Below are 224,262 nucleotides of genomic sequence, written 5' to 3'. Positions count from 1 at the left end.
GCTCCGACAGCGCATCCGTCCAGCCGTACCAGCGCCGGAATGGTGGCCAGCGCAGTAGTAAGGGCGTGAAGAGGATCATCACCGCCACGATGGCGACACCCCACGCCATGACGACACCGGCATCGGGCCGCTTGGCGTTCTCGATCACGGGCGCGAAGACGCCCGGAGCGCCGATCATCCAGAACAGCGCGATGTGCTGATGGAGGGAAAGCTTCACTTGCTCATCCACTTGCGCAGCAGGCGCTGTTTCAGGGAAGTGCGTTCCTGCGGGTTGCGTCCCTTGTGGTTGGCGATGCGATCCGCTGTGGCGGCCTGGCGCTTGAGGGGCCAGTAGGAACGGCCATCCTTGCCCATCGACCAAACGCTGCTGACCTGGTTTTCCAGCAGAGGCAGATGGGTGTTCAGGGCGTCCGGCGATGCGCTGGCCAGCGCCATGCGTTCGCGGGTGCGCCAGCGCTGATGCCAGAGCTTCTTGTCCTCGCGCTCGCTGCGGCAGGTCGTGTGCCCGACGATAGGTGTTTTGCGGCGGCTGCGGCTCATGATGTAGCTGTCTCCAAAAACATTCAGGACTGATCCCAGGCGTCGATGGTCAAGACCTGATCGGCAGGACAGGCCGCCACGCGGTCGGAATGCACTTCAACCTTTCCCATCCAGCCGGGCGGCTGCGCGTATTCCTCGCCCTCGTCGATGCCGAAAATCCAAACGCCATCCTTGGGCGGTTGGATGCCGCCGCCCTGGATCAGCGGCAGCACGTCGCCAGCACGGGCGGTATAGCGGTTCGGGTAGCCCCCTCCGGCGAGCTTGGTAGCCTTGCCAGCTTCCGCCAGGTGTTCAATCCAGCGGATACCCTCCGCGCCCGTCTCCCACTGCGCCAGGATGGCCGCACGGCGGGCGTCCTGGTCGGCGCGGTCGCGTTCCTCCGGGCTTTGCGTCGATACGACGATCCACCAGCCGATCATGCGTCACCGTCCATTCCGCCGTAGCACAAGCTGTCCGGGTACAGCGCCGTCAACCGTGACAGCGTTTCCTGTACCTCTTCCAGCTTGGTCATCATGGTGGACACCTGCTCATCCAGATCGCCGGCCAGCTCGAACAGGTCGGCCACTTGGCTGCGCGATCTCTCGTTGATAACCGCCATCGCCAGTTGATGCAGCTTCAGCAGGTCAGTACGAAGCTGGGGCGGCGTAGCGTATTCGCCATCGTTGAGGTCGTCGCGCAGCTCGTCCACGGCATCGACCGCGCGCAGCAGCGAATGCGTCTCGAAATTCTCCGGGGACAGCTTGTCCCATTCGTCGTCGGTGATACGCGCGGCCATTGGTGCCCCCGGTCAGGCGGTGGCGAGCGTCAGATGCCCGACTGGCTCGGCCGCCGGCCGCACCTTGATTTCGATGTCGTAGCCGAGACGGTTCAGGCAGTCCATCAGCTTGCGTTCGGACAGATTGGTGAAATCGCCGTGCATCATGCCCGACACCTTCGGTTGCGGGATGCCCATGCGCTTGGCCGCCGCCTGTTGTGTCAGGCCAAGGGCCCGCATCGCCTTCCTGATCTCGATCACCAGGCCGGTCTTGATCTTCAGTTTCTCGGCATCGGGCAGTCCCAGATCGGCAAAGACGTTGCCCGAGCTGCGTTGAACCTCGACGCCTTCAATGATTCGTTTTTGCATTTCGTAGCTCCTGTGCCAATGCCTCGGCCACCTTCAGCCGAGCGCGGATGATGTCCATGTCCACCTTGGGCGTGGCGATCCCGCTCTTGCTCTTCTTCTGGAAGCAGTGCAGGACAAACACCGCTTCCGCGAACTTCACCGTGTAGACCGCCCGATACGTGCCGCCGGCATCGTCTTCGACGACCTCCAGCACGCCGGCCCCGCCGAAGCCCTTGAGCACCTTCGCCGCGTCGTCCTGGTCGCCCATCTGGGCCAGCGACAGCGCGTAACCGAAACGCCGACGCACGTCAGGCGGCAACGCCATCAGATCCTTGTAGCTGCTCGCGATCCATTCGAGCGGTTTTTCTTTATCGACCATGGCGGCAGTTTATACCTGTTCAGGTAATACGGCAAGCACGACAGGCGCAAAGCAGGTGTCGCCAAACATTTGTTTTGCGACATATCTGCAACAGTCCTGTGCACCAACCTCCTGGTGGCCTCAAAATTGTGCGGAAAACTCTGTCGCCACGCGCTACCATACGGAAACCTATTTTCGATGGTTATCCGCCTATGTTGGTTGGCTACATGCGCGTTTCGTCGGATTCCGACCGCCAGAGCACGGACTTGCAGCGCGATGCGCTGCTCGCCGCCGGCGTCGATCCGCGTCACCTGTTCGAGGATCGCGCCTCCGGCGCGAAGGATGACCGCACCGGCTTGGCGCGGGCGCTCGAATTCGTCCGACCTGGCGATGTGCTGGTCGTGTGGAAGCTCGACCGCCTTGGTCGCTCGCTGTCGCACCTGCTCGCCATCGTGACCTCGCTCAAGGACAAGCGAGTGGCATTCCGCTCACTGACGGAGAACCTGGACACCACGACGCCCTCGGGCGAGTTCCTGTTTCAGGTGTTCGGTGCGCTCGCGCAGTATGAGCGCGCCTTGATCCAGGAGCGCGTCGTCGCCGGCCTGGCCTCCGCGCGCAAACGCGGCCGGATCGGCGGCCGGCCGCAGGCGATCACCGGCGAGAAGCTGGACGCCATCATCGCCGCGCTGGACGGCGGCATGTCCAAGGCGGCGGTATGCCGCAACTTCGGCGTCAAGCGAACCACGCTGATCGAGACCCTGGCACGGGTCGGTTGGATGGGCTCCCGTGGAGCGTCATCGCGATGACGACCAAGAGCGAACGATTGACCGTCCTGTCGGACGCCGAGCAGGAAGCCCTGTACAGCCTGCCGGATTTCGACGACACCCAGCGGCTGGAATACTTGGCGTTGACCGAAACCGAACTGGCGCTCGCCAGCAGCCGCCCCAGCCTCACCGCCCAGGTCTATTGCGTCTTGCAGATCGGCTACTTCAAGGCCAAGCACGCCTTCTTCCGCTTCGACTGGAACGAGGTCGAAGACGATTGCGCCTTCGTGCTGAGCCGCTACTTTCACGGCGAGACATTCGAGCGGAAAGAGATCACCAAGCACGAGCATTACGCCCAGCGCGAACGAATCGCCGACCTGTTCGGCTACCGGTCGTGGGCAGCCGACTTTTTGCCGCAGCTCGCGCAGCAGGCCGCGTTGATCGTGCGCCGCGACGTGACGCCCGGATTCGTGGCCACCGAGCTGATTGTCTGGCTCAACGAGCACAAAATCATCCGGCCCGGTTACACCACGCTGCAAGAACTGGTCAGCGAAGCCTTGTCCGCCGAGCGTCGGCGTTTGGGCGACCTGCTGGCGCAAGCGCTGGACGAATCCGCCAAGGCCGCGCTGGGTCAGCTTCTGGTGCGCGACGACACCCTGTCGCAACTGGCGGCGCTCAAGCAGGATGCCAAGGATTTCGGCTGGCGTCAGATGGCCCGCGAGCGCGAGAAGCGCGCTACGCTGGAGCCGCTGCACGGTATCGCGAAGGCGCTGCTGCCCAAGCTCGGCGTCTCGCAGCAAAACCTGCTGTACTACGCGAGCCTGGCGAATTTCTACACCGTCCACGACCTGCGCAACCTGAAGACCGATCAGACCCAACTCTACTTGCTGTGCTATGCCTGGGTGCGCTACCGGCAGCTCTCCGACAACCTGGTCGATGCGATGGCCTATCACATGAAGCAGTTGGAGGACGAAGGCAGTGCTGACGCAAAGCAGTCCTTTGCCGCTGAGCAGGCGCGCCGTCAGCAAGACACCCCGCAGGTCGGGCGCCTGCTTTCGCTCTACATCGACGACAGCGTGCCCGATCCCACGCCGTTCGGCGATGTGCGCCAGCGCGCCTACAAGATCATGCCGCGCGACACGCTGCAAACCACCGCGCAGCGCATGAGCGTGAAGCCGGTGAGCAAACTGGCGCTGCACTGGCAGGCGGTGGACGGCTTGGCCGAGCGTATCCGCCGCCATCTTCGGCCGCTATATGTCGCGCTCGACCTTGCCGGCACCGATCCGGATAGCCCGTGGCTCGCGGCGCTGGTCTGGGCCAAGGGCGTGTTCGCCAAACAGCAGCGCCTATCGCAACGGCCGCTCGCCGAATGCCCGGCGGCCACGCTGCCGAAACGCTTGCGGCCGTACCTGCTGACCTTCGATGCCGATGGCAAGCCGACGGGCCTGCACGCCGACCGCTACGAGTTCTGGCTGTACCGCCAGGTCAGGAAGCGCTTCCAGGCGGGGGAACTCTACCTCGACGACAGCTTGCAGCACCGTCATTTCTCCGACGAGCTGGTTTCGATGGACGACAAGGCCGACGCGCTGGCGCAGATGGACATCCCCTTCCTGCGGCAGTCGGTCGATGCCCAGCTCGATGCGCTGGCGGCCGAGCTGCACGCGCAATGGCTGGCATTCAACCGTGAGCTGAAACAGGGCAAGCTGACGCACCTGGAATACGACAAGGACACGCAGAAGCTGACTTGGCGCAAGCCCAAGGGCGAGAACCAGAAGGCCCGCGACAAGGCGTTCTACGAGCAACTGCCGTTCTGCGACGTGGCCGACGTGTTTCGCTTCGTCAACGGTCAGTGCCAATTCCTGTCGGCGCTGACGCCCTTGCAGCCGCGCTATGCGAAGAAGGTCGCCGACGGCGACAGCCTGATGGCGGTCATCATCGCGCAGGCGATGAACCACGGCAACCAGGTCATGGCGCGTACCAGCGACATCCCGTACCACGTGCTGGAGAGCGCCTACCAGCAGTACCTGCGCCACGCAACGCTGCACGCGGCCAACGACTGCATCAGCAACGCCATTGCCGCGCTGCCGATCTTCCCGTACTACTCGTTCGACCTCGATGCGCTGTACGGTGCGGTCGATGGCCAGAAATTCGGCGTCGAGCGGCCGACCGTCAAGGCGCGCTACTCGCGCAAATACTTCGGGCGTGGCAAGGGCGTAGTCGCCTACACGCTGTTGTGCAATCACGTGCCGCTCAACGGCTACCTGATCGGCGCGCACGACTACGAGGCCCATCACGTGTTCGACATCTGGTATCGCAACACCTCGGACATCGTGCCGACCGCGATCACCGGCGACATGCACAGCGTCAACAAGGCCAACTTTGCCATCCTGCACTGGTTCGGCCTGCGCTTCGAGCCGCGCTTTACCGACATGGAAGGCCAGTTGCAGGAACTGTATTGCGCCGACGATCCGGCGCTGTACGAGAAGTGCCTGATCCGGCCGGTCGGGAAAATCGACCGCGATCTCATCATCAGCGAAAAGCCGAACATCGACCAGATCGTCGCCACGCTCGGGCTGAAGGAGATGACGCAGGGCACGCTGATCCGCAAGCTGTGCACCTACACCGCGCAAAACCCGACGCGGCGCGCGGTGTTCGAGTTAGACAAGCTCATCCGCAGCATCTACACGCTGCGCTACCTGCGCGATCCTCAACTGGAGCGCAACGTGCACCGCTCGCAGAACCGCATCGAGTCCTACCACCAGCTACGTTCGACCATCGCCCAGGTTGGCGGCAAGAAGGAACTGACCGGGCGTACCGACATCGAGATCGAAATCAGCAACCAGTGCGCCAGACTGATCGCCAACGCGGTCATCTTTTACAACTCGGCCATCCTGTCACGGCTGCTGACGAAGTACGAGGCAGCCGGGAATAACAAAGCGCTGGCGCTCATCACCCAGATGTCGCCGGCGGCCTGGCGGCACATCCTGCTGAACGGGCATTACACCTTCCAGAGCGACGGCAAGATGATCGACCTGGACGCGCTCGTGGCGGGGCTGGAGTTGGGATGACGGAAATTTCGGCGGTTCCGGCTTACAACCCCAAGTACGTCAACAGCGGGAATAAGAAGCTGTACCAAGCCTACCGCCAGGCGTCACCGGAGGACCGAGAAAAGATTCTCGACCAGCTGGCGACCAGGTTCTATACCAGGTATCCCGAGCCGAATTTTGATCGGGAGCCGTTCACAGGTAAAAACCCATTCGCTCCAGATTACGGGTTCAAGCAGCCGAGCAGGAGCGGCAGCGAGCGACCTGACCGGGGCGAGCTGCGCAGTACACCAGGCCGCGCCGGGTATGACGGCCGCGCGATCGATCAGTTTGGCGGCCACCCGACGCGCGATCGCGCGCCGCTGGTGGCTGGAGACTTCGAGCAGAAACACAAACTCAACCAGGAGCAAGACCATGAGCCAGAACGATACGCTGGGAAAAACCGGGTCGGATACGAGTACGGATTCAAACGGCCTTCCGGCGACGCCGGCCGCGACACCCTCCAGGACCGCTCAGAACGCACCACAGGGCGCCGATCAGCTGAACTTGGTGGATATGGCCTCGGCGTGGCCGGACGAGGCCCAGGAGCCGCTGGAAGAGGCGGCAATAGAGCCTTCGCCAATCGTGCAGATCGGCAGTACGACACTCGCTCGCTTAGACAAGTCGAGCAGGCCCATAGCATCAACCGTCTGCGAAACGTGCCCGGCGGCCGTGTGGTACGCGCGCGGGAAGAAGGTTCAGTGCTATTGCCGCATCATGCACCTGATCAGTTGGGAAACGGGCGAAGCGAATCCGATCACGCTTTGCGACGGCCCCGCGATCGCAAGTCAGTAAGGGGCAGCGGCCGGGTTAACGATTCGGTCGTGAGCCAGGTCGCGCGAGACTTTACGGAACGGCAGCGGGCCGGCGGCGCCGGCAGGTTGCCTTTGTTCCAGGAGATCAAGCAGCAACTGGACGCCAACCGCTTGTTGGCCGAACTCTCGCGATCGCATGGGGTTTTGGTCGACAAGTACAAGGTGACATCGGCGCCGGACGGAAGCGCACGCATCCTGTGCGGGAATCGCCACCTAAACGTGTGCGACTTCATGACCAAGGAAATGCGTCTTCCGTGGGCGGAAGCGTCCACTATCCTGCAGCAATCCTACGGCCGTCAGGTCGACCGCCATCCCGGCATGGCGCCGCGGTTCCCGCCCGATCGTGCCTTGTGGCGCGCGTTCCAGGACCAACGGCGCGCACGTGGCGGCCTGCGTTCGCAGCTGGCGGCGCAGCTGGCCAGCGAGCGCGCCAGGCGCGAGGCGATACGACTTCGCTTGAGTGACGCCAGGTCGGCGGCGGCCGGTCTTCCGCCGGCACAGCGCAAGGCCGCGTTGTCGGTTGCGAAGATGGAATACGTCACGGCGGAATCGGCGCTTCGATCCGTAATCCGCCAAGAGCGGGCGCCGTTCCGGCTTCCGGTAGCGGACCAGTACCGGCAGTTCCTGCAGCAGCGCGCGCAGGCGGGCGAGGCGGCCGCGTTGGTCGAGCTACGGCGCCGATCGCGAAGCGCCTCCGCGCCGCTCGATCCCATTGTCGGGCAGATCCTGCCGGCCAAGGCAACTCAGGAGCCGAACGGCCTTTTCTATCGCGGCCGCGAGGTGCGCTTTCGTGTTCGGCAAAACGGTGACGTCATCTACTCGCTCGCCGGCAGGGTCATGATTGAGGACAAGGGCGAGAGCGTCAGGCTGCTACGGACTGAGCGTGTCGCGATCGAGGCCGCTCTACGGCTCGCGCAGGCAAAATTTGGGGACCGGCTCAAGCTGTCGGGACCGGCCGAATTCCAGGAGCGCGCAGCGCGCATCGCCGCCGAGGCAGGCTTGCATGTCCGGTTCGATAACAGGCGTGCCGAGCAGATCAGGGAGCAGCGCGCCGCCGAGCTGGCATCCCAGCGTGAGGCTGGCCGCCGGTTTGTCGAGCAGCAGAAAAACGAGAGTACGATTCCGGCGCGACAGCCGACACGAGCGAAGTCAGAAGCTCAAGAGCGCGATCGTGGCAATGTGAAACCAGGCAAGGAAGATAAGGACGTCGAGAGGTAGGCGAAGTTCAGCGACAAGTTAGGGCCAGCTGACCGATACAGCATTGTGTACTGATACCTTGCGGTAGAGAAGGCGATATGGCATGGCTGTTACATTTTGTGAATATTGTTCGTGCCATATTTTACTTTGAGCCAATTACGAAAATTTCGCGTCCGCGAAAATCGGACATTGTGATGCTGCAGTGGTGCCACGTCTCCGTTTGGTAGCTCTAATTTAGCAACAGACAGTCCCAAACGCTCTCCCTATGATGTCCGGGTAGCCAACGTCGTGCTTCCATCTGGAGAGAGAAGGTTATGAGCGTGCAACATACCGAACGTCGAGCCCCTGCATCTACGACTAGCGAGGGCGAAAGCCTCAGTGGGATCATCCGTCGCGCCTTACTCATCAAGTGCAGAACAGGCGTAGTAAGCGCAATCGAATACTTGAAAACTTGTTCGATAAATGCCGCGCTCATTGAGCGCGTTATGACCGACAACGGCATACGAGCAGAAGACAAGATCGCTCTTGAGACGTGCACGTTGCCTCTGTCGTTTTGACTGTGTACGCCTAGAACGTTTCTGTCTCCAATGTCTTGAGGAAAGACGAAAGCGGTGCGCGTTGTTCAGTGCCTTCGCGGTAGACGATGTAGAGTTCCTTTCTTGGAGGCTCTCCTGCGAAGGGAACGATCGAGAACAACTTAAGGCCGGCTTCGTTTGTAACCGACGCTTTCATTACGACCGAAATCCCCAACCCAGCCTGTACCGCTTGCTTGACTGCAGCCGTGCTACCAAGTTGTAGGGACACTCCGATTCGGTCCGCTGTCCCGCCGAGATAGCGTCGCAGCGTGCGTCCGGTACCAGATCCCGCCTCACCGCCGATCAACACTTGGTCTTCCAGCTGCTCTGGCCTTACGAAGTCCAGGCTTGCCCACGGATGGTCATTTGGAACGATCAGTACAAGCTCTTCGGTACGCCAAAGCTTGGCAGTAAAGCCTGGGCGCGAGTCCCAGGTTTCGACGACCGCGACATCGATATCGAAGGACTCCAGCGAACGAGCCACGGCATCGTTGTTGGCAATCGAAATGTTCAGCGGGAATCGGCAACTCTCCCTGTACTTTTTGATATACGGTTGAAGCAGATAGATCCCTGTGTTCGAGCTTGCACCAACGCCAAGCTCTTCCCTTTCAAAGAGGGTACTGGCCTTGTTTGCAAGGCGAACAAGGTCTTCGGCAACAGGGAAGAAGATGCGGCCTTCGGGCGTGAGCGAGCAACCGGCATTGCTGCGCTCGATCAACTTGGCATGCAAGTCCTCTTCGAGCTGCTTGACGTGCTGGGTTATGGCGGACTGAGATATGCCTATCCGCTTGGTGGCTTCTCGGAAGCCGCCAGCCTCTACCACGGCGAGGAAGCTCTGTACGCGCTCGATGCTGATCAATCCGTGCTCCTGGCGCCGAGGACGTCGTTGACCGCACCTTGCGGGCGGAAGCCTTCCAGCGCCTGCAAAATGTTGGTTGCAGCTTCGCGTTCGATTTTCATTCTGACGCTTTTTACGGCCGATCCAAGGTGTGGAGTGAACAGTGTAGGTAGCGTTGGGTCAAGTAGAGCAGCAGGAATCGATTGCGGCCGGTCTTGGCGTGTCCATTCTTCCATTTCGTAAACGTCGGCAGCGTATCCCGCCAAGTGGCCAGTGCGTAAGGCTTCAACCACAGCCAGTTCGTCGGCCACTGAGCCCCTGCACGTATTGATGAGGTAGGAACCCGACTTCATCTGCGCTAGCGTATTTTTATTGATTGTATGAAATGTCTCTGCCGTCATCGGCAGCATCGGTACTACATAGTCGCTGCTCGACAAAAGCTCGTCCAGGTCGACCTTGCGTGCATTGTAAGCGGACTCCAAATCTGCGGGCAGAGCGGTCTTGTCGGTGTACAGGACGTTGATGTCGAACGACGCAAGGCGCTTGGCGATAGCGCGGCCGACGGCGCCCATACCAATGATGCCGAGTGTTTTGTCGGTGAGGCCGCTACCGTAAAAGTCCGGCACCCAGCCCTTGTATTGTCCGGAGCGGATGTAGCGATCGCCAGGCAGGACATGGCGGGTTATTCCAAGCAGCAGACCAATCGTTAGCTCTGCAGTTGGAATGGTCAACAAGTCGGGGACGATCGTGAACCATATACCGCGCCGCGTGCATGCCTGAACGTCGAAGTTGTCGTAGCCTTTGAGTGCCGCTCCGACTACGCGAAGCTCAGGACAGGCTGCGAGAAACGCGTCGTCGATACTGTCCGGCATGAACACCATAATCCCTTGAGCATCCTTTGCCCTATCAAGGATCTCGGCGCGTGGGAGCGTGTCTTTCGTTAGGTTCGGGACGACCTCGGCAACCGATTCTAGTAGTTCAATGGTTTCCGGATGGGCCCAGTGGGTCAGTACGATCTTTGGTTTCAAGATTGGTTCCTTTTATAAATTTTCTAAGGCAGTAGGAACTAGGCGATATGTCGCCTTGCGGCCAGGTCGTCTATGTGCGTTGTTTCCGTGGTTTGGTATATCGCCCGGATCTTGTTGGCGATACCTCGATCGTTGGGATCATTGACGACATTGAGACTGATTCGTCCTTCCTTCAGCCCCACGATCCGATCGGCGACCTCGATGGCCAAGTCCACCTGATGAAGGCTGCAGAGGACGGCAACGTCGTCTTCCGCCGCTGCAGTTTTGAGGGCCTGTAAAGCCGCTAGCCCGGTTACCGGATCAAGGCTTGAAATCGGCTCATCGGCAATGATAATTTTGGGCTTCTGAGCCAATGCGCGAGCGATTGCGACGCGCTGTTGCTGGCCACCGGACAAGAGCTGTACAGGTACGTTGGCGAACTCCAACATGCCTACCTTCTCCAGGCATTCCAACGCAAGAAGTTTGTCCTCATGGCTAAAAGACCGGATGGCCACGCGCCAGGCCGGCGCGTCGGTCAAACGGGCTCCTAGCACGTTCTCGAACGCCGAAAAGCGCTTCACAAGATGCAGCTGCTGGAACACGTATCCGATCTTTTTGCGGATAAAGCGCAGCCGGTTGCCAGATGAATGATTGATGGGTTCACCCAGGGCGATGATAGAGCCGTCATCGATTGGTTCAAGGCCCGTAAGGCAGCGAAACAGTGTTGACTTGCCGGCGCCGCTTGTCCCGAGCAGGGCAACCATCGAGCCGCTTCGTACTTCGAAGTCGACGCTTCGGAGCACAGGCGACTTCCCGTACGTTTTGCTGACGTTTGCAATTTTTAGAGCGATGTCTTTCACGACACATACCTTTCAAACCCAGCTTGTAGGCTAGATTCCGTTAGCAGAAAGAGGAGTGTCAGAGCGCTTCACATGAAGGGCCATACTCCGTAATTTGTCGCTGATGTAATCGATGACGGCCACCATGATCAGGATCACGGCGAGTACAGTGATCATCTTGTTGAAGTTCAACAGATCCACAGTGTCTTTCAGCGTTTGGCCAATGCCGCCGGCACCGACAACACCCAGCACCGTTGAGGTACGCACGCTGAATTCCCATATGTAGAGCACGGCGGCGATAAGGTGGGGCATGACATCCGGGATCAGGCCGTAACGGATGATCTTGAGCTTGCCCGCACCGGTCAAAGCCAATGCGTCCAAGGGGCCTTGGTCAACCGGTTCGATCGCCTCAGCGAATAGTTTGCCGAGCGCACCAATCATGTGTGCGGCGATGGCCAGGACACCCGAGAACGGTCCAAAACCGACAGCCGCAACAAAAATTAGCGCGAAAACGAAGGTTTCGGTTCCTCGACTGGCATTGAGCATCATGCGCGCGAACCAGTAAACTACCGGACTTGGGGATGTGTTTCGGGCAGCTAAAAAGGCCAATGGCAGTGCGATCACGGCTGCAAAAATTGTGCCGATCGTCGCCATAGCGAGGGTTTCGCCTGCGGTCCGCAAAACAGTCGGCATGTCGCTCAGGTCGGGTGGGAACATTTGCAAGACGAATGACCAAAGACGGGGCGCACCTGCCACAAGGCGGTGCGGCTCAACGTGGCTCGCGTTCCACGCCAACCATATGCCGACCATAAGAACTACCGCCAGCGGTAGAGAGCGCTTGCGCTTCTGCAGGTCGCGCAGCTCGTGTGCGTCCAGCACGCTTTCCACTCGTTGATTCATCATTTCCTTTTTGCGCGCGAGAGTGTCATTGGATGGGCTCGTTGCGCGTGGCCCGAGAGGCATAACAACTGCCCCGCCAGGGCGGGGAAGTCTGCTCGCTTCAGTGTTAGTACGACGCATTGAGTCAGAGCTTGCCGACCGAACGGCCGGCGTCCTCGATGGTCTTATAGTCGCTGTCCTGCGACTTGACGAAGCCGTTGTAGCCCTTACCCATCATCGATTGCGCCTGGTCCTCGGACATCGACGTCAAGATGTCAACGATTCGCTTCTTCAGGGCTGGGTCAAAGTTCTTCGGCACGCAGATCGCGTCGTTCGGCAGCGGCTGCGATTCCCAAACGATCTTGGATTTGGCCGGGTTGATTTCGCCGGCCTCGATCATGCCGTTGCGGCCACGGTCCATGTCGGACGCCAGGTCGATGAGACCCTGTTGAATCTGCGCCTCGTTCTGGCCGAAGGTCGCGCCTTCACGGAACTGGAAATATGTCGTCGGATCGATGCCCACGCTCTTGAAGTACGACATCGGGATCAGCCAACCGGACGTATTGCCCTGGTCACTTAGCGAGAGCTTCATGCCCTTGGCGTCTTGGGGAAAGTTCTTGACCGGTAGGTCAGCGCGGGCAACGATCAGAGCCTTGTAGAAGGGCTTGCCCTTGTATTTCGCGGTAGCGATTACTTCGGTACCAGCCTTCTTGTGGGACAGCACATAGCCCCAGGGGCCGAGCCAGCCGACATCGACGTGCCCATTGGACATGGCCACCGAAATCGCTGCCCAACTTTCGGGAGAGACGATCTCATACGTGGCATTCAGCTGTCCGGCCAAGTACTTGAACATCGGCTCAAATTCCTTGATCGTCTCGGTGGCCGTAGGCCGCAGCGGAGCGATCGCAAAGCGCAGATGCAGCTTGCCGTTGATGACCTCGGCTGCATTAGCTGAGAGGGTTGCGCCCATCAGCGAGACGAGAAAAGCCGACGCGACGAGAGCGCGGCGCTTGTTGAACATGGCTAGCGGATTCATGTGCAGTCCTTTGGTTAGTAGTACTTCTGGGTAAGGGCGCGCTGGCTTTCGAAAATGCGATCGCCGTACTTCGAGAGCGGGTAAGGAACCGTGAGCGGAAGCCTTTCCATGCGGGGAAACACGGTCGACTGTCCGCTAACCATGAGGTTTTCGTAGTCCTGATAATTGCCGCATCCCAGGAGTGGCCAAGCGTCTGCAGCTGCGTATCCAATTAGGAGGAAGCGGCGCCGGATCACCGAGTGATTTGGACCTGAGCCGTGGAGCGTGCGGACATGGTGGAGGGTGACTGAACCGACCGGGCCGGTAAGAAGTTCAGCGTGCGTCGGATCGAGTCCGTCGTCCCAATTCGACCGTGAGATCGCGTGGCAGAATTCGCCGCTTTCGACGTTGCGATGATCGTAGATCTTGCCCTTGTGGGATCCCGGCAGACATGCCATGGCGCCGTTTTGTTCACTTGCCTCGTCCAGGAAGATGCCCAGGGTCAGGAAATTATCGTTGGTGTGGGGGTAGAACGCCCAGTCTTGGTGCCATTGGACCGGGGCGCCAGACGGCGGCTTGACGTTGATTTTGCTGTTGTGCAGGCGGATGTCGTCGCCCATAAATTCACGGAGGAGATCGACTACCTTCTTCGAGCGTACCAGGTCATTGATCGACTCGAAGTGCAAATGTGGATTCTCGACACGGCGCAAGAGCTGCGTAGTCTTACCGTCCTTCTTCTCGAACTGGAAAACGTCGTCGTCACCGTCACGCGAAGCGGACATCTCTTCGATCTGCCTGACGTCTTTCAAAATCTGGTTCATCTCGTCCTGCGAGAAGAAACTGTCGATTTTGGTGTATCCCTTTTCGAGATACTCGTTTCGTTGTGCACTGAACATGGTGTCGCCTTGTAAAGATCGCTTGAGGGAGCAACGCCACGATGGTCGCCCCGTTGGTGATCGCATTTTCATATCATTCTCGATGTTTGATATGAAAACTAATCATGCAAGGGATATTAGTTGCCTTTTATGACGCGGCGATGACAGATCATTTGCGATTGAGGAGGGTTGGCCGAGATTCAGGAAATTTCCTCCAAAAAATAGGCTAAGTGCCTGACCGTCAACGACTTTTGAGCATCAAAACTTCTCGCGTTACGCCGCCTCTTCCTTCTTCTTGAACGGGAAGCGGATGCGCGTGTTCATCGGCTCGACCGCTCGTTCGAGGTCCATCAGGTAGTCGCCGAAGCGGTTGATGTGGACCGTGCGGTACGGCGCGAGGCCCGCCAGCACCTCGGCAGTGATCTCGAACTCGCCCCGGTCGTGCATGTCTTTGGGTACCTTTGACATGCGGTGCACCGTGTTCAGGATGATCATGTTGGCCACCAGGTGGTTGTACTTGACCACCTTGCGCTGCTCGTGGCGCACGTTCTCGGCCATGATCCCCTCGCCGCCAAAGAAGGCCCAGCTGGCGAACTCGTGGAACTCCTCGGCCTTGTTGGTCTCCGCGTGGATGGTGCGGCGCAGTTCAGGGTCGTTGATGTAGCGCAGTAGGAACATCGTGCGAATCACGCGGCCCAACTCCCGGAACGCGAAGTACAGCTTGTTCTTGCGGCTGGCGCTGCCAGAACGTCCAACCGCTGTTCACAGGCCCGGCCATCGACTGGGACCTGATCGCCCGGCATTACGAGGACATGTTGCGGGTGGCGGTGTCGATCAAGGCCGGCATGGTCACGCCGTCGACGCTGCTGCGGCGCTTGGGAAGTGCGAGTCGCAAGAACAAGCTGTATTTCGCGTTCCGCGAGCTGGGACGCGTGATGCGCACGATGTTCCTGCTGCGCTACATCAACGACCCGGAGCTGCGTCGCACGATCCATGCCGAGACCAACAAGGCCGAGGAGTTCCACCAGTTCGCCGGCTGGGCGTTCTTCGGCGGGGAGGGGATCATGGCCGAGAACGTCCGTCACGAGCAGCGCAAGGTGGTCAAGTACAACCACCTGGTGGCCAACATGATCATCCTGAACAACGTGCACCGGATGTCAAAGGTGCTCAAGGACATGCAGGACAAGGGCTCCTTCGAGATCACGCAGGAGGTGCTCGCCGGACTGTCGCCGTACCGCACGATCCACATCAACCGCTTTGGCGACTACCTGATGGATCTGGAGCGAGCCGTCGAGCCCATGAACACGCGGATTCGCTTCGGGTTCAAGAAGACAGCCGCATAGCGAGCGAACTTTGAGGTCAAAAAGTCCCTGTCTCACAAGCACTTAGGTCGTTTTTTGGAGGAAATTTCCTGAATCTCGGCCAACCCTCCATTACACCTTCCAGAGCGACGGCAAGATGATCGACCTGGACGCGCTCGTGGCGGGGCTGGAGTTGGGATGACGGAAATTTCGGCGGTTCCGGCTTACAACCCCAGAATGGAGAATCAAATCTGCAAGGCTTGCCACCGGACCGCTTAACGAAGTTTCTGAGCGATGTACGAGATAAAGATCTTTGTAAACATCTTCTTCAATCGGAATTGCATGTAACCATCCGCTTGCCTGTTCATGCTTGACCGCGCTTTCCATCACAAGCGAGATTCCTAGCCCTGCGTGGACCGCGTGTTTGACCGCCTCGGTGCTACCTAACTGCATACCCACTGTGAACTCTGCCGAGTCGGCACCGGCATATTGTTGTAGTAGGCGCCCAGTTCCGGTAGCCGCTTCGCCTCCAAGCAAGATCTGGGATTTTAACCACTTAAGTGGAATGGTCGACTCGGCAGCCCAAGGATGGCCGGGGCGAACAATGACAACCATCCTCTCGCGCCGCCATACTGTTGAGACGAACCCAGGACGTGAGTCCCACCACTCCATTACCGCTACATCCACTTCAAGCGTTTCCAGCAAAGCGGCAATCTCGATATTTTTGCCGATCCTCACATCGATCTTGTTTGCTAATTTATCTTGGAGCGCCTTGATATAGGGTTGTAAAAGATAAATGCCGATATTGGAGCTTGCACCAACGACCAGGCTTTTATTGTGGAGGGCTGCCGTAGCCTTATGGCTAGTACGGAGCAATTGTTCCGCATAGGGGAAAAAAATCTTTCCCTCCAATGTCAGGCTTTGCGGCATTGTTGCGCGGTCAATCAGCCGGGCCTGCAAAGACTGCTCCAGCCGCTTGATATGCTGCGTTACTGTTGGCTGGGACAATCCAGTTTGCTTCGCCGCTTCGCGAAAGCCCCCGCATTTGACGACGGCAATGAACGTCGCCACACGCTCCAGATCTATCACGCCGCCTTTACTCCCGGATACGGCTGATTAATCGCGCCCATCGGTTTTTCACCAGCGAGTGCCTGGATGATGTTCATCGCTGCCTGCCGCTCGATTTCAAGCCGAACTTCCTTGACCGCCGATCCCAAATGCGGCGTAAAAAACGTTTGTGCCGTATTGTCGAGCAGCGCCTTGGGGATAGCCTGCGGGCGATCAGCGCGTATCCATTCTTCCATCTCGAAGACATCGGCTGCATATCCAGCTAGTTTTCCAGACGCCAGTGCTGCTATCACCGCATTCTCATCCACGACCGAGCCGCGACATGCATTGATCAGGTAGCTACCGGTTTTCATCTTGGCCAACGCGGTGGCATCGATCAGATGCAGTGTCTCTGCGGCCATCGGAACCATCGGCACGACATAATCACATTTTTCGAGCAGTTCATCGAGCGTGACGCGCTGTACGTGCCAAGCCTTTTCTTGTTCGGCATTGAGCGGAATCGGATCGCAATACAAGAGATTCATTTCAAAGCCAGCCAAGCGCTGGGCGATTGCACGGCCGACCGCCCCCATACCAATGATGCCAAGCGTTTTTCCTGTCAAACCAGAGCCATATAGTGTCGGCCGCCAGCCTTGGAAGTGTCCGCTACGGATTTGCCTATCGCCTTCCAGCATATGCCTTGTCAAACCGAGAAGAAGGCCGATAGTCAGTTCAGCGGTCGGGATCGTAAGCAAATCCGGCACAATCGTAAGCCATACACCGTGGCGTGTGCAGGCGTTGACATCGAAGTTATCATAGCCTTTAAGCGCGGCGCCGATGACACGCAGCTTTGGACATTCCTCGAGAAACGCGCTGTCGATGCTGTCCGGCATGAAAGCCATGAGTGCATCCGCATCTTTGGCTCGCGCAATTACCTCAGAACGCGGCAAGGTTTCCCGTGTGGTGTTGGGGATAACATCGGCGCTAGCGGACAACAATTCGATGATTTCCGGGTGCACCCAGTGGGTGAGGACGACTTTGGGCTTCATAAAAACCTTTGTAAGCTTTGGGAGTTATTTGAACTTGCGACGCAGGAAGGAGCTGAAGGCGTCGACGAGGGTAACCATGCCTAAAATAACCAGCAAAATAGCCGAGACATCCTGGTATTGCATGATGCGCAGAGAGCCCATCAGCTCGAACCCGATTCCACCGGCGCCGACCATGCCCATCACGGTCGAAGCACGGAAGTTGTATTCCCATCGATAGATCGCGGTATCGGCCATTTGCGGAAGCACTTGGGGAAAGATCCCATGAAAAATCACCTGCAATGGCGTGCAGCCCGCTGCATGCGCGGCTTCTACCGGTGCCGGATCGGCATGTTCGATCGATTCCGAAAAAAATTTGGCGATCATGCCAACCGAATGTAAGCCTAGGGCTAAAACACCCGGCAATGCGCCGAAGCCAACGGCTGCCACGAACAGGATGCCCATGATCAGTTCGGGTATCGATCGCAAAGCGTTTAACAGGCCGCGTGTGGCTTGATACACGAGTGGATGAGGGCTAGTATTCCGCGCGGCGAGCACTCCTAAGGGAATGGATAGCAATACCGCGATTGCCGTACCGGCGATACTCATGGCCAAGGTATCCAGTACCGGTTTGACCCAGGTGCCAGCCTGCGAGAAGTTCGGTGGGAACATCTCGCCGGCAATTTTTACCAGGCTTGGCATGCCATCCTTCAATCGCTCGGCATCAAATAGGCCGACGTAATACCAGCAACCGATCACAATCGCCAGCACAACGGCAAACTGCAGTATCGTGCGGTTCCATACGCGCTGGCGCTCGGCCAGAATCAAACCAAAATCAGCTTGCATGCTGTCGCTCACTTAGAACTTCGACAGATCGAGCTTGAGCAGTGTGCCAAGGCTGCGCACCACGTCATAGTCTTTGTCGCTGATCGGGCCGAAACCATCGGCTTTGAAAGGTTTCAGGACTTCCGGATCTTTGAGATTCAAGAAGGCTGCACGGATCTTTTCCTTCAGTTCCGGCTTCAGATTGCTGCGCATGGTCCACGGGTATTGCGGATATGGCTTCGATTCGGCAAGAACTTTTACTTTGTTGGGATCGACCAGTCCGCGCTGAACCAGGGATTCAAAAATCGGCTTACTCAAGCCGCCAGCCTGCGCGTGACCGTTTTGCACGGCCATGGCCACCGCGTCATGCGAACCGGCAAAGTGTTCGCGATAGTTTTCGCCGGCTTTCAAACCGTTTTCCGCCAATATCGACTTCGGAATCAAATGGCTGGAGGTGGATGCCTTATCACCGTAAGCGACATTCTTGTTGACGATATCACTGATTTTGGCGATGCCGGCGCCAGTATTGGCGATCAATACGGACTGGTAGGTAGTGCTACCCTTTTGCTTCATCGCTGCGAATGGCTCGATGTCGCTCTTTTGCTTAGCCAGCACATACGACAAGGGGCCAAAATATGCCATGTCGATACGGCCGTGACGCATGGCTTCGATCATTGACGAGTAATCAGTGGTAACCACCAGCTCAATTTTCTTTCCCAGCTCTTTTTCCAGATAGATTTCGAGCGGCTTGTTGTTTTTAATTACGGTCGATGCGTTTTCGTCCGGCAGCAGCGCAACTTTGAGCGTTTCTGGATCGGGATTGGATGATGCATGGCCAATGCTGCAGACGGCGGCAAGCAAGACAGACAATAATGCGGATGCGAGTTTTTTCATAATCAATCCTTTACGGTAGCAAGTTGCATGGGAAATGAAGTATCGATAAGCCGTTCCTCTCGAGCGTCTTGTGGAACGCTCAAAGAAGAACGGGGTACTTGTTCATACAGCGTGTCGTAACTGGCTTGATCCAAAGTCTGCGGGGCGGCATCAAAAATGACTCGGCCATGGGACAGGCCAATAATACGGTCGGCATAACGTTGAGCGAGGTCTACCTGATGCAGGCTGACGACCGCCGAAATCCCGTCCTCTTTACAAATGCGGTGCAGCAGACTTAGCACTCGCTCTGCAGTAGCAGGATCGAGGCTGGCTACCGGTTCATCAGCCAACACCAGTTTAGGTTGCTGAGCCAGAGCCCGGGCAATACCGATGCGTTGCTGCTGGCCGCCGCTCAATGCGTCGACACGGCTTAAGGCTTTGTGCAATAAGCCGACTCGGTCCAGACTTTGCAGGCATATGGATTGATCCTTCGCCGGGAGGGGGAATAGACTGCGTAATGCCGTGTGGTAGCCCATTCGGCCCATCGAAACGTTTTGCAAAGCCGTCAGTCGGCCAATCAATTGATGCTGTTGAAACACCATGCCAGTCTGTCGGCGATGCATGCGCAATGCACGCGAGTTCGCCAAATTTCCTAAGCCGGCGACAATGGTGGTGCCGCGCTGCGACGCATGCAGCGAATTAATACAGCGAAGTAGCGTGGATTTTCCAGCGCCGGAAGATCCGAGCAATACGGTGAACTGTCCCTGATGGAGTTTGAGAGTGGTGGGATACAGTGCAATCGCATCACCATAACTGACTGAGACATTCTGTAGTTCGATCATGACACCTCCGGTAGATTTGAAATCGTAATCAAAAATGATGACCTGATTACGAATCTGAATTGCAGCGATGGTAATGTCGTGATATGACACCCTGATGACTCGTTGATGTCATTTTTGAGACATGGTCGCGGGTGCCTGTGAGGGAAATAAGTTGTGCTATCTATGCCAAATATAGACGCCTGCTATCGGTCGATAGCCGCCGATCCAAGCGCGCAGCACGAGGGGCAGCTCTCAGCCTCAAACTGCCGCTCGGGTTCTCACATCAGTTGGTCGCTCTTGGCCGGCAGCAGCCCGTCGTTGCCTGATGGATCCAACCCCTCCGCTGCTATAGTGCAGTCGGCTTCTGACGTTCAGTGCAGCCGTCTTCTGAAAACGACAGCGCGGCCGACAAGCGGCAGCTTGCTCAAGCACAGCGACAATCCACAATCCCTTTCCAATATTCAAAGTCCAGCTATACTGAATTTTCGTGATTTATTGGACAAGTCGCCATGCTGATCGGCTACGCCCGTGTATCGACCGACGACCAGAACTTGGACTTGCAGCGCGATGCGTTGCAGGCGGTCGGTTGCGAGCGTGTCTTCGAGGACATGGTGAGCGGAGCCAGAGCGGACCGCACCGGGCTGGTTACCTTAATGAGCATGCTACGCGCCGGCGACACCGTAGTCATCTGGCGGTTGGATCGGCTGGGCCGGTCGCTCAAGAACCTGATCGAGCTGGTCGAGCGGCTCGAATCAGCCAAGGTCGGGCTGCGCAGCCTGCAAGAAAACATCGACACCACGTCGAGCGGCGGCAAGCTGGTCTTTCACCTGTTCGGCGCACTGGCCGAGTTCGAGCGCAACCTGATCCGCGAACGGACGCAGGCCGGACTGGTCGCGGCGCGCGCGCGCGGCCGCATGGGCGGTCGGCCGAGGCGCCTTGATCCTGTCAAGCTCGCGCTCGCCGTGAAATTGCACCGGGAGCGCAACCACACTGTTGAGGAAATCTGCAAGATGATGGGGATTTCCAAATCCACGCTCTACAACTACCTAGACAAGGCTGAGAGCGATGGCTGCCGGGTGGCGTAAGCAGATCCCGGCCGAATCGCTGCTGCAATTGCGGCAGCGGCTCGACCGTCTGCCTCACAAAAGTCCGGAGCGTGCCGCCCAAGTGCGCGCCATGTCCGAGCTGTACGGCATGTCCACCACGTCGGTGTATCGCGCCCTGAAGGACTTTCTGAAGCCGCGCGTAGTCCACCGCACCGATCACGGCAAGCCGCGCGTCCTGCCGAAATCGGAACTGGAGCGCTACTGCGAGCTGGTCGCTGCCCTCAAGCTACGCACGACCAACAAGCAGGGCCGCCACCTGTCCACGAAGCGCTCCATCGAGCTGCTGGAGGAATATGGCGTCGAGACGGTACAGGGACTTGTGCGCGCACCGCAAGGGGTGCTGACGCGCAGCACGGTCAACCAGTACCTCACACTTTGGCACCTCGACCAGCCGCGCCTGCGCCGGCAGCCGCCAGCCGTGCGCTTCCAGGCCGAGCACAGCAACGACTGCTGGCAGTTCGACATGTCGCCGTCCGACCTCAAACGGATCGACAAGCCGGACTGGATCGAACCGGGAAAGGGCGAGCCGACGCTGATGCTGTACAGCGTCGTGGACGATCGTAGCGGTGTGGCCTATCAGGAGTACCGCTGCGTCTATGGCGAAGATGCCGAATCGGCGCTGCGCTTCCTGTTCAACGCGATGGCAGCGAAGGCGGACCCCGAATATCCGTTCCAGGGGCGGCCGTTGATGATCTACCTGGACAACGGCCCTGTCGCCAAGAGTCGCGTATTCCAGAATGTGATGCACGCGCTTGGTATCGAGTGGATGACACACATCCCGGCCGGCAAAGACGGCGAGCGGGTTACAGCGCGCTCCAAGGGAAAGGTCGAGCGGCCGTTTCGCACAGTGAAGGAAGCCCACGAGACGCTGTACCACTTCCACAAGCCGGAGACCGAGCAACAGGCCAACGAATGGCTGTTGCGCTATCTGATGCGTTACATTCGCCAGGATCATCGCTCCGAGCAGCATTCGCGCATCGAGGACTGGCTTGCCAATTTCCCGAGCGGCGGCATCCGGCAGATGTGCGCCTGGGAGCAGTACTGTCGCTTTGCCCGCGAGCCGGAGCGGCGCCGCGTTGGCGTGGGCGCGCGCGTGTCGGTGGAGGGTACCAGCTACGAAGTCGAGCTGGACATGGCCGGTGAATATGTGTTGCTGCTGTGGGGGCTGTTCGACAACGAACTGTACGTGGAGTACGAAAGCGTGCGCACCGGCCCGTACTACCCGGTCGCCGGGCCGATTCCATTGAACCGCTATCGCGCCTTCAAGCGCGGCGCGGCCGACGCGCGCGCCGACCGTATACGCACCCTGGCCGACCAGCTCAAGCTGCCCATCGAGGCGCTGGCCGGCAAGGACCTGCACTTGGCCCCGCTGAATCTACCAGGCGAATTACCAATCCAGCCCTTCGACGCCGAGGCGCACGAATTCCATTTTGCAAACGTCATCGCCGCCAAGCTGGCGATAGCGGGCGAGCTGGCCAAGCCGCTGGCCAAGCTGTCGCCAGCAGATCGCGCCGTCATCGACCAGGTACTGAGCGAGACGCTGACGCGCAGCGTGGTGCTTGCGCGCATACGAGATTATTTCCGAAACAAGAAGACTGGAGAGGACCATGCGAGTTGAAGTGATGCAGTACTACGGGCTGACGCAACCACTGAGCCAGGCCGGCTACTACGAAACTGACCACCACAAGCAGCTGATCAAGGACATCAAAGGGGCCACCCTTGAGGGGCGGCTGATCGCCTTGTGCGGTGTTGTCGGCAGCGGCAAAACAGTCACGTTGCGCCGCCTTCAGCAGATTTTGAAAGACGAGAACCGCGTTGCCGTCGCTAAGTCGCTGTCCGTGGAAAAGCACAGCATCAAGTTGGCCACCTTGATCTCCACGCTCTTCTACGACCTTACGCAGGACAAACAGGTGCAAATTCCCAAGCAGAGCGAAAAGCGCGAGCGCGAATTGCAGGAAATCGTCAAAAAGGGGAAGCGGCCGGTGGCACTGTTCGTCGACGAGGCGCACGACTTGAACGGACACACCCTCATCGGCCTCAAACGTCTGATGGAAGTGGTCGAGGACGCAGGCGGCCGGTTGTCGGTGATCCTGGCCGGCCATCCGAAGCTGCGCAACGACCTGCGCCGCCCGACCATGGAAGAAATCGGCTACCGGACCGATATCTTCACGCTCGATGGCGTCGCCGGCAGCCAGCGCGAGTACATCCTGTGGCTGCTTGGCACCAGCGCGGCTCCGAACACTGATCCAGAATCGATCCTGAACAGCGAGGCAATCGATATCCTGTCCACCAAGCTGCGCACGCCGCTGCAAGTCCAACTGCACCTGACCTTGTCGCTGGAAGCGGGCTACCAGACCGGCGAGAAGCCTGTCACGGCCGCGCTGGTGGAAACTGTGCTGTCGCGCCAGCTTGACGATCTGGAGCCGACCCTGACCCGCCACGGGTACAGACTGAAGGATATGGTCGAACAGTTCGACGCCAAGCCAGCGGAAATCCGCGCGCTGTTCAACAACAAACTGGAACCGGCGCGCACAGCGGAGCTGCGCGACCGGATGCTTGCCGCTGGCCTGCCCATCTAATTCTGCTCATGAAATTCAAACAATTTACAGTCGCATCCTGCTTTTCGTCCTTCATGCTGCCGCACGTCCTCTTCGTTGAAGAACAGGAGGCGCGAAAGAAGGCTGCCATGAGCTGCTGTCTTGCCTGGAATATCAGTCTGTTTCCTGAAGCTGAGCAGGAGGACCACATCGAGCGAATTTGGAAAATGGTCGAGGCCGACAATCGGGACGCACCACCTCCGGGATTGGAACAGGGATTCAAGCAGGACCTGCGCATGCTGGTGGCACAGAAACAGGAGCTGTTTCCGTGGACGCATACGAACATCCCGACGGCAGACTTGATCGGAGCGGGCGTCCACGATGTATTGAGGATCGCCACCGGCACCGGCACGACCGAGGAAATCGAAATCCTTGCCTGGCCGAATCCAACCGGATTGCCGCTCATCATCGAGCATCTGCGGCGCATCCAGAGCGACACGGCCGCCCAGGTTGGCCTACAGGAGCAGGCCCGCAGTACCCCCGGAGCATTTACCGACATCGAGGCAACCCAAATGACGATCGCGTATTGCGTCCAGCGGGCCGATCTGGTCGGCTACCAGCGCATCCTGACGGTTTGGCGCGACACCCAGCCGGCATCGAGCGTCAAGCGGGTCATAGGTCATTGGCTGGGCGTGCTGGCTGAAATCGAGGCCGATACCAAGGCCGTGTTGAACATCCTGGTCAGTTGCAGATAATTCTGGTTCGCGGCGATGGAATGCTGGTTGGCGCGGATAAATGCAGGTTCATTTACAGCTAATGCTGGTTTGAAGGGGGCATCAGCTGCAGTTATTCCTGGCCGAGAATCGGCTGGAATGCTGGTCGGGCCTGTTTCAAATGCAGGTCGCTACACCTAGCGTCCCAATTTGCAAGTTTTAATGCTCCAATATCCTCTCGCATAACCTCGTTGCCACTCGCTTCAAGCCACCGTTCCAACGGGACTGCCAACTGCTTGGCTGCTTCTTGAAGATTGTCGTAGTTCATTAATTTCCCCCTCACGAGGCTTGATTGTGCGACATTGCCCAATACCGCGCATTTATCAACTGTCATCCGGCGAGCATACAAGCTGCCTATGCTGCGATGCGTTCAATTTTTGGGCGCTTGACCTTGCCGGCCTGGTATAAGTCGAATTGCAGCTGCATTCCTGCCCACAATTCAGGGCTGGTACCGAAGGCAGAACCAAGGCGGTACGCCATGTCAGGCGAAATACCGGCCGCGCCCGTAACGACACGTTGAAGCGTGACCCGGCCAACGCCAAGACGAGTGGCGGCCTCAGTCACGGTGACATCCCCCAGATATTCTCTCAACACCTCTCCGGGGTGAGGCGGGTTATGCATGCGAGTCATATAAAAACCTCCGTAAAATTCAGTGATAGTCGAGATAATCCACAAGGATCGCGTCCGCACCCTCAAAAGCGAAAATCAATCGCCAGTTTCCATTGACCGTAATTGCCCAATGTCCCTTTAGATCACCTTTCAAAGGATGCAGTCCCCACGATGGGGCTGATAAATCTTCCGGCTGTACAGCTTGATCCAGTGCTGCCAGTTGAAGCCGCAATTTGGCCGCGTGTGCGGCCTGGATTCCAGCTTTGCTACCCGTTTCAAAGAAGCGGTGCAGCCCTTTGTGTCGAAAGCTTTTAATCATGAGGTGGATTGTATCGTGTATCGCTACACAATGCAACGAATAGGCGAGGATTATTAGTTTTTTCTTATCTTGCGGTAATGCCACGCAGTTTCATGCAAGCGGCACACATCCACATTTTTCTACCATTGCGGTTCAGGTAGGAGCCCACCTGCGCGTCTCCATATCCTTGATGATACCCACAGAATAACTTGCCGGTAACCAGTGCCACATTGGATGTCAGTCGCGATTTGTCATTTGCGCTTGTCGTTTCAGATGAATTCATAGTGGTAGATGGCTCAGTGATGCATGCTGGTCAACAGATGCAAAACGGATTTTGCATTCGAATCAATTTCTTCCAAGACACCCAGCCAGTGGCCAATAACACGTTTAACACTCGGTCCAGGTTGTGCATCCCGCCATACGGATAGTATCCGGCGGTATCCAATCATATCGGCTCGCTGCACGCAATAAGAAGTGGCCAACTGGGTCTTCTCAACATCGCTGAGGGCCGTAGAAATGCCCGTAGCTCGTTGCAACAATATAATTTGTTCGGCTGTATTTTCTTGAACATCCCGTAGATGATCGATAATCAAAGGAAGCCCCAACGGATCCGGATGGGTAATGACCTTGATCTCTTCCTCGTCGCTATTTCCGGTCTTTACTTGCAAGATGTCGTACTTATCGCAGGCCACCAGGCGTACCGATGGAATATTGATCTTGGTCCAAGGAAATAAATCATTCTTTTGTACCACGAGCATGCGAAGCTCATCTTTAAACTCACGCTCTAGCCCTGGAAAAGCCTGTTCTGGTGTGTCGGCATCTCCGATCTCCCAGACGCGGCTAATGTGATTTTCACGCTCCTCCGGGTCGGGGAACAAGCTGATATTCCAGGCGAGACAGCACACCATCGCCGTTTTGTTTCTCGTTTCCAAATCATTAATAAAAAGGAGATGAGGAAGTACAAAGGTGGAAAAACAAGATGCTACCGAAAACTGTTTTATTTTCATATCCATACACTCGTTTCTAAACGACTTCCCAGGGCCGATGTCGTTATCTGGGAGTTCTTGCACATCGAGGCCGGCGCTGCCCTAACCAATGAGACATGTCCGTCGCATGTTCCTTTGCGGTAGAAAACAGCATTATTATGACCGTTTCCGGATAGCATCCACAGTAGCTGCTGTGCTATTAGGCAGAATGCGTTGCGCATAATCCGCCAGCGGGAATTCGAACGTGCCTCGCAGGTTGATGCCTTCCAGATTGGTAGGCGCAATGCGACGCAGGTCTTCCGGGGGCAGGCTTTCCCCACCGACGGCCTCTATTCGCTCGACCGCGTGTTGCATGTGCTGGGTATTCCACGCCATCAGGGCGTTCGTTAAGAGCGACAGGCTCGATGACACGGCGGCCAGCGATTCCGGCCGCTTGGCCAGTTCGGTCGGTATCTTGCCAGTATGGACGGCGCGCTGCACAGCATGGACAGCCTCACCACGGTTCAAGGCGTGCCGTAGTTCGCGTCGGAACACAGGGTTGGTGAAATAGTCGATCAGGAAAATTGACCGCAGCAGTCGCCCCAGCTGCACGCCACCATCGTAGACATCCTGGCCGCGAGCGGCGGAACCGAAGCGTTGTAAGGCCTGCACAGCCGTGCAACGACCGCTTTGGATGGACGCAACCACGCGCACGAATTCGTCGTAAATCGCCTCAATCGCGTCGAGGTCCACATCGCCGGCGACCACGGGGAGGACTTCGCCCGGTACCTCGTGGCCGACCGGCACATGCAGATAGCGGTCACGCATATGTTGCAGGACCGGACACAAGTCAAACTTCAAGCCCTTGGCCACGGCAATGCCGAAATCGGTATAGCCGTGGGTGTCGACAGCGAGCTGAGCGACGTCGTCGGTTCCTGCCTGCCGTACCACGCCTTCGATGGCGGCGCCGACCTGGCGCTCTTTGAGCAGAATCGGCATGTCGTAAAAGATGCCCCAGTGGTCCCGCACATGGGTGTAAATACCGATTGAGGCGGTGCGGCGGCGCGGATCGGCGCGCGCCTGCCAGACGGTGCGCGTCGTCTCCAGGCTCATCATGTCGCTCGATGCCAAATCTCCGCGTCCCCAGTGTGCAGCAATCGGATGGCGGTGCATGTAGACCAGTATGGCATCCGCCGCTTCGCGTAACTTGCGCTCGTCGGCGACCAGCTTCATCATCTGACGGATCGCCGATCCCTTCAGTTCTGGGATCATGCGGGAAATGTCAGCGGCCGATAGCGACGTGCCGTGCGCCAGAACGGCAGCGTAGACCAGCAGCAGTTCGCTGCGCGAGCGTGGTTCACGACCGAGTAACAGCCAGGAAAACCGCACCTCGCTGTCGATGTCGAGGATAATTTTCGGCAGCTGCCCTACGGGCCGCTCTTCGAAAATCGCCCGGCGCAAGGCGTCCAGATGAGGCGCCTTGTCCTCGGCCTTGAGCACCTCGTTACGGATACTGCCGTCTTCGATCCGGACCTCCCCGCGCAGGTAGGCATCGCGTAGACGTTCGAGCCCCTGGTCGAGGTGATCAACGACCTTGGCCAGAAACACCTTCGGGTCCTGCGACAGTTCCAGATGGCCATAATAATGATGGCGTTTGGCTTTCCATTCGGCCTCGGAAATGAGTAGCGTCGCCCTACTGCGGAAGGAAAAGCTATGGTCGACATACACAGAACCGTTGCGTAATGCCATACGTAGCGCGGAGATCGTGGCCCACTCGAATGCGCGTAACGCCTCAATACGGTCTTGCCCATAGATGATATCTTGCCACACGCGGCCGAGCTTGAGGTTGATGCTCGGCGGCAGTTCGTTGCCGCCATTCAGACCATACAGATCGCGTAGCACGTTAATCGCGTCAATGACGGGATGCTGCGTTTCCGATTCGAACGGCAGCTTGACGAGTTTGTGCAGCATGGCGCGTGCTTGGGCGCTCTTGGTCATCAACTGCAGGCGAATCAAGCTGCGCCGGCTCGGCGCATGCTGGGTGAGCATCTGGTCGGCCAGATCGGCAATCTGAGTGAGTGCCTCGTCCGCCGGCAGAGTCTTGTCCTGTGCCAGCGCCTTGATCGCTTCAGCAAAGCTGCAGAGTTGCTTTTTGAGGTCGGGGCGGCCGCTGTCGACCTGCCGGCCAGCCTCGCTGGTCACATCGATCGCCCAGCGCCGGAACATAGCCAACAACTGGTCTGTGGCAGCGCACAATGCATAGCGCATGAAACAAGCGGCTTCCAGCCGACGCGACTGGGACTGGACGCGCTTGCTGACCGACGGTGGGCGGTTCGCGCAGCGGCGCGCGTAATGCCGCACCAGAGTCTCGTTCACGTCCGCAGGCCAAGTTGTGGTTACCTTCAGCACATAGAGCCGGTCGATCTTGTCGAACAATTCAGCCATCTGGACTGTCGAGTGCTTCAGCGGCACTGCCCAGAGCCATTGTTGCAGACTCCCGTATTCGCCCTCTGGCGCGGGGAGATGCCGGCTCCATTCATTTATAGTGGCGTTACCTACCGACTGCAGCAATGTCGTCTCCAGGAACTCCTCATGGCTGCGAATCGCATCGGCGATCACACGTTTAAGCAAACGGTCGTGCGCAATCAGGATGCGATGCTCGTACAGCCAGCATTTGACCTGCATCAGCAACGTTGAAGTGTCCGGCCGTCCGACTAACGTTTCCTTGAGCCAGCGCACCAAATAGCGGCGCTGGTGCTCGGTCATGACCCCAAAGCCGAGAGTCTGATAAGCGAGCTGTTGGTGGTCGATCAATGTGCGCGGGCGGGTGTCGTACAGAGAGCGAAGGGTGCCAATTTCCGGAGGCGCGATCCCTAGTTGGTCACCAAGATGCGTCCAAAGGGCCTTCGGGATCTGCTTATAGGCATCGAGCGTGCGGCCAGTCATACGAACGAAGCCGAGGTGTAGGGCCAGCGCCAGTCGGTATAGATCACGGCGCCGTTGGTTGATCAGCCCGCGCTCTTTGACGGAAAATGTGAAGAACGTGTTGAGTTCAAACTCGTTGAGTTCAGCCGGGATGTGGCGCAAGCCGAGGTAGGGAGCATGCCAGTGGTCCATTTTGATTCTTCGGGGAAAGAAAAATGACTTCCATCATACTCGGCGAAAATGGCAAACAGCAAGTGGCTGATTTAAAAGGAAATATTGCGATGAGTACCGCTGGAACCCGCATGAATGCTAGGAGTGGCTACCGTCGTAGAGTGCAGGGGAATCAAAGGAACCCCTAATCCGGCACCGGTGATGGTGATCCAGATGCAGGTCGAGAGCGGTCGCTGGCTGTATCTGGCGGCGCTGATGCCCAATCCTTATTTCCTCGACAGCGGCAATCCGTTGTGGCTCGACCGGCTGGTATTGCAGGGTTTGTCGCTGGCCGCGATTCTGCTGCTGAGTATTCTGGTAGTGCGCTGGACGACGCGTCCGCTGGCAGCGTTGGCCGACGCGGCGGAGGCGTTCGGCAAGGGCGAGACGGTGCCTGAGTTGCCCGGCACCGGCAGCCGCGAATACGTGATGACGGCACGCGCTTTCTCCGGCATGCGCGCGCGGATCCAGCGTTATCTGGATGATCGCGAGCGTCTGTTCGTTTCGATCTCGCACGACTTGCGCACGCCGATCACGCGCCTGAAGTTGCGCACCGAACTGATGGACGACGATGCCATGCGCACCGAATTCCATGACGATCTCGATGAGCTCGACATGATGGTCAAGGGCGCGCTGCAATCGGTGAAGGACAGCGACATCCATGAGAACCGCACCGAAGTACGACTCGATGCGCTGGTGCTGCGCATGATTCGCGACGCCAAGATGGCCGGACACGAGATCGCGTTCGCACCGAGCGGGATCAATGTGATGGCCAAACCGCTGGCGCTCAAGCGTGCTATCGGCAATCTGTTCGACAACGCCTTGTACTACGGCCAGACGGTCGAGATCGCTATTCGTCCCTCGCATGGCGCGGGCGGGGACCTCGTCGAGATCGAGATTCGCGATCACGGTCCCGGTGTGCCGGAGGATACGCTGGGTGCCCTGTTCCAGCCTTACGTGCGACTTGAGCACGGGCGCACGCAGAATAGCGGCGGCATGGGACTGGGCCTGGGGATTTCGCGCAACATCGTGCAAGCGCATGGCGGCGAACTGTTGCTGCGCAATCATCCGGAAGGCGGATTGATTGCAACGATTATTCTGCCGGCGCGGTGAGGATGAGGAACGCCCCCTCGGCAGCGACTTAAGTTATCCACAGCAAAATTAAAATGGCTTGCACCACTGCTACGGTGCAAGCCATTTTTTTGTTGGCGGGTGAGACAGGCGCGTCAGCTTGTGTGGTCGTCAGCGGAAGGTGAGGTCAGGGTTGCGTTCTCCACGCGTTCCGGTCGTGACCACATCCACAATGCGCCCGCCGCCATGCCCAGGCCGGCGATCACGATGATCCAGCGGTGTTTGACGGTCAGCAGCATGATCACCAGGCACACACTCATCATCAGCGAGGCGCTGATCTTCGCGCGACGCGCCACTACGCGACCGTTGCGCCAGTTGTAGATCATCTTGCCGAACACCGGATGGTTTTCCAGCCAGTGCTGCAGGCGGGGCGAACCGCGACTTGCGGCCCAGGCAGACAGCAGGATGAACTCCGTCGTGGGAATACCAGGGATGAAGATCGCTACGATGCCGATGCCCAGGCTGGCATAAGCCAGCGCCAGCCACAGCCAGCGCGTGCGGCGTGGAGCCAGTTTCGACAGGTCAGGGGTGGTCATGCCAGTGCGAAGTAACGCCTGAGCAGCTCGCCGAAGCGGGAATAGGCTGCCTCGGCCCCGGCCAGCACTGCGTCATGCTCGCTCTGCGGCAGCGACGGCCGGTCGAGGAAACTGACAAAGCGCTTCCATACCGTGGCGCGTCCCTCGGGATACGCCGCCAGATTGCGCGCGCCGAAGGTTTCCGACAGGCCCAGCTTTTCCTTGACCTCCTTGAGCAGGAAGGCCGCGCCCAGCGTCGAGCCTTCCGACACGTACAGCCAGCCCAATGCCGCCGGCATGGTTACGCCGGTGGTGGCGATGGCTTCTTCGCCAGGGGCGGACTGCAGGTCGGCCAGGTCAGCCAGTGCAGCAGCTTCTCGGCCGCGCACGTGGAGGTCGGGAACGGCATCCTGGATGGCGGCATCAGCGAACAAGTGTTCGACGTCGCGTTGGAAATGGTATTGGGCCGCGACGAAGCGCGCGTAATTGGTGCGGTTGGCAAACGGCTGGCCGCGCCCCATGAGGGCGTGCATCAGTTCGTGCTGTTCTGCGGTCTCGCTTTTCAGGCGCGCGGATAGCAAGGGCGGAGGAGCAAAGACAGTATGCATGGTGTGACTTCGTTGGCGGCGTCAGTAAGTGGTGCGGAAGTACATAAAGACCGGGAGGCACGGCGTGCGTTTCGGCGTCGTATCGACCTGCGGTGTTTCATCGGTGCACGATGCAGCATAAGCCTGATCGGCAAGACGTGCAGGCGCGAGAGATAAATGGCAGGCAGGGAATAAGCAAAGGCTGGCGGACATCTCCGTTACCACAGGAAGGCGGCAAAACGGCAATGCGGGGCTGACGGCGCACGGCATTTTACCCGAGCAGCGCATGCCAGGTGTGTCAGCTTGCCTGCTCAGGAGGGGACACATGCACCACAACGGACAGTGTTGTAAATCTGCTCATCGCTTTTTTGGTGCATCTTGATTGCATTGACTGGCGCGGTTCTTGGCGGAATTGTTGCTGAAATGCATTCGCATTTCCTGACAATCTACTGACAAGTATTTCCTGCCGTGTAACAGATTCGTAAAAATTGGGACGTATAGTCCGCTGCATAACGAAGAGCCAAGACTCTTCCCTGGCTTGCGCGTAACAGCATGCGCAGCCATTCCAACGGACCAAAGAGTCCTGTGACACAAGCGGCGCCGAGACGATTGCACTGCCGCACAAAATTCGCCACTCATGTTTGGCCGTGATGAATGCGAGATCGCTCGCAGGGGATGCTTTTGCCTTTCGTCACGACCGGATGCGATAGGGCCCAAAGAATGGGTCCGGGGTCAACTCGACCTTAAATTTTCAAACTTTCAGGGGTATTCATCGGATTATGTTTTTTTCGATATAAGCCAAAACTTCAGAATCCCTAGTGCAAGCGGTTTTTAATTAAAGATAGTAAAACGATGCTAGCTGGAATTCGATGAATGAAAATTGTGTTTATGGCAAGTCGAAATAGCGTAGATCTCAAGAATTAACTCCTGAATGGACGACGTTACGACACACGTAACGCTACGCCAGAAATATCCAGCATGAGAGCTCTCTGCGTGGGCGGAAAAGCTCTGTTGCTTGATTGTGGTGATCTGCGGGCGGTCTTTGATTGCACGCGGTCACGATTTCTAACTATTGGGAGTTATATGAATAAGAAAGTTATCGCACTGGCCCTCCTCGGACTGGGTGCATCGGTCGCACATGCTCAAAGCAGCGTCACCATCTACGGTATTGTAGATACCAGCCTGTCGTACAGCTCGAACGTTAAGAATGCTGCCGGCACTAGCAACGGTTCGCGCTTTGGCGTCGAATCTGGCAGCCTGTCGAGCTCGCGCATCGGCTTTAAGGGTGTCGAGGATCTGGGCGGTGGTCTCAAGGCTCTCTTCGTCTTGGAAAACGGCTTCAATGCTGACACCGGCGGTATGGGCGACTCGACTCGTTTGTTCGACCGCAAGTCTGTCGTTGGTCTCCAAGGTTCCTTTGGTACCGTGACCGTCGGCCGTCAAGCTGATTACCTGGACGATATTGGTTCCAAATACACCTCTGCTCAATCCTTCGGCCAGAACGGCCAAAAAGGTGCCCACGCAGACAACTTGGACCGTACCTCCACCGGTCGTAATGACAACTCGGTTCGTTTTGACACAGCTAACCTCGGTGGTTTCACCGGTAGCCTGTACTACGCTTTCGGCGAGCAAGCCGGTCAGATGTCGGCAGGTCAGGCTTACGGTATTGGTGGTAACTACAGCAACGGTTCCTTCGGTATCGGAGCTGGCTACTTCCAGTCGAAGCTGACCAACACTACGAACGGCTTCCAGCCTGGTAGCTCCGATGTGAAGACCTTCACCATCGGCACCAGCTACCAGTTCGGCCCGGCGAAGCTGTACGGTGCATGGTCGCAAGGTAAGCGCCAAGCGCTGGGCAACACCGCTGCTGCACTGCCTTCGGTCAGCGCTGCTCGTAAGGCTAACATCTTCGATATCGGTGTCGACTATGCTCTGAATCAAAACCTGCACCTGCTGGGCAGCGTGATTTACAACCGCATGGACTTTAATCGTGCAGCCGGCAGCACCCTGTCGAATTCGGGCAAGGTCACCCAGTTCAACCTGGGCGTGGACTATTTCCTGTCCAAGCGCACCGACGTCTATGCACTGTGGAGCAACCTGCGTGCTTCGAACGTGACCAATCCTGGCGTGCTGAATGGCGCCGGCAACATCGCGCCGATGGACGATTCGACGCAAAACGTGATTCGCGTGGGTCTCCGTCACAAGTTCTAAATGTGACGTATAGATGGTCTTGAGAGGAGCAGTACTTGATACGGTGTTGCCTAAACGGGGCAACACCGTTTTTTTTAGAAGAAGGTCACAAGGCTGCGTAGAAGCCAGTGCAGAGCAGAATTTCTATGTCGCGACAAAGTATTGCGACTGCCTATTTCGGCCTCTTTTGAAATAATTCCGAAATGATTCGTTCGGCGTCCAATTCCGCCATTCTTGCGAGGGCAGTTCTCCTACGTCTCAGCATAATGATCAGCACTGGGACAAGAAAAATTCCTATTGCGGAAAAGATATGTAGCGACCAGTGAAAGAGAAAGTCGTACGTCATAGGTGTCCTTAGGGTGCTCGAACTCTTGGTGTGGTAGGACCAAATCATAGAAGAGTGGCAGCTCTTGGTCTATCAGGCCTTTCCTAGGGTAATCATTCTCCTCTGTGATCGCATAAACTGTATCTATGAAGCATTTGGGCCAAGATTGCTTAATGGCGAAGAATAAATAAAAAGCAAAATATTGCCTTATAAAAAAATGTCAAAAAACACTTTCCTCATGAGATAAAAATAATATTCTCACCCCTTGAAAGCTCATCATTAAGCCACCAGCTATTCTTTACATGTAGCAGTACGCCAATGAAGACCCAACAATAAGGGGAAAATTGATGGAAGATGCTGGTAGGAAACGATTCCAAATATTGGCTCTCTCCGGAGGAGGTTATCGAGGGCTTTTTACGGCCAAAGTATTAGCCGATTTGGAGCAAGAAATTGGCGGCCCTATTGCAGCCAAGTTCGATTTAATTGCCGGCACCTCTATAGGGGGCATCCTTGCGCTAGCAGTAGCGATGGAAGTCCCTGCTGAGCAAATGGTAAGTCTCTTCGAGAAGCATGGAGAAAAAATCTTCAAGCGGCGTCTTAATTTGCTTGGCATGTTACGGGCACCATATTCGCCGCGCTATCTGCAGGAGTTACTAGAGCAGGACGATCTATTTGGGGCATTGACCTTGGGCGATTGCAAGCATCCCGTCATTATCCCTGCGATTAATTATTCTTCCGGCCTCCCTCAGATCTTCAAGACAGCGCACCACAAAGATTTCAAACGCGATCACACGTTCAGGTTGGTCGATATTGCGTTGGCGACTAGCGCGGCGCCAGGATATTTCCCTCGTCATTGCTTCAACAATAACCAGTATGTTGACGGCGGGTTATATGCTAACGCCCCCGGCATGCTAGCCGTCCATGAGGCTGAAACCTTTATGGGACAGGCTGTAGAAGACATACATCTATTTTCCGTAGGAACCATGTCTGCGAAGTTCACAGCAGATCCTCGCCGGAATCGCAGCGGTGGTACCTATGATTGGGGCGGTCTTCATCCCGCGAATATGCCGAAGCGTTTATTTGGGCTGTCAATTTCAGTCCTGGAGTCGTTAAGCGATTTCATGCTTAAGCATCGGTTAAAGGATCGGTACGTGTCCGTCGACGACGTGTTGACCGACGAGCGTGTAAGGGCGGTCGCTTTAGACAAGGCAAATGCGCCAGCCCGCGAAGTATTGCTAGGTGCCGCATCTGAGCGATCAAAGTTCTGTCTTGGTAAATCCGAATACCAAGGATTTCTGAAGCATTCACCCGAGGGATCGAAGTTCTACTACGGCCCTAACGCTCGAAAGGACTGACCATCATGCTGAAGTTGAACAAGCTGTTTCATCTAACCGCTCCCAACGCCGACGTCTTCGAGAACCGTATTCTTCCAGGGACCGAGCGTCGCCAGTTTTTGGCGAGGTGTCGAAACAAAATTCGCGATCATCTGCGTCCAGCGATCCGTAACGCGACAAAGACCATCCTGGGAATGGATAAGATGGTTGAACCGCGTTTTCGGACCCAAGGATCGTGGTCATACGACACTTGTGTGACGCCCGCCCATATGCCACCTCAAGAAATGGACTGGGATTACGGCGTTTACCTGCCAGTCACCGTATGGGAAGAAAATGGACCGCCAAGTGCCATGGCGATGGCATATTTCAAACTTGTTGAATCTCTCTTACAGGATCTCTGCAAGCGGGAAGGATGGACGATGCATGATGGGAAATCCACGTGCATTCGCCTGCAAGTCTCCCCGTGGGCGCACATAGATATTCCTCTTTACGCTGCGCCAGAAGACGAATTTCCAACAATCAAAGATCGTATATCCGTCGAAGCCCATAGAACTCTTGACAGTGCCAAAGGTGAAGCCTCCTTTGCAGAAGATGCGGCCGAGCCACAAGAGTGGGAGGAACTGGATTGCATCGTGATGGCTACCCGCGATGGCATGTGGCGTCCCTCAGATCCTGAGGACGTGGCAAAATGGTTTGATGACCGCATCAAACAGCACTCAGACCAACTGCGTAGAGTGTGTCGATATCTGAAGGCGTGGCGCGACTTTCAATGGACGAGCGGTGGGCCAACCTCCGTATCAATTATGGTAGCGGCCGGCCAGTCTTTTGAGCACATTCAGGGGCGCGATGACTTGGCAGTGATGCGTACAGCAAGGCATCTTGGTCACGTGTTTCTCGGTGAAATTCGAGAAAAAGGAATTGATAACGAAGATGAGGATTTTAATCGTCTTGATCACAAAGGGCGCATCGAAGCCGCGGGGGCTTTCTCGCGCTTAGCCACGGCAATTGCTGCCGCCGGCGCGCTTGGCGGACATCAGAAAGATCTCGCCATCAGCAAACTGCAAACGGAATTTGGCATTCGCATGCCTGACAATCCTCTGTTAATCGACTCAGATGATGGCGCGGACCAGATTCGTAGAACACCGGCCATAACAGTTGCGCCACCTGTCGTTCCCTCAACGAAAGCAGGTTGAGCCGCATAGTGAACTCCCTCGGACAGGTTTTCCGAACGTTGGCTGAGCGCGGATTCAGCCCGTTAGCTACAAAAAAGAAAAGGGGAGCCCGTTCGTTCGAGGGGGCTCTCCGATGTGCTCAGGGGGACGTACGTGTACGCCTAGACGTTACAGACTGGAATTTCTTAAGCTATCCCGACATTCGGGTTCTAGATAAACCTTCTTTTCTGCCGTCGTTAATGCCGCACATTAATGCTGCAGGCAGTTTATGTTATTTTTCGCCCGGCGCGATAACGCTTGATAGATACGATCCAGCAATTTCGCTTTTGCAATGCCTTGACCAGGCCAAAGATGTACTCAACAAAATTGCACTGGATCCCGCCTATCGTCACGATGATATTCAGGCAGAGTTTCCTGCGCTGTGGGCTTTTGGGCAGAACAAACTTCCTTGGAATGTACTGGTTGGAGACCTAGGAGAAAAATCCGTAACGGCAAGTCTCTATATCATCGAAGTACATGATCGCAAGTATGCCTTGATTTCAGCAGACCCAGCCGAGGCAGCATCCTTGCAGAATGCGATGGGCGCTACGTTGACGTCATCAACGTATAGGTGCTGGGTCTTTGAAACTGCCGTTTTTCCTTCCGTCCCTGATCGAATGCCATGTACTGTAAAAGAGGTATTCGTCTGGCTAAAAAACTGGGACAAAAAGCTCTACGATCAGCTTCAAGCTGCTCTTCTCGATAAGGGGTATTTGAAAAAGCAGGAGTATGTGACTTTCGGCATTAAATCGCCCGTGGGCTGGATAGGTTTTGGCTTTTATCTGGATCACATGGTCAGACTTGGCTATCAAGAAAAGCCGGAGCGATATCGCCAATATCTGCATAACAGAGGCGGTACCAAAGAGCTGTTTAGGATGGTAATCGAACCTGTCGGTGTTTCTTTCACACACAGCCGCAATTTAAGCTTTCCAGATCTCAGAGATAAAGCCGTAACCGTGATTGGGTGTGGAGCGATTGGCTCCCATGTGGCTAACGCACTTGTACGACTAGGAGCTGGAACCGGTAAAAAGGGAAAGCTGAAACTGATCGACCCGGGTATTTTAGGGGCCGAAAATCTTGGGCGACATACACTAGGTTATCCGTCGCTTTTTAACGCAAAAGCCGACGCCTTAAAGGATGATCTAAAGCGCCAATTTTCCTACGCCAACATAGTTTCAGTGAGCAAAAGTGCATTTGAAGATGATGAGCTACTTACCGGCGATCTACTCATTGATGCTACGGGTGAGGAAAGCGTAAGTGAGCTTTTGAATGGTATGAGATTAGACCGAGAAAATGCCCCGCCATGCCTTCACATTTGGATTCGCGGCAATGGTGATGCTGTTCAAGGACTATGGGTAGATGGGGCCAAATACGGTTGCTATCGATGCCTAATTGTTCCAGATAGCTTGCGTCATAGGCGGGAACGATTCCGGTTGCTAAAGAAGGACCCCGATAGGCGTACAGACGGGTGCCGCGCGTTTACACCCTATGCTGTTTCCGCCTCCATGTACGCGGGCGCTTTAGCTGCAGAGATGGTCAGTGCATGGTTGGAAGGTAATCCTACTCCACGATTCCGAACTCAGGCCATCAAACCGCAATCGCTCTATGTGGTTGCGAATCAAGACATCGATAGAATTAAAGGTTGTCCAGCGTGCAATCCGATCTAGTTTGGCATCGCGGTGGTGCTTCGACCGGCCGCATCTTAGTTGATGCAGACGCGCTTACCACGCTCCAAAAATACCGCCAGGACTCTGCCGATAAACCAGAAGCTGGTGGAATTCTGATCGGTTATCGCCGAGATGAACATCTGCATATTACCTATGCGACTGAACCATCTGAAGAAGATATCAGATCGCGCTACAGCTTCGAAAGAGTCGCGAAGACGCACCAGAGCACGGCGACAGAACAATGGAACCGGAGCGGCGGGAAAACCGATTATCTTGGCGAGTGGCACAGTCATCCGGAAGTATATCCATCACCTTCGAGAATAGACCGTTCGGAATGGCGTTTGATTTGCCAGAGACGAGCACTGCCAATGGTTTTTATCATAATTGGAATGTCAGGGAATTTTTGGCTTGGTTGCTCAATAGCGAAGCAAGTCGAACGGTGTAGCAGCGTGGATACTGGCTGACTAATGACGCAATGTCGTGCTTGCTAACTCGATCCGTGCAACCAATTGCGGAGCCGTCGACAATTGACATTCACAGTTGGCTATTTGATAGAACGCCTGGAGTAAGCAAGCAATCGCAGGGCGTTAAAGACGACGATCAAAGTGGAGCCCTCATGCATCGCTACTGCAACACCAATACTTAAGCCAAAAATGGTCGCAGGTACCAGGAACGCAACGACGCCCAAGCTGATGAAGACGTTTTGCCGGATGACACTTCGAGTATGCCGACTCAAGTCGACCGCGAAAGGAAGATTCTTCAGATCATCTGCCATCAAAGCCACGTCGGCAGTCTCGAGGGCGACGTCCGAGCCCGCAGCGCCCATGGCAATGCCCACCGTGGAATTGGCCATCGCGGGAGCATCATTGACTCCATCTCCAACCATTGCAACCTTTGTTGTTTGGCGAAGTTTGCGAATGGCTTCAACTTTATCCTCAGGCATCAGATTGCCCCAGGCCTCGTCCAGGCCGACTTCGCCGGCCACTGCATCGGCGACCTTCTGATGATCACCGGAGATCATGATCATTCGGGTGATCCCGATATCACGCAGCTCCTGTAGTGCTCCCTTGGCATCGGCCCGTGGCGTATCCATCAGTCCGATTGTCCCCAGATCGCGCTGACCATGCCGTACTACCATCGTGGTCCTGCCGCTTTCACGCAGTTTCTCAACAGCGGATATGGTTGCTCCATCTAAGGCGGGGACGTCGTCGCTGCCGAACATCTCCAACTTGCCAATCCAAGCAGTTTCGCCAGCGATGGTTGCGGTAACGCCGCGGCCAGTCAGGCTTTTGATATCCAGCGCGCTTGGTGGGTTCTGAGAGGAGCCCAAGTGTTTCTTCGCGTCTCGTGTGATCGCCGTTGCCAGAGGGTGGTCGCTCTGCGATTCGACTGCCAGCGCAACATTGAGGAGTTCTTCGACTGCAATCCCTTCGGCCGGGATGACATCGGTGATGCGAGGCCGTCCTTCGGTCAGAGTACCCGTCTTATCAAATGCGATGGCACTAAGAGAACCAAGTTCTTCGAGTGGTGCGCCGCCTTTGATGAGAACGCCACTGCGTGCAGCACGAGCAATGCCTGACAACACGGCGCTAGGCGTGGCGATGGCGAGCGCGCACGGGCTTGCTGCGACCAGAACCGCCATCGCGCGATAGAAACTATCCCGGAAGGGCTCGTCGACGACGACCCATGCGAACAGCAGAAGGAATGCCAGGGCAAGAACGGCCGGGACAAAGACACGCTCGAACTTGTCGGTGAAGCGTTGCGTAGCCGACTTCCGTGTTTCTGCCTCACTCACCATCTTGACCACTCTGGCCAACGCAGATTCACTGGAGCGACGTGTTACCTCGATCTCAATGGCGCCGGCGCCGTTGATTGTGCCTGCGAACGCCTTGGAGTCGCTCGGCACTCCATCTGGTCGGGCGCGGGCCCAGTCGACGTCTTCGACTGGGCGCTTATCGACGGGGATGCTCTCCCCGGTAACTGGGGCTTGGTTAATCGCAGAGTTGCCAACAACGATAAATCCGTCTGCTGGCAGGCGTTCGTTCGGGCGCACCAACACAACGTCGCCGACTCGCAGCTCCTCGACCCGGATTTCCGTAATCTGCCCGTCTCTACGTACGGAGGCTACTTCGGGGGCCAACTTGGCCAGGGCTTCGATCGCGCGCTTTGCCCTGCCCATGGCGTAGTGTTCTAGTGCATGCCCCAGGCTGAACAGGAACAGCAGAAGCGCGCCCTCTGCCCACGATCCCAACGCTGCGGCGCCGGCCGCGGCGACCAGCATCAGCGTATCGATTTCGAAACGCTTGAGCCGAATATTGTCGACGGCTTCCCGGACAGTGTAGAAGCCACCGAAGAAATATGCCGAAATGAAGCACGCCATGGGAAGCCAGGCTGGCATGCCAGCAACGAATCTTTCAATGACCCAGCCGATGCCCAGGAGTGCGCCACATAAGAGAGAAAAGATCAGCTCTGTATTGGCGCCAAGCATGCCGCCATGTTCATGAGAGTGCTCAGTATCCTTTCCACCATGTTCGGCGTGACTCGAGCCATGGGCATGCGAGTGCTTATGGGCGTCGCCATCCGTATGGGAGTGCTGATGATCGTGTGTATCTTCTTGTTCCTCTGCAGGAGGAGAATTTTCGGCCGCAACAGTTTGATCAAGAATCTTCACACCCAGGCTCTTCAATGCAGCCGTGAGTTTCGGTATATCGCACTGTTGACGATCAAAATCAACATGCAAGCTGCTCGTGGTGGCGACGTCTGCGGCTAACACGCCAGGTAGCTTTTGCAAATGGTCTGCAACAGTTCGGGCCCGCCGTTGATGGTTGATTCCGCTGACCTTCCAGACTATGTGTGCATAGCGCTCAGAAACCTTTGCGCCTGCAGCGGTCACGATTTCTCGAATACGACCAAAGGGTAACTGCGCGGTGTCATAGTGGACGCACAGCTGTGACACTCCGGCGCCACGAGGCGGACGGACATGGACATTAACTACGCCGGCCTGTGTTCCGATTTCGTCGATGAGGCGTCGAACACAGACGTCATTTGCATCTTCAACATCTGGGAGCAAAACGGGAATATCGAGGCGTAGTTTTGTTGTCATGATTACTCTTGGCGGTGATTCGTGGCCTAAGCCGTTAAAAGGGAGGAGCTTTCCGCGCTACAGTTACGTGGAAGACGTTCCGCATTGGCCGCAAAACTTGGTGCCAGACGGCATTCCGCTACCACACTGAGTACAAGCGATGGCTGTTAGGCCGCTGCCACACTCGTGGCAAAACCTGGCGCCAGGACTGCTGACGGTGAAGCACCGCGGGCAGCTAGTGCCGATCGGAGTGGCACTCCGTCCGCGTCCAGTGGGGGGCGGGCTATACCTGCTGTGACCGCCGTGTTCGCTACTGCCATATTGATTGTTGTTGCCGTGGTGGCCGGTATCGCCATGCCGGCGCTTTTCGCCATGGTGGCGTCCGATTATTTTGCGAAGAAAACTCACGTGTACTCCGTTATAAAATGAAGACGCCAAATGAACGGCTTACATGACGTCATTGAAAAATCCCGCCTTCTAGATATCAGACCCATTACGTATGACTAACGGGCGAGTGCCTGAAAGGTCGCGGAGAAATCTGAGTGGCAGCAGCCACCAAAGCGAGAAGATCAACACTCCGGTCCCCATAGCGAACCAGACGCCACGAAGATGGCCGAAGACTTGCGAGACGACCAGGTTGCTCGCTAAGACGAGCGCAAACGAGAGTGATACCGCGCCGCATAACATCTGGCGTGAAGCTAGCGTCTTGAAGCGTGAACGATCCCGGAGAGGACGTAATATCCGATGCTGCACTGCCGGGGCGGCAAACAGAACTAGGCTAGTTAGTGAGCAGCAGAATGTGGCCAGGAATATCCACTTTTCTGATTCAACGATCTGTGAGAATCCGCTGTTAAATGGCAGCGTAATGAGGAACGCGGTCAGTAACTGGGCAGCGGGTAACAGGACGCGCAATTCGTTGAGAAGATCGGAAAGATCTCCGTCTCCTTCAAAATCTTCGCGATCTTCCTCAGTATGGGATGAAGTCATTTTTCTGTTTCAGTCGCAAGTGGATTACCCGTGGCGGTGGGGTATTGAAATAGATCTTACCGAGGCAATATCGAGAAAAAGATTGCGTAGCTATTACAAGTTTGTAATCTTTTAACCTCCGTGGTCGTGACCCGGAGCAGATCCGAACAGCAAGTTATCTATGCCATCGCATAGGCAATGCAGGGCTGTGAGATGCACCTCCTGAATATGCGCTGTGCGTTCATGTGGAACGCAGATATGGATGTCCAGCGGTGTGAGTAATCTGCCTAGCTGACCACCGCCTCTGCCAGTGAGCACAACAACTTGCATCCCCTGTTGATGGGCCTCCTGCACAGCTGCGAGGATGTTTTCGGAGTTTCCGGACTTAGAAAAGACCAACAAGAGGTCTCCGCTGCGACCTAAAGCCTGAACCTGCTTGGAGAATATTTCCTGATTCCCATAGTCGTTGCAGATTGCGGTCAGGATTGAGGTATCAGTGGTGAGCGAGATGGCAGGAAGAGGTTTGCGTTCGCGCTCGAAGCGACCTACCAGCTCTGCCGCAAAATGCTGACTGTCGGCGGCCGAGCCTCCGTTGCCACAGGAAAGAATTTTCGAACCCCGGGCCAGCGTAGCTGATATTGCTTTAATGGCATCGAGAATGGGCTCTTCAAGAGACTGGACTGCATCGATCTTGAGTTGAGCACTCGCGTGAAAATGCTCGGCAATTCGAGACTTCTCCATGTTGATTCTCCCCCGGTATCGACCATAAAGAAGGTTGGAGAAATGCAGAAATGAATGATTCCAAGATCATTTATTAATTTTCTGTCAGATTTGATCTCGAGTTTGGTTGAAGGCACTGACGCGATGCTTTCCATCTGGCTGTTCTCTGTCCGCTACGCGTCTCGCAGCTCTAGGAGCCGGCCTTCGCCAGTGGCTGGTTGAACGTCACTGTCCGCGGCAAATACGGACGTCCGTTTATTCTGCGTAGTCCGTTGGAGAAGTCTTCGCTGACAAAAGCGTCACTCATGATGTCCCGAGACGACGAGTAGTAACGAGATTCGACCTTGAGTAATCCCATGATGGTGTGTTCAAGATGGTCCGTTTGATAGGGGCGATTTTCTAGAATTGCTTTGTCGACGGCGCTCTTTCCTGAGAATGACCTGGTCCAGAGAAGCATGGGGATTTCATAACCGGAAGGATCAGCGACCGATTGACCTGCATGATCTCTCGTGTGACCTACTTCCTGGCCGTGGTCGGCACTAAAGAGCAGGCTTGCCGCCCCGGGGGCAGATGCCATGGTGCTCTTGATCATGCTTGCCACGACGAAGTCGTTGTAGGCAATCGCGTTGTCATATTCGTTGCGCAACTGTCGGATCCAAATTGAGCGTCCTGCAGCTGAAAGCTGTTCTGCGATAGCATCATCGACGTCGTTGAACTTGGCGTATGACGATGGATAACGCATGTCGTAGGTGGGGTGGGCGCCAAGCAGATGCACGACAATGAGCTTCTTGGAGGCCGGATTGGCTAATGCGGCTTCAAGTCCAGGCAATAGGTTTCCGTCGAAATTGTTCTCTCCGCGACCGGCGCCCTTGTTGATGAATAGCTTCTCATCTGCACGCTCTGAGACAAGACCGAGCCAGCCGTCATTCGGGACCTGATTGGAAATCCAGAATGTCTTGTAACCAGCCTCCTCAGCTAACATTAAAACATCAGGCTTGCTATTCCACGCGTCAGGGGAAACAAGATCGGCAGGCGTGAACATCTTCATCAGCGACGACATGGTAGCCGGTTCGGATGAGATCACATCTTTGAAGACGATCAGCTGGTTTCGCATTGCGTCCAGCATAGGGGTGGTTCTACGACCATAGCCATATAGCGACATATTGCTGCGATTCGTGCTTTCCCCGATTAACCAAACAACCGTGTTGTTGGCTGGGCCGGTGTACTGTACCTTCCACTCGGATCGTCGTGCCATATTGCGGGCAACGATTTGCTGCATGTCTTGTGCCTGCTTTAGCTGGCTACGATAGTCCATGTATCGAATTGGCCAGAACAAAGCAGGATTTTCTTTCGCCATCGTGGGATTGAAATGCAATGCCAGGAATGCTGTTAGCAGAAGCCCTATGCTGATGAAGCCGGACCTGCGCAGCGTGTTCAACGGCAAGCGTGCTTCCCTGAAGGATAAGCATTTCTCGAACCAGAAGATCCAAGCGCCGACGAACAAAAAGATTCCTCCCGCCTCCGCCAGCTTCCGCCAGTTGTGCAGGAGGAACTCGTTGGTCTCGTCGGGATTAGTGTTGAAAATTGCGTGCAAAACGAGAATCGGATTCGGCCGAAGGCCGAAGTAGTCGCGCAAGAATCCCTTCAAGGCGGCGTCGAAGAAGAATAGAGAAATGATTCCTAGACTAACAACAGTCAGCCACCGCGGGCGCCAACGGAAATAGGGGACTGCGATAAATATACCGGCAATTCCGGGCAGGCTGGTGGACATCAAGACCGTGCTTTTGGCGAATTCGTTGGCACTGATCATGCCTAGCATCCAAAAGGCAGCAAGCCCGCCAATGCCCAGGAGCAGCCGATATCCAAGTCGTTTCAACTTAAATTACTCTCTAGAATGATGGGAGGTGACGAGCGCCCATTGCCTCGCCGATGGTAGTGGTCAGACGCCTTTGGGGCGCATGATCTTGGCTTCTTTGAAGAATGTAAGGCTGAAGATTGTCCGCTCACCTTGGATGCTCTTGACGGCCGCTTCGCCGCCGTGCAACGTCATGATTGAGCGTACGATCGCCAGCCCGAGTCCACTGGATCCGCTCGCACTGCTGCGCGACGGATCTGCCCGATAGAAGCGGTCGAAGATTCGCCCAACGACGTCGGGAGGGATTCCCTCTCCAGGATTGGATACTGTCAGGATGGTCGCATTACCTACGTCCGTTGCTTCAACCCGGATAATGCGCTCCTCAGGTGTGTATCGGATTGCATTGGAAATTAGATTGCCAACTGCCCTGCGCAAAAGCATCGGGTCGGCGAAAATCTCTCCTGTTCCGCCGACGACAATCCGGACCTTCGCTTCTTCAGCAATACCTTCGAAGTAATCTGCAATCTTGGCCAATTCGTCTTCGACATTGAGCATCTGAGGCTTCACGGCGACATGGGCGTTTTCTGCCCTCGCCAGGAACAGCATGCTTTCCATCATCCGCGCCAAGCGCTCATATTCCTCGATGTTGGAGCTGAGTAGGCCCTGATACTCTTCAATAGATCGTTGCTTACCCAGAGCGACTTGCGTCTGCACCATCAGGTTGTTGAGCGGGGTGCGTAAATCGTGCGCCAGATCTGCTGAGAACTGCGTCAACTGCTCAAAGCTACGATGTAGGCGGTCCAGCATCGCGTTGAATGATTCAACGATGTCGTGCAGTTCCTTGGGGGCCGAGCGGATGTCTAGCCTGGTGTCGAGCCGATTTGCCGAAATCGCATGCGTCTGTGCGGCCATTAACCTCAGCGGTCGAAGTCCGCCGCGAACAAGGAAGAAGCTCAAGAGCGTTGCGAGAAGCGTACCGATCGACGCTGCGTACCATACCTCCGTACGATATTCGGAAAGCAGTTCCATGCGGTCAGAAGCAGTGCGCGCCACCACCACTATGGTTTCCTCGCCGGCGCTGGTCTTGGGCTTACTGGCGATTAGACGTGCGCTGGCACCGTCTAAGTCGATGCTTTGAAGGGCATTGACTTGAGTTGTTTTGAGACTGTTGAAGAGTGGTGTCCCCACTCCAGATCGGCCAACATAGTTCTTTAAGATGGTGGCGCCGGAGGAATCTGTGATGAGTACCAAGAGCTGGTCGTGGCCGCTAATGGTATCCAACATGGCATGCTTATTTCCCCTGATGCTTTCGATTGAGCCTGCTTCTTGTACCAAGTGATCAATCGAGCGGCTCTTGCCTATAAGCTCTTCATCGTCTCGACGCTCCAGCTGAACGTATAACGAGTGGTAAAGATAAGTGCCAACAGCCGCGAATGTGATAATCGCCACTAGTGCAAATAGAGCCACTAGACGTGATGTCATCGAAGCTGGGTTTCTGGAGTTCAATTTCGCGCCTCAAACACGTAGCCCATGCCCCAGGCGGTATGAAGCAGTTTGCTCTCGAAGCCGTCGTCAAGTTTCACGCGTAGTCGGCGCACGGCGACGTCGACGACGTTGGTATCGCTGTCGAAGTTCATGTCCCAGACTTGCGAGGCTATTTGAGGCCGGGAGAGCACTTCTCCTGGGCGGCGAATCAGCATGTGAAGTAAGGCAAATTCTTTAGCGGTCAAATCGATTCGCTGCCCATCCCGCGTAACTTTGCGCCGAAGTACATCCAGCTGCACGCCGGCATATTCGATGATGTCAGATTCACGGCTCGGGCCGCGGCGTAGCAACGTTCGTACCCTTGCGAGCAGCTCCGTGAACGCAAATGGCTTGACCAAGTAGTCGTCGGCACCCAGTTCTAAACCCTTCACGCGATCCTCGATTTCATCGCGAGCAGTGAGAAAGAGCACCGGCGTATCGTGGGTGCGGCGCAATTCTCGCAAAATGTCCCAGCCGTTCATGCCTGGCAACATCACATCCAGAATAATGAGCTTGTATTCCAGCGTCTGTGCGTTATGCAGGCCGTCAATTCCTGATTGCACCCAGTCGACAACAAAACCCGACTCGGTAAGGCCACGGCGTAGGTAATCCCCAGATTTTGGTTCGTCTTCTACCAGCAAGATGTGCATGATTTGGTTCCTCGAATACGTCGATATTCTGACCGAGCCTGCCGCTGCATTCATTACAAATCTGTAATAACTCAGCAATCTTTCTGTTCGGACCTCCTCCGTAGAATTCATTCCAACGATGCGCCACACAAGGAGTTGGCGGTCGAAACCGCCTGGATCAGGCGATCTTTTGAACTACCATTCTAGGAGTAATGACATGAAAGCAACCCAAATTCTCTTCGGCGCCATGGTTACCGTTTTGTCGGTGTCCGCCTTCGCGCAATCGACCGTCAAGACCGAAGCCGAACGCGATCAAGCGAACCTGAGCGCCCGCAACAACTACCCGGTGATCAAGTTCGAAAGCACCAAGACCCGCGCCGATGTGGTGGCCGAGCTGGAAGCTGCACGCCTGGGTAAGCCGGTTCAAGCCGCTGCCGAAAAGCCGAACGTCGCCGGCAGCCCGGCCCAAAGCAAGGCCTTTGACTTGCCGCTGTACAACGGTGCATAATCGCCGCCGATTAATGGCCATGTTGCACATTAACCTCATAGCTGCCGATCGGGACGGTCGGTAGCTATAATCCTTCAGACCATGCGCTCATTCATTATCTTGCTTGCTTTGTTGTTGCCGATGCAGCTCACTTGGGCAGCAATGGCATCGTATTGCCAAGGGGAAAATGATCGTGTGCCCACCCATGTCGGCCATCATGAGCATCCTTCGGTGAAAGCCGATAAGCATGCTGGTACTGAAAAAACTAAGGCGGGCGACAACGACGTCGGCTGCTCTCTGTGCCACTTTTCGTGCATGAAATCGGTGCAGGTCTACAGCTCGAGCGTGATTGTTCCGCCGGCGGTCGAACAAAAATCGCATTTAGGCTACTCTCCGCATCCCACCTCCCATATCGCCGACGGGCCCGATAAGCCCAATTGGCAGCTCGCCGCTTAACTCGGCGAGGACAATCCACACACAACTGCACTCGCCGAATTCCCCTTCTTAACACTGGAGAATTCGATGTATCGGCACAGCTTTTTGCTGGCGCTGGCGCTTCTTGCAGCCAGCACTAGCCACGCGCAATCAACGGCGCCTGGAAACACAGAACAAATTCAATCCTATACGGCTTCATCCCTGGTGAAAGAGCCGCGGTTGTTGTCGCTCCCAGCAGCTATTAACTTGGCGTTCGATCAGAACAAGGGTCTGGCCGCGGCGCGCAAAGAAATCGAGGCCGTCGAGGCGACCATCATTCAGGCCGGCGCGCGGCCGAACCCTGAGTTCTCGGCTCTGCTGGAGGACACACGTAAGTCCACCAGGACCACGACCTATCTGATCAACCAGCCAATCGAATTGGGTGGTAAGCGCAGTGCCCGTATCGAAGCGGCCCAACGCGCGCGCGACATGGCCTTGCTCGGATACTCGGCCAAACGCACCGAGATTCGCGCAGGCGTCGTTGCCGCTTACTACGACGTGATGGTGGCCACGGAGCGCCAGCGTCTGGCGAAGGAGTTGCTGGGTCTGGCGAAGACCGCAGCAGATATGGCCGGACGTCGGGTGACGGCCGGGAAGATCTCTCCTGTCGAGCAAACCAAGGCCAAGGTGGCCGAAGCCAGCGCGCAGCTCGAGCTCAATCAAGCTGACAGCGAGTTGATTCTGGCTCAGAAAAAACTGGCGATGTTCTGGGGATCTGTGGGCAATGAATTCCAACTCACGGACGGTGGGGTCGAGACGCTGCCGGAACTGCCGGCAATCGCCCAACTGACCGAAAAGGTTGCCATCGGTCCCGCGGTCAAGCTTGCGCAGCTTGAAGTTGAACGTCGCCGTGCGCTTGCCAAGATCGAGAGTAGCAAGCGTATCCCCGATGTGAATCTCACCTTCGGCAACAAGCGTGATGAGTCGGCCGCTAGAAATATGTGGGTGGTCGGTATCTCTATGCCCATTCCCGTCTTTGACAGCAACAAGGGTAACGAACTCGAAGCCCTGAAGCGTGTTGATAAGGCACGCGACGAATTGTCCATCGTTGAAGTGCAGATGCAGAGCGAGGCCGCACAGAGCTTCGAGCGCCTGCGCAATGCCAGGGAAGAGGCAGCCGCACTGCGCGGTGAAATTGTTCCCGGAGCACAAAGCGCCTATCAGGCAGCACGAACAGGTTTCGAACTGGGAAAGTTCGGATACCTGGACGTGCTTGACGCGCAACGCACCTTCTTCCAAGCCAAAGCGCAGTACTGGAAAGCGCTTTCCACGGCATTCCAAGCAGCCGCCGACCTGGATCGTCTGGCCGGCACTGAGACACCTTCAGCTGAGTGAGATTAAACATGACCAAGAAGCAAAAGCTCGCCATCGCGGCGATCATCGCCATCGCCGCACTGTTGTCCGGCGTAACCCTGATGAAGGGGGGCAGCTCGGGCGGGGGCGGAGAAAAATCGTCTGCGCACCAAGAAGAAGGTGGCCATAAGGACAATGAGCACCACGGCGAAGACAAAAGTAGCGAGCATAAGGACTCCGCCGAGCATGGTGATGGCGAGCACCACAGCGCCGCACCCAGCAAGGGGCCGCATGGAGGCTCGCTCTTTAAGGTAGGCGCTTCATCCTTCGAAGTATTGCTGTCTGAGAGCGATGGCGCCCTGGTGGTCTATCCCTATCAATCTGATACACCACTTTCCCCTACTGTCGTGAAGTTGGCGGCAACGCTGACCCGACCAGGAAAGACGGCTGAGAAGTTGGAGTTCCAGGTAGAGAAGGACTCTCTGAAGGCGACTACGCCGGTCGAAGAGCCGCATCTGTTTGACATCAAGTTCGACGCATCGACCCCCGCTGGCTCGCACCAGTTCACCCTTTCCAAAGAGGAGGGGAAGATCGAGTTGAACAAGGAGCAGATGGCATCGGCTGGCATTCAGGTAAAGACGGCCGGCGCGATGAAGATGAACAGCAGTTTGCAGCTGCCGGGTGAAATCCGATTCAACGAAGATCGCACCGCCCACGTCGTCCCCCAAGTCGCCGGTATCGTGGAATCCGTTTCTGCGAACCTCGGCCAGAAGGTGAAAAAGGGGCAGGTACTGGCTGTAGTCATCAGTAGCGCTATTTCGGAACAGCGCTCGGAGTTGTTGAACGCTGAGCAGCGCCTCGCCCTGGCAAAGACCGCTTATCAGCGAGAAAAGGGCCTGTGGGAGCAGAAGATCTCTGCTGAACAAGACTATCTGCAAGCACAGACAACGCTGCACGAAGCAGAAGTCGCAGTGCGCAACGCGCAGCAAAAACTTCGTGCTATCGGAGCTTCGCCTTCTTCGGGTGGTTTGAATCGCTACGAAATTCGTGCGCCCTTCGATGGCACGGTGGTCGAAAAGCACCTGGGTCTTGGTGAAGCGGTACGAGAAGACGCAAATGCGTTCTTGATTTCTGACCTCTCCAGCGTGTGGGCAGAGATCATCGTTACGCCCAAGGACATGCAGATCGTGCGTGTAGGCGAAAAGGTCGTTGTACGCGCCACCGCCTTTGACTCGAGCGCCAGCGGGAAGATCTCTTACGTTGGATCCCTGATCGGTGAGCAAAGCCGAACCGCGAAAGCTCATGTCGTTCTGCCCAACAAAGATGACAGCTGGCGTCCAGGTCTGTTCGTGAACGTTGAAGTCGTTTCGGACGAAGGCCAAGTGCCGGTGGCCGTGGCTGCTGATGCAATCCAGACCGTCGATGAAAAGAGCGTCGTGTTCGTGCGCATGCCAGGTGGATTCGCAGCGCAGGAGGTCACGCTCGGCCGCTCCAATGGGAAGTTCGTGGAGATCAAGTCCGGTCTGGACGCAGGTGTCGAATATGCCGCTACCGGAAGCTTCGCCATTAAGGCTGAGTTGGGTAAGGGCACCGCAGAACACGGCCATTAAATCTGGCGTTTTCGAGAAAGACGACAATCATGTTTGAACGAATTATTCGCTTCGCCATCGAGCATCGATGGCTGGTCCTGCTCGCGGTGCTCGGGATGGGCGCATATGGTGTGTACAGCTATCAGAAGCTGCCCATCGATGCGGTACCGGATATCACTAATGTGCAGGTGCAGATCAACACGGCCGCACCAGGCTATTCTCCATTGGAGACCGAGCAGCGTATTAGCTATCCGATCGAGACAGTAATGTCCGGCCTGCCCAATCTGGAGCAGGTCCGATCCATGTCGCGCTACGGCCTGTCTCAGGTTATCGTGGTGTTCAAGGACGGCACCGACATCTACTTTGCCCGCCAGCTCGTTAATGAACGCATTCAGCAGGCAAGAAGCCAGCTTCCGTCAGGGATCGACCCTGGAATGGGGCCTATTTCGACGGGTCTTGGCGAAATCTACCTGTGGACGGTCGAGGCCAAGGACGACGCGCGAAAGGCGGACGGAACGCCCTATACGGCCACGGACCTGCGAGAGATCCAAGATTGGGTCATCAAGCCCCAATTGCGCTTGGTTCCGGGCGTCACCGAAATCAACACCATCGGTGGCTATGCCAAGGAATACCTGATCGCTCCTTCGGCTGAGAAGCTGGCGTCCTATGGCTTGACAATGGATAGCATCGTCAAGGCTGTAGAGAAGAATAACAACAACGTCGGTGCCGGCTATATTGAGCGCCGCGGCGAGCAATACCTGATTCGTGCGCCAGGGCAGGTGGGCTCTATCGAGGACATCAGCAACATCATCCTCTCCAACGTGAAAGGTATCCCCATCCGTGTGCGCGATGTCGCCAACGTAGACATCGGTAAGGAGTTGCGTACGGGTGCTGCGACCGAGAACGGTCGTGAGGTGGTGCTGGGTACGGTCTTCATGCTGATCGGCGAGAACAGCCGTAAGGTTTCGCAAGCGGTCGACAAGAAGATGCAGGAAATCAACCGTACGCTGCCCCAAGGCGTTGAAGCTGTCACAGTCTACGATCGTACCGTTCTGGTCGACAAGGCGATTGCAACGGTGAAGAAGAACCTGGTCGAAGGTGCACTCCTGGTGGTGGCGGTGCTGTTTGTCTTCCTGGGGAACATCCGGGCGGCGATCATCACGGCAACCGTGATTCCGTTGGCCATGCTCTTTACCTTCACCGGTATGGTGTCCAATAAGGTGAGCGCAAACTTGCTCAGCTTAGGCGCACTCGACTTCGGCATCATCATTGACGGCGCCGTCGTGATCGTGGAGAACTGCGTCCGGCGACTGGCTCATGCACAGGAACACCACGGTCGCACATTGACTCGCAGCGAACGATTCCATGAAGTTTTCGCTGCGGCCAAGGAAGCTCGCCGGCCGCTGCTGTTCGGCCAGATCATTATCATGATCGTCTACCTGCCGATGTTTGCTCTGACCGGCGTCGAAGGAAAGATGTTTACGCCGATGGCATTTACGGTCGTTGCGGCCCTGATCGGCGCAATGATTCTGTCGGTGACCTTCATTCCTGCAGCTATCGCTCTGTTCATCGGTGAAAAGGTCGCTGAAAAAGAGAATTTCATCATGGTGGGGGCGAAGCGGCTGTATGAGCCGATGTTGAAGGTCATCATGGAGAACAAGGCAGTGGTTCTGACCTTTGCCGCTGCACTGATCGTCGTTTGCGGCGTGGTGGCTACCCGTCTTGGGTCGGAGTTCGTGCCCAGCCTGAATGAAGGTGATATCGCCATTCAGGCACTCCGTATTCCTGGCACCAGTCTGACGCAGTCCATCGAAATGCAAAAATCGATCGAGAAGACTCTGGTGAAGAAATTCCCGGAGGTGGAGCGAGTCTTTGCTCGTTCTGGTACTGCGGAAGTTGCGTCCGATCCGATGCCGCCTAACATTTCTGACGGCTACATCATGCTGAAACCTGAGGCTCAATGGCCTGAGCCGAAGCGGACGCATGCGGAGCTGTTGACTGCTATCCAGGAAGAAGTCGCGAAGATTCCGGGCAACAACTACGAGTTCTCGCAGCCAATTCAGCTGCGCTTCAATGAGCTGATCTCGGGCGTGCGAAGCGACGTAGCAGTAAAGATCTTCGGCGACGACATGAACGTGCTCAACGAGACCGCCGGTAAGATTTCGGCTGTCTTGGAGAAAATCCCTGGCGCTACCGAGGTGAAGATCGAGCAAACGACCGGTCTGCCGATGTTGACTGTCAACATCGATCGTCAGAAGACCGCGCGTTATGGCCTGAATGTCTCCGACATTCAGGACACGATTGCCACGGCCATTGGCGGTAAGGAAGCCGGAACCCTGTTCCAGGGCGACCGTCGATTCGGCATTGTCGTCCGTCTGCCTGATAACTCCCGGACAGACCTGGAAGCCATCCGCCGGTTGCCAATAGCGTTGCCGCTGCAGGACGGAAACACCAGGACCAGCTATGTTCCATTGGGTGAGGTTGCTGCGCTGGACATCGCCCCGGGACCGAACCAGATTAGCCGAGAGGATGGTAAGCGCCGTATTGTGGTTAGCGCCAACGTCCGTGGCCGAGATCTGGGTGGCTTCGTGGCAGATGCAGAGCGCCAGCTGCAGGCCCAGGTCAAGATCCCCACTGGCTATTGGACCACCTGGGGCGGGCAGTTTGAGAACTTGCAGTCTGCTACGCAGCGTCTTCAGATCGTGATTCCGGTGGCCTTGTTGATGGTCTTCGTGCTGTTGTTTGTCATGTTTAACAACGCCAAGGACGGTATGTTGGTGTTCACCGGTATCCCATTCGCGCTCACCGGGGGCATTCTTGCTCTGGCGCTGCGCGATATTCCGATGTCGATTTCGGCGGCAGTTGGTTTCATCGCGTTGTCAGGGGTGGCGGTGCTGAACGGTTTGGTGATGATTTCCTTCATTCGTAGTTTGCGTGAAGAAGGTCGGTCGCTGGATCAGGCGATTCATGAAGGGGCGATGACGCGTCTTCGTCCAGTGCTGATGACCGCGCTGGTTGCGTCGCTGGGCTTTGTTCCGATGGCACTGGCTACTGGAACGGGCGCAGAAGTGCAACGTCCGCTGGCGACTGTTGTTATCGGCGGCATTCTGTCTTCGACCGCGTTGACGCTGCTGGTGTTGCCGCTGCTGTATAAGTTGGCACATAACAAGGACGAAGATGAGACACCGGCAGAAACCGGCACACGTCGACCGTTCTGGAAGTTCTGGGCAAAACGTTCTTCCACCGCAAACTAAGAGGAAAAAATGGGACAAGGACATTCGCACGTTCCTCCGCAAGGAGGTAATGAAAGGGCGCTGAAGATCGCACTGGCTCTGACGTCGACGTTTCTGATTGCAGAGGCCGTTGCGGGTGTTCTTACCCAAAGCCTTGCGTTGATCTCCGACGCTGCACACATGCTGACAGACAGTGCAGCGTTGGCGATCGCTCTATTCGCAATCCGGATCGGCAAGCGACCGGCAGATGCGAAGCGCACTTTTGGCTATGCACGTTACGAGATCCTGGCCGCGCTTTTCAATGCGGTTATGCTCTTCGCAGTGGCAATCTACATCCTGATCGAGGCATACAAGAGATTTACGTCACCTCCCGAGATTCAGTCGGGGGCTATGCTTGTAGTGGCCGTTCTGGGGCTGATTATTAATTTGATCAGCATGCGCATGTTGACGTCGCGAAAAGATGAAAGCCTGAACGTTAAAGGGGCGTATCTGGAAGTATGGAGCGACATGCTGGGATCGGTGGGCGTCATCGCAGGTGCGCTGATCATCCGATTCACCGGTTGGGATTGGGTAGATACCGTCATCGCCGTAGCGATCGGTCTGTGGGTGCTGCCGCGTACATGGACGTTGCTGAAAGAGAGTATCAACGTTTTGCTGGAGGCAACACCTGCACACGTGAATCCCGACGAAATCCAGGAAGCAATCCTGGGAGTTGAAGGAGCTCAATCAATTCACGATCTTCACATCTGGTCCATCTCGAACGACAAGGTGAGTTTGACTGCTCACGTTGTCTACGACCCCCGCACATACAACATCGAAGTACTCGGAAAGATCCGTAAGTTGTTAGCTGAAAAATTCGACATTCATCACGTCACCATTCAATTGGAAGACCTGCCATGCGAGCAGGCGGCTGAACAGCACACCTTTTCTCCGATCGGTAAGGAGGACGAAAATGATCATCAACACTAGCCGTTGGCTCAAACTATCATTGATAGCCACATTAGCAACTTTGATTTCTGCTTGTGCGACCCCCGCACGTGACACCGTGCCGTGTACGATACTGCAGCAGCACGCGCGTTGTGTCGCGGTTCCGGTGCATGACGATGAGCATGAAGATGAGGCCAAGGCGCTGACGCCGGCGCCGGAGGGATTCGGCTATCTCTACATAACGAGGCCATATGCGCAGCAGCGTAGCGTCAAGGCTAAGTTGTTTGTGAATGATGTATTTCTTGCGGAGCTTGGGCCGAAGAGCTTTGCTCGCATCAAGATTCGGCAAGGGGTGTACCGGATCAAGATCACCGCCGAAAAAACCGAAGACGTCTTTATTTCGGTAGGAATGAAGAAGGAGACGTTCTTGGAATATCAAATTGCAGAGCACTTCTTTTCGACGGAACCCAGTATCAAGCTGGTTAGCAAGGAGCGAGCGAAAGAAAGCATGCAACCACTTGATATGGTGGTTTCACGGAACGACTGAAATCGCGAGGAGTTAAAGAGGGAGGACGCATTAATGCGTCCTTTTTTTTTGGATCCAAAATTATTACGCAATCGTAATAATTTAGTTCGATTTTGGTAATTGGTGCCTCTCTACAATGAACTCATCGTCAAAACGATATTTCACCCCAAAGGAGGTTCACCATGAAGTTCAATTTTTCCAAGGCCGCAATTGCCGCAACCCTGCTGATGTCCTTCGCCGGCGCCAATGCCATCGCTCAAGTCGCAGACCCGTTTGGCACTCCCGCCAATAGCGCGATGCCGGAGCGCGAAATCGCCATGAGCAATTCGACCAAGTACGTCAACGTCGCTCAGGGCGAAGTCGTGAAGTTCGTCTCGCACGGCAAGAGCTTCACCTGGAAGTTCGATACCTTCGGCATGCAGCCGTTCTCGTTCTCGAAGATCGCCCCGCAAGGCTTTGACGGAGCCAACGCAACCGTCTACCTGGGCACCAACCCGCTGTACCGCGGCCATTGATCGGGGGCCTTGCCGATATTGGCAAAGACTATTCTGATACCGCTGCAGTGCGCAGTATCAGGACGGCCCGTAGTCCAGGATGGTTGTTCGAGAGTTCCAAGGAACCACCATGTAGTCTAGCGACAGACGCCACCAGGCTGAGGCCCAAGCCGACGCCTGGTGTTGATCTGCTAGCATCGCCGCGATAGAAGCGTTGCTGCACTTTGGGCAATTCAGTATCAGGAATGCCGGGACCATTGTCGCTCACACGTACCAATAGGCGGCCGTTGTCGAGCTGTACACAGCTCAGTGTTACCTTCCCGCCGATCGGGATAAATTTCAGAGCGTTATCGATCAGATTGGCCACGGCTTGTGCCAACAGCAAAGCATCGCCTTTTATGTGCAGTGGGCCAGAGGGGCGATGATCAATAATCTTTCCGGTGGACTCTGCCAGTGGCCGGTAAAATTCGCAGACATCCGCAACGACCGCCGCTGCATTCATGGTGGAGAAGCCCGCTCTTCTAGCACCAGTGTCGATTTCGACTAGCCGCAGTAGGGCATTAAAAATTGAGATGACGCGGTCGACGTCTTCGATAGCCCCTTCAATTTCCTCGGAGTTTTTTTCCTGTCGAGCAAGATCTTCCAAGCGGGAACGTAGTTCTGCCAATGGTGTTCGTAGATCATGGGCAATCGAGTTAGATGCGTTGATGACCCCCTTCATCAGTTGCTCAATCTGATCCAACATGAGATTCGCGGTCTTAGCCAGGCTTGCCAATTCGCTTTCGCCGCCATGATGTGGCAAGCGGTGCGTGAAATCTCCCTGCACGATGGCCGTAGCAGCCTGATCGATGTCTTTGACCTTGGCAAGAAGGCTACGTCGAATCGCAACGCCGCCTACTATTCCGAGAAGAATAATGATGGTCCCGGAAGCCGCAAGGCCGCCGATGAACATATTTTCGAGTAACCGGTATCTGTTAATGTCGTGAGCGACCAGCAGATGAAATCGGCCATTCAGGATGAGATGTCTGGCAAGGATCCGGGTATTGCTGCCATTGATGTCGACGACAAACCTCCCGCTGGAGGCAACCGTACTGATTTCAGTTGGCCAGGAGGGAAGATTGCCCGCCAGGCGCTGCATGTTCTGGTCGGTCAGCAGCACAATGTCTTCGGAGCCGCCGGGGATCGCCCCAACCCGGGAATCGATCCGCTTGCTCAACGCATCAACTCCTTCTTCGTCATACACGCGCTGCAATCTCTCGCTGTCAGCGTGCAGGATATGGCGCCAGTCCTGCTCGACAAATTCCTGCCATGCATACCAAAGTGGTGTGGCAAAGGCAGCAAGCGCCAAGAGGCTGAATACGACGTAGCAGCTGGCGACAGTTCGAGCGGAGAACTTAAAGAGCCTATTCATCGGTAAGCATGTAGCCGGCGTTTCGAATAGTCTTGAGCATGGGCGGCAGTGAGTCGATATCTAGTTTCTGCCGTAACTTGCTGATGTGCACGTCGACCACGTTGGTCTGCGGATCAAAATCGTAATCCCAGACATTCTCTAAGAGCATCGTGCGTGTGACCACTTTGTTCGCATGACGCATCAGATACTCGAGAAGGTGAAATTCCCGCGGTTGAAGCAATATTGCCTTTCCGTCCCGGTAGACCTTGTGCTTCATGATGTCCATGTGCAAGTTACCGACCACGAGATACGTTCTCTCGGTCAGCTCCCTGGATCTCCGGATGATAGCTTCCACACGGGCCAATAGTTCACCAAACGAGAACGGCTTGATCAGGTAATCGTCTCCGCCACTCTGCAGTCCTTTAATCCGATCATCGACCTCTGCCATGGCGCTGAGAATCAAGATCGGAACGTTATTGCCCGTTTTTCGAAGAGCTTCAATGATACTCAGTCCGTCGATGCCTCCCGGAAGCATGCGGTCCATGATGATGGCTTCGTAAGGTGTGCTTGCGGCAAGCAGCATCCCGTCACGACCGTTGTCGGCGTGATGGACCTCGTATCCTGACTCAGAGAGTCCTTTTTTTAGGAATAGCGCTACGCGCTCGTTGTCTTCGACGATCAGCAGTTTTATCGCCGTCATGTTTCTAACGCAGAAAATTAACCCAGTCTTTGAGAGCGCAGCGGACGCATTTCTATGCAGACCAGACGAATCCAGAAACGCTGCAAGACTGGTGAGATTTGTTGAGGGGGGCATGGAAAAAAGGGAGATTGAATCTCTACTTTTCTATCCAATGCGTAGCTGGAAAACTGTACCACGCCATCAAAAATTAGCCGATGACTCCGCGGAAATATTTGAAAATAATTTGATGGAAAAGAAAAAAGGCTTGCGTGGGCAAGCCTTTCTTTTACCGATCCAACATCGCGACCAACCCGCGATGTCGGTGGTGAGTATTGCTTAGAACTTGTGACGAACGCCCACAGCCACCAGAGTCTGGCTGGCATCAGCGCCGCCGGTAGCAGCATTGCCGGTCGCATCGCCATACACGCCGCTGTTGGCCATGTCCGAAGCACGGATGTTAGCCAGGAACGCGTACAGGTCGGTGCGCTTGGACAGCCAGTAGTCGGTGCCCAGGCTGATTTGAGTCAGCTTGCCCTTGGAGGACGAGTTGAAGTCAGCACGGGTGTGAGTGACGGCGCCCAGCAGCTTCAGATTCGGGGTCAGGGAGTAGGCGGTACCGACTTCATAGATGTCGGCCTTGTTCGCGGAACCCAGGGTCTTGGACGGCAGAGCGGTCGGGCTGGCGGTGTTCAGATCTTGCTTCACGCGGTTGTAGTTTGCATACACGCGGGCCGGGCCGAATTGATAGCTGGCTGCAACGTTCAGCACCTTAGCTGCGCTGTTGCCGGAGTTGTTGACGTCGCCAGCGTTGGTTGTGCCGATCAGCAGCGAAGTGTCGGCCGGGGTTGCGCCTTGCTTCGATTGGAAGTAGTTGATACCCAGACCCAGCGGGCCATTGTCGTACTTGCCGCCGATGCCGAATGCTTGGCCAGCCGAAGTGCGGCCAGCCTGTTCGCCGAAGCCGTAGAACAGGTTGCCGGTGAAGCCGCCCATGTTGTTGGTGGTGTAGCTCACGGAGTTGTTGCTACGGGTACCTTCCAGGCGGTCCAGGTTATGGCCAACGGAGCCGGTCATGAAGCCGAAGTCGGCAACAGAGGTCAGGTAAGAGATGGAGTCAGCGAAGTCGGTTTGACGACCCAGCAGGACGGTACCGAAGCCGCCGGCCAGACCGACGACGGACTTACGACGGAACAGAGTGTTGGTAGTCTTGGAGTCATCCAGGGCGCCGGTGTCGTTCTTGAAGCCGGTTTCCAGATTGAAGACGGCGCTCAGACCGCCACCCAGATCTTCAACACCCTTGAAGCCGATACGCGAACCTTGAATCACCGCGGAGTTCACGCCGAACTTGCTGCCGGTGCCGTTAGCAGTGCCGTTGACAGCCTTGCTGGTGTACACGACGCCAGTATCGATAATGCCGTAGATGGTAACGGAGGAGGTTTGCGCCTGAGCAGCGCCGGCGAACGCGCCGAGCACAGCCAGTGCGAGCAACGATTTCTTCATGTGTCTTCCTTCTAAAATGGTCTTGAGAATCCGCACGTTTGACGGATGTTTGAACATTACGTGTTCCTCTTTTCTACCAACAGCGCGTTTGTAAATATAAAAAAAAGTCTGGTTTTGGTCGGGCGATTGATTCTGGATTTGTTGTATTTCTTCATCTGTCGAATTTGCTTCGGAGTTTCATAGGGTGGCTCGCCATATGAATGTGGCAGCAGCGCTATCCGAAAAAAAGCCGGCAACAACATGCGTTGGTGCCGGCCAAAAAAGAAACCACCCAAATCAAAACCGAGCGGAATCAGGGAGAGTTACACTAGGTCCGCGATGATGTTCCTCAATCGATATTGACGCTGGCGATAATTACCTTCTGGACCATCGAAGCTTGAATTTACGTCGGCAAACAGGCGTGAAATTAAGTCCAATGTCACGCGTTGTTCGGCATTTTCGATCAAGATCAGGCGCCTTTTGCTGCGAGCATGGAGTTTGCTAATGTCGACTTCGATGCAATGGCCCCAGTCTGCGTGGCGCACATCTACGAGAACGGCCTCGGATTTGGAAAGCTTAAAAGCAGCGGCCAGATCAATTCTGGCTGAGAGGAATGGATGAGACTTCCTTAATTTAGTCGTCAGCGATTTAGCGATTTCAACGGCCCATGTTTCGGAACTGTTTTTTGCAGAAAATCTTGAGGCGGCTATCAAGGCTTCGTGATGACCTTGATCCGCCGCTTTTTTCCACCAAGAGAGTGCGTGGATGTCATGCATCGGACCATCGCGTCGAGTACGCCAGAGATACTGACCGTAGTCGAATTGAGCCTGTGCAAATCCCATCTCGGCACTGCGGTTTAAATATTGGCGAGATAGAGAGAGATTGCGTTGGAAGTACTCTGCCTTGGCGTAAATCATTGAGAGCCCGTGCCATGCTTCGGCAACATCTCCCTTACCGGCAGCATTGAGCCAAGGGACCGCGGCTAAATAGTTCGCCTGCCCGTGTGCAGGGAATATCCGTTGACAACCGTGGTCGAGGCGCGCGTGGAGCATCCCAAGTCGGTATTGCGCTTCATGATTATTTGAAAGAGCAGCAAGCTCCAACAGTCTTCTGGCATATGAGAGATCGGATACTTTGCGCTCCAACAAGAGCTGAGATTGCCTCAGGAGTAAGGTAACCTCATTTTCGGATAGCGAAAGTAATGCGCACTGGGGAGAGGGATCGCGAAGATAGCGAAGCTGCGCCTCATGATCCTTAAGTAGGCACTTGATCATCGGCGCGGCGTTCTCGGAAAAACCGACGTAGTCACCTGCCTTCCAGTACTTCTCCAGTAACGAGTATTGGGCTTCTGTCACGCCGGCTAGCGCTGCTTGCCTGGTCCAATGTTCTTTGGCTTCTTTCAACGGCGGCGCCAGATGAATTTGATCGCCGGCGCCATGGTGCTGGTCATCTTCGAGTTGCGCAAGATGCTTGGCGAGAAGCCATTGGGCCTCATGATTATTTCGCTCAGCTAGCTGCTTCAGTACGTTGACCGCCTTGTCTTTGGCCTTATGACCAAAATGACTGGAATTCTCAAGTACTAAACGTGAGAACACTATGCCAGCTTCGAGCACGCCGGAATCGAATGCGCGTTCATACCATGCCACCGCCTCATAGGGGCGCGACATTGTGCTGCGCACTAGATCATATGGAACGGCGCGACCTATCATCGTCCAGGCCTCGGTCAGGCCTTGTCTGGCCGCTCGTTCCAACCAGTAGAATGCAGTTTCAGTACTCTGCGGAAGGCTGCCGTTGCCCAAGTAGTAGCGGGTTCCTATGGCCAACTGTGCGTCGGCAACACCAGTTCGAGCGGCTTTAAGAATGGCAAGGTCGTCGCGGGCCGCCATTTTATCGACCACCCACGGGATCGTCGTTTGGGCGAGAAAGTGTTTGCGGCGATGACATCATGCTGCTCCGTGTATGTTCATAGGGAACGTGCTCGGAGAACTAGATTTGCACCTTGCGATGATGAATCTTTGCGTAGAAAATCATCAACCTGGCAGTCACAAATCGACGATCAGGAGCACCGATTTTTCAACGGATGTTAGCCAGCGATGGTGATCTGCGAATGCCTTTGGAAGATTAAATGTTGTTAATGTAAATGGCCGGAAAGCCGCTATAAATATAGGTTTTATCGAAGATTTCCCTCTATGAAATTAAGCTTGGAAGCAGATTGAGTCTGACTTGATGGTGATTTCAGTGAATTTTTTTTGAAGATTAACGATCCTTAATAATTGGGCGATGAAGAGGCCGATTTTGAGTCGTAAAGTCAGCACGTAATGAGGCACATCTGCCACAGCTGGTTCTGCTTCAGAATGACTAGGTTGGAGAAAAATTTGTAATTTTTAGTCGTATTGGCCTATGCTCCCGCGTTCGAAATTTCGAGAAATTACGAGGCGGCGGATGCAGCGGAATCTACCGGCCGGAAAGTGGCCTGTCAGGTCTTAGAGGAGTTGAATGAACAAGTTTTTGCAGTCGATACACGACAATCTGCCACAGTGGATGGCTGATTGGTTTGATGTTTTGGTGCCGGCCGCGGAAGTGGCCTTGATCATGATCGGCGCCTTAGCCATCATGAGAATTGCAAAGCTGCTGATCGGTCGGGTAGGTCGTACATACGGCCTACCCGGGAAGGCCGCAGCTCTTACGCAAAGGGTTCTTGGATTCTTTGTCTATGGAGGCGCCATTCTCTGGGCATTGGAGCGCCTGGGGGTCTCTGGCGCGGTACTTTGGTCCGCATTCACTGGATTTGCTGCAGTAGGCGCGGTGGCCTTTTTCGCCGCTTGGAGTGTTCTATCCAACCTATTTTGTGCCATCTTGATCTACACGACGCAGCCATTCCGGGTCGGCGACGTTATCGAAGTGCTGGAGGGCGGTGACAAACCAGGCGTTAAGGGGCGTGTGCTGGACATCAATCTGGTGTACACGACGCTATCCGAGGAGACGGAAGGGGCCGGGACTACACTGCAGCTGCCAAATAGTCTATTTTTCCAGCGTATCGTGCGCAGATGGAATGACGGCTCCTCTTCGTTATTCTAAAATTCTTCCCCTCGATGGGCCTGCTCTGGGCTCACCGCCATTCCCCAGTTCTCCAGCCTTTGAAATCATTACGCGATCGTAATAGACGCGTAATGATTTTGTTCGAAATGCCTTCTTAGAATGTCTTCTTGTCGGTGTGCCGCATCAATGATTCGGTGGATCTGACCATAGGTACTCTTCTTGGAGGTCTCGTGGACGCATTGCTCGCCCTATTTCTTGTCTCGTCAGTCTTATGCTCTACGCCAACCTTGGCGAAGGGCGCACCTCAGCTGGAGAGAAAAAATGCAAGGTCTTGCCAGGATCTGTCTCTCGCCGTTTCGCCCAGCAATCCTAAGAGTAGCTGTCCAACGTCGCGCCTCTGTAGCCGTTAGCGGGCTTTTGTTGCGGATCAGACTTCAGCGTATTGATTGAGCAGAAATTCGAAGGTATGTCCGGGTTGAATTGGCATTTTCTTCGTTAGGAGGCGGGTGATGAACATCAACGGAATGAATGCGCTGTCGAGTGATGGTGGAGAGAAGGACGAGAAGTTTTGGAATAACGCGGTTCGTTTAGTGGAGCAAAGGCTTGGGCTGATTGCATCGAATATCGCCAATGCCGATACACCGAACTACAAAGCCCGGGACATCGATTTATCATCGGCTTTGAAACAGGCGATGACGAATTCAAAGTTGCCTGTCCTGTCAAAAGGGTACGCCACGGTCCCTAGGGATCTACCCGTCGAGGCCTTAGTACTCTACCGTTCTCCGACGCAACCGAGCGCGGATGGTAATACCGTAGATGTCGACCAGGAAAGCGCGGCGTTCTCTCATGAAGCGATTCGTTACCAGTTCTTCTTGGACAAGGCAGTAGGTGAGTACAAGGAGATCGGCGATTTGTACAAAAACATGGTGGGGTAGTGCGAACGTCACAATGGTGTGGCGACTGCTCCCGCCGCTGACGACCGAGTTCCTTTCAGATGACGCAATCCCAACAGACGCACGATGCCATCGTAGGCGTAATGAAGGTCGGCTCGGTGATCATGCTGTTGCTTGTGCTGGCGTTTTATCTTTGGCTTAAGTTCAACGATCGTAAATCCACCAAGAAGAATCTGCAGACCAAAATCGCAACATCGAAGGCCAAGCAAAAGCGTCCACGGTCTCGTCGAACTGGGCGCTGAGCTATCAATTCCAGCCATCTCACACAAGACTGCTAACCAGCGGCTAATAGACGCGAGTTCGAGCCAGTGTGAGATGGCTCATTCAGAGATGCATTCGATTTCCATCGTAAATGGTTTCCCTCGCTGCTAACAGCGTGGCGGACTACTGCGCTTGAGCTTAAAGGGCCATTTGTGCTGACGAAGTTTCGCAAGAAAGGCGCGGTTCAAGAAGGGAGCCAGCCGAGATAAAGCAAATGTTCATACATAAGCGAAAAAGTAATTAAGAAATCATCCTTTATTCATATTTCGTAGATGATTGATTGCCGTTTCGCGCATATGGATGCCTTGCTCACATCCAACCGTCCGTGTCGCATAGGAAATTTGCAATCACGGACGGTACCCGGCTTATTTAGCTGGACGAATTCCCGTCACGACAGGCGCGGCTCCACTCCCCTTCAAGTCGAAGGTGACTTGGTCTCCGACTTTGAGTCCTTGTAGCATTTTCTCATCCGATACTTTGAAGCCCATGGTCATTGCTGGCCAGTTTAGTTCTTTGATGGGTTGATGAGCCAAGGTAACGGTCTTCTGCTTCGGGTCCAGGCTCTTGATGACACCGGTCCCATGAGAAATCATTTCGCCGGCATCAGCTTGGCCCATCTTCATGCCCTGCATGTCTGCGGCAAACACGGGCGGCATACTACCCAGCGATGCAGTAAAAAGCATGGCGTACATAACATTCTTCATGACAACTTCCTTTCACTTTGAGGATAAATTAAGCCGGATTGGCTTTGGGTTGACGACCACGCATCAAGCGATACGCGGCCGGAATGACGAACATCGAAAGCAATGGAGCGGTAATCATGCCGCCGACCATCGGCGCTCCAATCCGGCTCATGACCTCGGAGCCGGTGCCGCTTCCCCACAAAATCGGAATGAGGCCTGCCAGAATGACCGCGACGGTCATGGCCTTTGGGCGGACCCTGAGAACGGCACCTTCGCGGATTGCATCCTCCAGTACCGGGACCGAGATAGCGCCTATCTGTTGTTCACGGACAGAGACCGCCTGTTTCAGGTACAGCAGCATGACTACGCCGAATTCAGCGGACACGCCCGCAAGAGCGATAAATCCGACACCGGTGGCAACCGATAGGTTGTAGCCTTGGGCATAGAGGAACCAAATACCGCCGACCAAAGCAAATGGCAGTGACGCCATGATCAATGCTGCCTCATCGAAGCGCCGGAACGTCAAATAGAGCAGTACGAAGATGATCATCAGCGTTGCCGGCACCACCAGCTTCAAACGTGCATTTGCCCGCTCCAGGTATTCGAATTGCCCCGAGTAGGCAATGCTCAGTCCGGGCGTCAGCTTTACCTTGGAACTGACCGCGGCGCGCAAATCGGCGACCACAGATGACAGATCCCGGTCCCGGACATCGACATAGATCCAGCCGCTGGGCCGAGCATTCTCACTTTTGAGCATGGGTGGGCCATCGCTGATCTTCAGCTTGGCGACGGTTCCCAAGGTGATCTGCTGGCCGCTGGCGGTCAGGATCGGCAGATCGCGCAGTCGCTCCAGCGAGTCGCGAGTCTCTCTTGGATAGCGAACGCTGATCGGATAACGTGCCAGTCCCTCAATCGTCTCGCCGACATTCTCCCCACCGATGGCCGACGAGACGATGCTTTGCACATCAGCGATATTGAGACCGTAGTTGGCGGCGATCAGCCGGTCGATATCGACATCCACGTAACGTCCGCCACTGAGACGTTCGGCGAGTGCGGAGCTGACGCCCGGTACCGCTTTGGCAACTTGTTCAATTTCTTGCGCCGTCTTGTCGATATCGGCCAGGCTGGCGCCAGACACTTTGACGCCAATCGGGCTTTTAATCCCGGTAGCCAGCATGTCCAGCCTGTTACGAATGGGCGGCACCCAGATATTTGACAGGCCAGGCACTTTGACGACCCGGTCAAGCTCATTCACCAACTTCGCCGGCGTCATGCCGGGGCGCCATTGATCACGCGGCTTGAATTGAATGGTCGTTTCGAACATCTCCAGGGGGGCGGGATCGGTCGCACTCTCAGCACGGCCAGCTTTGCCGAAAACACTGGCGACTTCCGGAACCGTCTTGATGAGGCGATCGGTCTGTTGCAGCAGTTCGGCAGCTTTGGATGCAGACAAGCCTGGCAAGGCAGACGGCATATAGAGTAGATCCCCCTCATCCATCTGCGGCAAGAACTCGCCGCCCAAACGGCTGATCGGCCATAAGGTCGTCAACAGCGCAAGCGCCGCAATTGCCAGTGTCGTCCTAGGCCGGCGCAAGACGGCTTCCAGTAACGGCCGATAGCAACGAATCAGCCAGCGATTGAGCGGATTGCTGTTCTCCGAGGGGATCTTCCCGCGGATCATGTAGCCCATCAGGATCGGGATCAGCGTGACGGATAATCCGGCGGCACCGGCCATTGCATAGGTCTTGGTAAATGCCAATGGCCCGAATAAGCGTCCCTCCTGCGCCTCCAGTGTGAATACCGGGATAAACGACAGGGTAATGATCAGCAAGCAGAAAAACAGCGTTGGTCCGACCTCTGCGGCCGCCTCACCGATGACCCTCCAATGAGTTTCCCCCTGCAAAGGTTGCCCTGGATGTCGATGCTTCCACTCTTCGATATGCTTGTGCGCATTCTCGATCATGACAACGGCGGCATCGACCATGGCACCAATTGCAATGGCGATCCCTCCTAGGGACATGATGTTGGCATTGACGCCCTGGTACCGCATGACTATGAAGGCAATCATGATGCCCAGCGGCAGAGAGACGATTGCCACCAGTGCGGAACGCAGATGCCAGAGGAACAGGCCACAAACGACTGCAACGACAATGAACTCCTCAAGCAGCTTGTGCGACAGATTGTCGATGGCGCGATCGATCAATTGGCTGCGGTCGTAGACGGGTACGACCTCAACACCAGCGGGTAGGCTTTTTTTGAGCTCTTCCAGTCGGCTCTTGACGGCCGCAATGGTGTCTCGCGCATTCTTGCCTGAACGCAGGATGATGACGCCGCCCACCGACTCGCCTTCGCCATTGAGTTCCGCAATGCCGCGGCGCATCTCCGGCCCGAATTGGATGGCCGCTACATCGCCCAGTTTGACGGGTACGCCGTTTTTCCCCGTCGCCAAGGGAATGTTGCGGAAGTCCGCCAGCGTCTTCAAATAGCCGGAAGCCCGCACCATGTACTCGGTTTCCGCCATCTCCAGCACCGAGCCACCGGTTTCTTGGTTGGCCTTTTTGATCGCGTCGACGACCTTGTCTTGTGCGATGTTGTAGGCCGCCAGTTTCACCGGGTCGAGCACCACCTGGTATTGCTTGACCATGCCGCCTACCGTTGCGACCTCGGCGACATTGGGCAGGCTCTTGAGCTCATATTTCAGGAACCAGTCTTGCAGACTACGTAACTGGGCCAGGTCGTGTTGCCCGGTCCTGTCAACCAGCGCGTACTCATAGATCCAGCCGACGCCGGTAGCGTCCGGCCCTAGTGATGCTTTGGCCGAAGCTGGGAGGCGCCCCTGCACCTGGTTGAGATATTCCAGTACCCGGGAACGCGCCCAATACATGTCGGTGCCGTCCTCAAACAAGACATAGACGAAGGAGTCCCCGAAGAACGAGTAGCCCCGCACGGTCTTTGCCCCCGGTACCGACAGCATGGTAGTTGCCAGCGGATACGTTACCTGGTTCTCGACGATTTGCGGTGCCTGGCCAGCATAGGTAGTCCGGATGATGACCTGAACATCCGAAAGATCGGGCAACGCGTCCACAGGGGTGGTCTTGAGCGCCCATAACCCCCAGGCTCCCAGAAAAAGCACCCCAAACAAGACCAGGAAGCGGCTGCGAAGCGACCATTTGATGAGTTTTTCGATCATGGCGTGCTCCGATCCAGCTTCACGATCACATAATCGCCATTTCTCTCTTGGAAGCCGAAATGCACGCTATCTCCGGTCTTGAGACCTGCTGCCATCTCAGGCCGGGCCAGCTTGAAGGACATTGTCATGGCTCCCCAACCCAGCGTTGGGACCGGACCATGCGAGAGCGTGATGTCAGGGCCCTGCAGTGATTCGATTTTCCCGGTCGCCTCATTGAGTGACATCTGGGCGCTCTTGGCGTCGGCGTCTGGTGAAGTGTTCAGCCGCGCGAGCACGCCTTTAAGGCTGGCCTCGGAATCGATGAGGAATTGACCGGACGTGACAACTTGTTGGCCTTCAGTGACGCCATCCAGGATGACGCTCTTTCCATCGGATTCTTGGCCAAGCTTCACTTCGACCGGCTGGTAGCGACCATCGCCTGTTGTGACCAGCAGGATATTGCGCGCGCCGGTACGGATAACCGCTTCAGACGGTACCAGTAGGCTTGGTGCTGCCTTGCCGCCTCCTAAGCTGATTTGCGCATACATGCCCGGCTTCAATTTGCCATCGCGATTGGGCAACTCGGCGCGAACCCGGAGGGTACGGCTGTCGGCGTTGCTCTCCGGCAGAACGGCAAGGATCTTGCCTGTGAATTTTTCGCCTGGGTACGCCGCAAAATCCGCTTCCAGCTTACCGCCGACGTTGACTAATGCGGCTTGCGCCTCAGGAATTGCCGCTTCTAGCCACACGGTATCGAGCCCGTTGATCCTGGCCAAAGGTGCTCCAGCCGATACCGTCATTCCACTCCTGATATCCAAGGTCTGAATCAAGCCCGCAATAGGTGCAGCGATGGTCACTACCGTCTGCGGTCGCCCGCTTTTCTCTACACGGCTAATCAGATCACCCGACATCCCGAGCAACTGCAGACGTGTGCGTGCGGCCTGGATCAGCGCCAGGTCCTTCGTACCGAGCACCGCCAAAAATTCCGCTTGGGCGCCAGCCCATTCCGGAATGAGCAAGTCCACCAGGGGCGCGCCGCGTGCAATCACGTCGCCAGGAGCACGTGCGTAGACCCGCTCAACAAAGCCGTTGCTTCGGGCCTGGACAATCGCCACTTGGCGATCATTGAGCTGCACGTTGGCGACAGCGCGCACGGTGCTCGAAAAGCTGCCACGCTCGACCTTGGCGGTGCGCATTCCCAGGTTCTGGCTAATTCCAGAGTCAATCTTGACGCCGGCGCCGTCACCTTGCTCATCCGCATATTTCGCGACCAGTTGCATGTCCATGAACGGCGACTTTCCCGGCTTGTCGAAACGCTGATTCGGCATCATTGGGTCGTACCAATACAAAACCTTACGCTCTACGTGCGTAGCTGCCTTCGCTGGCTCAACCTGCATGGCTTGAGCTCCGGCAGCACGATGTGCCACCCAATAGCCGGCCATACCGCTCCCGGCACCGACAGCCAGGATCAGCATGGCGATCTGATAAGTGACTTTTTTCATTGTTGATCTCCCCCATAGGCGAAATAGAGTTGGGCGGCTACTGCGGATCTTTGCGCCTCCAAATCGATGATTTTCAGGCGCTGGTCGACGACTTCCCGGCGTGCCGCCAGGACTGTCGCCAAGTCACTTTTGCCCGCACGATAGCTGGCGTATTGAAGATCGGTTTTTTGCTGTGCCAAGGGCAAAACCGTCTGGTTGGCACGCTCAAGCTGGCGGGTCAAGGACTGGTAGTCGGCCAGATCGCTTTCGAGCTCGTTGGTGTGATCTCGCAGCATGGCCTCACGATCCGCATCAATGCGATATAGCTCCTGCTGTTTTGCCGCGATGAGGGGATCCTGCCTTGTTGCGGGGGAAACCGGAATCTCGAACGTGAACTGAACCGACACCATGTTGCCAAAGCGCGGGTCACGCCGCTGATAGGCCAGCTCGACACCCCAATCCGACTTCTTCATCGCCTGCGCTTGGCGCAATTCAGCTTCCGCCTTGTGGCTCTCGGCAGAAAAGGCTTCCAATTCCGGATGCTTGTGCAAGTGATTGCGTAAATGGTCAGCATCGATACGCAAGTCAGGCAAAGCATCCACCAACGGTTCATCGGCTTCACCACCCACATAGCGGCGGAGGCCGGACTTGGCCTTGATCAAGTCGCGGATCAGTTCATCACGACGGTCAGCCAATTGAGCCGCTTCCTGCTTCGGCATCACACTATCGGCTACCTGAGTACGGCCAGACGCGATCTGTGCGCGCACGGCATCTGCCAAAAGCAAATTCTCTTTGTCCAAATCATCGAACAGCGAGATCTTGCGTTCCAGGAAATAGCGGTTGAGCCAAGCCAAGGCCGTGGCTCTGCGCAGCTTGAGGCGCTCCACTTGCCGCTGTGCTTGCGCAGTTTCGATCGAAGCTTCGGCTACGGCAACGCGGGCCTGGCGCTTGGCCGCATTGGGAAAATCCTGCATGACGCCGATTTTCTGCATCGTCATAGAGTCGGCATTGAGTCGGCCTCGATCCGGCCCGGAGACGGGATAGTTGTCGATACCGGCAAAGATCTTGGGGTCAGGTAAAGCACCTGCAGGTATCGCCGATGATTGGGCTGCCGCAATTTGGGCCCTGTTGGAGGCCAGGTTGGGAGACTGGCGCTCGGCGATATCGAGCGCAGCGTTAAAAGATAAGGGAGCCGCGTGGGCAAGGCCGGACATCCCCGCTAGCAAAGCAAGCAGGGCCCCGGATATCCTGTGAAAGGACATGATTGTTCACTCCATAGCGTGACTGCGCGAAAAAGCGCGCGAAAGACCACTTGGCGCTCAAGCCAAGCGTGTCAAGAAATCAGCAACGATCAGAGTGAACGAGGGGGACGCCACAATCCGGACGGATCGTGGGAAGGAAGAAACGATTCGGGCAACAGGGAGACCGTTGCGATCAAGGGAAGAACGTGCAGATTAACGTCCGCTGAAGGTGTGGTCGACGGAAACACTTGGCAAATCTTGCAGGCGTCTCCCATCTTGCATGGCGCCGTCGATTTTGATGACTTGTCCCCACTTGACATGCTCATGACGCAAGTTTCGTCCGAGCTGTTTGCGGAGACCGACATCTCCATGGCAGGAGTGACACTACGCATCATTTCGACCATGCGCACAGCCGCCAATCCCTCAAGGGGAATGGCAATGGCTAGCAACACTATCAGAAATGTACGAAGCATTTTCATCGCACAAATTATAGATCATGTCTCGATGAGCTGGGTTTAAATAGATTTCTGGTTCATTCGCTTGCTCAGTTCTAATGCGCTTTCTCGGCGTTCGCTGTATCGGTCGGTCAGGAACGGCGAGACATCACGCGTTAGCAGCGTGAATTTGAACAGTTCTTCCATCACATCGACCACCCGCTCGTAGTAAGGCGATGGCTTCATCCTGCCAGCGTCGTCAAATTCTAGGTACGCTTTGGCCACCGAGGATTGATTGGGAATGGTCAGCATCCGCATCCAGCGCCCCAAAATCCGCATTTGATTCACAGCATTGAAGGACTGCGATCCACCGGACACTTCCATGACGGCCAAGGTCTTGCCTTGTGAAGGACGGATAGCCCCCTGTGTCAACGGAATCCAGTCAATCTGGGCCTTCATGATGCCGGTCATAGCGCCGTGGCGCTCTGGCGAACACCAAACCATACCTTCGGACCAGTTCGCCAGCTCGCGTAGTTCCGCGACCTTAGGATGTGTCTCCGGTTCGCTATCCGGCAGCGGCAAGCCGCGGGGATCAAAGATTTTGACCTCGCCGCCCATCGCTTCCAGCAGCCGTGCCGCTTCCATGGTCAATAACCTGCTGTAAGAACGTTCACGAACAGATCCGTACAGCAGGAGAAAGCGCGGACGGTGGGTCGATGCGCCAATTTTCGAGAAGTCACCGATCGCCGGCACCTTGAACTGGCCGGGATCGACGTTAGGCAGATCAGTTACCTGGTGCGACACGTTGGCCCTCCGCATTGATCACGACTTCGCCATCTTCCTTGGTGAAAGCGCCTTGCTGCGGGTTCGGGAGGATGTCCAATACCAACTCGGACGGACGGCACAGCCTGGTCCCCTTGGTCGTCACGACGAATGGCCTGTTGATCAGGATGGGATTGGCCAGCATTGCATCCAGTAGTTGATCGTCGGTCAAGGTAATGTCATCCAGACCCAGCTCAGCATAAGGCGTGCCTTTCTGGCGGATGGCTTCACGAACCGTCAGGCCGGCATCCTGAATCATCTTGACCAGCTGCTCGCGGCTGGGCGGATGCTGCAGGTATTCAATCACGGTCGGCTCTTCGCCGCTGTTGCGGATCATGGCCAGGGTGTTGCGGGAGGTCCCGCATGCGGGGTTGTGATAGATGATCGTCATGGTGAGGTCCTATTGTGAAATCGGCTCTGATTGCGGGCGAATCGCCGCCGTAGCGAAAAAGAAGAGAATTGCTCCCGTCGCCGCTATGGCAACCAGGGCAGCTATGGCACCGGGATAGCCGCCTCCGACGCTATAGAGGAGCGATGCAACGAACGGACCGGCTGCGAAAGCGATCGTGACCGGAGTTGCCATCGCGCCGCTGATGGCGCCGTAGGCCTCACGGCCATACAACTCGGCTGGCAGCGTCCCGCGAACGATGGTCATGACGCCGTTGCCCATGCCGTACAGGATGGCAAACAGTCCGTAGAGCACCAGCCAGTCAGCTGGGGCATAGAGCAGAAGCAAAGCGACTGGCAGCAAGGAAATGGCAAACTGGCCCGTCTGCCTGGTGCTGGCCTTCTTCCCGATCGTGGTCTCCAGGATTCGGCCCAACACCTGCATGGGGCCAATCATCGCTCCGATTGCGGCAGCATAGTACGGTGTCATTCCGCGATCATGCAAAATCGACATCAAGTGCAACGACATTGCCGAGAACACCAGGGCGTTCAAGGTCACGGCCGTCGTCACTGCATAAAAACTCGGTTGCCGTAGCACCGCCTTCAGGTCCCAATCCTTATTGGCGGCGGCCTTAGTCTTCTGAATAGACCTGGCTGCTGGAAGCAGCATATGAACCGGCAGGCAGATCACCAGGTTGGCCACCGCGTAAATCTGCCACGTCGTCCGCCAGCCGTACTGCTCCAGCAACCATTGGGTCAGCGGCCAGGCGACGGTACTGGCAAAGCCGCCGAACAGCGTCAACATCGTGATGGCGCGGCGGAAATCTGCCTGGAAGACCTGCGTCAACACGGCGAACGCCGGCTGGTATAGCGTCGCGCTCATGGCCAGTCCGATTACCGCCCAGATGAGGTAAAGCCCCAGCGCATCGTGAACGAACGACATGGCCGCCAGCATCAAGGCGGCCAATACGGTTCCGGCGCCCATCAGCAATCGGCCACCGATGCGGTCAATGATGCTGCCGGCCAGCGTCGACATCAGCCCCGAAATGAGCAGCGCAAGGGAATAAGCTCCGACCACGACTGGCTTGGAGAGCTGCAGCTCCGTCTGCATCGGCTGCATCAAGATCCCGTAGGCATAGAACATCGAGCCCCAGCCGACAATCTGGGTCAGCCCAAGCGAAGGGATCAGCCAGGTCGATTTGCGGGCCTCCACTTCAGCTCCCCAACCTCAGTGCCAAGGCGGACAGCGTCATCAGCAGGACGGGCAGCGTCAGCATCGCGCCCACCCGGAAGTAATAGCCCCATGAGATGTGGATGCTCTTCTTGTCCAGCACATGCAGCCAGAGCAAGGTCGCCAGGCTACCGATGGGGGTGATCTTGGGGCCAAGGTCGCTGCCAATGACATTGGCGTAGACCATTGCTTCCTTCACCACGCCTTGGGCTGTGGTGGCGTCAATCGACAGTGCGCCCACCAGTACCGTCGGCATGTTGTTCATGATCGACGACAGGAAAGCCGTCAAGAAGCCGGTACCGAGGGCAGCGCCCCAGACGCCGTGCTCTGCAAAGCCGTTCAGCACGCTTGTCAGGTAGTCCGTCAGGCCCGCATTGCGCAGCCCATACACCACCAGGTACATCCCCAGCGAGAAGAACACGACCTGCCAGGGCGCGCCCTTGATGACCTCGCGTGTGGAAATGACACGGCCTTTGCCTGCAACTGCCAGAAGGATCAGTGCGCCGACCGCCGCCACGGCGCTGATGGGCACACCGAGGCCTTCCAGCCAGAAGAAGCCCACCAGCAGCAGCGCAAGCACCCACCAGCCGGCAACGAACGTTGCTCGATCATGGACGGCAGAGACGGGATCCGGAACCTGGGTCAGGTCATAGTTTGCGGGGATATCGCGACGGAAGTATAGGAGGAGCACAATGAGCGTCGCCACGACTGACACGATGTCGACGGGGATCATGACCGAGGCATATTCCGCAAAGCCGATCTTGAAGAAGTCCGCCGAGACAATATTCACCAGGTTGGACACCACCAGCGGCAGGCTGGCTGTGTCGGCGATGAAGCCGGCTGCCATGACAAAGGCCAGCGTCGCCTGGGGCGAGAATCGCAGCGCCAGCAGCATGGCGATGACGATCGGCGTCAGGATCAGCGCGGCGCCATCGTTGGCGAACAGGGCGGATACGGCTGCGCCCAACAGGATCAGCAGTACGAACAGCATGCGGCCGCGACCACCACCCCACCGGGCTACGTGCAAAGCTGCCCACTCGAAGAAGCCGGCCTTGTCCAGTAGCAGGCTGATGATAATGATGGCGATGAAGGTACCCGTGGCGTTCCAGACGATGTGCCAGACAACCGGGATGTCCGAAAGATGAATGACGCCGGCAGCCAAAGCCACGGCCGCGCCAGCGCACGCGCTCCAGCCAATGCCGAGCCCCTTGGGCTGCCAAATGACAAAAATCAGGGTGAGCAGGAAGATGACAAAAGCGGCCAGCACTTTCTTTCCTTGGTCAGAGAAGAGGAGTCAGGGAGGCAGGAGCCCAATGGCTCCTGCCGTAAGGTTTAAACCGGGGTGGCGCCGATAGCGTCCATCTCTCGCTTGATCGAGGTCTTTTCAAGCGTGTGGAACGGCAGGCTGGCAAAGATGTTCACGCGGGTCATGATCTGACGCGCAACCTTCGAGAATACGGCGCGCTTTTGCTCGTCGGTACCGGTAGCAGCCGCAGGATCTTCGAATCCCCAGTGGGCCGAGATCGGTTGTCCAGGCCAGATCGGGCATACCTCGCCGGCGGCGTTGTCGCAAACCGTGATGATGAAGTCCATCTTGGGGGCATCCGGTGCCGCGAACTCATCCCAGCTCTTGCTGCGCAGATCATTCAGCGGATAGCCAGTCGCGTGGATCTGCTCCAGCGCCAGCGGATTGACGGCGCCGGCTGGATGACTGCCTGCGCTGTAGGCGTTGAAACGGCCTTTGCCCATGGTGTTGAGCAGTGCTTCGGCCATGATGCTGCGAGCCGAATTACCGGTGCAGAGGAAAAGAACGTTGTAGGTCTTCTGTTGGCTAGTGGACATGGTGACTCCTTGGCGTGAAGGCCTGGCGGTTCCAGGCATTGATTATTCGGCAGTAGCGGCTGGCTCGCAGCATGCACTCACAGGCGAGCACACATTGCCACCGCAGCAGTTCTCGGTGAGAAACCCCAGAACATCGTTCATGGCGGTGTAGTTGGCGGCATAGATGACGAAGCGCCCCTCCTGGTGCGAAGTCACCAGACCGGCATGCGACAGCTCTTTCATGTGAAAAGACAGAGACGAAGGGGCAATGTCCAGCGCTTCCCCAATCTTGCTGGCGGCGCTGCCTTCTGGCCCTACTTGTACCAAGTGACGGAAGATGGCCAGGCGTGACTCCTGAGCCAGGGCAGCCAGTGCGGCAATAACGGTCTTGGTTTCCATAGCAGCTCCAATCAATCCAATGATTCAATTATTATTGAATTATAAAATTGAAGCAAGAGGCAACTGCTATCTGTCGTTTTGTGGCAAAGGTGGCGATGAAATATAAAGTGCCTACTGGCGATCTTGCGAAACCAATTTCAACCCGACGATGCCGGCCAAAATCAGTCCAAAACACAAAATCCGCACTAGCCCCTTCTCTTCACCCAGCATCGTCATACCGTAGATTGCCGTACCAATAGCTCCTATCCCGACCCAAACGGCATAGGCGGTGCCAACTGGAATAGTTCGTGTCGCTAACGAGAGCAGATACATACTCAAAGCGATGAAGGCAAAACAAAAGAGGCTAGGCCCCAATTTGGTGAAACCATTGGTGCGCGGCATCGCGGCGGCATAAAAAATCTCACATAGGCCTGCGAGCAACAAGAATAACCACCCCATCAAACGACCCTTCTAGAAGAGAAATCACAGTGAGAAATGAAATAAAGTCGCGGCCCTATATAGCTGGGAAAAATGAGCCAAGGTGCGGCAGAGCCTACGATTGATGCTCTTCGTCCGGGCGAATTAGGGCGAGTAATCTGGGAAGTCTTTTGGCCACAGCTTTTTGCGCATCGCTCTCGATCTCCCGATAGATAGTCAGAACCTGTTCGCCCATCAACGCCAGTTTGGCTAAGGACCATAAGGCACTGAGCTAGTTAGCTGGCTGCTCGAGAGGGGGCTCTCGAAATGCATAGCAATTTGCACGAGCGTCGTTCAGTGCATGATGTTCCGGCAATTTGTTTTTCTTGTGGTATTCGTATCTCAGGAGCTCGTTGATGCGGTCTGCCACGAGCCGACGCTTGCACCAAGGGGGAACCCTACCATCCAACGCGTCATAAAATAGATCCCAGTCTGTCTGGTAGTCGTAGCAAATGAAGACGTCTTCGTTAGTGGGCCGAACGATACGAAGCCATTGCGTTATCTTCCCGTACAAATCTTTTATTGCCACTTCCGTATGCGGGGCGTACCCCAGCAAAGGAAGCACAGCCTCCTTCACAAAAGCGCTGCACGCCTTGATGTCATAGGGCAGTTCGGCATAAAACTCTTCGCCGCTCTCGGCTACGAGACCGATGCTGATAAGCTGCGGATCGAGAAAATCGGTGAATTCGGTATCGATGAACACATTGAACGCCATAGCAAAGTCCTAGCTTACAAAACCGGAACGTTGGGAACGCCGAGATGGGCGCTTCCCAGGATCCAGGGCATCAATTTGGCGACATTTACGGCATCGTCGAGTCCTCGGTGATGTTGCCCCTCCATTTCGATCTTGGCGAGCGCGCAGGCCTTTGCCATGCCCACCTCTTTCCCAATGCGCTGAGCCTTGGCAAACAATCTCTTGGCATTTTGGTGCGGCATGGTCAGCGGTGAGACAATACCATGCCGCTCCGAGTCCCTCTGCATCTGCTTGAAGTCGTAAGCTCCCCAGCTAATCCAGACCGTATCTCTCGATACAGCCTCGCTGACAAAGGTCTGAAGCGCCTGCGCTGCAACAGGAAACAGCGGTGCCTGATCAATCTCGTCTTGGGTGATGCCGATCAATTGCTTGCAAAATGGGGTAAGTACCGGCCGCACCAGCGGCTTCACCAGATGCTGAAATCGCTCAAGTACCACGCCACCTTCGGTGACCCAGCAAGCACCGATTTCAATGATTTCCATCTCTTCCGGTGGGATGCTGCCGTCGTCCGAACAGGTCGCTTCGAGGTCGACAACTAGAATTCTTGCCACATGATCCTCTTGATAATGGGGTTGGTCCGGCGTTGAGGGTAATTTCGCAACTTGAGCCGGCTCAACTTGTAGGGTAGCTGGTAGCTATCAGCTAGCTGAGAAATGTTTGCTGCTGAATCTGCGGCTGAAGCGAGTGGAAAATATTCGCCCTTCCATTGAGCGCATCGGCCGAGTCACGTTTTGGGGCATTTCATTCCACAGTTTATAGCATCTCGTGGTCACAATTTATTCATGTTGCGACTTGAGTCGGCTCAACATACAAAGAATATCTGAGAGCGTGAAAACTTGCCATTGACAACGAACCTTCGGCTGATGCAATGTCCGTGGAGCCTGTTGATGTCACTCCGATTTCTCAACGATTTCGCCTTTGAACGACCCTGCCAAGGATCCCCTTACCATGGCCAGTATCGAACGGACTGCGTATCCTAGATTTCCACGTACGCTAACACTTAAAGATCTTCATGCGACCTTCACCCCGCGGCCTGAAGAAATAGAATGGGCCGCCGGATTCGCCCGTTCCGCGCCGAGGCGCCTCGCATTACTGGTGAATCTGAAATGCTTTCAGTTTTTGCGCTACTTTCCTGCCATTGATGCAATTCCCCCGGAAGTTGTGGAGCATATTTCTGCGAGTCTTGGTATGCAGCCTGTCCATGCAATTTCGTACCCTGACTCGAACATATCCCCATATCGCCATCACAAGGCAATTCGCACGCTGCTCGGGGTAACGCCATATGAGCACGTGAAGACCAGACCGATCACTGTTGAGATCTCGCAACGCGCGGCCGCCATCGTTGATACTCGAGTAGACATTATCAATATCACAGTCGAGGAATTGGTGCGGTCAGGGTACGAGCTTCCTGCCTTCAGCACCCTGGACACCATTGCCGAAAAAGCTCACGCTGCAGTGGAGTCTGCGCTCTACAAAAAGATCTCCCTACGATTGTCCTCTGCCCAAAGGCAATGGCTTGACGGTCTTCTAGATACCGAATTGCCACAGCGCCGATCCCTTTATCACCAGATTAAACGCTCTGCTAAAAAGGCTTCTCGTAAGCATCTCGACTTAGTGTTGGACCAGCTAAATTGGTTAGAGTCATTGCCTGACCCCGGAACGCTGTTGGAAGATGTGCCGGCCAACAAATTGCGACATCTCTCCGACCGTGCAGCGGTCCTCGATGCGGCCGAAATGAAAGATTACAACCCGGGGAAAAGACAAACGCTCATTCTGGCCCTCATTCATCATATGCGGATTGGCGCCCGAGACGACATTGCAGAGATGTTCATTCGACGCATCAGCGCTATTCACAAAAGTGCGCGAGAAGAATTGCAAATTCTGCAGGCGCGGCAACGGGAGCTCAGTGAAGAGCTTGTCGCAACCTTAGAACAGGTTGTGGAGATTCTCGCTGAAGGTATGGAAGATGCTCCGACAGGAAGGCGTATCCGCGATCTCTTGGCTCCACATGGCAGCTTGGAACGGCTGCAGGGCGATTGTGAGGCAATCCGCGTCTGGAGCGGAGGAAATCATCTTCCGTTGCTATGGAAGCCTTTCAAATCCTGGCGCGCTGCCATGTTCCAGATGGCGAAGGTGATGGTTTTTCATCCGGCAACGCAGGACAAGGCTCTTCTCAAAGCTTTGGATATCGTAATGGAGAACGAACACCGGAAAGCAGAATGGATCGCCGATGAGGTAGATCTATCGTTTGCTTCGGAACGATGGCATAAACTTGTTCGACGTTCTCACGGCCTTGGAAACCCGACTAATCGTCGTTACCTAGAAGTCTGCGTCTTCTCCCATCTGGCCAGTGATCTGCGTAGTGGCGACGTGTGTATCGAAGGTGCTGGTACATTTGCCGATTACCGTGGTCAGCTTCTCTCTTGGAAGGAGTGCGAGGCACTACTCCCAGATTATTGCGACCGGATTGGTATCGCTGCCAATCCTCAAGCGTTCGTCGAAAACCTCAAAAGCATGTTGGCGGACACTGCTGCGCAGGTGGATAGCGAATTTCCTCTGCACGCCGGCGACGTATCGATCGGCGCCAATGGGGAGCCGACTTTGAGGCGCGTCACCGCCCGCGAGATTCCCGCCTCAGCCATTGCGCTGCAAGCTGCGATAGATAGCCGGCTCGTGCCTCGCAATCTGCTCGACATCCTCGCCAACATTGAGCATTGGACGGGGTTCACTCGTAATTTCGGGCCGCAGTCCGGTGACGACCCCAAGTTACGCAATGCTCGCGAACGTTACCTGCTGACCGTATTCGCAATGGGATGCAACCTTGGGCCGCATCAGGCCGCTCGACATCTGTCCAATGGCGTCACCCCTCATCAGCTTTCCTATGTCAACCAGCGCCATATGAGCCTGGAACAACTAGACAACGCTTGTCGCGACCTTACGGAGCTATACCTCAGATTGGAACTGCCGAAACTTTGGGGAGACGGAACGAAGGTGGCTGCTGACGCCACACATCACAATTTTTACGAACAAAATCTCCTTGTCGGCATGCACTTCCGATACAAGCGGATGGGCGCGGTGGCGTATCGTCATGTGGCGGACAACTACATTGCGAATTTCCGCAGCTTTATCCCGCCGGGAATGCTGGAAGCAATATATGTCATTGAAGGTTTGATGAAAGCGGGTCTGAGCGTCCAGCCAGACACGGTCTATTCGGACACGCACGGGCAATCTGAGGTCGTATTTGCATTCACCTATCTGAATGGCATCCAGCTAATGCCTCGAATTCGTAACTGGAAGGATCTAAAATTCTATAAAGCTGACAAGGCCACTAAGTACAAGCACATCGACAGACTGTTTAGCGACGTCGTGGACTGGAAAGTAATCCAGAACCACTGGCAAGATCTCATGCAGGTAGCGATCTCGATCCAGCAAGGGAAGGTGGCGTCTCCGATGCTCCTTCGAAAATTGAGTCATGACGGCCGCCACAATCGACTCTTTGCCGCCGCAAGGGAGCTGGGCAGAGTATTGCGCACCATCTACCTGTTGCGCTGGATTTCGCAAAAGGAGATGCGTCAAGAAGTGACCGCTACGACCAATAAAATCGAGTCTTACCATGCCTTCACCAAATGGCTCGATTTTGGCGGTGACGTCATTACCGAAAACGACTTGAACGAGCAGCAAAAGAGAGTGAGATATATCGACTTAGTGGCTTCTGCTGTCATTTTGCAGAACACGGTGGATATGATGCGAATCATCCAGGAGCTTTATGCAGAAGGTGAGCAAATTGCCGTTGAAGATGCAACATATATGAGTCCCTATGGCACCACGGGCGTCAAACGCTTCGGAAATTATTTCCTTGATATGAAACGTCCGCCGGAGGCTTGGCTTAAGGAGGCACTATTCAAACAGGCAGCCAAGAGAGCAAGAGCGGAAGCACCGAAAGGCGCAGAGGGAGGCGCATGACTAAAGAACACGAAACCATAAAAACGGCCTATGGTTTGGTAGATAACAGTGCTCTAAAAAAACTTCAGCAGGAATTCGACACTTCGGCTTTATTAACTATCGTCGATGAACTTGATCAGGTCATAGATTTGCTGCGCTCAGAAGACGGATTGCGAGACGAATTACTTCGCCTGCATGGGATGGCACACACCGTCTTAAACGGCGCGGGTCTCTCTGTGCCGACAGGGGAGGACTCATTGCCAGAGATGGTATTTGACACAATCAGCTGCGTTCAACGCATCGTAGGGGTTATGCGTGGTTGGCAGCGATCAATAGAGCCCCTTGAGGCACTCGCGCCAAAAGATTGAATCAGTTATAAAGACGCAGAATTTTATTACGTTTAGGCTTATGTATGAACATTGGCCTTATCTCGGCTGCCCCCCGACTACCGAATGTCAAAGCTTGCGCGCAGAGATAACACAGCTGCATGAGCAGCACGCCAACTATGAGGACGTAGTCGCCCACGAGCGAGCCGCCGCACGGCGCGAGTTCGACACACGGATTGCCGGATTTGAAAAGCAGCTGGCTGACCGTCAGAAAAGCTACGAAAAGCAGCAGACGACCATCACGCAACAGCAAGCCTTACTGGCCCAAAGCTCGGTTGAGCTGTCGCGCGTTCGGGACGTTCTGGCTGATAAAGAAGAAGCGCTAAGTCAGATGACTTTGGAGAGAGACAGGCACAAAGACGAATGCCAAGAGCTTGCCACCCTCGGGAAAGAGGCAAATCGCCGGGCCGACGACATGCAGGCCGCCCTCATCGAGGCCAAGGGAAGTGCAGTTGCGGCGGAAAAGCATATTCAACTGCTGGAGGCCCAGCTCGTCTCGGCGGCGCAGGCGGCAGAGCGTGAGAAGAACGCGTTAATTGATAAGCTTTTGGCGAAGACAGCTAGCAAGGGAGAGGAAGCCAACCAAAAGGGACCGCGGAAGTAACGTGGCCATGTTCCGGGTCCCCACCATGCGGGCCCCAGCAGTGAGGCACCCTCTCTTTATTGGCATCGGAGGAAGGCAAATTCGCTTCAGATAATGGGGCACTTTTACTTCATCGCTTGATTGTCTAACGCCTTGGCCTTCCAGCCGGTTCTTCACTCTTTAGCCGCCGCTTCGCGCACAGCCTTATCGATTTGGCCCCACTCCAAAGCGTCTCGCCGTTCGTGTAAAGACTTTCGAATTTCGGCGTGAATAAGATTGTCGCGGTCCACAGCATACGGGTCACGCGCGAACGCGTCTGGGCCGGTTTGAACGGTCGTAGTTGCGCTGAGCAGTTCGTGCTGCCCGGTGAGGTCATATACTTTCGTCGTATTCGTCCGTGCAGAATCAGTCATTTCGACCTCCAGCACCAGCTTCCCAACGGCGTCAGGGTTAAGGGAGGTGTTGCCAAAAACACGTACTAGCATTTTGCATTTCCTTAGAATTATTTGTGTGAAAGAGATTATCTTATTAATCAGCAATGCTGTTGTGGTGCTCGATCTGGCGCTGTATATCTGGTTCGAACAGGTGGAGCCCACGACCAACAGGCGGCTGAAGTTTAAGTAGATATCCATCCGCAAGCTGTCGGTGGAGAAATTCCTTGTGCGTGGGCCAGATATTCTGAAGATTTCTCGTATCGCTCGACTTCAGGAGCAGCGACTTGCCATATATTCTTGCAGCAATTGGGACTATGCCGGCGGGAGTCATGGACACAGCCTCCAGCAGCTGAATCGATCCCGCTTTCTGAATGACCGCTTCAGCCTTTTGAATTGCGTGGTGAGTAGCGGGGCTTCTAGGCATCGCCTTCATATAATCAATGAGATCATGAAGGGCCTGCTCTAACTCGTTTTCACGGGCCACATTAGGCATATCTATTCCAATACTTGATTCTGGTAAATTGGTTAGGAGGCAAGAAGGTCACGAGCCTGTTACCTTGGCCAGGACACCCTAGACGCTTTCGACATTTGCCAGCTTCAGCCTGGCACAAGAAGCGAATACAACTGTTTATCAAACATCCTAATCTTATCGGCATCCACCCGAAGTCGAGCGAGCGCTGCATTTATGTCGCCGGTATCAAGATCCCGCCTCGCCATGCGAACGACGGTGAGGTCATCAAATGCCGGTGCCTGAAGCATCTTCTTGAGATTCTGAATCTCCACTAATTCTCCCGTGCCAGGAATCATCTTAGTGATAGGGTGATACCGCCAGAACTCAGACTGCGACACCTCGCGGGCCGGCACACCGTAGTGCGTCTCCAGGCTCGGGACGACTTTTTTGAAGAATCTCTCCCGCGCAACTTGATCGTGATAAGTGCTTCCACCGCATTCGAATTCCAGCATACCATCGAGCCCAAACACGTCACAGGAGACAGTACTGGCAATGTCGTCCAATGCCTCGTCGAAATGGTGTCCGTAGGGAACCCTCAGGAAACCAGCGCCTCGACGCTTAGGGACCAGGACACATAACTGGCCGGCTACCCAGCAGCAAAGCAGTTCTTTGACGTTTGGATGCTGATTCCGATCGGGGGAAATATTTACCATATTAAGTTTCCGTCTTCTCCAGTGTCATCAGACACGCGATGAGATACCTAGTAGCGGCTTAAAGATCTTGGATAGGCCAACGCGCATCGATAAACTCCATGGCATCAACGGCTGTCTTGAAGCGGAGAGATGTCACTTCCCGCAAGGTATCTGCAGATATGAAAGGTGGCCATGCTAGCCAGTAGGCCCGCACCGGTTCACCGTACTCGTCATGCGGACGAGCCACGCTTGCAAGATCTCTCCTTCTGAAGACCGTCGGCTCCCAATAGCACCAATTCACCGCCACAAGCGACCTTTAGCAGATGGAGGTGCAGCGTTGCAACCCAAGGTCGGTAATCGTCCAGGACATCGCCTCGCATGAGGTTGCCATCCCCTTCGTCACCAGGCCGTTCATAAGCCGATTATCCTGACAGTCTAACCGACGCAGAGTTCGAGCTGGAGCCGTGGCCAACTTAATCAGCCAGTCCTTTTCGTTAGCGGTTAAATGGACAGCACCCACCGTCAACTCAACAGCACCCTTGGCAATATTGTTGGCGCTCGCGGCAAATCGCCCCAGGGGGGCGTTACCAGTTCGTAAAGTACGCTGGTCAATATAATGGACTACCGCCTCCTGGCCGCGATGGCGTTTTATCTCCACGACCTTACGGCTAGCCTTCCAACGTGCACCGCTGTAAGTCAAACCTTCTTTGATTTCCAAAGTTTCCACTACGACTCCCCGGGCTTGCTTGGCACCTTTTCCTCTGGACTCAGACCCACAACTCAACGATCTTGGGATCATCATTTGGGTTACGCGGAAGCCTGATCAAACCTTTTGGCAGCTTGCCACGTAAGTCTTCGAGGGTTTGGGCCTGGTGAATCTCAGTTGACGGTTGATCGAGCAACCATTTGCGTGCCACAAAGCTGCCAGGCAGATCAGTGGGGTTATCGTAAACGACCCAAATTGGGAGCTTTTCAGACATAGTGTTTCCTTCAACTTTGAGCAGCTGCTTCAGCCGGCGCGGGGCGAGGAGCTAAAAGCAATGCAAACTGCGCCAAGGCCACATTGGCTTCTTGGATCATTGTGTTTCTGGAGGGCGTCAGGTCTTCGGGGTAACAATCGACCGTCAACTGCGGGTAGCGAAACTTTCCACCAAACCCAAGTGCCCCCTGGAAACGATATTCGCTTGTAGGGGATGCTTTCTGAGAAAACTCGTAGACAAACCGCTGCCTTAGATCATCGACATCAATAGCGCCAGCATACTTAACCAATGCGTCGTACAGGCCATGGGCCATGGCTGCGGTTATCGGTGCTCGACTCATTTTTCCTCTTTGATTTTGTGGACATCGGCGTTAGCCGCTTCCGTCACGACACGCCTAGCATTTTCGGCGATATCAGGGTCGATCGGCATCGCGCCTATGTCAGGGCGCCTCTTATTAAGCTGCAGTGGCTTACGGCCGCGATGCTTCTTTTCTGGCCTAGTTCTGATGGCATTAATGTACAACATAATTTGGTTATCGTTTATCTCTTTTTGATAGACCGAAAGAGCAATCCATAAGGACTTCTAAACACTCTCCTGGCAAAGACGGGAAACACTGTGGCGCGCTTTAGCAAAGACTCCTTCGAGTTCACGGGCATAAGTAGTGTCGCGATTATCGACGCGTGTCGTTCATTCCGAAGCGCTAAGCCAAAGGTTTAGGAGAAGTTTCCACCAATTTTCTTAAGGAGCATAAATGGATCACCCTGCATTATCGGTCGTAGAAGAAGTGTGCCGCGAATTTGACGGCAATGGCATTTTTAGTGTCGGTGCCAATGGCGCACTCCAAGCCATGGCTCTTCATTGGAAAGAGCATCTTGCTGAAGGCCATGACGTCAGTATCGTCACCGATGACATCGATGGCATGATCAAGCAACTGTCAATGGTGAGTGCGGAAATCGCTCGACGTTTGACGGGCGGGATCACCCCATCGCCTGTGTGCGGCAAGTGCGGTTGTGCAGTGGTCGCAGACTATTGTTCAGACGATACGTGCCCCTACAGCGAATGGCCTCAACGCGTTCCAATCGAAGATCTTCAAAATACTTCGGCGGATGAACTACGCAGCCGCTATGAAGTACTACCGCGTGTGCGCGTTCACGCCGAGGTTCACGACGACTTGCGTGTGCTGAAGGTCGAATTCGACGCGGCAGCATGGTTTTTGACAGCGACTGATGCTGACATCATCAAGCTTCACGGTATCGGCTGGACGGGCGATTACGTTTCCGACTCGGTCGCCGAGCATTTCGAGCACAGTAACGACGATATCAGCAATCTCATGGCGATGTGCCGCGCGACGAACGGGAGGAGGGAGCCGGTCGGGTTTGAGTGTTCGGTGGATGCTGATAGCGCAATGGCTTGGTTGCAACAACACCGTCCTGGTGTTTGGGCGCGCATACTGTGTGCAGATAACGATGTTAGCCTAATCGAGAAGTCAGCAAAAGACAGTGATGTCTTACCGAGCTGGCATTGGCGTAACGGCGAAGACTCCAACAGCAGCAGCGAATTCGGTACTCAAGAAGCCGCCGCACTAAATGCAGTTGAAATACTGCAATTGAAGTACTGCGGTTGATTTTTTCTTACAACACGTATTAACCCATATGTCCGGTTCTCCCCACAGGAGACCGGGCATTTTTTATTGCAGTCATACACGTGTTCTGCTGATGATCGGTCGCATCAAAGGCACCTGCCTGCCTAAGGACCTGATAACAAACCGTCGAAAGGCACCTTTTTCTGCAATGGTGAAAATCCAGTACCGTTTATGCATGGAGTGGGGGGAACAACTTTCGGGAAATGCGTGTGTTCGGTTGAGTTCGCCTGACCTTGATGAGAGAATTGGCTAACGTAGTTCATTATCAAATTTCTATGCAAACCCGAAAAATCATCAACACTGCGTTCGTCAGTCTCGCTGCGGCCTCGATCGGTTTAAGCAGCGGAGTTTTTGCACAAGGCAAGTCAGGGGAAAGCTCCGGCGAGATTACGGATCCAGTGAAGATCGCAAAAGTGCTTGGTAGTGTGCCGACGGTCAAGGGCTCTCTCGCTGATCGTCTTACCGAAGCGGGGATGAGGCCAGTTTATATCAAGGTCAGTCGCCTCAGCCGCGATGACTTGGCTGACTTCCCGGCCAGGTTCCGCTTGAAGCCAGGTGATGCCATGATCGCGATCGCGACCAAAGGGTTTGTTGATGGCGTCGGACGTGTGCAGGGCTGCGATCTCTGGAGCAGCCCGACTCTACTGAAGGGTGGTTCGACATATTACCCTTACGACAAAACCAGCAACTGGCTGCTAACCGGACAATGCATTGCGCCTTAACCTGGCTAGCGTCAGTCGAACCTACATTGCTTCCCGGTACGCCGAGAAGTCAATTGGCGCCACAGTGCCCAGCTGCTGCAAACGCTGAAGGAAGCTAAACAAAAAAAATACTAGACCCGTGTCCGGAGCTGAAGCTTGCAGCTGCAGCGCGCCTTCGTGGCGCCGAATGTCAAATGCGTGACTGTCCGCTGCACACACCAGATCAATGGCATGTGCGTCATCTAGGCCGGCCGCGTGCTTGCGCAGCTGCTCGGCGACGCTCGGGCGAGCCCAGGCGATTTCTGTGGTAAGCAAGCCAGCCAGAATGGGGATTGGTGGCTTGACGGGCGTGGTCCCGTGTATATCGGTCACAGCCACACTAGTGCGATGCAACCGTCGCACTGAAGCGGCCTTACTAGCCGCATAGGCGAGGTGGTCTGCGTTGAGAGACTGCTTAACCTCGAAGACTGCATACACCGCTTCTGCAGGGACGTAGCGGAATCCCTGCATCTCAAACACCAGAGGTGTGTGGTGGCGATCGTAGACAACAAGATCAATCGACTCGCTCCTGCCACCGTGGCTATCGATGACAGTCGCCTTGTCCACGCAATATCGCTCTGGGACGAATCCGCGCAGCAGTTCGAGCCATCCCGTCTCAGACACAGCCCCTTTGTCGACAGGATGGTCGATATGAACTCGGGCGAGACGCAGTTGTAAGGCCAGCTGCTGCTGGCGATCAGCGAATAGCTGGCGTAGATCAATCTTCATCATGCTCACCACACAAAATTAGAGAAATACGGCTGGGCTCGGGCCGCGCCGGCCGCGACAGCGATCGCAGCCCTATCTTGGACAGAGAGGTCGTCTGTCACGGCATTATTCGAGTTGGCAGGATCGATTATCCGCGCGGTGAGGATGTTATCCCGGAGCCATTCCAGCGCAGCGCTCACGTTGTTGGCCAAGTCTCCTATACGACGGCCATGCAATGCACGCAAGACTGCGAGCTCTAACACGAAACTGGGAAACTCCAAACCGGCGAGCGTCCGCCAGCGCTTGAGCACGCGAATTTCCTCTATGCGGCCTGAGTCAGCAACTGTTTCTATTTGCAGGGCGATGTTGGTCTGTGTCCACGCCTGCGACTTGTTTCGCCACAATGAGAACCAGTTTTGCCAACCCGGTTGCCTCCGGCCTGGTACTAGATCGAAATGGAAACCGGCCAGCTGCACGCCAATGGAAACATTCTGGCGCCTTGCGGGCCACCGCAAGGCGGCATGGCTATACAGCGACTCGTAGATCTCTTTGAGCGTGCCAGGAGTGGTTGACGACAACGCGATGAAGAGATCCATGTCATTGGCGCCGGCATTGGCCGTCCCCTTTGCCAAGGAACCAGACAGCTCGATCGAGCTCAAGTATTGGCCCGCCCACGCCTGTACGACAGGTGCGATCTGCTGCTGCGCCGCCGCCAGGGCGCCGGCGCGATCTACCTGGTACTTGGCCAACACGTTACGTAGGTATTGATCAGCTGACATCTTCCAGCTCCCTGAGCTCAGACTTTCTCCGCCCTGCTACGCCTCGACTTTTTCTCAGACACGCCTTCATCGAGAACAGAAGCGGCTGCAAGATAGCGTTCGAACAGAAGGGCGACCCGATCATTGTCGGATCCGAGGCCGCTAACTCCGTAGGCCTTCTCAACCGCCTTATCGAGTAGTGCATGTGCTTTGACCAACTCGACCGGCATTGCGACGGGATCATACAAATCCGCCAACGGGAGTGATTGATATTTGGCCCTAGCATCAAGTACTGTCTGAGCGGCCGTTTCGATTGCCGTTATCTGCTTTTCATTGGCGGTAGGCCACGGGAAATTGTTATACACGATGTCCTTCGAGTAGCGGTACCGACTCTCTAGGCGACCGCACGTGTACTTTACCCAGGCCATGTGCATCCGGGACATCATTACGCCGAAGTGGAACAGCGTCGCACCGGGAAGCGCGAAACAACTGTTGCCGACAATCTGGTCCTTCGACATAAAGCCGAGTGGTATGAATTCCCGAGTTTCAGAGGAATGCGCTGGAATTACGATGTAATCACTAGTGGGCTGAGTAACTTGGCGGAACAGCATCGGATAGGGATACTTCCGTGTCGTTGGCGCTTTACTTGCCTTTCTGAAAGCATCGACTGCCTTCACCCTGGCCTTGACCATGGGTAAAGCCAGGTCGGCCGGCGTCGCAGACACCAGCCAAAGGACCCATCGCTTCTCCCCATGCAGAAACTCGTGTGCGCTGACGAAGGGCTTCATGAACTTCTTGGCACCGGGCTCGGCCGCCAAGAAATCCTTCTTCTCCTGATCCGTGAAAAGATAGTTGCCATCGTCGGTGGGTTTGCTGCCGTACATCATCTCTGGCATGCCAAACATGTTCTTTGATCTGTTTTCCAGCAGCACCCAGGGACCGTCCACCAAGTAGGCATTTATGCGCCTTGCGGCGACCGCATGGGGGTCGCCATCTGGGGAGTCGTACTCGTAGAGCACCTTGTTGTCGTTGTCCGTCGCAGCGAAACCGATGATGACGCAGTAAACTGCGGCTTTTCCACGCGCCTCGCTACTCCATTTGAACGTCTTGTGTGCAAAGTGAATATAGACGGGAAACCGACGCATCAGAGAGCGCCAGAGGATACCAACCTGCTCACCCTGTGTAATCGAATTTGTCGATACAAAGGCTACCTTGATCGGCGTGTCTTGAATGAAGGCCGCTGCTTTGCAGTACCAAGCTGATACGAAATCCATCACACCGGCGGACGGCCCGTCCTCACCGAAAGTAGTCAGCATCTGCTGCTTCTGCTCGGCAGATTGGAGGTGATGGCCCAGGAAGGGCGGGTTACCGACGATATAGGTAAGCTCTGTCGGCGCAACCACGGTGCTCCAGTCTACGGTAAGGGCGTTGTCGTGGAGGATGTTCGGCGCTTTCTTCAAGGGAAGCCGGGCGAAATACTGGCCAAAAGCCTCCGACACTTTTAGGTTCATCTGATGGTCAGCCATCCACAATGAGACCTGGGCGATCTGGGCGGGGAACTCCTCAAGTTCGATGCCGTAGAACTGATCAACGTCGACGAAAACGATAGAGCTTACATCCAGCATTCCACTAGAAGCACTCTTGTAAACTTCGCGGAGGACGTCGAGCTCAATCTTTCTTAGTTCTCGATAGGCGATCACTAAAAAGTTACCGCAGCCGCAAGCGGGATCGAGAATTTTAATGCGGGCTAGCTTTTGTTGAAACGCGACAAGGCGCTTTCTATCACGTTTCACCTTTTCGAATTCAGCGTTCAAATCATCCAGGAACAGCGGACCTAGCGCCTTTAAAATGTTCTGCTCGCTGGTGTAGTGGGCGCCAAGATCACGGCGGGCCTTCTTGTCCATGATCGACTGAAACAATGCACCAAAGATCGCAGGCGATATTAACGACCAGTCTAGAGCGCAGCAGTTCAGCATCGCGTCTCGCATCTTTGCGTCAAATGCTGCTAGAGGTAACGGCTCAGCAAATAGTCTGCCATTGATATAGGGGAACGCCGCCAACTGCTCGTCAAGTTTCTTCAGTCGCTTCTCAGCAGGCGTGTTCAAGGTCTGGAAGAGGTTCGCCAGCATTGGGCCCAAGTCTGAACCATCCTCGGCAGTACGCTGCTCGATGAGCTCACGAAACTGCTGGCGCTCAAAAATGGAGTTATCCTCTGCAAACAAGCAGAACAGCAAACGTACGAGTAACACCTCAAGCGGGTGGCCTTCGTAACCACTTGCTTTGAGTTGGTCGTGCAGAAGTCCCAGCTTTTCAGCCGCCTTGATATTCACGGGGTCTTGGTCCGTGAAAGTCTTACTTTCGTAACCCGCGATAAAGCCGAACAGGCGGACATTCTTGTGCAGATCCTTCAGTGCAAACTCATGTTCCTCTGCCTTATCAAGGTCGTAAAGACGAAAGCGCGCAAAGTCGGAAACAAGCACATAACGAGGTAAATCCCGTTCCTTTAGACCACTGAAATATTGCTTGGCCTGGACAAATGCGCGGTTGAGGTTTTTTCCACGCGACTTGTGTTCGACCACCAAATTTCCCTTCCAGAGAAGGTCGATGAAGCCACCCTTGCCGTCATCTTTTTTTACCGGCTGCTCAAAGGTGGCCACGCGGCGCCGCGTGATGCCGAAAACGTGAAAAAAAGCATCCCAGAATGACTTCGCTTCGGCGTCTTCAGATGAATCCTTTTCGAATTCCTTTGAAAAGGCGATAGCTCGATCTTTGATCTCGTTCCATGACAGCGGCATGCTTGCTCCCTTGAGACGCTCCCCGGTGCTCGTGGGAGCAATGTTGTTAGTTTTTAAATTTAGTCTTGTACCTTTAATTGCATATCTTCTGAACAGATCCCCGGGTCCCCTAGGCTGAGCCTGACGCCGCTGGAGGTCTGAGCTGATCTGTACGACACTATCTTATTATACTGATAAGCTTTCTTAACCGATAGCAATCCCGATGAGTGCCAAATTGAGTACGTATCGACCGGTGGCAGGCATGGCAAACTGCCACCGGGATTTACAGTGTCCAGCGCCGGCGAATCGGACACTTCGGGGGGGGGGGGGCGGCGCTAGAAGATAGGGATTTGAAGGCCGTTGCACAATAGAAAAACCCCCGGTTCTAAAGAACGCGGGGGTTTGAGCTTTTTGACATTGACTTTAGCTTTGCAGCCATTCGTCGTAGGTTTTCACCTTCCAACCGAGGGCTTCAGCATTGGCCACATAGATCTGATACTCCTGATCGTTTGAGCCTCGCTGCTGGGTTTGCCAGTCGGCATTCGGAATCAGATGCGGATCATCCATGTCGTTGCCCCACACAAACCGAGCGACGCGAATGAGCATCTACTTGGTGATACGCATATCCGTGGCCAGCCTGGACAAATTCATGCTCTGTACCAGTGAACCCGGCACTTGCGCTTTGAAACACCTGTTCATGCTGGAAAGGCCGCACTTCCTTGTAGCCGACCGATACGGCATCGTCTGGCAGTTGGATCAACATGGCTTGCCTCCCGACATCGTTTGCCAGCTTCCAACTACGCTCTTGCTTGCTAGCTTCATCTTTAGCTTCCTTAATTGCGCGAAGCATCCCCAATGGGGATGGATATCCCCGCTGGGTTGATGTTTCCAATCTACGGTCTGTTTTTTAGACGGGCGCTACATTTCAGGTCATGAGCTCGTTGAGAGTCATCCGGATCCCCCTGCGACGCAGGCGAATACGTGTTGCTCTCGCGTTCGCGACCCTGTAGTCGTAGCTGTCGGTCGAATAATCGACCCACCCGATACGGCGCCGGGACTCCATCTTGCGAAGGATGCGACGGGTCAATTCCATCAAACCCTCCTAGAGACAGAAGTCTTCGAGTGCCGCATTGAATACCGTTGCAAAGGTACCTTCTTCAATGTGACGCTTAAAGTCCTGTGTCTTCGCGATGTAGAACAGAGGTCGATAAATCCTGGAGGTCACGTCAAAAACGTGATGCCAGTATTTCACAGCGACGATCTCGCCTGGCAACATCCCGGCGATATGATCGAAACCAATGTCCATACGGATTCGGGCCGTCTGGTAGAACCGCTCCTTTTCCCACGAATACACCGCATTACCGCCAATCACCAAAAACTGCGCGAGTGCCGGTTTGGTTGTATCGCGAATCCACGGCCGGTTTCCGTCTTGCGAAACCGAAGAGCCACTTACGTACTTCAGCGCTTCATGGAAATGGGCAAATTTCTGCGGAAGATCCGCCGTTTCCTGACCTTGTTCGTCATGACGCACTCTTGCTGCCTCGTACATGATGCTTCCTTTCTGTCAAATTGAAGCCCCATCGAGACGCACTACCCCTGTCGGGATGGTGAAATCCCGATAGGGTGGTTGATTTAAGACCTGCGGTACCGTCAAATGACGCGGTATGGAATCAGGTTCGGATTAATTGCCTTGGGAAATGTTCTTCAGCGGCTGATAATCAGTCGTATCAACGAAAAAGGGCCGATGCGTACACCGGCCCTTCTGGTCATAATTTGTTCTTGTGGTCGATCAAGCTACCTGTTCACCCCTCCGGATACTGCTTCGTCGGATTAGCGATCGCCACGATCAGCGGATTGTCAGGATCGTCCGGGTCCTCGATCACCAACTTAGGGTCGAGCTTGCTGCCTGTCACAGTTCCCAGTGCCCCGAACTCCCTGCGAGCTCCCGGGCGAGGAACGAAGTCGTTATACCCGTCGCACCCAAAGAACGCGGTTCCGAGGCGCTTTTCCAGGTCCGAAACAGCGTCATCCAACGTGTCTTCGCTGGCCTTATCGGCCGCTACGTCTGCCTTGATTTCCAGGACTTCCTGGATGTCATCTTGCAAGTCTTCGATGTAAATCATTTGAAATTCCTCGCATCAAACCTTACTGACTACAACTTCAATTTATTGGCCTTGCGGCGTTCTCGTTTGTTTTCCCTCGTATTGACCTGCTTGAAACAACAGATAATGTCGGAAACATCCGACCTCCTCGACTCTCAGGGTGGTCGCTTCCCCTTTGGGCATCTCCATCGTCAAAAATGTTCTCGGCGTCCGGCTGAACGTCCGCTACCGCTGAATCTTGCCAACTACCTCCAGAGGTTCATCAACTTTTAGTTGCCTTGCCGCAACTCTAAGAACTCCTTTCACCAGACTCAAAATATGGACGCGGCGCCCCTATCGTACAATGAAAAAGCGCAGTTAGACCAAAACTGGACTGGCCAGACGATGACATCACTCCGGGGCCGCTTCACTCGTGTGGGTTGGCGTGTAGGAAGCGCGCTGCGAAGGGTTGCTCGAAAAATAAAATGTAGTAGTCTGTCAACATTAAACGAGCACCCGGCCTTAGCGCTGCCGGCTCGATGTCTCGCTGAGTTTCGCCGCCAAAGGTACCCAATGCCAAGTGAATTTCCAGTCTCCGTGACCCTGTCTGCCGCCCCCGAAGGCGATACACCGATCAACAGCGTAGCCTATCAGGCTGAGCTTGCGGCCTTCAAGGCGGCGACCAAACCCAAAGCTTTTACTGCATACACCGTGGATTCGGTTGATGGAGGAGGGCATCTAACAGGCTTTTTTTCTTTTCAAGATGTCAAGCTTCTGCTTGAGGTATTAGCGCCAGTTGCCATTGCCTTTATTGCCCGCACTGCAGGGCGTAAAGTGAAGCTGCGCATCGGCGATGTAGAGGCCGAGGCGCGCAATGTTGAAGAGGTCGCAAAGCTCTTAGCTCTGGCCGAGGCTCACGCCAAACGGTCTCAGGCACCTACTCCCATCCCCGATCGGCCACAAAGTTACTGGCTGGGGTTCGTGTCTGAGAACGGTGCCAAAGACGTCAAACAGTTTGACACGGAGGCGAAAGCGATACGGTATCGCGAAGCTTCAAAAGCCGTATGGCAAATTCCTGCTCAGGTGACCACCGTTTTTCAGGCGGCGACGCGCGAAGAAGCCTTGGAGAAAATGGCCCGCTATTGAGGTCGGCACCTGCGAGTCCCCCTTACCCCAGCTGGCGGTAGGCATCCGCAAGGTAGAAGGGGAGGGAAACCCATCGTGTATCCACCGAAACTTGGAACGCATCGAATGGTATCGAACTGTCTGAAAACCTCTGGTTGGTTGATGAAGCTTGCTCTACGAGCCAAAACATGAATGCATCACCCTCACGTACTTGATCGTCCCATGTTCTTTGGAAGCCGGCATCACGCAAAGCACTCTCAGTACATCTAAGCAACACGGTATCGGGAAAGGATTTGTAATCTCTTCGTTTGGTTTCGCGAGCTTTCTCTAGCGAAGTCCAAAAACACATCCGATAGATCCGTTCACCGTCGGACAAATCGCTGTTTCTAGATCGAAGAAATTGGTGGAGCGGAGAATCGGTAGTCCATCGGCGAGCGCGAAACGAACTAGTGGTTATTGCAGCAAGGCTAGCGGCTCCATCTAGCCTATAAATGAAATTTGTCATTGGGAATCTTCCCCGGCCTTGCCGGATAGGCTACCAGCTGGCCGGACAGGACCTGACCCGGCTGGCATAAAGACCGGCACCACATTTTCCCACGGTCCGATGCCTTCGACCTCCAACTTTAAGCGGACGGACTGCCAATCACCCCGGCGCTCTCCAGGCAGGATCTCTACTGCCTCGACGTATCGCACACTTGGAATGAGCGTGTATGGCCTCTTCGATGCAAAATCAAGGTAGGGGACACAAGCCAGACGAATTACATCGAGCTTCATCCAACGCTCCAACCACGGTGAGTCCCCAAAGTCGTCAAAGAACTCTTTTAGGCGGGAGCCAGCCTTTGGATTCCATTTTGATTCACCTTGGACGTAAGACAGCGCCTGCTTAATGCGCTGAGGTAGCGAGGCGATCCCCGAAACCATCGCGAGGTCACCCTTCTCAAGCACCAAGTCATTACTGGCACTGCTGGATAGCGTAGGAGCGAGCGCATTTGCATCTTCTATGGGAAAGCGGGCTCGGATTGGGAAGGAGCACTCCAATGACCTCCCGGCCCGGCGCCAGGTCGGCTCGCCGGCTAGCTGACGCCCGTCGCCAAGTGCGTTGACGACCAAAAAGCAGTCGAACGGATCCCGTTGCTTAAAGCCCTCAATGAACGCTATAAGCGTACGAATGTTGCCTTGTACAAAATGGTCGATCCGCAAGTTCCAGGCCCGCGCAGAGCTGCCTAAAAGCTCCCCCAGGACAGCGATGTCAGGGCCGATGGCGACAAGATCTGCGCCTCGCAAAAAGCCTTGACCGGTGTTCAACTCCTCGGCAATAGAGCGCTCATGTTCCTCTTTCATCTCGATGAGGAGGGCTGGCGTGTATCGCGTCTCATCACGATCGATTTCCACGCTGTGCGAGCTGCAAAGCCAGATGCCGTTTCTGATGTCCGAGCGCTCTTCCGACGACATCTGTGGGTCAAAGCGACGGCCGCCGGGGGCTGCGGCATGGATATGAGCGGCTACGCCGATATTTGTCGTGGCATCAGCTGCTTCGTCGCTGGGGCCTATCGTCAGCACTCCACATCCACGCATAGAACATCGATACCCGGCCCTCATCGCGAGGCGATTTCTTGTTTGCGGCTTAAATTCATCAATGCTTTTACGGACCATGCTAGGTAATGTGTGCAAGCGGCGAACACCGTGCCGCATATTCTTGGGCGACGCCGGCATCGCCGACGCTTACTTCCCGCCGTTCTTCTGCCAGATATCGTTCATCTTGAAGCATGACGGCTGGGAATCTGTCACGGTAAATGCGTAATCCTGCCCATCACTGTCCTTCGCAGCAACAAAGAACGACCTGTATCCGTCACTATCGTGGGGTTTGTTCAATAGGGTAATCCGGTTGCCCCAGCGCTGCGTAAGCTGCTCAAACTCGACCTCAAGGGTGTTTTCCAGGCGAATGCATTTCTCTTTCCCGCCAACGACAAGCCATGCTTTTGACGTCTTGGTAGTTGGCACCTTGGGAATTGCTTTGACATCGAAACGCCCAGCCGGGATTTCCTCGACCGCTCCGTCTTGCCATCGCACCACGGCATTTCCGCGGTGATTGATGAGGTAGCATCCTTCCCGCACATGCCCCCCCAGTCTCCCCACCGCGTATTTTAACTGCCCGGTTTTGTCGGCCGTGCATGTCTGAGTCATGAGGATCACGCCATCCTGGCGCTCGCGATAACCCGCTTGCGCATATACCTCTGCATGAGAGATCGCAGGACTTATCATCGTAACAACCAAGCAAACCTTTGCAGCTAAGCAAATTTTGATTTTCATGCGCCCCCGGCGATTAGCTGACTGACGGACTCTATGGTCCAGTCATTATCTTTGATATTGGGACCACGCGGCCCCTGCAAGGTGATCGAGTTCGTGATGCTCGAATCAACCTCTTTCACGCTCTGCCCGCAACTACCAAATGGATACACACCCTTTAAATGCTGCTTTTCAACCCTTTAGAAGCTATTAACCGATTTAAAAGATGCTTTTTAACTCTTTACCGGTTTTGCATTCGCCACAGACGTATGATACGCTAACTATTGTTTTTCCACCCATAGTTGCACACTTATGCGGGTCGGATGTTTTCTTTCCACTATTTACCGTTAGGGGAAAAACGTGGCTAAACGCAATTTTACGCCTGAGGAATTGGAGGCTACACTCGGAGAGAATGTCCGAGAGTACAGGTTGAGCCTTAACATCACGCGAGAATCACTCGCCAACACGGCGGGAGTCAGCTTGAGCGCACTTCGAAGCCTGGAAAACGGGACCGGCTCCACGATCCGCACTCTCGTTTGCGTCCTTCGAGCCATCAATCGTGAGTCTTGGATCGATACTTTAGCCCCCTCCGGCTTCAATCCTTTAACCATGCCAAGAGACAGTGCCAAGAGACAGAGGGCTACCTCCCCGTCAAGCAGCGGCCGTCGTAAAACAGTATAACGGGAGCATTATGGCCACCAAATCATCACGCCGAAAGAAACCAGCAACGAAGTATGTACACGTCACAGCGATCGACGTGCACATCTGGGGGGAAAAAGTGGGCACCGTCGCCGCGGATACCAAATACCCAGCATACGCGTTCGCATTTACTCCGGAATTTGCAAAATCAGGGATCGAGCTCGCACCACTGCAAATGCCGCTGCGGCAAGAGCCATACACATTTCAGGATCTTCCGAAAGAAACTTTTTATGGCCTTCCAGCCGTGCTGGCCGATATGCTGCCAGATAAGTTCGGTTCCGCGCTGGTCAACAAATACATGGCCGAGCAAGGCATTCCGGCCTCGGATATTACGGCGCTAGATCGCCTGGCCTACATGGGCGAGCGCGGAATGGGCGCGCTCACTTTTAAGCCGACCCGCGGCCCACGTCGAACCAAACCGACCTCAATCGTGCTGACTGACCTGGTTACAGAGGCAAGACGCGCTCTGAAAGGCGACTTTCAAGGTGATGAGCACACCAACGCGGCGCTGCGTAGCATCATTGACGTTGGCACCTCGGCCGGCGGCGCTCGCGCTAAAGCAGTCATCGCGTGGAACAGCCAAACGGAGGAGATCCGCTCTGGACAACTCGATGCTCCGGAGGGGTTTGACCAATATCTACTCAAGTTCGATGGAGTAGGAAACGACCTCGACCTGGGTGCGACGGAGAACTACGGCCGGATTGAATATGCATATCACCTCATGGCACGTGAGGCCGGCGTTGAAATGACGGACTGCCGTCTTTTGGAGGAGAACGGCCGCGCTCACTTTATGACACGCCGGTTTGACCGAGATTCCGAAGGCAAGCGGCACCATATCATCACCCTCTGCGCGATGGCCCACGTCGACTTCAAGCTGAAGGGGACAAATTCCTATGCTCAGCTTTTTCAAACGATCTCCGCCTTGGATCTTCCACCCGAACAGATGGACGAAGCATTTCGCCGAATGATATTAAATATCTTTTCAAACAACTGCGATGACCATAGTAAAAATTTTAGCTTCCTCTTGCCGCAGGATACGCGTGAATGGCGCCTTGCGCCCGCCTACGATGTCACGCATGCATACAGTCCCACCAGCGAATGGACACACCAGCATCTCATGAGCGTGAATGGAAAGTTCAAGGGCATTGGTATCGATGACATTCTGGAAGAAGGGAATCGCTTTTCCACAATCAAACGGATCAACCGAATCATCGACCAGGTACGCTCTGCTGTGGGACAGTGGCGATCTTTCGCTGAGCAAGCCAAATTGCCAGAAGTCCAAACCCAAGAGATCGCGGATCAGATCGATTTGCTTTACTGAGTGCACACATGACCGGCCGCAAAAACTGGCCAACCAGGATCCAAAATGGAGAATCCGTGAACGGAGCAGACGAGATCATTAAGGTAACAGGACAATATCCGGTTTATCCCGGACATCCACTCACCATCGCTTGGGAAATCATGACCGTCTTCCCTAAAGCCGAGGATGCGCTGAAGACATTGCGAACCGAGCAGTTGAATTGTCCTGCGGCCGTTGCGGACGAACGAATAACCGGCGGAGGAGGCGAGGTCTACGCGGCCTGCGATCTTCTGCGGCGGGCGATCGCTGGCGAACCGGCAGAGGTTCTCTTAGAATGGGCCGACGAACGATGGTCGCGAGGAAATGCTGGTGGTCACGTCGCCGCAGTGGAACCCGGGCAAGCACAAGCAGAACAGATCAAGCCCTTGTTCGCTGCCAAACTCGCGAGTTGGCTCCTTCCGCTTCGTTAGGGATCGCGCGGCGTGATCGTATGCCTATGCCACCAACCATGGGATCGTCTTGACGCCGACGAGCTGACACGACGCACGATATTTCACTTCATAACTACTTAATTCTTACTATGAAATCCACGCTTGCCACACGGTTACTCAAGGCTATGACTGAGGCTGGGTTTGCATCTCAATCCGACCTTTCCCGTAACGCTGGAGTACCTCAACCAACCATCAATCGGATCTTGAAAGGCCACGGCGGTCCCCAGATCAAAACAGCAGAAAAGCTAGCGAAGGCTTGCAAGGTGAGCACCACATGGCTGCTCGGCGGCGATACTAACAATGGCAAAACTTCGCCATCGAAAAACGAGGCACTCTCGCCATCCCAGAACCAGTGGCTCTTGTTGATGGATTACCTGGGCTCAGATGATATTCGCGAATTTTCCGCCCTAATCAAGGCCCGTCAGGATCGGAATAAGCGTCTCTTGAAAGATCTCGGGGCTTTGTGAATCTAAATAGTCCCAAGCGATCGGACACCCGTTTCTCAAATTTTCATATATCCGATAGTGACCTCAACAAAAGAATTCAACATCGTTTTCGCCGCAGGTTCCCGACCGGCCCTTCAGCCGTACTGCGATCAGCTGGGTATATCACCGCTCAGCCCCGACGGGGCTGTGATTTTCCAACTTGAAGATAACCAGGTTACTGCCTTAAAGGTAGCTCTTTCAAATTCGGGAATCGAGCCGACGAGCAACTGGCCTCGACAGACCGCCGCAGGGAGAGCCCCTGGCGTCCATCATGTACTCGAACGAACCTTCGTTGTCACCACAGCAGCTGATGATTTCAAACTTAAAACCGGCTATCTGGGACCATGCGTGGCTTTCTATGGGCGCCACAAAAGGGCTGATGTGTCGTTCATGGCTCACATTGATGGCTACTTCGCAGGAATGGATGAGCTGACGGCGCAGTTGCGACATGCATCGGACGACCAGCTAGCAAGCTTCGATCTGTATTTTTGCAGCAATTACACTCTTCCATTACGTTTCATATTGCTAATCCTAAGTGTCGTCTGTGCCGCCTTTGCGTGGTGCCAGAGCAGCTCCGGATCCGTTGCATTTCCCATGCTGGTTACAGGCCTCGCTCTCGTAGTAGCCCAATTCTTCTTTTTTTCTATAGTCAAAATTTGTTATTACTCTAAGCGGCATTTTGGGAAGCTTCCGCAAGCATGTATGCCGAGGCAAATTTGGGGCAGAGTCGAAGTCCAGTCAAATCCCAATTCTCCTACTGGCTTCGACGCCCCTCGGAAGGAGTGGGATTCGCCCAGCGTAACTGCTGTCACCTATGCCGTCCCCGACAGACGACTGCACCGGCTGGTCGATGGGCGCAAGCTAGCAACCGCTCCGCAGCAGCAACAACGATAACAGTCCCAGCATGCAAACTGCAACCCTAGTTTGGAAATCGCTAGTCGCAAGCAGCACCGCACACTCGGAAGAACTTTTGATAGACCTAAAGACTGCGTTTTCCTCCACTCCAGGCTTGACGGATAAACCTGTCTGCAATGAGATCCGCCGGGATAATCAAGGTGCCGGAGCTCTGGTACAGTGCGACTTCGTCTGCCAGATCTCGCCGCAATACTCCCAGATCCTTCGAGTGAGCGTGGAATCTGGCCAAGTTCGCGTGTTGACCGCAATTGAGCGTGCTCAAAGCGGCTCCCGTGCAGGCACTGAACTCATAGAATGGTCCGTCGCGATGATCACTGCGGAGCCTGAGGAGACGGTCGTCGTGTTTGCTAACAGAGCCATTGCGCTTGCCATCGAGAACCATACGGACTTACTTCTGGAAGCCGGGGCTTCGCCAACTGAGGCAAAAGTAATAGCAACCCGCAGGTGGGGATAGCCCTATGCAGCACCGGGCGAAAAGGTGCATCCTCGCCTCCCGCCCTGCAGGCTTACTCTCAATGAAGTCGGACAGACTTTCGGCTCGGCCAGCGTTTTTAGATATCATCAAAACTTGTCGACAGCATTAGATAACCAAGGACCACAATGAAGATTCTGAGACTCAGGGGCGATATCCCCGCTGAATTCAAGAAAGCCGCGACCAGTCTTGCGCACGCTAATTCAAAAGAACTCTCAGCCCACACCGTAGAAGGGTCTGATCCCTTTCTTCTCTTCACTCAAGCCGAAGTCATCTCGCGGCTGAAGCACGACTTACAGCTGGTCGAAAATCCTATCGTTCACCAAGGTGTGAAATATATTGCTGAGGTGATCGTTGCTGTCGACGACTCCGTCGCACCGGAAAAACTCGTTGGCTTCATCACTTACAAACCGCGATCGCCGGCACTGACCTCGGCTTCGATTGCGTACGCAGTTGTCGACGCTGCGTATCGGGGCCGAGGGCTGTTGAAAGCAATGTTGAATGAGCTGTTGAGCCACTATCCAAACCTGGGCTTGGACTGCCCCGTGGCTTTGGTACCGCTGTATGAAAAGCTCGGCTTTCGCGTTATCGGTGCCCAGGGCGGGCACGTTGCGATGAACCTCGGTGAGATCAATGGAATACACATAACCTTCACCGAGCAAGAAATGATGCACTCCCCCCAAATGAAAGAGGCCCAATTAAGAATGAAAGCCACTTTACGTCAGGAGTGGGCTGCCGCCCTCGACCGATTTCATCGCCAGAATGCACAGGCTGAGCTTCGTGCACAAGAATTCGTTTCAAGCAAGCTTAGTGAAACCGGTAAAACAGCCAATTGAGGCTTGCTCCGATCTGGTGAGACACCCCCGACGCACAATCAGTTGCCTGATGGCGACCCGTTTCGGCCGGTATGCCGACGAGAAAGCAAGAGATGGGACAAGCAAAACAACGAGGCAGCAGGGAAGAACGAATTGCCCAAGCCACGAGCAAGGCAAATGCTGAGGATAGCAACGCGTTCATCGAAACCATTTTCGTGACCCACCGCGTTGAGGGTACGGAGGAGGCTGAATACGACCTGGAAATCACCGACAAATTTGAAATGCAGGCTGGCTCAGCACGTGATGTGCGGAGCGCTCGTATGCGGGTGGGCCTACGGAATAGCTCGGGGATAATCTACCGTGATGTCGGGATTACTGGGCTAGGCGAATTCCTTAGTTTCGTGCAGCACATGCAAGACATTGGGCTTGTCGACGAGCTTGCGGCGTCGTCAGGCGCGCGCAGCGGATACGACGCAATCTTCCGCGCCTGAATTTCGGATACCAGCTGGCGGTCATTGATAGAAGGAGAAGAAATGTTCTTTCCGCACGAATGCTCAGAATTGCCTATGAACGCTCTAGCGATCATGGCCATTCTCACGGTTTCGTTAAGCGCTGTTCTTTTTGGCGGTCCTATATTCTTGCGTCGCTTGGTGAGCCGCTACGAACTTCAGATCTCGGATACCTTCTATAAGGTCTGGCCGTTCTACTGTATATTTTGTGCGGTTGCATTAGCAGGCGGGTGGGTTAGTGCCATACGTTTTCAAATGACTTGTACCTGACTCCGTTGGATTTTAGGGTCAGGTGTTGAAGCAATAGTGCAAGGTCGACATGGAAAAATTCAAGGTCGGGGACAAAGTGAGGGAGCGCGGCACAAAGCAGGTGATGGCCATCTGCGGTGACGCTGGTGTTGCAACGAATTCCGTTACACGTGGCGTTGTGACCTCGCCGGGGAAAGTCCTTTGCGTCTGGCAAAATAAAAGTGGGCGCAAGATTCAAAGAGCATTTGTTGAGAATGCGCTGGAATTGGTCACAGAGGATGCGTAGACCAGGGCAACCAGCCTGATACCGCTACCGGGCACAGCTCCTGAACTCGATTCCTACAAAGCACAGAACGGAAATCAACATGGTGGCCATTGTCATTGTGAAAGACGGTGCAGGAAACGACTGGGAGGTCGTCAGCAACACACGGCGGACATATACCGCGGGATGCGTCACGCGATGGATCGCCCGACGCACCTGGTACGACGGCAAAGGGCAGGTACAACACGAGACGCTCAGGAATCCCAGTGGTCGAACAAAGCGCTTTCACACCGAGTCAGCGTGCATAGCGGCTCTAACTGGGGAGCCTCGGCCCGCTCTTCACCCCGCAGTACCTGGCGAAGCCCTTTGGTGAGCAGCACGATATGGCTATTGATCCGAGCGCGAAGGCCGGCCCTGAAACTCTTGCCCGATTGGCTGCGGACTGCCGGCTCAGAGCTGCCTGGCTGGAACTACATGCTCGAAGATTCGCGGGCACACCCGAGGGGGCGTCTGCAGCAGTCGAGGCCCGCTACTCTCGTGAAATGGAGAAAAGTTTCACGTCAAAACAGGATTAGGAGTTGCTGCTGCGGTGCGTTAAGTCCCTTGATTTGGACGGCTTCCGCGCAGCTCTGCCGCCTCCTCGCGAGCCTCCCGAGCCTCCTTGCGGGCCTCGTTGACGTCTTGCCGCAATTCGGAAAGTCGACTTTCAAGGTTCTCTTTTCCCGCTTGAAGCACTGCCGCTTTCTGTTCGGCGGTGGCAACCCTCTGGAGTGCGAGATCGAGCTCGGCTCGAACACTGACCAACTCGGCCTTACACGAGGCAAGGTCAGCGCTCAGTTGTTCGGACTTTCCCTCTGCTAAAGCTTTTTGGGCCGCGGCTTCCGCCAGCTGCTGGGAAAGGCCCTCGATCTCTCTATTCCTCTGGTCCCCGTCCTCAACCAAATCCGAGATCTCCTCGGCCCGGACCCGAATCTCTTCTTCCAATGGTTTGCGGACCTCGTCGATCAAATCCTGAATGTTTTTCTGAAGACCGGCCAGTACCGCCGGCTGCAGGGAAATTCCTCGCCCTGCACTCTGATTTTCGAGCAGCTTCGCATTATTCTCACGCCAATCCTTGAGCACGGAGCTGATGGTCGTCATTGATCCCGAACGGAGCGCCGCTAAGACTCCGCGGGCGGTTGGCATGGCGCCCTCCGCATAAATCTTGTCTGCGGCGGCGACGATTTGCTCAACGGTCAGAGGAGGTTTTTTCATTATTGAGTGCAGTGGTTATCAAATCCAGGTCGAGATACTATCATCGGGGCTCAGATTATCGCCTTAAAGACTAAGGGGGCAGAACCCGGAATTGCTACACCAGCAATAACATCAATGATAACGTAACATGATAACGCGTTACGTTATCATGTTACGTTATCTGTTATCACTGGTAGGTTTCAGCAGAACGCTCCCGGTGCGGCAGGCTCCGTGCCAGACGTCTCAGTGGGGCACAACTCATTGCCGAGAGGGTCGGCGCCAGCTCGATGCTGTAGTGGCCGCTGCCGATCGCCGTGGAAAGGAAAGTCATGGATGCGCTTCAACTGGTCGTAGTTGGGTGGTTGACAGGAGGGTCGCTGATTGCGAGCAGCCTCCTCTTACTGGATTCTCCGTCCGGGGTTGATCGACAAAGCATCCAAACCTTGCTGATGGAAATTCACCCCCGTGTTCGAAAGGATGCCCAGGACCTACTCGACAAAGCACTGAGCCGGCCTTGGCTTCAAAAACGTCACCTAGCCGCCTTGCGGTCGCGCATAGCTATGATGGATGCAGAAGCTCGCCGAGATGAATCAGAACACGCCTACCGCGACCTAGCCGGCGCCAGGGGTGAACGATCAACTCAATCCGCAGGATCGCCATGAAAATGCCCGCAGCAGGCTTTCTTTCGCCCCTTGTTAGCGATTGGCGCAGTGTCGCCCATGAAGCCGCTTCCGAACGGTTTGCTCTCGCCTATGAAATAAACCAGGCCAGTGTGGCGATCCTTTCCACCTTGGAGCCTTCATTGCGCTCGGATCGGGAACTCATTGGGGCCGCACTATTCGGCCGCGCACTGCAGTCGTTTGAGGCGACGATTCTTCTGGCAGAGCGGGGAATGGTGGCTGATGCTGGCCTGGTCGCACGGAGTATTGTTGAGTGCGCAATATTCCAAGCCGCCGTAGCTACGATTGACGACTTTCCCAAGCGAATGGCTGCCTCGAACAACGCGCACTTCGCCAGCATGGCTCGCGCGGTAGCAGACCAGCTTGCGGCCGGCGTAGACAAAGCGGAGCACGACCAATCTCAGGACATACGCAAGCTACTTGAAGAGATCGCTTCTACAGCAGTGATGCCTGCAGACATCAAACTCCGTCAGCTTGCGCGGGAGACCGGCATGGAAAAGCTGTACGAGATCGTCTACCGAAAATTATCCGGCGAGGCAGCGCACCCATCGTTAGCATCCATCGAGCGCCACTTTCGCCGCGATGAGCAGGGACTTATCGCACAGCTCATCTTTGCACCCCAGGTGGACGGACTGTCGGACCTGCTTGGGTCAGCCGTCACGGCGGGGCTGGCCAACCTCCAGGCTCTAGCGGAGACTTTTCGACGTACCGACATAGCTGACCTCTACCAGACGTTTAATGACCGCCATCGCATCATCGCGATGGAGCAACAGCAGCCGGTCTAAATCTTCACCATTTTTCCGCTCCGAAGTTTTGCATTTCCTCTTGCACATCTACGCCGGCATCGGCATACAACCAAGAGGAAATTATGAAAGTTCGTCAAGTACTAGCCAACAGTGATCAATGCCAAGACATCGGCGCCGTCCACGGCTTGCTGTCAGCTTTGAAACATGAATTTGAAATGACGCCGGCGCTGCGGGATCTAATCCTCAGCAACGACGACTGCGCCATAGAGAAAGGCAAACCCATGGTTCAGTTTGAATTTCGCAAACCCCTTTCTCCGTTCTACGAGATCGCCATCCGGCCGGAAATTCGCAACACCAAAATGACCATCCAGGTCTATACAACTTACTTCGTGGGCGGCGAGGGCCGCAACAGCAAACAATGCCAGCTGGTGGAAGGGATGAACAGCCTCTTCGACGCGGAACCCGAAACCACAATCATGGCTCTGGCAAGCGAAGCCAAACAGGTCGCGATTGCTCAGCATATCGAGCTACTGAAGCGGGCAGGATCGGATCCACTCACAGCGCAGATGCTCGCACGCAAGTTCTGGCAGTAAAAATGGCAGCACCGAAATCGGCCGGCACTCCTTTCGAGAGGCTGGCTGCTTTTTGTGACCAAATCAGTAGCACCATCCTCACGAAAGGAAGCAAATGAACAAAGGCATTACCAAGCCAAGCTTGCCAACCGACTCGGCCAACCCCCGCCTGGTAGTAGATGGGATAGGGGAGGACGGTTTGTTTGCGGGCGACGGCAAACATATGCCATTCGTAGTATTCGACACGCACCAGCAGAAAATTGTAGCCGGGCCGTATGATTCGCATCATGAAGCTGTTGCAGCTATGGGGAAAATCCTACTGGGGGCGCCGGCGCTCTTGGACGAAGTGAAACTGGATGCTCAGCTGGAAGCAATCGATAGCGCCATCGCTTAAACGGTCTAGGCAGTATCACCAACCCCTCTTAAAATCCCGAGCCTCGCGACCTACTGGTCCGGGGCTCTTTTTTTATTTGCCGGCTCCAACTGCCGGGTTATAGCGAAAGTAGCCATGAAAATTACAGGCGGAAGAAAGACATCACCTTGAGCAATTAACTTTCCTATGGAGATTTTATGGGCAGCGCGAACTATGAACGTAACCTAAAGAAGTGGCAGTCTCTCCGTCGATATGGAAGTCGCTCGTTGAAGACTTTCATGCGCCGGAACGGGAATCTGACGATCGCAGAGCTGCTTTCCGCGGTCAAGAAGCAGTTCAAGGGACGCCGCTAACGGCGGCGATATCCTCAAATCAACTACATCATCGCGAGTACTCCAATGAACCAAGACGCAGAAACTGTGAAGCAAGAGGCCGCTCGACTGGGCATCAGCCTGAACGAGGTCCGCCGACGTCGGAATGCATCGACACCACGCAAGGAAGTGCTCCGCCTGGTGGACGGTGGGACCTACATCGATGGCCATGGCGACATCGTAACGGTCCGTCATCTCCCACCTCCGGAGCAGAAACCGGAAGGGACGAAGCACGTCTTCATCTGTGACGAAACCTTCCGCCGCTACACCGAGCACGGAATCTATGATTCGGTCAATGGCCCTCTGGTGAAATTCAACCTCTTGGCTGAAGCCAGTAAGTGATCGAAAATGACCAAGCAACTTGATGACGAGATCCTCTCTGCAATTCGCAACGGTAGCGACACGCGGGAGAAATTGATGGAAATTCCGAATCTCCGTGTACAGACCTGGTCAGTCGTTTCTGATCGTCTGAAGGCGCTGGTGAAAGATCGAATCCTCGTCGCGAACAAAACGGGCTGGAGACTGGCCAAGTGACCCTTAACCCCTGAGATATCGATCCCTGATCGATCCACCTCATCAGCCCCGAGACTTTTCAAGTCCGGGGCTTTTTTTATCTAACCTTGCTATTTACGACTGGCTATCTCGCCCTAAAATACTTCGCATGACACTGACAGCACGCGCCCGGCGCGTCATCCCGATAGCGACGCTTCCAAAACCGGTGATGGGAACTCCATGCAACGGATGCGGACACTGCTGCCTGACCGAAGTTTGCCTTCTTGGCCGCGAGCTAGGGGATACTGAACTATGCGCCGCACTAATACACCGCGAGGATGGCAGCTTTGCGTGCGGCCTTGTGGTATCTCCTTATGACCACTTGCCAGCCGAGCGCACACGAACTTGGCGCATGATCGACCAAATGAAGGAGGGGGCTGGGGAATCAGCCCTACGCGCCTTCCACGCAGATATCCTCGGCGCTGGCCTCGGTTGCGACTCGGTTGATCGATAGCCTCACGTCCAACATGATTTACAGCTGAAGCTCCGGGCAGTAGAATCGCCGCGGACCCGCCGACGAAATCAGCCCTTTGTTTCCCGGCGAGCAATCGTCTATTCATGGACCGAGTATCACCTATGGCTCGCGCTAAGCAAACCAGGCGACCCTTGGTAGTCGTCTGCCTTCATCCGCCGCCGATACTGAAATCGCTTCGCATTAAGCCCTGCGGAAAGCATTCAGTAAGTCTGACTCCCCCCCTACGCTTGACCAATTCTCTCCCTGGCGTCCCGCACTTTGCGTCGCCCTTCTGCAGTAAAACTCCTACTACGAGGCAAAACATGTCCATCAAGACCATGGTCATACGACCAATCTCCGCAGTCCTTTTCTTCTCATTCGGGTTTGCTGCCCTGACCGCCTACGCCGAAGATACCGGCGTTGTCATCGGAAAAAATGCAGATGGTTCCGATATCGCCGGCTGTGTAAGAGCGATAACACCGGTGGATTTCCAGAAGAAGAACACGGCGACTGGCGCCTCACCGGTCCTACTTACCGCGACTGGCACGGCCCCATTGGTAATTTCCGGTATCGCGTCAATTTCAGGAGACCAGGTGATAGTCCGGCCAATGCTCGTCGCTCAGAACGATGGCAGCGCCTTTTCCGGGAAGATAAGCAATCTGTCATTCCCAGCGGCGGCAGGGAGCAAGCTGAGCACCGATTCAGGCTGCGCTCAGCCAGCATCCGCACAAGGAACCTCGGGACACTGATCGCTGCTCACGATATAAGGGCGTGATGGACATATCGTCGATGCCAACTAACTACCGAGGAGAAATGATGTCCACCAACGCCAACACCAACGCCAACGCGAATGCAGTGCAACAGGCCGGCCGGACTCCGCTGTTCTGGTTCTATATGCGCGGATGCCTACCCGAAACGCGAGAGGTCCACGTTCTGCATACCCAGGCGATCGACGTGGAAGCCGCGGAAACCATGTTCGAGAACGAGATATGGAGTCGCGCTTTTCCCGACCAAGCTGAACGAGAACGAGCCCAGGCGGGTGCCCAACGTGAGCACGGCCAACTCGTGTTCTATGAATGCCTCTTGATGTCCAGCTCCGAAATCACCTCGCTGTGATTCCGCTCTAAATGTGCAATACAAAAGCCAAGGGTCACTGATCCTTGGCTTTTTCTCTTTGGCACCTACGCCGCGACAGGTACCTCACTCGACAAAGTCCGGGATCCGACGATGCTATGATAATGGCCATGAACACCCTACAAAAAAAGACGTATAACGAGGAACTGAAAGACCTGGTCAACCAATCAGGCCTTAGCCAGCAGGGTGCGCTGGATTTATTCAATAGCGGGCGCACCAGCCCATACACCCTCTCATCCTGGAAGGCATTTCTAGCGAGCCCAACCTCAGCTCGCTGGCGGCCATTCAATGAGGACCTGTGGCGCCACGCTGAGACGACCCTGGGCCCCTCTAGCCCTGAAGAAAGAAGTTTGCCGGACCCTGCATCCGATAGCGGACGCAGCGACTAAGCCTACAGACATGAAATCGCGAGTGGCGTCCTGCCTTTCACATGCTTCGCATAAATTGCAACCACCGCTGAAATCGATTCGCTCGTCGATGATCGAACGATGGGAGCAATCCTTTTCCGCGGAAGCAATTTACAGCCACACTCTGGAGGGGTTCAGTCTCAAGCCGAGCGGAGCCTACTCATATGCAAGGCAGGCATTCCCGGAAATGGCTGGCATCGTCCAGCGCACCGAAGCGCTGGTCAATTACGACATCACCGACATAGAGTGCCTGTCAGCTCTAGACGAAGATATTCCGCACTACGACACGCTGGATGAATTCATCGAAACTGAGCGGCCTCTGTTCGTCGCTGATATTTCCGATGAGGCGCTAGCACGTCACCTACGATGGTCCGAGGTCAGAATTACGGATCCGGGACGCGGCGACTTTCTTCAGCGCTGGGATTGGGACGGGCGGCTGACACTTTCTAATGCTGGCGGCACACACCATCTGGCCGCCGCCAGATTTATCGCTGCACGTCTGCAACGTTCAGTTCCTTTGCGATCGCGCCTCATACGCCATACGCTGTCTGAAGACGCACTGCTAAGCCTGACATCCCGTTTTTCACTATGGGCAATAAACATATCACTTCGGGCGACTGAAACGGCGGTACGTGACGAGCTCAGACGCCAGCGAACGGCATACTTCACCTTTTCAATGCCAATTCCGTATCGACAGGCCGTAGGCCTATTGATACCTCACACCGCAGCTCGCCAAGACATGACCCGCAGTACACTGGCAGCTCTCGGAGCCATGGACGTTGGCAGTCATCTAGAGGCGCTATTACTACGGCAAAACTGTCGCTTAAATCCCGATGCGTAAATCCACCAAAACCTCAACCGGTACTGGCGTTCCCGCCGAACATCGGTCTACGGTGCCGAGCCGCCTGCGCGCGCTTGTGAACCAGGGCAGTGTAGCGTTGCCTGAAATTCAGCAGCAACTTCTCATCGAAGCTGCTGCCGAGATTGAAGGAGCTGAAGAGGCGTTCGCCGTGATAGTTCAAAGGAACTCAATGCTCCGGGCCCGGGTGGCTCAGCTTGAAAACAGCGTGCGGATCATGCAAACCCTCATTCCCGCCAATCAACCAACGTAAAGCGAGTAGTTACTGTAGAGTCTTACCAGAAGCTGATGTGCATACGCGCTGAACCAGAGGAAACAACCTCCGGCAAAGTAGCGTGCTTAGCAACTCAAATCGAATCATGGAGCCATTTTGAATGAAAAGAACACCTACTGAGCGCGCAATCATCTACGCAGGCGTACTCGGCGGCCTGGACCTCTCGGAGCTCAATTCTTTATTGCCGGTCGAAGCTCGCCCACTGCCGGAATCAAGCTACCAGATGCTTCGCACCGCATATTTCCGCAGCCTGGTAGCCGGTATCGGCCAGGCCCCGTCGCCTGCGCGGAACGGTTTCGGCGACTTGATATTCCGGCCAAAACCCTTCGGCGACCTGGATTTCTAACGCTATGGCCACAAGAAATATCCGAAAGCCGAGATCGTATAAGCAGGAGGAGATCCTTCTTACACTTGCGCCCATTCTCCTTCAGCAAAAAGGGTTTGCCGCGGCAGAATCGACGAAGGTTGGACCAATGAAGTTCCTCCACGCCAAGTCGGTTGACGGGCACGAGGTGGTCTTCTGGGTGAAGCAGGCATGGTACGACCGCGTCGGTTACGCAGCAGTCCAAGTAGATTTTCTCGGCGATTCAGACGATGGTGAATATCCCGACGCGGCCTTCATCAGCAAAGTCACAAAGCGGGTTGCCAGCGCCGTACGCAGAGGAGCTACCCACGCCCTCCTACTGAAAATGGAGGGCGATAGCATCGTTGACTACATTGCGACTCGAATCCAGGACATAACACGCATCTACGAACGACAAATTGAGGCGTATCCCCGACTTGCCCGCAACACGAAGAGCCCTACCATCTACTTCTCAGGTTCACGATCTGCTGAAGAAGTGCAGTGTGCGCAGATTGCTCGCACCTACGATATCTCGCTCGAAGTGTTGGCCGCGTCTCCACACCCGGCCGAGGTTGAACCAGACCAGTCGCCAGAGCCGGCTTCAAAAAAGGTGACGATCGAACTCGAACGTCGGCTCGCACAAGGGAAGTTTCGCCAGCTGCTGGGCGAGCACTTCCAGTGGCGCTGTGCCGTCACCGGGAACACAACCGCTGCGTTGCTGGATGCAGCCCACCTCCCCGGAAGGGACTGGCGATTTCATAACACCGCTAATGATGGCGTCCTACTTAGATGCGATCTTCACAGAGCCCTCGACGCCAATCTCGCAGAAATCAGGGATGGGACTTTTCTCTTCAGCGACGCACTTAGGGGAGGGGAGTACGAGCAATATCATGGAAAGCTCCTGGGCCTCTAAACAGAACGGCCGGAGCTTTCACAAGCCCGGGCCGTTGTAGAGGCTGTGATACCCAGGCGTTAACTTAGCCCGGGACCCCAAACGGAAACACTTGTTGACGATAAACGGATTAGCTCTGCAGCCTCGCCTGAGTTGGAAGTACGAGAAAGCTTCTCTGCATCCACGTTCTTATGGAGCCGAACAGCTATGCCGTATTTCCTCCCGACCTTCTGCCAATGGTGAACAAGGCGTCGTTCTTCATCGCTCAACATCTCCAGAATCGCGCCATCGAGCCTCACAATATCTGCCGTATCAGTGGCGAGCAGATCCCCATCCGGCAGAGGCAGATGCTCATACTGCATCGCATCCAAGGTGCACGCGAGTGCTTGGAAAACGCATCGTTTAACCGCGCCAATAGTGGCGCTTCCGGACGTCTTCATCACGACAATCGACGCCTTGCCATCGAGAAATCTAATGTGAGCACCGCCTCCTAGAATGGACCACCCTTCAATTGCTTGCAATCCGATCACGCCGTGCCCCAGCATTGCCTTTAGAGCTGGCGCGAGATCGAGATCGATCCTTAAGCAACCCTGCTCCAGGCCATCAGGCCTGTACGCCTTAAAGTGCACGAAGGTGGAATACGCTGGTGCGATTGACTGCACGAGCGCTCTACGAACTCTTGCGAACATCCGCTTCGCTTCGTCTCCATTCATGGGCCTAAAGGCAAACAACTTCCCTTCCCACTGACCGTCAATCAGTGCGACGGACATCACATCCTTTCGGTTGTGGAAGCGTGTGACAGGGTACGTTACAGAAAGGCGATACTGGTGTGCCGAATCAACGCGGAACGACTCTTGGAATGGCCCCTTCGAATTGGAGAAGTCCGGCAAAACAAACCACGGATCCACCACCGAGAATTTGCTCACATTCTCGACACGGACTCGAATCTCATAAGGGGTCGTACCCTCACTTTGCCAGCTCGCAAGGCGCTCGCCCTCGTACCGCTCGAACGCAATGTGGATTTTCACTCCCTCCAGCAACGCCGCCAAGGAATCAGCACTCGCAAAGCTACCCAGCGCAGACAGACGTTCCACAAAGCGTAAGGGTGAGAATGCCGGCACGGTTCCGCGATCTGAGTTGTCGCAACCTTTCAACTTCTGGCTAATAGCCGCTGCTGTTCGGAATCCGAATCCTGATGCACATGCCTCAATGATCTGTCCATGAGGGACAGGCAAGTCATGCGTATTTGCTATGATTGATGACGTACGAACGACGCCATTGAACGCTTCTGTGAGCGACATGATTTCTCCAAAAATAGGCTGATCGCCCCTTTAAAATCAAGCCTGATTGGAAATCAAGCACGCTCCAAGCTGCAGAGGGAAACTTCGGGTGGGGCGCCCACGTGTTCGAACGCTAGGCCAATGCCATGACGCTAATTTAGCTGAACTACACAGCGAAAGCAATCGCCGCGACTGGGTTGAAAGTGCCCCTACCACCGACTAGACTGCTCCTGGGCTCAGTAGGCTCGCACGCTTTCTCTCTGGAGTTTCTGCGCGGCACGCAGCTGGTTCAAGCATCACCCTCCTGCCGGCGCATATAGGGGCCCATCCGTGTGAAATCATTAAAACCAATGCAATAACATATGATCGGGGGATCTATGAAATATCTTCGCCAGTCGCTGACTGCGGCACTTCTTGGAATTACGCTCTTGTTGCTCTCCGGATGCGCCTCGGTAATTTATAAGGACGCTGCAACAACGTACACAGTTGCAGCACACAAACTAATTACGCAACTCAACTCCCTCGCCGATGCTTCAGCAAAGGCCGAGGACATGCGGCGAAAGCAAATAATAATCAGTGATCAGCAGTGTCCTATAGGTCAACAGCGGATTTTCGTTCGATACGGGCCATCCGCGATCTTTTCCAGCTACGTCGAGATGTTTCCAACACTCGCAGCAGGCCCCGACTGCAAAGCACTGGTTGCATGCGATAGCAAGCCCGGCTCCGCAGAATGCTCGAATGGATGCTACTCCCAAGCGCAAGCTACATGCCTCATAAATCTTGAAGGCGCCCTCGCTGCTGAACGGGCAAGGGCTGTATCGCCGAACACACTAGTGGAGACGCGATATCTTGGGTTAGCTAAGCTCTTGGACCAAATCGAATACGGGCGCGTCACATCGATATCATCGAAGGTAACTGCTGACTCAATAAAAGCGCTCACCGAGTACTTAGACCTTCTTGAGAAGGCTTCGTCAGCTAGCAAATCTGATCTCGAATCGCAAGTAAAGGCAACGGCGGACAGGATAGGGAAGGTGAGCGCTGGCTATGAAAAACTCAGTGGAGAGAAAATCTCAACGTCAGACGCGGCTACGCTTTCAAGCGTGACCGCCAGCCTGGGCGCATTGAGTAAACTTGCAGACGACCTGAAGATCATGCGGGACAACGCAAAGGATGCGGACGCCATAAAGGCAACGGTGATCAAGACTAAGACAGACGTAAACGGGCTGATTTCATCGCTGCGGCAGACGTCCGAGGCTGATCTGCTCCTAAGCCAAACGCAGTTCAACATTTCAGTAGCCAATGCACGAGGCCAAATCGAAGATAGCTATCGGGCTACCGGCGATCCCGTGAAGCGGTCGGAGCTTCTCGATCAAGCACTGACCTTAAAACGAAATTCGGGAGAGTCTGCTAGTCAGAGTCTCAACGCGGTTTTTGACTCGCTTAGCAAATCCCATGAGCAGCTGGTCGAACTGATCACTAATCCCTCGCTTGACAATAAAGCTGCTGCCCGAAACGAAGAGTTTCAACAGTTCAAGAAGGTAGCCGAGGACTCCGCGGGCGTAGTTAGCCAATTGGCCGCATTTTTCTGACCTAGGAGGCTGAATCATGAACAAAGACCAGTTTCACCTTGAATCCTGCAGACTCGCCAGTGACATTACCGCGCACTCATGGGCACCTAAGCCGCCGCTAGACAGCGGCGATCAGAAAAAACTTCAGACGCTTGGCGACAAGGTAGGAGCACTAGCGGCGGCCCTGCGCAACACAACCCCATCTACGGTCGACCCGGCGAAGATTGATAATGCGGCGATATCGAATGCAGCAGCCAGGGCGGTTCTAGCGTCGATGCTACCAGCCGGCAACCCGAATATGGTGAAGGACGATGTGTGGAGCGCTATCAATCGTGCTTCGACGGACCTTGCGGCCGTATTGCCCTGATCCCTATCTCGCTGGCGGTTGGCTTATGCGAACCGCCAGCACACTTTCCTGAGAGCCTCACGTGAGAGAATTCGGTAGGTGTGAAGTCATGTGCGCTGCGATTACCATCTGACTAATCGACTCCCAAGAAAAACAGATACGCAAGCACGTACGCGGGTCACGCCCGCCTCCAGGTAACAAATGGAGACCCAAGACGTATTTTCTCCCAGCCCAGCAGCAAAAATATTTTTCGTGATGCTCGCCGGCTATTGATGGTGCGACAGAGCCCTCTAGTCGGAGTCCTGTCGACAGGAGGATTTCCTCCCATTCTTTATTCGATATGTCACCTAGCCGCAAGCGACTATATGGCCCAGCAAGCAATTCCAGTGTAGTGACAACGTGTTCTGGCCTGTCGTAGGGTGGCACACCAGTCAGCCAGGTCCTCCAGTGACCAAGCAGAATCCAGGCACTCACAACTACCAGCAGAAACGGTAGATCCAAAATTTTGAAGTAGCTGCCGCTCGGTTTCCCTCAACTCCGCTTGGGTTTGTCTCAGTAGATCGACCTGTTCGGCAAGCAACTTCCTAAAATCTGGTCCTCCCCGGCCTGCCGCCCTCCAATTGTCGAACGTGCCACAGCAACAGATTTACCGCCAATAAAAACTGGTACCCCAGAAACCAAAAAACCCAAGTCACTGAAGTAACTCGGGCTGCTTGGTCGCGGATTCTACTTTTACCTTGCCGAATTGCCCATGGGGGGATCCCTGGGCTCTCCGACGCATAGTCAACATCTAAAGGAAAATGAAGTCAAAACTTCAAAGTCATTCTGCAAGGCTTTCGCACATTTGGCAAGCGTTTAGAAATCTCTGCATAAAAAAGACGGCCGAGCAGACCAGTCGCATCCGCACATTCACGCCGCTATATGCGCGAATAACAATTCAACTCTCATATGCTGCCAATAAAAACTGGTACCACAGAAACCAAAAAGCCCAAGTCACTAAAGTAACTCGGGCTGCTTGGTCGCGGATTCCACTTTTACCTTGCCGAATTGCCCAGGGGGACCCCTGGGCTTTCCGACGCAAACGATTTAAAGGAGAATGAAGTTCAAACTTCGAGACAATTTTGCAAGGCTTTCGCGCGTTTGGCAAGCGTTTAGAAAGCTCTCCACGAAAAAAAAACTTCCCCCAAACTGGGGGAAGCCGGTGGGTTAGCGCAGTCGGCTTAGCGCGAAATTCTTGGCGCACAAAGCCAAGTTTTTACCTCTGGAAGTCATTCCATGGAGGTCGATAACGTCGTTAAGCTGTTTCCTGCACTGCTTATTGAGGCAAAGGAGAAGTAAGACTGCCATAGAGCCTGGGACCACCAAAAAGGCTGCCAGCAAAATGCGTTTGATTTTCATCGCGCTTCCAAGATTGAGAGTTCTTAACCAAAAGAGATGAAAAACATCTGTGCGTATGCCCAGTTGTTGCTCATCTCACGTGGCACTGCTAATGCCCTTGCGCTATTCCTAACCTTTATGGAGAAACTTCATGGAACCCTTGAATTCCCAACAGCAAACCCCTACGCATCTCCCGCTTCGCGATCAGGAAGTGGCACAATATGAACCAAAAAGCTTAGTACGACATCAGCACGGCGATAGTAAAATCAAGAGCGTCGCTGAAGTCGTTTTCGATCTCGCCTTCGCTGCCGGCAGGCGGGCCGAGTCGCAACCCACGTTGATGGACGATTCCCGCAGACTGTTTTTGGTGCTCTTCGAATTCGCTTGTTCGTTCGAGCACCACTACCAGCTTGCTCCGGAGATGTCGGAGCATTATTTAGAGGCGATCGACGCTTTCGCTGACCTAGTGCTTTCCGAAGATCTGGTTGGAGCTGCAACCTTCTTACAGCAGATGGCGCTTCACGGCTATGAAGGCGTGAAACAAGCCACAACCGGCACCGATGGACTGCTATCCTAAGTAAACACCAAGACGCCGCCTGCAAAATGCAGGCGGCGTTTAACCTTTTTGCATCGATTCAACACAATTTGCATTTGTTTTATTGATCCGTGTTATTATTTCTCTGAAGAGAGTGAATTCTCTTTCCTGACAAAACATTTCGAGGATCACATGAAGAAGATCGCAGCATTCGCCTTGCTCTGCCTGATCACGCTTTGCGCGTGGGCGAGCCCCGAGACCGAACAGGTTTTGGCAAATCTGAAGAAGAAGTATCCGAACACAACGTTCAACTCGGTTGAGCCAGCAGCACTTCCGGGACTGTACGAGTTCACCATGGGTAAGAACATCGCCTACACCGACAAGGAAGGCCGATACTTCATGTTCGGCAGCCTCTACGACATGGATACGCGACAAGATCTGACGGCGCCAAAACGTGAAGCCCTGTCCAAGATCGACGTCAGCAAGTTCCCTCTCAAGGACGCGATCGTTCGCGTGAAAGGGAAGGGGACGCGGAAACTGTATCTGTTCACCGATCCGGACTGCCCGTACTGCAAGCAGCTCGAAAACGTTACGCTTCCGAAACTCGATGACGTGACGATCTACACCTTCATGTTCCCGATCGACCAACTGCATCCACAAGCTCGCGCCAAGGCCGAGGCATTCTGGTGCTTGCCTGAAAATGTCCGCGCCGAAGCGTGGGACAAGTTCATGACCACCGGTGCATTGCCACCGATGAACGCCAAATGCGACAACCCCGTTGCCACGACGATCGCACTCGGCGATAGCATTGGCGTCCGTGGTACCCCAGCAATGTTCAGCGAAGACGGCCGGTCCCTTCCTGGTGCGGTTCCGCTGGATAAGCTGGAAGCGTTTTTGAACGGTCAGAAAATCAACTGACCTCCAGCATTACCAGTATCGGCCTGCATTCTCGCAGGCCGTTTTCTTTACCTAACCGGGAATACTGATGACAGCCAGAATCTCAATCCTCGCATTGTGCCTACTCGGGCTTTTCGCTCGCGTGGTTGCGGCGGAGGAACTCGGTCAGTATGGCAACACCTGGGCCATACAAGAGCAAGATGCCGTCGATATGATCAAAGAGCGACTGGGTCGTATGGAAAAGCGCGGTCAACTGAAGAAGTTCTGGGAAGACTATCGCTCACGACAGCTGGCGAACCTCGAAAATCCCCCGCCCGTCGCCGGCATTACCACAGCCACTGAACGCAAGGTCTGGACCTACGATCCCACCTACACCTATTCAGACACGGTGAAGGATCATCTGGGCAATATCATTGTCCCGTCCGGAACCAAGATTAATCCGCTCGACTACGTACGGCTTTCAAAAGCACTTGTTTTCATTGACGGTCGGGATCCGAAGCAGGTCCGTTACGCCAAGCAGCGCTCTGATGCGAATCCGCAGGACAAAATCATTCTGGTCGCCGGCTCTTTCCTGAAACTCAACCGCGAATGGAAGCGCCAAGTATATTTTGATCAGCAGGGCATTCTGGTGAAGCACTTTGGCCTTAAACACGTGCCAGCAGTGATTTCTCAACAAGGGAAGGCACTGCAAGTGGAGGAGTTCGCCCCATGAAAAAAATCCTATACATCCTCGCGGTCCTTGCGGGATTGCTCAGTGCGGCAAACAGCGCGAACGCTGACGATGGCATTTGCACTGGGAACTTCCCCAACCTCATCACAGACGTCTGCTGGTCGTGCGTGATGCCGATCAAGCTCTTTGGCGGGACTACGTTGCTCTCCATGGGCCAGGAAGACTTTGACTCGGGAAGCAATGATCCCTTCTGCTTCTGCGACAATCCCCCTAAGGTGGGCATCCCGACTTCGTTCTGGGAAATGGATATGATGACCGATGTTACGTCCGTTCCTGGCTGCTTTCCTCTTTTGGGTGGGGTTCGCGTCAACGTTGGAATTAACTCAAACGCATTTGGCGACCAGCGCGTAAAAGAGACCGATCGCATCAGCGCCAACAAGACTTCCTTCTTACAGGTGAATCTGTACATCAACCCTGCTTTATATGTGATGGGGGCGATTCTCGATGACACTTGCCTGGACCAACGCGGTATCGATATCCCCTGGGTTTCTTTTGCCGACCCAACTCACAACGACGACGAACTTGCGGGCATCTTAACGCCCTATGCATTTCCATTTGGCAGCATGGTGGCGATTGGCGCGATGTCGGCTGATGCAGTAGCTGCTACGGTAGGCTTCCCCTTGTCGGAAATCTTCTGGGCGGCTGGTTCTTATGGCCAAATGTATCCGCTTACAGGCAACAACGCCTCCCACAAGAGCATGGAGTCTGCAGCGAGACTTCAGACTGTTCGAGTGCTCGCAAAACTGCATGCGGCTGGCACGCAGTGGGCATCCTTTGGGAGTGACGCGCTCTGCTCTTACTATCCACAAATCATTATGGATAAGCGACAGTACAAACTGACGCGTCTGTACCCGACGCCGCAGACATCAAAGATCAACGGGCGATGTTGCGACCCCATTGGCCGCTCAACCATTTTGACCGAAACGAACACAGAATTACCTTTACCTGGCTGGAGAGACTTTGGATATGCAATTTTCCGCAAACGTGACTGCTGCAGTGGCGCTGCTCCTGGCCAGTAACTGCTTGTACGCTCAAGATCTGAAACTGCCAACCCAGGCTGAGATCCAGGCGCAAATGTCGAAATATAAAGAAGGGGCTAACTCGGCCCTTTCGAATACTCCTGGAAAGGCTCCGGGCGGCTTTGTGGCGAAAGTGCCTCAGGTCGGAGCACCTTCTCCAGCAAGGAAACAATCACTGGACGAGGTGATCAGTCAATATAATCAGGCTAAAAACGGCAAAGTTGGAAAGCCAGGCACGAATGATTTGATCATCTTCGTATCTTTCTCCATGCCTAATGACGTTCTTGCAGAACTCTCCCGCCAAGCGAAGGAATTTGGCGCAGTGATGGTTATCCGAGGCTTCAAGGATGGCTCGCTGCTTGCCACTAAACGTGCGGCATTGATGGCAAACAAAGGCCGGGTGGAATGGGAGATCCATCCGGAACTGTTCAAGGCCTTTAAGGTTGAGAGCGTGCCAGCATTTGTGGTCGCTTCCGCCGATGCAGAATCAGTCCTTGAAGACGGTTGTTCGCCTGAAGCGAGCTACACGTCGATCACCGGCGATATGTCCTTGGAGCTGGCACTTGATACAATACGACGTCGGGGTCAGCCGGAAATCGCAAAATTGGCGGCAGCGCGACTCGACGCTTACCGTAAGAAAAATGAACATCGCCTGCGCTAATCGCATCGCAAAGAAAGGTCTCTATAAATGAAGTCCATTTTCCTCACATTGTTCGCCAGCATGTTCGCAGGCAGCGCTATGGCCGGACCGGCGGTACTTGTTCCACCAATCTCGAAGGAGCCGATAAACCAATCACAGCTGTTCACAAACGACGCAAAGACGACCAAGTTGGATGGCGTGGGCGAGGGCGAAAGTCGCGCTGTACGATCTGGTGACAAGCTCTTTTCCGGCAATGTGGTGACTTATACAACGGAGACGACGATCGAGGTCACGAGTCCACTCACGATTGTCGGCGACGGGACAGAGCTGACCATCACCCCAAGTGAGCGCATCAAGCCAGCTGCACGCTTCCTCGACGGCCAGGGAAGCACCTTCTACTTGGTGCCTACCGACGCCTCCAAGAGCACCTTCATGCGGAAGTCTCGGTTTGTTGCTATCTCAGCTGACGGCAACGTGATTGACCATACGTTCTCCCCCAACTCTACGGAACGGGAGCGTTGGAATCTGTTCTCGGTCCGTGAACCCCTGACGAGCATCAGCAACGGTATGATTGTCGTCAGCAACAAGGAACGTGCTGGAGCCGCGGCGTGCACAATCACTGCCGTTTATCAAGGTAGCGGTGACGGGGTGATCAACATGAAGCTACTGCGCGTAGCTCCCTCCGGAGACGTTATCGCACAACGAGACCGTGTGCTGTCGGCTGACATCAAGGACGTCAATCTTGCCGGCGTCAACGTCCATATCGACGCTGTGTCGAAAGAAGCGATCCAGGTAAAGATCGGGCGAGGCAGTCGTCCAACGTGTAGTGGTCAACTCTAATCACTCCGCAAAAAAAACAAGCGGGCATTCAATGAATGCCCGCTTTTTTTTAGTCCAGCACCGACAGGTTATTTCCTGTGTTCTGCGCTTTCCGCTTAATCGCTACCCACTCTGCAGTTGTCATCCGCTGGAACTCTACGGTCTCAACGACTTCGCCCGAATGTCGCTTAAGAACTGTGGCCGTCTTGACGCGGTAGAAACCAGCAGCATAGCTTGGCGTTGCTGTGAACACCACAGTTACGTTTCCGTCGGGTGTCGGGCGATACATCGCGCAGTGCTCCGACAGAAAGATCCAGTTAAAGACGGCTTTCATCATGTAAACGACGACTTGGAATTCGGTCATCAAATTAGTTGCGATGCTTTTCATAGAAGTTCTCCTCAGAGGTTAAGTTTGCAACAAGGAGATGCTTCACATGGGTAAGTACGCAGTCGTTCAGATCGATGAGTAATCCCCTTCGCCACCTAGGCCATCAAGCAGGGCCGGTAGGAAACGTCTGAGCTCTCGGCTCAGTATTGTCAGATTCGATTGAGCCACAGTCTCCATTTCTTCGTCAGACCTTGGCTTCTCCTCCGTGCCAGCGTCAAGGAGCTCCAGCTTCTTTATTTGAAATTTGTCTGTCAACACAAAACTGAGTCTGTCCTTGTACGTCATGGCCAGTCGTGTCGGACGCTTGCCTTCACCGATGTGCTGCGCGATTTCCTCGCGCTCAAGCGAGAGCCTCGCGTACCTAACCATAGGCTTTTCTTCTTCAGTGCCCTTCAGTTCGCAGTCTCGGTCAATAGAAAAATCATCGGGGGCATCCCCGGTCGTCAGCCATTCGGCCATAGCCTCTGCTGGGTTCCTATTTGACTTAACACTTGCAAGTGGTATCCCATCGACCGCACGCAGGAGAAACCCAATGACATCGTCGCATTTGGGGGCGCTGGATGTGTCAACTGTGATCCAGCCGTCTTTCTGGTCAATGATGAGACGGACGAGCGACTGTTTTTCCAGCACCTTAGGCAGCAGCTGATCATATGCCTCCTCCTTCATCATCTTTTGCTCCTTTCGTCCAGGCTTGTATCCCTTTTCTTTTTCGAAGCTCTGGACCATCTTCTTTACTCTGCGCTTCAAAACGTCTCCCGGAACGGTCTTTGTCTCTATCTTCACTGCTAGCAGAGTGCAACGTTCGGTAGAGATGTGTTTGGGGCCGTCCTCGTAGACGCTCGTCCAGCCGATCGACTTCGCTTCCCGCGGCTGACAAGGGACGAATTCATTTTTAGCAATAATTCCGTCGAGCATAGCTGGAGTTAAGCTCCACGCCTTCGTCAAACGGAATGCAAAAAGGTTACTAAACATGTTTCTCCTACCAAATATCGTGACATGGCTGCATAATACAGATTGCATTGGTTTAACGCATTTTGCATCAATTATTCATAGATGTTGGGAAATTTTCAAAATCCTTTAGACCTTAGAGATCAATGTTTCACATTACTGAGTATTCAGATAATTTTCTCGGAGGTTTAAATATGAATGCACGCTATGTGAAGGAAGGGAAAGACGGTAAGCAGATCTACGACCTTGACGCAGTAAAGGCTGATTTTCCTATTGAGCTTTTCTTTGAGCATTTCCTGGGAGGGCAGGCGAAGCCATTTCCAGGAGCATTACGGTACTCCGTATGCCCTAACTGCGGAGCCTCCTCCTCGGATTCGGGCAAGTGCCAGGTAAAGGACGACAGCTGGAACTGTTTCGCATGTCGCGAACACGGTGACGTTATTACGGCGGCGCAGTTCTATTTCAACGCCTCGCTGCCTGTTGCCATCCGGGAGCTAACCGGAGCGGATCTCAGTGAACGCCGAGAGTTTGTCAGGCCATTGCGTCCGCCAGCTGTTGAGCGCGATGCCGATGCAATCGCAGAGGTAATCGACTTACTGCTGAAAAACTCTCAGGGACTTAGCGAGGATGTACTGAACTACTTAGCCGGGCGTGGCTTCCATCGGGAATTTTCGCTCGAAGCTAGAGCGAAGGGTCTCGTTGCATCTATGCCTAGCCGCCCCAACGATGCAAAAGCGTTTTTACTTAAGCACGTTGGCCGTCCTCTGCTGGAAAAAGCCGGAATGTGGCGCAAAGAAGCTGGGGCACCCGCGCTTGCATTTCGTCCGTTACTGCTCGTTTCCAGCAATCGGCGTTCCATCGAACTTCGACTTCTTCGAGCACCTAGGCCCGAGGAGCAGAAGTGCATTCGCTACGGTGGGAAGTCGCCTTGGATTTGGTCAGGGGAAAGCGGTCGGTACCTTTTGACTGAAGGACTGTTTGATGCAATGGCCGCAGTTGTGATGGGGACTCGTAGGACGGTAATCGCGCTACCAGGCTGCGAAGTATGGGATGAGGAGTGGTTTTCCGACTTCCAGGCTGGCGCCGATGTTATGACTGCCCTAGATCCGGACTCCGCTGGAAAGCGAGCGTTTCAAGATTTAGGGCTGGCGCTCACCAGGAAAATTGGCGGTCCGATTGCCAACTACATCCACAAGCCCGGTTGCGAGGACCTCAACCACGAACTCCAGGTACGTCTCGGTCTTGTTAAGCCTAACCCTGTCTTTGCGTAAGCAACGACAAGACCCAGTGCACTTGCACTGGGTCACTTTTTTGTACAAACCCGTTCAATCCTAATATGAACCGTCGTGAATTTATCACTGGAGCCGGAGCCCTGTGCATCGCATCGGCTTTGCCCAACATCGCATTCGGTGCTGGACCGAATTTCTGGGAACGTCCTCGGGAGCTTTGGATATCGTCGCATATCAAAGCTGACGTGCACGAAGAGATCAAACTGACCTACTGGGCTAACGGTGTCTATCTTCCTGGCGCCTGCGATCAGTTGAACTGGATTATGCGAGACGTCAACGAGGGAGTCTCGGGTGCCATGAACAAGCGTCTATTCGATATCCTTTATGCTTCCCAAGGTTATTTCCGAGGCAAAGGTTACTATCGACCAATACTTCTCTTTTCCGGCCATCGCACAGTGGAGACGAACGCACGTGTGAACGGCAAAGAGAACTCGCGGCACTTGCGAAGTGAAGCTGTAGACTATGGGCTGGACGGAGTTCCAGCAGAAGCAATGGGAACTTTACTCAAGACGCTTCATGCCGGTGGGGTAGGGGTGTACCCTAATAAGAAGAGCGTACATGCCGACATTGGGCCAGTGCGCAGTTGGACTGGTTAACTACCATCTGAACCGAAGATATCCGACATGCCGTAAGCACTCACTATTTCCCCCTCGGTAACTCATCATCCCCTTACACCTGAGTTACCGTTCTGCCAGCTGCGATCAATCGCAGCTGGCTTTTTTTCGCTTATGGTGCGTGGGGTTGCACACGACCGCGTTCAGCACTAAAACATTTCCGACCAGGATACTTGGCTCATCCCTAATCTGTAGGCGGCGTTTCTCGTGTCCAGCAACCGCTGATAGGGATTCTTGCCCGTGACGTACCACCGATCGAGATACTGCGATAGCAGGTACCGAGCCGAAAGCCTTTGCAGAATCTCCGTGTAGGAGTCAATCTTCTTATCACTTGCGCCTAAGGTCGACATTAAATCAGCGTGCCGGATACCTGGCTGCCGCCAGACACACTTTGCAAGCTGGATGGCGTCAGAGTCGCCAATCATGAAAATCTCACCCTCAATAACTTCCGGCAAAGGCGTGACCGCGAATGGAAATGGTTCTGAATATGCAATTGCCCTGCGCCACAGCTCGTATTGAATTCGAAGGCGCACCACATCGGGCCTTGCGGTCAAAACTTGACATATGGTGTCAAAATTGATCGGGCTGGTATCCTTTTTGAATATCCACTCTGCGGCTTTCAACGCAATTTGGGGCTTTTTTGTATCAATGATTGCCAGCACATTCTCGCGAATCGCGCGAAAACAAAGCTTTTCTTGCGGAGTCTCGAAATCCTCCTCTGTCAGCGCCCTCAGCCTTTCTTCCCGTTTTGTTTTTTTTCTTCCAAGGTTGGATAGATCTTCGAGCGCGGCGAGAGCACGTTCTTGATCAGGGTCGTATGTGAGTTCACCAGCTTCTTGATCATCCACAGACTCCATTTCGCTGCCATACTCACCGCCGCCGTCATCAAAGGCCCCAAGGCTCCCGAAAAAATCGGAACCACCAAGTCCCTCAATCCACTCACGGACACGAGCAGTAGCAGCACCAGCAGCCCGATCACCAGAAAGAACGTCAGATCCGTGTCCATTGATTTCCATGCCCCCTTGATTCAAAGATGAGTTCACTATTTATTCCCTTTCACACATGACATCATGTCATTTACATGCCGTTATTCGTTCGCCAGTTCTGGTTGGCGCTTGCCTGAATTCTTCTTTGCACTTTCTACAAAGTTTGCTCCGAGGTACTGGTCGCTATTTTTGAAGAAGTCCGCACCCGCAACACTTGTCCGTTTGAAATGGTTCAATTGAACAGGGCCAATCTCCTTCGTTAGTTTCCGACTCATCCGAATCATCGGCACTCGAACGTTGTATATCTCGTCGCCTCCGTAGAGGACAATACATTCACCCTTGGAAAGGGCCTTTAGCTCATCCGGCGAAACGCGGAAGCTTTCTTCCTCTCGCTCACCAACTGACATGCCGGCGCCCGAACCAGCTCCTCCTTCAGGAGAGAGGTTCAATGTCTGGGTGTTTGTGCTCTCGTTGTATGTCTTACTCAGTGAGCGGGCGATGGTTTTCTGCATGCCAATAAGCTCCGAAAATTCGGCCGCCGTTTTTTGTGTACCTATCTTGAAGATGATTTTGAACCATGTATTGCCTAGGACCATCTCCTTGAACTCTGGAGAAACGTTCTCAAGGTTCGCCAACGTCTGGCAAGCTGGCCAAAGCGCGATCTGGGCACTGCGCGCTTGTTCGAATGGCGAACTGAGTGCGTCGGTAGCGTACGAGCCCACTTCGTCCATAAAGACAAAGAAAGCAGGGTTCGGCCTTTGACCTTCGGGAAGCGCCTGAACCCAAGAGATTGCAGTGCGTAAATCGCCTAGGAACATTTTCGCTAACGCTGACGCGGCTTCCTTTTTGCCCATCGTCGGAAGTGCAACGTAAATGATCTTGTTGCCCTTGATCGCTTCGAAAAGATCGATATCGGGGGTGTAGCTATTGAGAACACGGCCAAAATCGCCCGTCCCGAACATATACATCCGGCCACCGAGCCCGCCGAATGTATCGCGCATTTTCTTGGTGTCGACCATATGAGCCAGCTCGGGCTTGTTACCACCACGGTATTGCTCTAAGAAGAGAGAAAACGCTTTAGTTGCAGGATGATTCGGCTTATCACGCTTAAGCCTTTGCTCCAAATCCTCAATCGCCTTCGAGTTCATCAATAAGACGGTGAGATCGATAAAATTGTACGCTAAGCCGGCGGCCTGGAGCGCTGCGACAAGCGTTGCAATCCCCTGATTACCGGAGGAACGATAGTGGTCAGCACCAGGGCTGTTGTTGGTGCTAGGTATCAGCGATAATGTTCGCGCAGACACTTCATCCGGATCACCCCGGATAATGGGATTCCATGTGTTGCTCATCTCCGGGTTCCCAGGATTTAGCACAAGAAAATCCTGTTTGCGTCCGCACCAACAACAATACTGATAGATGGTTTCGATATCTTCGGAATTGAGCTTACCGTCGATAAATGCCAAACCACCGCCCCGCTGGATTTGCTGAAACATCAGCAGCTTCCCAAGAACGGTTTTTCCTACACCGCTCTGTCCACCGATAAAGCCGTGCCGCATCAGGTCCTCGTCGGGTATATAGACTGGTTGTCCCGTATCGGTCGTAAACCCAATCAGCAGACCGTCAGGGCGGGTAAGACTTGCTGCTGACTCAATCGATATCTTCGAATCAAGCAAGTGCTTCTCCTTCATATAGCTGAAGGTCCGGTTTGCTAAATATCCAGCGCCGGCAAAGCCCAGTCCGAGCGATGCTGCAATTGGCACTTGAGCGAAGAAGGGAGATGTGAGCAGGGCGCTCGCACCGACCGCGCCAAGCGCAACGGTATCGGTGAACCCACCAAGCTTAGTGCCGTAAATACTTTCAAGACCCATAGTGGACATTCCTAAAAAAAATCCCCGGACGCAATGCGTCCGAGGGTGTACTACAGTAACTGAGCTCTTCCAGCAGAAGCGTTAGACGTATTACTGATTTCTGGTCGAGCTAGTAGGTAGCTCCTCTCGAAATCCGTGATGTTCTTTTCTGCCAGTATTCCCATGCGTACCTTCTCCGGATCTGCCGAAACCTTACCTTCCGAGAATCGAGTCAGGATATCCAGACAGGTCTGAGTAAGCCCCGATCGAGCTCGAAATGCGGCTTCGATCTCCGAAAACGTTTCTGGCACCTTCGGCTTCGTATGGCCTCCATAAGTTGCCGCGGGGCGTTCTTGAGGAATCGAGCCCTGCGATTGCCGATCCGTGCCGCCAGCCGTCTTTGCTAGGAGTTCCCTCGTACCTGCAGGCAGCGCCTGGACTTTATCGCGGCCGGCTTGGCTACTTAGAAACTCTCGGTACTTCGAGTCTTTGTGAAGATTCATATAGACATCTCCGCTAAACCCCAAGAGCGAAAGGCATTTCGTCATCCCATCAGTTACGCTCGACTTGAAAGCATCTTCATTTGAGGTGACATCACCGCTCGCGTCACGATAGACATACTTTGTGGCTCCAAACTGCTCGACGAAACCACTTCTCTTCTGGCCTCCGTCGATTTTGTTATACCAAAGCTTGACCTTCACCCGGTGGATCTTCTCAACGCAAATCACTGCGCCGGCAGGGGAGACAATGGGGGCGCCATCGATGATCTGGTCATCAACTACCGTGAAGCCCCATCCCAAACCAATGGGCCCAAACATCTGCGTTGCATTCATCACCATAAACTGCGGTGCGATAGCAACGCCGTCGAAGCCTCCTCTCGTAAACGCAGTAGTGAATTCAGGTGGCGTAAAAAACACCTTCTCCCATATCACGTTACAGCCATCCGGTAAGCCGTCCTTGTTCATCTGAAGAAAGTACGCGCTCGCATCTTGAATACTTGCGCTCACCTCCTGCTCAGTTGGGTTACTCATAAACACCTCCAAATATTTACGGATTTCTCCTAGTCAAAGGAGATGCGCAACATCGGCAGGTAACCCAACATTCACTGCTACACGGATCAATATTCACACGGAATTATAAACCTACGTTTTTCCCAATAAAAACTATTCTACTTGTATCATGCCTGTTATTATTACGTGTGAATGATTCTTTTAGAGTTGAATCAATACAATATGAATCGAAAAACTTCTTTTCTGTTGATTTCGCCGCTGATCGTGGCCAGCTTTGCTGCCACAGGCGCCGATCTTCATCAGGTGATAATCCCTCAGCGGGACACGGTTGTGATCGCTCCAGAGCAACGGGGGGACATTGTCGGCGCACAGACGCGGGCGGTAACTATCGACCGCTCGAAGACCAGTTGGATCGTCTTGGAGCGAGCCAAGCCACGGGCAATGCTGCCCAGCGAAGAGGCTCGAATCGACAACGAGCTCCGAAGCCTTTCTTCAAGCGACGCAGTTGCAGTCAATGCAACAAATGGGCTTCTATTTCCGTTTGATAAGGTCGTCCCATTCTCTTGGGACCCAATCGATGCCCAGCTCGATACTTTCCTGAGCGCTAAGGGGCCAATCATCGTAACTGGCCACTCGGACGAAGTGGGCTCGACGGAATACAACGTGAAGTTGTCGCGACGTCGTGCTGAGGCCGTCGTTCGCTATCTCGTTATCAGCGGTGTCCCAAAGCGGCAGCTGAAGGTCGTGGCCATGGGGAAAAGCATGCCTATTCCCAACGCGAGCGCAGCGCTGAATCGGCGTGTAGTGATCACGTTGACGGGAGCCGCCGAATGAACGAGGTAGAGATCCCACGCTACGTTGACAGTCAGATTCAACTGTTCTTCTGGGAATTTGATGAGGCCATCGTTTTTGCAGCGTGCCTTGGCCTAGGAATTGTCCTCAGCGGCTATTACACGCTGCTTGGCTTGATTTTGGGGTACTACGGGGTCAAACGCTTCCGACGCTTCAAGAACGGCGAACTCGACGGCATTCTGCTTCATCTGTGTTACTGGGCCGGCCTCTTCAGCATCAACAAGCACTACGAAGATTCGGCCGTTCGTGATTTCTTTTATTGACCAATCGATAGGCACACTCACCATATGCGTCTGAATCTCTTAGCTAAATCGTGGAGAGACTCTAACAAGCTTTTGACCATCAATGGCTTTGTTTCAGCGGTTCTTGCGGTGGCTCTCCTCTTGCTTGTAATCGACAAGCTGTCCGACCACGAGCGTCAAACATTGGTTCCACTCACACTCAGTGGTCCGGTAAAGGTTACCTGGAATAGCGCCGATATGGAGTATTTCGAGGGCTTCGGCCTCTATATCGCAACCCTCACGGCCAACATCACGCCAAAGAACGCTGTCTTCGTTGCCGATCGGCTTTCCGCCCATTTTAGCCCGGAAGCGTACACGCAAATTCGCAAGCAATTGTATGGCTTGGCGACCGATCCAACGTTCGTTAAGAACGGCGGATCGGTATCTTTCACCCCGAATAAGGTTTACTCGGAGAAAACCAGCAAGAAGGTGTTCGTGGTGGGTGAGATGGTCTCCGCCAACTCTAACGGCCGCAACTCGCACGCATCAGTAATCGAGATGGAAATGACCATGGAGAAAGGGCTCCCCATGGTTAAGTCCATCACTAATTACTCCGGTACGGAGCCACATACGCATGAGTGGATCCAAAAGAATCCGACCAAAGCGCAGGAGCTGAAGAAGCTTGATTTGAAGCGGGCCGCTGAGATGGCGGACGATACTCCCACTGAACCAACCACGACAGAAGGTGCCCAGCAATGAAGCTCCCGAAAAAATACATTCCGGCGCTTGTTATCGCCCTGACCAGTTCTTTACTGGGACAAAGCGCATTTGCTCAAAAGACAGCTGCCGCTAGTATCGCTGATGCCACGCAAAAGCAGCGCGAGCAGGAAGCGTTGAAAGCAGCGCTAGCCGGGCTGGATGCAAAATCCATTCAAGCTAAACAAAACAAAGACTCCGGCAGCAAGCTGAAGGCTCTTGAGAAGCAAAAGACTGCGCGCGTCGCACCAACGACGTTACCGGGAATCGGCACAATGCCTGGCGAGCCGCAGCCCAGCGAAGCACAAGTGGTGCGGGTAGACAACAGCAGATCTTCCGTTGTTTATGTTTCCGGCTCTTTGCCTAACCGGATCGCTACGCCCTTCGCAAATCCAGTGGCCTTAGACAGCCAAGCGAAGGACTTCAGTGTCGAGCAAAAAGGTCAGTCGCTCTACGTGACGATGAACACCAGCAAGCCTGTTGGCCTGTTCATCCAAGGTGATAAGCCCACGGACAGCATCGCCTTGACGCTGGTCCCACGCGACATGCCGCTTCAGGTGATCAACCTTGTCTATGACAAGCCTGCTGGCCTACCTGCCCAAGCGGGCGAGGGTGAGTCCGCTCCTGATAGCAACGTCTACACCGACAAGATTCGCTATAACTTGCGCCAAATAGGACTGGGCAAGTCGCCGGAAGGCTTCAGCGAGGCTGCATTACCGAAAGCCGTTGCACGTATGGGCAAAGTTGTAGCCTACCCGATGACTCGCTACTCGGGCCCTGCCTACGATATTTTCAAATACAAGCTTGAGGCGACCGCCGATAACGTTGAGCTGGACGAGGGCAGCTTCTACACAGCTGGAGTGCGAGCCATCGCCTTCTTTCCACTTGCGACGCTACGGCGAGGCGAACAAACCGAGATGTACGTGATTTCTGACAAGACGGAGAGCGAGTGATGAGCGCCGGCATTTCTGAAAAAATGAAAGAAAAATGGCTATCGTTGAAGCCCCCCGCCCGGGCGGCGATCGCCATCGGCCTTCTGCTCGTAGTGCTGTTCCTGATCAGCAAGTTCTTTATTCGACCAGGCGAGCAACCTGTGCGCGTACGTAACGCACCCACGGCCTCCAACAGCTTACTGCTGCCGAAGCCGAAGGATGTAACAAATGAGCAGTTGGTTGGGATGGTCAATCGTCTTCAGTCTGACATCGGTACGATGAAGGACAAGACCGAGAGCATGCAGAAGAGCTTCGCAAGTGCAATGGAAGCGAAAGACAAGGAACTTGCGGCCAGCAAGACATCCTCGGCGTCGGCCGATCTGACTAAAGAGGTGATGGATCTGCGCTCGGAGGTTGCAGCTCTTAAAGCTAAGGAGGATAAGCCGACGCCATCAGCGAAGGGTAAGTCCCCCGACCTGGATGACCCGCTGCAGTTGCCCGGTGCCGACAGCACCGGAGAAAAGCAACCGGCCGAACCTGCTGCGCCACGTATTCGGGTAACAGGCACGCCATCAGCCCAAATTAAGGAGCCAGCCAAAGCGGCAGCGAAGCCGAACCCATATCTCCCGGCCACGTCCTTCTTCGAGGCGATGCTTATGAACGGTATGGATGCGCCAACGAGCTCCGCCGCACAAAAGAATCCTACGCCTGCCATGCTCCGCATCAAGACCGAGGCAATTCTTCCGAACAAGTACCGTTACGACATACGGGAGTGCTTCGCTCTGGTCTCAGGCTATGGCGTACTTTCGAGCGAACGCGCCCAGCTGCGTACTGAGACGCTTTCATGCGTAACCGAGGGAGGGAAAGTTCTTGAGTCCCGTGTTGACGGTTACATCGTGGGCGAAGACGGGCGCGTAGGGATGAGGGGACGATTAGTCTCCAAGCAGGGGCAACTGATCGCGAAGTCGCTTGCCGCGGGCGTGCTGAGCGGCTTTAGCCAGGCACTGACCCCTACCGCTATCCCTCGACTTGAAATCGGTGGAGGTTCAGGCTCAATCCAGACGCAAACGGCAGGACTGGACACGATTGCAGAGACTGGTGTCGCCAAGGGCTTCTCCACCGCTGCAAATTCAGCCAGCAAGTTCTTCCTCGACATGGCTAAGGAAATGACACCGGTGGTCGAAATCGATGCCGGCCGCAAGGTAACAATCGTCTTGACCAAGGGCGTCGAGCTCAAATAAACCACAGGAGTCGCCGTGAAACACAAAATCGTCTTTCTCATTCCAGCCCTGATCCTCAGTGGTTGCGCTAGCTACTTGAATACAGCTGACAACGACTCGTTCAGTTGCCCCGGCATGCCGCAGGGCGTGATCTGCAAAACTCCACTGGCGGTCTACAAGTCCACCATGGGCGCTCCCGCTCAGACCGAATCGGATATGCCGATTGGCAGCCACGTTAAGGGCGTCACCTTCGGGGATAACGCGGGAAACGTTGCGAGCCCTGATCGAGCAAATGCCGACGACGTCGGAACGACAGGGCTTCCAGGGATCACCGGACCGGGTGTTGGAAAGCCCGTCCGGACCGCCGCCACAGTCATGCGTATCTGGATCGCTCCGTGGACCGACAGCAAGGACGACTTGCACTATCCATCATATCTCTTCACTGAGATTCAGCCCCGCCGTTGGAGCTTTGGTAAATCCGAGCTTGCCGGTCAGGGCCTGGCCGTTCCGCACCGCGAGGCTGCAGTAGCTGCCAACGCTCCCCCCGCTTCCCCGAATAAGCCGTCTGCCCCAAAGAAGTCTGGTGGGGAAGGGCAGCCGGCTTCAAACGGAGAGAGTGGTCACGTATCTCCGACCGCAATCCCCGGCATTGCATCCCCTGCAGACATCAACCTGGATTAACCACAACATACCCTGAGGTCAATGATGAAAAAATTGATGCGAGCGCCGCTCGAACTGAAGAACAACGCTACCACCACTCTCTATCTGACGGCCGCCGTCATCCTCTGCGCAGTCTCTGCCCAGGCCGCGACCGATGCAACCTTCCAAGAGATCGTCGACAAGCTGATCGCTTGGCTCACCGGCTCCCTGGGCATGACCTTCTCGCTCGGTGCTCTGGCGATCGGTCTGACCATCGGCATGATCAAGCAAAGCATCATGGGCGTCGCCGTCGGCATCGGCATTGCGCTGGCATGCTCGATCGGGCCGGCAGTCCTGATGGGCATCTTTACCGCGGCGCTGTAAGAGACGCGCCATTCGGTTGCGATGGGACCTTCGGGTCACCATCGCTCTCTTCCTGATTTTTGTTCAAAGGCGTCTATGTTAGGCTTAACCCTTCAATCCTCGACCGCTGGCGGGCTAACTTCCTCCCGTCAAAACCTGCCTCACTCGAAAATCTGGGTTCAAGCCTATGATATCGACAATGGCTTGTTCCTGGCCTCCGACAAGAAGGAGCACTACCTAGGCGCCGCCTTCGTTTCGCTACCCCTCACGGGTGCTACTGCTGCAACCATTGAGCAAGTTAAGTCGGCTCTGAGCGCACCATTCCCCCCCGGGACCTTCGTTCAGATCGGGCTGCTCAGTAGCCCTGACATCGAGAACACTCTCGGCCGCTACCTCAACAAGAAGCGTTCCTGCCAAGACGAGGTGCTCCGCGAATTGGCTCAAGATCATGTGGATCTCTTCCGGAGAGGAATTGACGATCCCATTATCCGGCTGAATGCCATCAAGACCAATTTCAAGCGTGTCATTGTCACGTTGAAGTTGCCTGTCCAGCGGCCTCTTCCTACCTTGGAGGACCTCAAGGTGGCAAAAGAAGCCGTCGAGAAGCTCCAAGAAGCTCTCAAGGCAGCAGGCATACACTCGACCCAGCTCGACGCATCCAATTACCTTCGCATGATCCGCCGGATCGCTGACCCCTGGGCTGCTCCTGACAGCGTTTGGGATCAGGACATTCCCATCGCCGAACAGGTATTTCCGCGTGGTTCCTCAGTGAACTTCTCGGACCCTGCCACTATTGCCTTTAACGGAGACGAAAAAGGCGAGAATGCCACGCACTATGTGAAGGTGCTGAGCGTGAAACGCTTTCCGAAGAAGGCTAGTCTCGCCATCATGAATCATGTGGTTGGCGAGCCGGCAGGTAACAACAATCAAATGACAGATCCGTACTACATGGTTCTGACGCTGCACTATCCAGACCAGGTGAAGAAGATTGACAGTGTTCGTGGAAAGTCCTCGTACATCAATCACCAATGTTTCGGACCTACTGCGAAAATGATTCCGACTCTCGGCTATAAGAAAGCCGGGATTGATGTCCTTGTGCACGAAATCGAAGGAAAAAGCGCAGTAGTGGTCGAGGCCAACTTCTCCATCTTCCTGTTCGCGAAACAGAAGCAGCAGCTGAACAAGCTCTCCGCCGGCCTCGAAGCGTACTACACGTCCCTGGGCCTGGAGATGAAAGAGGACCGCAGAATCCTGGAAGCGCTCTGGAACAACTTCCTGCCTCTCAACACGACCACTGAAGGTACGAAAAACCTGTTTCGTTTCCACACCTTAGGTGTACGTCACGCGGTTCAGTTTCTACCTGTAATCGGCGAATGGACAGGAAGCATGAGTTCGGGCTCACTCATGCTCCTGACGCGGCGAGGGGAACCTGCCACGTTCGACATCTACGACTCTGCCACGAATTACAACGGCATTGTATTCGCCGAACCAGGTGCTGGTAAGTCGTTCCTGACGCAGAAAATAGTGAGCGATTACCTCGCCGAAGGAGCTAAGGTATGGGCCATTGACGCAGGTCGTAGCTACTACAAGCTCTGCAAGGCAACCAAAGGAACGTTCATCGAATTCCAGCCGGAATCGAAGATTATTCTGAACCCGTTCACGTTCGTCGAGAACCTCGACGACGACATGGATATCATCAAAACGATGATCGCCAAAATGGCGGCTCCAGAGACTGCACTGAGCGACTACGAAATGTCGCTCTTAGAAAACGCTATCAGTGGCACGTTCAGCGCTGAGGGCAAAGGATCGACGGTCGCGAAAGTTGCTTCGTTCCTGCGTGAACAGCCGCAGCCTGAAGCACAACGTCTCGCGACTCAGCTTTTCTCCTTCTCGCAAGGCCAGTATTCCCATTGGTTCGAAGGTACGAGCAACCTCAACATGGACAACGATTTCGTCGTCCTCGAACTTGCCGAACTTAAAGGCCGCAAGGCCCTGCAGCAGGTTGTCCTTCTGCAGTTGATGGCCCGAATCAACTATGAAATGTTTCTGACACGTGGCCGGAAGAAGATTCTGATCATCGATGAGGCGTGGGAGCTCCTGGATGATCCGATCATGGGCAAGGCGATTGAGGCCATGTATCGGAAAGCGCGAAAAGAGCAGGGCGCCGTGATCATTGTCACGCAATCCATCGCCGACCTCTATCGATCTTCGAACGCTGTAGCGATTGCAAGTAACTCGGCGTGGCAGTTCATCCTGCAACAAAACCATGAGGCCATTGACGCGGCGATCGCGGACGGACAGTTCAAAATCGATAGCTATGGCGCATCTATGCTAAAAACGGTCCATACGAACCCGGGCCAGTATTCTGAGGTCATGGTGAAGCGCGGACAGAACTGGGGTATTTTCCGCCTGGCCGTGTCGCGCTTCACGCAGGTGATGTACTCCACGAAGGATAACGAGCGTGACGACATCTTCAATGCGATCGACCGCGGCGAATCCGTTGTCGATGCGGTGAGGAGCTTTATCAGCGTCGAGCAACAGCAAAAGAATGGGCTTCCCGCTGCAGCGAACGAACGTATTTCAACCCTTGCCGCATAACTCAAAATGCACAAAAGCCCGCACATGCGGGCTTTTTCAATTCTATTTGTATTGTTTTTATACATTAAGATTATTGTTCCGTGTTATTCTACGGCTCCTGCTACTACGAGGTACTGTATCATGAGCGATGCCACACTTTCCCCGCCAGCGAGCCCTGAAAAACCGCAGCAGGCTCAAGCAGGATCTCCCAATAATGGAGTGTCCTTCATCACAGTTGTCATCGTTAGCTTCATCATTTCTGGTTTCAGCTGTTTCACTACCTACCAATTTATGCAAAACCATCCGCCGCAACTGGTGGCAACGGTTAATGCAAGCAAACTCGTTGACGCAAATGCGCGACGAGTACTTAAGCCTGGCATAACCGCCGAGGAAGCAGCTAAGGCCGGCGATGTCTTTGTCAAAAAGCTGGATTCGATTCTGCACGAGTACTCTGCAGCAGGGATGTTGGTCGTGAACTCAAATTTGGTGATCAACAAAGTCCCGCAAATCGACATTACCGAGCAGGTCTTGCGCCAACTGGATGATTCGAATGAGCAGCCCTCAGCCACAGATGGCCAGTAAGTTTTCCCAAAGCTTGCGTGACCGGTTAGGTAGTAAGTGGAATGTCACGGCCATTGCGGTCGTAATGGCGGTAGGAGCTTGCATGTACCCCGCTGCTAATTGGCTTCACGCACGATACCGAATCAGCATTGACCTGAGCTCTATCCGCTGCCTGCCGGAGCGCGTGTATCTCGTCAAAATCGACAGATCTTTCCGGCCGCATCGCGGAGAGGTTGTGGCCTTTAAAGCACCGCACGGTTTGATGCTTCCACAATTTGACGGCAAGATTATCGCAAAGCTTGTCGCCGGCGTACCTGGCGATAGAGTGCTCATCAAGAACGACAGGGCGTATGTAAACGGCCAGTTTATCGGCGAGCTGATCCTTAACGGAAAACTCGGAAAGAGCGCTGGCGCGTTCGATCGCGATGAGATCGTGCCAGAGGGGAAGCTCTTTGTTATCGGGACGCTGCCTCGGAGCTACGATGGTCGCTACTGGGGCTTTCTGAATCAAGACGTACTCATCGGCCACGTGACGCCACTGCTCTAGCCTTCGACCAATGAAAACTCGACACCACTGGATTCTCTTTTCGTTGCTCGCTTGCGTTTGCTTCAGCACGCAAGCCCAAGAGGACGAACCGCAAGAGAGATTTTTTGATCGCAAAGCTGAAGGCTGGTTCTGGTACAAGGATCCGAAGGAGGTAACTCAACCGCCTCAGGTCCCGACATCGCCCCCGCCACCGCCAGATTCGACGAAAGCAAAGCCCAAAGAGGAAAAGGTTGAGGCGTTTTCGGTCACATGGCTGCGCAAAAATATGCCGAAGCTTTTAGATAAGGCCATCGACGATCCAACGAAAGAAAACGTCGAGGCGTATCTATATGCCCAACGTGTCGCTTTAGACAAGTCGCAGCTGTACGCGGAGCAAGCGCGTCGTGTAGTGGCATCGGATCCTCTATTGGATGAAAATAATCGTGTTCCGCTAGCGACGTTTGCGAAATCCTTCTTCCTGCGCCACGCCAACAACGACAGTCGTGAGGCTTTACGCTACGTTGCGCAGAAGGCTGGGCTCTGGCTGTTCTTTGATTCGTCATGTCAATACTGCAGGCCACAAGCCGCGACGATTCGGGAGCTTGCTAGCAAGTACGGGTTCATTGCCAAGTACATCTCGGTAGATGGTGGAGGACTGCCCAATATCCCGAACTTTGTCCGGGATAACGGTCACGTCAAGCTTCTGAATCTCAAGATCACACCCACAACTGTGCTAGTCGTGCCGCCGAATAATTACTACATCGTCTCGCAGGGCATGATGGCGGAGGACCAACTTGGCGAGCGCATCCTTCTGGCTGCAGACACCAACAATCTTCTGACACCTGATCTGGCCAAGAAGATCAGAACCTACGATCGCGGCGTTCTTTCAAACGATGATATGAAAGCTGGCGCGAGCGATGATCCGAAGGCCTGGACGAAGTATCTGAAAGAACGACTCATGGGCAAGTACTAACAAGGCGATGATATGAACCTGAACCGACAACTGAAGATATTCACGTTTTTCATCTCCATGCTGTTCCTTGCGCCAAGTGCGCATGCGGAGCTACAGGACGCTCTCGACAGTATGTTCACCTCGAACTCTACAACGCCAGGTAGCTTCAGCAACCAGACTCGCGGCGGCTTGGTAGGCGGCGGCGGCTCTATCCGTATGCCGATCCGAAACATTAATTTGGTGGCATTTGACCCTCCGAGAATCTCGGCTGGATGCGGGGGCATCGACCTCTTCGGCGGCGCATTTTCTTTCATCAACGCGGACCAATTAGTGGCACTCTTTCGTCAAATTGCCGCGAACGCCGTAGGTGTGGCGTTCAAGGCAGCCATTAACGCGATCAATCCGCAGCTGGCTGGACTCATGGAGGAATTTCAATCCAAGATCGCTGCGCTGAACAACATGATGAAAAATACCTGCGCTGTGGCCCAGACCGTAATGGATAAAAGCGGTGCCAGCGACGCGATCCGTAGCTTCGTAGGTCAATCGACCTCCAGCATTACAGAGGCAATCGGTGGTGGGGTTTCCGACGTGCTTGCCGGGGTCAACTCGATCCTGCCCGAGCCGAATAAGGTCACGCGCGATTCGCAAAATCGTGGTGATCCTGAAATGGGCAACATCACCTGGAAGGCCCTGAACGCAAGTAAGGCATCACAACTGTTCGGTGATCCTAGTAGCTCTGCCGACACCAACAGCTCGAACGAGGTAATGATGAGCCTCTTGGGTACAGTGATTGTTGGCCCCGCGTCATCCACAGACTCGGAAAACCCCGACGGGTCGGTCCAGGTTGATAACGGCCGGTTCTGGAAGCCAACCATTCATCTTTCTGAACTGCGGGATGGCAACATGGACGGCGACCGACCGGTAGTGATTCTGCGCTGCACCGACGGATACGATGAAAAGCAGTGCCGCTCGCTATCGATGAGTAATCTGAACTTTGGTGGCGTTTCCGGTCTGGTTAATACCCAACTTTTCGGCGACTCTAGCGGCAAGACGACTACAACCGATTCGATCGTTGGAAAGTTGCTGAACTGCAGTGGCACCGGCTGCAGCTTCTCCAATTCCCAACAGAACTTTATCAATACCGTTAGTGCTCCCGTCTTGGGTCTAATCAAGAAAGTTCAGAGTCAGCCGAGTGCGGCAGAGGTTGTTGCAAGACAGCTCACGCCGGTGATCGTGGACGAAATCACGATTATGTATGCGGAGGCAGCGCTGAACGCTGTGGGCAAATCTTTCAGCGGAACCAAATACACAATGGACGCAAATATCCGACAGTCCGAAACGGACTTGCGGCAAGAAATCACCGCGCTGCGGAATACCACCGCTGATCGTATGAATACGTTAAATGCCACGTTCCAGTACGCCGAGCAGATCATCAAGAACAACCCGGCCATCAATGGCCTGCAAGTGGACCGCCGTAACTAGGAGCTAGCGTGGACTTTAACATCTATGTTCTCGGGGACGCCAAGACGTTCTACACAACACTCAACGCCGTAGCCATGTTCTTTTCGAATCATGGCATGATGAATAGCACATATCTTCTTGGATCAATCGTTACCCTCATCTCTGCAATCTTGTTCGTTATTGGCCGGCAGAGCGATGGCGGGATTCCTGGTGCAATTGGACCAGCTGCTGGAGCATTCAGCTTTGCAGCGATCGTCGCGACATCCACTATCACTTCGACCGTGTACGTGAACGACATCTACTCTGGGAACACCATCAAAGTAGACAACGTCCCACTGTTAATCAGCATGCCTGCCTCGGCATTCACTACCGGCATGTACAAGATCTTTGATAAAGCCAATGTCTCCTTCCAGAGCGTCGATGGTAGCTATATGGCTGTCAGCCAGCAGGGGTTCGTTACCCCCCTGAAGATCTTATACGCGCTTCGCTCAGGATTCAAAAACTACGCGCCAGGCCTGTCGTTGACGGTTACTACGTTCATCCAGGACTGCATCCCGAACTCCGACACATTCAACAAGCGAAACTTTGCTAATTCTGTGGACTCGATTAACTACATAATCGAAAATGCCCGGCCAAATGGCATGACCACGACCTATGATGACGCATCGACTTCAGCTAATGGAACAGTGACATCTTGCGTTGACGCCGGCAACTACATCAAGGGCAAAGTCCAGTCTACTCTCGCCAATGACAGCACGGTGGTACGAAACGTGATCAACGCTGCTCTGAAGGAGAAGAACCCCTTCGGGACGCAATATAGCGGAGATGACGTTGCCATGATTTGGGAGCAGGTTCTGCCTCCAAACTTCAAGGCACAAGGTGCAGGACTAGATGCTGCGCAGACCGCCCAGACCTTCATGTCGAATGCCCTGGCTTACAACACGATCCACGATACCTTCGGCTGCATGCAATCAGTCGGAGATCCTTCGGCATTCAATTCGTGCAACATCAACCTCACGCAGGCAAGCGAACAGTTCCGAAATGACTCGGCTGCCGCGGGCTCGTATTTCTCCAAGCTGATGTTCCCGGCGATGACATTCATGCAGTTGATGTTCTTCGGATTCGCCCCGATCGTCATTATCTTCGGCTTGCTTAAAGGCGGTGGAGCACTGCCGCTCTACTTGAAATATCTGGTGTTCGGTGTGTGGACATCAAGCTGGCTACCGTTTTCTGCGATTATCCAGATGTACATCCAGAATGATGTGTATGACAAGCTGAGTCAGCTGCCGACCGGCGCCTTGACCTACAGTACGAATGCCCAGTTCTATGACATCCTGGCAAACCGCCTCGCAATCGCATCCGATATGCTGGCAGCGACGCCTCTCGTATCCTTCGCTTTGCTAACCGGTGGTGCTATGGCGATGACGTCCCTGGCGAACAGGTATGCTGGGCGTGACTATGTGGACGAAAAGGCGACCTCGCCGGCGTTAATGCAGAACGGGGCATTAGTGTCCAACGGCCCTCAATTGCAAATGGCCGCGACCCTCCAAGGCGATGCAAATACCGGGGTGAGAGCCTCAACCACTCCTGTTAATCAATACAGCCTCGGTTCGGCTCTAGACTCCAGCGTGCAGAGCGCATCAGCCCTGGCCAGCACCACAACACATTCTGCGAACGAATCGTTTAACAAAATGCGAGACTGGGCAGAACGAAATAACATCTCGTTTAAGAATTCGAACGGTGAAATGGTTTCGGTTGGCGCTGCAGCGCAACAACGCGTCTCACAAACAGAAGCAGCGACGTTTCAAGCTCTGAAATCAGCTGGTATCTCCGATTCGGAGGCAGTTGCGTTTGTCAACGAGATGAAGGCTAGCGGCGGGTTCAGTGCGCCAATGGGGCTAGCAAGTATCCAGGCCGGCTTGGCAGCTTCGAAGTCGCTCTCCGCAAGTGCAGAACAACGTAAGGCAATGAGCGAAGATATCAAGCGATCAGTAGGCTCCGACAAAGCGTGGGCCGACGATGTCGCTAGTCGTGTATCACATTCCATCGATCATTCGAACGGAGTTGACAAGTCTTCAGGCCGGAGTTTAAGTCACGCCTTTAGCGATTCCGTTTCAAAAGCCTCTCAAGCTTCGGAGTCATATCAGACGGCTGCAGCTATGCGGCGCAGCATGTCGTCGAATTTCACAACCGACGATATGCATTTAGGCGCCCAAATTTTGTCACGGCCAGGTGCCCAGGCAATCATGTCGCAGGCTGTAGCGAACATGTCACCGGAGCAGCGTGAGCACTTCAATAAGGCCGTCGCGAATGAACGACAACTACTTCAGTCGGGAGGCGCAAGTATTGTCGGATCTGAATGGACGGCCCAATATCGAGCGTTAGCTGCAATGGGTGGAAATGACGCAGCTCTGGCCGGTGTTCTTTCGAATGTCTCTGGCGCTGCCGCACCAGGTGACGTCAACTTCGATCGAAACGCCAACCTGGAACGGCCTCAAGAGAAGCCGAATGGGTTCGTGGTCCCAACGGTAAATGGTGGCGGTACCAATGGCCCTTCTGGAGAAGCAATGACGGAAAAGGCACAGGATATGTTGAGCGTAGCTGCGCCAAACCAGTACACTCAACGCTTGCAAGCGGAGCAAGACGTTATTGAGGCTAACAACAGAAGCGCGCGCGACGCTTTCGATGCAACCAAGGACCAGCACCCACAACTGGGAGCCGATAAGCTAGAGCAAATGCCGGCGGTTCCTTCGAAAGACACGCAGTCTCGCGCAGGTAATGCAGCTCAAGAATGGCAATCCGGCATGTTGTTCTGAACCAAGGAGGCAAACGCCCACCCAAAAAAAGCCCGCATCAGCGGGCTTTTTTTCTTCTCTTACACGAATTCAACCGAGGGCACGGGAGATCAATCCGTTTGCGAGCTGGAAGAAGAGGTTGTTGTCGCCATTAACCGAGTCCGGAGTGATCACATATTGCCCGGCAATCGCAACGGACGGTGTCGCGTCGATCCTATACACATCGAGCTTCCCATAGGCACGTTGCAATGGCTCCGCAGTGATTTGAGCAGCCGCCTGCCCGAATCCCCGAATTCGAGCACGCTCTGCGATATACGCCCATGTTTTCCCATCAGCCATGCGCATGTTTCTATCCTGGATCGCCGAAAACGCGTTGCTGAGGAAATCACCCAGCCTTGCCGGATCAGCCCTCAGGGCGGCATAGAATGCGGACCCGGCCATAACCGACTCCTTGTCCGGCTGAACTACCGGAACGAACTCAGCTTCCCAACCGGGTGGCATTGTCTTGGACCAGGTCACCAATTGAGAGCTATAGCTGGCGCAGACTGGGCAGGTGAAGGAGATAAAGATCAGCGCTTTTCGCCGATCGCTCACCACTGGAGGAACACTCCTATAGGGCTCAGGCGGCTGAGACGAACTTGCCAGATTCGTTTGCGGCGCTGCCACGCTGAATGGTGTGAGCAGACTTGCGGCGGCCGTTAAAAGCAAGGATCGACGATTCATACAACTGTTCCTCAGTAAGATAGTTTTGTTCCAGCACCATATCGAAGAGCGAATGCCCCGGGCGTTCTCGGCGCCAAATATCCACCAGTTGATTGACTTTGGGGATCGCGAGCACACCGGTAAAGACAAAGTAATTCAGAAGCTCCGGTGCCCCCTCGGTATAGCCGATGCACTTGATTACGTCCGTCGCCGAGCAAAGCTGCTTTTCGACGAGAAGCTGTCCGAGCCGGCGTACCATGCCACGATCACGCATGATGCCTTGCTCCACAACCGCGTTGAAGACGTCCTTCTCTGAGGCATGGCCGAACTCAATCAATACCTGACCCAGCCGCTTTCCTTGCGGGCATGCTGGAACCTCTCGGTCCACCGCTTGAGCGTCTTCCAGGCGAACTTTTCCTTCCGTTGCCAGACGGATACCCGCTTGCGCCATTGTCTCAAACTGCGGTTGCCGGTTCGCAGCGTTGAGGATGCCCGCCTCCCCTTCGTTGTTTCGAATTGCTTCAGCCACGAATGAGTCAGTGCGGATCATTTCGATAAGGGGGATTCGGCCGCAGTAGTCATCGCTTGGCGGAACCACGGGGAACTTCAGGTCTTCCCAGGCTACCCCGGCTGCATCTAGCCACTCGCCTTCCACCTCGCTGGCCTCACGCCATTGAATATTGGTCGCGTTCGGGTCGATCCGATCTACCAAGCGTTGGGAGATTACTGCACGTACCGTATCGATGATTTTCTGCTTATCGATGCCGAAGTCTAATAAGCGGCTGTAGACCATGGCCGCGTTGTTCGCGTGAATGGACGCCAACACCAGGTGACCGGTATTGGCCGCTTCAATCGCAATCATCGCCGTTTCCACGTCCCGGATCTCGCCAACGAGGATAACCTTTGGAGCTTGACGAAGAACCGCACGTAGGCCTGCGGCGTACGTGATGTGCTGACTGATGTTGACTTGGGTGATGCCCGGGAAGATCTTTTCCACGGGATGCTCAAGTGTAACGATGTTAGTCTTACCGTCGTGCAACTTCGCCAACATTGCATAAAGGGTGGTGGTCTTGCCAGATCCCGTTGGACCACAGATCAGAAAGAGCCCAGAGCACTCGCGCAGCACTTTATCAATCTCGCGACGTACCATTGGGCTCATCTCGATCTTGTCCAAAGACGTCACGCCCGACGTGGAATCGACCACGCGAGTTACTATCTTATGGCCCAATATGCTGGGAAGAATGTTGAGGCGCAGGTCCAAGCGCCGGTCGGGGTAGTTGAGATAGGTACGACCATCTAGAGCGGAATGACGATCCGCTGAGGAGATCTGCGCACGCGCTCGGATCTTGTCATCCACGTATTTCACAAAGTGCCCAGGATCATGGGAGCTGTAGTGGGAGAGACGGCCCCCGATGCCGAATTTGACTACGAGCTGGTCGTTCTCGAAGAAGAAGTGAATGTCCGCTGCACCGCGTTTGGCCCCAACATGGAATGTCTCGTTTAGCCATTCCGTCGACTCACGATCAGCAGTATTAGTTGATATAAAGAGATCAGCTGCCATTTTTACGCTCCGCATTTCGCATAATCGGGCCCCATGGTGGTACGCCCAACGATGCGCTGAGCTGCCGCATCCGTGTTGACGCTCCAAAGGATCAACCGCAGCCGAGCCTCTTGGCTCAGGTAGTTTGCTCCTAGCCATCGCACGCCGTTAAACACCGCACGTACCGGGCCAGTAGAGCGGTAGATCCGTTCGCACGAGTCTGTGGCAGCGAAGGCGTAGATGACGTAGCCCATGGTTAGGACTGCAAGTGCACTTCCAATCATTTGCTTCATCGTTTCCTCATCTTGATGTTATTCCAAACCTTCTTTATGTAACGCTTTTGCGCGTCGGTGTTGTCCGAGTACACGCCCGTGTTATAGGCGCCAACGGCTTTCCAGGTGAGTCCGTACATACGGACTGCATCTTTTAATATGTATGCGCCGACCAAGACATTTACGCAGGCATCCTTGAGTGACTCACGAGTTACTCCAAGTCTGCTTAACTCCGGTAGCCAGATGGTGCTAACCATCATCAGTCCGATGTATTCGCGTTGTCCGATCTGCACAACCAAGGCTGGATCGTATTTGGCGTTCTCTGTGGTCGCTATTGCTCTCAGCAATGACTCGTCCAAGCCGAACCGTTTCGCGGCTTCAGCAAAGCAATAGGCCCGGGCCGAGCCCGCGCCGCCTATCAGCAGGACAAGCAGTACGAATATCTTTTTAATGCACACTGATTGATTTATACACGTAAGAATAAGCAGATTATAATTCAATGAATCGGCTTTTTTAATTCAGTTTGCACACATCGGTTCTATCAATGCACATTTCAATACAATTTGTATTAGTCAGGGCTGCAGGCTTTGCCATTTGCGGGCTGTTGTCGTTGTCTGCTACTGCCCAGACCTACGCCGGCGGCCAGAAGCCCAAGGATCTGCCAAGCGACAGTGCATCCATGGGCATCGCTGAACAAATGGCAGATCTCTTGTCGGTCGCGAAGGACTCGGGAGAAGTCTTGCTGCTTTGGGCACAAATCAAGTCCGGAAAGCGGGAAGCAGTACCCGATCTGATCGCGCTCGCACGAGACGGGAATCCACGTGCACAAAACGTAGTGGGTTATATGTTCGATAACGGGGAGGGCGTACAAGCGGATCCAAAGAAAGCCGTGTCTTACTTCAAGGCTGCGGCCGAGAAATTCCCTCTGGCCAAATACAATCTTGGCGTGATGACGCTTTATGGCCGAGGTACAAAGCAGGACGAAGTGCAGGCGATGCAGCTGTTTCGAGATTCTGCGATATCCGCCGGCATTGAGCAGGCGTGCGTACAGCTGGCCCTCTATCACCTGAAGAAAAATGAGCTCGACGATGCGCTAAAGTGGGCAAACGAAGGCTCCAATCGCGGGAGCGTTAAATCGTTCTACCTGCTGGGACGGGTTCTCTACCAGCAGCAAAAATTTGCTGAGGCTGCTACTTGGCTCCAAAAGGCTGCAGCAGCCTCTGAGCCTAACGCACCCGCTGTCATTTCCATGATGTATCGCGATGGGAAGGGACTCGGAAAGAGTCCGACAATGGGCGCGGCCTGGTGGTTAATCTACACATCTTACTCGCGAAAGCAGATAGGAAATCAGCTTGCTGGCGTTCAGTCTTTTCATTTGACCGAGGAGGAACAGCGGCGTGCTATAGCCTTTGCAAACAACTGGCTCTCTACTCATGGAGTGGAGCGCAAAGTTGACTACAGGAAGACACTCCTTCAGGCAAAGTGATTACATCGGTTTGCACACCCAATAGGCCATGATTAAGATGCCTAAGAACACCGGCCAAGATCTGGCCGCAATTTTCAAGTCTTCCGTCGACGGTAGTCCGCTCAAGAGGCAGGGCGCAAGCGCGATCCAGATTAGAAGGTCCAACAACTCAACACTGTGTGTCACTGATGTTCTCCAGGCAGCAATCCCGTACACAAACGGATATATCAGTAGTGGTGCTAACCCGATTACAAATGCGTTCCACCATCGGACGCCTGAAAGGCTGCATTGGCCTAACACGAATCGGCCGCTCTCTCGCCGGGGCACGACAGAAAAGTTATGTACACGGGCGCCAGTTACCACCGCGGCCACCGCATGAAGAAGCTCGTGAAGGATTGTTCCGATCAAATTTGCGGTGGCGCAAAGGACGAATCCGTTAAAAAGACGCCTGAAAATTAATGCAATTAGTGCGGAAGGGATTAAGTACTGCCAAGGCGTCATCTTCGCTTCCTCGTTTGTAGACTGATTTCCACTTTAACATCTCTCGAAAGAAAATCTATGTCCCGTGCTCAGCAGCTCCTCGTATTGGCCTTACTGTGCCCCATGGTCACTTCGCAAGCATTTGGTGCCACCGCCAAGTCCGTCATGATCGACGCAATCAACAACTCCGACAACGGCACCGCCTCAGATGTGCTGACAGGCGCAGCAGCGGAAGTATGGAAAGCGCAGTCGAAGTCTGACTCCCCGATCAGCATCAACGCAAAAGTGGTGAAACGGTTCAAGCAGCCAAACTGCGCACGCGTAGGTGTTGATTTGAAACAGGAAAACGTTCCAACCAAGGACGGTAAAGCAGCCCCCTTCGGATTCCACTATGAACTGAACCTCTGCACTGACGGCTTACCTCCGGCTGACTCCGTTGATTGGTCGAAGGTTAATCCAGAGGCCCCTAGCGCGTCCCCCTCGCAGCTGAAATAAAAACGTATAATCCGACTCGGGTTGATCCTTGGACCAGCCATTTGGCGTTTTTGTCATGTTTTAGCCGTTTTTTCACCGCTAGACATCCTCTCTAAATTGGCCGTCGTCGTACCTATCCGTGTACGACATTCCGAGTACACATCAACCTTTTTCGGAGATCAAAATGCAGAAGTTATTCAAGATTTTTGCTCTGTCGCTCGTTATTTCTCTTGTGGGATGCGCAGCAACCAATCAGTCTGCATCGGCACCAACAAGCACTCGCGTTATCAACACCCTTTACGGCACAGTTGAATCTGTTGGCCTGGCTAAGACTGAGCCGACTTCAACTGGTACTGCTGGGGGCATCGGGGCCGTAGCCGGTGCTGTAATCGGAGCAGTGCTCGGAGGCCAGCGCGGTGGTGGTGGCTGGCTCCAGTTTGCTGCAGGTGTTGCCGGCAGCGTAATTGGAGGGCTCACGGCTAACGAGGCAGAAAAGGCCTTGTCGGTCAAGGACCAGCAGGAGATCGTCGTCCGGCTCAGCTCCGATCTGACAATCAGAGTCGTTCAGCCGATTGATGACGCGGTAATGTTCGCTAACGGGGACAAGGTGAGAGTTTTGACGAACGCAGCCGGCGTCACCCGGGTGGAGCAAATTTGATGTCGTTAATAACCCCGTAGAGCAGCCCAGTTCAACTGGGCTGTTTTTTTTTCCAAGTAAAAGTTGGACATCTCCAAGAGGCAATCAACCTCATATTTTGGAGATACTTATGAAAGCTCACGAACTCGTTGGCGCCGGCCGTTGGCCTTGTTCACATCTTGATCCAAGGATGTGGAAGCAGCCTCTTCAGGGCCGTGTTTTACCGATTGACTCACCAATTGCATGGGCCGGTTCCTGCGCTTTTCCTACGCAATCTCCCGCACCTGACGCGGTATTGAGCCACGTTCTACGGTTACAACAACAAGGGATACTCGAAGATCGCGTTCCAGTCTTATGGCAACTAGAGGGCGGCTCAGCCTTCGTAACCTGGGAGACTTTGGTAAACTTGCGCCCTTGGTCGGAAGAGCTGCGTTACTGGGCAGCTGTTCGAGCGCAGCGACTTGACCAGCTGGAGCACCCTCGACGCAAGACAAAGCTCCCGCTCGATCATTTCCTGAAACTTGCTGACAAAGCTTGTGCAAACCAAACAACGACTACGGTATGACCAGACCCGCCCATTGTGGCGGGTTTTTTTTCGGCCCTAGTACAACTGGTTACACATAATCTTGAATCGGTAGTTACACTCCGAACGAGATAAAAGTAGTAGGAATTGGACTTGTTTCTTCAATTTGGCGTAAATCTGCGCAAATTGCATAGAAATCGAAACGATCCTCGTTTTTTCGAGTACAGCTGGATGCGCTACAATGCTGCTTTTCAAAGTACAGTATCTGCACCCGACTTTTCTGTTCAATGGGGCATGTACGGCACAGGTACTATTCACTGGATTTTGACGAACCGCGTGTGACGACGGGTTCATTGGTTTTGCGAGGGGATAGTGGCGAAAGGGACTGCACCCTTAGCAATCAAGATGGAGATCTGGCACCGAGGTTTGCTCGGGGAGCCGACGCGCATCTTGGCCAAGGAATATCGCATCAGCCAGCCCACGACTCTCAACTACATGAAAGACGCGGTCGAGCATCTCATTGCGTCTAATTCGTTCGACGGTTCGCCTGCGCTGAGAATGATGCTGTCGCAGCCGATACGGTCGCAGTCCTTCGCGTATCAGGTCGATACGACAATCGCGGTCCAACTTCAACCGATCATTGCCCCGTTCTTGGAGCAGGCAAAGCGCATCGACTACTCCCAGCGCGAAAGCTCTGATGTGCATCTCGGCACCAAAGTAAGCGCTACGGAAGCCGAATCTTTTGAGGCGATTGTTAAAACGCTAAGTATTGAACGGCCAGGTCTAACGTCATCTGAACTCCTTCGAGAGATCATCCGGGAATACATTTCTTCGGGCGCAGTACCCGAACATAACGTGTCAGTAGTGCCGGGGGTAAGCCCTCGGGAGCAGCGTCTTCTAGATCTCGTACGGAAGAACTGGCCCGACTAGCCTCTTAGATTCGCACTCGGTGTTTGTCATCTCCAGTACACGCCAACGCATATGCAATGGCCAACCTTACTAGGAGATTATGATGAACAACACGGCAACACCTCAACGTCATCTGCACATCTATGCGCAGTTGATGCTGTCTCAAACAAAAATCAATGGCCGCCGGGTTCGTTTGGAGTGGGCCGATATTCCGACCGCATCCATTGCTCCTGATCTAACGGGCAGTGCCGATTTGGTCCTGTCAGTGACGAGAATGGCTGCTGACGGAACGGAAGAAGATGCAACACTCCTAGCGGCACTAATTTCACACGAAATCGTGTGTCACGGCCTGCACTCATCCTTTGGGGTCCTTGAATCAATCCAAAATGGTACCTATCCGGTTCTATCGGCTTATCCAAAGCTTGCAGCTGCTCTGGTTAATGCGGTAGAGGACCCGCGTGGTGAACTTCTAGGTGCTAAGCCGTTCCCCGGCTCCAAGAAGGTCATCCATAAAGGCCTGGAAATTCTGGTGAAACGGGGAATCTTCTCGGGACCGCAAGGAGACCATCCGGCCAGCATCCTCCTCGGGTGGCTTGTAACTCATCTGCGATCGCAACACCTCCAGCAAAGCTGTTTGTCTGAGCTTTCTTGCGCGTACGAAGATGCTGCCATCGCGATTTTCGGGTGCCAGCTCATAGAAGAGCTACGAGAGTTGGCCGTTACTGCGATTCATTCGCCGACTACAGCAGCTGCAGCGGATGTCGTAGGCCAAATGATCGGCTTGATTGAGTCTTTCCTGGAGGTTGAAGAAGAGCAGGAGCAGGGCCAAGGCCAGCAGAACGGCGAAGGAAGCGCGGATGGTGCCAAAACACCACGTTCGCCGCAAGGTGAGCGAGGTGAGGGGGGAACCGAAAAGTCGGCGCAGAACGTCGGGACCGACAGTTCCTGCGATACGCCTGGAGAGCAAGGGACTGGGGAAGCGGAGGAAGCTGAGACGCCGGGGGAATCGCAGCCGGCTGACAGCGGAAAACCAGCTGCGCAGTATCATCAGGACCAACTTGGCAGGCAAGTGACCACCAGCAACGGAGCAAGCTCTGACGGTACACATGAGAGGGCGATCAGTGCAGCTGCAAAGGACTCGATTCGCACGTTGCTGGAGGCGACGGAAGAGCAGTTTGGCGTCTACGGCAGCGGGCTTGAAGATGTTCTGGCCCGTAACAATCAAGCCGCCGTACGCGGCGCTAGTCGAGCAGAAAGACAACTTGCTGAGACCATCGGCGAGGAACGTAGCAAAGGTCCGGCTGATCATCTCCAGGCACAACGGCTCAGACTGGGCGCACGGCGGGTTGCTTCTGAACTATCTCAAACTTTGGAGGAGGCCCTCAAAGCTGAAACTGATGAAGGAACCAAGCGCGGGTATCACGGAACGCTGCATCGAGCCTCTGTCTGTAAAGCTCTGGCAGGCGATCTTCGCGTATTTGATGCAACTCACCGCATCGAGAAAATTAGCACCTGCATGCATGTTTTGGTGGACAGATCTTCGTCCATGAAGGAAACGTTTGAGCAACCACGAAGCGCCAAACTGTCGAAAATCTGTCGTATGGATGCTGCGAGCTTCACGGCCGTAGCATTAGCAGACGTCCTGTCGACAAGTGATATTCCGTTCGGCATATCTCTCTATGATCATTTGCTAACGGAAGTGAAAACTTTTGACGGCAACTGGGAAAGTGAAATAAAGCGGTTTGACCCCAAGCCCCGTGGATCCACCCTAACTCATCTCGCAGTCGCAAATTGTCTGAGTCACTTTATCGGCCGTCGCGAGGATCGAAAGATCCTTCAAGTAATTACTGACGGGGACCCGGGCAACACAGCTCTTCTTCAATTGGTTTTGCAGGAGGCTAAAGCCTTAGGTGTGGAAGTTAACTTCGTGCTGATTGGCCACGACTACGAGTTCCAGTTTCAAGAAACTGGTGCAGATTACGTGGCTGCGTCCAATCCAGATGAACTAGCTCGGGCAGTTTTCAGCTCTCTAATCAAAGTCCACTAACCCACTTGGCCTCCGTGATCACATCATGGAGGCCTTTCTTATTACTGCCTGCGAAACATCTCCTTGGGCTAACTCAACCCTTGATCCACTTCCTTGGAGCAATCATCATGACAACGACAGAACCGACCATTGCAGCATCCGCGCAACCTACTGTGCAATCTTTAGGCGACACCTTCAAGCTGGACCCTTCATTTTTTGCTGGCGTTCAGGCACAACAAGAAGAGCGGGCGGGCATCAATGTTCTGGTCTATCCGCCCACTCAGTTCACACCGAGCATTAACGCAGACTACAAATTCAGCCCGGAAATCCTGAGACGAGTGCTGGTATGGCTCCAATCTCACGCATTCGCGAAAAGGATGAGGATCCCCGTAAAACGAAACATCTACATCTACGGACCCACCGGAGCCGGCAAAACTGAGCTTGTTCGCCAATTGTGCGCCCGGCTCGGAAGATCGCTGTTTCAATGCCAAGCCAAAGGTGGCCGCGACCCTGTATCTGAGCTATACGGCGGTTGGGTCTTGCGTGGTGATCCAAGTGTTCCGGGCTCTTCGCCTGTGATGACGTGGGTGGACGGTCCCATCTTGCAATGGGCCAGGACGCCGAACGCATGTTTGCTAATCGATGAAGGGGACCAAATGGATGCGGAAGCATTCATGAGTTTGAACGGTATCCTGGACGGCCATCCAATCCTGGTTCCGCAAACGGGAGAGCTCGTAAAGATCTCCGACGGATGTGTTGTGGCAGTCACTGGCAATACAAACGGCAGCGGGTCGCTAGGCCAGTCAGCTGGCACTGCCAGTCTGTACAAAGGAACGAAGAGGCTTAACATCGCTACAATGGAACGCTTCTTCGTCATTTCTGTCGGGTACCTGGCGGAAGAGGAAGAACAGTCTCTTTTAATGGGTTATGGTGCCGATTCGAACATCGCCCTCGCCATGGCAAAGTTGGCGTCTGCTGTCCGCTCTTCCTTTATGGGATTGAGCGATGGCGATGGATCAGGACAGCTCCTTCCCTTTACGCTAACCACGCGTAATTTACTCAACTGGTTTGCTAGTTTCACGATGCTTCAACGTCTCGGAATGAAATCCGGGGACGCGCTGACAGAAGGCCTACGCATGTGCCTACTGGATTTCGCCAGTGCTGAAGATGCCCAGGGTGTGCTGAAGACTCTCGAAAACATCATAGGCTAACCTCCGCCCCACTCTGATATTTAGAGTGGGGCTTTTTCTTTTCCGGTTATCACCGGAAGTGGATCATCTCCCAGGGCAGATTAACTTTTTTATCAACCCTCAACGGAGAATTCCATGCCTTCTAACACTGGTGTAACTCAAGCAAAAGATGACATGCAGATCCTGAAAGATGTCGTTCTGATGGATTTCATCATCGGCGGCAGCACAGGAGAAAAAAGCGTCGGTGGTGATGATTTTATTCGCGAGATGGGTAAAATGCTTCCGCCGAATGCGACCTCATGGGTGGCAAAGTATCGGAGCGAAGCTAAGCGAGAAATCATGAAGACTGGTACGGCAAGGCGTATCGAAACACGAACTCGCGGATACTTCGTACCACTGGCTCATGCACGAGCTGTTGCGGACGCGCTTTCGGATATCAAGAAGCGGTTCCTTGCAGAGAAGGCCGACTTTTTGAACAATCTTGAGACGATCATTGACGCATGGGCCGAGCATGAGGACAACCAAGTCAAAGTAAAGGACGACAAGACTCGTGGGGAAATGATCCGCGAGAACGCCCCGAGCAGGCTAGAGCTGGACAAGGCCCTGACGTTCAATATCTCCGCAATCACGCTCGGTACTACCGATATCTTTGGGGCCGACGATGCTCTACAGGCCGAGGTTAAGGGCCTAGTGGGTAACGCCGCGATGGAAATAGCTGAAGATGTGACGCGATCTTGGAAATCAAGCTCGGCAACGAAAGCCAGCCAGAAGGTGTTCGGGCTAATCCGCCGGATCCATGTGAAGGCAAGCGCGATGACAGTGCTATCGCCCAAGTTCGACCGCCTAGCTGAGATTTGCAAGGAGGTTCTGGCGAATATTCCGCCTGGGTCCAACTTGAGCGGCATGAATTATCTCGTTATCTCGTCACTACTCAGACAGTGCTCCGACGCCCGGACTATCCTCTCTGACCCTTTTCTCCAAGGCAACCCAATGTCAGTTGCTACTATCGACGAGCAAGAGTCAGCAGAGGCTAAAGCGCTGAGTGATGTACCAAGGCAACCTGCTGGCGATAGTAATCAGGGTTCACTTGTACTTGAAACGGGCGCCACCGGTTTGCCGGTCGAAGACGCAGTCCTGATCCCTGTGGCCGCATGGGGAGACGGCGATCTGTTCATTTGATGGCTCTTTTTAACCTGCAGTAAAAAGCCCCGAACTTGTTCGGGGCTTTTTTTTATCCTTGGGAATCGACTTCCAAGGCATTTTTCGTGATGAGCTCCTCGCTAAACTGCCGCTCGTACAACAAGCAAATTAACAGTTTAACGTCATCAGGCAGCACCTTCCATGCCGCCTCGGCGGGCGCGTATCGTTGCCAATAAGGGTCGCTACGCATCTTCGCCAAGACCGGATCGAACTGCGACACCGTCACCCCGGGAATCATGAAGTCGCCTGGTTTGATGACTCCGGCACGCGCGTAGACCTCAATCATCGACAGGCCCATGAAGTCAGCCATCAGCTCCAACTTCTTGCGGCTGATACCGGCGATGGACCGGTAACCATTACGGAGCGAGTTCCAGTAGCTGGGATGCAAATCGAACAGATCGGCCAGCTCCGAATCCTTCAGATCCAGGTCGACAGCCTTTTTCCGAATATCCTTGATCAGTTGCATCCCGCTGACGATATCTTCATCTTCGTGCTCCAGCACTTCCATATCCTTAGCCGAGGTGGTCTTGATCACCAGGCCGGGAGCAGTAGTTTTGACACTACGGGCCTTCTTGGGCGCATCACCCAGCAGCAGACTAGGTTGCGATTCGCCTAATTTTCCTTTTTTCGCTTGCATATTGTTCCCCGCCGCTTTTTCACGATTTTTAGAATCCGGCTTGCGGAGGTCAGCTTCCGCTCTCGAACCCCGTAACTTTTGGGTCGTGTTGTTTGTCATGCCTCAACTCCGTAATGGATGAGTCTAGATGTATAGTCCCGAAGGATGAACATGTATGACAACCTTCGGAATTCCGCAGAATGATTATAAATCTTAAATTTGCATCCACCAATCTTTTTTCTGTTTTGTCAACTCCTGAGAGAAACCAGCAAACAATCCAGACGATTCGTTTTTAATACAATTTGTATAAATCCATGTTCAAAGATATTATTCATACTTGTTGATGAGAATTTATACCCGGTGATCTATTTTTTTTGGAGTACCCAATATGTCGTTGCCCATTAGTGCAAGAAAGAACATCAATTCCATCTCGTACGTAGAAGGGATGCAAAACCGCGCTTTCCAAGGCGGCATTCTCGTCGATGTCGACCGCGAAAAAGGCTTGCTTCACCTTGCACAAGTGAGGAACGCAAATCATCGCCTCCCGGTTGAGTTCGATCCAATCAAAACGCCGCTCCCGAAAGCTGCCAAGGAAGGCGATTTCATCATGGCTACTTGCCATGTGTTCGGGCGCCGCGTCAAGGGTGACACGGACCAGGATGAACGACACGTATATATGCGTGCAATCTCGTTCGACGAACCCAATGTCATGCACTTCACCCCCGAGCAGTCGGAGCGCGTGAAGGAAGCGTGGAAAAAGGCGCCGCATCCGAACGCCAAGGATCTCGGGATTCCGAAAGCGATTCAGGACCTGGGACAAACAGTTTCCAAAGAGGTTCAGATCCAAACTCAGCTCGATGACATTGACTGGCGAGGTCTTGCGACGAACACGAACGCGACCAACAATGTTGTTGTATCGGGTTTCGTGCATGTAAAGTCCTACGAAACAAAGCGCACCGGACCCGAAGGACAGCCTTTGAATGATCGGCTCATCGTTCTACTCCGACAACACGGCGATCCGGACAAATGCATTACCATCCGCTGGTATTTACGAAACCTGAAGCCACTGGCCGATCGCATTATGCGCGGGCTTCCCATTTCCGTCACCGGTCAGTTCAAGATCGATGCGAAGGCGATCGGCGCTCCGGACCCGGAGAAAGGCGGGGAACAAAAAATCCACCGTATCCCTTACATCCAAGCTACTGACTTCCCTGTCCTCGTGTTACCTGATGATCCGCGGATCCAACAGATTCCCGACTGGGCTCACGACCTGCTCGATCAGGACGCACTTGAGAAAGCTCGTAATCGAATTGCCAAAGACGCTCCTGAAGGAGATGCTGAGAGCGTAGACCGTGCGGCGGCGTTTGCCAAGGCAACCGCATCCTAAGCAGAACGCGGCCACAGATCAGTATTTAAGTATCTCGCCTCGACTATGTGTTCGAGGCTTTTTTTTGAGACGTATGGGCAAATATTTAATCGTCGCGGAGAAACCATCGGTGGCCGTCGACATCGCAAATGTGATAGGCGGGGGCTTTAAAAAAGTAGCGCAGAACGTATTCGAAAATGACGCCTTCATCGTCAGCTGCGCTGCTGGCCATCTGATTGAACTATATTCTCCTGGACTAGCGTCAGGAGGGCAATCATTAGAAGCACTTCCGGTGCTCACCTTGCCGCTTTCAACACGCGTGATCGCTCAGGAGCATGTCGAACGCGCCTTCGAGCGGCTCTCCACTTTGATGCAACGGCCCGACGTCACATATGTCATCAATGCCTGTGACGCCGGGAGGGAAGGGGAGCTTATATTCCGATTGATTCATCAGCATGCCGGCTGCGTTAAGCCCGTCAAACGGCTCTGGCTTCAGTCCATGACGCCGGATTCCATCAGGCACGGATTGAAGAATTTACGCGACTCACGAGAATATGATCGACTCGGGCTCGCGGCACATGCACGCTCTACCTGCGACTACATCGTAGGCATTAACGGAAGCCGGGGCATCACCCAGTTGAATGCACGCAAGACTTTGAACACTGAAACAATGCCTGTCGGACGCGTATTGACTCCAACAGGTGGGATTTTGGTCGACCGCGAGCACGAAATCGCTACGTTCAAGCCAATACCGTACTCTGAGCTCCATGCCATATTCAAGTGCCAAGACGGCGAGTACGTTGGCAAATGGATTCCGCCGAGCGCAAAGGATCCGAGTGAACAGGATCAGTCGAACGATGAGGGAAGATTTAGGATCTTCGACCAAGCCAAGGCTGCGGAAATACTAGCACTCTGCCGTACAGCTCAACCTTCGGCCGTGGAAGAGATCTCTAAGCCGGAAACGAAACGCTCCCCGCATTTGTACGATCTGTCCGCATTACAGCGGGACGCAAATCAGCTGCTGAAGTTTACCGCGAAGCAGACTTTAGATATCGCACAAAGTCTGTACGAGAAACACAAGGCGACTACTTACCCTCGTACGGATTCTCGATTTCTTCCCGACGATTATGTTTCGGCAGCCCGTGCGTCCGTTCTTGCTCTTTGCCAAGGATCGCTCGGCAATATCGCGCAATGTATTGTGGACAACAACTGGGTTCAGGAGGACCGTTACATCTTCAATAGTGAAAAAGTGACGGACCACTTTGCGATTATCCCCACTGAGAAAGTTCCGGTAGGCCTGTCGGCAGAAGAAGAGAAAATTTACGATCTGATTGCACGGCGCTTTCTGGCGGTCTTTCATCCTGCTGCTCGATATGACGTGACCACAAGATTCACCGTATTAGCGGACCAGCGATTCAAAAGCCTGGGTAGGGTTTTGACCGAACCAGGGTGGCTGGCGGTATGGCCGAAGGCTGAAAATACAAATGAGAAAACACGGCTCGCCAAGGTGAATCCTGGAGAGCGCGTTTCACTACTCAAGCTCGATAAGGTAGACCGCGCGACTGAGCCGCCAAAACGGTACACTGAAGCCACGCTTCTCTCGGCAATGGAGGGGGCAGGCAGGTTTGTGGAAGATGAGGAGCTCCGCGACGCTATGAGTGAGCGCGGATTGGGTACCCCAGCGACTCGATCAAATATCATCGAATCCTTGTTATCCGACCAAGATCGTTCTGGCCGCCCGAAAGAGCCGTACGTTCGCCGGCGCGGTATGGATCTGGTTCCCCAAAAAAAATTGATTGAACTGGTGGCCTTCCTCCGCTCGCATGACATCGGCGAGCTCGCGTCCGCCTCGATGACGGGTGAATGGGAGTATAAGCTCCGTCAAATAGAGAAAGGTGAATTGACCCCGGAAGAATTCCACGTTCAAGTCAACCAATTTACAGCGTTAATTTTGGAAGTGATCAAGCGTGCCGCGGCCAGCATTGCTCCGACCTACTTGTCCGCATCCTGTCCAAAATGCGCAGGAAGAGTGCGCTTGGACGTCAAACACTATCTTTGCGATCAAGGCTGTGGTTGGCTTTTACCGCGAGTGATAGCTTCCCGCGAGTTGAAGTGCGATGAGGCAGAAGAACTACTGACCAACAAAGTGATCATGAACCTTGAGGGGTTCGTCTCGAAGTCTGCTAAGGCGAAGCATTTTGTTGCATGTTTGCGCCTTGATGCTGAGCATAAGGCAGCATTCTTCTTTGATGAGATGCGGGACGCTTATGACGCGGATAACGAACTCGTGAATTGTCCTTCTTGCCAGAAGCACATGCGCAGAATCAAAGGAAAAGCGGGGTTCTTCTGGGGATGTTCAGACCGCGAAAACTGTAAAACATCTTTGCCAGATCTAAACGGGAAAGCAGTAATGCCGGTTCCGTCTCGACAGTGCCCAAACTGCGGCGAGAAAATAAGTCGTTTCTTAGGTAAAAATAAGAAATTCTTCTGGGGGTGCTCTGACCGAGAGGTATGCAAGACCACCCTTGAAGACAAAGACGGGGAGCCGGTTCTGCCTACCTTGCTGGACGCTAAAGGTAACCCGGTCGTCTGCCCAAAGTGTAGTCAAGGTATGCGTCGATTAATTCGATCAAACGGAGCGTTCTGGGCCTGTACAGACAAGGCAAATTGCCAGACTACTCTGCAAGATCTCGATGGAATGGCGGTCCTCCCAAAGGAATCCCGTAGCTGCCCTCAATGCAACGTCGGGCAGATATCGCGCTTCCTCGCTCAAAGCAAACGCTTCTACTGGTCTTGCTCAGACAAACAGACTTGTAGAGCACTTTTTGACGATGCCGACGGTGAGCCAGTTCTGCGTCAAACCACTACCTGCCCGCGATGTTCGTCGTCACTTGTTAGGCGCGAGCGAAAGGACAAAACAGGCTTTTTCTGGCTTTGTACAAAGTATGCGAAAGACGGCTCTGGCTGCGACGGGCTCTTCAAAGACAAAAACGGCGAGCCTGTATTGGTACCCGGTAATTCGGTGAAGGCTGCGGTCAAGAACAACTCTGATTCTGCCCAGCAGAATAATCGCAAGACACGAAGCTCAGATATTCAACCAGTTCCATTGCGCACCGACGCTACGTTCGAATGACTTCAAATCCAATCGTTAAAGCGACATTAACCGTTGTCATCTTTTGGTGGTGCGTCCTGACCATCTACGAATTCAACGGAGACATCTTCGACATTTACGCAAATCTGGACTATATATTTTTCAACTTCCGTTATGTCCTTGCTGCAGTAGTTTGCGGGGGCATAGTGGGAATATGGGTTATTTTATTTCGACGTCTGCAGGCCTACGGCCGCATCTACCAAGGATCCGGAGGGAATGCCTGGAACGGCGTTTCCTCGACGCTAGGGTCTGTCCCGATTCTGCAGCCCGCACCAAAGCGCGTAAGCTCTCCTTCGCGCCGCGTTGCGATCACTCAGAAGAGGATTCTGGAATGGCTTAACGGTCCTTCGCTCGACCATCCTCATCATCGAGCATTGTTCTTGGCAATTTTGGATACTTATTCCGCGCATCGAAATCTGCCGGCTTCCCATCGGAGGGGTGGTCACGGTAGTAGAAGACTTTGGGAGCACTGTTTGGCTGTTTCTGAGACATGTCTTCGTGACGCTCAGGCCTGGAAATATCAAGGCCTCTATTCCAACTTCAAAGGAAAGCAACCGTTTCTTATTCTGGGAAAAAAGAACCCGGAATTCGAATTCGATGCAAGTGATCCTCTTATTCCAATCATCGGCTTGGCACATGACATAGGCAAACTAGAAACCTATAGCTTCGACGCGGAGGGTTCACTAATCTCCCGAGAAGAAACATCTGGCGACACGCCAGGCGATAGAAAGGTATTCCATGATGCGTTGGGCGCCAGAATCCTGGCTAGGATTCCCGAGTATTGGGCTTTAACGCAACGCGATAGGAACGTCCTGAATTTGGCCATAGCGCATTATCATCATCCCGCTGATATCCCGGTCGATGGCAACGGCCAAGCTATTGACGACCGTACAATGGCGCTGATGGCATTTTTAATTCAGTGCGATAGGCTGACCGGTTACGAAGAAGCTGGCCTGGTGAACGGATCGACCGCAGACATACTGTCGGAAGAAGAATCTGAGGCGATATACAACGCCTTCGTAGAAATCGTTACTACCTTCGGCCGCATCAATGGCGATCGCAGCAAGGATCCATCTTTCAAGATCGGCCAGAAGCATGATGGGCTTATCGTGATAAAGGAACTGGAGCTACGCAAACTTCTTCTCGCGAAACTTGATAAGTCTATGGAAGCCGGTGACAGCAAATACCGAGTTACTCGCGACCTCATTTTGACGCTGTCATCAAAAGGCCTGCTCTATAACCGACACAACGGAATAGACTTCGGCAGGTACTATCCCATGTTTACTGTGTCGTTCTGGGAGCAGAGCGATGCCGCGCGCTATTTGGCTTCTTGGCAGACCACAATTATTATTACCCCCAACTCAAAGAAGGCTCCAGAATTAGGCTCACTCGTGGATCTGCCGAATTCCGCTTCAAAGATGGTCTTTGACCGCCCTGTTTACACACACAACGACGCCATTGACAATCCGGCCGCTCTGCGAGCCCTGGTGGAACGGGCATTCGGAGATGAGGTTGCGAGATCTATTTCCATCGCGGGCCGAACCGAGACCAAGAAAGGCACCGCACTCAGACATTCGGCGAGTCATGATGGTCCAACGTCGGTACCGTTGGGCGACATTCAGGAACCTCCCCAACCGGATGCGAATTCGCTGTTACTGGTACCGGGGAGCCAGAGTGTTGCGGAGCTACCCGTCGAAAACGACGATTCTAGTCAGGCACCGAGCACATTTGCGGTCTCCGCTGAGTCGAGAGATAACGAAAGCGTAGCAATGGCCGAAGAGCTCGCGGATGGCTTTGAGGAGCTACCGGATATCGACGATCCCGAGTTTGATGATGATGCTGACGTACTAGGCAGTACGGCGCAAGTTGGTTCCCCCCAAGGAGAGGAGGAAGAGGAAATGGATTTAGACGAGGCGAATCTTTCCTCCGCGCCTTTAACTCCCGACGTTCCACCGGCGGGAATCGCTCTAGAGCCCTCAATATCCCTGATCGAACGCTCTGGACAGGCCACGTTGCCTGGCATCGCGGTTCCTGATGGACGGCCAATAAAGCAACGCACCAAGAGAGACATCGAGCGCGATCAAGCAAATCTGGCGTCGTTAGACAATGCCAAGAAAATACTTGAGGTCTATGCGGCAAAGCCAGCCAATACTCGAAAGCAGAGGGCAAAGAAGGCTGTTTCAGACGATCATTTGTCTCGCATAAGGGACATTCAGGCGCTCATTGAGAAGGGTGAATTGGAGGTCTGTGGCACTAAGGACGGTTACAATTACGTACTCACAGCTGACGTGGGCCTCCTTGATTCAACGCTCAATGTGTATGCACTCATTCAGGCCGCAAAACTTCCGACGTTGGAGGCAGACGAAAGGACGCGCATGGTTGGCATCCCAATTAAAGCGGAGCGCTCCTAGGGGCGGGGGGGCTATCACCAGGCCGGCACAGTAGAGTGCCGCGCCTCCTTCCGTTTGTTGCCTTATTGCAATTATTTGGGTCAGGTGCCACGTGGCGCCTTGGTGTCATATTCGGCTAGTCGGTCCCGAAGATTACCATTCGCTTCCCGAAGCGAATTGTTTTGACGTGTCAGGATTTCAACATGGCGCTGTGCTCCTTCTAGTGCTTCTTTAGCTCTGATCAGCTCGGCGCTGTTGGTCTGCCTTATTTTGTCTGTCTCAAGATACAATCGCCGGCGCGTAGCCTCGACAATCTCCCGTTCTCTCGCCACATCCGCCAAGCGAACCTCATCAGCCTTGCGCAGTCGCTCTTCAAGCGACTCCACCTTTGCTGCCGCATTACGTTGTATTTCCAGGAGCCGTTCGGAGGACGCACGAAAGATCTCCTCTTCATGCGCTTTCAGGCGATCCACCTCCGCCTGGAGTTCCCGATGCTTATATCGGCAAGTAGTAAGTTCGCTTTCCAGGCTCTGTCGCGCGGCGATAGCTTGGTCGAGTTCTGCTCGCAGAACTTCGGCCCGACTCTCTGCATTTGATACCGATGATTTCAGCTTCGAGTTTGTCTCCTCCAGATGACTAATCAAGGCGCGAAGATCAGACACCTCACCGGCCACATCAACGAACGCGTGATCCCGAATTGATTGGACAAGTGCGCTTACTTGCAACTGAATATCGCGTGGTATCCCCGTAGGCTCCTGGCTCGCAGCATTTTCTGCTTTCCAAACCTCTTGGAGCACCTCTAAGACTACGGTAGCCGACGGAGTAAAGTCGTACTCTGCCTTCACGCGTTCTGACACGGCGGCGACCTTTGGGTAAACGCCGGCTCGATAGAACAGCCGTGTTACGACGTCTTTAATTGCGAGGCGCCCTTTCAATTTGGGCTTTTCAAAATTCACCGCTGCACTCCCTTCAACTCTCAACTACGAAAAACTCAATTTCATAGTGAAATGAAATTGGCTCGACTGACACGTCTTCGCCCTAATTTCACGGTGAAATCCCAAAGAACCGTATTCACGGTTTTCACTGTGAAAGTGACTTGCTCTCCGGCAGCCTGGCTTGTTGCGAGATCCTCTACGGAAGCAATTCGCGGTTGATTTCACTGTGAAATCGGACATGTAGGCGATTTCACCCACCCGCCCGTCAGGCGATTGATAAAACCAGACTACGTGGATTGATCCCTCTTCTTGTCGCCTATTTCAAAGTGAAATCACACACAACCATCTCAAGCGATTTCACAGTGAAATTGATTTTCTTCACCTCCAGCTACGTGGTTTTTTGACTATCCCACTCTGGCAACAATCTGCCGTTGATTTCACCGTGAAATCCGATTACATGCCCGCCCCCAAACTGCCCGCCGGGCCGAATTTCGTTTGAGGACTCTGACACCGGTCAAGCAGAACGGCAGGCGCGCAAGGGAGAGGGGAGGAGGGCTCATGAAAATCGAATAATTTGCCACACCCCTCCAAGCACACCGCCATTATTGCGGCATTATTACCTGTATTTAGTTTTTTGGAAATACTTTCTTTGAGGTAACCGGTAAAAACGCGTCGCATCCGCCTGCCGCAATGGCCAATAGCTTCTCTTTTCTTTTATAATCAGTGGGTTAGGTAACCTTTTCTTAAACTAAATGCCGCCCACTAAAACACGCATCGCGCGGGCATCCAAGCCGCTTTCGCCAACCGAGTTTCGCGGAGTGATCAAGGCTAGAGGATGGTCGATGGTTAATCTGGCGGCCCATTGGGGCGTGTCACCAGTCTGGCTATCCAACATCGCGGGCGACCCAAACCGCGCGGACAAATGGAATCGCGCTCTCACCAAGTTGCCCCATCTCCGGAGAAGGGAGCATCGAGAGCTTTCCGAAGAGCGCATTGCGAACAGCAAGGCGAAGACGGAGACGTCGGCTTCCGAGAGTCACTACGGACCTGCAGAACCGTCCCAAGAACCAACCGCTCCGGCCGCAGCTGGCGCACCTACGACCCTGCCATCAAGAGGCATGCGGCATCACGATTACGCTACGCCAGGGTCTGAGTTCGTGGCAACGTGCGACATCGGCGAGTTCGGGGCCGAAGGAGACTATTTTCATATCGTCGCCACGAGAAGCCTCCTGGACAACGGAGAAATAGTGGAGCACTACTTGATTGAGAATGAGGCGGGTGCGCAGGAATGGTTTGGACCGCAATATTTAGACGAGGAATTTGCACAAACTGGCAGGGTTCGGTGAATGACTTCCAGGTATCCTGCGCGCGCAAATTTCCCCTTCCCCTTTAAAATCAATTACTTACAGAGTTCGCATAAATTACATTATGTCCAATTTGATCGCGCGCTATTTGATAGCCAACTATTCTTCTGATGGTCTTGTTCCGTACTCATAGCTTCATTAATAGGTTTTTCTGTTTCTAATAGCTTTTTCCCTTCCTGATAGGTTTTTTCCTTCCTGATAGGTTTTATCCTATATTTTGATTGACATCCTATTGCATTGAGTGAGATAGTCAATCCGTCACCACTTAAGGAAATCTATGAACGCGCCCAATGTAGTCGAATCCGAGTACGATGCAGCGAATGATGCGCCACAGCAGTTGGTACACCGAACCACAGTTGTAGCCAAAATGATGGGGCTGAGTGACCAGGTACTGCGTCGTATGACCGAGCCGGGAGGAGTCCTTGCTGATGTCGCGCGGGCAGACGGCCCCGTGGCAGTGCGCCTCTTCACTCCAGCTGATATCTTCCGACTCGCTGCACACCTGCGGACGACTGGCAAACTGAAAGGTCTCCCGCACCCTGTTACGGTGTCGATCTATCTGCCAAAGGGCGGGGTCGGTAAAAGCACCTTGGCCACGGAGATGGCAGTTTTGTGGCAGCTCGCCGGTCTGCGCGTTTTGGTCATTGATGCCGACCCCCAGGCATCCACGACAATTATGTTCGGATATGAACCAGAAGCTACGGCGGAAAACATGGAAGAGCTTCACCTGGCGGAAGAAGATCTGATTACTCACACCTTTGCAGATCTAATGCACTTCCCCGAATTCCCGAATTCCCGCCCGCCGCGCCCGCTCAGCGAGGTTGTGAAGAAGCCGTTTGGCGAATACGGCCCGCACCTCATTCCGGCCGACGTGACTCTCGCTGGCCTTCTCTATCAGCTCGCGAACGCGAATAATCGCGACAAACGTATCAGATCTTGGATTGAAAAGGGGCGTAACAATCCCACTACTAATCTCGACCTATCTCAATACGACATCATCCTGTATGACAACGCACCGGCGACATCAGTGCTATCTCGTGCGGCGCTGGTTGCTTCCGATTACTGCATCTCTCCGATTCGTCTGGATTCGCTGTCGGCGAAAAGCATGAGTTTCATCGCAACGACGCTTACAGAATTGAACGAAGCTGAATTGCCATTTCCTGAGGTGATCGCTGTGCCCACGTTCTTTTCGCCGAACACAAAGAGATCGGCTTCCGTCATGCAAGGCCTTCGGGATAATTACGGTGATAACGCCATCGAACTTAAAGTGCGCCAATCCGAAGCTTTGTCGGGTGCTATGACGAAGGATTTCCCCAAGCAACGCATGCCCCTTTCTCTTCAAAAGCCAAAGGAACCAGTTGTAACTGACGATCTCAGTCCGATTGCTCAGCTTTTGGTCGAACGATTCCGCGGAGGTAATAATGTCTAAGAGGATGCCGCTGCCAGAAGCAGTGCCAGGAGGCGTTAAGCCAGCGACCCACCCTGCTCCCGCACCGAAGTCCGGGCTATCAGGCCACTTCGCCAAAATGCCTCAAAAGCGTACTGCTCCCCTCCCCTCCCCTGCAGAGACTGATGAACTACCCCAGCTCACCCCCGCGGCAGACGCTGTTGGTTCCGCCGTGAACGAGATGGTCCTGGAGAAGGTCGTTCTGATTCCAGTTGCCGATGTGGTAGTCAGCCCCTTCCAACCGCGCCTGACTTTCGACATGGAGTCGCTCGCTGCTTTGGGTCTCTCGATTAGCAGCGATGGCCTGGTGAACCCGATCATCGTCCGCAAGCTACCAAACGGAAAATTTGAGCTTGTGGGTGGCGAACGCCGCTGGCGAGCCTTCAAACTTCTGAACAAGGTCGAGATTCCGGCCTTTGTTCGTGAGCTCACTGACGAACAGGCTGCGATTCTGGCACTGTCAGACAATTCGCGCGACGACCTCAGCGACTTTGAATCTGGCAGAAAATTCAAGAAGCTACTGGACGACGGCTTAGTTCCAGATCAGGAGACCCTGGCCGCACGCGTCGGCCGCAGTCAGTCGACGATTACTCGCTGCCTGGCCTATTTCAAGCTCCCGGATTCGGTAATTAAGCTGCTTGAATCTAATCCAAGGCTGATAGGGACTCGTGTGTCAAGCAAGTTCGGCTCTTATACCGAGCAGGGTTATGCGACTCAAGTTATCGAGGCAGTCCAGCGGATAGTTGACGGTCAGTCACAGGAGCAAGCGAGTCAATGGCTGGATAATGCCATCAACAAAAAGAAGGACCCCAAGGCACCAGCCGTGACAGTTCCGCTGGCGATGTCTGGAATGAATGTCGGTAGCGTAAAGATCGAGGGGAAAAAGCTTGTTATGAATTGCGCCAATGGCGTGGATCCAGCAAAAATTCGAGATTTGGTACTCATGTTGCTCAAGGACCAGACACTCGATTCCGCGTCGGACAAATCGTCCACCGACTAATTTCACCGTGAAATCACCTCTGCCGGCAGGCCACTAGCGATGCTAGCAGCTACCGGCGCGAGTTGATTTCACCGTGAAACCACCCTCCCCCGCGTGATTTTTTGCGGCAAGCTGAACAAGCGAGAGTACGCACGAAGCCCTCAGGTGCGGCCATAGGTAAAATCGTCCGCCCAGAAATGATTTCACGGTGAAATCGACACAACAGGAAGCAGCGGCACCCCGATTTCACCGTGAAATCAGTTCGTCCATCACGGACAATAGCCAAGTTCCAATGTTTTGCCGCTTCTATGCTGTTGTCCCATTCAGTTTGCTAACCCTGCGCCCCCCCAAAGGTTCGGTGTGGCATCTACAGCCTGATTGTGCTGACACCTTCGATCACAGAAATTATTCTCTGACCTCTTCCGAGACAGTGGCACGACAACCAATTCGCGATGCCATAACCGCCCCGGAAAACACGCTCAACACGCAAAGTTAATTTCACCGTGAAATCGCGGCGCCGAGCATCTGGCCCACTCCACATACCACTACCAAAATTCGCTCAGCGTACGCGGCGTAACGACCACCCGGCAAATAATCTAATTCGAAGTTTGACATCCCGGAGGCATACAAACCTCTTGGAGAAATTAATGAAAGATCACAAAGCCCTTACTTTGAATATTCCTTTTGTTAAAGCCTGGGGATCTATCCGCATCGTGCCCATCCCGGATCCGCAGAAAACCAATCCTCCCCAACTAGCCGGACAGCTCAAGCTAGAAGGCGAAAAAGTAGGTGGGCGCCAGCGCACAGTTCAGCTGGACATTGCTGGGTGGCAACGCAGTGGGGATAAAGGCAACTATTACTCGTTCTCCGTTGGTGGAATCCCCGCCACACTATTTCCGAATGTCGATAAACAAGCCCTTACGGACCCGGACTACACTGGAGCCTTCGGTTTTGACTGGGAATTCAAGTTCGCAGGCTGGAAAAAGACGGATGGGAACAGCCAGTGGATTTCGGTAACCGTATCAGAGAAGCAGCAGCGCCCGGAAACTCAACCAGTCAAAGGACAGTCACGCGTCCACGAGGCACCTTCGCAACCCGTCGACGCAACGCCTCTGCACTATCTTGATTAAACTCACACCGTCCTTGGCCGTAAATCGGCCAAGGACGTTCTTTTTTTGCAGATTAGCTTAAGCCGCTGGTTCGTATAATACTGCCATCCTGTCTTTGTACCACTTGCGAGTGGTCGCTACGAAAAGCAAACTTTTGTGACCATCCAGCCAATAGAAACTACGCCCGGCGCAAGCCTCACCCGTTTGCTCCCCATTCTCGGTGCCCTTGCAACCGTTGTCATGATTGCTATCGTCGCTATGCAACTGAGCGCTGCAAAGAGTGATGAGCTAGACAGACTGAATCGAGAACTCCGCTTGGTCTCACAAACAGTGAGCCGGCAATTAAGCGTCGTTCTCCGAAGCGATCGCGTTGTCATTGATGAAACAGCGAAAACACTCGCGCTGTGGCGCAATGAGCAAGGAAAGGACATCAGCGCTTCGGAGCTTCAGGTTCTGAACAGCCATCTTGCTGCATCCGACGTCTCCGCCCTCTTTGTTTACGATGCTGCAGGTCGACTCATTGGACAGGCTGGTATTCCGTTGGACGCGACAAAGCCCCGCTCGCCGAGCCTTATTTTGCTTCAGCCCGGCGCCAGGAAATACTTTGAAGGCCAGGCGGCCATTGCGGACCACCTCAGCACCTCCGAGGCGGCTCTGGACGCACAAGGGCACTATTCTTGGTTGATCACAACCTGGATTGATATTCGCTCGATCGAACGCACAATGGCGGCATTCAACGCTGGTGGACCGAAATACCGATTGGCAATACTTGATGGCAGCGGCCGTGTTCTCACCACTTATCCTGATAACGTCGAACTTGACCAAGACAAACTGCGTTCTGCAGCGCTGGAAACTTGGGTATTTGGAAGCGAGTCGTTGACTCCGGAACAGTATCGACTCTTTTTCCCTAAATCGCTTTCGACAATCAACAGCGTCGCAGGCAGTACGTTGCTGATCAGTGCCGATATTGATCCCACTGAGGCCAATGATCGACTGCGCAGAAAGATGATTGTCGTGGTTCTGCTCGGAGCATTCTCTATATCCGCACTATGGGCTCTCATAATTTACCTGCGCCGGCAACTACTCAGCCAAGTATCATCGTCATTACTGGCAGTGACGGCAGAGGAAAGGCTTTCGACCATATTGTCACGCTTGGCAGACAATATTCTCATCCTCGATCATTACGGCCAAATCCTCTTCGCCAGCGTACCCGAGGCCGATGCCTTGGGTATTCGTAATGTTCCAGGGCTTACTGGCCAAACCATAGCGTCCGCCCTGCCCGCTCCGATCCTAGCGCAACTTCTGCCCGCTATCCGCCAATTGGAAGATCCGCATCTTGGCGCCGTCGATCGCACCGGCACAGCACTGGCAGAGAGTGGGGAACAGAGACATTTTGAAATGCGCGTCGAGCGCATTGCTGAAGATCCAGCTGGAGGCTACGTAGCGTCTTTCAGGGACAACACGATTCATGTGAAATACGCGGAGAGCTTGGCGCAAGCAGCTAATCTTGACCCAGCGACTAATCTGCCTACGTTGCACACTTTTGTGGATCGCCTTAACTTAGCCCTCCCGATTGTTTTACGCGAAGACTCCGTGCTCGCTGTGATGGCATTGCACCTGCCAATAACTGCAGATCCGCTTGCTGCAGACATATTGCCTGCGCTTATCTCCGACAGGCTGAAAGCCATAATCGCTGATGTCTATTCTTTGGCCGCGGACGGCCCAGGGAAGTTTTATATCGTTTTTCGCAAGGTTGACGAGCCAATAGATTTGGTTGGCTTGGCCACCGAATTCCTGACCGCTTACGACACACCATTCATAATTGATGGGTCAGAGATCACCGTCAGATGTCGAGTTGGTATAGCCCTGTACCCGATCGACGGATCCGACGCTCTAACCTTAATTAGGGAAGCCAACGACGCCATAAACAATACCGACTCTACATTGCGTGTTAGCTTCTACAACCGCGCTGTGACAAACCAGATAATGCGCCTCCACAAGGCTACTGCCGACCTTGAACATTCACTCAAGACGCATGGGATTCGCGTTACCTATAGGCCTGTAGTTAGACTTGGTTCTGAAGACTCGATAGGTGCCTATGCGGTGGCTTCAGCGACAATCGACGGACAGCTAAGAGCTGTCACCGAACTCTTGCCACTACTGCACGAAGCAAACATTACTTTATTTTCAGACCAACAAGTCGTAGACACTGTCGCGCAAGACATTCTTAACGAAAGTACCCTGCCCTCCACCTTTTTCATCCAGGTTACTGCATCGTCCCTTTTTAAACCCGAATTCAGCAAAACCGTCTCCGACGCCGTCTCGAAGCTATCTCGTGACACCAAGCTTGCGCTGGTTATCTCAGAACTAGAGGCCACCGAACATAAATCTGGAATTTCCGAAGCAATAGCGCACATCAAGCGCGTGGGTGCAAAACTCTACTTGGGCGAATTCGGTACCGGCCTGGCCTCCCTCACGCTCATTTCAGAACTGGGACTGGATGGGCTAATTCTTGACTGGTCGCTGATTGCTGATGATTCGATCGCGCCAGAGGATTTTGCCATGATCACCGCATGTTCGGCGGCCTGTCGAACGCTGAACATGGAGCTCGGTATAGACGGGATACGAGGCCAGGATGTGCACGATACGCTATGCAACTTGGGACTTCACTTTGCAACAGGCTCTTATTTCGGCAAACCGCTAAGTGCACCTGAGTTTTTTGAGAATTTGGTACTGCAAAAGACGCACGCGCTTAGGCCATGGATTGACACTTGATGAGTACGCGCTTTGCAAAGCCGCAAACAAATCCAACTAACTCGCAGTCACCCAAGATTGATGAAAAATGTAATGAAATCTGCGGGACGCAAGAGCATCTCTTCGTTCCGACCGCTATTAGCCGTTGGCACAATACTGATTGGGCTAGTCACTGTCCTCGTCCTCTATGATCTTATATCGGACAAATCTCAGATCCAGCTCGAAAGCGAACGAGAATTGCGTATGGTCGCTGAAGCTTCGGCCGCGCAGTTAAGCACTTACTTGGATAGCGTAAATGACGTTTTAACAGCAGCTGTCACTATAGTCGAAGATTCTTCACAACAAGAAAGGTCTTTATCTTCCTCGACGAAAGACGCTCTGCGTGCGATTCTCGTTGGCACACCTGTCTCCTCGCTCTCTTTGATAGATGCCAGCGGAGAACTGGTGACTCACACCGGTTCGGAATTGCTCCCCTCCACGTTCCAGCCATATAACGTGGCTATCAAGGCCCTGGCCGCTCATCCAGAGCGCCCATTCATCGCCATTGGCCCAATTCAGAGCCTCAACGATGACTCAATTCAGATTTATGCCGCAAGCCCTGTCCGGACGAGATCAGGCCGGCTTATTGGTGCCCTCATTGCCCCAATAAATCTACAAAAATTTGCCTCCGTTGCGCAAGAAGCCTCCAAGGAAGAAGGCGTTACGGCGGAAATCTTCTCGCGGTACGACGGAGCGCTACTTGCTCGCTTTCCGAACGTTGCGCCCATCTCATACTTTCGCAAATATGTCGACGAGCCCCTATTTCAGAACCGCATCAGCGCCGCGACGAAACCACAATTGCTTACGAATCCAGTTGATGGCCAAAGCCAGTACATCGCCACTAAAGAGCTTAGCCATTTTCCCCTCTGGATAGCTGTAGGCGTGGCTCAGCACGTGCTAACGGACAAATGGCGCAGTAGCGCTATTCGAACGCTGATATTCGGCAATTTATCGGCGCTCTGCATTATCCTCCTTCTCGTGACGATTGATCGCCATCTGAAACGCTTATCAGCTCGCTCGACAATAACGCTTGAAAGTGAGCGACGCTTCAATAAGGTTTTGGATCAGTTACGCGACCCATTGTATGTTCGGACTGTAGATGGTGAACTTGTGATCGTGAACGAGCGCTTCACGACGTTCTTTGGCCTAAATTCAAAAGCGGCGGCGATAGGAAGGCTATTTCATGATGTCAACCGTAGCGTGAATGCTGACATGGTCGCCAATTCCAATCGAGAGGCACTGAAGGTCAACTCCCGACCTTACGTATTGGAGGCCGAAATCATGAAGCCGGACGGGAATCTTATCCCCGTCGAATATAAACTTAACAATATTATTCTCGACAAAAAGTATTGCATACTGGGGCAAATCGTCGACGTTTCCGCACGTAAGCAATACGAACGACAATTAACGCTCCAAGCTACGATCGACGATGTAACAAGTCTCCCGAACCGGCGCCTATTCATGGATCGGCTCGCAAATGCTCTAGGACGCAATCAACGTTCAGGAAAGCTTTGTGCTGTTCTGATTTTGGAGGTTAATCACTTTGGCCGGATAACTGACGTCTACGGTATGCAAAATGGCGACGCGTTGCTCTCCGCCATAGGCCAGAGACTGAGCCTAGTAGTAAGGGAGAGCGATACAGTAGCGCGTATCGCCGGAGCTAAGTTCGGAGTGGTAGTTTCGGAAATCACCAACCCGGTCGAATGTAGATTGTTGTGTGATCGGATCATCAAGGCTATCGGTGAGGCATTTAACCTCTCAGGGCGAGCGGTAAGTTCAACGCTGGCGATCGGAATAGCTGTGTTCCCGGATGACACAGTTGACCCTGATACTCTGATCGGAAATGCCGAAGCTGCCCTATTTGATGCGAAGAGAATCCCTGGTAGCTCCTTCCGCTTCTTCGACGCCGAGATGGATTCGCGAGTACGCGAGCTAGTCCGCATCGGTGAGTTGCTTCCTATGGCGATTGAAGCAGGCGAAATGTCACTTGCGTACCAACCAATACGAGATCCTAGGACAGGAACGATCGTAAAAGCAGAGGCACTAGCGCGGTGGCAAAGCCACCAGTTGGGCCAGGTCCCACCGAATAGCTTCATCGAAGTTGCGGAACAGAGTGGTTTTATCACCCGTCTTGGGGACTGGATCATACATGAGGCATGCAAGGCGGCTGCGACTTGGGCAGAGCAGTCATCCGAGCCCATTGCGGTTTCCGTCAACATCAGCGCGAGACAGTTCAAAGATCAAGGCTTCATAGAGTCTGTACACAGCGCTCTGGAGGTGTCTAAATTGGCCCCGGAACTTCTCGAACTAGAGATAACAGAACAGCTTTTGATTGGTGACGACGACAGCGCAATGGAGACCATTCGCGACCTGCAGGAGATGCGAGTCTCTCTGTCCTTAGACGACTTCGGCACGGGATGCTCATCACTGTCATATCTGACCAAATTCCCGCTCAATACCGTAAAAATCGATCACACGTTTATCCACGACCTCCATCACAGCCACCAACGCCAACACGTCGCGAAGGCGATCATCGCAATGGCACAAGACCTAGGCCTTCGAGTGGTAGCGGAGGGCGTCGAAACTATCGAGCAGGCCGACTTATTGACTTCGTATGGCTGTGACTATATCCAAGGCTACCTTTACGGTCAGCCGGTCGACATGTCGGATATGTCACGGTTGCTTGCACATGCTCCACGCTGACCAAAGAACGTGAAGGGTTCACAGCGACACTCATCTGCGCGGCAACGAACCCGATACACGACATTTTCAAATGTGCCATCTTTAGTGGGCAGGCTTGGAGAAAAGCGGGGGCGAGCGAGGTGAAATGTGCCATCGTTAGGTAAACACGGTATATATGCCCAAATTTCGGACACGGATTTAATGCGCAATACGTTGTTTTCACGGTGAAACCACAACGACATCCCCGCCAAATGGGGAACGCAGACCATCGCCCGAAAAACCACCCCCACTTGGCAAATATCGCAGTTGCTGCCTCGAAATGTGCCATATTTAGTACCAATCAGTGCCAAGCTTAGAAATACCGGCGTCGAGCACTCGTGATTTCCAAACGGATCGTCGCGTTTATAACGTTTTGTTTTATAAGGACTTTTCCCTCTTGTGCCATTATTAGGAGAGTAAATGACTAAAGACGGCACAATCGAGATCAAAGACCTGAAGATGGCACGTGTAAAACCTAGCTTGTGCACAACTCACTAGGGTGATCACAAAACCACTCTAAATGCTGCACAAATAACATCTAGCTTGTTCACATAAACCACGATCGTTGGCACACAAACAATAGCTAAACCATTGTTTTTAAATGCTTTTTGTTATCCACAAGGTTTACAAGGGGTTTACGATGTAAACACAACAGTACTGTTTTTTGTAAACATTGCTGAACCCCTTAAAAAACTAGAAACCGAAGATCTCGCCTAACGTTGGCACATTTAGCCTGACAATGGCACCGAAATCTGATTGACGAACATTGTGTTTACGCCGTAATGTGCCATCCAAATTAACGCGTGGCACAATTCGCTATGACAACATTGATCGACAAAGACGGCTCGGAAATTTCCACGCCTAGCGAAAATCCGGTTAAGAGGAAGCGGGCGCCGCGCAGAACCTCGGCTGTCTCCGCACCGAAAGAAAAGCTTACACGCGTCATCGTCAAAGATTCTCTTCCCTCAGCAGGCACAGCAATCGAGGTTAGGAAGGCACCGGAGACTATTTTTGTCAGAAACACAGCTGAAGTAGGTGAGTTTTCGTTCTTGCAGTTGAAAGCGTATAACGCGATGCTCCACATTGCGCAAAAACATCGTCTAGAGAATCCTGACTCGCTCACATACACTGTACCCATTTCGGAATTCGAAAAACTGGTGGGCCACACCACGTCGCATAGTCGCGAATATTTGAAGGATACCGCACGGGGCTTAACACGTACTCAGGTGGAATTCGACTACCGAACCGCACCAAAGGCGAAGAAGAATGACTGGGGCATCGCGAACCTAATTGCCGAGGTCTACATTGCGGAAAGCGAACAGACTATAACGTTCTCCTTTCCTCCTCAGTTGTCCACGAGGATATTGGAACCTGAAGTCTACAATCGCATCTCGATAGCGATGCAGCACCAATTTACGAGTTTTTCAGCCCTTAAATTGTGGGAGTCGGTGTCTCGATTTTGGGGTAGTCCGACCAACGAAACTTTCCATGAAAGCTGGGAGTTTTGGAGCACACTCCTTTCCGGCTCGAAAACTCCACATAAAGAATTTAGAGACTTCAACAAAACTCTCACCAGGGCCGTTGCCCAGGTAAACCAGATCGAGAAACGCTTTCAGACTATTCCTCACTTGAGCAAGCGAAACCGTAAAATGGATAAACTATGGTTCGTCTTGAAAGAGAACAAGCAATCAGCCATGGATCTGAACGGCGAGCAAGCCATCGTAAGTGACGACTTGAAAAAGAAGCTGACTACGTTCGGTTTGACCGATGAGGAGGTCGAGAAACTAGCATTTGCACATGCAGAAGAGTACTTGCTAGCGCAATATGACTACACTCTAAGGCGTTCTAGGCAAAAGAGTGCCGAGCCTATTGCTAATCCCAAAAATTTTTACATGTCATGTGTGGAAGGCAACTACGCGAAGTCAACCTTTACCAGGCAAACAAAGCCCGCGATTGGAACTGAGGTCAAAGAGGATATCCCTGCCGCTAAGCCCGCTGCTGTGAACGCAAACGCGTTCCTGTCTAATCTACAAGCTCAGTGGGAAACGGAAAAGCGGGCCGAGATCCTGGAAATGTTCAATCAGCAGACTCCCGAAAAGAAAAAGCAAATAATTGATGACCTTGGTGAAGCGTTTATAACGTCTGGCGCTGCTTTTAAGCTTTACCAGAAGAACGGTTTTAACAACAAAATTGCCCAGCAGACAATCGCTGATCTCGTTTTTCAAAAGGAGGTCCCGCCACCCACACCAGAACAGTTGCTCGAATTCGCTTTCAGTAAAGGCCAACTTTCCGTTAGCTAGGCCGCTGCAAGTGCGGCACTTGCCCGTACCGAATCGTCTATATCACTGGCTCGCAGGTGGGGGGAGTTTTCGACAAGCTGCCTCAAAAACAGCGCACGCACCGGATGAAGATCACCAGCTGTAATAGGGACCCCCGCTGCGTGTCGACCGGCAGTGACGTTGAGGTAAATTTTTTGCGATTGTCTTTCAAAGCTAAACTTCTTTTCTCTGTTTCGTCCGTGCCCAAGGCCATGTGCTTTGGGTAGGTAAAGCGTTAAGCAAGCGTACACTTGCGTGAGCTCGCCGGCGGAAAGTTGAATAGCTATTTTATTTTTCCAATCGAAGTGGCCTTGCTTCTTTTGGGCCACCTCGATACGGATTGTGTGGTACCCAGCGCTCGTCTGATCTTGCGCAAAACACGCTGCAGCCTGGGCACCGTAAACGTGCACCGACTCGAAGGTTTTTGCCGGGGGCTCCACAGCTGGAATGTGCTGCTCTGCAGTAAGCTCGTGCAATTTTTTTCGATGATTTTCGGAACCAAGGGCAGCAGGCAAAAGATATTCAAAAAATACCTGTCCAGTCTTGCGGACTGCGCCGATCAACAAACTCAAGGGGCAATCTCCTAAGCCTGCTTGCTCCAAAACTGTTTCCCCCGCTTGTGTGCGCAGGAAGAATATGTTTCGGAGATATTGGTTAGCTTTCAGGTTGCCACCACGAGACGCAGTGATGGCAAGCTCTATGGTCCTCCTATCGACCGCCAAGAGAGCGGAAAGGGCGCATTCGCCCGGCTGATAACCCAGAATGGTCGCTAAGGTTTGGTACGTTCCGTCGTCGAAATTCATATCACCAAGGCTTTACTGTCGTTGCTATTTCGAGCTGGAGACGGACATCCCACTTGCGACCTTCATGTGTGAAATCCGCCTCTCTAATCAAACCTAAGCCAGCCATTACCAGTGTTGGCATCATTTCACACACTGACGCGAGTTCTCGAATAAGCTCAAGATGCTTAAGCTCTGGCGGTATCGTGCCATTTCTCCAGCCCAGTAGCAAATGGTAGTTCTGGTGATTTTTGACGCACGCCTCATTCAGGGATCTGGCGAAGGAGGCTTTTACGTATTGTTCGATTATGAAATGAGACGCACCAGCGATCGGGGATCTCATAATGTCCGTGATCGCAGCAGCCATCAAGCCAAGGGCTTCATCGCGCGGCAGGTCCTCAGGGATAAACACATCTGCGGGATGAATACCGTCAGCGAGCACAAAAATTGTGAAAACCGGCAGCTTTACGAACTTCGCAATGGCCAGCAATCTCCTTCTCGTTAGATGCTCGTGTAGGTTAGTCGGCGCGGCACCAGGCAAATCGCCAAAGCAAAATGCTAGTTCCTCTTCATCGGTGAACAGGCACTTTTGTGCAACGGCATCGGCATCAAGTTTCGTTTCGTCCTGTCGGTCCAGGATCTTTTGATAGAGGCGTTCCCCAAGCACGTAGGATTCCCTTTTTAGCTAATTGCGATCGCGGAAGCATACGCTCGCGCCACCTCGCACATTCTTTGAAAGTGTGACGGGGAGATTGCGAAAGGCTTGGTTATCTCTCCCTCGGTAACACGTCCCGTTACTAGCTCGGTTGCAATTTTGGATGCTATTTTAACAACGTCAGCCTCATTGTCGAAATTATTCGAGCCTCCGCGCGGCGCTAAACTTAGCGGCAGCTCCCACCGGCGCACTAGCTCCTCGGCGACATCGTTAGCATCAAATCCCAACAATTCACGTTCTCTCTGAGCCCTTTCGCCAAAAGCCAATGGTGGCACTTCGCGGACAATTTCACCCGCAGCATCCGGACGCCAAAGATGTAGAAGCAAAACACCAACACCGTGAAGCAGTCCGGCCGTACTTGCTTCGTCGGGATCAACTCCCAGCGTTCTTCCCAATTGTTCTGCCAGTGATGCAGTCAGAAGCGCGTGCTGCCAATAACTGGCGAAGTCCAGGTGGGGAACGGTAGGGAACGCTCTAATCATCCCTTCCGAAACTGCGGTTGTACGCACAGTATGGATTCCTACGACAACAACTGCAGCATCCACGCTTGTAACGGTACCCTTATAGCCAAAAAAAGCCGAGTTTGCGATCCGGAGGACTTTCAATGCCAACGCCTGATCTTTCACCAAGGCTTCTACTATACGTTCGCGGTCCACAGTCGACTGACGACACAAGCGCATCACCTCAAGTGAGATCTTGGGGATCGTCGGCATTGCCGACTTGGCGGTCGCGAAAAAAAGATTGAGAGCAGTTCGGTCAGTCACTTATTTTTTCCATACGGCAATTTTAACTCCCGCCCCGTAGATGGTCGAGAGTGAATAGCAGCCTCCGAATATAACTCCATGATGGTCATCTCAGACGGTATATCTGAAGAGCCCAGCGCTCACCACTTCTTACTTGGGGAATCACATGTCGGCGACTGCAAAAAATCTTTCTGATACTTCCAAAATTGAGTTTGCCGTTGAAGGACGATATCCTGGCGGCAGGCTCTATTCTGACACCATGAGGGCACGTACAGCTATCGAAGCCATGACACAGACGCTAGCGCGACAGCGTTACTCTGTGGATGGCGGTGATATCACCGTCCAGCGAGTAATCGATACTCGCACCCTGGAGGCTCCCTTACAAGGAGAGTTCTCGGCAGCACTCTCGCTGTTAAGCGAGAATGAAGCAATGGATGCAGTTGTAGCAAAAGCATTGAGGCTTCTGCCTGTTACCTTAGTTCCATCCGGTACGGCAAAAGCGAATCACAGTCCAGAGTATCGGCTGCGAGTCTATGCGGAATACTTCGACCTTCTCCTGCGTACCCGGTCAGGATGGTTTGATGGTATTCAGCCTGGTCACGCGGATGACGGTCACCTGCTGCAATTCGAGGACAAGCGTGGCGTCAGGAGTACCTTTTCGCCGGCGCTAGCCCTCGCAGAGTTGGCTGAATTCATTTTGGAGCAGCAAGTGCACCTTCCAGCGCTCCAAGTTCGTGAATTCGCGCTTCTGGCCGGCCGTGTGGTAAATGAGGCCGCTTTTGCTTAGTTGTTTCACCCGGATCTTCTTGATCCGGGTTCTTTTTTTGGTTTCTGATTCCTGCTATGCGCCTACAAAGAAAAAGCCCCGTCATAAAGACGGGGCTCGGCGGGTAATATTCTTCTTTTGAAGAATCTACTCAGATTGAGGTTGCGACTGATGCGTATCAGGACGGCTTTGAGCCGCTTTAATTAAGGCCTTATATGCACCCACGAGGGGGGCGAAATAGAGTTGCGGTGCTTGCTTTGCAGCCAGCACAAATTCACTGAACATAGTCGCAGGTTTCATTCAATCCTCCTTCAATTCGACAATTGAACGATAAGCTCCCACTAGCAAATGGCAAGCGAAGAGAATCGCGTCACCAATCATCATAGCATGTTCAAGCACTTCCAAAACGTCCAAAGAAAATTTGGACATCCAGGGGAGCGCTGCGCATGCATAGATGATTCCGGACAAAACGACCGTCACGAAGGCGATAATCGCGAAGATGATGGCTCCGGCAGCCGTGTGACCGGCGAAATGGACTACAGCCTTCGCAACCTTAGACTTATCGTGGTTGGTGGACATGGTGTTACTCCAAGTTTAATGGGCATGAACCCGTTGATGGTTTTCTTAGCCCAGTGAGATGTCAGACTTGGAGTAGTAAGACGAAGAGGCCATGCAAGTTGCATGGCCTCGACTAATTTCAACACAGCAGTACGTCAAGACAGGACTTGCTACCATGCTGAAGCATGGCAGCAAGGACTAGTCCGTGGTCCCGCAGTAGATCCTTTTCCAGAAGTTCTTCGATCCTGAGTTCACCGTCTTCGCAATAGAAAGCCCGATCCGTCCTTATTACAATGGGCCGTGCGCGACTTGCCATCTGTAGTTGAGTGAACGCCTCAGTGCGAGCGGCTGCGTCTGCATACTCAGGAATATAGATGTTACGCCAGGCGTATCGAGGCGAATGTGCTGTATCGCTCCACCAAGTTAGCAATGGTAAAGCTCCCTTCCCGCAAGGCGCCGGATCGGGTTTCGCGGCAACAAAACCTTGCTTTGCCCAATCGAAGTATTCAGGAGTTGGCATCAACTCATTTTGATCGAAGAAAGTGGGGTAGACCTGGCTGTACTGCCACAGATTTGTAAGAGACCTTGCTCGTATGCCCGAGATTGAACGGGCCGGCTGGAGGTTATCTGGATGCAGCTGCGAACCCCATTGCTTGCTCTGTCGACTGACGTCCACGAAAAGAGCTTCGTTGGGAACGGAGAACTTTGTGCCGCTGACGATATGAATGTTCATAATGCTCCTAAGAAGTTGTCATATGCCTGATATGTCGATCACGGTTCTCTAACTTTCCGTTAGCGTGTTTAACATCACGTTCATATAGATAAACACGGAGGTTTGCATGACAAAGGTTCGCGCAATGATTGTCGTCCTTGATCAGACGAACGAGTGGTGCACAAGACTTGCGGGTATGGCGGGCGCCATCTCGAAAGTATTCATTTACGATGCCGAGAGTAGGAGCAATCTCTTGGGTACCAACCGTGAGTACGAGCTGTATCCTATTGGCACCTTCCCTGCGAAGGATGATGAGTTTTCGACTATCTTTCGTGCCTTACAGGCGCATGATGATTTCGGAAAGCGAAAAATTGACGCTCGTCTCGTCGATCAGCTAAGTGAGGTAGAAAACTTCTGCTTTAGCTCAGTTGAGCTAACTAGTGAGTGTCAAAGATATGCGACGTTCTCGGGAATTCGCGAACATGCGAGAAAGATGTTTTTGGAAGGACAGGGGAGCGTCGAAAATTCTGCTGAAGCTCGCCTAGATACGATACGTGAAAGGGTGAACTGCCTAGCATAAAAAAAGCCGCCGAAATTTTCGGCGGCTTTTTTTTCAGCGGGATTCGTTATTGATTTGTCCGCACGCTTTGCTGCGTGTTCTGTTTGAACATGCTCTCCTGACGGCTGACATAAAGACGTACTTGTCGATCATAGCGCAGCAGACTTGTCATATTCGGTTTGGTTTGGTCCTTCAACCAGCGGTCGATTGTCATAGGCTGGACGCCAAGCAATGCCGCCATGTCATGAACCCCGGCCGTTGACCCCTTTTCGAATTCAACATTCAGCTCTTTCGCCCACTTCCTTGCGATGACACTCATGGATGCTTCAGTCATCCAATGCTCTTCGACGCTTTCACCGTTTGCTAGTAGTTCACGAGCTTTCTTCATCACCTCCTCTGGGACACCTTGGGTTTTCCCGTAGATGTACGATGAAAGGGCAGGGACCCCGATACCCAGACACGCCGCAAAATTATTGCGCTGCATTCCGAGCGTATCGCAGATATGCCGGAGTTCTTTGTGGTCAGGTCCCAAATTCGCAGGTTGACCGGTGCGCTTTGCCTTTTGGGATGCGCGCTCAGCAAGTATCTGAAGCGTCAGTTCCTGATGCTCCCGCTTCGTTTCTTCCGACTTTGGCACGAGGGTTATCATGGCGTCCAGCTGCATGACTCCGATCGATTTTTCGGGCAACATTGATTCTCCGGTGTTGTGTAGTTTCGTTTGTTCTTGACCGCGAACTGGATCAGAAGGTTCGACCGCCAATAGTTTTATGACAGCTTCGGTAAGACGTCTTGACGCCACTACAGAATCAAGCTGGCGATCACGTAGTTCCTCCTCGTCCGTGCCCGTCACAAGGCTAGGATCGAGAATTTCATTTCCATCTTCCTTGATCGTGTCTAGTGGGTCATGATCGTAAGACTGAAACTCGTCGCGCCGAAGCTCCAGGCTTGTGTAACGCGCAATTTCATGAATCAACGCATAGATGCCACTCGGATCGTATAGTGAATCGAGCTTTGATGGTTTGCCAGGTTCGCTTGTGAAAAGAACCGTAAGAACTCGCTGGCGAAGTTCATCGGTACTTTCAAAGGCTAGCTTTAGTTTTGAAACGAATGAGTGGCAGATCCTGCGGACTCGCGAGTCGCAGTCTGCCTCCTTGGCAATTCTATTGATAAACGCGCCAGAAATAGTTTCGTTTGAGTTTTTCTTGGCAATGAATTGCCTACACAGATTCATTAGCGGTGAATCTGATTCTGTCGCGCTTACATCCGAAGGACTGGGGTCTGACACCCCAGAGTGGAATTCTAATTGGTCGTTTCCGAGATCGGTTCCGACGTCACTGGTCATAATTTAACGGTGTCATTTCTTCTAGCTCAGGCGTTCGATAGTCTGAGCGAGCAAAGGAATAATCTCAGTCTTGATGATGTTCACCGAAGCCGCCTGCGACACCAGTAAGAACATACCAGCCAACACGATATCCGTTTTGAGCTCGGGATGCCGTGCATATGCTTTCTCCATGTTTTCACATATTTGCGTCGCTGTTGAAGCGCCCACTGCGTTCTTTCGCGAAGAGGGAGCAACGGTTTTCATTACATCAAGGCCGAGATCGATGGGGGCGTGCATAAAAGATCCTTCGTATTCTCCACTAGGAAGAACACGGTTGTTAATTATACGAGTGGGACAACATGTGTCAATAATTAATGGCTGACGATTTCAATGCAAAACTACATGCATTGATAATCCCAAGACGAGTTAGAAAGCGTTGGCGACGCTCATTTCAAATTTCGGGATTAGGCTTTTGATGGGAATGATGGAGCGGGTTCCCCAGCTTGCAACCGCAAGACCTGCCAGCAGAATTTCCGAAGCTGCTTCTGGATGTTCTTGTAAAGATCTCGATACACAGCGCAGCGTAGCGGATGTATCTTTACACTTGCCTGCATATTGGCATTTTGCGCTTCCATCCTCCGAAATGCAGCCAATAATGGCCATCCCCAAATTTGTAGCGTTTACTTCCCCTCCAGGTGCGAGCTGCATCACTTCCCTTTCGTAATTTCTATTAATTCTTTGTTAGTCTGCGAAAATTATTTCCGCATCGACACAAAAATTATAGTTACGTGTCCTTTACAGGTCAACGAAAGTTCCCCTTAAAAATCAACGACTTAGTATTCGCGATTTTGGTGACGAAATTTACAGGTACAAATTTTTGTGTACGTAACTTTGATTGATCGGGGAGAGGGCACGGAGAGAGTATGCCGGTCAGAAATGACCGGGCGGAGAATGCGCGGATTATGGCGCAAACAAAGAAAAAACTCCACCAGAGTATTAATCTGGTGGAGTCGATTTTTAAAGCAATTGCTGCAGCGGACCTGATGAGTTTGTTTCTCCATCCGGTGGAGTGAGGTCAAATCCAGAGAGGCCCGTCGGAGCGACGGCAGACGCGGTAGTTTCAATTTGCGGAATAGCGACACGTGAAACAGCTGGTCGCGTTTTCGGTTGGGACGATTTAGACATCTTAGTACTTTGCCGTACTTCTTTGGCTTTGAGCTCCGAAGGACGACTATCCAAGCTACGTGTTTCAAGACGTCTCTTCCCGTCAACAGATTTCTCGACGGAGGTCAAATAGCAGGACTTCACCGATCGCCGCGGCTCAGCAATAGCCGGCGGTTCTGGATCTATCCCTACCAAAGACTGTGCATCGGCGGTCGGGCGTTGGTCTTGTTGAGGATTTACTTCAGAGTCCTTGATATCGGATTCTTCGTCTTTCTCTTCTGCCTTCTTCAGATCCAACATCGTCATCACTACTACGAATCCGAGAAGCGGTCCGACGACAACGAGGATCTCGAACTTCACCAAGTGGATGCTTGCAAGCAGATTCTTCGCAGTGACAGCGAACATCACGATCGCAAAGGCGATACCTAGCCAAACCGCGAGAGATGGTTGAGTCTTCTGAGACTTTTTGGTGCTTTGTGTCGTAGCCATGAGGCCTCCAGTTATTTATGTAGTCTGTAATGCCTCACATTGGGACGTAAAAAAACTGGGCTCTGAAATCCTCCAGAGCCCAGCCTTGACAGATTAATCTGATGCGCGTACGCGTTGTCAAGGCTGGGCTAAGCTGCCGTTTAGATCGAAGCGATAGCAGTGCGCTAAGTCTCGGTCGGCGCCGTTCGCGTTCCCCCCAGAAGCACCTGGGCTGCTAGATGCGGACTGTGTCCGGGGAAAATGATCACTGCGATTGTCCACTGTCGGTGGATCCCTTGAGGCTGGCGTTCACAACTATTACCTATCTGTGTTCCTGGAACGGACGAAAACTACCCAAATTCAGATCACCTGAATGTGCGGCTTGATAGAGAAACTCATTGAGTCGCGGACGCTTTCGTCCGACGCACTCGCAGATGTGAGGTGCAACTCACATCGAGTCATCGATCTATCGTTTTCGGATAAGTAATGGTGAACAGCAATCAATTGAGTCGTTTCGCGAACGGTGCTCGTGGGGGTGATCACGGTGGCCTTGCTTGCCGGACCATGTGGCTGGTGTCAGCCCATGCGTCTTTTACCTTGCGAAACGAGATGAGAAACTTCGGTCAATATTTTAGCTAACAGCCTCTGCTGGTCCAAGTTAGTCGATCGACGACCGAGCGATGACCTGACGTAAGTACGGGTACAGCTATGACCAGTGCGATGGATGCACATAACCCGACTAAGGAGGGAACGAATAGCACCGCAATGAAGATTGCCACCTTCAATGTGCTCCTGCAGCCCAATCGAAGCAATGTACATTCGGTACCATCGACGGTCACCACCGAAGGGGATCCAAGCCGTACCCAGCGTAGGGCTTTGACTTTCTCTCCACCCACGTCAAGGATGAGGTATAGCAAAGGCGAAAGCACCAATCCGTATAGTCCGCCATTAAACGCGGCGATGGTGAAATCTCTGGTGAGAATGTAGCCCAGTAGGGTCAGGACTGCGGCGGCTGCAGCCGTCGAGATCAGGCCTCTCGAAACGTCTGCAAGTACTGAACGAAGGTATGACTTTATGGCAAGGGACATGATTTTTTCCAAGTTGACTCTAGAACATCTTATCGAAGTGGGCGAGCAACGCCACTTGCTCCTGCTCCGCTTCAGTCTCTGAGTGCGACAATGTCTGGTTGGTCGGGTCAGCCGGTTGAGGGCCGGCTGGTGCCGATAGTGTCGGCGGCTGAAGTGGGTACCCAAATTTCTCAGCGGGGGAGGGCACCGCAGCAGGTGTCTGGTTGATCGGCTTTCTTTGTCCCGCTGGTGACGTCTCCCTCGGCCGACCACGTGGTCGGCGCGGTTGAAGAAGCTTGATTGCCTTCTTCGTAGGAGAAACTCCGCCAGGGCCGTTCACAACCTTCACGAATTCCGCATCGAGAGAGTTACTTTCCACATGTTGCGTCAACCACTGGAAGACAAGAGCCCGGATGAATGGGCCTTCCATCCGGTACGGAACGCCCGCCAGGAATTCGAGCATCCCCGGACAGTCGTCTTCCTTGACGATGAAGTTTATCGTCCGTTGCGTTTCCGCTGGATCGTGCACTTTTTGAATTCTGGCCATTGATAGCGGTCCTTATGCTGTTCGAGCCGCGACTCGCTGTTGTCCGATCCCGTAGTAGCAGAACCCTTTCGCAACGGACATCCGAGCGTCAGGAAGCAAAACGCAGTTTGGCCACTTAGCACGCAGATGCGGGTACACAACCTCTGCGCCACCACCGGCGATCAGAATCCAGTTTGCCTTTCGCACATCCTTGGAGAGAGCGCTTTCAGCGCCGGAGATAATTTTTTGGCTGATGAAGGACAACGCTGCCTCTACTTGTCCAGTTACGTCGATGACCTGTCCATACTGGAAAATCTGCTTTTTGTGGATTGCTTCGCTCGCTTCCAGAAGTGAGACCTCATAACCACCTTCAGCCAATAGTCGAGCCAGATGGCCCGCGCCTATGCTGATTCCTTCGCACGACTCGGCCGCCCGTTCAATGTTTTGCTGCTCCAACAGCAGCAAAAAGTCGGTTGTGTAGTGGCCAACATCAACAACGGCGACGCCTGGAACCTTCATGCGTTCTACGATCGGCAGACCGGTTTTGTCCATGCCGTGATAGAGGAATGCTCCCATAGGTTGCGGGAGAAGTTTGATGATGGCGCTGGGGCAAACCTTCCTGGTTGCCTCAATGATTTGTTCTTTCTTGGTCCGATAGAGCTTGGATGGTGCGCCGATAATCAAATATGCGTCGGACAAGCCCATCACACCTTGCGCGGCCAGGCGTTTAAGCGCGGAAGCGATCAGCACTCGATAATCCGTTGTTGCATGCCAATCGTCGACCAATCCCGAATTGGATGCTGCGTTCCCTTGTAGCCGTGCAGTGTCGCCGGTGAAATATACCTTGCCCTCCAGCTCCACAGTATCCAGGTCCGCTTTTCTCGCTGTGCCTTCGTCAGACAAGGTGAATCCTTCGGTTACGACGGACGGGAAGATGACTTCGTAATATTTTCCCTCTGCATAAGCGCATACCTTTACGGCACTTCGGCCGATGTCTAGTCCTACTGCGGGGCTTTGCATGTGTTTTCCTCTTCGAAATTAAATAACGATTCTAATCGTATTAAATAGATCATTGATGTATCAATTTAATACAATTTGAATTGAATCCGAATTCTACGGTTATCGATCCGTGTTGACAACGATGTTCGCTCTCACCCAGAATCCGAGCTTTTGAACCAGGCCGGCGCAGAGTTGCGCAGCCCCTCCCGTTGACGGTTAATAATGAGTTCCGTAATCCCCCCCGAGATCGATGATTCCATCGACCCTATACGCCCCTTCATGCTCGCCCTTGAAGCGGCTTCCTCTTCCCTTTCGGAGATTGATGACCAACTGCACCGTGTGGATGCCCTTTTACACCAATTACAGCCCCCATTTTCGGGCCGAATTCGCATCCTATTTGTTCCGAAAGCAGCTGATGGGCTCCTTAAGCCCGAGTGTCGCGTTTTCCGGCGCGTTAAGGAGACTGATTGGTTCTCGAAGCACATTTCCCACAAAGGGTTGAGCCGTCGTCTTAAGCGTGCTGGAGCCTTTAAGAACAACTACGAAGCGTTGGTCCAGATCGCAAAGGTTGGCCAGCAGCTTATGGAGGCCCGCGCGAAACTCGTCCAGCGGCGTACTGCTGCGCGTCTCTCTCTGGAGTATCTGACGCGGCACAATCGTGATGTCTTAGCTCTTAGCGATCCGACGTTATCGGCCTTTGAGGCGGTAGTTGCTGCGGCCACGGCTAGCCGGGTTGCTGCCGAGTCTGATTCCACCGAAGAAAAAAGGTCGTGAACGTTCTTGAAGAAAAATGGTTGTGACGAAAAACGTTGAGTCGTGAATCCAATTGCCGTCTTGATAACTTTGGTCTCGATGGTGTACGGTAGGATGCCTTGACGGGCGACGGGTATTTTTTAAGGCCGGTACTGAGGCCGCGTTTGAGTGCTGAGCGCTGTCCTCTTGCCTACCGGATGATTTCTTCTCTCCTCCTTTACCTACGCCTGCCTACTGCTGTTCAACCCCTCCCGCTCCCCTATAACGTCCCGCCCCTTCGTACGCTGTTCATGGTGGGGCGGCTTCGCCTCTTGGGGGCGCTGTCTATTCGGATTCTCCCCGTCTAGGTGCTACCCGTCCTCCCCTTGGTGTAGCTTATGCTCTTCCTGGTCTACGCCTGGGGAGGCGCTGTATCGAGAGTGATAGGCTGGGGTGAGGGGAGGGCACTACGAGCCTCTGGCGCTGGTAACTATTTACGCTTCTGTGAAGGCGGAAGCTTAATCGCTATCGTCTCCTCGGATCCCGAAGCGAGGGCGTCTTTCACGTAACTATTTACGATGTTTACTCGCAACGTGCGATTCAAAACAACTTGAATTATTTCTATACAAATTGCATAATATACGTAAATATTTACGCTTTTCGATGCAGATTGTTTTAGCCTGATGTCGCGTGTCGAAACGGCATCAGTAAAAGGTTACGATACGACTAAACACAGCTGCGCCGTCTCGGTAAATGGTTACGGCGCTTCAGAACAGAGGGTGTCATCATGATGCGTTTCTACATTTCCGCATTGGTAGCAGGGCTGGCGGCTACCGTCCTGGTCTTTGGCTTCATGGGGGATGCTGTCGGGATTGACACGATGGTTCTCGCCTTCGCTGTTCTGGTTATCTCGGGCGTGTTCGCTTGGGCGCATTTCGACGGCCGAGCAGTTGCCGGCGGTACCGCTGACGACTCGGGATTTCACGGTGAAACCAGCCGCGACGATTCGGCTGTTTATCACTCGCTCCAGGCGGGCCGGGCGACGGAATTCGACCTGTGCAAGAACGATCCCTTTCATCATCAAGGTCCGCAGTAAGCACCTCCACCAGGGAGATGATTTTGAAGAGTCCGAGCATTGAACAATCGGCGCTGATTTACACCAAGGTGCATCGGGTGCTCGCGCAGGCGTTTGCGGGCACAGGCAAAACATTTAGTCTTGAAGCCTTTGTTCGTGCTAACCAGGGGAGTCGAGTTCTGATGCTGGTGTACAGCAAGGCGTTGCAAAAGGAGGCGCGGAAGCGCTTCCCGGCCAATGTCGACTGCTTCACGACTCACGCGCTTGATGGTGAGGTTAAGAAGGTTTATGACCTGGCCGGTAAGTTTGGCGAGGTGAAGCCTCTCGACCTGGTAAGCGTGTTTGGCCTGCAAATCGAGTTCGCGCGGGTGCTTCTCACCACTGTGGAGCAGTTCCTCCATTCTGGTGATGACGACTTTGTCGAGGATCATGTTCCTGTGACAATCGCGGCAAAGGATGTGCCGGCAGTGATCGAATACGCCAAGCAAGTCTGGCGCGTGATGTCCGATCCAGCAGACGGCCGCTTGAAGATGACCCACGATGGCTACCTGAAGAAATTTCAGCTGTCGAAGCCCGATTTGTCTAAGTCCTACGACATCATCTTGGTTGACGAGTGGCAGGATGCTAACCCTGTGACGGTGGCCTTAGTCGATGCGCAGTCCTGCCGCCTTGTTCTTGTTGGTGATGAGTTCCAGGGTATCTTCGCGTTTCGCGGTGCAGCTGATGCCATGCGGCAGATTGAAGTCGACCAGCGCTTGGCCATTACTGAGTCGCGGCGTTTCGGCCCGGCGATTGCTGGCATTGCAACCGTGATGCTCCAGCACTACCTGAGTTCTGAAAAAGCTCTGGTCTCGGCCACACCAGAAAAGGTGACGTCTTTCGAGCTCGATTACCGGAAGCCCTTTGCCATCATCAGTCGGACCAATGCAAAGCTATTTGAAGCGGCTACCCGCCTTCTCGATAAGCGTTTGCACTTCGTCGGTGGCCTTGAGGCATACCCCTTTGAACAACTGCTGGACATGTATCGCTTGTCCCGTGGCCTGGGTGGCGTCCAGGATAAATTGCTCAAACATCTGCGCACCGTCGAGGCAGTTCAGCGGTACGCCAGTACTGCGAACGACCTAGGCCTGAGTGCTCTGCTGTCTGTGGTGAATGCCTATGGGGATGCTCTGCCGGGTTTGATCGCACAGATGAAGGCCGCGCACGTTGAGAACAGCTGTGATGCGGAGGTCCAGCTGCTGACTGCCCACCGTTCCAAAGGCCTGGAATTTGATCAAGTCCATCTGCTCAGTGACTTCGCCAATTTCGTGAGCGCGTCGGGCAAGCCCGTGACGCTGGTGGAACGTGAAGATATTCAGGAGCTGCATCTGCTGTATGTCGCTCTCACCCGTGCACGCAATGCGATTCAGCTCAACACGCAGATCTGTCGGATCCTGTCCGTGCTCGATCCAGCGAACCGACTGCAGCTGCCGAAAGGGCATGACAAGCAGCGTGATTTTCTCTACAGTCCCGATATTGATGCATGTTCTGTATTAAATTCATCAAAACGGGGTTTATCAACCCATGTTATTCCGCAGGTCAGCGCGGATGACCTGGCCATGACGGTCCAGCGCCTCATTCTCCGTAAGGGTTTGCTCCGCGTCTCGGATCTGGCGCCAGCGGCTGGCGTTGAGCAGGGCAGGATCACCAAGGTTGTGTTGGCCATGGTGGCGGACGGTCGTCTCTCTGCCAAGCTGTTTGACGCCTGCCCGGTCATGGCCCTCGCTCTGCGCAAGCGCGCCTAACGTTTTGAAGGATTGATGACAGACATGAACCAGATGATTGAACCGCTGGCATTCAAAAGCGATGCCGAGCGCACCCGCATGGGCATCGGGCGGAAGTCGGCTTGTGCCAGGCAATATCCGAAATCGTTTATCGATCTCGGGGGTAACTGCTTTTACGTCGGCGCTCACGGAGAGTCCTCGATGCGATACGTCGCTACGTCGGTAATGATGCTCTCGTTCGAGGAGAGCTCAGAGTCAGTCTTGTTGTACCCAGAACAGGCCTGGGGCGGCGGTGACGGTCCAGGCGCGGCCGTCGACGTAATCATGCTGTCCCTGCCGGTGTTCCCAGCTTTACAGAAGAAGGTTGAAGCTGGCCTCGCTTTGGAGGTGGCCGACATGGTGAATGCCGGTGAGCCGCAATACTGGCCTGCGAGGGCCGATGTGACCGAGGAAGGAGTGCGACTGGGTTTGGGACCGCTGGACGGCGAGTTCTTCGCTAGCGAGGAGGAATTCCTGTCGTCCGTCCGTCGCGTAACTGCGAAGTCGCGGCAGCATCTGCAGCTGATGTCCGCCCATGCCCGGATGATGGCCGGCGAGTTGCGCAGTGGCATGGACGGTTTAGCGATCCACTAAGGATGGCACATTTCCCGTGACGGGTTTGTGCCTTTCTAAGGATGGCACATTAGGAGCACGGGATACTGATGGACAAAGATGCAACATTGGCGAACGCGGCGGCAATGAGGGTTTGGGACGTCTTGGTAGCCCAATTTGGAGCCGTGAATACGCCGGAGAACTTCGAGGCCTTCTCGGCCAAGATCTCTGGCCAGCTCGCCGGTCAGCAGCTAACGGGCGGCAGAGGAACCCGCTTGCCTCAGCATTGGAGCTTGGCGGATCTGCTGGAGGCTGCAGGTGTTAGTAGGCCCGGTTCCATAGATGCGCTGGTTGATGACGCTACTCACCAGCTATGGGAAAACCTGCACCGCTACTGGGTTTGCGGTCGATTGGTCGATAACGTGCTGGTCAGACAAGCCACAGAAAAGACTCGGCATTGGATGCGCCAACCGGGTAACGAGACCGGGCGAATGTATCACCTGGTGCTGATCGGCAAGCGCTACGAGCAGCACTGGGTCAACGCAGCTTGGCGCCGTGCCAAGGCGCTGAACGATGTGGCCGCTGAGGAGTTAGGCCGCCTGTTGATGGCCCTTTCTCTGGATGAGAGACGCCGGGTTTGCGAGGAATGGAACTTAAAGTGATTTCTTAAGAGTGCCGGGGTCAGTTCGAAATGTGCCATCTATAGTGTTTGCCGCGTTTTTATGAGTTTTGGTGTGAAATCTAACGGTGGCCTACGGTGCAAAAAAGAAAACCTTTATGGATCATATGGTTTTCGCCAAGTTTTAAAGTGATTTATGAAGATTGGTATGCGCCTCCGCGAAATGTGCCATGTGTAGTGGTTGGTCAAGCTGTTGTGCCAACTCTAGGGCGTGGCGTAGCGGTTGCCTCAATTGGCTCACCCGGGCACTTCACGCGTCGATGGATGCAGGGAGCTGGTAACCAGTTCCCGCGGGTACGAATCAGGCCGCCGGCAAAGGACCATAGTGACCTCGCTGCCGGCGCCGCGAGCTCGCCAAACCCGGCCGCATACCCACTGTGGCTGCGGGTTTGCGACGGGCGGTCGAGAGCGCCTTCCTCGTCACCGTTGAGAGGAGTTGCGTTTCCAACGGCATTCAAGGGAAGACGTCGGATGTTTGCGAAGAATGCAATTGTCTGTCTGACTACGTTTGGATGACAGAATGCTCAGCAGTAGCATGTTGCTGCTGAGCATCAAATATTATCGGTTTCACTAAGGATGGCACATTTCAATTGTGTCGTTTGCCAAGTAGATGGTGTTTTTAGGAGGTGAGAATGAGTGCAGCACAGAATTCCCAGGAAGCAGCGGTGGCCAAACCGGGCAAGGAAGCCATACTGGCCTCCCTCGCAGAGCTCGCAGCCGGCGCCGCCGACCTGAAACCGGCACAACTGGCGACCGCCCTGGCACAGCTCGCGGTTCAGGTCGATGCACGTCAAACCCTCAAGGTGGTCAACGACGTGCCTTCCACCTGGCGGCTGGTATGCCTTCCCAAGGACAAGCGCCACAAGCTCTACAAGCTCGCCAGCGAGCAGCTGCGCGTGATGAACACCGATGGTGCCGACCCCCTGGAGGCGCTCATGCTGTCACTGGCCGTGCTGACCAAAGCAACGCGTGAGCAGCAGCTCGATAGCCAAACCCCGTATGAAGCCCTCACGGAAGCCGTGGGCTTGACGTTGAGCGCCGAGGGCGAATTGCTTGCCCAGCTCGACCCATTCGGTACCAACTTCAAACCCACCGGAGTGATGGTGCGGATGACCGGCTGGAAGCTGGCCGAGCCGGTCGAAGGGACAAACGATTTCGAGAAGGTGGTTCAGCTCATGAGCGAGCTGGATCGGATGGGCGCTCTGGCCAACGCACGTGGCCAAATCGGCGACGCTACCATTCTCGTCCAAGTCCGCAACCTGGTGGCCAGCATCCACAGCAAACCGGTCCTCTCTGAGCAGGCAAAGCTGCGTCACGTTGGCTATCGCTTCCGTAACAGCCAAGCCTCAGCATGGGTTTGGATGGCTGGTACACCCTCAGCTCAGCAGATCGAGCACCACACCAAGTTCAAGAACGAGCTGGAGTATCTGTACGTCAGCGACGCCGGCGTTCCGGCTCCGCAGTTCAAGCCGGAGCAGTTGCTGCAGATTGCTCGCCGCACAGGCTTGCGCGACCTGTTCCCCATGGTGAACAACAAGGATGCCACCGATGCCCTCGTGGTCTTCCTCGAACAAGTGCGCCAGCTCGAAGCGCCTCAGCAAAGTCTGACCCATTTGCTTTGATTCGAGATCTACAGCGATTCATCACCACTAAGCACACGAGCATGACGACTTCCTACCGCGTTCCTGAGCCACGCCCTGTCTCACCTAAAGCGATTCTGCGCTGGTTCCGTACGGGCGCTGCTCTGCAATGGAAGGCGTTTCTTCCGCTATTCGTACTCGGGTTTGTCGGACTGAGCATCGTTGCACTACTGGCCATGTCAACATTCCTCTCGCATCTGGTGCTGCTGTTGACGCATCTGATGGGAGTGGCGATCTGCGCGAGCGCAGACGTAAGGAATCCGCTCCATCTTGGCGAACTGCGCAAATGCCTGTTGAAGATCATGCCGGCATGTGTGGTCGCCTCCTACAGCCTGGTCGGCCTTGCCCTCGCAAACCTCATCTACGACATCGCCTCCGGCCATAGCCCGTTCACATACATTTTCGATCCGGCAGCGAAGGCCTCATTCACCCTATTCGACTTCGACTCTGCATTGGCCGCATATCTGCTCGTGCGCATCATCTTGTCGCTCTATCCCTACACGTTTCACCTTTACGCTCTGGCCGGCCACGATCTGATGGACTCGGCCAAAAAGGGTGGTGGTGGCCGCCCCGCAATAAACTGTGTCGCCTTGACCGCGCTCGATGTCATCAGCATCGGGCTGCTGGCTGTGATCAGCGTCTTTTTTGCGCCGGCCGCGCCGATCCTTATGGGCTTCTTCTCCGCCATCTCCTACGTGTCCTATCGGGAGATCTATCTGGGCGTGGCAGACAATGCCACCGAGCAGAATCCTCGCGGCGTCGCGGTCGTTCAACACTAAGCACAGGACTCTGTTTCCATGGTCATCACTCCTGCACCGAAGCACGTGCCACCTATTGCGATGCTTCGCTGGTCAGTCAATGCCGCCAAACTGGTCTACAAGGGGTTTCTGCCCATGTTTCTGCTGGCGTTCGTCGGCCTTACGCTTGGACGCCTGATGGCTTTTACCATGCCCGTGGCCGAATGGACATTGGCAGTCACCTACCTGGTCGGGATCGGGTTTGCAGGCGTGGTAGATGCTCGCACCGACCTCCCACTTGGCGGATTCTATAAATGCCTGGTGTATCAGCTGCCGAAAGCGATGCGCGTAGCGGCATTCTGGTTTGGTGTGATGGGCACTATGCTGTTCGCGGCCACACTCTTCACGCACACGCCCATGTCCCTCTTCTTCGACCCGCGTATGCTTGTGCTGTTTGATGGCAGCATCGACGGTCTCTTCGATTTCGGGATAACCCTCAGTTTCTTCGCCTCAGCGCGACTGCTCTTCTTGGGAAGCCCATTTCAATACCACCTCCAATTGTTTAGCGACATGACCTTCCGTCATGGGCTGCTGTTTGGTGGCGCCGGCCGCCCGAAAAAGAACTTGGCCAGCGTTATCCTGCTGGATGTCTGTTCCATTGTTCTCCTGGCAGTGACCAGCGGCTACGCGCCTGCAGCAGCACCGCTCGTCGTTCCATTCGTCTCGGCACTCTCCTACGTTGCTTTCCGCGAAATCTACTTGGGTTTGCCCGATAACCAGACTGAGCCCAATGCAGCTCACTCTGCTGCAAACCCTGCCTATCAGCGTTAAGGTCAAAAATACGATGAGTCACAGCATCAAGCCCCGTCGTATCCCTCCTGTACAGGTGGGTTCCTGGATCAAGGACGCAGCAGACTTAGTGCGCCGAGCGTTCGTGCCGTTCTTCCTCCTGAACGGTGGTTGTATGGTGATTGCTTGGCTTGCCAGAGGCTTCGTCCCCTACACAGCAATGGTGATGGCAGTGTCCTTTCTCATGGGGATTGTGATTGCCCGGGCCGTCGATGTGGAGATCTTGCCGACCTTGCCGGCCCTGCTGCGCCAGCTGGCAATGAATATTCGGATGGTTGGCGAGGTGGCCATTATCTGGGTGGGCGCGGCTTGGTCACTGCTGATCCTCATTCTGCCGAAGGACTTCTTCGGCACGCTCACCCACGAGCTGGCGCAGCAGTCGGGAGCGTGGCAGCAAATTGTGATGGTGGGCGCTGGCAGCTACGTGTTGTTCCACCTGGTCTATGGACGCATCTTCCCGGGCGACTTCCAGTTCCACTTGAAACTGGTTTTCGGTTTTGCCGGCCGTGCTTCCATTGCGCTAGGGCGGGGTGGTCGCCTGGGCGTGAACTGTCTGCCTCTGCTGCTGGCCGACCTGGCTTGCCTCGCAGTTTTCCTGCCATGCCTCCTTTATGCTGGTTTGGCACTGCCTATCGCCTTGAGCTTCAGCTCGGCCATCTCCTACGTGGCGTTTCGTGAAATCTACCTTGGGGCCGGCGGCAATCGCCGTCTGGCGACTTCGACCCTCATTGTGAAAGGACCGGCCGTATGAATACAGCCCAGACCATCGCGGTAGCACCGCATCCATATGTGGCCCCAGCCGATGTGCTGGAGGACCAAGAGATGCGATACCTGCAGCACACTCTGGGGATTGCCCGGTTGCGCGCCCGTGAACACTGGGGGCGCCGCAATTACTTCGCAGCCGGGACCGGCAATCAGCAGGAGGTCCTCGGACGACTGGAAAAGAAAGGTCTGGTCCAACTGGCGTATCGGACCACTTCGCAGGCGGTCTATCAAGCCACACGCAAAGGATGTGAAGTAGCCGGCCTGCGTGGCGCAGAGATCGAACTCGCGCTGAGCGCGTCCTGATTTGACCAACACTACCGATGCGTATCGCGGCCGGCCTACGATTTCTCGGTGATTCTTGACGAATACTATGTTTGAGGTTTTGAAGTGAGCGACCAGCCAGTCCAAGAAATGAAAGTATCGGCTCCATCCGTATCGACGGTTGACGCGCAAGAACTGGCATTCCTGCGCGAGGTGTTGGGTATCCGTCAGCTCCAGCCAGAGGTGAAGTGGGGTTTGCGGAATCTACACGCGGCAGCACCTGGCCAACAAGACCCGTGCCTGGATTCATTGCTGGAGAAGGGTTTGATGGTCGCAGGCGGTAGCGGCGAGGTGGCCGTCTTCTTCCATGCCACCTTAGCGGGATGCAAGGTGGCGGGCCTGCCGGATGAAGAGGCAGAGATTGCTGCGGTCGTTGAGCGCCCGGATGACTTCCTCCGGATTCACTACACGCGTCCGGTTGCTGGTAAAGCCCGTAGCACGAGCGTCTCCATCGACCCAGATCTGTTCCTGCTCTTCGCCAAGCTTCTCAATTCCGCCTCCGGTGCCCGGCAAACCCTCAGAAATTGGGCGATCGAGATCGACGCTCAAGGTGCTGGCAGGCCCGGGAGAATCGGTGTGTCGCGCATGGTGCAGCGCAGGATTTACCAGGAGCTCGCTGAAACCTTGGACCGCGGCCTCCATGTCAGATAGCGGGCAGCGCCCCCCAGAGATCATTGTTCAATTCAACCAAGAAAGCCTTCTATGAAAACTCTCGCCTTTGCTCTCCTTGCCAGCCTTTTGTCGTCTGGCGTTTTCGCTGCAGATTTGGTCTGCACCAAGCAGCTCGAAATTTCGGTCAAGTCGGGAAATACGATCACGAAGTTGCCTCCGCTCAAAATCGCTTGCGGCGCCAATATGCGCATGGATCGTGACGGCATCACTGTGGATTGGTCGACCACCAACGGACTCTCGGTCAGCCGCATCGAAAAGACAGGCACGACTGTCGTCGCTGCAGAAAAAGATATTCAAGCGACCGAGGCTCTTCGTCGTGAAGTGCGAATCGACGCTAGCCTGCCTGACAAGTTCTCGTTCATGCTGGGTGATAGCTCCGTTGAAGGCGTTGTCACCGCCTTGGCCGAACCCACCCGCCTTCGCGTCTATCAGGCGCCACCAGCTGGGCCCGATAGCGCAATCCCGGCCCTCAAGTGAACAACGTTCCCCAGGAAGTCCGGTATGAGAGCAGCAAGATCATCGGAGCCGAAGCTACAGCGTGAATTTCGTCGCAGGAGAGGTGGCGAAGCCCAATACGCTTTGCAGAAGCAGGTTCCGAAAAACGTCACCGTCCCCTACACATGGCGCGTGCACGGTCAACTCAGGGAGTCCACGATCGTCGTCGAGGCCGACACCTATGCGTTGTTTCTTCAGAAATTCGCTTCTGAAGAGGTTGCCTGCCAAACCCTGCGCGAATGGGCGCTTGAAATCCATGTGCTGGCCGGTGGCAAGGCTCGCGAGGAGCGACTACGCAAAGAGATCTTGCATCGGGTCTACCGAGCCATCTTCTTAAAGCTGGAGCATGAGGAATGTGCCTTCGTCGAGAGCGCTCTACCTTCAGCCCAGAAGGTAGAGCAAGTTGACCATCTTCAGGCCGTGAACGTGGAGTCGATCCGCTACACCTGGCAGGCTGGTGGAAAACTGGCAGGGGCGAGCTTCAACATCGATGCTGCTTTGTACAAGGCGTTCATCAAGCTTTTCACGTCCCCAGACGTCGCTCGCCGCACCCTGCGCGAATGGGCGATTGAGATCAACGTATTGGCCGGCGGTAGGGCTGAGATGGGTTTTGTCGTAGAGCGTATGCGCGAAAGAGTGAGCAATGCGATCGAAGCAGGACCTGGCCAGAGTGAGCTGGGCGAAACCCTAGACGAGTTTGAGTAAGTATCCGCGTGGGTGCATTGCGGCCGTACGGATCGGGTATCCGAAACAGGGAGCGTATTGATGGAAAAACTGAGAGAGAATCGGTCGAGCGATGAGCAGTCGTCCAGCGCGGAGCCTATCCTGCAAGATAGTGATCGCGATTTTGTGGCTTTGCACCAGGGGGACCTGCTGGCAATCTTCCCGGAGACTGGTCTCTACAAAAGCTTCGTTCGTATTTCAACCGGGCTCGCAGAGCACTATAGCCGTCGAGACTGCAGCATTGCCGTCCGAGTAGAGCAATCGGAGGGGATGCCTCACTTGCTGGCGGTGAAGATCGTCGAATTCGGCTACGACAACGCGAAGACGGAGCGAGAGTTCGCAGTCGAGTGGTTTGATAGCTTTGAGACCGCTCATAAAGCCGCGCTGCGTGTAATGGATGCCCTTGGGATGTCTGCAGCGAAACAGCATCAGGTCGCGCAAGCAGAGAAGGGCGCAGCGGTAGCTGAAGAGGCCGGCCCAACTGATCTTCCTGCTCCGGTACGGCGTCCGCTCTCTGCGCGCATCTCGTCTATCGTCTCGGACCTCCTGTTACCGCTGGCGCTGTGTGTCGCCTTTGGAATGTTCGCCTTCGGAGTCCGTTCCGTCGCGCAGTCTCTCAAGTCAGGCCTCCACATTACCGTCAACGTCGACAACCTGACCTCGCCATCGAAGGTCGATCCCACTCATTCTCCACAAGGAACGCAATGACTTCGCAAACTGGTAGCGAATGCTTCATGAACATCGAACCGTCCCACTTCACCGATGCCAGCGGAGCCATGGCACTCGTGGTTGATGGCGACGGATTTCCCCGCCCGCAGTTGATCGGCGGCCAGCCTCACCTTGGCAACATCGCTCATGCCCTCTATAGCAACATGCAGAGTCTCACCAAGGATGAACGCGCTTTGGTGGCCAGCTGGGTGGAGCAATATGATCCAAAGTACGAAATGGATGACGCGGAGGTTACTCATATCGAGGAGCTTTCCGCGGAAGCCGAAGCGGAGATGCAGGCGCGGGGCCGTCATATCTACCGTATGACGCATCACTATTCTATCGGCAACCAAGACGTGTTCGTCAAGGACCCGACCGGGATGATGGACGGGAAGCGCGTGGGCGCCTACCTCTTCCTCAAAGCCTATGACTTCTTCGATTCACCTGGCTTTCTGGTATCGAATCTTGGCATCGCCGCTGCAATGGTATCGCTGTACGGGTTTGAGCATTGCGCTGCTCACCCTTTCGCTACACCGGTCGATCTCTACCATGATGTCGAGGGCAAGAGCAAAGAGCTGATGGCCGATGCCTCTCTGCACCGCGAAGGTATCCGCGAAGCACTCGCTCCCCATCTTGACGGCCTCAAACCCTCTAAGCCCTGGCCCTGAGGTGATTTCCGCCTGAATTACATTAACCAACCTGAAAGGTATCACCATGCGTAACATCATCGCCGCAGCTCTGCTGATTGTGCTCTACCCCTATGCAGTCGCGTTCACCGCCACTCATGGCCTACTCGACTATCTCACCCAGGTCATCAGCCTGTCGCCGGCGGTTGCTGACGCTATTGGCGGCAAGGGCTTGCTCTTCATGGCTGCATACCTCTTTTTCTGCCTGGGTGTAGCTGACGTCGTGTCGGATTTCGTCGGCTTCTTCTTCCGTGGTGCCAACGTCGGCATGGTCGGCTTGTCCGACGAAACCATCAAGAAGCTCCAGGCACTGTTCACTCGGTAAGCGCAGCTTCCCCCAAACATTTCCTCATCATCGGTCGAGTGCTTGCTAGCACAATTGACCTCGGAGTCATCATGAATGAATCACAACCAGCGGAGGCTTCCAATGGACGGTAGCCAACAACAGTCAGGCCGCTTGCTTGGCCATTTGCCAACCGGTGTACGAGCTGAGCAGTATCTGCGCTGGCGCCGCCAGCGTATCGGCGCGTTGGCGCTGACCACAGTAGGCTTCGTCGTCGTCGCAATGCTAGCGTTGTTCTGCAAGAGCTTTGTGTCGGCGTTTCCAGGAGGCTTAGGCAGCACTGTCGCGGTGTGCGTTGCTCTGCTCGGAACGTTTATCTGCTTTCTCGGACTGCGCCTTATCTTCGAGTTCGGTCCGGGACCGGGCCTGAAATACGCCCGACGAAAGAACTGAGCGATGGAGAAGCAGATGATCAATATTGAAGAACCGATCGGACTTGGCCCGATCTTGGCAGCGCCGGTATCGTCGCGCGAACTCGCGACACTTCACATGAAATGGCTACGCGGCGTTGTTGTGTCCGTCGCGTTGCTTGTTCTCGCCGCCTGGGCGCTGATTCACGGGTTTGGTTTCCGTGCAGTGTTTGGCTATTTGTATGGGCGTGGTGATTCGTTGTGGAACACGTTAGCCGTCTGTGCAGATACGCTCTGCTTCGCACTCATTGTCGGTGGTACCCGGATCGTCCATGAGATTCGCCGATGCCCTGACCGTCGCCTGAGTCCTCGGGAACAGAAGGAATATCTGGCTCTGGCGAACATCAATAGCGCTACGCGCCAGTTCGACGAGCAAACCCAGCAGCTTGATCGAGCACTGGTTGCCCACGACCTGCTGACTCTCCGAGCATATCGGCACCGGCTGTTCAAGCACCTGCACGCTGCGCTACGTGAAAAGTTGGCGATGGAGCCCCCACCAGATCACTACGCAACACTCTACCGCTTCGTCAATGGTCAACAGGATCGTGCATAAGGTGATGCGTCATAAGCATGCTGTTCCCACCGCCAACCTCACCTAACTTTATTAATCAGGAGAACAAATTGAAATCAATCAAGGTACTTTTTCTCGCCGCCATGATCGCAATGTGCGGGACGGCCGCCGCCGACGAGGCGAAGGATGTCTCACCGGTCGTGACGATGATCGTTTCGAAAAGCAAACTGGCCCAGATCAACGATGCAGACCTGAAGGAGATCTTCCGGGCGGTGTCCGATATCGCAGTCGCACTGCCGTCCAAAGAGAATGCGGACGCCTATGCAAGCGTCTTTCGCGAGGTGATGGACCGCGCACAGCAATTTGCGCGGACGCACTCGGTCCCCTAAGGATGTCGGCAAACCCTAGCGTGACCCTGCGAAATCGTTAGAGGTCTGCCACCTGTATCAGAAAAGCAATTCTCAATAGTGAAAGAGTGCATATGGCATTAGTGGAATTTGGGGCCGCTGTCTTTGTGGTTATGGGTCTGGGTTTGGTCGCTGGAGCAGTGTGGTTTGCACGAACCAACAGTACCGTGAGCTTGAGATTGGGTGCTCTCATGATTGCATGCTCCATCACGACAAATATCATCGCGTCAGGGAATGCGGCGCGGATGAGTGCGTCCTTCCTTTGGACCTCAGCAGCGCTTCTACTGGTCGGCCTCGCTGTAGTCTTACGGTACCACGATGTCTGGAGGGCGAAGCACGCAGCGCTAGCCGCGATCATCTCAAGCCACGAAGGTGGGGCCGGGAAGCGAACCAGCGAGAACAAAGAGCTCCTTGAGCTGTTGCAGCAGGATGCTCCTCATCTGCTGGAGCAGAAGCCTTGGGTACTTAGCTGGATTCGAAGCCACGCCGCATATTTCGGTGCGGTGGAAGAGGCCTCGGCGCAGCCAGGAAGTCGTGTTGAGAAATACAGGCACCCGCCGTCCCGTGCACGCTAGACATTCTGGTTCAAACATGCGGACGGACTTCGGCGGCGTCCTCCACGACATTAAACGAATATGAAATGGAAAATGAACAATGGAACTTGACGATCCAATTGGACTGATCAACTTACTTCAGAAGCAGAATGCGAAACTGCAGCAGCAGGTGAATAGCCTGGAGAACCTGTGCAACGAATATCAACAGAGGATTGAATTCGGCGACCCGAGCTACGCCAGCAGTTTTCTCAAGTCGCTACGTAGCTACGGGGTAATCCCACTGTATGTAGGCTACGCGGGCGAGGCGAAGACGTTCTCCGACATGGTCTCCAAGGCCGTACTCGATTCTCCGAGCACGGTCATTTGGTCATTGGAGAGGGCGCCTATCCCAGATGAAGCGAAAGCGGCGCTCAAAAAGGCGGCCAACGGTGGCCTCGATAAATGGTGCTAAGCGGAGCTCTTGGTCATATGGAAACAGCCGTCGATAAGTCGCCCCAAGGAGAAAACCGCAGCTTCAGGATGCATCCCGCATTGCTGTGGTCGGTCATTCAATCCCAAGCGGGTACGCCGGAAAAGGCGCTCCTCGAAGCAGTCATGAATGCCGTTGATGCGGGTGCCACCTTTTGCGAGGTGAAAGTTGACGAGCTGGGCTATTCGGTACGTGATGATGGCCGTGGCTTCCAATCCCGCAACGAGATCGAGGACTTTTTCGAGACGTTTGGTACGCCCCACAAGGAAGGTGACGCCGCATATGGTCGATTCAGGATGGGGCGAGGCCAGCTATTCGCCTTTTCGACTACGGTTTGGCGATCCAACACGTTCTCAATGATGGTCGATATCAAGAATCGTGGCCTGTCCTACGACCTCCTATCGAACGTCGATCCGATCGACGGATGTACCGTAGTCGGCACCTGGTATGAGCGGATCGATCTGGCAGAAGTGATACGCATCGCCCATGACTTATCCCAGCTTGCACAATGGATGCAGATCACCGTATTGGTAAATGGGAAGCGAATCAACAAGGATCCAGCAGCTGGGGTTTGGTCCGTTGAGACAGAAGATGCCTATATTGCTACCAAGTCAGCCGGCGGCTTAGCAGTCTATAACCTTGGTGCGCTCGTCCGAGTTTATCCTCCCCATCAGTTCGGACTGTCTGGGACCATCGTCAGCAAGCATCGCTTGCAAGTGAACTTTGCCAGAAATGACATTCTTCTCTCTGAGTGCCAGGTCTGGAAGCGTATTCGCCGCGAACTCGACAAGATGTGCGGCAAGCTCATCAAGAAGAAGTCGCTTCACGAGTATGAGCGCGATGCAATTGCTCATCGCTTCGCGCGTGGAGAGATTTCCTACGCGGAGATCGCGTCCATCGGACTGGTCAAGGACGTATCTGGGAACAAGCGATCTTTGCGTGACTTGGCCGCAGCAGAAAAGCTTTGCCTTGCGCCAGACGAGAAGGACTGGACGATCGGCGAACGGGTGATGAACCAGAAACTAGCCTTTGTGATTAATTCGCAGACACTGCACCGGTTCAATGTGGAAACCCCACAAGAGCTGCTAGAGCTTTTGAAGCTGCGAACGAATGTAAGCGCGGAAGATCATCAGCGCATCGAAAAGCTTAAAGCTGCACGGGCGCAGCTGGACCGGCAATTAGTAGCTATGCGAGATGCCAACCCAAAGGTTAGCAGCAATAAAAGTGAGGAATATCAGCGCTTGGTAGCAGAGTTGAACCAGTTGTATTTTGAAGTGGAAAAAGTCAAGGATGCCTATCCCTATCGGGGAGTCTTTGATCGGGTCAGAGTGGTCGACTTAGGGGCTGTATCGTCTCATATTAATGATCGTTATGAGCTGCTTGAGGAAGCTGTCTTGTCCGATCATCAAAAGGCCATGCTGAAGGCGCTTCAGCGTGCATCCGAAGCGATCGTGCGTCAGATTAATGCCCGTCGCTACAAGAGACTATCCAAAGAAGAAAAGCAGGCCGTGCACACGTTGCCGTTCGGAAGAAAACCAAGCTACGCGTCGGCGGAGCGCCGAATGATTGCCGGAAGATCTGATGTCGCCCAGGCATGGACAGACGGTGAGAGCTTCATTGCGGTTGATATAGGCGTGATCAGCGAGGTGATACGAGGTGAGCGTTCAGTATCTGCGCTCGCGGCTCTTATGATGCACGAGTATTGCCACGAAGAGCCAGACATCGGCGGCCACGTCCATTCGCCCGACTTCTATGAGCTGTTCCACGAATACATGTGCGAGGGATGGGTAATGGAATTGGCTCGATACTTTTTGCTGAAAGGGTACGCGAAGGCAATCGCAGAGCTCGGGAGAAAGCCGAATGCCATTCTGGCGCGCGAGATCCGGGCTGACTCCAAATCCATGGGCGACATGTACGAGAAGTTGGAGCGCTTAGAGCAGTAAGCGAAGCCCTGCGCTCTCATAGACGCTACTTATTGGAGTACAAAAACGATCGGCTATGGCGAGAGTTTTTGGAGTACAATAAATCGAAATCAAATTGACTACCTCAGTCCTTGAAAAATGAAAAATATCTTGATGCAAGTGTTCCCATTCTTAGATTCCACGACTGCGAGTTTCGCAGCAATGCTTGCTTACATGGGATTAGGTATGTTCCTCGTCCTGTCAGTCGTGATCTTCATGATCAAATACCCAGGACCGCGTGCAAAGTAAGGGCCCCCAGGAACGGCAGGATATGACCACTAAGCTGATTGAAAACGTCGACCTTGGCCGTGACTTGGTCCGTGAGGATATCCTCACACGCGGGGTTTGGCCCATAGACGCGGTCGACGCCGGCGGCGTGTATTGCTACCAGTGCCAGGCAGAGCATCCTTTCGAACATCTACGCCCTCTGACCGCGAGGAGTGGTGTCTTCACGGACCTGGTCCGATGCGATATGGACGCGGCGGTGTGGGTTTGTCTTGAGCACACTCCATTCTCCACAACGCAATTCGAAGCGTTCACACCCGAAGTACGTACTTTGCTTAGCGGTGCGAAGAGTGCAGGATGAGCTACCAAATCACTCAGCACACTTATGCGACCGCCGTCGTGCTTTTCTCGGCAGCTTTGTCACTGCTGTCATTGCGCTCCGGGCGGTGTTTCTTGGCGACGCTTTTCTTTGCGATTCCTGTAGCGCTTCTAGCTTTGAGGTGGACGGGGCTTTACGTACCCGACGAAGCGGTGTTGATACCTTGGACAGAGAGCGCACTATCATTTTTGGTTTTTGTTGGTGCGTCCTGTACTCTCTGGAGGAGCCGACCCTGCGATCACGACTGGTATTGTTCGCAGCCCCATCAGAGTCACGATATCAGTCTCAACATCTATCGCTGTAACAAGTGCGGTGAAGAAGACCACCGGATTGAATAGCGGTCCGTGGCCGGCGCGGCGGAAGCCGCGCTAGAACTATAGTCACGAGGCCGGTTTTGCTGAGCGCTTCGGTATTGCTCTAGGCAGGAAGGAAGAAAGATGCATCAAATACAATACGCTTTCGCAGTTTTTCTACGGATCTTCAGCGTTCTAGTCACCGGACCGGCCGTGGTCTTCTTTTTGATCTTCGGGGTTTCGTATCATTTCTCATTTGAAGCCGCGGCACGTGACGTTTACCTGGCTGCCGAAGAGTTGGTGCGCGATGGACGAGGCGCACATGCTGGCTATCTCGCTATTCGCAAGTGCGAAGATCCTGACAATACGGGCACCGTAATCAAACCCGCTGTGAGCTGCGAAAACCCGACATTGCGGTACGTTCGTATTGAAGACTTAGCTGCCCAATCGGGACAGACGCTTGCCACCGCCTATTGGTTGCTCGTCGCACTGGGGTTTGCCGCCAATATTGCGGCCTTCGGGCCGCGACGGTTTTTCATGATGGAGTCTGAGGCTCAAAGCGAGAAAGGGTCGCGATCGCACATCGGTAGGTAACACTGAGTCACATCTTAGCTCTGCATCGAGCGGAAAGGGAAGCATGAGAATTGTGGTACTCGCGGTGATGTCCGCCATCATGACGTGGCTGGCATTTCTGGGCTGGTCTCTCTTGAAGGCGGTGTGGCCCGCAGCTTGGGGTGACTTCTCGTCGGTCATGCCATGGATTGCCGGTTTTTGCGGCTTGTTCGTCATCTTCTTCGTCGCGCTGCTGCTCAAAGTCGTCTCAAACACGCCTAGGATGTAGACAACGAACGGGAACGACATGGCCGTAATAGCACGGCAAGTCCGGATGAAAAGACGCCTGCTGCAGTCCGATGGTTGGACTAAGGTCAATTGAATTTGCTCCGCTTCTTCGCTCTCCTCATATATTCGGCGTTCAAAGGCGCCAGCTGATAGGGCCAGACGCGGTTGATGAAACACGAAAAGGAGCCGGACGTTGAATAGACTGAGAATTCTCAAGCAGAGAGCGAACCGCGGCGGCGTGGGGATCTGTAAGCTCGCTGACGGTTGGTTCGTTGGAACTGGCCGTGGCAGCTGGGGTGATTGTTCGGGTCCGCATACCCGTCGAGAAGCTCTGCATGTTGCCTGTCGGTGGGCAATGCCCGAAAAACTGGACGCACTCTCGATTACAACCATGGACGAAGACGCCCTTCAGGCGCTCTCCGCTTGGGATGACATGCAAGAAGAAAAGCAGCGATACCGAGATAAGGTGCTCGCAGAGGTCAGATCGATGGTATCGGAGGCCATTTTTAAGGGCATTCTGAACTACATTGGCGAGGCAGATTTCCTGGAAGTCGACGAATTTGAAATCGTCGACTCCCCCAGTGGAGACTTGCAGGATCAGGGATATTCGTTCGGTCCGTTCTATATCAGCCAAGTCTCTGTTGGACAGAGTGGAGACTCGTTCGCAGGAGGAGTCGCTATCCCCCTTCCTGACGGCCGGTATCTGAGCTTCAGCTATTCGTCCTGACGTATTCGATTGAGAAGGGTGGCTGCGCGGCGTCCGTAACTAGGATGAGCAGCGGTTACAATCTTGATAAACTTGCTTGCTACGTGTCCAAATATCAATCGAACGACGGGGGGAAACTATGCCGAACGGGGAAACGCCGGCTAATGTCATGGCGGCCATAAATAAGGCCAACGAAATTGCGAATTTGACTATCTGGCCACGAGTGTGGCGCCACCCAGCGCTTTCACAACTGGACGCCGTTTGGCTTGAGCTGGGGCCGGTCAATGACTATCTTCAATCCGGTGGCGCCGCTCCCGTGAGTCGCACAGCAAACCCCTCACCTGAACAGCTCGTGGCGGCTGCTAGAAAGGCGGTCTTCGATTACGGGCTGGAGGCCGGTGAGTATCGGCCCGGTCCGGCGCTGTAGCGTCTGGCCCCTCACGTGGTGAATCAGAACATCATCCGCTAGTAATTGAAGTCGGTTGGAGGACAAACAGTATGATTAATCGAGAACAACGTGCAAGAGCCGCGTGGCCCATCCTGGTTAAGTTGGCTAGGGGAGGGAATGCTCCGATTACGTATGGAGAGCTGGGTTTGCAGTTGGGGCTTCACCATCGATCGGTTGGCAGCTTCCTCGGGGTCATCCAAGAATACTGCAGGCGGCAAGGCTTGCCAAAACTGCAGTCGCTGGTGGTGAACAAGGCCACGCGAGTGCCGGGCTCTGGATACCGCGGCTCAAGAATTGCCGCCGAGCACCGCCGCGATGTAGCAAAGGTCCACGCATATGGCCCTGACTGGCCACGCAAAGCACCATTTTGAAATAAAGGACAAAAAATGATGGATACGCATAGGTTCTGGATCGCGGCGACGTTTTTGCTAGCTGCGATCAGTGCATTGGCAGCTGACACAAACTTGGTCGGAGCACGTGTCGTTTTCACGCTCTCTACGGTCTTGTTTTCTTCCGTTCTGGTGTACAGAGTTTGCGTCTGGGTCGAGGTTCTTCGTTTTGGCACCAAGGCGGACCTCACTGGCTGGGCCGACGAGAAAGGCTCTTCTCAGGGGTAAGCGAGCTGGTGCATGCCTGAGCATACCAGTGAGTGAGTTTGAAATGAATCGACCAGGCGTGTATTGGCAGATCCTGGACATTAAGAGGGCTGGCTTCCTAACGGGAGCAAAGGAATAAGAATAATCATGGAATGGCTTCAAAACGTCTTGGGGGTCGCAAGAGCGACCCTTACCAAAGTTTTTCCGATTCTCGGAGTGGTCGATGCCGCGCAGGAGTTCATTTCGGAATCTGTCGCACAACGGATTCGCGACGAGGCCTGCACGAAGGCGTACGAGATACTCGCGAAGACCCATCGCACTGTGCTGACTACAATCGTTTGGCAAAATGCTGTGCTGTTGGGCTCTCTGTTGCCGGTGTATTGGTTGCGTTCCCCCTATCCCTTCTACGTCGCTTATGTTGGGGTCGCAATGGCAGCGCGTCGAACTGTTACAGTGGGAATCCGTGTCAGCAAGCGCAGGAGTCCATACGAGAAGTTGAGCGATGAAGACCTGAGCTCAATGCAGGTCGAGTGGCACGCACCTTCAGCTGGTGGCGCAGATTATTCAACACTGTGCGGCATGGAAAGTGATGATCCATCAATAGGTATGTTTGGCCGAGTATCCGGCAAGCCTGGGCAGAAAATTACTTGCGCGAAGTGCAAGGCGATCTGGTCAGGCATAGTTTCGCTAAGACTGCGTGTATCAGATTTCGAATAAACTGGACGGTATATCGGCATGCGGTGGATGCAGTGATCGAGTTCCTGAGTGAATATGCGCTTTGCTACCCGGTGTGGAGGCTGAAGAATCGTCAAAGGTTCTAGGTGCGGTGAGAGGTGCTGTTTATGCCCAAAGCAGTAATAACAAAGACCAAAGACCATCGAGGCGATCTGGTTGTCCGCGTCGCAGGTGTTCGCATTGGAACAGCGACCCACAACCGGGCGACGAAGGATTCGCCTGCATCCTGGACGCTTTGGGTTGATACGCACTACCAGATAGCGCAGACCGTCATCCGCGCAGCCTCTGCGGCAGAGGTTCGCGGACATGCGGAAGCGCTTTTCGAGAGAAGCATACAAAAGGACTCCATATGAAAGCATCTGATTTTGTCGTTACTATCACGCGTCTTTTCATACAGTTCGAGCGCGCCGCTGGAGTTGTCGAAAAACTGCGAATTGCGGAGGCAATCACGGCACTGATAGCGGCGGCGCATGAGGTTCTAAAGTCTGATCCGCAAGAAAAACAAGCCTTCGACAAGTTCATCGACTGGATTGGATCCGAACTGGCGCAGGTCGAGCAATTCTTGCTTCACGCGCACGTTAGCATTCCTAGTGATCCGAGCCAATCTCCTCCCAGCAGTACCAAGCCGCCGAGGGGGCTTTGACGGGTTATAGCCATCAATTGAACGTGATGCGGAGTACTGACGTGAAGTATATCTTTTCAACGAGGAATTACAGCCTCACCAGGCTGCAGTGTTTCTCCACACTGGGCGTCCTTCTCCTGATCTTCGGAATAGGAGCAATTTTTGGCGCCGCCCTTCTCCTCGTATATGGAAATTTGATTCTGGGAGCTGCTACGGCGGCTGTCAGCACTATTCCACTTCTAGGATGTGTCGCGTGCTTTAATGCGAGATATCGCCGTGTTCCGAAAAACTGGCCGTGGCATAACTGCTAAAGGCGACGGGGCGGTTCTTGCCAGGCGATAAGCTTTGGCGCACTATATTCCGCAGTACTGCAAGAGAGGAGGTAGGTTATGAGTCCGAAACTTTACCCATGGACGGCGATAGCAGGCCTTGCCGGCGCTATCTTCTGCTGGTCCTTTTCAAGCGCCTCGCTTTCACTTGTGGATCTGTCGGCGGGGGCCGCCGCGCAGAAGGAAATCGGAGAGTTTTTCTTATCGACTAGCTATGCGTTGGCGTTGCTAATGGCGCTCGCGTCTTGTGCGGCTCAGCTTGCTCGGCTCCTAGAAAGGCGCGAGGAGGCAGAAGCCTCCTCTGGCTGGATACTCAAAACTACCTCGATGTCGGCGGTGTGCTGTTGTCTATCGTTTATCGCCGTGCTAACTCTGATCCGGTTTTGAATAACTGCTGACGTCTGCGTGGCCACCTATCAGGGCGGCATACCTGGCACTTCCTCCAGGATGCGCCACATCGTCATCGTGGCCTCGTGAACTAATCGGGTTTGTGGCGGATGACCGTGCCAGAATATTCTCTGCAAATGAGTCGAGTAGTCCTCTATGCAGAACTGCTGACGCAGGCACAGCCCCCGTCGACGGACTCCGGCCGGAAGTAACAACGGCGGCCGGGACTTTTCCGTGAACGTCAGGCAGCGCCTGATGTTATGCTTGAAAAAGACTCGAAATAAATCTCTCTCTGAACAAAGCCGATAAACGACTTATTCAGAGGAAGCATGAGCCAAGCAACCACCCTCAAGCCCGGACAGATCCGGCACCTCCTGCGCGTGACAGGCGCAACCTCAAGGCATCCTGAACGTGACATTCTCGTGCTGCTCCTGGGGCTGACTTGCGGCATGCGCGTGAGCGAAATCGCTCAGATCGAAATTCAAGACGTGTTGCATCCTTCCGGCACCATTCGTTCAGAAGTCAGCTTGCGCGCAGCATCACGAAAGGATGCCGCCAGCGGTGTGTATACCTGACGCACAGCCAAACCGTTGAAGCCTTGGAACGTTACCTTGACCACCGGCACGCTCAAGGCCACGGCGTCCAGCTTGGCCAAGAGCGGTATCGTGGCTTCTATCCCGAAACGGCGCTGATACTGACGCACAAGGGCAGCAAGTTCTATCTCAACACCAAGCGGCGGGTCACTTTCGGCGGCGAAGCGGTCGATTACCGCGCCTGTGACAGTCTTCAAGCCCATGTCTCCAAGCTGTACAAGGATGCCGGGATTCGCGGGGGCAGCAGCCATTCTGGCCGTAGGTCGTTCGCAAGTAATTTACTATTAAAAGGACACAGTTTAGAAACTGTCCAGCAACTGCTCGGGCATGCCGAACTAGATCACATCTTGCCATACTTAGAAGTGTCGCAAAAAACATTGCGCGACATGTTTTTGGCGGTGCTATAATGGTGCTATTAACGCACCATTATTCATTTTTATGCAGCCAACTCCAAAGTATCCAAAAGGCGATTTGCGCCGCATGTTGAGCGTCCTTGCGGCGATTGAAACGCTTCAAAGCGCCACGCTTGTTCGGATTGCTGAACGAACAGGCGTAGACAAGAAAACGGTCACTAATTTGATTGAGCAAGCTCGTGAACAAGCAGGTGTTCAGATCGAGAAAACTGGGGCGGTTTATAGCTTGGTAGATTGGGGGCCGGTGATTAAAAAAGCTGGTGCAAAAATGTGCTTGACTGGTGCGTTAAATGCACCGAACATTGAGGTATAGATTAACCACCCGAGAAATTCAAAATGACTGCATTGGAGCTGATGAAGTCGAAGCTGCCTTACATCCAATTTAACTACGGTAAAGAGCATCCGCTGACGATCGCGGCTCAAACTGGCGACGTCGAAGCGTTCCGGGCGGCTGGAGCACATATCACCGAAATGATGGACACAACCGTTGTCGCCATCATCGACGCGAAATAAGGGAAAAACCGGCCAGGCCGGGAAAGGAAAACACGATGGCGCAAGCGCTGTTCGACTTCAACGAAGTGCCGATGCAAAAGCGGTGTCGTTGGTTCGTGCGACATGGGGCGACGACGAAGTTTGATCGTGGGTTCAGGGCAAAAGCCGACGCTGACAACTGGATCAACGCCATGCGCAGTCGAATCGAGTGGAGGGCTGGATTTGTGTTTAGGCTTGAGGGTGACAGCGTAGACATGTCCATTGTGGATCGTAGCGGTAAGGTCGCTACTCCATAAGTACAAAGGAAAAGCATATGCCGCGAAAAGCGCCTGTCATCACCAAAATCCGCACAGCGGACGCCAACAATCAGGTTGTCACTGTCGAAGGCGGCAAGGGGGCATATCGTCGCCAGCCGTGCGCGAAATGCCCGTGGCGAGTGGATGCGACAGGTGAGTTTCCGGCAGAAGCTTTTCGACATTCAGCGGGGACGGCATACGACATGGCGCAGCATACGTTCGGATGTCATGAATCAGGCACAAAGAAACCGGCCACTTGCGCGGGCTTTTTGTTACGGGGCGCGGCTCACAACATGTCAGTCCGCCTCGCCTATATGACCGGCAGGATCATTGGCGATGTTACAGACGGCGGCCATAAGCTGCACGAGAACTACCGAGCTATGGCTATTGCCAATGGCGTACCTGCGGATGATGCGGCCCTGACCGCGTGCCGCGATTGATCGAGGAAAAACCGGCCAGGCCGGGAAAGGACAAAGATTTATGATGAACAAAGAAACGCTCAACCTTTTACGTTTGATCGGCACCGCCGCCCTCTGGGCCGCCCTGCCTATCGGTATGGTGGTCGGCTTGTCAGCAAAGGCATTTGCAGCGATTTTTCCAGATTGGTTTTTCCCCTACGGCGTCGCATTGCAAGCGGGCCTGTGGTGGGTGACGTTCATTGCTTTCGACAAACATCTGCCGCAGGAAGGCAAACCGTGCCGCATTGGCGCGGCGTTCTTGATCTTCGCACCAGTACCCATGTATATCCTGTTATCTGGCACGGGTGATTACTCAAGCATTGAGCGTATCAAAAGCGTATCGCCCTATATCGCTCTTGGACTGCCACTCCTGTTTCTTCTGCTCCTGCCTCTTATGAAGCGCTTCAGCAGTCAAGACGCCGCTACTCCGTAACGCCGAGGAAAAACGCCTGGCGACGGCGAGCTGGCGCACCACAGATTCACCCACGGCCCGCTCGACGGGCCGATGGCACTGAAGGGTCGTCAAGGGGGCGACCAGGTTGCGTCGAGGGACGCCCGTTTTCGACCGGTAGTCGAAGGAAACCTTGCTACATGAAATCATTTATTCTTGCATTACTTCTGACAGTCGCCGCCGGCGCCGCTCACGCTGAGCCCTCTGCGAACGCTGATTTTTCTAGCACCAATCCTGTGCTGACAGAAAAGATGATCAAAGCGTCTTTAAGTCAAATGAAAGGGCAGAGTTATCGTGATTTCCAGTTCTTAACTACGATCGCCAGTGCCCCTTCCAAAACCAAGCCCCCGATCTATCGTATTGGGTATATACCCGGGGAGGTTGTCATCTACATCTCTATGTTTGTGCCAGCTTCTACCAAGACGCCTTTGCTCGCATGGGAGACTCGAATTCAGAAATTTCCAAGCAAGAATACCGGGTCTCAGATGACTAAAACTCTACTCATGATTGATTGCCATAAGTCGACAATCCGGCCAACGAATGTCATCGACTACGATGACAACAATGAATTAGGGAATACTTCGCTGGCCGGCGTCGGTGATATGCCAATTACGAAGGGCCAAATCGATGCTTATCAATTGGATAGCATGTGCCAACAAGGGCCGCTCGATATGGTCGACAATCCCCGCGCTGATGCTAAGCGGATCTTTGGGCAATAGACTCGACCATGTGAGAAGGTCGGCATAAAGGAAAAGAATGCACGCGCATATGCTTCAGGGCTGGGTAGCACCAGCTCCTCCGATCCGCTTCCCTGAGCTGACTGCTGTGAAGCTCCAAATGGAATACGGCCACCGTTGGCATTTGGACTTTAGCAGCACAGAGACGGGAGAGCATAGATTTGCTAGCGACAGCGATGAATGCCCCGAAATCGCGTGGCCTTGGACTCAAAATTTTGAACCATCTGATGATGACTGGCGTGTCATCGGATTTTCTCAGATCGTGACCATCCAAGATCAGTCCCAACAAATCAGGCCGCTTTCCGCGCAAGAATTGGAGATTCGCAGGTTCGTGGAGTCATTATTGCCCGGTCCCGGCTACAACTAATCCAAGTCGAGGAATAATCATGGAAATGAAAGATATCGCAAGTCAAGCCGAAGATCTGTATCAAAAGCATCAGAAGACGGATTGGGCCGCAGTGGCAGCGAATCTGTTTTTGTTCCCCATCACATATGGTGTCCTATCGATCAACACCGATGATGTGTCTGAACTGCGCGCGGCAGCGATGCCTGACGATTGGCTCAAGGCGGTGGCCAGTTTGCCCAATCTCAGCAAAAAGGGGCTTGCCACGCTCGCGGACGATCTCACAAAAAATGGTTTCGTCTCTGTCTACACAGCGCGTAAGTTCGTGGAGATCGAAACCAATGAGCGGTCCGAAGCGAACTCTTCTCCTAAAGAAGTGGCTTCGGCGGGAAGCGCCATGATCTTGGCCCGCGCAGAAAAAGAGCTACCTGGCACTATCAAGCGGTTTGCAGAAAGTGCGAAGGATGTAGCTGGTGCTATGTCCGGGTTCGCGTCGTTCACCATCGAGAAATCGATCCTGGCAGGCAAAGGCCTTGGGGCAGCAGCAGAATTCCTCAAGACACTGCGGAAGTAGATAGGAAAAATCTGTGAAGGTGCCTCAGAAAGTTAAAGCGGCCTTGATCGCCGAGGTCGGAAAGGCTAACGCGGCTGTCTGGGTTGAATATATGCCCCAATGTGTCAATAGCCCTCCTGAGCTTTGGACCAAAGAAGAGAAAGCGCAATTCGACATGCTGACTGATTTCGAGCGCAAGACGGTGGAAGCGATCAACAAGATTCTTGGCTAGGAAAGACGCCCGGCGCCTGAAAGCATGACCAGGCGCAGAACAGAACCACCCTTGGCCCGCTAGACGGGCCAGCGGCCATGAGAGAGGGCGCAGTACGGATGTGACGTGCAGGAGCTTCCGGCGATGGAAATACCTCGCCGCGCCGGATTGGCGATCAGCGGGCCGCCGACCTAGCCAATCGGCACTCGGGTAAGAACCGAGCGCCCTCACCAGATCAAAGCAAAGGAAAAATCATGAACGATCAAATACAAGGCATGAAAATCATCACGGGCACGACCGCTGAAGGCATGTCGTCCACTCTTGGGCGTGTAGGCGCTATGTCCGAATTTTCAAACCAATTACAAGAGCAGGGTGCGCGGACGCAGGCAAGCCAACGGGTTGTTTTCGACAAAGGTGCCAGCTCCGATTTGCTCGCTGGGCTGATGCTCCGTATCTGATCGAGGAAAAACACCTGGCGCCGGGGAGCTGGCGCACCACAGATCTACCCATGGCCCGCTAGACGGGCCAGTGGCAGTGAGAAGGCTGGCATGGTGCTGGCGGGCGGAAAAAAAGGGAAAGAAAATATGTCGTTCTTCGGTGTCATCTTCTACTTGGCTGTAATGGCAGCGGCTACTTTGTGGAACGGATATGTAGCCTCAACACTATGGGGATGGTTCATTGTCCCCTTGGGCGTCAGTGCTATCACGTACTGGCACGCGGTCGGCTTATCGGCCGTCGTTGGGGTGTTCTTCGGCGGCAGCTTCAGCTTGCGCTCCGATGGTGAATCGCCGGTAGAGGCTGCTTTTGAAGACATCCTGAAAGCTGCGCTCGTACCACTGTTCTGCCTTGGTATTGGCTGGGTTGCAAAGCAATACATGTAGAAAGGAAAAGGGTCACGCACGATGTCTGCCACGGCTGAAGAAAAAGTTCTTTTGTACTCTTGGGTTGCCAGCCAGTTTTGCGTCCTGGTGCCGAAGCGCCGAGGCTCAGGGTTCCTGAAAGTGCCATACGGCCATCACATCAATTCCAAGCTGGAGTCAATTTCAAGTGCGGTGGCCTGCGATGTATTCGGACTTGACGGAATGTTGGAGTTTGACTGCGGAGGAAGTATTTACCATGATGAAGTAAAACGTCAGAAGTTTTCCAGCGTGGTTGTCCCTCTGCTGCAATCCCACTATGGTTTCAGTGCGCGTGAAGTTTCTGCATCAGAATTCTGGAAGTTTCATCCGACTCCAGGCTCTAGCAATTTTTGATCGAGGAAAAATATGCCGCAATATCGAGTGACAATCAGGAAGGTGGTGGAGGCTGATCTGGTGATTGAAGCCGACAGCGCTGCTCAGGCCAGAGCGATGGCCAAGGAGCAACCGGCAGACTTCTTTGCCGTGGCTGATTCCATCGACCGAGACCTTTTTACGGTTTGCAAGGTTACTAAGGCTGCGGACTAATCCGCCAAGGGAAAATCCCGGCGACGGCGGCGTTCGCCAGGCGCTGGCCAACAAGGAAAAGGAGAGTGTGATGAGCAGAAACAAGCAACAGGGGAAGTATGCAGGTGCTATCTGCGGACGCCATTATCGTCTGGCAACCATGCTTACCCGCAGAAATGACGAGATGCCCAGTACCGCAGTCGCGGCAGCAGTAAAGTTTGTCCGTAATTATCCCCGCTCTCGCTGAAAGGCCTCCGAGGAAAAACCAATGACCGACGTGACCTTTGAAGAAAAGCTGCGAATTGAGGATGAAGCTATCGCGGTTGCGCGCCAGGTAGGTGCTAAGGCATATGCTGATGCCTTGAAGACCGGGGTAGCGGCAATCTGCCCCTACGACCCCGATAAAAGTGGTGACTACCTCGACGATGTTCGAATGACCGCCTGGTTCGACGGGATTGCGTTTGCACAAGCGCAGCACGAAGGTCCTGCATTCGTGACGCTCGGAACGCCAGCAGCCGTTAAGCTGGAAGTGGTTCATTCTGATGGTTCGTCCACATACTCAATCCCAGCTCCGCATAGCGCAGACTAGTGGCCAAGGAAAAAAGAGCGTATGAATTCGTGGCCGATATCCATGCTCGCAGCGGGTGCTTGCAGCGCAGCCGCCATCTTGCTTATCCGTGAGCTTCCCAGATTCGCGGATACAGTCCCAGCGGGGATGATTGTTGGCGTCTACATGATCGTCGGTGGCCTGGTCGTGCTGGCAATTGGCACACTGACGGCAGGTGGTGGCCTTTCGGCGATCAAGATCCCGTCGAACGCTGGAATGTTGGGCGTGGCTGCTATTGGGATTTTATTAGCCGCACTGGAGTTCTTTTTTGTGTTGGGCGCGCGCCAGGCTATGCCGCTGCCTGATGCGTTGATTGTCTATAACGTCACCAGCTTGTCGCTGGTAGCGATTGGCGGTTTCGCCATTTTTGGTGAGACGATGGATTGGTCGCGAGCAGTTGGCGTAGCGCTCGGCGTAGGGTCGATGTTTATGCTGCTGCAACCTGCAGCGCGATAGGGGGAAAGTTTGAAATCATTACTGTTAAAACGTCTGATCGGTGCTGGTGGTGCCATTGGTGGTGCCGGGGCGGTGCTGGTGGCGTACTCTTTCACGTCGAAGGACATCGAAGTTTTTACTGCGGGGGCCATCCTCGTGTTGGCCGGGCTGCAATGCGCTATGAACGCGCACATCGCCCTAGTTAGAAGCCGTCTGTAAACGACCGAGGAAAAATCATGTTTTATTTGATCGACGAAATTCCGAACTTCTGCCCGTCTTGCGGGAAAGAGCATTCGGCTGAAATGAAGCGTAATGCATCTGCGGACTTCTTCGCTGGCGCATCGAGCCAATGCAACTGCGGGGTGATGTATCAGCACGTGGAATCCCGCGTCCTGGCCGAAGCATCGAAGCTCAATAAAGCGGGTGATCTCCACCGCTACGTTTGATCGGAAAACAAGATCATGACATACGATGCACACGAATACCGCGCCGTCGATCTGGCCGTTGGCAAGCAGGTCAAGGCTGAGCTGCTTGCGCAAGGCGTTATGAGCTATCCGGCAGTCTGCCAGTGCTGCCACGGCTCCGGCAAGACACTCCTAGGCAAGTGCGACAACTGCGGCGGCAAAGGCACCTACGAGCTGGCCGTCTGACAAAGGAAAAACCGGCCAGGCCGGGAAAGGGAAAATTATGAATAGCATTGATATCGACACGAAACCCGAACCGCTGGAAGTAGGCTGCGGACGACTGGTAAGCCTGTCTCTGCGTAGTGCATTCACATCGCTGCTGATTCTTTTCTTCGCCATAGTGTCTCTGACACCCGTTGCCCCGTTTTTAGCCCGCATCCAATATGCCATTACGGTTGTGTCCAACGACGCACCGCTATTTTTGCGGATGATGGTGGGGCTGACTCTCGTTTTTATGCTGTGTTTCGTGGTGCCTGAAGCATGGATGATGCTGCGTTCTCGCCGTCGCCAAGCGTAACCAGATGATGGGGACACTATGCAGCTGTTGAAAAGGATTTTTTCGAGTCGAGTAGTAGTGATTGTGGTAATGGGAATTTCTGGCGCAGGGGCTGTGCTTGCTCTCGCTAATCACAGTGTTGCGCTGGCTTCCTTACTAGCTGCCGGATTTGCAGCTTGCTCGCTTCGTCTGTCCACAATAGACGCGGCTCGTGAGTCGGGCCTGACGCTACAAAAATATTTGCGCCTCCGCTCGCAATGGTTCTCCGCGTTGTCACAGCAACAGAAGTTGATTGTTGTATTTGTGGCCGCAGCTTGTACTTTTGTCGGTGTAGTCTTTCTGGCGAATTTAGTGAGCTTGATGTCGGAACTGATTACGTCGAAATAGAACGGAAAAATCCCGGCGGCGGCGGCGTTCGCCAGGCGCTGGCCAACAAGGAAAAGGGGATTGAGATGACACATGAACTGATCCGTAGCGGATACGACATTGATGGAATCCGCGTCGAGGTGCTGTTCGACGACGAAGCCAAGCGCTTCACCATCGCGACGCGCTGGGTCAACCTGACTCATTTCAATTTCTGGCCGTACAACGCGCGCACCATGCGCTTGGCGCTGGATCAGGCCTTGGCATCGTTCGAAGTGGTCTGCATGGATGGCGCAACCAAGGACGTGGCACTCCGCGCAAAGGCTGCTGCACGGTCTATCCATCCGCGTCAATGCACCCCCGGCGGTTATGAGCGCGAAGTATTGCGTCGCGCCGCCTAACCGCCCTCTGCCAACCAAGGAAAAACCGGCCAGGCCGAGAAAGGACAGATGATGGCAGGAATGACCGATATTGCGTCTCTTCATGCTGCGCTCAAGGACGCCAAGTCAGTCGGCAAATACTTCCTGCCAAAGACCGCCGGCGGATGCGAGTCTGGGTGGATGGCCGTCTGCGGATCTTGCGCCGATACGTTTGGCCGTTACCATAAGATCGAATACTTTGAGTTGCGCGGCGAGGCTCCAGGCAATGAATGCGCCCACCAATGGGAAAAAAAGAGCCTTGTTACACAAACAGGCGGCTATGACGTAATGATCTGCCGTAAATGTGGAACAGAAACACAGCGATTCGGTTTGGGGCAAAGCTTTCATGCAAACACCTAGGGAAAAATCGGCACCGACGCCAGGTGCATGACAGAACTGCCCACGGCCCGCATCGACGGGCCAGGGTCAATGAGAGAGGCCGGCGTGGTGCCGGCTTACACAATGGAAGGGGAATTAGCATGAAAGCAAGAGTCTGGTTATATATGGCGGTCCTGGTCACATCGAGCACTGCCTTCGCTCAAGACAACGACGCGCTATATCGCCAGCTGGGGACGACACTTATCGCCGGACAGTGTGACGTCGTGATGCAGAAGGGGACAACAACTGAAAGTGAAAGGTCTGGCGCCTCCTATGTCGCTGACAATAAGCAATTGCACCAATGTCAGTACGTACAAGAGATCTCCGTCCAAGGATGCTCCCGCGATAAGAGTTGTCCAAGCTATGAGGATTGGAGTAAGACGAACTCCGACTTTACGCCGAAGTTGCCTAGAGGTGCTTTCATTGCGAAGTTGGACGAACGTAGAGAAAGGATGTTTTTGCTACGTTCGACGAGCTCGCAGAAATAGGACGGAAAAAAGAAATGTCAGTTTGCGCTGAAATAGTAGTTTTATTTTCCGAACCTCGCTGCGAATGCCTCCTCGTGAGCATGCCCGACTTTGCACCTGTTGATGGCCCCGACCTGGAGTGGTGGGTGTCCCCGTCTGGGGAGCTTGAGTATAAGCCTTCTGCGCGGAATGCTCCGCTATTGGGAGAATCAAGCCTCGAAGGACGGCTCTGGATTGGGTCACCAGGGCGTTGGTGGATTCCAGGAGACGCCGACTACGGTGGTAATCCAAGCCGCTACGCTGAAATTATCCGGTCATTTATGAAAATGCCCGATGTTCAGTATGTGTGGTATGGCCGAATTAAGGATGATCTGGGATGCAACAACCTCCCAGCCGTGACTGAAGAATGGCTATCCGCTTTCTTCTCGGTGGCCACTCAGTAATCATCAAGGAAAAACAGATATTGCTCGCAATAACTTTGCTTTTCATCGTTTCTTGCGTCGCCGTGATCTTGACGATTTGCACGATGATTTCACGGCGCGATTGGGGCAGCGCAATTGCATCGATCGGGATCTGTTCTTTTTTTGCCTACGTCGCATACGTCTGGGATAAGACAGGCGGATTTTTTAGCTAAGACGTCAAGGAAAACATATGTCGAGTAGTTTCCAGCCAGCCACCGAAACCGCTCAAAATTCGCTGTTGCAACGGCAACGCCAACGGTTCGAGGAACGCTGGTCATTTGCTGCCGAATGCCGGGCAGGCGACGGCTATCATGGCGCGTTCGGGCTGCGCTGGGAAGGTTGGCTCACTGCACTCGATAAGAGTTACGGAAGTTGAAGAACGCGCGGGAAAAACCGGCACCGACGTCGGGTGCATGACAGAACTGCCCACGGCCCGCATCGACGGGCCGGTGGTCATGAGAGAAGCCAGCGCGGTGCTGGCCAGGAAGGAAAACAAGATCATGACATACGATGCACACGAATACCGCGCCGTCGATCTGGCCGTTGGCAAGCAGGTCAAGGCTGAGCTGCTTGCGCAAGGCGTTGTGAGCTATCCGGCAGTCTGCCAGTGCTGCCACGGCACCGGCAAGACACTCCTGCGGAAGTGCGACGACTGCGGCGGCAAAGGCTCCTACGAGCTGGCCGTCTGACAAAGGAAAAGCCGCTATGGCAAAGAATCTGAAGGTATGTGATCTGGAAGGCGCGAATTTGAATATCGCAGTGGCGCTTGCGCTGGGCTACGAACGCTACAGTGGGCCGTGGTGGCGGCACCGCGAACACGCTGAGACGATGATTGACCTCAACCAATATTCGCCATCAACGAATAGCCAGCAAGGGCACGACATCATTGAGTCGGATTGGATTTCTCTTGAGCGACCGTCACGCGGCCAGAAAGAGCCGATCTGGCGAGCTGTCATGGATAACGCTGCGCCTCGGATTGGATCTCAGGTTTATCAAACCGTTGTTGCCCAATTTGGTGAGACGGCGCTGATTGCGGCTATGCGAGCCAAGGTCGCTAGTGTGTACGGTGAAGTGATTTCGTCCGACTTGTTCAAGCAGAGTAGCGCGGCGTAATGGAAATATGGATTCGAAATACTCTCGTTGGCGAAGCAAACAGGGGTGTAGCTGAGAAGAGTTATAAGATTTCTGTGCAACAAGAATAGTAAAATATCGGTACCGTCGGCGACCATGTGCGCCGCAGATTCGTCCGCGGCCCGCATCGACGGCCAGTGGTACTGAGAAGGCCGGTATGGTGCCGGGCAAAAGGAAGCCATGAAACAACGCGCACAAAAGAAAGTCCGTTACCAGCAAATTCAAGTCGGGAGAAGTGCGGCGATCCGGAAATGGATACGAGAGCTTATGAGACAAGGCGCCGGGCATCGAAAAGATGGCAGCGAATATTCGAAGCTATTCGACAGTCCGCACGACGCAATTCAGTTGACCGGGAATATCACGGTGGACATGCGGCATCTGTCTGTCGATATGAAGGCGTTGGTTATCGGGCATCTCAAACAAAAAGAAGACCGCGCTCTGGCTTTGAAAAGCGACTAGGAAAATATGAGTTACCAAATTGTTGCCAGAGTTGAACCCTTCGCGGATGCAAACGATCCAGCCAGTGTGGAGCGTTTGGCTTCTCTATGCGGTACCAAGAGCTTGGCCTCGATGCACGACGTCCATGTGAGTCGTGATGGCGCATTTGTTGAATTCATGGTCTATCTCGGTGACGCAGATGCTGCCGACCTCACACGAAAGCTATGTGGGATGCTTATTGACGGTGGAATCTTGGCGTTTGATATCTGGCACTCTGTCTGACGATCAAGGAAATTCCATGGATATCGTAATGCTGGGGATGCTGCCTGTGTTGCTCTACTTTGGTATCAAGGCGTGGAAGACGTTACCTGCGAAACTGGAGCCGCTTCACCGCGCTTTTCTCGAAAAAACTGTTGAGGTTGAAGGATGGAGCGGTGCAAAGATTGATTTGCGTACTTGCTCGTTCAAGTCGCATGCATTCTATTTGATCCCTCCAAAGATGAAATCAGTAGGTGAAATGCAGATTGGCGGGAATCGGCTCCCGATCATCGTTACCACTTTTCCCACTGGGCGCAGCGTCGCTCGGATGGGCTAGCAAAATAAATTGGCCAAGCCGGGAAAGGACATAAAGTTTACTTGGAAAGCAATGATCTGGGCGCTGGTGGCCATCGCTGCCTATTCCTACTACGCTGGATCACTTGGGATGGCGATAGCCTTCGCGGTCATAGCAATCTGGGTTCCTCTGGGCCGATGTCAAGGCATCGAGGCAAGAAGCGGCTATCGATCGGTTGCTGAGTAGTCACCCTAGCGTGGGCGGTGAAAAGCAGACGGCGATGCGAAATACGGGCGGAAAGATTTTTGACGGGATCAATCGCATCGTATTGATTGCCTTGCTTATCTTTTGCGTTTTCTTGCTCGGCAAGTTCGTACAAACGTTGGCATAAGATATCGAAGAAAAAGCCGCACCTTCATAAGGAGCTTCACTGTCTGCCCCATTGGTCCGCAAGACGAGCCATTAGCAATGGTAGGTCACATGGGGCGGCCCACAATAATATGTTGAAAGGGAGTCATGTTTGCAGCGTTTATCTTCGGCTCTTTGATTGCATGGGCGATCATTTTCATTCGGACAGGATTTGCATCAGTGCCAGACTGGGTGGTTATCGTTTCTGCGGGTATTTTCTTCGCAGCAGTCGTAGTTGCAGCCCGCACTAGGGATGTAACTGGCCTCGTGGTCGGAGCAGGTATTGTTCTATGCTATGCCGCTATCTATACGTTGGTCGTATTCCAACCAGGTTCGGAAGTGTATTCCGGCGATGCATGGTCGAAAGTCGCATATGGCGTCCTAAACGTGATTCCAATCGTTTCGGGGATCATCGCGATGGTGCTCCCCATGCTCAACGCTTCCAAGAGGCGATCGGCAGCTTTCGGCAGCTAAAAGGAAAAACCGGCACCGACGACCAGGTGCATGACAGAACTATCCACGGCCCGCATCGACGGGCCATTGGCATTGCAAGAGCCAGCGCGGTGCTGGCTTGGATAACTAGGAGTCGCGAATATGCCGGTATTGCACTTAACAGATCTACCCACTGAAAATGAACTTGATCAACTCCAGTTGGAACTTGAGAGTTTCGTTGAGGCGTTCCAGCGCAACCAGATTGGACCGATGGCGGCGAGCGTTGAACCAGCCGATGAACCCGTTGGTTATTTCTCTCTTGGCGGTTATACCATTCCGGCAAACGGACGCTGGTACAAGATAACGGGCCAATAACCACGATTCCTCAGGCACGCAAAAAGTATTCCTTCCGGGCGAAGGCCCACAATGCCGCGCTCGACGCGGCTTTTTCAATGAGACGGGTGGCGTTCGGTAGACCGCTCCGCTTTTGTTAAATGGTACGGCCCGGATCTACTGACCGGACTGTTCCGGCGTATCTAATCGAGGAATAACCGATATATGGGACAAGCTAAACAGCGTGGTTCGCTTTCAGACCGCATCGAACAAGCGCAAGGCGCTATACAGTTGTTGAATTACAGTGCTGATGCTTTTAATGATCTGCTTGAGCTCGCAAGAAGCTTGGAGACCCCTGGTGATCTCGTAAAGCTGCAGTCAGTCCTCACGCTCCGTGGTATGGCGTCGAAGCTGCGGAATAGCCAAAAGTTCTTGCTTCCCCTGAACGGCGACATACTTGAGGTTGCTGGAATGCGCGAAAGCTATCTCGATTTGTTGCGGCTCCCATATCCAATCACCGCATTGGAGTTTCCTACTGACCCTAGCAGGAACGGTGGCGCTCGCAAGTGCGTTGTATTGGCTTGGACTGGTACGGATGGGCTTAACGAAAGAAGTGAAGTTTTCTCGCTGGATGAAGACGAACTTGGCGAGGTCATCCAATTCACCGTGTTTTATTTCTCGTACAAGCAAAACGCTTGGCGTCCTACACCCTGTACGTTTTGGTTCCATCGGAACCATATCGAACTGCAAGGGACAGCAATAACAAAAGGACTCGGATACGCACATTCCTATCCAAGCCTATTTGCTGGGTTTTATGATCGGTTTAAGGATGATCCTGATGCCCTCAAAGACGAAATTCACGAGGAGCTAAAAATCGGTATGGATACGCTCATAGAATTTTGTCTGACTGTGAACTGTGAGAATGTCCGACAATCCGTAATTCCTGCTTCGGAAATCTTAAATAAGCGACGAGTTGAGCGGGGGGACAAGCCTTTTGATACGTATCGTGTCCTTACGATTCCAGGCTCCGGTTCGCGGGGGGCGAGCGTTTCAGCGGACTTTCATGCAAGTCCGCGATTGCATATTAGGCGTGGCCATCTTCGCCGCCTTGCAAGCGGAAAGGTGACATGGGTTCGACATACCCTAGTGGGTGACGCAAACAGGGGTGTAGCGGAGAAGAGTTATAAGGTTTCAGTGCAACAAGAACAGTAAAATACTGGTACCGTGGACGACCAGGTGCGTCACAGATTCAGCCACGGCCCGTATTGACGGTCAGTGGTAATGAGCGGGCCGGTGGTGCTGGCCAGGAAAGGAACATTGGACATGAATGGCATTGTGGCTGTGAAGACTTTGATGGTGCTGATTACCCTCAGTCTTGGTTGGTTCGTATGAACGCCACGTATTTCCGCACCGTCGAAATGATCGTTGACGCGCCAAGTTGCCCAGGTGGGGAATGTGGAATTAAGACCTTTCCGCTTGGGCAAGGGCCGAAGCTGAATAGAACGGAAAATAGGACATTAGGACATGGACAGTGTTTCAAAGGCTGCTCGGGTGCTGTCGGTACAACTTGGCTACGCTGAAGCTCAAGCTTATGCACGCCATCTCCGTCTCGTGCGTCTCGTCGATTATGAGCGCCACGCACAAGACGCGGAGGAGGCATACGACATGCTGGAAGCTGGAGCAAAGATTCTCAAACAGCTTGAGCGCTCGGGTCTTTGAGGAAAGACGCATGCGGCGCGAGCTGGCGGGGTACAAATTTTCCCATGGTTCGCTAGACGGGGCAGCATCATTCAGATGGCCTTCAAGGTAATGGCCATGAAAGGAACATTAAATATGAACGACATTGCGGTTGTGAAGCTTTTGATGGTGATGATTACCCTCGGCCTTGGCTGGTTCGCGTGGAGCCCACGAAATAGGCCGGCGCATAGTTATGTCTTCTGGGGTTTGGTGTTTGGCGTCGTCGCGACAGGTACTCTAGGCATCCTCTTCATTGTTTGATTGAAGGAAACGTTGAGCAAGGAAAAAGTGACACCTAGGTCGCAGATGTGCCCAGAATATGGGTGGTGAATTGTCACTGCACTCCAATCGCAGGCGATCTGGGCTTTGCAGTTCATTCTTCTGCAGATGAGCGAATCGCACCTGGCGCTAGAAGTAGGGCCCGGGCCGACGAGCTGCCGAACCGCAAGCCGACGCACTGGAGACAGCCATTTCCTTCCATCTATTATCCTTTTTTGTAGTACAAAAATAGTTTGATGCTATATTTTTTGTACTACAATAAGTCATTTCCTAATTCTGTGGTCCGGCTCGTTCCTTGCGTCACCGAGCAACCTCACATCAGCACTAGTCACTCCACATGAGCCTTCCCCACATCAAAGCACCGTGTCGTGATTGCCCTTTTCGAAAGGACTGTACTAAAGGCTGGCTCGGGGAAGAGCGTGCAAGCGAGATATTGGCCGCTGAGTCCTTCGTCTGTCACAAGAAGCCAGACATGCAATGCGCCGGCCATATGCTCATCAAAGGGCAGCGGAACATCTTTGTGCGAGTGGCATCCGCCTTGAAGATCAAATTGAATCTGAACGGTCGAGATCAGGTGTTCAAAAGTGACGCCGAGTGTATCAAACACCATACGCACTGATAACCTTTTCCAAGGATAACCATGAGCATCAAGCTAACGTCAGTCACAAAGTGTCGTGTGTGCGGCAGTACGAATCTGACTTGGAACACCGCGATGACAAACCCCTCGGGGATTGCGCAAGGTCGGCTGACCACTCGGGAAGTTGACTGTGTCTTCTTCCTGGGATGCGACCAATGCTCCGAGACATTGGTAACGATCACGGCTGACAAGGTTGCGTCTGTGCTGAATGCTGCAGCACGACGTCCGCTGATGCCAACGACGCCCGATGCTGCCTTCGTGCGAGCGAAGGGTGAGTATGACGACGTGTGCGCCAAGATTAGCAGCCTAAAGCGAAAGCTGGACGCTGGATCCAATCTAGTCTCGTACTCTCAGCTCTCTGTCCTTCTCGACGAACAACAGGCTCTAAAGCAGCGCTTAGATGATGCCGCTGCCTTGGCAGAGCATTCGAGACCTGCTGCGCGAACGAAGGAGGAGCGCGATCACGCGGAGAACGTACGCGTGCGACGTGAGCGCCAGGAACAAGACGCCTCTATGCAGTGAATGGAGCTGCTCAGTCAAGCACCGATTCGAGAAGGAAAACCTCATGAAAAATATTATGTTGGCTGCGGCAAATTTCGGGTTTCAACATACGAAGTGGCAGATTTGCGGCTGTTGCGAGGGGCATGGATCGGTTGATCATCCAGCATTTTCCAACGGATTCACTTCGCAGGAGTGGGCCGATATGCAAAATGACTTTGACGAGCATGACGGTAGCACCGCAGCCGATAGGTATCTCCGCGGCGATTATGATGTGCTCTGCCTGGTCTGTCACGGGTCCGGTAAGGTACGGGTGGCTGATGTCTCGAAGATGTCCTTCGCCCAGAAGCGCGGCTATGTGCGTTATGTGCGTGAGCAGCAAGATATCGCGCTAGCTCAACGTCAAGTTAGCCAGGAGTCTGCTGCGGAGCGTCGCATGGGCGCCTGACGTCTTATACCTGCCGCAAGGGCTGATCAGGTGGATGGCCTCGGGCACCTTGGGATACCAGAATGAAATTTCTATAAGGATTTGATCTTGGGTAAGGTTACTGGTGAAGTTGTCTCTACTATTCACGGCACGGGTTTGGGATCCGGATATTTCGGCGGCTGCGAACTCTGTAGCAAGCACGTTTCGGAGACGTTCGTCCATCAGACTCACCGTAT

General features: G+C 54.2%; 243 protein-coding genes and 4 pseudogenes (1 of these 247 running past the window's edge). 159 read left to right on the top strand and 88 right to left on the bottom strand.

What is annotated here, in order from left to right; all coding sequences use genetic code 11:
• The 6 genes in view from ACLRDN_RS26945 to ACLRDN_RS26920 are tightly spaced (at most 23 nt apart) and all read right to left on the bottom strand, a layout consistent with a single transcriptional unit that may run on beyond the window.
• A protein-coding gene (locus ACLRDN_RS26945; protein WP_071040855.1) for a transposase crosses the window boundary here: on the bottom strand, positions 1 to 217 show its beginning. It extends 284 nt beyond the left edge of the window; 217 of the gene's 501 nt are visible here — the first part of the coding sequence; the start codon lies at positions 215 to 217; the stop codon falls past the left edge of the window.
• Positions 214 to 540: a hypothetical protein gene (locus ACLRDN_RS26940; RefSeq protein WP_071040655.1), complete on the bottom strand. Its 327-nt coding sequence runs from the start codon at positions 538 to 540 to the stop codon at positions 214 to 216. Before ACLRDN_RS26940 ends, ACLRDN_RS26945 begins: the two co-directional genes overlap by 4 nt.
• Positions 541 to 563: 23 nt before the next feature.
• Positions 564 to 959 (bottom strand): hypothetical protein, encoded by a 396-nt coding sequence (locus tag ACLRDN_RS26935; protein ID WP_071040656.1) that lies wholly within the window; start codon positions 957 to 959, stop codon positions 564 to 566.
• A complete protein-coding gene (locus ACLRDN_RS26930) occupies positions 956 to 1,315 on the bottom strand; it encodes a transposase (protein ID WP_071040657.1) in 360 nt (119 codons plus the stop codon). Before ACLRDN_RS26930 ends, ACLRDN_RS26935 begins: the two co-directional genes overlap by 4 nt.
• A gap of 12 nt (positions 1,316 to 1,327) precedes the next feature.
• Positions 1,328 to 1,663 carry a helix-turn-helix domain-containing protein gene (locus ACLRDN_RS26925; protein WP_071040658.1) on the bottom strand — a complete coding sequence of 112 codons (336 nt, stop codon included), beginning with the start codon at positions 1,661 to 1,663 and terminating at the stop codon, positions 1,328 to 1,330.
• Positions 1,644 to 2,021: a type II toxin-antitoxin system RelE/ParE family toxin gene (locus ACLRDN_RS26920; protein ID WP_071040659.1), complete on the bottom strand. Its 378-nt coding sequence runs from the start codon at positions 2,019 to 2,021 to the stop codon at positions 1,644 to 1,646. Before ACLRDN_RS26920 ends, ACLRDN_RS26925 begins: the two co-directional genes overlap by 20 nt.
• Before the next feature lie 191 nt (positions 2,022 to 2,212).
• Between ACLRDN_RS26920 and ACLRDN_RS26915 the strand changes: the two genes are divergently transcribed.
• From ACLRDN_RS26915 to ACLRDN_RS26905, 3 genes are read left to right on the top strand one after another with little or no spacing between them, the layout of a single operon-like run.
• Complete coding sequence (locus ACLRDN_RS26915) at positions 2,213 to 2,806, top strand: recombinase family protein (protein ID WP_071040660.1); 594 nt, start codon at positions 2,213 to 2,215, stop codon at positions 2,804 to 2,806.
• Positions 2,803 to 5,832: a Tn3 family transposase gene (locus tag ACLRDN_RS26910; protein WP_071040661.1), complete on the top strand. Its 3,030-nt coding sequence runs from the start codon at positions 2,803 to 2,805 to the stop codon at positions 5,830 to 5,832. Before ACLRDN_RS26915 ends, ACLRDN_RS26910 begins: the two co-directional genes overlap by 4 nt.
• Positions 5,829 to 7,880, top strand: coding sequence for an LPD7 domain-containing protein (locus tag ACLRDN_RS26905; protein WP_137884916.1), 2,052 nt, complete (start codon positions 5,829 to 5,831; stop codon positions 7,878 to 7,880). Before ACLRDN_RS26910 ends, ACLRDN_RS26905 begins: the two co-directional genes overlap by 4 nt.
• A 546-nt stretch (positions 7,881 to 8,426) precedes the next feature.
• Here the strand turns inward: ACLRDN_RS26905 and ACLRDN_RS26900 are convergent.
• The 7 genes and pseudogenes from ACLRDN_RS26900 to ACLRDN_RS26870 all read right to left on the bottom strand — a co-directional run.
• Positions 8,427 to 9,293: a LysR family transcriptional regulator gene (locus ACLRDN_RS26900; RefSeq protein ID WP_071040760.1), complete on the bottom strand. Its 867-nt coding sequence runs from the start codon at positions 9,291 to 9,293 to the stop codon at positions 8,427 to 8,429.
• A complete protein-coding gene (locus tag ACLRDN_RS26895; RefSeq protein WP_071040761.1) occupies positions 9,290 to 10,300 on the bottom strand; it encodes a phosphonate dehydrogenase in 1,011 nt (336 codons plus the stop codon). Before ACLRDN_RS26895 ends, ACLRDN_RS26900 begins: the two co-directional genes overlap by 4 nt.
• A gap of 38 nt (positions 10,301 to 10,338) precedes the next feature.
• Positions 10,339 to 11,139 carry a phosphonate ABC transporter ATP-binding protein gene (locus tag ACLRDN_RS26890; protein ID WP_137884915.1) on the bottom strand — a complete coding sequence of 267 codons (801 nt, stop codon included), beginning with the start codon at positions 11,137 to 11,139 and terminating at the stop codon, positions 10,339 to 10,341.
• Between the two features lie 30 nt (positions 11,140 to 11,169).
• Complete coding sequence (gene phnE, locus ACLRDN_RS26885; protein WP_071040762.1) at positions 11,170 to 12,018, bottom strand: phosphonate ABC transporter, permease protein PhnE; 849 nt, start codon at positions 12,016 to 12,018, stop codon at positions 11,170 to 11,172.
• A 124-nt stretch (positions 12,019 to 12,142) separates the two neighbouring features.
• Entirely contained in the window at positions 12,143 to 13,033 is an 891-nt protein-coding gene (locus ACLRDN_RS26880) for a phosphate/phosphite/phosphonate ABC transporter substrate-binding protein (RefSeq protein ID WP_071040763.1), read from the bottom strand.
• 14 nt (positions 13,034 to 13,047) lie between these two features.
• A complete protein-coding gene (locus ACLRDN_RS26875; RefSeq protein ID WP_071040764.1) occupies positions 13,048 to 13,908 on the bottom strand; it encodes a phytanoyl-CoA dioxygenase family protein in 861 nt (286 codons plus the stop codon).
• 252 nt (positions 13,909 to 14,160) lie between these two features.
• Positions 14,161 to 14,649, bottom strand: a pseudogene (locus ACLRDN_RS26870) (Tn3 family transposase); the annotation flags it as partial.
• Here ACLRDN_RS26870 and ACLRDN_RS26865 point away from each other — a divergent pair.
• A pseudogene (locus ACLRDN_RS26865) lies at positions 14,631 to 15,230 on the top strand (Tn3 family transposase); the annotation flags it as partial. The pseudogenes ACLRDN_RS26870 and ACLRDN_RS26865 overlap by 19 nt on opposite strands.
• A 258-nt stretch (positions 15,231 to 15,488) precedes the next feature.
• On the opposite strand, the pseudogene ACLRDN_RS26860 reads toward ACLRDN_RS26865, so the two are convergent.
• From ACLRDN_RS26860 to phnC, 5 genes and pseudogenes are all read right to left on the bottom strand, one after another.
• Positions 15,489 to 16,259 (bottom strand): annotated as a pseudogene (locus ACLRDN_RS26860) (LysR family transcriptional regulator); the annotation flags it as partial.
• Between the two features lie 14 nt (positions 16,260 to 16,273).
• Positions 16,274 to 17,284, bottom strand: a complete 1,011-nt coding sequence (locus ACLRDN_RS26855) for a phosphonate dehydrogenase (protein WP_009238667.1) — start codon at positions 17,282 to 17,284, stop codon at positions 16,274 to 16,276.
• 24 nt (positions 17,285 to 17,308) lie between these two features.
• Positions 17,309 to 18,106 carry a phosphonate ABC transporter, permease protein PhnE gene (gene phnE / locus ACLRDN_RS26850; protein WP_009238668.1) on the bottom strand — a complete coding sequence of 266 codons (798 nt, stop codon included), beginning with the start codon at positions 18,104 to 18,106 and terminating at the stop codon, positions 17,309 to 17,311.
• Positions 18,107 to 18,118: 12 nt separating this feature from the next.
• Positions 18,119 to 18,979, bottom strand: coding sequence for a phosphate/phosphite/phosphonate ABC transporter substrate-binding protein (gene phnD / locus ACLRDN_RS26845; RefSeq protein WP_088757440.1), 861 nt, complete (start codon positions 18,977 to 18,979; stop codon positions 18,119 to 18,121).
• A gap of 2 nt (positions 18,980 to 18,981) precedes the next feature.
• Entirely contained in the window at positions 18,982 to 19,800 is an 819-nt protein-coding gene (phnC, locus tag ACLRDN_RS26840; protein ID WP_020200553.1) for a phosphonate ABC transporter ATP-binding protein, read from the bottom strand.
• Between the two features lie 488 nt (positions 19,801 to 20,288).
• Here phnC and ACLRDN_RS26835 point away from each other — a divergent pair, with 488 nt between their 5' ends.
• The 4 genes from ACLRDN_RS26835 to ACLRDN_RS26820 are packed head-to-tail and all read left to right on the top strand — an operon-like array spanning position 20,289 to position 24,177.
• Entirely contained in the window at positions 20,289 to 20,864 is a 576-nt protein-coding gene (locus ACLRDN_RS26835) for a recombinase family protein (protein WP_134222393.1), read from the top strand.
• 4 nt (positions 20,865 to 20,868) lie between these two features.
• Entirely contained in the window at positions 20,869 to 22,503 is a 1,635-nt protein-coding gene (locus ACLRDN_RS26830; RefSeq protein ID WP_413460841.1) for an IS481 family transposase, read from the top strand.
• Entirely contained in the window at positions 22,493 to 23,464 is a 972-nt protein-coding gene (locus tag ACLRDN_RS26825) for an ExeA family protein (protein ID WP_413460493.1), read from the top strand. Before ACLRDN_RS26830 ends, ACLRDN_RS26825 begins: the two co-directional genes overlap by 11 nt.
• Positions 23,465 to 23,472: 8 nt before the next feature.
• Entirely contained in the window at positions 23,473 to 24,177 is a 705-nt protein-coding gene (locus ACLRDN_RS26820) for a hypothetical protein (protein WP_134222395.1), read from the top strand.
• A gap of 91 nt (positions 24,178 to 24,268) precedes the next feature.
• Here the strand turns inward: ACLRDN_RS26820 and ACLRDN_RS26815 are convergent, their stop codons facing one another.
• The 5 genes from ACLRDN_RS26815 to ACLRDN_RS26795 form a co-directional block, all read right to left on the bottom strand.
• Positions 24,269 to 24,463 (bottom strand): hypothetical protein, encoded by a 195-nt coding sequence (locus tag ACLRDN_RS26815; protein ID WP_134222396.1) that lies wholly within the window; start codon positions 24,461 to 24,463, stop codon positions 24,269 to 24,271.
• An 86-nt stretch (positions 24,464 to 24,549) separates the two neighbouring features.
• Positions 24,550 to 24,825 carry a HigA family addiction module antitoxin gene (locus tag ACLRDN_RS26810; RefSeq protein WP_034302315.1) on the bottom strand — a complete coding sequence of 92 codons (276 nt, stop codon included), beginning with the start codon at positions 24,823 to 24,825 and terminating at the stop codon, positions 24,550 to 24,552.
• A 19-nt stretch (positions 24,826 to 24,844) separates the two neighbouring features.
• The gene (locus ACLRDN_RS26805; protein WP_034302356.1) at positions 24,845 to 25,123 is read right to left on the bottom strand and encodes a type II toxin-antitoxin system RelE/ParE family toxin; all 279 of its coding nucleotides are present in this window, start codon (positions 25,121 to 25,123) and stop codon (positions 24,845 to 24,847) included.
• A gap of 275 nt (positions 25,124 to 25,398) precedes the next feature.
• On the bottom strand, positions 25,399 to 26,115 hold the full coding sequence (locus tag ACLRDN_RS26800; RefSeq protein WP_240733899.1) for a hypothetical protein: 717 nt from the start codon (positions 26,113 to 26,115) through the stop codon (positions 25,399 to 25,401).
• A gap of 129 nt (positions 26,116 to 26,244) precedes the next feature.
• Complete coding sequence (locus ACLRDN_RS26795) at positions 26,245 to 29,184, bottom strand: Tn3 family transposase (RefSeq protein WP_034302318.1); 2,940 nt, start codon at positions 29,182 to 29,184, stop codon at positions 26,245 to 26,247.
• Positions 29,185 to 29,346: 162 nt separating this feature from the next.
• On the opposite strand from ACLRDN_RS26795, the pseudogene ACLRDN_RS26790 reads away from it, so the two are divergent.
• Positions 29,347 to 30,315, top strand: a pseudogene (locus tag ACLRDN_RS26790) (ATP-binding protein); the annotation flags it as partial.
• 113 nt (positions 30,316 to 30,428) lie between these two features.
• Here the strand turns inward: ACLRDN_RS26790 and ACLRDN_RS26785 are convergent.
• Together ACLRDN_RS26785 and ACLRDN_RS26780 are read right to left on the bottom strand one after the other, a co-directional pair.
• Positions 30,429 to 30,869 carry a YbaN family protein gene (locus tag ACLRDN_RS26785; protein ID WP_284078236.1) on the bottom strand — a complete coding sequence of 147 codons (441 nt, stop codon included), beginning with the start codon at positions 30,867 to 30,869 and terminating at the stop codon, positions 30,429 to 30,431.
• On the bottom strand, positions 30,866 to 31,456 hold the full coding sequence (locus ACLRDN_RS26780) for a biliverdin-producing heme oxygenase (RefSeq protein ID WP_284078235.1): 591 nt from the start codon (positions 31,454 to 31,456) through the stop codon (positions 30,866 to 30,868). Before ACLRDN_RS26780 ends, ACLRDN_RS26785 begins: the two co-directional genes overlap by 4 nt.
• Before the next feature lie 1,062 nt (positions 31,457 to 32,518).
• Between ACLRDN_RS26780 and ACLRDN_RS26775 the strand changes: the two genes are divergently transcribed.
• The 5 genes from ACLRDN_RS26775 to ACLRDN_RS26755 all read left to right on the top strand — a co-directional run bounded on the left by ACLRDN_RS26775 (position 32,519) and on the right by ACLRDN_RS26755 (position 38,626).
• Positions 32,519 to 33,646, top strand: a complete 1,128-nt coding sequence (locus tag ACLRDN_RS26775) for a porin (RefSeq protein ID WP_284078233.1) — start codon at positions 32,519 to 32,521, stop codon at positions 33,644 to 33,646.
• Positions 33,647 to 34,297: 651 nt separating this feature from the next.
• Positions 34,298 to 35,305, top strand: a complete 1,008-nt coding sequence (locus tag ACLRDN_RS26770; RefSeq protein WP_284078231.1) for a CBASS cGAMP-activated phospholipase — start codon at positions 34,298 to 34,300, stop codon at positions 35,303 to 35,305.
• A gap of 5 nt (positions 35,306 to 35,310) precedes the next feature.
• Positions 35,311 to 36,477, top strand: a complete 1,167-nt coding sequence (locus ACLRDN_RS26765; RefSeq protein WP_284078229.1) for a CBASS cGAMP synthase — start codon at positions 35,311 to 35,313, stop codon at positions 36,475 to 36,477.
• 8 nt (positions 36,478 to 36,485) lie between these two features.
• Positions 36,486 to 38,162, top strand: a complete 1,677-nt coding sequence (locus tag ACLRDN_RS26760) for a ThiF family adenylyltransferase (protein ID WP_284078227.1) — start codon at positions 36,486 to 36,488, stop codon at positions 38,160 to 38,162.
• Complete coding sequence (locus ACLRDN_RS26755; RefSeq protein ID WP_284078225.1) at positions 38,147 to 38,626, top strand: Mov34/MPN/PAD-1 family protein; 480 nt, start codon at positions 38,147 to 38,149, stop codon at positions 38,624 to 38,626. The genes ACLRDN_RS26760 and ACLRDN_RS26755 overlap by 16 nt, the downstream gene beginning before the upstream one ends.
• Positions 38,627 to 38,706: 80 nt before the next feature.
• Here ACLRDN_RS26755 and ACLRDN_RS26750 read toward each other — a convergent pair whose 3' ends face one another.
• The 7 genes from ACLRDN_RS26750 to ACLRDN_RS26720 form a co-directional block, all read right to left on the bottom strand.
• Entirely contained in the window at positions 38,707 to 41,265 is a 2,559-nt protein-coding gene (locus ACLRDN_RS26750; protein ID WP_413460492.1) for a heavy metal translocating P-type ATPase, read from the bottom strand.
• Positions 41,266 to 41,328: 63 nt separating this feature from the next.
• Positions 41,329 to 41,652: a zinc ribbon domain-containing protein gene (locus ACLRDN_RS26745; protein ID WP_165774441.1), complete on the bottom strand. Its 324-nt coding sequence runs from the start codon at positions 41,650 to 41,652 to the stop codon at positions 41,329 to 41,331.
• Between the two features lie 69 nt (positions 41,653 to 41,721).
• Positions 41,722 to 42,231 (bottom strand): DUF6328 family protein, encoded by a 510-nt coding sequence (locus tag ACLRDN_RS26740; RefSeq protein ID WP_050470579.1) that lies wholly within the window; start codon positions 42,229 to 42,231, stop codon positions 41,722 to 41,724.
• A 111-nt stretch (positions 42,232 to 42,342) separates the two neighbouring features.
• A complete protein-coding gene (locus ACLRDN_RS26735; protein ID WP_077238426.1) occupies positions 42,343 to 42,951 on the bottom strand; it encodes a phosphoheptose isomerase in 609 nt (202 codons plus the stop codon).
• A 169-nt stretch (positions 42,952 to 43,120) separates the two neighbouring features.
• Entirely contained in the window at positions 43,121 to 44,740 is a 1,620-nt protein-coding gene (locus ACLRDN_RS26730; RefSeq protein WP_254427095.1) for a phosphoethanolamine transferase, read from the bottom strand.
• 129 nt (positions 44,741 to 44,869) lie between these two features.
• Entirely contained in the window at positions 44,870 to 46,267 is a 1,398-nt protein-coding gene (locus ACLRDN_RS26725; protein ID WP_050470582.1) for a heavy metal sensor histidine kinase, read from the bottom strand.
• Between the two features lie 20 nt (positions 46,268 to 46,287).
• A complete protein-coding gene (locus ACLRDN_RS26720; protein WP_050470583.1) occupies positions 46,288 to 46,959 on the bottom strand; it encodes a heavy metal response regulator transcription factor in 672 nt (223 codons plus the stop codon).
• Positions 46,960 to 47,155: 196 nt separating this feature from the next.
• On the opposite strand from ACLRDN_RS26720, the gene ACLRDN_RS26715 reads away from it, so the two are divergent.
• From ACLRDN_RS26715 to ACLRDN_RS26680, 8 genes are all read left to right on the top strand, one after another.
• Positions 47,156 to 47,446, top strand: a complete 291-nt coding sequence (locus ACLRDN_RS26715; protein WP_050470719.1) for a DUF4148 domain-containing protein — start codon at positions 47,156 to 47,158, stop codon at positions 47,444 to 47,446.
• 81 nt (positions 47,447 to 47,527) lie between these two features.
• Positions 47,528 to 47,881, top strand: a complete 354-nt coding sequence (locus ACLRDN_RS26710; RefSeq protein WP_077238424.1) for a cobalt transporter — start codon at positions 47,528 to 47,530, stop codon at positions 47,879 to 47,881.
• 66 nt (positions 47,882 to 47,947) lie between these two features.
• Positions 47,948 to 49,234: a TolC family protein gene (locus tag ACLRDN_RS26705; RefSeq protein ID WP_077238423.1), complete on the top strand. Its 1,287-nt coding sequence runs from the start codon at positions 47,948 to 47,950 to the stop codon at positions 49,232 to 49,234.
• 8 nt (positions 49,235 to 49,242) lie between these two features.
• Positions 49,243 to 50,802 (top strand): efflux RND transporter periplasmic adaptor subunit, encoded by a 1,560-nt coding sequence (locus ACLRDN_RS26700; RefSeq protein ID WP_061286712.1) that lies wholly within the window; start codon positions 49,243 to 49,245, stop codon positions 50,800 to 50,802.
• A 29-nt stretch (positions 50,803 to 50,831) separates the two neighbouring features.
• Positions 50,832 to 54,035, top strand: a complete 3,204-nt coding sequence (locus tag ACLRDN_RS26695) for a CusA/CzcA family heavy metal efflux RND transporter (protein ID WP_288067481.1) — start codon at positions 50,832 to 50,834, stop codon at positions 54,033 to 54,035.
• A gap of 9 nt (positions 54,036 to 54,044) precedes the next feature.
• Positions 54,045 to 54,983, top strand: a complete 939-nt coding sequence (locus ACLRDN_RS26690; protein WP_077238421.1) for a cation diffusion facilitator family transporter — start codon at positions 54,045 to 54,047, stop codon at positions 54,981 to 54,983.
• The gene (locus ACLRDN_RS26685; protein WP_077238420.1) at positions 54,967 to 55,488 is read left to right on the top strand and encodes a DUF2846 domain-containing protein; all 522 of its coding nucleotides are present in this window, start codon (positions 54,967 to 54,969) and stop codon (positions 55,486 to 55,488) included. Before ACLRDN_RS26690 ends, ACLRDN_RS26685 begins: the two co-directional genes overlap by 17 nt.
• A 161-nt stretch (positions 55,489 to 55,649) precedes the next feature.
• Complete coding sequence (locus tag ACLRDN_RS26680; RefSeq protein WP_050470471.1) at positions 55,650 to 55,982, top strand: CzcE family metal-binding protein; 333 nt, start codon at positions 55,650 to 55,652, stop codon at positions 55,980 to 55,982.
• Between the two features lie 28 nt (positions 55,983 to 56,010).
• Here ACLRDN_RS26680 and ACLRDN_RS26675 read toward each other — a convergent pair whose 3' ends face one another.
• Both ACLRDN_RS26675 and ACLRDN_RS26670 read right to left on the bottom strand, forming a co-directional pair.
• Positions 56,011 to 57,372, bottom strand: a complete 1,362-nt coding sequence (locus ACLRDN_RS26675) for a sensor histidine kinase (RefSeq protein ID WP_077238419.1) — start codon at positions 57,370 to 57,372, stop codon at positions 56,011 to 56,013.
• Entirely contained in the window at positions 57,365 to 58,042 is a 678-nt protein-coding gene (locus tag ACLRDN_RS26670; protein ID WP_050470477.1) for a response regulator transcription factor, read from the bottom strand. Before ACLRDN_RS26670 ends, ACLRDN_RS26675 begins: the two co-directional genes overlap by 8 nt.
• 121 nt (positions 58,043 to 58,163) lie before the next feature.
• Here ACLRDN_RS26670 and ACLRDN_RS26665 point away from each other — a divergent pair, with 121 nt between their 5' ends.
• On the top strand, positions 58,164 to 58,370 hold the full coding sequence (locus ACLRDN_RS26665) for a hypothetical protein (RefSeq protein ID WP_139347284.1): 207 nt from the start codon (positions 58,164 to 58,166) through the stop codon (positions 58,368 to 58,370).
• Here ACLRDN_RS26665 and ACLRDN_RS26660 read toward each other — a convergent pair.
• Entirely contained in the window at positions 58,367 to 59,530 is a 1,164-nt protein-coding gene (locus ACLRDN_RS26660) for a porin (RefSeq protein ID WP_050470468.1), read from the bottom strand. The two genes, ACLRDN_RS26665 and ACLRDN_RS26660, sit on opposite strands and share 4 nt — an antisense overlap.
• 302 nt (positions 59,531 to 59,832) lie before the next feature.
• A complete protein-coding gene (locus tag ACLRDN_RS26655; RefSeq protein WP_077238418.1) occupies positions 59,833 to 61,407 on the bottom strand; it encodes a tetratricopeptide repeat protein in 1,575 nt (524 codons plus the stop codon).
• Positions 61,408 to 62,005: 598 nt separating this feature from the next.
• Between ACLRDN_RS26655 and ACLRDN_RS26650 the strand changes: the two genes are divergently transcribed.
• From ACLRDN_RS26650 to ACLRDN_RS26640, 3 genes are all read left to right on the top strand, one after another.
• Positions 62,006 to 62,587: a mechanosensitive ion channel family protein gene (locus ACLRDN_RS26650; protein ID WP_174616923.1), complete on the top strand. Its 582-nt coding sequence runs from the start codon at positions 62,006 to 62,008 to the stop codon at positions 62,585 to 62,587.
• Between the two features lie 470 nt (positions 62,588 to 63,057).
• Positions 63,058 to 63,483 carry a flagellar basal body rod protein FlgB gene (gene flgB / locus ACLRDN_RS26645; protein ID WP_077238417.1) on the top strand — a complete coding sequence of 142 codons (426 nt, stop codon included), beginning with the start codon at positions 63,058 to 63,060 and terminating at the stop codon, positions 63,481 to 63,483.
• A gap of 59 nt (positions 63,484 to 63,542) precedes the next feature.
• Complete coding sequence (locus ACLRDN_RS26640) at positions 63,543 to 63,743, top strand: hypothetical protein (protein WP_061286714.1); 201 nt, start codon at positions 63,543 to 63,545, stop codon at positions 63,741 to 63,743.
• A gap of 384 nt (positions 63,744 to 64,127) precedes the next feature.
• Here the strand turns inward: ACLRDN_RS26640 and ACLRDN_RS26635 are convergent, their stop codons facing one another.
• The 13 genes from ACLRDN_RS26635 to ACLRDN_RS26575 all read right to left on the bottom strand — a co-directional run bounded on the left by ACLRDN_RS26635 (position 64,128) and on the right by ACLRDN_RS26575 (position 77,122).
• Positions 64,128 to 64,466 (bottom strand): copper-binding protein, encoded by a 339-nt coding sequence (locus ACLRDN_RS26635; protein WP_077238416.1) that lies wholly within the window; start codon positions 64,464 to 64,466, stop codon positions 64,128 to 64,130.
• Between the two features lie 28 nt (positions 64,467 to 64,494).
• Positions 64,495 to 67,635: an efflux RND transporter permease subunit gene (locus ACLRDN_RS26630; RefSeq protein ID WP_413460491.1), complete on the bottom strand. Its 3,141-nt coding sequence runs from the start codon at positions 67,633 to 67,635 to the stop codon at positions 64,495 to 64,497.
• A complete protein-coding gene (locus ACLRDN_RS26625) occupies positions 67,632 to 69,116 on the bottom strand; it encodes an efflux RND transporter periplasmic adaptor subunit (protein ID WP_413460490.1) in 1,485 nt (494 codons plus the stop codon). Before ACLRDN_RS26625 ends, ACLRDN_RS26630 begins: the two co-directional genes overlap by 4 nt.
• Complete coding sequence (locus ACLRDN_RS26620; RefSeq protein ID WP_413460489.1) at positions 69,113 to 70,357, bottom strand: TolC family protein; 1,245 nt, start codon at positions 70,355 to 70,357, stop codon at positions 69,113 to 69,115. Before ACLRDN_RS26620 ends, ACLRDN_RS26625 begins: the two co-directional genes overlap by 4 nt.
• A gap of 494 nt (positions 70,358 to 70,851) precedes the next feature.
• Positions 70,852 to 71,589: an arsenical resistance protein ArsH gene (arsH, locus tag ACLRDN_RS26615; protein ID WP_154134776.1), complete on the bottom strand. Its 738-nt coding sequence runs from the start codon at positions 71,587 to 71,589 to the stop codon at positions 70,852 to 70,854.
• A complete protein-coding gene (gene arsC, locus ACLRDN_RS26610; protein ID WP_050470556.1) occupies positions 71,555 to 71,983 on the bottom strand; it encodes an arsenate reductase (glutaredoxin) in 429 nt (142 codons plus the stop codon). Before arsC ends, arsH begins: the two co-directional genes overlap by 35 nt.
• 9 nt (positions 71,984 to 71,992) lie before the next feature.
• On the bottom strand, positions 71,993 to 73,192 hold the full coding sequence (locus ACLRDN_RS26605; protein ID WP_088749738.1) for an MFS transporter: 1,200 nt from the start codon (positions 73,190 to 73,192) through the stop codon (positions 71,993 to 71,995).
• 1 nt (position 73,193) lies between these two features.
• Entirely contained in the window at positions 73,194 to 74,477 is a 1,284-nt protein-coding gene (locus ACLRDN_RS26600) for an arsenic transporter (RefSeq protein ID WP_284079410.1), read from the bottom strand.
• Positions 74,478 to 74,542: 65 nt separating this feature from the next.
• A complete protein-coding gene (locus ACLRDN_RS26595; RefSeq protein ID WP_008328786.1) occupies positions 74,543 to 75,052 on the bottom strand; it encodes an arsenate reductase ArsC in 510 nt (169 codons plus the stop codon).
• 42 nt (positions 75,053 to 75,094) lie between these two features.
• A complete protein-coding gene (locus ACLRDN_RS26590) occupies positions 75,095 to 75,430 on the bottom strand; it encodes an ArsR/SmtB family transcription factor (protein WP_413460488.1) in 336 nt (111 codons plus the stop codon).
• Between the two features lie 111 nt (positions 75,431 to 75,541).
• Entirely contained in the window at positions 75,542 to 75,868 is a 327-nt protein-coding gene (locus ACLRDN_RS26585; RefSeq protein WP_413460487.1) for a DMT family transporter, read from the bottom strand.
• Between the two features lie 250 nt (positions 75,869 to 76,118).
• The gene (locus ACLRDN_RS26580) at positions 76,119 to 76,601 is read right to left on the bottom strand and encodes a hypothetical protein (protein WP_413460486.1); all 483 of its coding nucleotides are present in this window, start codon (positions 76,599 to 76,601) and stop codon (positions 76,119 to 76,121) included.
• Positions 76,602 to 76,615: 14 nt separating this feature from the next.
• Positions 76,616 to 77,122: an exonuclease domain-containing protein gene (locus tag ACLRDN_RS26575; protein ID WP_413460485.1), complete on the bottom strand. Its 507-nt coding sequence runs from the start codon at positions 77,120 to 77,122 to the stop codon at positions 76,616 to 76,618.
• A gap of 466 nt (positions 77,123 to 77,588) precedes the next feature.
• On the opposite strand from ACLRDN_RS26575, the gene ACLRDN_RS26570 reads away from it, so the two are divergent.
• The 3 genes from ACLRDN_RS26570 to ACLRDN_RS26560 all read left to right on the top strand — a co-directional run bounded on the left by ACLRDN_RS26570 (position 77,589) and on the right by ACLRDN_RS26560 (position 81,572).
• Positions 77,589 to 80,603, top strand: coding sequence for a Tn3 family transposase (locus ACLRDN_RS26570; RefSeq protein WP_413460484.1), 3,015 nt, complete (start codon positions 77,589 to 77,591; stop codon positions 80,601 to 80,603).
• Positions 80,600 to 80,950 carry a Tn3 family transposase post-transcriptional regulator TnpC gene (gene tnpC / locus ACLRDN_RS26565; RefSeq protein ID WP_413460483.1) on the top strand — a complete coding sequence of 117 codons (351 nt, stop codon included), beginning with the start codon at positions 80,600 to 80,602 and terminating at the stop codon, positions 80,948 to 80,950. The genes ACLRDN_RS26570 and tnpC overlap by 4 nt, the downstream gene beginning before the upstream one ends.
• Positions 80,951 to 81,044: 94 nt before the next feature.
• Positions 81,045 to 81,572, top strand: a complete 528-nt coding sequence (locus tag ACLRDN_RS26560) for a hypothetical protein (RefSeq protein ID WP_413460482.1) — start codon at positions 81,045 to 81,047, stop codon at positions 81,570 to 81,572.
• A 152-nt stretch (positions 81,573 to 81,724) separates the two neighbouring features.
• On the opposite strand, the gene ACLRDN_RS26555 is transcribed toward ACLRDN_RS26560, so the two are convergent.
• The 6 genes from ACLRDN_RS26555 to ACLRDN_RS26530 all read right to left on the bottom strand — a co-directional run bounded on the left by ACLRDN_RS26555 (position 81,725) and on the right by ACLRDN_RS26530 (position 84,448).
• Positions 81,725 to 82,036 (bottom strand): hypothetical protein, encoded by a 312-nt coding sequence (locus ACLRDN_RS26555; protein ID WP_413460481.1) that lies wholly within the window; start codon positions 82,034 to 82,036, stop codon positions 81,725 to 81,727.
• Positions 82,037 to 82,079: 43 nt separating this feature from the next.
• The gene (locus ACLRDN_RS26550) at positions 82,080 to 82,478 is read right to left on the bottom strand and encodes a hypothetical protein (protein ID WP_413460480.1); all 399 of its coding nucleotides are present in this window, start codon (positions 82,476 to 82,478) and stop codon (positions 82,080 to 82,082) included.
• A gap of 104 nt (positions 82,479 to 82,582) precedes the next feature.
• A complete protein-coding gene (locus ACLRDN_RS26545) occupies positions 82,583 to 83,149 on the bottom strand; it encodes a hypothetical protein (protein ID WP_413460479.1) in 567 nt (188 codons plus the stop codon).
• Between the two features lie 295 nt (positions 83,150 to 83,444).
• Complete coding sequence (locus tag ACLRDN_RS26540; RefSeq protein ID WP_413460478.1) at positions 83,445 to 83,855, bottom strand: hypothetical protein; 411 nt, start codon at positions 83,853 to 83,855, stop codon at positions 83,445 to 83,447.
• Positions 83,856 to 83,895: 40 nt separating this feature from the next.
• Positions 83,896 to 84,108 carry a hypothetical protein gene (locus ACLRDN_RS26535; RefSeq protein ID WP_413460477.1) on the bottom strand — a complete coding sequence of 71 codons (213 nt, stop codon included), beginning with the start codon at positions 84,106 to 84,108 and terminating at the stop codon, positions 83,896 to 83,898.
• A gap of 10 nt (positions 84,109 to 84,118) precedes the next feature.
• Positions 84,119 to 84,448, bottom strand: a complete 330-nt coding sequence (locus tag ACLRDN_RS26530; protein WP_413460476.1) for a hypothetical protein — start codon at positions 84,446 to 84,448, stop codon at positions 84,119 to 84,121.
• A gap of 411 nt (positions 84,449 to 84,859) precedes the next feature.
• Between ACLRDN_RS26530 and ACLRDN_RS26525 the strand changes: the two genes are divergently transcribed.
• Entirely contained in the window at positions 84,860 to 85,732 is an 873-nt protein-coding gene (locus tag ACLRDN_RS26525) for a hypothetical protein (protein WP_413460475.1), read from the top strand.
• Between the two features lie 293 nt (positions 85,733 to 86,025).
• Positions 86,026 to 86,472, top strand: a complete 447-nt coding sequence (locus ACLRDN_RS26520; protein WP_413460474.1) for a hypothetical protein — start codon at positions 86,026 to 86,028, stop codon at positions 86,470 to 86,472.
• 21 nt (positions 86,473 to 86,493) lie between these two features.
• Here ACLRDN_RS26520 and ACLRDN_RS26515 read toward each other — a convergent pair whose 3' ends face one another.
• The 4 genes from ACLRDN_RS26515 to ACLRDN_RS26500 all read right to left on the bottom strand — a co-directional run bounded on the left by ACLRDN_RS26515 (position 86,494) and on the right by ACLRDN_RS26500 (position 91,297).
• On the bottom strand, positions 86,494 to 87,222 hold the full coding sequence (locus ACLRDN_RS26515; RefSeq protein ID WP_413460473.1) for a DUF6602 domain-containing protein: 729 nt from the start codon (positions 87,220 to 87,222) through the stop codon (positions 86,494 to 86,496).
• A 2-nt stretch (positions 87,223 to 87,224) separates the two neighbouring features.
• Positions 87,225 to 87,977 carry a nucleotidyltransferase gene (locus ACLRDN_RS26510; RefSeq protein ID WP_413460472.1) on the bottom strand — a complete coding sequence of 251 codons (753 nt, stop codon included), beginning with the start codon at positions 87,975 to 87,977 and terminating at the stop codon, positions 87,225 to 87,227.
• Between the two features lie 17 nt (positions 87,978 to 87,994).
• Positions 87,995 to 90,751: a class I SAM-dependent DNA methyltransferase gene (locus tag ACLRDN_RS26505; RefSeq protein ID WP_413460471.1), complete on the bottom strand. Its 2,757-nt coding sequence runs from the start codon at positions 90,749 to 90,751 to the stop codon at positions 87,995 to 87,997.
• Between the two features lie 402 nt (positions 90,752 to 91,153).
• The gene (locus ACLRDN_RS26500; protein WP_413460470.1) at positions 91,154 to 91,297 is read right to left on the bottom strand and encodes a hypothetical protein; all 144 of its coding nucleotides are present in this window, start codon (positions 91,295 to 91,297) and stop codon (positions 91,154 to 91,156) included.
• Positions 91,298 to 91,328: 31 nt separating this feature from the next.
• Here ACLRDN_RS26500 and ACLRDN_RS26495 point away from each other — a divergent pair, with 31 nt between their 5' ends.
• Positions 91,329 to 91,613, top strand: a complete 285-nt coding sequence (locus tag ACLRDN_RS26495) for a hypothetical protein (protein ID WP_413460469.1) — start codon at positions 91,329 to 91,331, stop codon at positions 91,611 to 91,613.
• A gap of 42 nt (positions 91,614 to 91,655) precedes the next feature.
• Here ACLRDN_RS26495 and ACLRDN_RS26490 read toward each other — a convergent pair whose 3' ends face one another.
• The 3 genes from ACLRDN_RS26490 to ACLRDN_RS26480 form a co-directional block, all read right to left on the bottom strand.
• Positions 91,656 to 91,823 carry a hypothetical protein gene (locus ACLRDN_RS26490; protein ID WP_413460468.1) on the bottom strand — a complete coding sequence of 56 codons (168 nt, stop codon included), beginning with the start codon at positions 91,821 to 91,823 and terminating at the stop codon, positions 91,656 to 91,658.
• Between the two features lie 9 nt (positions 91,824 to 91,832).
• Positions 91,833 to 92,279, bottom strand: coding sequence for a hypothetical protein (locus ACLRDN_RS26485; RefSeq protein WP_413460467.1), 447 nt, complete (start codon positions 92,277 to 92,279; stop codon positions 91,833 to 91,835).
• 253 nt (positions 92,280 to 92,532) lie between these two features.
• Complete coding sequence (locus ACLRDN_RS26480; protein WP_413460466.1) at positions 92,533 to 92,853, bottom strand: hypothetical protein; 321 nt, start codon at positions 92,851 to 92,853, stop codon at positions 92,533 to 92,535.
• A gap of 555 nt (positions 92,854 to 93,408) precedes the next feature.
• On the opposite strand from ACLRDN_RS26480, the gene ACLRDN_RS26475 reads away from it, so the two are divergent.
• Positions 93,409 to 93,957 carry a hypothetical protein gene (locus ACLRDN_RS26475; protein ID WP_413460465.1) on the top strand — a complete coding sequence of 183 codons (549 nt, stop codon included), beginning with the start codon at positions 93,409 to 93,411 and terminating at the stop codon, positions 93,955 to 93,957.
• Positions 93,958 to 94,437: 480 nt separating this feature from the next.
• Here ACLRDN_RS26475 and ACLRDN_RS26470 read toward each other — a convergent pair whose 3' ends face one another.
• Positions 94,438 to 95,496 carry a hypothetical protein gene (locus ACLRDN_RS26470; RefSeq protein WP_413460464.1) on the bottom strand — a complete coding sequence of 353 codons (1,059 nt, stop codon included), beginning with the start codon at positions 95,494 to 95,496 and terminating at the stop codon, positions 94,438 to 94,440.
• Between the two features lie 162 nt (positions 95,497 to 95,658).
• The gene (locus ACLRDN_RS26465) at positions 95,659 to 96,246 is read right to left on the bottom strand and encodes a hypothetical protein (protein ID WP_413460463.1); all 588 of its coding nucleotides are present in this window, start codon (positions 96,244 to 96,246) and stop codon (positions 95,659 to 95,661) included.
• A gap of 336 nt (positions 96,247 to 96,582) precedes the next feature.
• On the opposite strand from ACLRDN_RS26465, the gene ACLRDN_RS26460 reads away from it, so the two are divergent.
• The 8 genes from ACLRDN_RS26460 to ACLRDN_RS26425 all read left to right on the top strand — a co-directional run bounded on the left by ACLRDN_RS26460 (position 96,583) and on the right by ACLRDN_RS26425 (position 102,443).
• Positions 96,583 to 96,903: a helix-turn-helix domain-containing protein gene (locus ACLRDN_RS26460; protein WP_413460462.1), complete on the top strand. Its 321-nt coding sequence runs from the start codon at positions 96,583 to 96,585 to the stop codon at positions 96,901 to 96,903.
• Between the two features lie 10 nt (positions 96,904 to 96,913).
• The gene (locus ACLRDN_RS26455; RefSeq protein WP_413460461.1) at positions 96,914 to 98,242 is read left to right on the top strand and encodes a type II toxin-antitoxin system HipA family toxin; all 1,329 of its coding nucleotides are present in this window, start codon (positions 96,914 to 96,916) and stop codon (positions 98,240 to 98,242) included.
• Positions 98,243 to 98,250: 8 nt separating this feature from the next.
• Complete coding sequence (locus tag ACLRDN_RS26450) at positions 98,251 to 98,691, top strand: hypothetical protein (RefSeq protein WP_413460460.1); 441 nt, start codon at positions 98,251 to 98,253, stop codon at positions 98,689 to 98,691.
• A gap of 110 nt (positions 98,692 to 98,801) precedes the next feature.
• Entirely contained in the window at positions 98,802 to 99,179 is a 378-nt protein-coding gene (locus ACLRDN_RS26445) for a helix-turn-helix transcriptional regulator (protein WP_413460459.1), read from the top strand.
• Between the two features lie 57 nt (positions 99,180 to 99,236).
• The gene (locus ACLRDN_RS26440) at positions 99,237 to 100,091 is read left to right on the top strand and encodes a hypothetical protein (protein ID WP_413460458.1); all 855 of its coding nucleotides are present in this window, start codon (positions 99,237 to 99,239) and stop codon (positions 100,089 to 100,091) included.
• 621 nt (positions 100,092 to 100,712) lie between these two features.
• On the top strand, positions 100,713 to 101,420 hold the full coding sequence (locus ACLRDN_RS26435) for a GNAT family N-acetyltransferase (protein ID WP_413460837.1): 708 nt from the start codon (positions 100,713 to 100,715) through the stop codon (positions 101,418 to 101,420).
• A 92-nt stretch (positions 101,421 to 101,512) separates the two neighbouring features.
• Entirely contained in the window at positions 101,513 to 101,890 is a 378-nt protein-coding gene (locus ACLRDN_RS26430) for a hypothetical protein (RefSeq protein WP_413460836.1), read from the top strand.
• Positions 101,891 to 102,227: 337 nt separating this feature from the next.
• Entirely contained in the window at positions 102,228 to 102,443 is a 216-nt protein-coding gene (locus tag ACLRDN_RS26425) for a hypothetical protein (protein ID WP_413460835.1), read from the top strand.
• Positions 102,444 to 103,013: 570 nt separating this feature from the next.
• Here ACLRDN_RS26425 and ACLRDN_RS26420 read toward each other — a convergent pair.
• A complete protein-coding gene (locus ACLRDN_RS26420) occupies positions 103,014 to 103,673 on the bottom strand; it encodes a DNA-binding protein (protein WP_413460834.1) in 660 nt (219 codons plus the stop codon).
• Between the two features lie 637 nt (positions 103,674 to 104,310).
• On the opposite strand from ACLRDN_RS26420, the gene ACLRDN_RS26415 reads away from it, so the two are divergent.
• The 12 genes from ACLRDN_RS26415 (at position 104,311) to ACLRDN_RS26360 (ending at position 111,330) form a co-directional block, all read left to right on the top strand.
• Positions 104,311 to 105,117 (top strand): DUF5677 domain-containing protein, encoded by an 807-nt coding sequence (locus tag ACLRDN_RS26415; protein ID WP_413460833.1) that lies wholly within the window; start codon positions 104,311 to 104,313, stop codon positions 105,115 to 105,117.
• A gap of 83 nt (positions 105,118 to 105,200) precedes the next feature.
• Positions 105,201 to 105,671 carry a hypothetical protein gene (locus tag ACLRDN_RS26410; protein ID WP_413460832.1) on the top strand — a complete coding sequence of 157 codons (471 nt, stop codon included), beginning with the start codon at positions 105,201 to 105,203 and terminating at the stop codon, positions 105,669 to 105,671.
• A gap of 94 nt (positions 105,672 to 105,765) precedes the next feature.
• Complete coding sequence (locus tag ACLRDN_RS26405; protein ID WP_413460831.1) at positions 105,766 to 106,044, top strand: hypothetical protein; 279 nt, start codon at positions 105,766 to 105,768, stop codon at positions 106,042 to 106,044.
• Positions 106,045 to 106,421: 377 nt separating this feature from the next.
• The gene (locus ACLRDN_RS26400; protein ID WP_413460830.1) at positions 106,422 to 106,736 is read left to right on the top strand and encodes a hypothetical protein; all 315 of its coding nucleotides are present in this window, start codon (positions 106,422 to 106,424) and stop codon (positions 106,734 to 106,736) included.
• Positions 106,737 to 106,742: 6 nt separating this feature from the next.
• Positions 106,743 to 106,928 (top strand): hypothetical protein, encoded by a 186-nt coding sequence (locus ACLRDN_RS26395; RefSeq protein ID WP_413460829.1) that lies wholly within the window; start codon positions 106,743 to 106,745, stop codon positions 106,926 to 106,928.
• Between the two features lie 795 nt (positions 106,929 to 107,723).
• Complete coding sequence (locus ACLRDN_RS26390) at positions 107,724 to 108,149, top strand: hypothetical protein (RefSeq protein WP_413460828.1); 426 nt, start codon at positions 107,724 to 107,726, stop codon at positions 108,147 to 108,149.
• 67 nt (positions 108,150 to 108,216) lie between these two features.
• Positions 108,217 to 108,516, top strand: coding sequence for a hypothetical protein (locus ACLRDN_RS26385; RefSeq protein WP_413460827.1), 300 nt, complete (start codon positions 108,217 to 108,219; stop codon positions 108,514 to 108,516).
• A 128-nt stretch (positions 108,517 to 108,644) separates the two neighbouring features.
• The gene (locus ACLRDN_RS26380) at positions 108,645 to 108,923 is read left to right on the top strand and encodes a hypothetical protein (RefSeq protein ID WP_413460826.1); all 279 of its coding nucleotides are present in this window, start codon (positions 108,645 to 108,647) and stop codon (positions 108,921 to 108,923) included.
• A 10-nt stretch (positions 108,924 to 108,933) separates the two neighbouring features.
• On the top strand, positions 108,934 to 109,782 hold the full coding sequence (locus tag ACLRDN_RS26375; protein WP_413460825.1) for a DUF6685 family protein: 849 nt from the start codon (positions 108,934 to 108,936) through the stop codon (positions 109,780 to 109,782).
• A complete protein-coding gene (locus tag ACLRDN_RS26370; protein WP_413460824.1) occupies positions 109,775 to 110,053 on the top strand; it encodes a hypothetical protein in 279 nt (92 codons plus the stop codon). Before ACLRDN_RS26375 ends, ACLRDN_RS26370 begins: the two co-directional genes overlap by 8 nt.
• 121 nt (positions 110,054 to 110,174) lie before the next feature.
• Positions 110,175 to 110,420, top strand: coding sequence for a hypothetical protein (locus ACLRDN_RS26365; protein WP_413460823.1), 246 nt, complete (start codon positions 110,175 to 110,177; stop codon positions 110,418 to 110,420).
• 127 nt (positions 110,421 to 110,547) lie between these two features.
• On the top strand, positions 110,548 to 111,330 hold the full coding sequence (locus tag ACLRDN_RS26360) for an HNH endonuclease (RefSeq protein ID WP_413460822.1): 783 nt from the start codon (positions 110,548 to 110,550) through the stop codon (positions 111,328 to 111,330).
• Between the two features lie 59 nt (positions 111,331 to 111,389).
• Here ACLRDN_RS26360 and ACLRDN_RS26355 read toward each other — a convergent pair whose 3' ends face one another.
• Positions 111,390 to 112,610, bottom strand: coding sequence for a hypothetical protein (locus ACLRDN_RS26355; RefSeq protein ID WP_413460821.1), 1,221 nt, complete (start codon positions 112,608 to 112,610; stop codon positions 111,390 to 111,392).
• 356 nt (positions 112,611 to 112,966) lie between these two features.
• On the opposite strand from ACLRDN_RS26355, the gene ACLRDN_RS26350 reads away from it, so the two are divergent.
• The 8 genes from ACLRDN_RS26350 to ACLRDN_RS26315 all read left to right on the top strand — a co-directional run bounded on the left by ACLRDN_RS26350 (position 112,967) and on the right by ACLRDN_RS26315 (position 120,541).
• Positions 112,967 to 114,178 carry a hypothetical protein gene (locus ACLRDN_RS26350; protein ID WP_413460820.1) on the top strand — a complete coding sequence of 404 codons (1,212 nt, stop codon included), beginning with the start codon at positions 112,967 to 112,969 and terminating at the stop codon, positions 114,176 to 114,178.
• Positions 114,179 to 114,194: 16 nt separating this feature from the next.
• Positions 114,195 to 114,524 carry a hypothetical protein gene (locus ACLRDN_RS26345; protein WP_413460819.1) on the top strand — a complete coding sequence of 110 codons (330 nt, stop codon included), beginning with the start codon at positions 114,195 to 114,197 and terminating at the stop codon, positions 114,522 to 114,524.
• Positions 114,525 to 116,031: 1,507 nt separating this feature from the next.
• Positions 116,032 to 116,457 (top strand): hypothetical protein, encoded by a 426-nt coding sequence (locus ACLRDN_RS26340; RefSeq protein ID WP_413460818.1) that lies wholly within the window; start codon positions 116,032 to 116,034, stop codon positions 116,455 to 116,457.
• A gap of 150 nt (positions 116,458 to 116,607) precedes the next feature.
• Positions 116,608 to 117,333 carry a DsbC family protein gene (locus ACLRDN_RS26335; RefSeq protein ID WP_413460817.1) on the top strand — a complete coding sequence of 242 codons (726 nt, stop codon included), beginning with the start codon at positions 116,608 to 116,610 and terminating at the stop codon, positions 117,331 to 117,333.
• A 67-nt stretch (positions 117,334 to 117,400) separates the two neighbouring features.
• A complete protein-coding gene (gene traW, locus ACLRDN_RS26330) occupies positions 117,401 to 118,024 on the top strand; it encodes a type-F conjugative transfer system protein TraW (protein ID WP_413460816.1) in 624 nt (207 codons plus the stop codon).
• On the top strand, positions 118,021 to 119,061 hold the full coding sequence (locus tag ACLRDN_RS26325; RefSeq protein ID WP_413460815.1) for a TraU family protein: 1,041 nt from the start codon (positions 118,021 to 118,023) through the stop codon (positions 119,059 to 119,061). The genes traW and ACLRDN_RS26325 overlap by 4 nt, the downstream gene beginning before the upstream one ends.
• Positions 119,009 to 119,722 (top strand): type-F conjugative transfer system pilin assembly protein TrbC, encoded by a 714-nt coding sequence (gene trbC, locus ACLRDN_RS26320; RefSeq protein WP_413460814.1) that lies wholly within the window; start codon positions 119,009 to 119,011, stop codon positions 119,720 to 119,722. Before ACLRDN_RS26325 ends, trbC begins: the two co-directional genes overlap by 53 nt.
• Before the next feature lie 27 nt (positions 119,723 to 119,749).
• On the top strand, positions 119,750 to 120,541 hold the full coding sequence (locus ACLRDN_RS26315; RefSeq protein WP_413460813.1) for a hypothetical protein: 792 nt from the start codon (positions 119,750 to 119,752) through the stop codon (positions 120,539 to 120,541).
• A 49-nt stretch (positions 120,542 to 120,590) separates the two neighbouring features.
• Here ACLRDN_RS26315 and ACLRDN_RS26310 read toward each other — a convergent pair whose 3' ends face one another.
• Complete coding sequence (locus tag ACLRDN_RS26310; RefSeq protein WP_413460812.1) at positions 120,591 to 120,908, bottom strand: hypothetical protein; 318 nt, start codon at positions 120,906 to 120,908, stop codon at positions 120,591 to 120,593.
• A gap of 66 nt (positions 120,909 to 120,974) precedes the next feature.
• Entirely contained in the window at positions 120,975 to 121,880 is a 906-nt protein-coding gene (locus ACLRDN_RS26305; protein ID WP_413460811.1) for a recombination-associated protein RdgC, read from the bottom strand.
• A gap of 122 nt (positions 121,881 to 122,002) precedes the next feature.
• Here ACLRDN_RS26305 and ACLRDN_RS26300 point away from each other — a divergent pair, with 122 nt between their 5' ends.
• Both ACLRDN_RS26300 and ACLRDN_RS26295 read left to right on the top strand, forming a co-directional pair.
• Complete coding sequence (locus ACLRDN_RS26300; protein WP_413460810.1) at positions 122,003 to 123,127, top strand: toprim domain-containing protein; 1,125 nt, start codon at positions 122,003 to 122,005, stop codon at positions 123,125 to 123,127.
• Between the two features lie 65 nt (positions 123,128 to 123,192).
• Positions 123,193 to 123,741 carry a YcbK family protein gene (locus ACLRDN_RS26295; protein WP_413460809.1) on the top strand — a complete coding sequence of 183 codons (549 nt, stop codon included), beginning with the start codon at positions 123,193 to 123,195 and terminating at the stop codon, positions 123,739 to 123,741.
• A gap of 167 nt (positions 123,742 to 123,908) precedes the next feature.
• On the opposite strand, the gene ACLRDN_RS26290 is transcribed toward ACLRDN_RS26295, so the two are convergent.
• The 3 genes from ACLRDN_RS26290 to ACLRDN_RS26280 are packed head-to-tail and all read right to left on the bottom strand — an operon-like array spanning position 123,909 to position 127,623.
• Positions 123,909 to 124,802 (bottom strand): hypothetical protein, encoded by an 894-nt coding sequence (locus ACLRDN_RS26290; protein WP_413460808.1) that lies wholly within the window; start codon positions 124,800 to 124,802, stop codon positions 123,909 to 123,911.
• 44 nt (positions 124,803 to 124,846) lie between these two features.
• On the bottom strand, positions 124,847 to 126,613 hold the full coding sequence (locus ACLRDN_RS26285) for a type IV secretory system conjugative DNA transfer family protein (protein ID WP_413460807.1): 1,767 nt from the start codon (positions 126,611 to 126,613) through the stop codon (positions 124,847 to 124,849).
• A gap of 50 nt (positions 126,614 to 126,663) precedes the next feature.
• Positions 126,664 to 127,623, bottom strand: coding sequence for a hypothetical protein (locus ACLRDN_RS26280; RefSeq protein WP_413460806.1), 960 nt, complete (start codon positions 127,621 to 127,623; stop codon positions 126,664 to 126,666).
• Positions 127,624 to 127,824: 201 nt separating this feature from the next.
• Here ACLRDN_RS26280 and ACLRDN_RS26275 point away from each other — a divergent pair, with 201 nt between their 5' ends.
• The 13 genes from ACLRDN_RS26275 (at position 127,825) to ACLRDN_RS26215 (ending at position 141,478) form a co-directional block, all read left to right on the top strand.
• Complete coding sequence (locus ACLRDN_RS26275) at positions 127,825 to 128,436, top strand: OmpA family protein (RefSeq protein ID WP_413460805.1); 612 nt, start codon at positions 127,825 to 127,827, stop codon at positions 128,434 to 128,436.
• On the top strand, positions 128,433 to 128,717 hold the full coding sequence (traL, locus tag ACLRDN_RS26270) for a type IV conjugative transfer system protein TraL (protein WP_284076851.1): 285 nt from the start codon (positions 128,433 to 128,435) through the stop codon (positions 128,715 to 128,717). Before ACLRDN_RS26275 ends, traL begins: the two co-directional genes overlap by 4 nt.
• Before the next feature lie 24 nt (positions 128,718 to 128,741).
• The gene (locus tag ACLRDN_RS26265; RefSeq protein WP_413460804.1) at positions 128,742 to 129,434 is read left to right on the top strand and encodes a TraE/TraK family type IV conjugative transfer system protein; all 693 of its coding nucleotides are present in this window, start codon (positions 128,742 to 128,744) and stop codon (positions 129,432 to 129,434) included.
• Positions 129,431 to 130,384 (top strand): type-F conjugative transfer system secretin TraK, encoded by a 954-nt coding sequence (locus ACLRDN_RS26260; protein ID WP_413460803.1) that lies wholly within the window; start codon positions 129,431 to 129,433, stop codon positions 130,382 to 130,384. The genes ACLRDN_RS26265 and ACLRDN_RS26260 overlap by 4 nt, the downstream gene beginning before the upstream one ends.
• On the top strand, positions 130,384 to 131,604 hold the full coding sequence (locus tag ACLRDN_RS26255; RefSeq protein WP_413460802.1) for a TrbI/VirB10 family protein: 1,221 nt from the start codon (positions 130,384 to 130,386) through the stop codon (positions 131,602 to 131,604). The genes ACLRDN_RS26260 and ACLRDN_RS26255 overlap by 1 nt, the downstream gene beginning before the upstream one ends.
• Positions 131,605 to 131,619: 15 nt before the next feature.
• On the top strand, positions 131,620 to 132,264 hold the full coding sequence (gene traV / locus ACLRDN_RS26250) for a type IV conjugative transfer system lipoprotein TraV (protein ID WP_413460801.1): 645 nt from the start codon (positions 131,620 to 131,622) through the stop codon (positions 132,262 to 132,264).
• A gap of 21 nt (positions 132,265 to 132,285) precedes the next feature.
• On the top strand, positions 132,286 to 132,606 hold the full coding sequence (gene traA / locus ACLRDN_RS26245) for a TraA family conjugative transfer protein (RefSeq protein ID WP_311434910.1): 321 nt from the start codon (positions 132,286 to 132,288) through the stop codon (positions 132,604 to 132,606).
• Positions 132,607 to 132,789: 183 nt separating this feature from the next.
• Positions 132,790 to 135,183 carry a type IV secretion system protein TraC gene (gene traC, locus ACLRDN_RS26240; RefSeq protein WP_413460800.1) on the top strand — a complete coding sequence of 798 codons (2,394 nt, stop codon included), beginning with the start codon at positions 132,790 to 132,792 and terminating at the stop codon, positions 135,181 to 135,183.
• Positions 135,184 to 135,303: 120 nt separating this feature from the next.
• A complete protein-coding gene (locus tag ACLRDN_RS26235) occupies positions 135,304 to 135,744 on the top strand; it encodes a hypothetical protein (protein WP_413460799.1) in 441 nt (146 codons plus the stop codon).
• 82 nt (positions 135,745 to 135,826) lie between these two features.
• Positions 135,827 to 136,270: a signal peptidase I gene (lepB, locus tag ACLRDN_RS26230; RefSeq protein ID WP_413460798.1), complete on the top strand. Its 444-nt coding sequence runs from the start codon at positions 135,827 to 135,829 to the stop codon at positions 136,268 to 136,270.
• Between the two features lie 10 nt (positions 136,271 to 136,280).
• Positions 136,281 to 137,222, top strand: a complete 942-nt coding sequence (gene traF / locus ACLRDN_RS26225) for a conjugal transfer protein TraF (RefSeq protein WP_413460797.1) — start codon at positions 136,281 to 136,283, stop codon at positions 137,220 to 137,222.
• 12 nt (positions 137,223 to 137,234) lie between these two features.
• Positions 137,235 to 138,683 carry a conjugal transfer protein TraH gene (locus ACLRDN_RS26220; RefSeq protein WP_413460796.1) on the top strand — a complete coding sequence of 483 codons (1,449 nt, stop codon included), beginning with the start codon at positions 137,235 to 137,237 and terminating at the stop codon, positions 138,681 to 138,683.
• An 8-nt stretch (positions 138,684 to 138,691) separates the two neighbouring features.
• Entirely contained in the window at positions 138,692 to 141,478 is a 2,787-nt protein-coding gene (locus tag ACLRDN_RS26215; protein ID WP_413460795.1) for a conjugal transfer protein TraG N-terminal domain-containing protein, read from the top strand.
• A 69-nt stretch (positions 141,479 to 141,547) separates the two neighbouring features.
• Here the strand turns inward: ACLRDN_RS26215 and ACLRDN_RS26210 are convergent, their stop codons facing one another.
• From ACLRDN_RS26210 to ACLRDN_RS26200, 3 genes are all read right to left on the bottom strand, one after another.
• Entirely contained in the window at positions 141,548 to 142,051 is a 504-nt protein-coding gene (locus tag ACLRDN_RS26210) for a thiol:disulfide interchange protein DsbA/DsbL (protein ID WP_413460794.1), read from the bottom strand.
• A gap of 25 nt (positions 142,052 to 142,076) precedes the next feature.
• A complete protein-coding gene (locus tag ACLRDN_RS26205) occupies positions 142,077 to 143,720 on the bottom strand; it encodes a GspE/PulE family protein (protein WP_413460793.1) in 1,644 nt (547 codons plus the stop codon).
• 268 nt (positions 143,721 to 143,988) lie between these two features.
• Entirely contained in the window at positions 143,989 to 144,471 is a 483-nt protein-coding gene (locus ACLRDN_RS26200; RefSeq protein WP_284076865.1) for a lytic transglycosylase domain-containing protein, read from the bottom strand.
• A 44-nt stretch (positions 144,472 to 144,515) separates the two neighbouring features.
• On the opposite strand from ACLRDN_RS26200, the gene ACLRDN_RS26195 reads away from it, so the two are divergent.
• Positions 144,516 to 145,457, top strand: a complete 942-nt coding sequence (locus ACLRDN_RS26195; protein WP_413460792.1) for a tetratricopeptide repeat protein — start codon at positions 144,516 to 144,518, stop codon at positions 145,455 to 145,457.
• On the opposite strand, the gene ACLRDN_RS26190 is transcribed toward ACLRDN_RS26195, so the two are convergent.
• The gene (locus ACLRDN_RS26190) at positions 145,458 to 145,937 is read right to left on the bottom strand and encodes a M50 family metallopeptidase (RefSeq protein ID WP_413460791.1); all 480 of its coding nucleotides are present in this window, start codon (positions 145,935 to 145,937) and stop codon (positions 145,458 to 145,460) included. It abuts the gene before it with no gap.
• 57 nt (positions 145,938 to 145,994) lie between these two features.
• Between ACLRDN_RS26190 and ACLRDN_RS26185 the strand changes: the two genes are divergently transcribed.
• The 6 genes from ACLRDN_RS26185 (at position 145,995) to ACLRDN_RS26160 (ending at position 152,854) form a co-directional block, all read left to right on the top strand.
• Positions 145,995 to 146,411 carry a hypothetical protein gene (locus ACLRDN_RS26185; RefSeq protein ID WP_413460790.1) on the top strand — a complete coding sequence of 139 codons (417 nt, stop codon included), beginning with the start codon at positions 145,995 to 145,997 and terminating at the stop codon, positions 146,409 to 146,411.
• 163 nt (positions 146,412 to 146,574) lie between these two features.
• Entirely contained in the window at positions 146,575 to 147,048 is a 474-nt protein-coding gene (locus ACLRDN_RS26180; protein ID WP_284076868.1) for a hypothetical protein, read from the top strand.
• A 907-nt stretch (positions 147,049 to 147,955) separates the two neighbouring features.
• The gene (locus tag ACLRDN_RS26175) at positions 147,956 to 148,480 is read left to right on the top strand and encodes a hypothetical protein (protein ID WP_413460789.1); all 525 of its coding nucleotides are present in this window, start codon (positions 147,956 to 147,958) and stop codon (positions 148,478 to 148,480) included.
• An 82-nt stretch (positions 148,481 to 148,562) separates the two neighbouring features.
• On the top strand, positions 148,563 to 150,506 hold the full coding sequence (locus ACLRDN_RS26170; RefSeq protein ID WP_413460788.1) for a hypothetical protein: 1,944 nt from the start codon (positions 148,563 to 148,565) through the stop codon (positions 150,504 to 150,506).
• A gap of 107 nt (positions 150,507 to 150,613) precedes the next feature.
• Positions 150,614 to 151,696 carry an AAA family ATPase gene (locus ACLRDN_RS26165; protein ID WP_413460787.1) on the top strand — a complete coding sequence of 361 codons (1,083 nt, stop codon included), beginning with the start codon at positions 150,614 to 150,616 and terminating at the stop codon, positions 151,694 to 151,696.
• Positions 151,697 to 151,810: 114 nt separating this feature from the next.
• Positions 151,811 to 152,854, top strand: coding sequence for a DUF3150 domain-containing protein (locus tag ACLRDN_RS26160; RefSeq protein ID WP_413460786.1), 1,044 nt, complete (start codon positions 151,811 to 151,813; stop codon positions 152,852 to 152,854).
• Between the two features lie 52 nt (positions 152,855 to 152,906).
• Here the strand turns inward: ACLRDN_RS26160 and ACLRDN_RS26155 are convergent, their stop codons facing one another.
• Positions 152,907 to 153,611, bottom strand: coding sequence for a helix-turn-helix domain-containing protein (locus ACLRDN_RS26155; RefSeq protein ID WP_413460785.1), 705 nt, complete (start codon positions 153,609 to 153,611; stop codon positions 152,907 to 152,909).
• Between the two features lie 268 nt (positions 153,612 to 153,879).
• On the opposite strand from ACLRDN_RS26155, the gene ACLRDN_RS26150 reads away from it, so the two are divergent.
• From ACLRDN_RS26150 to ACLRDN_RS26140, 3 genes are all read left to right on the top strand, one after another.
• On the top strand, positions 153,880 to 154,878 hold the full coding sequence (locus ACLRDN_RS26150) for a hypothetical protein (RefSeq protein WP_413460784.1): 999 nt from the start codon (positions 153,880 to 153,882) through the stop codon (positions 154,876 to 154,878).
• Between the two features lie 109 nt (positions 154,879 to 154,987).
• The gene (locus ACLRDN_RS26145) at positions 154,988 to 157,990 is read left to right on the top strand and encodes a DNA topoisomerase (RefSeq protein WP_413460783.1); all 3,003 of its coding nucleotides are present in this window, start codon (positions 154,988 to 154,990) and stop codon (positions 157,988 to 157,990) included.
• A complete protein-coding gene (locus ACLRDN_RS26140) occupies positions 157,987 to 160,419 on the top strand; it encodes a hypothetical protein (RefSeq protein WP_413460782.1) in 2,433 nt (810 codons plus the stop codon). Before ACLRDN_RS26145 ends, ACLRDN_RS26140 begins: the two co-directional genes overlap by 4 nt.
• Positions 160,420 to 160,499: 80 nt before the next feature.
• Here ACLRDN_RS26140 and ACLRDN_RS26135 read toward each other — a convergent pair whose 3' ends face one another.
• The gene (locus ACLRDN_RS26135; RefSeq protein ID WP_413460781.1) at positions 160,500 to 161,354 is read right to left on the bottom strand and encodes a hypothetical protein; all 855 of its coding nucleotides are present in this window, start codon (positions 161,352 to 161,354) and stop codon (positions 160,500 to 160,502) included.
• A gap of 1,620 nt (positions 161,355 to 162,974) precedes the next feature.
• Between ACLRDN_RS26135 and ACLRDN_RS26130 the strand changes: the two genes are divergently transcribed.
• The 6 genes from ACLRDN_RS26130 (at position 162,975) to ACLRDN_RS26105 (ending at position 174,046) form a co-directional block, all read left to right on the top strand.
• Positions 162,975 to 164,126 carry a ParA family protein gene (locus ACLRDN_RS26130; protein ID WP_284076878.1) on the top strand — a complete coding sequence of 384 codons (1,152 nt, stop codon included), beginning with the start codon at positions 162,975 to 162,977 and terminating at the stop codon, positions 164,124 to 164,126.
• 199 nt (positions 164,127 to 164,325) lie between these two features.
• Positions 164,326 to 165,144, top strand: a complete 819-nt coding sequence (locus tag ACLRDN_RS26125) for a ParB/RepB/Spo0J family partition protein (RefSeq protein ID WP_413460840.1) — start codon at positions 164,326 to 164,328, stop codon at positions 165,142 to 165,144.
• Positions 165,145 to 165,770: 626 nt separating this feature from the next.
• Positions 165,771 to 166,253 (top strand): hypothetical protein, encoded by a 483-nt coding sequence (locus tag ACLRDN_RS26120; RefSeq protein WP_413460780.1) that lies wholly within the window; start codon positions 165,771 to 165,773, stop codon positions 166,251 to 166,253.
• A gap of 135 nt (positions 166,254 to 166,388) precedes the next feature.
• A complete protein-coding gene (locus ACLRDN_RS26115) occupies positions 166,389 to 169,007 on the top strand; it encodes an EAL domain-containing protein (protein WP_413460779.1) in 2,619 nt (872 codons plus the stop codon).
• Between the two features lie 72 nt (positions 169,008 to 169,079).
• The gene (locus ACLRDN_RS26110) at positions 169,080 to 171,728 is read left to right on the top strand and encodes an EAL domain-containing protein (protein WP_413460778.1); all 2,649 of its coding nucleotides are present in this window, start codon (positions 169,080 to 169,082) and stop codon (positions 171,726 to 171,728) included.
• Positions 171,729 to 172,564: 836 nt separating this feature from the next.
• Positions 172,565 to 174,046 carry a RepB family plasmid replication initiator protein gene (locus ACLRDN_RS26105; RefSeq protein WP_413460777.1) on the top strand — a complete coding sequence of 494 codons (1,482 nt, stop codon included), beginning with the start codon at positions 172,565 to 172,567 and terminating at the stop codon, positions 174,044 to 174,046.
• Here ACLRDN_RS26105 and ACLRDN_RS26100 read toward each other — a convergent pair.
• The 3 genes from ACLRDN_RS26100 to ACLRDN_RS26090 are packed head-to-tail and all read right to left on the bottom strand — an operon-like array spanning position 174,043 to position 176,322.
• A complete protein-coding gene (locus ACLRDN_RS26100) occupies positions 174,043 to 174,867 on the bottom strand; it encodes a hypothetical protein (protein ID WP_413460776.1) in 825 nt (274 codons plus the stop codon). The two genes, ACLRDN_RS26105 and ACLRDN_RS26100, sit on opposite strands and share 4 nt — an antisense overlap.
• A gap of 1 nt (position 174,868) precedes the next feature.
• Entirely contained in the window at positions 174,869 to 175,510 is a 642-nt protein-coding gene (locus ACLRDN_RS26095) for a hypothetical protein (protein ID WP_413460775.1), read from the bottom strand.
• Positions 175,511 to 175,524: 14 nt separating this feature from the next.
• On the bottom strand, positions 175,525 to 176,322 hold the full coding sequence (locus ACLRDN_RS26090) for an HDOD domain-containing protein (protein WP_413460774.1): 798 nt from the start codon (positions 176,320 to 176,322) through the stop codon (positions 175,525 to 175,527).
• Between the two features lie 145 nt (positions 176,323 to 176,467).
• On the opposite strand from ACLRDN_RS26090, the gene ACLRDN_RS26085 reads away from it, so the two are divergent.
• Entirely contained in the window at positions 176,468 to 177,088 is a 621-nt protein-coding gene (locus ACLRDN_RS26085; protein WP_413460773.1) for a hypothetical protein, read from the top strand.
• 279 nt (positions 177,089 to 177,367) lie between these two features.
• Here the strand turns inward: ACLRDN_RS26085 and ACLRDN_RS26080 are convergent, their stop codons facing one another.
• On the bottom strand, positions 177,368 to 177,646 hold the full coding sequence (locus ACLRDN_RS26080) for a hypothetical protein (RefSeq protein ID WP_413460772.1): 279 nt from the start codon (positions 177,644 to 177,646) through the stop codon (positions 177,368 to 177,370).
• Between the two features lie 118 nt (positions 177,647 to 177,764).
• Positions 177,765 to 178,358, bottom strand: a complete 594-nt coding sequence (locus ACLRDN_RS26075; RefSeq protein ID WP_413460771.1) for a hypothetical protein — start codon at positions 178,356 to 178,358, stop codon at positions 177,765 to 177,767.
• 106 nt (positions 178,359 to 178,464) lie between these two features.
• On the opposite strand from ACLRDN_RS26075, the gene ACLRDN_RS26070 reads away from it, so the two are divergent.
• A complete protein-coding gene (locus tag ACLRDN_RS26070) occupies positions 178,465 to 178,917 on the top strand; it encodes a hypothetical protein (RefSeq protein WP_413460770.1) in 453 nt (150 codons plus the stop codon).
• Between the two features lie 46 nt (positions 178,918 to 178,963).
• Here the strand turns inward: ACLRDN_RS26070 and ACLRDN_RS26065 are convergent, their stop codons facing one another.
• The 6 genes from ACLRDN_RS26065 to ACLRDN_RS26040 all read right to left on the bottom strand — a co-directional run bounded on the left by ACLRDN_RS26065 (position 178,964) and on the right by ACLRDN_RS26040 (position 184,462).
• Positions 178,964 to 180,238 carry a hypothetical protein gene (locus ACLRDN_RS26065; protein WP_413460769.1) on the bottom strand — a complete coding sequence of 425 codons (1,275 nt, stop codon included), beginning with the start codon at positions 180,236 to 180,238 and terminating at the stop codon, positions 178,964 to 178,966.
• 21 nt (positions 180,239 to 180,259) lie between these two features.
• A complete protein-coding gene (locus ACLRDN_RS26060) occupies positions 180,260 to 180,514 on the bottom strand; it encodes a hypothetical protein (protein WP_413460768.1) in 255 nt (84 codons plus the stop codon).
• 129 nt (positions 180,515 to 180,643) lie between these two features.
• The gene (locus ACLRDN_RS26055) at positions 180,644 to 180,928 is read right to left on the bottom strand and encodes a hypothetical protein (protein WP_413460767.1); all 285 of its coding nucleotides are present in this window, start codon (positions 180,926 to 180,928) and stop codon (positions 180,644 to 180,646) included.
• A 306-nt stretch (positions 180,929 to 181,234) separates the two neighbouring features.
• On the bottom strand, positions 181,235 to 181,870 hold the full coding sequence (locus ACLRDN_RS26050; RefSeq protein WP_413460766.1) for a hypothetical protein: 636 nt from the start codon (positions 181,868 to 181,870) through the stop codon (positions 181,235 to 181,237).
• Positions 181,871 to 182,956: 1,086 nt separating this feature from the next.
• Entirely contained in the window at positions 182,957 to 183,463 is a 507-nt protein-coding gene (locus ACLRDN_RS26045; protein ID WP_413460765.1) for a hypothetical protein, read from the bottom strand.
• A gap of 12 nt (positions 183,464 to 183,475) precedes the next feature.
• A complete protein-coding gene (locus ACLRDN_RS26040) occupies positions 183,476 to 184,462 on the bottom strand; it encodes a hypothetical protein (RefSeq protein WP_413460764.1) in 987 nt (328 codons plus the stop codon).
• A 201-nt stretch (positions 184,463 to 184,663) separates the two neighbouring features.
• Here ACLRDN_RS26040 and ACLRDN_RS26035 point away from each other — a divergent pair, with 201 nt between their 5' ends.
• The 65 genes from ACLRDN_RS26035 to ACLRDN_RS25715 all read left to right on the top strand — a co-directional run bounded on the left by ACLRDN_RS26035 (position 184,664) and on the right by ACLRDN_RS25715 (position 224,047).
• Positions 184,664 to 185,215 (top strand): hypothetical protein, encoded by a 552-nt coding sequence (locus ACLRDN_RS26035; protein ID WP_413460763.1) that lies wholly within the window; start codon positions 184,664 to 184,666, stop codon positions 185,213 to 185,215.
• A 745-nt stretch (positions 185,216 to 185,960) separates the two neighbouring features.
• The gene (locus ACLRDN_RS26030) at positions 185,961 to 186,269 is read left to right on the top strand and encodes a hypothetical protein (protein ID WP_413460762.1); all 309 of its coding nucleotides are present in this window, start codon (positions 185,961 to 185,963) and stop codon (positions 186,267 to 186,269) included.
• A gap of 23 nt (positions 186,270 to 186,292) precedes the next feature.
• Positions 186,293 to 188,032: a UvrD-helicase domain-containing protein gene (locus tag ACLRDN_RS26025; protein WP_413460761.1), complete on the top strand. Its 1,740-nt coding sequence runs from the start codon at positions 186,293 to 186,295 to the stop codon at positions 188,030 to 188,032.
• A 24-nt stretch (positions 188,033 to 188,056) separates the two neighbouring features.
• Complete coding sequence (locus tag ACLRDN_RS26020; RefSeq protein ID WP_413460760.1) at positions 188,057 to 188,644, top strand: hypothetical protein; 588 nt, start codon at positions 188,057 to 188,059, stop codon at positions 188,642 to 188,644.
• Between the two features lie 68 nt (positions 188,645 to 188,712).
• Positions 188,713 to 189,264: a hypothetical protein gene (locus ACLRDN_RS26015; protein ID WP_413460759.1), complete on the top strand. Its 552-nt coding sequence runs from the start codon at positions 188,713 to 188,715 to the stop codon at positions 189,262 to 189,264.
• Positions 189,265 to 189,913: 649 nt separating this feature from the next.
• Positions 189,914 to 190,903, top strand: a complete 990-nt coding sequence (locus tag ACLRDN_RS26010) for a hypothetical protein (protein ID WP_413460758.1) — start codon at positions 189,914 to 189,916, stop codon at positions 190,901 to 190,903.
• Between the two features lie 41 nt (positions 190,904 to 190,944).
• Positions 190,945 to 191,700: a hypothetical protein gene (locus ACLRDN_RS26005; protein WP_413460757.1), complete on the top strand. Its 756-nt coding sequence runs from the start codon at positions 190,945 to 190,947 to the stop codon at positions 191,698 to 191,700.
• 18 nt (positions 191,701 to 191,718) lie between these two features.
• The gene (locus ACLRDN_RS26000) at positions 191,719 to 192,489 is read left to right on the top strand and encodes a hypothetical protein (protein WP_413460756.1); all 771 of its coding nucleotides are present in this window, start codon (positions 191,719 to 191,721) and stop codon (positions 192,487 to 192,489) included.
• Positions 192,449 to 193,258 (top strand): hypothetical protein, encoded by an 810-nt coding sequence (locus ACLRDN_RS25995; protein ID WP_413460755.1) that lies wholly within the window; start codon positions 192,449 to 192,451, stop codon positions 193,256 to 193,258. The genes ACLRDN_RS26000 and ACLRDN_RS25995 overlap by 41 nt, the downstream gene beginning before the upstream one ends.
• Positions 193,255 to 193,575, top strand: a complete 321-nt coding sequence (locus ACLRDN_RS25990; protein WP_413460754.1) for a hypothetical protein — start codon at positions 193,255 to 193,257, stop codon at positions 193,573 to 193,575. The genes ACLRDN_RS25995 and ACLRDN_RS25990 overlap by 4 nt, the downstream gene beginning before the upstream one ends.
• An 84-nt stretch (positions 193,576 to 193,659) precedes the next feature.
• Entirely contained in the window at positions 193,660 to 194,244 is a 585-nt protein-coding gene (locus ACLRDN_RS25985) for a hypothetical protein (RefSeq protein WP_413460753.1), read from the top strand.
• A gap of 51 nt (positions 194,245 to 194,295) precedes the next feature.
• Complete coding sequence (locus ACLRDN_RS25980; RefSeq protein WP_413460752.1) at positions 194,296 to 194,742, top strand: hypothetical protein; 447 nt, start codon at positions 194,296 to 194,298, stop codon at positions 194,740 to 194,742.
• 24 nt (positions 194,743 to 194,766) lie between these two features.
• On the top strand, positions 194,767 to 195,465 hold the full coding sequence (locus ACLRDN_RS25975; RefSeq protein ID WP_413460751.1) for a hypothetical protein: 699 nt from the start codon (positions 194,767 to 194,769) through the stop codon (positions 195,463 to 195,465).
• Between the two features lie 60 nt (positions 195,466 to 195,525).
• A complete protein-coding gene (locus ACLRDN_RS25970; protein WP_413460750.1) occupies positions 195,526 to 196,191 on the top strand; it encodes a hypothetical protein in 666 nt (221 codons plus the stop codon).
• A gap of 26 nt (positions 196,192 to 196,217) precedes the next feature.
• Positions 196,218 to 196,859, top strand: coding sequence for a hypothetical protein (locus ACLRDN_RS25965; RefSeq protein ID WP_413460749.1), 642 nt, complete (start codon positions 196,218 to 196,220; stop codon positions 196,857 to 196,859).
• 46 nt (positions 196,860 to 196,905) lie between these two features.
• Positions 196,906 to 197,202: a hypothetical protein gene (locus tag ACLRDN_RS25960; protein ID WP_413460748.1), complete on the top strand. Its 297-nt coding sequence runs from the start codon at positions 196,906 to 196,908 to the stop codon at positions 197,200 to 197,202.
• 102 nt (positions 197,203 to 197,304) lie between these two features.
• Positions 197,305 to 197,613, top strand: coding sequence for a hypothetical protein (locus tag ACLRDN_RS25955; protein ID WP_413460747.1), 309 nt, complete (start codon positions 197,305 to 197,307; stop codon positions 197,611 to 197,613).
• A 15-nt stretch (positions 197,614 to 197,628) separates the two neighbouring features.
• Positions 197,629 to 198,183: a hypothetical protein gene (locus ACLRDN_RS25950; protein ID WP_413460746.1), complete on the top strand. Its 555-nt coding sequence runs from the start codon at positions 197,629 to 197,631 to the stop codon at positions 198,181 to 198,183.
• 68 nt (positions 198,184 to 198,251) lie between these two features.
• Positions 198,252 to 198,530: a conjugal transfer protein TraF gene (traF, locus tag ACLRDN_RS25945; protein ID WP_413460745.1), complete on the top strand. Its 279-nt coding sequence runs from the start codon at positions 198,252 to 198,254 to the stop codon at positions 198,528 to 198,530.
• Positions 198,531 to 199,202: 672 nt separating this feature from the next.
• Positions 199,203 to 199,553: a hypothetical protein gene (locus tag ACLRDN_RS25940; protein ID WP_413460744.1), complete on the top strand. Its 351-nt coding sequence runs from the start codon at positions 199,203 to 199,205 to the stop codon at positions 199,551 to 199,553.
• A gap of 17 nt (positions 199,554 to 199,570) precedes the next feature.
• Entirely contained in the window at positions 199,571 to 201,514 is a 1,944-nt protein-coding gene (locus ACLRDN_RS25935; protein WP_413460743.1) for an ATP-binding protein, read from the top strand.
• 1,059 nt (positions 201,515 to 202,573) lie between these two features.
• Complete coding sequence (locus ACLRDN_RS25930) at positions 202,574 to 203,023, top strand: hypothetical protein (protein ID WP_284076918.1); 450 nt, start codon at positions 202,574 to 202,576, stop codon at positions 203,021 to 203,023.
• Positions 203,024 to 203,066: 43 nt separating this feature from the next.
• On the top strand, positions 203,067 to 203,270 hold the full coding sequence (locus ACLRDN_RS25925) for a hypothetical protein (protein WP_413460742.1): 204 nt from the start codon (positions 203,067 to 203,069) through the stop codon (positions 203,268 to 203,270).
• 390 nt (positions 203,271 to 203,660) lie between these two features.
• A complete protein-coding gene (locus ACLRDN_RS25920; protein ID WP_413460741.1) occupies positions 203,661 to 203,996 on the top strand; it encodes a hypothetical protein in 336 nt (111 codons plus the stop codon).
• Between the two features lie 813 nt (positions 203,997 to 204,809).
• Positions 204,810 to 205,040: a hypothetical protein gene (locus tag ACLRDN_RS25915; protein ID WP_413460740.1), complete on the top strand. Its 231-nt coding sequence runs from the start codon at positions 204,810 to 204,812 to the stop codon at positions 205,038 to 205,040.
• A gap of 126 nt (positions 205,041 to 205,166) precedes the next feature.
• Positions 205,167 to 205,736, top strand: coding sequence for a hypothetical protein (locus ACLRDN_RS25910; RefSeq protein WP_413460739.1), 570 nt, complete (start codon positions 205,167 to 205,169; stop codon positions 205,734 to 205,736).
• A 367-nt stretch (positions 205,737 to 206,103) separates the two neighbouring features.
• Positions 206,104 to 206,397 carry a hypothetical protein gene (locus ACLRDN_RS25905; protein WP_413460738.1) on the top strand — a complete coding sequence of 98 codons (294 nt, stop codon included), beginning with the start codon at positions 206,104 to 206,106 and terminating at the stop codon, positions 206,395 to 206,397.
• A gap of 368 nt (positions 206,398 to 206,765) precedes the next feature.
• Positions 206,766 to 207,092 (top strand): hypothetical protein, encoded by a 327-nt coding sequence (locus ACLRDN_RS25900; protein ID WP_413460737.1) that lies wholly within the window; start codon positions 206,766 to 206,768, stop codon positions 207,090 to 207,092.
• A gap of 329 nt (positions 207,093 to 207,421) precedes the next feature.
• Positions 207,422 to 207,667, top strand: coding sequence for a hypothetical protein (locus tag ACLRDN_RS25895; RefSeq protein WP_413460845.1), 246 nt, complete (start codon positions 207,422 to 207,424; stop codon positions 207,665 to 207,667).
• Positions 207,631 to 208,092, top strand: coding sequence for a tyrosine-type recombinase/integrase (locus ACLRDN_RS25890; protein ID WP_413460839.1), 462 nt, complete (start codon positions 207,631 to 207,633; stop codon positions 208,090 to 208,092). Before ACLRDN_RS25895 ends, ACLRDN_RS25890 begins: the two co-directional genes overlap by 37 nt.
• A gap of 73 nt (positions 208,093 to 208,165) precedes the next feature.
• Positions 208,166 to 208,411 carry a hypothetical protein gene (locus ACLRDN_RS25885; protein ID WP_413460736.1) on the top strand — a complete coding sequence of 82 codons (246 nt, stop codon included), beginning with the start codon at positions 208,166 to 208,168 and terminating at the stop codon, positions 208,409 to 208,411.
• A 23-nt stretch (positions 208,412 to 208,434) separates the two neighbouring features.
• On the top strand, positions 208,435 to 208,611 hold the full coding sequence (locus ACLRDN_RS25880) for a hypothetical protein (RefSeq protein ID WP_413460735.1): 177 nt from the start codon (positions 208,435 to 208,437) through the stop codon (positions 208,609 to 208,611).
• A 35-nt stretch (positions 208,612 to 208,646) separates the two neighbouring features.
• Positions 208,647 to 208,886 (top strand): hypothetical protein, encoded by a 240-nt coding sequence (locus ACLRDN_RS25875; RefSeq protein WP_413460734.1) that lies wholly within the window; start codon positions 208,647 to 208,649, stop codon positions 208,884 to 208,886.
• A gap of 17 nt (positions 208,887 to 208,903) precedes the next feature.
• Complete coding sequence (locus ACLRDN_RS25870) at positions 208,904 to 209,326, top strand: DUF6283 family protein (protein WP_413460733.1); 423 nt, start codon at positions 208,904 to 208,906, stop codon at positions 209,324 to 209,326.
• Positions 209,327 to 209,366: 40 nt separating this feature from the next.
• Positions 209,367 to 209,777, top strand: a complete 411-nt coding sequence (locus ACLRDN_RS25865) for a hypothetical protein (protein ID WP_413460732.1) — start codon at positions 209,367 to 209,369, stop codon at positions 209,775 to 209,777.
• 158 nt (positions 209,778 to 209,935) lie between these two features.
• A complete protein-coding gene (locus tag ACLRDN_RS25860; protein WP_413460731.1) occupies positions 209,936 to 210,514 on the top strand; it encodes a hypothetical protein in 579 nt (192 codons plus the stop codon).
• A 37-nt stretch (positions 210,515 to 210,551) separates the two neighbouring features.
• Positions 210,552 to 210,899, top strand: coding sequence for a hypothetical protein (locus tag ACLRDN_RS25855; protein WP_413460730.1), 348 nt, complete (start codon positions 210,552 to 210,554; stop codon positions 210,897 to 210,899).
• 19 nt (positions 210,900 to 210,918) lie between these two features.
• Positions 210,919 to 211,449, top strand: coding sequence for a hypothetical protein (locus tag ACLRDN_RS25850; protein WP_413460729.1), 531 nt, complete (start codon positions 210,919 to 210,921; stop codon positions 211,447 to 211,449).
• Between the two features lie 13 nt (positions 211,450 to 211,462).
• Positions 211,463 to 211,660, top strand: a complete 198-nt coding sequence (locus ACLRDN_RS25845) for a hypothetical protein (RefSeq protein WP_413460728.1) — start codon at positions 211,463 to 211,465, stop codon at positions 211,658 to 211,660.
• A gap of 233 nt (positions 211,661 to 211,893) precedes the next feature.
• Positions 211,894 to 212,097, top strand: coding sequence for a hypothetical protein (locus tag ACLRDN_RS25840; RefSeq protein WP_413460727.1), 204 nt, complete (start codon positions 211,894 to 211,896; stop codon positions 212,095 to 212,097).
• Between the two features lie 90 nt (positions 212,098 to 212,187).
• Positions 212,188 to 212,520, top strand: a complete 333-nt coding sequence (locus ACLRDN_RS25835; RefSeq protein ID WP_413460726.1) for a hypothetical protein — start codon at positions 212,188 to 212,190, stop codon at positions 212,518 to 212,520.
• A gap of 21 nt (positions 212,521 to 212,541) precedes the next feature.
• The gene (locus ACLRDN_RS25830) at positions 212,542 to 212,892 is read left to right on the top strand and encodes a hypothetical protein (RefSeq protein WP_413460725.1); all 351 of its coding nucleotides are present in this window, start codon (positions 212,542 to 212,544) and stop codon (positions 212,890 to 212,892) included.
• A gap of 12 nt (positions 212,893 to 212,904) precedes the next feature.
• On the top strand, positions 212,905 to 213,084 hold the full coding sequence (locus ACLRDN_RS25825) for a hypothetical protein (RefSeq protein ID WP_413460724.1): 180 nt from the start codon (positions 212,905 to 212,907) through the stop codon (positions 213,082 to 213,084).
• Positions 213,085 to 213,331: 247 nt separating this feature from the next.
• Entirely contained in the window at positions 213,332 to 213,652 is a 321-nt protein-coding gene (locus tag ACLRDN_RS25820; protein WP_413460723.1) for a hypothetical protein, read from the top strand.
• Positions 213,653 to 213,673: 21 nt separating this feature from the next.
• Positions 213,674 to 214,126 (top strand): hypothetical protein, encoded by a 453-nt coding sequence (locus ACLRDN_RS25815; RefSeq protein WP_413460722.1) that lies wholly within the window; start codon positions 213,674 to 213,676, stop codon positions 214,124 to 214,126.
• 9 nt (positions 214,127 to 214,135) lie between these two features.
• Positions 214,136 to 214,324, top strand: a complete 189-nt coding sequence (locus ACLRDN_RS25810; protein ID WP_413460721.1) for a hypothetical protein — start codon at positions 214,136 to 214,138, stop codon at positions 214,322 to 214,324.
• A gap of 17 nt (positions 214,325 to 214,341) precedes the next feature.
• Complete coding sequence (locus tag ACLRDN_RS25805; protein ID WP_413460720.1) at positions 214,342 to 214,551, top strand: hypothetical protein; 210 nt, start codon at positions 214,342 to 214,344, stop codon at positions 214,549 to 214,551.
• A gap of 15 nt (positions 214,552 to 214,566) precedes the next feature.
• The gene (locus tag ACLRDN_RS25800) at positions 214,567 to 214,755 is read left to right on the top strand and encodes a hypothetical protein (protein ID WP_413460719.1); all 189 of its coding nucleotides are present in this window, start codon (positions 214,567 to 214,569) and stop codon (positions 214,753 to 214,755) included.
• 37 nt (positions 214,756 to 214,792) lie between these two features.
• A complete protein-coding gene (locus ACLRDN_RS25795; protein WP_413460718.1) occupies positions 214,793 to 215,086 on the top strand; it encodes a hypothetical protein in 294 nt (97 codons plus the stop codon).
• 18 nt (positions 215,087 to 215,104) lie between these two features.
• Positions 215,105 to 215,452 carry a hypothetical protein gene (locus ACLRDN_RS25790; RefSeq protein ID WP_413460717.1) on the top strand — a complete coding sequence of 116 codons (348 nt, stop codon included), beginning with the start codon at positions 215,105 to 215,107 and terminating at the stop codon, positions 215,450 to 215,452.
• 65 nt (positions 215,453 to 215,517) lie between these two features.
• Positions 215,518 to 215,829: a hypothetical protein gene (locus tag ACLRDN_RS25785; RefSeq protein WP_413460716.1), complete on the top strand. Its 312-nt coding sequence runs from the start codon at positions 215,518 to 215,520 to the stop codon at positions 215,827 to 215,829.
• A gap of 51 nt (positions 215,830 to 215,880) precedes the next feature.
• Complete coding sequence (locus ACLRDN_RS25780; protein WP_413460715.1) at positions 215,881 to 216,207, top strand: hypothetical protein; 327 nt, start codon at positions 215,881 to 215,883, stop codon at positions 216,205 to 216,207.
• Between the two features lie 1,136 nt (positions 216,208 to 217,343).
• A complete protein-coding gene (locus ACLRDN_RS25775; protein WP_413460714.1) occupies positions 217,344 to 217,529 on the top strand; it encodes a hypothetical protein in 186 nt (61 codons plus the stop codon).
• Positions 217,530 to 217,566: 37 nt separating this feature from the next.
• Positions 217,567 to 217,842, top strand: a complete 276-nt coding sequence (locus ACLRDN_RS25770) for a hypothetical protein (protein WP_413460713.1) — start codon at positions 217,567 to 217,569, stop codon at positions 217,840 to 217,842.
• 16 nt (positions 217,843 to 217,858) lie between these two features.
• A complete protein-coding gene (locus ACLRDN_RS25765; protein ID WP_413460712.1) occupies positions 217,859 to 218,266 on the top strand; it encodes a phage protein NinX family protein in 408 nt (135 codons plus the stop codon).
• A 198-nt stretch (positions 218,267 to 218,464) separates the two neighbouring features.
• Positions 218,465 to 218,743 carry a hypothetical protein gene (locus ACLRDN_RS25760; protein WP_413460711.1) on the top strand — a complete coding sequence of 93 codons (279 nt, stop codon included), beginning with the start codon at positions 218,465 to 218,467 and terminating at the stop codon, positions 218,741 to 218,743.
• 6 nt (positions 218,744 to 218,749) lie between these two features.
• Complete coding sequence (locus ACLRDN_RS25755; protein WP_413460710.1) at positions 218,750 to 219,004, top strand: hypothetical protein; 255 nt, start codon at positions 218,750 to 218,752, stop codon at positions 219,002 to 219,004.
• A 16-nt stretch (positions 219,005 to 219,020) separates the two neighbouring features.
• Entirely contained in the window at positions 219,021 to 219,317 is a 297-nt protein-coding gene (locus ACLRDN_RS25750; protein WP_413460709.1) for a hypothetical protein, read from the top strand.
• 474 nt (positions 219,318 to 219,791) lie between these two features.
• Entirely contained in the window at positions 219,792 to 220,157 is a 366-nt protein-coding gene (locus ACLRDN_RS25745; protein WP_413460708.1) for a hypothetical protein, read from the top strand.
• A gap of 120 nt (positions 220,158 to 220,277) precedes the next feature.
• Positions 220,278 to 220,490, top strand: a complete 213-nt coding sequence (locus ACLRDN_RS25740) for a hypothetical protein (RefSeq protein ID WP_413460707.1) — start codon at positions 220,278 to 220,280, stop codon at positions 220,488 to 220,490.
• Between the two features lie 183 nt (positions 220,491 to 220,673).
• Positions 220,674 to 221,660 (top strand): hypothetical protein, encoded by a 987-nt coding sequence (locus tag ACLRDN_RS25735; protein ID WP_413460706.1) that lies wholly within the window; start codon positions 220,674 to 220,676, stop codon positions 221,658 to 221,660.
• Between the two features lie 312 nt (positions 221,661 to 221,972).
• Complete coding sequence (locus tag ACLRDN_RS25730) at positions 221,973 to 222,167, top strand: hypothetical protein (RefSeq protein WP_284076972.1); 195 nt, start codon at positions 221,973 to 221,975, stop codon at positions 222,165 to 222,167.
• 75 nt (positions 222,168 to 222,242) lie between these two features.
• Positions 222,243 to 222,446 (top strand): hypothetical protein, encoded by a 204-nt coding sequence (locus ACLRDN_RS25725; RefSeq protein ID WP_413460705.1) that lies wholly within the window; start codon positions 222,243 to 222,245, stop codon positions 222,444 to 222,446.
• A 355-nt stretch (positions 222,447 to 222,801) separates the two neighbouring features.
• A complete protein-coding gene (locus tag ACLRDN_RS25720) occupies positions 222,802 to 223,083 on the top strand; it encodes a DUF6283 family protein (RefSeq protein ID WP_413460704.1) in 282 nt (93 codons plus the stop codon).
• A 583-nt stretch (positions 223,084 to 223,666) separates the two neighbouring features.
• Positions 223,667 to 224,047: a hypothetical protein gene (locus ACLRDN_RS25715; protein ID WP_413460703.1), complete on the top strand. Its 381-nt coding sequence runs from the start codon at positions 223,667 to 223,669 to the stop codon at positions 224,045 to 224,047.
• Positions 224,048 to 224,262 lie beyond the last annotated feature (215 nt).

This window comes from Herbaspirillum huttiense, assembly GCF_047300815.1.
Lineage (GTDB): Bacteria > Pseudomonadota > Gammaproteobacteria > Burkholderiales > Burkholderiaceae_D > Herbaspirillum > Herbaspirillum huttiense_A.
The sequence above is the reverse complement of the archived record's forward strand: the minus strand, read 5'-3'. Positions and strand labels throughout refer to the sequence as shown.

Coding starts and splice junctions, on each gene's coding strand:
- ACLRDN_RS25970 (WP_413460750.1), top strand. CDS start 195,526: ATGGAAAAACTGAGAGAGAATCGGTCGAGCGATGAGCAGTCGTCCAGC.
- ACLRDN_RS26030 (WP_413460762.1), top strand. CDS start 185,961: ATGATGCGTTTCTACATTTCCGCATTGGTAGCAGGGCTGGCGGCTACC.
- ACLRDN_RS25965 (WP_413460749.1), top strand. CDS start 196,218: ATGAACATCGAACCGTCCCACTTCACCGATGCCAGCGGAGCCATGGCA.
- ACLRDN_RS26150 (WP_413460784.1), top strand. CDS start 153,880: ATGTCGTTGCCCATTAGTGCAAGAAAGAACATCAATTCCATCTCGTAC.
- ACLRDN_RS26715 (WP_050470719.1), top strand. CDS start 47,156: ATGAAAGCAACCCAAATTCTCTTCGGCGCCATGGTTACCGTTTTGTCG.
- ACLRDN_RS25900 (WP_413460737.1), top strand. CDS start 206,766: ATGAGTCCGAAACTTTACCCATGGACGGCGATAGCAGGCCTTGCCGGC.
- ACLRDN_RS26770 (WP_284078231.1), top strand. CDS start 34,298: ATGGAAGATGCTGGTAGGAAACGATTCCAAATATTGGCTCTCTCCGGA.
- ACLRDN_RS26930 (WP_071040657.1), bottom strand. CDS start 1,315: ATGGCCGCGCGTATCACCGACGACGAATGGGACAAGCTGTCCCCGGAG.
- ACLRDN_RS26380 (WP_413460826.1), top strand. CDS start 108,645: ATGAACACCCTACAAAAAAAGACGTATAACGAGGAACTGAAAGACCTG.
- ACLRDN_RS26780 (WP_284078235.1), bottom strand. CDS start 31,456: ATGCATACTGTCTTTGCTCCTCCGCCCTTGCTATCCGCGCGCCTGAAA.
- ACLRDN_RS26685 (WP_077238420.1), top strand. CDS start 54,967: ATGATCATCAACACTAGCCGTTGGCTCAAACTATCATTGATAGCCACA.
- ACLRDN_RS26190 (WP_413460791.1), bottom strand. CDS start 145,937: ATGACGCCTTGGCAGTACTTAATCCCTTCCGCACTAATTGCATTAATT.
- ACLRDN_RS26285 (WP_413460807.1), bottom strand. CDS start 126,613: ATGGGTCTTGAAAGTATTTACGGCACTAAGCTTGGTGGGTTCACCGAT.
- phnC (WP_020200553.1), bottom strand. CDS start 19,800: ATGATCGAACTACAGAATGTCTCAGTCAGTTATGGTGATGCGATTGCA.
- ACLRDN_RS26700 (WP_061286712.1), top strand. CDS start 49,243: ATGACCAAGAAGCAAAAGCTCGCCATCGCGGCGATCATCGCCATCGCC.
- trbC (WP_413460814.1), top strand. CDS start 119,009: ATGCAATTTTCCGCAAACGTGACTGCTGCAGTGGCGCTGCTCCTGGCC.
- ACLRDN_RS26620 (WP_413460489.1), bottom strand. CDS start 70,357: ATGTCCTTTCACAGGATATCCGGGGCCCTGCTTGCTTTGCTAGCGGGG.
- ACLRDN_RS26405 (WP_413460831.1), top strand. CDS start 105,766: ATGAACAAAGGCATTACCAAGCCAAGCTTGCCAACCGACTCGGCCAAC.
- ACLRDN_RS25790 (WP_413460717.1), top strand. CDS start 215,105: ATGCAGCTGTTGAAAAGGATTTTTTCGAGTCGAGTAGTAGTGATTGTG.
- ACLRDN_RS26625 (WP_413460490.1), bottom strand. CDS start 69,116: ATGAAAAAAGTCACTTATCAGATCGCCATGCTGATCCTGGCTGTCGGT.
- ACLRDN_RS26810 (WP_034302315.1), bottom strand. CDS start 24,825: ATGACTCGCATGCATAACCCGCCTCACCCCGGAGAGGTGTTGAGAGAA.
- ACLRDN_RS26515 (WP_413460473.1), bottom strand. CDS start 87,222: ATGATGAAGATTGATCTACGCCAGCTATTCGCTGATCGCCAGCAGCAG.
- ACLRDN_RS26750 (WP_413460492.1), bottom strand. CDS start 41,265: ATGACAACAAAACTACGCCTCGATATTCCCGTTTTGCTCCCAGATGTT.
- ACLRDN_RS25855 (WP_413460730.1), top strand. CDS start 210,552: ATGCACGCGCATATGCTTCAGGGCTGGGTAGCACCAGCTCCTCCGATC.
- ACLRDN_RS26525 (WP_413460475.1), top strand. CDS start 84,860: ATGGATCACCCTGCATTATCGGTCGTAGAAGAAGTGTGCCGCGAATTT.
- ACLRDN_RS26915 (WP_071040660.1), top strand. CDS start 2,213: ATGTTGGTTGGCTACATGCGCGTTTCGTCGGATTCCGACCGCCAGAGC.
- ACLRDN_RS26165 (WP_413460787.1), top strand. CDS start 150,614: ATGACAACGACAGAACCGACCATTGCAGCATCCGCGCAACCTACTGTG.
- ACLRDN_RS25870 (WP_413460733.1), top strand. CDS start 208,904: ATGCCGCGAAAAGCGCCTGTCATCACCAAAATCCGCACAGCGGACGCC.
- ACLRDN_RS26695 (WP_288067481.1), top strand. CDS start 50,832: ATGTTTGAACGAATTATTCGCTTCGCCATCGAGCATCGATGGCTGGTC.
- ACLRDN_RS26400 (WP_413460830.1), top strand. CDS start 106,422: ATGAACCAAGACGCAGAAACTGTGAAGCAAGAGGCCGCTCGACTGGGC.
- traA (WP_311434910.1), top strand. CDS start 132,286: ATGATGAAAAAATTGATGCGAGCGCCGCTCGAACTGAAGAACAACGCT.
- ACLRDN_RS26545 (WP_413460479.1), bottom strand. CDS start 83,149: ATGGTAAATATTTCCCCCGATCGGAATCAGCATCCAAACGTCAAAGAA.
- ACLRDN_RS26880 (WP_071040763.1), bottom strand. CDS start 13,033: ATGAATCCGCTAGCCATGTTCAACAAGCGCCGCGCTCTCGTCGCGTCG.
- ACLRDN_RS26370 (WP_413460824.1), top strand. CDS start 109,775: ATGCGTAAATCCACCAAAACCTCAACCGGTACTGGCGTTCCCGCCGAA.
- ACLRDN_RS26430 (WP_413460836.1), top strand. CDS start 101,513: ATGGGACAAGCAAAACAACGAGGCAGCAGGGAAGAACGAATTGCCCAA.
- ACLRDN_RS26520 (WP_413460474.1), top strand. CDS start 86,026: ATGCAAACCCGAAAAATCATCAACACTGCGTTCGTCAGTCTCGCTGCG.
- ACLRDN_RS26350 (WP_413460820.1), top strand. CDS start 112,967: ATGAAATATCTTCGCCAGTCGCTGACTGCGGCACTTCTTGGAATTACG.
- ACLRDN_RS26020 (WP_413460760.1), top strand. CDS start 188,057: ATGAACCAGATGATTGAACCGCTGGCATTCAAAAGCGATGCCGAGCGC.
- ACLRDN_RS26725 (WP_050470582.1), bottom strand. CDS start 46,267: ATGACATCACGTCTAGTGGCTCTATTTGCACTAGTGGCGATTATCACA.
- ACLRDN_RS26730 (WP_254427095.1), bottom strand. CDS start 44,740: ATGATCAGTGCCAACGAATTCGCCAAAAGCACGGTCTTGATGTCCACC.
- ACLRDN_RS25720 (WP_413460704.1), top strand. CDS start 222,802: ATGAGCCTTCCCCACATCAAAGCACCGTGTCGTGATTGCCCTTTTCGA.
- ACLRDN_RS26315 (WP_413460813.1), top strand. CDS start 119,750: ATGAAGTCCATTTTCCTCACATTGTTCGCCAGCATGTTCGCAGGCAGC.
- ACLRDN_RS25920 (WP_413460741.1), top strand. CDS start 203,661: ATGGACGAAGACGCCCTTCAGGCGCTCTCCGCTTGGGATGACATGCAA.
- ACLRDN_RS25755 (WP_413460710.1), top strand. CDS start 218,750: ATGAGTTACCAAATTGTTGCCAGAGTTGAACCCTTCGCGGATGCAAAC.
- ACLRDN_RS26105 (WP_413460777.1), top strand. CDS start 172,565: ATGACAACATTGATCGACAAAGACGGCTCGGAAATTTCCACGCCTAGC.
- ACLRDN_RS25860 (WP_413460731.1), top strand. CDS start 209,936: ATGAAATCATTTATTCTTGCATTACTTCTGACAGTCGCCGCCGGCGCC.
- ACLRDN_RS25780 (WP_413460715.1), top strand. CDS start 215,881: ATGGCAGGAATGACCGATATTGCGTCTCTTCATGCTGCGCTCAAGGAC.
- ACLRDN_RS26000 (WP_413460756.1), top strand. CDS start 191,719: ATGGTCATCACTCCTGCACCGAAGCACGTGCCACCTATTGCGATGCTT.
- ACLRDN_RS26720 (WP_050470583.1), bottom strand. CDS start 46,959: ATGCACATCTTGCTGGTAGAAGACGAACCAAAATCTGGGGATTACCTA.
- ACLRDN_RS26740 (WP_050470579.1), bottom strand. CDS start 42,231: ATGACTTCATCCCATACTGAGGAAGATCGCGAAGATTTTGAAGGAGAC.
- ACLRDN_RS26550 (WP_413460480.1), bottom strand. CDS start 82,478: ATGCCTAATGTGGCCCGTGAAAACGAGTTAGAGCAGGCCCTTCATGAT.
- ACLRDN_RS25715 (WP_413460703.1), top strand. CDS start 223,667: ATGAAAAATATTATGTTGGCTGCGGCAAATTTCGGGTTTCAACATACG.
- ACLRDN_RS26675 (WP_077238419.1), bottom strand. CDS start 57,372: ATGAATAGGCTCTTTAAGTTCTCCGCTCGAACTGTCGCCAGCTGCTAC.
- ACLRDN_RS26070 (WP_413460770.1), top strand. CDS start 178,465: ATGACAAAGGTTCGCGCAATGATTGTCGTCCTTGATCAGACGAACGAG.
- ACLRDN_RS26155 (WP_413460785.1), bottom strand. CDS start 153,611: ATGACAAACAACACGACCCAAAAGTTACGGGGTTCGAGAGCGGAAGCT.
- ACLRDN_RS26185 (WP_413460790.1), top strand. CDS start 145,995: ATGTCCCGTGCTCAGCAGCTCCTCGTATTGGCCTTACTGTGCCCCATG.
- ACLRDN_RS25745 (WP_413460708.1), top strand. CDS start 219,792: ATGTTTGCAGCGTTTATCTTCGGCTCTTTGATTGCATGGGCGATCATT.
- ACLRDN_RS26585 (WP_413460487.1), bottom strand. CDS start 75,868: ATGGGGTGGTTATTCTTGTTGCTCGCAGGCCTATGTGAGATTTTTTAT.
- ACLRDN_RS26530 (WP_413460476.1), bottom strand. CDS start 84,448: ATGAGTCGAGCACCGATAACCGCAGCCATGGCCCATGGCCTGTACGAC.
- ACLRDN_RS25830 (WP_413460725.1), top strand. CDS start 212,542: ATGTCTGCCACGGCTGAAGAAAAAGTTCTTTTGTACTCTTGGGTTGCC.
- ACLRDN_RS26415 (WP_413460833.1), top strand. CDS start 104,311: ATGAAAATGCCCGCAGCAGGCTTTCTTTCGCCCCTTGTTAGCGATTGG.
- ACLRDN_RS26495 (WP_413460469.1), top strand. CDS start 91,329: ATGAGCATCTACTTGGTGATACGCATATCCGTGGCCAGCCTGGACAAA.
- ACLRDN_RS26775 (WP_284078233.1), top strand. CDS start 32,519: ATGAATAAGAAAGTTATCGCACTGGCCCTCCTCGGACTGGGTGCATCG.
- ACLRDN_RS26705 (WP_077238423.1), top strand. CDS start 47,948: ATGTATCGGCACAGCTTTTTGCTGGCGCTGGCGCTTCTTGCAGCCAGC.
- ACLRDN_RS26295 (WP_413460809.1), top strand. CDS start 123,193: ATGAACCGTCGTGAATTTATCACTGGAGCCGGAGCCCTGTGCATCGCA.
- ACLRDN_RS26710 (WP_077238424.1), top strand. CDS start 47,528: ATGCGCTCATTCATTATCTTGCTTGCTTTGTTGTTGCCGATGCAGCTC.
- ACLRDN_RS26375 (WP_413460825.1), top strand. CDS start 108,934: ATGAAATCGCGAGTGGCGTCCTGCCTTTCACATGCTTCGCATAAATTG.
- ACLRDN_RS26305 (WP_413460811.1), bottom strand. CDS start 121,880: ATGTTTAGTAACCTTTTTGCATTCCGTTTGACGAAGGCGTGGAGCTTA.
- ACLRDN_RS26595 (WP_008328786.1), bottom strand. CDS start 75,052: ATGTCCACTAGCCAACAGAAGACCTACAACGTTCTTTTCCTCTGCACC.
- ACLRDN_RS26480 (WP_413460466.1), bottom strand. CDS start 92,853: ATGATTTACATCGAAGACTTGCAAGATGACATCCAGGAAGTCCTGGAA.
- ACLRDN_RS25940 (WP_413460744.1), top strand. CDS start 199,203: ATGGAACTTGACGATCCAATTGGACTGATCAACTTACTTCAGAAGCAG.
- ACLRDN_RS26940 (WP_071040655.1), bottom strand. CDS start 540: ATGAGCCGCAGCCGCCGCAAAACACCTATCGTCGGGCACACGACCTGC.
- ACLRDN_RS26935 (WP_071040656.1), bottom strand. CDS start 959: ATGATCGGCTGGTGGATCGTCGTATCGACGCAAAGCCCGGAGGAACGC.
- ACLRDN_RS25875 (WP_413460734.1), top strand. CDS start 208,647: ATGGCGCAAGCGCTGTTCGACTTCAACGAAGTGCCGATGCAAAAGCGG.
- ACLRDN_RS26485 (WP_413460467.1), bottom strand. CDS start 92,279: ATGTACGAGGCAGCAAGAGTGCGTCATGACGAACAAGGTCAGGAAACG.
- ACLRDN_RS26910 (WP_071040661.1), top strand. CDS start 2,803: ATGACGACCAAGAGCGAACGATTGACCGTCCTGTCGGACGCCGAGCAG.
- ACLRDN_RS26450 (WP_413460460.1), top strand. CDS start 98,251: ATGACCGGCCGCAAAAACTGGCCAACCAGGATCCAAAATGGAGAATCC.
- ACLRDN_RS25805 (WP_413460720.1), top strand. CDS start 214,342: ATGTTTTATTTGATCGACGAAATTCCGAACTTCTGCCCGTCTTGCGGG.
- ACLRDN_RS26410 (WP_413460832.1), top strand. CDS start 105,201: ATGAAAGTTCGTCAAGTACTAGCCAACAGTGATCAATGCCAAGACATC.
- ACLRDN_RS26765 (WP_284078229.1), top strand. CDS start 35,311: ATGCTGAAGTTGAACAAGCTGTTTCATCTAACCGCTCCCAACGCCGAC.
- ACLRDN_RS25800 (WP_413460719.1), top strand. CDS start 214,567: ATGACATACGATGCACACGAATACCGCGCCGTCGATCTGGCCGTTGGC.
- ACLRDN_RS26555 (WP_413460481.1), bottom strand. CDS start 82,036: ATGCTAGTACGTGTTTTTGGCAACACCTCCCTTAACCCTGACGCCGTT.
- ACLRDN_RS26390 (WP_413460828.1), top strand. CDS start 107,724: ATGTCCATCAAGACCATGGTCATACGACCAATCTCCGCAGTCCTTTTC.
- ACLRDN_RS26505 (WP_413460471.1), bottom strand. CDS start 90,751: ATGCCGCTGTCATGGAACGAGATCAAAGATCGAGCTATCGCCTTTTCA.
- ACLRDN_RS25765 (WP_413460712.1), top strand. CDS start 217,859: ATGGCAAAGAATCTGAAGGTATGTGATCTGGAAGGCGCGAATTTGAAT.
- ACLRDN_RS25910 (WP_413460739.1), top strand. CDS start 205,167: ATGGAATGGCTTCAAAACGTCTTGGGGGTCGCAAGAGCGACCCTTACC.
- ACLRDN_RS25865 (WP_413460732.1), top strand. CDS start 209,367: ATGATGAACAAAGAAACGCTCAACCTTTTACGTTTGATCGGCACCGCC.
- arsH (WP_154134776.1), bottom strand. CDS start 71,589: ATGCGGAGGGCCAACGTGTCGCACCAGGTAACTGATCTGCCTAACGTC.
- ACLRDN_RS26395 (WP_413460829.1), top strand. CDS start 106,743: ATGACCAAGCAACTTGATGACGAGATCCTCTCTGCAATTCGCAACGGT.
- ACLRDN_RS26340 (WP_413460818.1), top strand. CDS start 116,032: ATGGAACCCTTGAATTCCCAACAGCAAACCCCTACGCATCTCCCGCTT.
- ACLRDN_RS26345 (WP_413460819.1), top strand. CDS start 114,195: ATGAACAAAGACCAGTTTCACCTTGAATCCTGCAGACTCGCCAGTGAC.
- ACLRDN_RS26795 (WP_034302318.1), bottom strand. CDS start 29,184: ATGGACCACTGGCATGCTCCCTACCTCGGCTTGCGCCACATCCCGGCT.
- ACLRDN_RS26465 (WP_413460463.1), bottom strand. CDS start 96,246: ATGAAAATCAAAATTTGCTTAGCTGCAAAGGTTTGCTTGGTTGTTACG.
- ACLRDN_RS26535 (WP_413460477.1), bottom strand. CDS start 84,108: ATGTCTGAAAAGCTCCCAATTTGGGTCGTTTACGATAACCCCACTGAT.
- ACLRDN_RS25770 (WP_413460713.1), top strand. CDS start 217,567: ATGACAGAACTGCCCACGGCCCGCATCGACGGGCCGGTGGTCATGAGA.
- ACLRDN_RS26220 (WP_413460796.1), top strand. CDS start 137,235: ATGAACCTGAACCGACAACTGAAGATATTCACGTTTTTCATCTCCATG.
- ACLRDN_RS25895 (WP_413460845.1), top strand. CDS start 207,422: ATGAGCCAAGCAACCACCCTCAAGCCCGGACAGATCCGGCACCTCCTG.
- ACLRDN_RS26510 (WP_413460472.1), bottom strand. CDS start 87,977: ATGTCAGCTGATCAATACCTACGTAACGTGTTGGCCAAGTACCAGGTA.
- ACLRDN_RS26640 (WP_061286714.1), top strand. CDS start 63,543: ATGACGCAATCCCAACAGACGCACGATGCCATCGTAGGCGTAATGAAG.
- ACLRDN_RS26300 (WP_413460810.1), top strand. CDS start 122,003: ATGTTTCACATTACTGAGTATTCAGATAATTTTCTCGGAGGTTTAAAT.
- ACLRDN_RS26060 (WP_413460768.1), bottom strand. CDS start 180,514: ATGCACGCCCCCATCGATCTCGGCCTTGATGTAATGAAAACCGTTGCT.
- ACLRDN_RS26920 (WP_071040659.1), bottom strand. CDS start 2,021: ATGGTCGATAAAGAAAAACCGCTCGAATGGATCGCGAGCAGCTACAAG.
- ACLRDN_RS26010 (WP_413460758.1), top strand. CDS start 189,914: ATGAGTGCAGCACAGAATTCCCAGGAAGCAGCGGTGGCCAAACCGGGC.
- ACLRDN_RS26265 (WP_413460804.1), top strand. CDS start 128,742: ATGCGTCTGAATCTCTTAGCTAAATCGTGGAGAGACTCTAACAAGCTT.
- ACLRDN_RS26325 (WP_413460815.1), top strand. CDS start 118,021: ATGAAAAAAATCCTATACATCCTCGCGGTCCTTGCGGGATTGCTCAGT.
- ACLRDN_RS26580 (WP_413460486.1), bottom strand. CDS start 76,601: ATGGCGTTCAATGTGTTCATCGATACCGAATTCACCGATTTTCTCGAT.
- ACLRDN_RS25815 (WP_413460722.1), top strand. CDS start 213,674: ATGAATTCGTGGCCGATATCCATGCTCGCAGCGGGTGCTTGCAGCGCA.
- ACLRDN_RS25990 (WP_413460754.1), top strand. CDS start 193,255: ATGAATACAGCCCAGACCATCGCGGTAGCACCGCATCCATATGTGGCC.
- ACLRDN_RS26825 (WP_413460493.1), top strand. CDS start 22,493: ATGCGAGTTGAAGTGATGCAGTACTACGGGCTGACGCAACCACTGAGC.
- ACLRDN_RS26100 (WP_413460776.1), bottom strand. CDS start 174,867: ATGAATTTCGACGACGGAACGTACCAAACCTTAGCGACCATTCTGGGT.
- ACLRDN_RS25880 (WP_413460735.1), top strand. CDS start 208,435: ATGACTGCATTGGAGCTGATGAAGTCGAAGCTGCCTTACATCCAATTT.
- ACLRDN_RS25740 (WP_413460707.1), top strand. CDS start 220,278: ATGCCGGTATTGCACTTAACAGATCTACCCACTGAAAATGAACTTGAT.
- ACLRDN_RS25905 (WP_413460738.1), top strand. CDS start 206,104: ATGAAAGCATCTGATTTTGTCGTTACTATCACGCGTCTTTTCATACAG.
- ACLRDN_RS26735 (WP_077238426.1), bottom strand. CDS start 42,951: ATGGAGAAGTCTCGAATTGCCGAGCATTTTCACGCGAGTGCTCAACTC.
- phnE (WP_071040762.1), bottom strand. CDS start 12,018: ATGAATCAACGAGTGGAAAGCGTGCTGGACGCACACGAGCTGCGCGAC.
- ACLRDN_RS26635 (WP_077238416.1), bottom strand. CDS start 64,466: ATGAAGAATGTTATGTACGCCATGCTTTTTACTGCATCGCTGGGTAGT.
- arsC (WP_050470556.1), bottom strand. CDS start 71,983: ATGACGATCATCTATCACAACCCCGCATGCGGGACCTCCCGCAACACC.
- ACLRDN_RS26835 (WP_134222393.1), top strand. CDS start 20,289: ATGCTGATCGGCTACGCCCGTGTATCGACCGACGACCAGAACTTGGAC.
- ACLRDN_RS26425 (WP_413460835.1), top strand. CDS start 102,228: ATGGAAAAATTCAAGGTCGGGGACAAAGTGAGGGAGCGCGGCACAAAG.
- ACLRDN_RS25930 (WP_284076918.1), top strand. CDS start 202,574: ATGCATCAAATACAATACGCTTTCGCAGTTTTTCTACGGATCTTCAGC.
- ACLRDN_RS25735 (WP_413460706.1), top strand. CDS start 220,674: ATGGGACAAGCTAAACAGCGTGGTTCGCTTTCAGACCGCATCGAACAA.
- phnE (WP_009238668.1), bottom strand. CDS start 18,106: ATGCAAGCTGATTTTGGTTTGATTCTGGCCGAGCGCCAGCGCGTATGG.
- ACLRDN_RS26255 (WP_413460802.1), top strand. CDS start 130,384: ATGAGCGCCGGCATTTCTGAAAAAATGAAAGAAAAATGGCTATCGTTG.
- ACLRDN_RS25850 (WP_413460729.1), top strand. CDS start 210,919: ATGGAAATGAAAGATATCGCAAGTCAAGCCGAAGATCTGTATCAAAAG.
- ACLRDN_RS26360 (WP_413460822.1), top strand. CDS start 110,548: ATGAAGTTCCTCCACGCCAAGTCGGTTGACGGGCACGAGGTGGTCTTC.
- ACLRDN_RS26660 (WP_050470468.1), bottom strand. CDS start 59,530: ATGAAGAAATCGTTGCTCGCACTGGCTGTGCTCGGCGCGTTCGCCGGC.
- ACLRDN_RS26875 (WP_071040764.1), bottom strand. CDS start 13,908: ATGTTCAGTGCACAACGAAACGAGTATCTCGAAAAGGGATACACCAAA.
- ACLRDN_RS25935 (WP_413460743.1), top strand. CDS start 199,571: ATGGAAACAGCCGTCGATAAGTCGCCCCAAGGAGAAAACCGCAGCTTC.
- ACLRDN_RS26680 (WP_050470471.1), top strand. CDS start 55,650: ATGAAGTTCAATTTTTCCAAGGCCGCAATTGCCGCAACCCTGCTGATG.
- ACLRDN_RS25980 (WP_413460752.1), top strand. CDS start 194,296: ATGAAAACTCTCGCCTTTGCTCTCCTTGCCAGCCTTTTGTCGTCTGGC.
- ACLRDN_RS26085 (WP_413460773.1), top strand. CDS start 176,468: ATGTCGGCGACTGCAAAAAATCTTTCTGATACTTCCAAAATTGAGTTT.
- ACLRDN_RS25785 (WP_413460716.1), top strand. CDS start 215,518: ATGACACATGAACTGATCCGTAGCGGATACGACATTGATGGAATCCGC.
- traW (WP_413460816.1), top strand. CDS start 117,401: ATGACAGCCAGAATCTCAATCCTCGCATTGTGCCTACTCGGGCTTTTC.
- ACLRDN_RS25955 (WP_413460747.1), top strand. CDS start 197,305: ATGGACGGTAGCCAACAACAGTCAGGCCGCTTGCTTGGCCATTTGCCA.
- ACLRDN_RS25835 (WP_413460726.1), top strand. CDS start 212,188: ATGGTGCTGGCGGGCGGAAAAAAAGGGAAAGAAAATATGTCGTTCTTC.
- ACLRDN_RS26800 (WP_240733899.1), bottom strand. CDS start 26,115: ATGGATATGAAAATAAAACAGTTTTCGGTAGCATCTTGTTTTTCCACC.
- ACLRDN_RS26050 (WP_413460766.1), bottom strand. CDS start 181,870: ATGGCTACGACACAAAGCACCAAAAAGTCTCAGAAGACTCAACCATCT.
- ACLRDN_RS26455 (WP_413460461.1), top strand. CDS start 96,914: ATGGCCACCAAATCATCACGCCGAAAGAAACCAGCAACGAAGTATGTA.
- ACLRDN_RS26785 (WP_284078236.1), bottom strand. CDS start 30,869: ATGACCACCCCTGACCTGTCGAAACTGGCTCCACGCCGCACGCGCTGG.
- ACLRDN_RS26120 (WP_413460780.1), top strand. CDS start 165,771: ATGAAAGATCACAAAGCCCTTACTTTGAATATTCCTTTTGTTAAAGCC.
- ACLRDN_RS26570 (WP_413460484.1), top strand. CDS start 77,589: ATGGCCAGTATCGAACGGACTGCGTATCCTAGATTTCCACGTACGCTA.
- ACLRDN_RS26855 (WP_009238667.1), bottom strand. CDS start 17,284: ATGAAGCCCAAAGTCGTCCTCACCCACTGGGTGCACCCGGAAATCATC.
- phnD (WP_088757440.1), bottom strand. CDS start 18,979: ATGAAAAAACTCGCATCCGCATTATTGTCTGTCTTGCTTGCCGCCGTC.
- ACLRDN_RS26310 (WP_413460812.1), bottom strand. CDS start 120,908: ATGAAAAGCATCGCAACTAATTTGATGACCGAATTCCAAGTCGTCGTT.
- ACLRDN_RS26820 (WP_134222395.1), top strand. CDS start 23,473: ATGAAATTCAAACAATTTACAGTCGCATCCTGCTTTTCGTCCTTCATG.
- ACLRDN_RS25730 (WP_284076972.1), top strand. CDS start 221,973: ATGGACAGTGTTTCAAAGGCTGCTCGGGTGCTGTCGGTACAACTTGGC.
- ACLRDN_RS26365 (WP_413460823.1), top strand. CDS start 110,175: ATGAAAAGAACACCTACTGAGCGCGCAATCATCTACGCAGGCGTACTC.
- ACLRDN_RS26140 (WP_413460782.1), top strand. CDS start 157,987: ATGACTTCAAATCCAATCGTTAAAGCGACATTAACCGTTGTCATCTTT.
- ACLRDN_RS26235 (WP_413460799.1), top strand. CDS start 135,304: ATGAGCGATGCCACACTTTCCCCGCCAGCGAGCCCTGAAAAACCGCAG.
- traL (WP_284076851.1), top strand. CDS start 128,433: ATGAACGAGGTAGAGATCCCACGCTACGTTGACAGTCAGATTCAACTG.
- lepB (WP_413460798.1), top strand. CDS start 135,827: ATGTACCCCGCTGCTAATTGGCTTCACGCACGATACCGAATCAGCATT.
- ACLRDN_RS26490 (WP_413460468.1), bottom strand. CDS start 91,823: ATGGAATTGACCCGTCGCATCCTTCGCAAGATGGAGTCCCGGCGCCGT.
- ACLRDN_RS26690 (WP_077238421.1), top strand. CDS start 54,045: ATGGGACAAGGACATTCGCACGTTCCTCCGCAAGGAGGTAATGAAAGG.
- ACLRDN_RS26035 (WP_413460763.1), top strand. CDS start 184,664: ATGAGTTCCGTAATCCCCCCCGAGATCGATGATTCCATCGACCCTATA.
- ACLRDN_RS25885 (WP_413460736.1), top strand. CDS start 208,166: ATGTTGAGCGTCCTTGCGGCGATTGAAACGCTTCAAAGCGCCACGCTT.
- ACLRDN_RS26125 (WP_413460840.1), top strand. CDS start 164,326: ATGGTCCTGGAGAAGGTCGTTCTGATTCCAGTTGCCGATGTGGTAGTC.
- flgB (WP_077238417.1), top strand. CDS start 63,058: ATGAACATCAACGGAATGAATGCGCTGTCGAGTGATGGTGGAGAGAAG.
- ACLRDN_RS25960 (WP_413460748.1), top strand. CDS start 196,906: ATGCGTAACATCATCGCCGCAGCTCTGCTGATTGTGCTCTACCCCTAT.
- ACLRDN_RS26590 (WP_413460488.1), bottom strand. CDS start 75,430: ATGGAAACCAAGACCGTTATTGCCGCACTGGCTGCCCTGGCTCAGGAG.
- ACLRDN_RS25975 (WP_413460751.1), top strand. CDS start 194,767: ATGAGAGCAGCAAGATCATCGGAGCCGAAGCTACAGCGTGAATTTCGT.
- ACLRDN_RS26665 (WP_139347284.1), top strand. CDS start 58,164: ATGGAAAAAAGGGAGATTGAATCTCTACTTTTCTATCCAATGCGTAGC.
- ACLRDN_RS25725 (WP_413460705.1), top strand. CDS start 222,243: ATGGCCTTCAAGGTAATGGCCATGAAAGGAACATTAAATATGAACGAC.
- ACLRDN_RS26195 (WP_413460792.1), top strand. CDS start 144,516: ATGCACATTTCAATACAATTTGTATTAGTCAGGGCTGCAGGCTTTGCC.
- traF (WP_413460797.1), top strand. CDS start 136,281: ATGAAAACTCGACACCACTGGATTCTCTTTTCGTTGCTCGCTTGCGTT.
- ACLRDN_RS25840 (WP_413460727.1), top strand. CDS start 211,894: ATGAACGATCAAATACAAGGCATGAAAATCATCACGGGCACGACCGCT.
- ACLRDN_RS26575 (WP_413460485.1), bottom strand. CDS start 77,122: ATGGAAATCATTGAAATCGGTGCTTGCTGGGTCACCGAAGGTGGCGTG.
- ACLRDN_RS26110 (WP_413460778.1), top strand. CDS start 169,080: ATGAAATCTGCGGGACGCAAGAGCATCTCTTCGTTCCGACCGCTATTA.
- ACLRDN_RS26045 (WP_413460765.1), bottom strand. CDS start 183,463: ATGGCCAGAATTCAAAAAGTGCACGATCCAGCGGAAACGCAACGGACG.
- ACLRDN_RS26040 (WP_413460764.1), bottom strand. CDS start 184,462: ATGCAAAGCCCCGCAGTAGGACTAGACATCGGCCGAAGTGCCGTAAAG.
- ACLRDN_RS26500 (WP_413460470.1), bottom strand. CDS start 91,297: ATGGATGATCCGCATCTGATTCCGAATGCCGACTGGCAAACCCAGCAG.
- ACLRDN_RS25995 (WP_413460755.1), top strand. CDS start 192,449: ATGCAGCTCACTCTGCTGCAAACCCTGCCTATCAGCGTTAAGGTCAAA.
- ACLRDN_RS26180 (WP_284076868.1), top strand. CDS start 146,575: ATGCAGAAGTTATTCAAGATTTTTGCTCTGTCGCTCGTTATTTCTCTT.
- ACLRDN_RS26630 (WP_413460491.1), bottom strand. CDS start 67,635: ATGATCGAAAAACTCATCAAATGGTCGCTTCGCAGCCGCTTCCTGGTC.
- ACLRDN_RS25925 (WP_413460742.1), top strand. CDS start 203,067: ATGAGAATTGTGGTACTCGCGGTGATGTCCGCCATCATGACGTGGCTG.
- ACLRDN_RS26260 (WP_413460803.1), top strand. CDS start 129,431: ATGAAGCTCCCGAAAAAATACATTCCGGCGCTTGTTATCGCCCTGACC.
- ACLRDN_RS25795 (WP_413460718.1), top strand. CDS start 214,793: ATGAATAGCATTGATATCGACACGAAACCCGAACCGCTGGAAGTAGGC.
- ACLRDN_RS26005 (WP_413460757.1), top strand. CDS start 190,945: ATGACGACTTCCTACCGCGTTCCTGAGCCACGCCCTGTCTCACCTAAA.
- ACLRDN_RS26435 (WP_413460837.1), top strand. CDS start 100,713: ATGAAGATTCTGAGACTCAGGGGCGATATCCCCGCTGAATTCAAGAAA.
- ACLRDN_RS26015 (WP_413460759.1), top strand. CDS start 188,713: ATGGACAAAGATGCAACATTGGCGAACGCGGCGGCAATGAGGGTTTGG.
- ACLRDN_RS25820 (WP_413460723.1), top strand. CDS start 213,332: ATGACCGACGTGACCTTTGAAGAAAAGCTGCGAATTGAGGATGAAGCT.
- ACLRDN_RS25915 (WP_413460740.1), top strand. CDS start 204,810: ATGATGGATACGCATAGGTTCTGGATCGCGGCGACGTTTTTGCTAGCT.
- ACLRDN_RS26805 (WP_034302356.1), bottom strand. CDS start 25,123: ATGATTAAAAGCTTTCGACACAAAGGGCTGCACCGCTTCTTTGAAACG.
- ACLRDN_RS26815 (WP_134222396.1), bottom strand. CDS start 24,463: ATGAACTACGACAATCTTCAAGAAGCAGCCAAGCAGTTGGCAGTCCCG.
- ACLRDN_RS26175 (WP_413460789.1), top strand. CDS start 147,956: ATGGAGATCTGGCACCGAGGTTTGCTCGGGGAGCCGACGCGCATCTTG.
- ACLRDN_RS26160 (WP_413460786.1), top strand. CDS start 151,811: ATGCCTTCTAACACTGGTGTAACTCAAGCAAAAGATGACATGCAGATC.
- ACLRDN_RS26280 (WP_413460806.1), bottom strand. CDS start 127,623: ATGAGTAACCCAACTGAGCAGGAGGTGAGCGCAAGTATTCAAGATGCG.
- ACLRDN_RS25825 (WP_413460724.1), top strand. CDS start 212,905: ATGCCGCAATATCGAGTGACAATCAGGAAGGTGGTGGAGGCTGATCTG.
- ACLRDN_RS25950 (WP_413460746.1), top strand. CDS start 197,629: ATGATCAATATTGAAGAACCGATCGGACTTGGCCCGATCTTGGCAGCG.
- ACLRDN_RS26065 (WP_413460769.1), bottom strand. CDS start 180,238: ATGACCAGTGACGTCGGAACCGATCTCGGAAACGACCAATTAGAATTC.
- ACLRDN_RS26445 (WP_413460459.1), top strand. CDS start 98,802: ATGAAATCCACGCTTGCCACACGGTTACTCAAGGCTATGACTGAGGCT.
- ACLRDN_RS26905 (WP_137884916.1), top strand. CDS start 5,829: ATGACGGAAATTTCGGCGGTTCCGGCTTACAACCCCAAGTACGTCAAC.
- ACLRDN_RS26335 (WP_413460817.1), top strand. CDS start 116,608: ATGAAGAAGATCGCAGCATTCGCCTTGCTCTGCCTGATCACGCTTTGC.
- ACLRDN_RS25775 (WP_413460714.1), top strand. CDS start 217,344: ATGTCGAGTAGTTTCCAGCCAGCCACCGAAACCGCTCAAAATTCGCTG.
- ACLRDN_RS26385 (WP_413460827.1), top strand. CDS start 108,217: ATGTCCACCAACGCCAACACCAACGCCAACGCGAATGCAGTGCAACAG.
- ACLRDN_RS25750 (WP_413460709.1), top strand. CDS start 219,021: ATGGATATCGTAATGCTGGGGATGCTGCCTGTGTTGCTCTACTTTGGT.
- ACLRDN_RS25760 (WP_413460711.1), top strand. CDS start 218,465: ATGAAACAACGCGCACAAAAGAAAGTCCGTTACCAGCAAATTCAAGTC.
- ACLRDN_RS26650 (WP_174616923.1), top strand. CDS start 62,006: ATGAACAAGTTTTTGCAGTCGATACACGACAATCTGCCACAGTGGATG.
- ACLRDN_RS26925 (WP_071040658.1), bottom strand. CDS start 1,663: ATGCAAAAACGAATCATTGAAGGCGTCGAGGTTCAACGCAGCTCGGGC.
- tnpC (WP_413460483.1), top strand. CDS start 80,600: ATGACTAAAGAACACGAAACCATAAAAACGGCCTATGGTTTGGTAGAT.
- ACLRDN_RS26080 (WP_413460772.1), bottom strand. CDS start 177,646: ATGTCCACCAACCACGATAAGTCTAAGGTTGCGAAGGCTGTAGTCCAT.
- ACLRDN_RS26130 (WP_284076878.1), top strand. CDS start 162,975: ATGAACGCGCCCAATGTAGTCGAATCCGAGTACGATGCAGCGAATGAT.
- ACLRDN_RS26355 (WP_413460821.1), bottom strand. CDS start 112,610: ATGTCGCTCACAGAAGCGTTCAATGGCGTCGTTCGTACGTCATCAATC.
- ACLRDN_RS26275 (WP_413460805.1), top strand. CDS start 127,825: ATGAATCGAAAAACTTCTTTTCTGTTGATTTCGCCGCTGATCGTGGCC.
- ACLRDN_RS26075 (WP_413460771.1), bottom strand. CDS start 178,358: ATGAACATTCATATCGTCAGCGGCACAAAGTTCTCCGTTCCCAACGAA.
- ACLRDN_RS26170 (WP_413460788.1), top strand. CDS start 148,563: ATGAACAACACGGCAACACCTCAACGTCATCTGCACATCTATGCGCAG.
- ACLRDN_RS26420 (WP_413460834.1), bottom strand. CDS start 103,673: ATGAAAAAACCTCCTCTGACCGTTGAGCAAATCGTCGCCGCCGCAGAC.
- ACLRDN_RS26205 (WP_413460793.1), bottom strand. CDS start 143,720: ATGGCAGCTGATCTCTTTATATCAACTAATACTGCTGATCGTGAGTCG.